Annotated in this window: 215 protein-coding genes and 12 pseudogenes (2 of these 227 running past the window's edge); 146 read left to right on the forward strand and 81 right to left on the reverse strand. The window is 65.4% G+C overall.

The features are described 5' to 3' along the window. On the reverse strand, positions 1-857 hold the 5' portion of the coding sequence (gene trxA / locus IPN92_15330) for a thioredoxin (protein MBK8639570.1). The gene continues 7 nt to the left of window position 1, outside the view; 857 of the gene's 864 nt are visible here — the first part of the coding sequence; it begins with the start codon at positions 855-857; the stop codon falls past the left edge of the window. A gap of 147 nt (positions 858-1004) precedes the next feature. On the opposite strand from trxA, the gene trxC reads away from it, so the two are divergent. The 10 genes from trxC to truA all read left to right on the forward strand — a co-directional run bounded on the left by trxC (position 1005) and on the right by truA (position 14887). After that, positions 1005-1439 (forward strand): thioredoxin TrxC, encoded by a 435-nt coding sequence (gene trxC, locus IPN92_15335; protein MBK8639571.1) that lies wholly within the window; start codon positions 1005-1007, stop codon positions 1437-1439. A gap of 275 nt (positions 1440-1714) precedes the next feature. After that, complete coding sequence (carA, locus tag IPN92_15340) at positions 1715-2863, forward strand: glutamine-hydrolyzing carbamoyl-phosphate synthase small subunit (GenBank protein ID MBK8639572.1); 1149 nt, start codon at positions 1715-1717, stop codon at positions 2861-2863. 116 nt (positions 2864-2979) lie between these two features. Next, complete coding sequence (gene carB, locus IPN92_15345) at positions 2980-6186, forward strand: carbamoyl-phosphate synthase large subunit (protein MBK8639573.1); 3207 nt, start codon at positions 2980-2982, stop codon at positions 6184-6186. 84 nt (positions 6187-6270) lie between these two features. Beyond that, positions 6271-6750 (forward strand): transcription elongation factor GreA, encoded by a 480-nt coding sequence (gene greA / locus IPN92_15350; protein MBK8639574.1) that lies wholly within the window; start codon positions 6271-6273, stop codon positions 6748-6750. A gap of 93 nt (positions 6751-6843) precedes the next feature. Further along, positions 6844-8247: a 3-isopropylmalate dehydratase large subunit gene (leuC, locus tag IPN92_15355; GenBank protein MBK8639575.1), complete on the forward strand. Its 1404-nt coding sequence runs from the start codon at positions 6844-6846 to the stop codon at positions 8245-8247. A gap of 13 nt (positions 8248-8260) precedes the next feature. After that, the gene (leuD, locus tag IPN92_15360; GenBank protein ID MBK8639576.1) at positions 8261-8899 is read left to right on the forward strand and encodes a 3-isopropylmalate dehydratase small subunit; all 639 of its coding nucleotides are present in this window, start codon (positions 8261-8263) and stop codon (positions 8897-8899) included. 81 nt (positions 8900-8980) lie between these two features. Then, a complete protein-coding gene (gene leuB, locus IPN92_15365) occupies positions 8981-10063 on the forward strand; it encodes a 3-isopropylmalate dehydrogenase (protein MBK8639577.1) in 1083 nt (360 codons plus the stop codon). 6 nt (positions 10064-10069) lie between these two features. Next, positions 10070-11185, forward strand: a complete 1116-nt coding sequence (gene asd, locus IPN92_15370) for an aspartate-semialdehyde dehydrogenase (protein MBK8639578.1) — start codon at positions 10070-10072, stop codon at positions 11183-11185. An 88-nt stretch (positions 11186-11273) separates the two neighbouring features. Then, positions 11274-14048 carry a hypothetical protein gene (locus IPN92_15375; GenBank protein MBK8639579.1) on the forward strand — a complete coding sequence of 925 codons (2775 nt, stop codon included), beginning with the start codon at positions 11274-11276 and terminating at the stop codon, positions 14046-14048. A gap of 71 nt (positions 14049-14119) precedes the next feature. Beyond that, complete coding sequence (gene truA, locus IPN92_15380) at positions 14120-14887, forward strand: tRNA pseudouridine(38-40) synthase TruA (GenBank protein MBK8639580.1); 768 nt, start codon at positions 14120-14122, stop codon at positions 14885-14887. 12 nt (positions 14888-14899) lie between these two features. Here the strand turns inward: truA and IPN92_15385 are convergent, their stop codons facing one another. Further along, on the reverse strand, positions 14900-17065 hold the full coding sequence (locus tag IPN92_15385) for a hypothetical protein (protein MBK8639581.1): 2166 nt from the start codon (positions 17063-17065) through the stop codon (positions 14900-14902). A 360-nt stretch (positions 17066-17425) separates the two neighbouring features. On the opposite strand from IPN92_15385, the gene IPN92_15390 reads away from it, so the two are divergent. From IPN92_15390 to IPN92_15435, 10 genes are all read left to right on the forward strand, one after another. Further along, positions 17426-18055, forward strand: coding sequence for a phosphoribosylanthranilate isomerase (locus IPN92_15390; GenBank protein MBK8639582.1), 630 nt, complete (start codon positions 17426-17428; stop codon positions 18053-18055). Further along, positions 18036-19250 (forward strand): tryptophan synthase subunit beta, encoded by a 1215-nt coding sequence (trpB, locus tag IPN92_15395; protein ID MBK8639583.1) that lies wholly within the window; start codon positions 18036-18038, stop codon positions 19248-19250. Before IPN92_15390 ends, trpB begins: the two co-directional genes overlap by 20 nt. Then, complete coding sequence (locus IPN92_15400) at positions 19247-20074, forward strand: tryptophan synthase subunit alpha (protein ID MBK8639584.1); 828 nt, start codon at positions 19247-19249, stop codon at positions 20072-20074. Before trpB ends, IPN92_15400 begins: the two co-directional genes overlap by 4 nt. 24 nt (positions 20075-20098) lie before the next feature. Then, entirely contained in the window at positions 20099-20959 is an 861-nt protein-coding gene (locus IPN92_15405; protein ID MBK8639585.1) for an acetyl-CoA carboxylase carboxyltransferase subunit beta, read from the forward strand. A gap of 11 nt (positions 20960-20970) precedes the next feature. After that, positions 20971-22278 (forward strand): bifunctional folylpolyglutamate synthase/dihydrofolate synthase, encoded by a 1308-nt coding sequence (locus IPN92_15410; GenBank protein ID MBK8639586.1) that lies wholly within the window; start codon positions 20971-20973, stop codon positions 22276-22278. Positions 22279-22422: 144 nt separating this feature from the next. Next, positions 22423-23139, forward strand: coding sequence for an SPOR domain-containing protein (locus IPN92_15415; protein MBK8639587.1), 717 nt, complete (start codon positions 22423-22425; stop codon positions 23137-23139). Positions 23140-23190: 51 nt separating this feature from the next. Beyond that, on the forward strand, positions 23191-23688 hold the full coding sequence (locus tag IPN92_15420; protein MBK8639588.1) for a CvpA family protein: 498 nt from the start codon (positions 23191-23193) through the stop codon (positions 23686-23688). Positions 23689-23739: 51 nt separating this feature from the next. Beyond that, entirely contained in the window at positions 23740-25257 is a 1518-nt protein-coding gene (gene purF, locus IPN92_15425; protein MBK8639589.1) for an amidophosphoribosyltransferase, read from the forward strand. After that, on the forward strand, positions 25250-26443 hold the full coding sequence (locus IPN92_15430; GenBank protein ID MBK8639590.1) for an O-succinylhomoserine sulfhydrylase: 1194 nt from the start codon (positions 25250-25252) through the stop codon (positions 26441-26443). Before purF ends, IPN92_15430 begins: the two co-directional genes overlap by 8 nt. Before the next feature lie 198 nt (positions 26444-26641). Continuing rightward, the gene (locus IPN92_15435; protein MBK8639591.1) at positions 26642-28021 is read left to right on the forward strand and encodes an acyltransferase; all 1380 of its coding nucleotides are present in this window, start codon (positions 26642-26644) and stop codon (positions 28019-28021) included. A 119-nt stretch (positions 28022-28140) separates the two neighbouring features. Here IPN92_15435 and IPN92_15440 read toward each other — a convergent pair whose 3' ends face one another. Then, the gene (locus tag IPN92_15440; GenBank protein MBK8639592.1) at positions 28141-28677 is read right to left on the reverse strand and encodes a hypothetical protein; all 537 of its coding nucleotides are present in this window, start codon (positions 28675-28677) and stop codon (positions 28141-28143) included. A gap of 671 nt (positions 28678-29348) precedes the next feature. Here IPN92_15440 and IPN92_15445 point away from each other — a divergent pair. After that, on the forward strand, positions 29349-31121 hold the full coding sequence (locus IPN92_15445) for an S-layer homology domain-containing protein (GenBank protein ID MBK8639593.1): 1773 nt from the start codon (positions 29349-29351) through the stop codon (positions 31119-31121). A gap of 248 nt (positions 31122-31369) precedes the next feature. Here IPN92_15445 and IPN92_15450 read toward each other — a convergent pair whose 3' ends face one another. Continuing rightward, positions 31370-31561 (reverse strand): hypothetical protein, encoded by a 192-nt coding sequence (locus IPN92_15450; GenBank protein MBK8639594.1) that lies wholly within the window; start codon positions 31559-31561, stop codon positions 31370-31372. Positions 31562-31910: 349 nt separating this feature from the next. Here IPN92_15450 and rlmB point away from each other — a divergent pair, with 349 nt between their 5' ends. After that, positions 31911-32687: a 23S rRNA (guanosine(2251)-2'-O)-methyltransferase RlmB gene (gene rlmB / locus IPN92_15455; protein MBK8639595.1), complete on the forward strand. Its 777-nt coding sequence runs from the start codon at positions 31911-31913 to the stop codon at positions 32685-32687. Positions 32688-32802: 115 nt separating this feature from the next. On the opposite strand, the gene IPN92_15460 is transcribed toward rlmB, so the two are convergent. Beyond that, on the reverse strand, positions 32803-32991 hold the full coding sequence (locus tag IPN92_15460) for a hypothetical protein (GenBank protein MBK8639596.1): 189 nt from the start codon (positions 32989-32991) through the stop codon (positions 32803-32805). A 256-nt stretch (positions 32992-33247) separates the two neighbouring features. Here IPN92_15460 and IPN92_15465 point away from each other — a divergent pair, with 256 nt between their 5' ends. Then, entirely contained in the window at positions 33248-33850 is a 603-nt protein-coding gene (locus tag IPN92_15465; GenBank protein MBK8639597.1) for a hypothetical protein, read from the forward strand. 259 nt (positions 33851-34109) lie between these two features. On the opposite strand, the gene IPN92_15470 is transcribed toward IPN92_15465, so the two are convergent. The 4 genes and pseudogenes from IPN92_15470 to IPN92_15485 all read right to left on the reverse strand — a co-directional run bounded on the left by IPN92_15470 (position 34110) and on the right by IPN92_15485 (position 37261). After that, entirely contained in the window at positions 34110-34904 is a 795-nt protein-coding gene (locus IPN92_15470; protein MBK8639598.1) for a Crp/Fnr family transcriptional regulator, read from the reverse strand. Between the two features lie 208 nt (positions 34905-35112). Then, entirely contained in the window at positions 35113-35997 is an 885-nt protein-coding gene (locus IPN92_15475) for a GGDEF domain-containing protein (GenBank protein MBK8639599.1), read from the reverse strand. Between the two features lie 81 nt (positions 35998-36078). Further along, positions 36079-36348: pseudogene (locus IPN92_15480) on the reverse strand (hypothetical protein). Positions 36349-36386: 38 nt separating this feature from the next. Next, positions 36387-37261, reverse strand: a pseudogene (locus tag IPN92_15485) (IS3 family transposase). 796 nt (positions 37262-38057) lie between these two features. On the opposite strand from IPN92_15485, the gene IPN92_15490 reads away from it, so the two are divergent. Genes IPN92_15490 through IPN92_15515 form a run of 6 tightly spaced genes read left to right on the forward strand, consistent with a single transcriptional unit; the run spans position 38058 to position 42268 of the window. Continuing rightward, positions 38058-38768 carry a DUF4198 domain-containing protein gene (locus IPN92_15490; protein ID MBK8639600.1) on the forward strand — a complete coding sequence of 237 codons (711 nt, stop codon included), beginning with the start codon at positions 38058-38060 and terminating at the stop codon, positions 38766-38768. Then, the gene (locus IPN92_15495) at positions 38765-39184 is read left to right on the forward strand and encodes a hypothetical protein (GenBank protein ID MBK8639601.1); all 420 of its coding nucleotides are present in this window, start codon (positions 38765-38767) and stop codon (positions 39182-39184) included. The genes IPN92_15490 and IPN92_15495 overlap by 4 nt, the downstream gene beginning before the upstream one ends. Further along, positions 39181-40188: a transporter gene (locus IPN92_15500; protein MBK8639602.1), complete on the forward strand. Its 1008-nt coding sequence runs from the start codon at positions 39181-39183 to the stop codon at positions 40186-40188. The genes IPN92_15495 and IPN92_15500 overlap by 4 nt, the downstream gene beginning before the upstream one ends. A 3-nt stretch (positions 40189-40191) precedes the next feature. Further along, positions 40192-40836 carry an energy-coupling factor ABC transporter permease gene (locus IPN92_15505; GenBank protein ID MBK8639603.1) on the forward strand — a complete coding sequence of 215 codons (645 nt, stop codon included), beginning with the start codon at positions 40192-40194 and terminating at the stop codon, positions 40834-40836. Then, positions 40833-41393 carry an ABC transporter permease gene (locus IPN92_15510; GenBank protein ID MBK8639604.1) on the forward strand — a complete coding sequence of 187 codons (561 nt, stop codon included), beginning with the start codon at positions 40833-40835 and terminating at the stop codon, positions 41391-41393. The genes IPN92_15505 and IPN92_15510 overlap by 4 nt, the downstream gene beginning before the upstream one ends. Then, positions 41390-42268, forward strand: a complete 879-nt coding sequence (locus IPN92_15515) for an ABC transporter ATP-binding protein (protein ID MBK8639605.1) — start codon at positions 41390-41392, stop codon at positions 42266-42268. The genes IPN92_15510 and IPN92_15515 overlap by 4 nt, the downstream gene beginning before the upstream one ends. Positions 42269-42350: 82 nt before the next feature. Here IPN92_15515 and IPN92_15520 read toward each other — a convergent pair whose 3' ends face one another. Next, the gene (locus IPN92_15520; GenBank protein ID MBK8639606.1) at positions 42351-43145 is read right to left on the reverse strand and encodes a metallophosphoesterase; all 795 of its coding nucleotides are present in this window, start codon (positions 43143-43145) and stop codon (positions 42351-42353) included. Positions 43146-43334: 189 nt separating this feature from the next. On the opposite strand from IPN92_15520, the gene ribB reads away from it, so the two are divergent. The 20 genes and pseudogenes from ribB to IPN92_15620 all read left to right on the forward strand — a co-directional run bounded on the left by ribB (position 43335) and on the right by IPN92_15620 (position 63023). Next, complete coding sequence (gene ribB, locus IPN92_15525; protein ID MBK8639607.1) at positions 43335-44474, forward strand: 3,4-dihydroxy-2-butanone-4-phosphate synthase; 1140 nt, start codon at positions 43335-43337, stop codon at positions 44472-44474. 133 nt (positions 44475-44607) lie between these two features. After that, positions 44608-45075: a 6,7-dimethyl-8-ribityllumazine synthase gene (gene ribE, locus IPN92_15530; protein ID MBK8639608.1), complete on the forward strand. Its 468-nt coding sequence runs from the start codon at positions 44608-44610 to the stop codon at positions 45073-45075. Between the two features lies 1 nt (position 45076). Beyond that, on the forward strand, positions 45077-45712 hold the full coding sequence (gene nusB, locus IPN92_15535) for a transcription antitermination factor NusB (protein MBK8639609.1): 636 nt from the start codon (positions 45077-45079) through the stop codon (positions 45710-45712). 7 nt (positions 45713-45719) lie between these two features. Continuing rightward, the gene (gene thiL / locus IPN92_15540) at positions 45720-46739 is read left to right on the forward strand and encodes a thiamine-phosphate kinase (protein MBK8639610.1); all 1020 of its coding nucleotides are present in this window, start codon (positions 45720-45722) and stop codon (positions 46737-46739) included. Beyond that, positions 46736-47224, forward strand: coding sequence for a phosphatidylglycerophosphatase A (locus IPN92_15545; GenBank protein ID MBK8639611.1), 489 nt, complete (start codon positions 46736-46738; stop codon positions 47222-47224). The genes thiL and IPN92_15545 overlap by 4 nt, the downstream gene beginning before the upstream one ends. Positions 47225-47268: 44 nt before the next feature. Further along, on the forward strand, positions 47269-47820 hold the full coding sequence (locus tag IPN92_15550) for a TlpA family protein disulfide reductase (protein ID MBK8639612.1): 552 nt from the start codon (positions 47269-47271) through the stop codon (positions 47818-47820). Between the two features lie 972 nt (positions 47821-48792). Beyond that, positions 48793-51096 carry an SAM-dependent DNA methyltransferase gene (locus IPN92_15555; GenBank protein ID MBK8639613.1) on the forward strand — a complete coding sequence of 768 codons (2304 nt, stop codon included), beginning with the start codon at positions 48793-48795 and terminating at the stop codon, positions 51094-51096. 161 nt (positions 51097-51257) lie between these two features. Further along, the gene (locus IPN92_15560) at positions 51258-51677 is read left to right on the forward strand and encodes a virulence RhuM family protein (GenBank protein MBK8639614.1); all 420 of its coding nucleotides are present in this window, start codon (positions 51258-51260) and stop codon (positions 51675-51677) included. Continuing rightward, the gene (locus tag IPN92_15565) at positions 51674-53071 is read left to right on the forward strand and encodes a restriction endonuclease subunit S (GenBank protein MBK8639615.1); all 1398 of its coding nucleotides are present in this window, start codon (positions 51674-51676) and stop codon (positions 53069-53071) included. Before IPN92_15560 ends, IPN92_15565 begins: the two co-directional genes overlap by 4 nt. Then, the gene (locus tag IPN92_15570; protein ID MBK8639616.1) at positions 53068-53721 is read left to right on the forward strand and encodes a DUF4433 domain-containing protein; all 654 of its coding nucleotides are present in this window, start codon (positions 53068-53070) and stop codon (positions 53719-53721) included. The genes IPN92_15565 and IPN92_15570 overlap by 4 nt, the downstream gene beginning before the upstream one ends. Before the next feature lie 14 nt (positions 53722-53735). Continuing rightward, positions 53736-54809, forward strand: a complete 1074-nt coding sequence (locus tag IPN92_15575; protein ID MBK8639617.1) for a macro domain-containing protein — start codon at positions 53736-53738, stop codon at positions 54807-54809. A 33-nt stretch (positions 54810-54842) separates the two neighbouring features. After that, entirely contained in the window at positions 54843-57857 is a 3015-nt protein-coding gene (locus tag IPN92_15580) for a type I restriction endonuclease subunit R (GenBank protein ID MBK8639618.1), read from the forward strand. A 552-nt stretch (positions 57858-58409) separates the two neighbouring features. After that, positions 58410-58673 carry a hypothetical protein gene (locus IPN92_15585; GenBank protein MBK8639619.1) on the forward strand — a complete coding sequence of 88 codons (264 nt, stop codon included), beginning with the start codon at positions 58410-58412 and terminating at the stop codon, positions 58671-58673. Positions 58674-59142: 469 nt separating this feature from the next. Next, positions 59143-59367, forward strand: coding sequence for a type II toxin-antitoxin system RelE/ParE family toxin (locus IPN92_15590; GenBank protein ID MBK8639620.1), 225 nt, complete (start codon positions 59143-59145; stop codon positions 59365-59367). Between the two features lie 11 nt (positions 59368-59378). Next, positions 59379-59678: pseudogene (locus IPN92_15595) on the forward strand (HigA family addiction module antidote protein). A 209-nt stretch (positions 59679-59887) separates the two neighbouring features. Beyond that, positions 59888-61041 (forward strand): annotated as a pseudogene (locus tag IPN92_15600) (ergothioneine biosynthesis protein EgtB). Positions 61042-61177: 136 nt separating this feature from the next. Then, positions 61178-61353, forward strand: a pseudogene (locus tag IPN92_15605) (maturase). A 162-nt stretch (positions 61354-61515) separates the two neighbouring features. After that, entirely contained in the window at positions 61516-61659 is a 144-nt protein-coding gene (locus tag IPN92_15610) for a hypothetical protein (GenBank protein ID MBK8639621.1), read from the forward strand. A gap of 3 nt (positions 61660-61662) precedes the next feature. Continuing rightward, on the forward strand, positions 61663-61950 hold the full coding sequence (locus IPN92_15615; protein ID MBK8639622.1) for a putative addiction module antidote protein: 288 nt from the start codon (positions 61663-61665) through the stop codon (positions 61948-61950). Between the two features lie 406 nt (positions 61951-62356). Beyond that, positions 62357-63023 (forward strand): annotated as a pseudogene (locus tag IPN92_15620) (IS3 family transposase). A 36-nt stretch (positions 63024-63059) separates the two neighbouring features. On the opposite strand, the gene IPN92_15625 reads toward IPN92_15620, so the two are convergent. The 4 genes and pseudogenes from IPN92_15625 to IPN92_15640 form a co-directional block, all read right to left on the reverse strand. Continuing rightward, the gene (locus IPN92_15625) at positions 63060-64460 is read right to left on the reverse strand and encodes a diguanylate cyclase (GenBank protein ID MBK8639623.1); all 1401 of its coding nucleotides are present in this window, start codon (positions 64458-64460) and stop codon (positions 63060-63062) included. Between the two features lie 159 nt (positions 64461-64619). Next, entirely contained in the window at positions 64620-64979 is a 360-nt protein-coding gene (locus IPN92_15630) for a hypothetical protein (protein ID MBK8639624.1), read from the reverse strand. Positions 64980-65145: 166 nt separating this feature from the next. After that, the gene (locus IPN92_15635) at positions 65146-65310 is read right to left on the reverse strand and encodes a hypothetical protein (protein MBK8639625.1); all 165 of its coding nucleotides are present in this window, start codon (positions 65308-65310) and stop codon (positions 65146-65148) included. Positions 65311-65313: 3 nt separating this feature from the next. Further along, positions 65314-66635, reverse strand: a pseudogene (locus IPN92_15640) (citrate synthase). 737 nt (positions 66636-67372) lie between these two features. On the opposite strand from IPN92_15640, the pseudogene IPN92_15645 reads away from it, so the two are divergent. The 3 genes and pseudogenes from IPN92_15645 (at position 67373) to IPN92_15655 (ending at position 68272) form a co-directional block, all read left to right on the forward strand. Next, a pseudogene (locus IPN92_15645) lies at positions 67373-67708 on the forward strand (hypothetical protein). 37 nt (positions 67709-67745) lie between these two features. Beyond that, the gene (locus IPN92_15650) at positions 67746-68090 is read left to right on the forward strand and encodes a hypothetical protein (GenBank protein MBK8639626.1); all 345 of its coding nucleotides are present in this window, start codon (positions 67746-67748) and stop codon (positions 68088-68090) included. Positions 68091-68095: 5 nt separating this feature from the next. After that, positions 68096-68272 carry a hypothetical protein gene (locus IPN92_15655; GenBank protein ID MBK8639627.1) on the forward strand — a complete coding sequence of 59 codons (177 nt, stop codon included), beginning with the start codon at positions 68096-68098 and terminating at the stop codon, positions 68270-68272. A 49-nt stretch (positions 68273-68321) separates the two neighbouring features. Here the strand turns inward: IPN92_15655 and IPN92_15660 are convergent, their stop codons facing one another. Further along, the gene (locus IPN92_15660; protein ID MBK8639628.1) at positions 68322-68840 is read right to left on the reverse strand and encodes an SCP2 sterol-binding domain-containing protein; all 519 of its coding nucleotides are present in this window, start codon (positions 68838-68840) and stop codon (positions 68322-68324) included. Positions 68841-69218: 378 nt separating this feature from the next. Between IPN92_15660 and IPN92_15665 the strand changes: the two genes are divergently transcribed. The 8 genes from IPN92_15665 to IPN92_15700 all read left to right on the forward strand — a co-directional run bounded on the left by IPN92_15665 (position 69219) and on the right by IPN92_15700 (position 78436). Next, positions 69219-69923 carry a hypothetical protein gene (locus tag IPN92_15665; GenBank protein MBK8639629.1) on the forward strand — a complete coding sequence of 235 codons (705 nt, stop codon included), beginning with the start codon at positions 69219-69221 and terminating at the stop codon, positions 69921-69923. Position 69924: 1 nt separating this feature from the next. Continuing rightward, positions 69925-71784: an MFS transporter gene (locus tag IPN92_15670; GenBank protein MBK8639630.1), complete on the forward strand. Its 1860-nt coding sequence runs from the start codon at positions 69925-69927 to the stop codon at positions 71782-71784. Continuing rightward, complete coding sequence (locus tag IPN92_15675; protein MBK8639631.1) at positions 71781-72806, forward strand: ABC transporter substrate-binding protein; 1026 nt, start codon at positions 71781-71783, stop codon at positions 72804-72806. The genes IPN92_15670 and IPN92_15675 overlap by 4 nt, the downstream gene beginning before the upstream one ends. Continuing rightward, positions 72803-73561, forward strand: coding sequence for a GNAT family N-acetyltransferase (locus IPN92_15680; GenBank protein ID MBK8639632.1), 759 nt, complete (start codon positions 72803-72805; stop codon positions 73559-73561). The genes IPN92_15675 and IPN92_15680 overlap by 4 nt, the downstream gene beginning before the upstream one ends. Continuing rightward, complete coding sequence (locus IPN92_15685; GenBank protein ID MBK8639633.1) at positions 73561-74331, forward strand: PDC sensor domain-containing protein; 771 nt, start codon at positions 73561-73563, stop codon at positions 74329-74331. Before IPN92_15680 ends, IPN92_15685 begins: the two co-directional genes overlap by 1 nt. 18 nt (positions 74332-74349) lie before the next feature. Further along, on the forward strand, positions 74350-75750 hold the full coding sequence (locus IPN92_15690) for a US12 family protein (GenBank protein MBK8639634.1): 1401 nt from the start codon (positions 74350-74352) through the stop codon (positions 75748-75750). Between the two features lie 10 nt (positions 75751-75760). Then, positions 75761-77833, forward strand: a complete 2073-nt coding sequence (locus tag IPN92_15695; protein MBK8639635.1) for a SpoIIE family protein phosphatase — start codon at positions 75761-75763, stop codon at positions 77831-77833. A gap of 144 nt (positions 77834-77977) precedes the next feature. Next, complete coding sequence (locus IPN92_15700; protein MBK8639636.1) at positions 77978-78436, forward strand: response regulator; 459 nt, start codon at positions 77978-77980, stop codon at positions 78434-78436. Positions 78437-78442: 6 nt separating this feature from the next. Here the strand turns inward: IPN92_15700 and IPN92_15705 are convergent, their stop codons facing one another. Continuing rightward, positions 78443-78850 (reverse strand): SseB family protein, encoded by a 408-nt coding sequence (locus IPN92_15705; protein ID MBK8639637.1) that lies wholly within the window; start codon positions 78848-78850, stop codon positions 78443-78445. A gap of 190 nt (positions 78851-79040) precedes the next feature. Here IPN92_15705 and IPN92_15710 point away from each other — a divergent pair, with 190 nt between their 5' ends. From IPN92_15710 to brxL, 12 genes are all read left to right on the forward strand, one after another. Next, positions 79041-79634, forward strand: coding sequence for a BrxE family protein (locus IPN92_15710; protein MBK8639638.1), 594 nt, complete (start codon positions 79041-79043; stop codon positions 79632-79634). A gap of 2 nt (positions 79635-79636) precedes the next feature. Further along, positions 79637-80392 carry a DUF1819 family protein gene (locus IPN92_15715; protein MBK8639639.1) on the forward strand — a complete coding sequence of 252 codons (756 nt, stop codon included), beginning with the start codon at positions 79637-79639 and terminating at the stop codon, positions 80390-80392. Continuing rightward, positions 80392-80970, forward strand: a complete 579-nt coding sequence (locus IPN92_15720; protein ID MBK8639640.1) for a DUF1788 domain-containing protein — start codon at positions 80392-80394, stop codon at positions 80968-80970. The genes IPN92_15715 and IPN92_15720 overlap by 1 nt, the downstream gene beginning before the upstream one ends. A gap of 9 nt (positions 80971-80979) precedes the next feature. Beyond that, the gene (brxC, locus tag IPN92_15725; GenBank protein ID MBK8639641.1) at positions 80980-84516 is read left to right on the forward strand and encodes a BREX system P-loop protein BrxC; all 3537 of its coding nucleotides are present in this window, start codon (positions 80980-80982) and stop codon (positions 84514-84516) included. 189 nt (positions 84517-84705) lie between these two features. Continuing rightward, positions 84706-85146 (forward strand): hypothetical protein, encoded by a 441-nt coding sequence (locus IPN92_15730; GenBank protein ID MBK8639642.1) that lies wholly within the window; start codon positions 84706-84708, stop codon positions 85144-85146. Positions 85147-85373: 227 nt separating this feature from the next. Further along, positions 85374-89894, forward strand: coding sequence for a BREX-1 system adenine-specific DNA-methyltransferase PglX (gene pglX, locus IPN92_15735; protein ID MBK8639643.1), 4521 nt, complete (start codon positions 85374-85376; stop codon positions 89892-89894). A gap of 23 nt (positions 89895-89917) precedes the next feature. After that, positions 89918-90181, forward strand: a complete 264-nt coding sequence (locus tag IPN92_15740) for a UPF0175 family protein (protein ID MBK8639644.1) — start codon at positions 89918-89920, stop codon at positions 90179-90181. Next, a complete protein-coding gene (locus tag IPN92_15745) occupies positions 90174-90650 on the forward strand; it encodes a DUF3368 domain-containing protein (GenBank protein ID MBK8639645.1) in 477 nt (158 codons plus the stop codon). Before IPN92_15740 ends, IPN92_15745 begins: the two co-directional genes overlap by 8 nt. Before the next feature lie 44 nt (positions 90651-90694). After that, positions 90695-93223 (forward strand): PglZ domain-containing protein, encoded by a 2529-nt coding sequence (locus IPN92_15750; protein ID MBK8639646.1) that lies wholly within the window; start codon positions 90695-90697, stop codon positions 93221-93223. Positions 93224-93329: 106 nt separating this feature from the next. Then, positions 93330-93620, forward strand: coding sequence for a nucleotidyltransferase family protein (locus IPN92_15755; protein MBK8639647.1), 291 nt, complete (start codon positions 93330-93332; stop codon positions 93618-93620). After that, the gene (locus IPN92_15760) at positions 93613-93993 is read left to right on the forward strand and encodes a DUF86 domain-containing protein (GenBank protein ID MBK8639648.1); all 381 of its coding nucleotides are present in this window, start codon (positions 93613-93615) and stop codon (positions 93991-93993) included. The genes IPN92_15755 and IPN92_15760 overlap by 8 nt, the downstream gene beginning before the upstream one ends. Further along, a complete protein-coding gene (gene brxL, locus IPN92_15765; GenBank protein MBK8639649.1) occupies positions 93986-96025 on the forward strand; it encodes a protease Lon-related BREX system protein BrxL in 2040 nt (679 codons plus the stop codon). Before IPN92_15760 ends, brxL begins: the two co-directional genes overlap by 8 nt. A 48-nt stretch (positions 96026-96073) precedes the next feature. On the opposite strand, the gene IPN92_15770 is transcribed toward brxL, so the two are convergent. From IPN92_15770 to IPN92_15875, 22 genes are all read right to left on the reverse strand, one after another. Further along, complete coding sequence (locus tag IPN92_15770; GenBank protein ID MBK8639650.1) at positions 96074-96697, reverse strand: V-type ATP synthase subunit D; 624 nt, start codon at positions 96695-96697, stop codon at positions 96074-96076. 21 nt (positions 96698-96718) lie between these two features. After that, a complete protein-coding gene (locus IPN92_15775; protein MBK8639651.1) occupies positions 96719-98098 on the reverse strand; it encodes a V-type ATP synthase subunit B in 1380 nt (459 codons plus the stop codon). A 14-nt stretch (positions 98099-98112) separates the two neighbouring features. After that, the gene (locus tag IPN92_15780) at positions 98113-99918 is read right to left on the reverse strand and encodes a V-type ATP synthase subunit A (GenBank protein MBK8639652.1); all 1806 of its coding nucleotides are present in this window, start codon (positions 99916-99918) and stop codon (positions 98113-98115) included. Positions 99919-99922: 4 nt separating this feature from the next. After that, positions 99923-100564 (reverse strand): ATPase, encoded by a 642-nt coding sequence (locus tag IPN92_15785; GenBank protein MBK8639653.1) that lies wholly within the window; start codon positions 100562-100564, stop codon positions 99923-99925. A gap of 85 nt (positions 100565-100649) precedes the next feature. Continuing rightward, on the reverse strand, positions 100650-100994 hold the full coding sequence (locus IPN92_15790) for an ATPase (protein ID MBK8639654.1): 345 nt from the start codon (positions 100992-100994) through the stop codon (positions 100650-100652). Between the two features lie 19 nt (positions 100995-101013). Continuing rightward, on the reverse strand, positions 101014-101463 hold the full coding sequence (locus tag IPN92_15795; GenBank protein ID MBK8639655.1) for an ATPase: 450 nt from the start codon (positions 101461-101463) through the stop codon (positions 101014-101016). Between the two features lie 97 nt (positions 101464-101560). Further along, positions 101561-103462 (reverse strand): ATPase, encoded by a 1902-nt coding sequence (locus tag IPN92_15800; GenBank protein ID MBK8639656.1) that lies wholly within the window; start codon positions 103460-103462, stop codon positions 101561-101563. Positions 103463-103519: 57 nt separating this feature from the next. Beyond that, positions 103520-104584: a V-type ATPase subunit gene (locus tag IPN92_15805; protein MBK8639657.1), complete on the reverse strand. Its 1065-nt coding sequence runs from the start codon at positions 104582-104584 to the stop codon at positions 103520-103522. 57 nt (positions 104585-104641) lie between these two features. Continuing rightward, the gene (locus IPN92_15810) at positions 104642-104956 is read right to left on the reverse strand and encodes an ATPase (GenBank protein ID MBK8639658.1); all 315 of its coding nucleotides are present in this window, start codon (positions 104954-104956) and stop codon (positions 104642-104644) included. 201 nt (positions 104957-105157) lie between these two features. Continuing rightward, positions 105158-105661, reverse strand: a complete 504-nt coding sequence (locus IPN92_15815; GenBank protein MBK8639659.1) for a ferritin family protein — start codon at positions 105659-105661, stop codon at positions 105158-105160. Beyond that, entirely contained in the window at positions 105658-107457 is a 1800-nt protein-coding gene (locus IPN92_15820) for an FAD-dependent oxidoreductase (protein ID MBK8639660.1), read from the reverse strand. The genes IPN92_15815 and IPN92_15820 overlap by 4 nt, the downstream gene beginning before the upstream one ends. Beyond that, positions 107454-108629, reverse strand: coding sequence for an NADH-quinone oxidoreductase subunit D (locus tag IPN92_15825; GenBank protein ID MBK8639661.1), 1176 nt, complete (start codon positions 108627-108629; stop codon positions 107454-107456). The genes IPN92_15820 and IPN92_15825 overlap by 4 nt, the downstream gene beginning before the upstream one ends. 1 nt (position 108630) lies before the next feature. Beyond that, positions 108631-109209 carry an NADH-quinone oxidoreductase subunit C gene (locus IPN92_15830; GenBank protein ID MBK8639662.1) on the reverse strand — a complete coding sequence of 193 codons (579 nt, stop codon included), beginning with the start codon at positions 109207-109209 and terminating at the stop codon, positions 108631-108633. Positions 109210-109214: 5 nt separating this feature from the next. After that, entirely contained in the window at positions 109215-109856 is a 642-nt protein-coding gene (gene nuoB, locus IPN92_15835; GenBank protein ID MBK8639663.1) for an NADH-quinone oxidoreductase subunit NuoB, read from the reverse strand. 14 nt (positions 109857-109870) lie between these two features. Further along, the gene (locus IPN92_15840; GenBank protein ID MBK8639664.1) at positions 109871-110776 is read right to left on the reverse strand and encodes an NADH-quinone oxidoreductase subunit H; all 906 of its coding nucleotides are present in this window, start codon (positions 110774-110776) and stop codon (positions 109871-109873) included. After that, the gene (locus tag IPN92_15845; protein MBK8639665.1) at positions 110773-114021 is read right to left on the reverse strand and encodes an NADH-quinone oxidoreductase subunit F; all 3249 of its coding nucleotides are present in this window, start codon (positions 114019-114021) and stop codon (positions 110773-110775) included. Before IPN92_15845 ends, IPN92_15840 begins: the two co-directional genes overlap by 4 nt. A 70-nt stretch (positions 114022-114091) precedes the next feature. Further along, positions 114092-114457 carry a cation:proton antiporter subunit C gene (locus IPN92_15850; protein ID MBK8639666.1) on the reverse strand — a complete coding sequence of 122 codons (366 nt, stop codon included), beginning with the start codon at positions 114455-114457 and terminating at the stop codon, positions 114092-114094. Beyond that, complete coding sequence (locus IPN92_15855) at positions 114457-115224, reverse strand: sodium:proton antiporter (protein ID MBK8639667.1); 768 nt, start codon at positions 115222-115224, stop codon at positions 114457-114459. Before IPN92_15855 ends, IPN92_15850 begins: the two co-directional genes overlap by 1 nt. Continuing rightward, positions 115217-115486 (reverse strand): DUF4040 domain-containing protein, encoded by a 270-nt coding sequence (locus IPN92_15860; protein ID MBK8639668.1) that lies wholly within the window; start codon positions 115484-115486, stop codon positions 115217-115219. The genes IPN92_15855 and IPN92_15860 overlap by 8 nt, the downstream gene beginning before the upstream one ends. Then, complete coding sequence (locus IPN92_15865; protein MBK8639669.1) at positions 115483-115839, reverse strand: Na+/H+ antiporter subunit G; 357 nt, start codon at positions 115837-115839, stop codon at positions 115483-115485. The genes IPN92_15860 and IPN92_15865 overlap by 4 nt, the downstream gene beginning before the upstream one ends. Then, complete coding sequence (locus tag IPN92_15870) at positions 115839-116099, reverse strand: cation:proton antiporter (protein ID MBK8639670.1); 261 nt, start codon at positions 116097-116099, stop codon at positions 115839-115841. Before IPN92_15870 ends, IPN92_15865 begins: the two co-directional genes overlap by 1 nt. Then, positions 116092-116571 carry a Na+/H+ antiporter subunit E gene (locus IPN92_15875; GenBank protein ID MBK8639671.1) on the reverse strand — a complete coding sequence of 160 codons (480 nt, stop codon included), beginning with the start codon at positions 116569-116571 and terminating at the stop codon, positions 116092-116094. The genes IPN92_15870 and IPN92_15875 overlap by 8 nt, the downstream gene beginning before the upstream one ends. A 302-nt stretch (positions 116572-116873) precedes the next feature. On the opposite strand from IPN92_15875, the gene IPN92_15880 reads away from it, so the two are divergent. The 7 genes from IPN92_15880 (at position 116874) to IPN92_15910 (ending at position 121346) form a co-directional block, all read left to right on the forward strand. Further along, positions 116874-117320 (forward strand): hypothetical protein, encoded by a 447-nt coding sequence (locus tag IPN92_15880; GenBank protein ID MBK8639672.1) that lies wholly within the window; start codon positions 116874-116876, stop codon positions 117318-117320. A gap of 119 nt (positions 117321-117439) precedes the next feature. After that, on the forward strand, positions 117440-117895 hold the full coding sequence (locus IPN92_15885; protein MBK8639673.1) for a nitrogen fixation protein: 456 nt from the start codon (positions 117440-117442) through the stop codon (positions 117893-117895). A gap of 96 nt (positions 117896-117991) precedes the next feature. Then, positions 117992-118189, forward strand: coding sequence for a DUF2892 domain-containing protein (locus IPN92_15890; GenBank protein ID MBK8639674.1), 198 nt, complete (start codon positions 117992-117994; stop codon positions 118187-118189). Positions 118190-118448: 259 nt separating this feature from the next. Next, complete coding sequence (locus IPN92_15895) at positions 118449-118865, forward strand: hypothetical protein (GenBank protein ID MBK8639675.1); 417 nt, start codon at positions 118449-118451, stop codon at positions 118863-118865. 120 nt (positions 118866-118985) lie between these two features. Further along, on the forward strand, positions 118986-119636 hold the full coding sequence (locus IPN92_15900; GenBank protein ID MBK8639676.1) for a peroxiredoxin: 651 nt from the start codon (positions 118986-118988) through the stop codon (positions 119634-119636). A gap of 344 nt (positions 119637-119980) precedes the next feature. Continuing rightward, positions 119981-120880 (forward strand): alpha/beta fold hydrolase, encoded by a 900-nt coding sequence (locus IPN92_15905; protein ID MBK8639677.1) that lies wholly within the window; start codon positions 119981-119983, stop codon positions 120878-120880. Positions 120881-120968: 88 nt separating this feature from the next. Further along, positions 120969-121346: a hypothetical protein gene (locus tag IPN92_15910; protein MBK8639678.1), complete on the forward strand. Its 378-nt coding sequence runs from the start codon at positions 120969-120971 to the stop codon at positions 121344-121346. A gap of 191 nt (positions 121347-121537) precedes the next feature. On the opposite strand, the pseudogene IPN92_15915 reads toward IPN92_15910, so the two are convergent. From IPN92_15915 to IPN92_15935, 5 genes and pseudogenes are all read right to left on the reverse strand, one after another. Continuing rightward, positions 121538-122407 (reverse strand): annotated as a pseudogene (locus tag IPN92_15915) (ISL3 family transposase). Between the two features lie 384 nt (positions 122408-122791). After that, a pseudogene (locus IPN92_15920) lies at positions 122792-123283 on the reverse strand (site-specific DNA-methyltransferase). 22 nt (positions 123284-123305) lie between these two features. Beyond that, positions 123306-123842 carry a ferritin family protein gene (locus IPN92_15925; GenBank protein ID MBK8639679.1) on the reverse strand — a complete coding sequence of 179 codons (537 nt, stop codon included), beginning with the start codon at positions 123840-123842 and terminating at the stop codon, positions 123306-123308. Next, positions 123839-124675 (reverse strand): 2-oxoacid:ferredoxin oxidoreductase subunit beta, encoded by an 837-nt coding sequence (locus IPN92_15930; protein MBK8639680.1) that lies wholly within the window; start codon positions 124673-124675, stop codon positions 123839-123841. Before IPN92_15930 ends, IPN92_15925 begins: the two co-directional genes overlap by 4 nt. A 1-nt stretch (position 124676) precedes the next feature. After that, entirely contained in the window at positions 124677-126419 is a 1743-nt protein-coding gene (locus tag IPN92_15935; protein ID MBK8639681.1) for a 2-oxoacid:acceptor oxidoreductase subunit alpha, read from the reverse strand. A 252-nt stretch (positions 126420-126671) separates the two neighbouring features. On the opposite strand from IPN92_15935, the gene mutL reads away from it, so the two are divergent. The 9 genes from mutL to IPN92_15980 all read left to right on the forward strand — a co-directional run bounded on the left by mutL (position 126672) and on the right by IPN92_15980 (position 136923). After that, a complete protein-coding gene (mutL, locus tag IPN92_15940; GenBank protein MBK8639682.1) occupies positions 126672-128582 on the forward strand; it encodes a DNA mismatch repair endonuclease MutL in 1911 nt (636 codons plus the stop codon). Positions 128583-128652: 70 nt separating this feature from the next. After that, the gene (gene miaA / locus IPN92_15945) at positions 128653-129588 is read left to right on the forward strand and encodes a tRNA (adenosine(37)-N6)-dimethylallyltransferase MiaA (GenBank protein ID MBK8639683.1); all 936 of its coding nucleotides are present in this window, start codon (positions 128653-128655) and stop codon (positions 129586-129588) included. 112 nt (positions 129589-129700) lie between these two features. Next, positions 129701-129955 (forward strand): RNA chaperone Hfq, encoded by a 255-nt coding sequence (gene hfq / locus IPN92_15950; protein ID MBK8639684.1) that lies wholly within the window; start codon positions 129701-129703, stop codon positions 129953-129955. Positions 129956-130054: 99 nt separating this feature from the next. After that, positions 130055-131398 (forward strand): GTPase HflX, encoded by a 1344-nt coding sequence (gene hflX, locus IPN92_15955; GenBank protein MBK8639685.1) that lies wholly within the window; start codon positions 130055-130057, stop codon positions 131396-131398. Positions 131399-131541: 143 nt separating this feature from the next. Continuing rightward, on the forward strand, positions 131542-132750 hold the full coding sequence (gene hflK, locus IPN92_15960; GenBank protein ID MBK8639686.1) for an FtsH protease activity modulator HflK: 1209 nt from the start codon (positions 131542-131544) through the stop codon (positions 132748-132750). Continuing rightward, the gene (gene hflC / locus IPN92_15965) at positions 132750-134105 is read left to right on the forward strand and encodes a protease modulator HflC (GenBank protein MBK8639687.1); all 1356 of its coding nucleotides are present in this window, start codon (positions 132750-132752) and stop codon (positions 134103-134105) included. Before hflK ends, hflC begins: the two co-directional genes overlap by 1 nt. Positions 134106-134434: 329 nt before the next feature. After that, the gene (locus IPN92_15970) at positions 134435-135178 is read left to right on the forward strand and encodes an ABC transporter ATP-binding protein (protein MBK8639688.1); all 744 of its coding nucleotides are present in this window, start codon (positions 134435-134437) and stop codon (positions 135176-135178) included. Next, positions 135175-135960 (forward strand): ABC transporter permease, encoded by a 786-nt coding sequence (locus IPN92_15975; GenBank protein MBK8639689.1) that lies wholly within the window; start codon positions 135175-135177, stop codon positions 135958-135960. The genes IPN92_15970 and IPN92_15975 overlap by 4 nt, the downstream gene beginning before the upstream one ends. A gap of 3 nt (positions 135961-135963) precedes the next feature. Continuing rightward, complete coding sequence (locus tag IPN92_15980) at positions 135964-136923, forward strand: ABC transporter substrate-binding protein (GenBank protein MBK8639690.1); 960 nt, start codon at positions 135964-135966, stop codon at positions 136921-136923. Between the two features lie 108 nt (positions 136924-137031). Here IPN92_15980 and ccmI read toward each other — a convergent pair whose 3' ends face one another. The 10 genes from ccmI to pdxH all read right to left on the reverse strand — a co-directional run bounded on the left by ccmI (position 137032) and on the right by pdxH (position 145286). Then, positions 137032-138387, reverse strand: a complete 1356-nt coding sequence (gene ccmI, locus IPN92_15985) for a c-type cytochrome biogenesis protein CcmI (GenBank protein MBK8639691.1) — start codon at positions 138385-138387, stop codon at positions 137032-137034. Further along, positions 138384-138878, reverse strand: coding sequence for a cytochrome c-type biogenesis protein CcmH (locus tag IPN92_15990; GenBank protein MBK8639692.1), 495 nt, complete (start codon positions 138876-138878; stop codon positions 138384-138386). Before IPN92_15990 ends, ccmI begins: the two co-directional genes overlap by 4 nt. After that, complete coding sequence (locus IPN92_15995; GenBank protein MBK8639693.1) at positions 138875-139432, reverse strand: DsbE family thiol:disulfide interchange protein; 558 nt, start codon at positions 139430-139432, stop codon at positions 138875-138877. The genes IPN92_15990 and IPN92_15995 overlap by 4 nt, the downstream gene beginning before the upstream one ends. A gap of 3 nt (positions 139433-139435) precedes the next feature. Beyond that, the gene (locus IPN92_16000) at positions 139436-141424 is read right to left on the reverse strand and encodes a heme lyase CcmF/NrfE family subunit (GenBank protein MBK8639694.1); all 1989 of its coding nucleotides are present in this window, start codon (positions 141422-141424) and stop codon (positions 139436-139438) included. After that, on the reverse strand, positions 141421-141954 hold the full coding sequence (gene ccmE, locus IPN92_16005; protein ID MBK8639695.1) for a cytochrome c maturation protein CcmE: 534 nt from the start codon (positions 141952-141954) through the stop codon (positions 141421-141423). The genes IPN92_16000 and ccmE overlap by 4 nt, the downstream gene beginning before the upstream one ends. Next, positions 141951-142121 carry a heme exporter protein CcmD gene (ccmD, locus tag IPN92_16010; protein MBK8639696.1) on the reverse strand — a complete coding sequence of 57 codons (171 nt, stop codon included), beginning with the start codon at positions 142119-142121 and terminating at the stop codon, positions 141951-141953. The genes ccmE and ccmD overlap by 4 nt, the downstream gene beginning before the upstream one ends. Continuing rightward, positions 142118-142864, reverse strand: coding sequence for a cytochrome c biogenesis protein CcsA (ccsA, locus tag IPN92_16015; GenBank protein MBK8639697.1), 747 nt, complete (start codon positions 142862-142864; stop codon positions 142118-142120). Before ccsA ends, ccmD begins: the two co-directional genes overlap by 4 nt. 207 nt (positions 142865-143071) lie before the next feature. Then, entirely contained in the window at positions 143072-143743 is a 672-nt protein-coding gene (gene ccmB / locus IPN92_16020; protein MBK8639698.1) for a heme exporter protein CcmB, read from the reverse strand. After that, positions 143743-144420: a cytochrome c biogenesis heme-transporting ATPase CcmA gene (ccmA, locus tag IPN92_16025; protein ID MBK8639699.1), complete on the reverse strand. Its 678-nt coding sequence runs from the start codon at positions 144418-144420 to the stop codon at positions 143743-143745. The genes ccmB and ccmA overlap by 1 nt, the downstream gene beginning before the upstream one ends. A gap of 221 nt (positions 144421-144641) precedes the next feature. Then, on the reverse strand, positions 144642-145286 hold the full coding sequence (gene pdxH, locus IPN92_16030; GenBank protein MBK8639700.1) for a pyridoxamine 5'-phosphate oxidase: 645 nt from the start codon (positions 145284-145286) through the stop codon (positions 144642-144644). A gap of 180 nt (positions 145287-145466) precedes the next feature. Here pdxH and IPN92_16035 point away from each other — a divergent pair, with 180 nt between their 5' ends. Next, positions 145467-146939, forward strand: coding sequence for a polysaccharide biosynthesis C-terminal domain-containing protein (locus IPN92_16035; protein MBK8639701.1), 1473 nt, complete (start codon positions 145467-145469; stop codon positions 146937-146939). Between the two features lie 229 nt (positions 146940-147168). On the opposite strand, the gene IPN92_16040 is transcribed toward IPN92_16035, so the two are convergent. The 5 genes from IPN92_16040 to IPN92_16060 all read right to left on the reverse strand — a co-directional run bounded on the left by IPN92_16040 (position 147169) and on the right by IPN92_16060 (position 149396). Further along, the gene (locus IPN92_16040; protein MBK8639702.1) at positions 147169-147438 is read right to left on the reverse strand and encodes a helix-turn-helix transcriptional regulator; all 270 of its coding nucleotides are present in this window, start codon (positions 147436-147438) and stop codon (positions 147169-147171) included. 400 nt (positions 147439-147838) lie between these two features. After that, positions 147839-148369, reverse strand: a complete 531-nt coding sequence (locus IPN92_16045) for a hypothetical protein (protein MBK8639703.1) — start codon at positions 148367-148369, stop codon at positions 147839-147841. Between the two features lie 163 nt (positions 148370-148532). Continuing rightward, positions 148533-148697 (reverse strand): hypothetical protein, encoded by a 165-nt coding sequence (locus IPN92_16050; GenBank protein MBK8639704.1) that lies wholly within the window; start codon positions 148695-148697, stop codon positions 148533-148535. A gap of 10 nt (positions 148698-148707) precedes the next feature. Next, on the reverse strand, positions 148708-149112 hold the full coding sequence (locus tag IPN92_16055; GenBank protein MBK8639705.1) for a PIN domain-containing protein: 405 nt from the start codon (positions 149110-149112) through the stop codon (positions 148708-148710). Next, entirely contained in the window at positions 149109-149396 is a 288-nt protein-coding gene (locus IPN92_16060) for a hypothetical protein (protein MBK8639706.1), read from the reverse strand. Before IPN92_16060 ends, IPN92_16055 begins: the two co-directional genes overlap by 4 nt. Positions 149397-149800: 404 nt before the next feature. Between IPN92_16060 and IPN92_16065 the strand changes: the two genes are divergently transcribed. The 8 genes and pseudogenes from IPN92_16065 (at position 149801) to IPN92_16100 (ending at position 158350) form a co-directional block, all read left to right on the forward strand. Continuing rightward, positions 149801-149986 (forward strand): DUF2065 domain-containing protein, encoded by a 186-nt coding sequence (locus tag IPN92_16065; GenBank protein MBK8639707.1) that lies wholly within the window; start codon positions 149801-149803, stop codon positions 149984-149986. A gap of 22 nt (positions 149987-150008) precedes the next feature. Next, positions 150009-151193: an ATP phosphoribosyltransferase regulatory subunit gene (locus tag IPN92_16070; protein ID MBK8639708.1), complete on the forward strand. Its 1185-nt coding sequence runs from the start codon at positions 150009-150011 to the stop codon at positions 151191-151193. Between the two features lie 47 nt (positions 151194-151240). Further along, positions 151241-152536: an adenylosuccinate synthase gene (locus IPN92_16075; GenBank protein ID MBK8639709.1), complete on the forward strand. Its 1296-nt coding sequence runs from the start codon at positions 151241-151243 to the stop codon at positions 152534-152536. A 769-nt stretch (positions 152537-153305) separates the two neighbouring features. Then, positions 153306-154925: a hypothetical protein gene (locus IPN92_16080; protein MBK8639710.1), complete on the forward strand. Its 1620-nt coding sequence runs from the start codon at positions 153306-153308 to the stop codon at positions 154923-154925. 49 nt (positions 154926-154974) lie between these two features. After that, on the forward strand, positions 154975-155760 hold the full coding sequence (locus tag IPN92_16085; GenBank protein ID MBK8639711.1) for an ABC transporter permease: 786 nt from the start codon (positions 154975-154977) through the stop codon (positions 155758-155760). 25 nt (positions 155761-155785) lie between these two features. After that, the gene (locus tag IPN92_16090) at positions 155786-156523 is read left to right on the forward strand and encodes an ATP-binding cassette domain-containing protein (protein ID MBK8639712.1); all 738 of its coding nucleotides are present in this window, start codon (positions 155786-155788) and stop codon (positions 156521-156523) included. A gap of 97 nt (positions 156524-156620) precedes the next feature. Next, entirely contained in the window at positions 156621-157757 is a 1137-nt protein-coding gene (locus tag IPN92_16095; protein MBK8639713.1) for an MCE family protein, read from the forward strand. After that, positions 157745-158350: pseudogene (locus tag IPN92_16100) on the forward strand (membrane integrity-associated transporter subunit PqiC). The gene IPN92_16095 and the pseudogene IPN92_16100 overlap by 13 nt, the downstream one beginning before the upstream one ends. Before the next feature lie 198 nt (positions 158351-158548). Here IPN92_16100 and IPN92_16105 read toward each other — a convergent pair. Then, positions 158549-163474, reverse strand: coding sequence for an AAA family ATPase (locus tag IPN92_16105; protein ID MBK8639714.1), 4926 nt, complete (start codon positions 163472-163474; stop codon positions 158549-158551). A 158-nt stretch (positions 163475-163632) separates the two neighbouring features. On the opposite strand from IPN92_16105, the gene IPN92_16110 reads away from it, so the two are divergent. From IPN92_16110 to IPN92_16120, 3 genes are read left to right on the forward strand one after another with little or no spacing between them, the layout of a single operon-like run. Continuing rightward, on the forward strand, positions 163633-165105 hold the full coding sequence (locus tag IPN92_16110) for a hypothetical protein (protein MBK8639715.1): 1473 nt from the start codon (positions 163633-163635) through the stop codon (positions 165103-165105). Positions 165106-165124: 19 nt separating this feature from the next. Next, complete coding sequence (locus tag IPN92_16115; protein ID MBK8639716.1) at positions 165125-165424, forward strand: patatin-like phospholipase family protein; 300 nt, start codon at positions 165125-165127, stop codon at positions 165422-165424. Positions 165425-165453: 29 nt separating this feature from the next. Next, the gene (locus IPN92_16120; GenBank protein MBK8639717.1) at positions 165454-165855 is read left to right on the forward strand and encodes a patatin-like phospholipase family protein; all 402 of its coding nucleotides are present in this window, start codon (positions 165454-165456) and stop codon (positions 165853-165855) included. Between the two features lie 326 nt (positions 165856-166181). Here the strand turns inward: IPN92_16120 and IPN92_16125 are convergent, their stop codons facing one another. After that, positions 166182-166667, reverse strand: coding sequence for a hypothetical protein (locus tag IPN92_16125; protein ID MBK8639718.1), 486 nt, complete (start codon positions 166665-166667; stop codon positions 166182-166184). Further along, a complete protein-coding gene (locus tag IPN92_16130) occupies positions 166598-167761 on the reverse strand; it encodes a hypothetical protein (GenBank protein MBK8639719.1) in 1164 nt (387 codons plus the stop codon). Before IPN92_16130 ends, IPN92_16125 begins: the two co-directional genes overlap by 70 nt. A gap of 715 nt (positions 167762-168476) precedes the next feature. Between IPN92_16130 and IPN92_16135 the strand changes: the two genes are divergently transcribed. The 15 genes from IPN92_16135 to IPN92_16205 all read left to right on the forward strand — a co-directional run bounded on the left by IPN92_16135 (position 168477) and on the right by IPN92_16205 (position 179544). Further along, positions 168477-168848: a hypothetical protein gene (locus IPN92_16135; protein MBK8639720.1), complete on the forward strand. Its 372-nt coding sequence runs from the start codon at positions 168477-168479 to the stop codon at positions 168846-168848. Positions 168849-168943: 95 nt separating this feature from the next. Next, on the forward strand, positions 168944-169111 hold the full coding sequence (locus IPN92_16140; GenBank protein ID MBK8639721.1) for a hypothetical protein: 168 nt from the start codon (positions 168944-168946) through the stop codon (positions 169109-169111). A gap of 128 nt (positions 169112-169239) precedes the next feature. After that, entirely contained in the window at positions 169240-169767 is a 528-nt protein-coding gene (locus IPN92_16145; protein ID MBK8639722.1) for a DUF177 domain-containing protein, read from the forward strand. Between the two features lie 106 nt (positions 169768-169873). Then, complete coding sequence (gene rpmF, locus IPN92_16150) at positions 169874-170050, forward strand: 50S ribosomal protein L32 (protein ID MBK8639723.1); 177 nt, start codon at positions 169874-169876, stop codon at positions 170048-170050. Positions 170051-170093: 43 nt separating this feature from the next. Next, positions 170094-171125, forward strand: a complete 1032-nt coding sequence (gene plsX / locus IPN92_16155; GenBank protein ID MBK8639724.1) for a phosphate acyltransferase PlsX — start codon at positions 170094-170096, stop codon at positions 171123-171125. Continuing rightward, positions 171122-172081, forward strand: coding sequence for a ketoacyl-ACP synthase III (locus IPN92_16160; protein ID MBK8639725.1), 960 nt, complete (start codon positions 171122-171124; stop codon positions 172079-172081). Before plsX ends, IPN92_16160 begins: the two co-directional genes overlap by 4 nt. 28 nt (positions 172082-172109) lie before the next feature. Further along, positions 172110-173054 carry an ACP S-malonyltransferase gene (gene fabD, locus IPN92_16165; protein ID MBK8639726.1) on the forward strand — a complete coding sequence of 315 codons (945 nt, stop codon included), beginning with the start codon at positions 172110-172112 and terminating at the stop codon, positions 173052-173054. After that, complete coding sequence (gene fabG, locus IPN92_16170) at positions 173044-173787, forward strand: 3-oxoacyl-ACP reductase FabG (protein MBK8639727.1); 744 nt, start codon at positions 173044-173046, stop codon at positions 173785-173787. Before fabD ends, fabG begins: the two co-directional genes overlap by 11 nt. A gap of 109 nt (positions 173788-173896) precedes the next feature. Continuing rightward, positions 173897-174133, forward strand: a complete 237-nt coding sequence (gene acpP / locus IPN92_16175) for an acyl carrier protein (protein MBK8639728.1) — start codon at positions 173897-173899, stop codon at positions 174131-174133. 103 nt (positions 174134-174236) lie between these two features. Then, positions 174237-175475, forward strand: coding sequence for a beta-ketoacyl-ACP synthase II (gene fabF / locus IPN92_16180; protein MBK8639729.1), 1239 nt, complete (start codon positions 174237-174239; stop codon positions 175473-175475). After that, positions 175408-176667, forward strand: coding sequence for an endolytic transglycosylase MltG (gene mltG / locus IPN92_16185; GenBank protein MBK8639730.1), 1260 nt, complete (start codon positions 175408-175410; stop codon positions 176665-176667). Before fabF ends, mltG begins: the two co-directional genes overlap by 68 nt. Continuing rightward, positions 176664-177311, forward strand: coding sequence for a dTMP kinase (locus tag IPN92_16190; GenBank protein ID MBK8639731.1), 648 nt, complete (start codon positions 176664-176666; stop codon positions 177309-177311). Before mltG ends, IPN92_16190 begins: the two co-directional genes overlap by 4 nt. After that, complete coding sequence (locus tag IPN92_16195; protein ID MBK8639732.1) at positions 177308-178339, forward strand: DNA polymerase III subunit delta'; 1032 nt, start codon at positions 177308-177310, stop codon at positions 178337-178339. The genes IPN92_16190 and IPN92_16195 overlap by 4 nt, the downstream gene beginning before the upstream one ends. A gap of 11 nt (positions 178340-178350) precedes the next feature. Continuing rightward, on the forward strand, positions 178351-178707 hold the full coding sequence (locus IPN92_16200; GenBank protein ID MBK8639733.1) for a PilZ domain-containing protein: 357 nt from the start codon (positions 178351-178353) through the stop codon (positions 178705-178707). A 39-nt stretch (positions 178708-178746) separates the two neighbouring features. Further along, positions 178747-179544: a TatD family hydrolase gene (locus IPN92_16205; protein ID MBK8639734.1), complete on the forward strand. Its 798-nt coding sequence runs from the start codon at positions 178747-178749 to the stop codon at positions 179542-179544. 1 nt (position 179545) lies between these two features. On the opposite strand, the gene IPN92_16210 is transcribed toward IPN92_16205, so the two are convergent. Beyond that, entirely contained in the window at positions 179546-180061 is a 516-nt protein-coding gene (locus IPN92_16210) for a DUF2934 domain-containing protein (protein ID MBK8639735.1), read from the reverse strand. Between the two features lie 225 nt (positions 180062-180286). On the opposite strand from IPN92_16210, the gene IPN92_16215 reads away from it, so the two are divergent. Then, positions 180287-181234, forward strand: a complete 948-nt coding sequence (locus IPN92_16215) for a transglycosylase SLT domain-containing protein (protein ID MBK8639736.1) — start codon at positions 180287-180289, stop codon at positions 181232-181234. Between the two features lie 77 nt (positions 181235-181311). After that, positions 181312-181587, forward strand: coding sequence for a hypothetical protein (locus tag IPN92_16220; GenBank protein MBK8639737.1), 276 nt, complete (start codon positions 181312-181314; stop codon positions 181585-181587). Between the two features lie 114 nt (positions 181588-181701). Here the strand turns inward: IPN92_16220 and IPN92_16225 are convergent, their stop codons facing one another. Then, entirely contained in the window at positions 181702-181965 is a 264-nt protein-coding gene (locus tag IPN92_16225; GenBank protein MBK8639738.1) for a proteinase inhibitor I4 serpin, read from the reverse strand. A 123-nt stretch (positions 181966-182088) separates the two neighbouring features. Between IPN92_16225 and IPN92_16230 the strand changes: the two genes are divergently transcribed. After that, positions 182089-183261, forward strand: coding sequence for an alkaline phosphatase family protein (locus tag IPN92_16230; protein ID MBK8639739.1), 1173 nt, complete (start codon positions 182089-182091; stop codon positions 183259-183261). A gap of 150 nt (positions 183262-183411) precedes the next feature. On the opposite strand, the gene rfbH is transcribed toward IPN92_16230, so the two are convergent. From rfbH to mobA, 9 genes and pseudogenes are all read right to left on the reverse strand, one after another. Beyond that, the gene (gene rfbH, locus IPN92_16235; protein MBK8639740.1) at positions 183412-184443 is read right to left on the reverse strand and encodes a lipopolysaccharide biosynthesis protein RfbH; all 1032 of its coding nucleotides are present in this window, start codon (positions 184441-184443) and stop codon (positions 183412-183414) included. A 305-nt stretch (positions 184444-184748) separates the two neighbouring features. Next, the gene (locus tag IPN92_16240) at positions 184749-184967 is read right to left on the reverse strand and encodes a hypothetical protein (GenBank protein ID MBK8639741.1); all 219 of its coding nucleotides are present in this window, start codon (positions 184965-184967) and stop codon (positions 184749-184751) included. A gap of 170 nt (positions 184968-185137) precedes the next feature. Next, positions 185138-185470, reverse strand: coding sequence for a hypothetical protein (locus tag IPN92_16245; GenBank protein ID MBK8639742.1), 333 nt, complete (start codon positions 185468-185470; stop codon positions 185138-185140). Positions 185471-185683: 213 nt separating this feature from the next. Next, the gene (locus IPN92_16250) at positions 185684-185929 is read right to left on the reverse strand and encodes a GDP-mannose 4,6-dehydratase (GenBank protein ID MBK8639743.1); all 246 of its coding nucleotides are present in this window, start codon (positions 185927-185929) and stop codon (positions 185684-185686) included. A 134-nt stretch (positions 185930-186063) separates the two neighbouring features. Continuing rightward, positions 186064-186588: pseudogene (locus tag IPN92_16255) on the reverse strand (NTP transferase domain-containing protein). A 5-nt stretch (positions 186589-186593) separates the two neighbouring features. Beyond that, the gene (locus IPN92_16260) at positions 186594-187124 is read right to left on the reverse strand and encodes a zinc ribbon-containing protein (GenBank protein MBK8639744.1); all 531 of its coding nucleotides are present in this window, start codon (positions 187122-187124) and stop codon (positions 186594-186596) included. A gap of 115 nt (positions 187125-187239) precedes the next feature. Beyond that, positions 187240-187944 carry a response regulator gene (locus IPN92_16265; protein ID MBK8639745.1) on the reverse strand — a complete coding sequence of 235 codons (705 nt, stop codon included), beginning with the start codon at positions 187942-187944 and terminating at the stop codon, positions 187240-187242. Next, on the reverse strand, positions 187941-189446 hold the full coding sequence (locus IPN92_16270) for a HAMP domain-containing protein (protein ID MBK8639746.1): 1506 nt from the start codon (positions 189444-189446) through the stop codon (positions 187941-187943). The genes IPN92_16265 and IPN92_16270 overlap by 4 nt, the downstream gene beginning before the upstream one ends. Before the next feature lie 10 nt (positions 189447-189456). Then, entirely contained in the window at positions 189457-190086 is a 630-nt protein-coding gene (gene mobA / locus IPN92_16275; protein MBK8639747.1) for a molybdenum cofactor guanylyltransferase, read from the reverse strand. A 178-nt stretch (positions 190087-190264) separates the two neighbouring features. Between mobA and IPN92_16280 the strand changes: the two genes are divergently transcribed. Beyond that, complete coding sequence (locus IPN92_16280) at positions 190265-190921, forward strand: hypothetical protein (GenBank protein MBK8639748.1); 657 nt, start codon at positions 190265-190267, stop codon at positions 190919-190921. A gap of 4 nt (positions 190922-190925) precedes the next feature. Here IPN92_16280 and IPN92_16285 read toward each other — a convergent pair whose 3' ends face one another. The 4 genes from IPN92_16285 to IPN92_16300 form a co-directional block, all read right to left on the reverse strand. Further along, entirely contained in the window at positions 190926-191822 is an 897-nt protein-coding gene (locus IPN92_16285; GenBank protein MBK8639749.1) for a 2-hydroxy-3-oxopropionate reductase, read from the reverse strand. Between the two features lie 10 nt (positions 191823-191832). Next, positions 191833-192123 carry a YcgL domain-containing protein gene (locus IPN92_16290; protein ID MBK8639750.1) on the reverse strand — a complete coding sequence of 97 codons (291 nt, stop codon included), beginning with the start codon at positions 192121-192123 and terminating at the stop codon, positions 191833-191835. A gap of 76 nt (positions 192124-192199) precedes the next feature. Beyond that, positions 192200-194875: a cation-transporting P-type ATPase gene (locus IPN92_16295; GenBank protein ID MBK8639751.1), complete on the reverse strand. Its 2676-nt coding sequence runs from the start codon at positions 194873-194875 to the stop codon at positions 192200-192202. A gap of 188 nt (positions 194876-195063) precedes the next feature. Continuing rightward, positions 195064-196425, reverse strand: coding sequence for a TrpB-like pyridoxal phosphate-dependent enzyme (locus IPN92_16300; protein ID MBK8639752.1), 1362 nt, complete (start codon positions 196423-196425; stop codon positions 195064-195066). Between the two features lie 278 nt (positions 196426-196703). Here IPN92_16300 and ppk2 point away from each other — a divergent pair, with 278 nt between their 5' ends. The 6 genes from ppk2 to IPN92_16330 all read left to right on the forward strand — a co-directional run bounded on the left by ppk2 (position 196704) and on the right by IPN92_16330 (position 204951). Beyond that, positions 196704-197618, forward strand: coding sequence for a polyphosphate kinase 2 (ppk2, locus tag IPN92_16305; GenBank protein ID MBK8639753.1), 915 nt, complete (start codon positions 196704-196706; stop codon positions 197616-197618). 85 nt (positions 197619-197703) lie between these two features. Further along, positions 197704-199788, forward strand: coding sequence for a glycogen debranching protein GlgX (glgX, locus tag IPN92_16310; GenBank protein MBK8639754.1), 2085 nt, complete (start codon positions 197704-197706; stop codon positions 199786-199788). Positions 199789-199978: 190 nt separating this feature from the next. Next, complete coding sequence (locus IPN92_16315; protein ID MBK8639755.1) at positions 199979-201010, forward strand: hypothetical protein; 1032 nt, start codon at positions 199979-199981, stop codon at positions 201008-201010. A 3-nt stretch (positions 201011-201013) separates the two neighbouring features. After that, on the forward strand, positions 201014-202591 hold the full coding sequence (locus IPN92_16320) for a DUF1957 domain-containing protein (GenBank protein ID MBK8639756.1): 1578 nt from the start codon (positions 201014-201016) through the stop codon (positions 202589-202591). Between the two features lie 26 nt (positions 202592-202617). Next, positions 202618-204102 carry a glycogen synthase gene (locus tag IPN92_16325; protein MBK8639757.1) on the forward strand — a complete coding sequence of 495 codons (1485 nt, stop codon included), beginning with the start codon at positions 202618-202620 and terminating at the stop codon, positions 204100-204102. A gap of 60 nt (positions 204103-204162) precedes the next feature. Continuing rightward, complete coding sequence (locus IPN92_16330; protein MBK8639758.1) at positions 204163-204951, forward strand: glutamate racemase; 789 nt, start codon at positions 204163-204165, stop codon at positions 204949-204951. A 9-nt stretch (positions 204952-204960) separates the two neighbouring features. On the opposite strand, the gene IPN92_16335 is transcribed toward IPN92_16330, so the two are convergent. Continuing rightward, positions 204961-205788 carry a kinase/pyrophosphorylase gene (locus IPN92_16335; GenBank protein MBK8639759.1) on the reverse strand — a complete coding sequence of 276 codons (828 nt, stop codon included), beginning with the start codon at positions 205786-205788 and terminating at the stop codon, positions 204961-204963. A 191-nt stretch (positions 205789-205979) separates the two neighbouring features. Here IPN92_16335 and IPN92_16340 point away from each other — a divergent pair, with 191 nt between their 5' ends. Further along, positions 205980-206432 carry a hypothetical protein gene (locus IPN92_16340; protein MBK8639760.1) on the forward strand — a complete coding sequence of 151 codons (453 nt, stop codon included), beginning with the start codon at positions 205980-205982 and terminating at the stop codon, positions 206430-206432. A 13-nt stretch (positions 206433-206445) separates the two neighbouring features. On the opposite strand, the gene IPN92_16345 is transcribed toward IPN92_16340, so the two are convergent. Then, complete coding sequence (locus IPN92_16345) at positions 206446-206682, reverse strand: HypC/HybG/HupF family hydrogenase formation chaperone (GenBank protein MBK8639761.1); 237 nt, start codon at positions 206680-206682, stop codon at positions 206446-206448. A 92-nt stretch (positions 206683-206774) separates the two neighbouring features. Here IPN92_16345 and IPN92_16350 point away from each other — a divergent pair, with 92 nt between their 5' ends. From IPN92_16350 to lolD, 8 genes are all read left to right on the forward strand, one after another. After that, positions 206775-207308 carry a hydrogenase maturation protease gene (locus tag IPN92_16350; GenBank protein MBK8639762.1) on the forward strand — a complete coding sequence of 178 codons (534 nt, stop codon included), beginning with the start codon at positions 206775-206777 and terminating at the stop codon, positions 207306-207308. A 97-nt stretch (positions 207309-207405) separates the two neighbouring features. Further along, positions 207406-207840, forward strand: a complete 435-nt coding sequence (locus IPN92_16355) for a hydrogenase expression/formation protein (protein MBK8639763.1) — start codon at positions 207406-207408, stop codon at positions 207838-207840. A 183-nt stretch (positions 207841-208023) separates the two neighbouring features. Further along, positions 208024-209121 carry a hydrogenase small subunit gene (locus IPN92_16360; GenBank protein MBK8639764.1) on the forward strand — a complete coding sequence of 366 codons (1098 nt, stop codon included), beginning with the start codon at positions 208024-208026 and terminating at the stop codon, positions 209119-209121. Beyond that, positions 209118-209780, forward strand: a complete 663-nt coding sequence (locus tag IPN92_16365; protein ID MBK8639765.1) for a hypothetical protein — start codon at positions 209118-209120, stop codon at positions 209778-209780. Before IPN92_16360 ends, IPN92_16365 begins: the two co-directional genes overlap by 4 nt. After that, the gene (locus IPN92_16370) at positions 209777-211057 is read left to right on the forward strand and encodes a (Fe-S)-binding protein (protein ID MBK8639766.1); all 1281 of its coding nucleotides are present in this window, start codon (positions 209777-209779) and stop codon (positions 211055-211057) included. Before IPN92_16365 ends, IPN92_16370 begins: the two co-directional genes overlap by 4 nt. Further along, the gene (locus tag IPN92_16375) at positions 211054-212796 is read left to right on the forward strand and encodes a nickel-dependent hydrogenase large subunit (GenBank protein ID MBK8639767.1); all 1743 of its coding nucleotides are present in this window, start codon (positions 211054-211056) and stop codon (positions 212794-212796) included. Before IPN92_16370 ends, IPN92_16375 begins: the two co-directional genes overlap by 4 nt. 165 nt (positions 212797-212961) lie before the next feature. After that, complete coding sequence (locus IPN92_16380; protein MBK8639768.1) at positions 212962-214209, forward strand: lipoprotein-releasing ABC transporter permease subunit; 1248 nt, start codon at positions 212962-212964, stop codon at positions 214207-214209. Beyond that, positions 214202-214900, forward strand: a complete 699-nt coding sequence (gene lolD / locus IPN92_16385; protein MBK8639769.1) for a lipoprotein-releasing ABC transporter ATP-binding protein LolD — start codon at positions 214202-214204, stop codon at positions 214898-214900. The genes IPN92_16380 and lolD overlap by 8 nt, the downstream gene beginning before the upstream one ends. 22 nt (positions 214901-214922) lie before the next feature. Here lolD and IPN92_16390 read toward each other — a convergent pair whose 3' ends face one another. The 3 genes from IPN92_16390 to IPN92_16400 all read right to left on the reverse strand — a co-directional run bounded on the left by IPN92_16390 (position 214923) and on the right by IPN92_16400 (position 217978). Then, a complete protein-coding gene (locus IPN92_16390) occupies positions 214923-215654 on the reverse strand; it encodes a response regulator transcription factor (protein ID MBK8639770.1) in 732 nt (243 codons plus the stop codon). Then, positions 215651-216805 carry a HAMP domain-containing histidine kinase gene (locus IPN92_16395; GenBank protein ID MBK8639771.1) on the reverse strand — a complete coding sequence of 385 codons (1155 nt, stop codon included), beginning with the start codon at positions 216803-216805 and terminating at the stop codon, positions 215651-215653. The genes IPN92_16390 and IPN92_16395 overlap by 4 nt, the downstream gene beginning before the upstream one ends. Positions 216806-216910: 105 nt before the next feature. Then, entirely contained in the window at positions 216911-217978 is a 1068-nt protein-coding gene (locus IPN92_16400) for a hypothetical protein (GenBank protein ID MBK8639772.1), read from the reverse strand. 381 nt (positions 217979-218359) lie between these two features. Here IPN92_16400 and IPN92_16405 point away from each other — a divergent pair, with 381 nt between their 5' ends. The 12 genes from IPN92_16405 to IPN92_16460 form a co-directional block, all read left to right on the forward strand. Then, positions 218360-220720: a DNA internalization-related competence protein ComEC/Rec2 gene (locus IPN92_16405; GenBank protein ID MBK8639773.1), complete on the forward strand. Its 2361-nt coding sequence runs from the start codon at positions 218360-218362 to the stop codon at positions 220718-220720. 70 nt (positions 220721-220790) lie between these two features. Further along, positions 220791-221420: a MotA/TolQ/ExbB proton channel family protein gene (locus tag IPN92_16410; protein ID MBK8639774.1), complete on the forward strand. Its 630-nt coding sequence runs from the start codon at positions 220791-220793 to the stop codon at positions 221418-221420. Next, complete coding sequence (locus tag IPN92_16415) at positions 221417-221863, forward strand: biopolymer transporter ExbD (protein ID MBK8639775.1); 447 nt, start codon at positions 221417-221419, stop codon at positions 221861-221863. Before IPN92_16410 ends, IPN92_16415 begins: the two co-directional genes overlap by 4 nt. Next, entirely contained in the window at positions 221860-223638 is a 1779-nt protein-coding gene (gene msbA, locus IPN92_16420) for a lipid A export permease/ATP-binding protein MsbA (GenBank protein ID MBK8639776.1), read from the forward strand. Before IPN92_16415 ends, msbA begins: the two co-directional genes overlap by 4 nt. Continuing rightward, complete coding sequence (locus IPN92_16425) at positions 223635-224615, forward strand: tetraacyldisaccharide 4'-kinase (GenBank protein ID MBK8639777.1); 981 nt, start codon at positions 223635-223637, stop codon at positions 224613-224615. The genes msbA and IPN92_16425 overlap by 4 nt, the downstream gene beginning before the upstream one ends. After that, positions 224608-224796 (forward strand): Trm112 family protein, encoded by a 189-nt coding sequence (locus IPN92_16430; protein MBK8639778.1) that lies wholly within the window; start codon positions 224608-224610, stop codon positions 224794-224796. Before IPN92_16425 ends, IPN92_16430 begins: the two co-directional genes overlap by 8 nt. A gap of 65 nt (positions 224797-224861) precedes the next feature. After that, positions 224862-225677, forward strand: a complete 816-nt coding sequence (gene kdsB / locus IPN92_16435) for a 3-deoxy-manno-octulosonate cytidylyltransferase (GenBank protein MBK8639779.1) — start codon at positions 224862-224864, stop codon at positions 225675-225677. Continuing rightward, positions 225674-226165 carry a hypothetical protein gene (locus IPN92_16440; GenBank protein ID MBK8639780.1) on the forward strand — a complete coding sequence of 164 codons (492 nt, stop codon included), beginning with the start codon at positions 225674-225676 and terminating at the stop codon, positions 226163-226165. The genes kdsB and IPN92_16440 overlap by 4 nt, the downstream gene beginning before the upstream one ends. A 153-nt stretch (positions 226166-226318) precedes the next feature. After that, on the forward strand, positions 226319-227425 hold the full coding sequence (locus IPN92_16445) for an undecaprenyl/decaprenyl-phosphate alpha-N-acetylglucosaminyl 1-phosphate transferase (GenBank protein ID MBK8639781.1): 1107 nt from the start codon (positions 226319-226321) through the stop codon (positions 227423-227425). A 42-nt stretch (positions 227426-227467) separates the two neighbouring features. Further along, a complete protein-coding gene (locus IPN92_16450) occupies positions 227468-228742 on the forward strand; it encodes a nucleoside:proton symporter (GenBank protein ID MBK8639782.1) in 1275 nt (424 codons plus the stop codon). Between the two features lie 34 nt (positions 228743-228776). Then, positions 228777-229175 (forward strand): OsmC family protein, encoded by a 399-nt coding sequence (locus IPN92_16455; protein MBK8639783.1) that lies wholly within the window; start codon positions 228777-228779, stop codon positions 229173-229175. 457 nt (positions 229176-229632) lie between these two features. Beyond that, positions 229633-229657 carry the beginning of a low molecular weight phosphotyrosine protein phosphatase gene (locus tag IPN92_16460; GenBank protein MBK8639784.1) on the forward strand. The gene runs 464 nt beyond the window's last position, so 25 of the gene's 489 nt are visible here — the first part of the coding sequence; it begins with the start codon at positions 229633-229635; its stop codon lies beyond the right edge, outside the window.

The following is a 229657-nucleotide window of genomic DNA, read 5'->3' on the forward strand; positions in this document are numbered from 1 at the left end:
AGGGCACTGAGCATCTTGGCCCGGTAGGCGGCGACCAGGGGGCCCGCGCCGCCAAGCAGGTCGAAGATGAGGATCATGGCCTTGCGGGCGGCATCGTCGCCATAAGCGCGGTCGCGCTTGAGGAGGGCGAGGAGCCCGGCCAGGGCGGCTTCTAGGTTGCCATTGACGGCCTGCCAGGCGGCGAGCAAGTAGCTGGCCTCGCTGTCCTTGGGGTTGGCCGCGAGACGGGCGGCCAATTCGGCCTCGGGCGGGGCGGTCGCGACCAGATTGGCGAAGCGGAGTTGGCCGCGCAGGGCCAGGACCTCCGGGTCCTTGGCCAGATCGATGGGGACCCGATCCAGCAGCGCCTCGGCGCCCTGGATGTCGCCGCTGGCGGCCTTGATCTGGACCTCGGCGAGGAAGAGTCGGGGATGGTCGGGGTCCTTGGCCCGAGCCTGATCCAGTTCGGCCTGGGCACCGGCCAGGTCGCCCAGGATCAGCCGGTCCGAGATGGCGTCGAGCAGGCTGTCGGACTCCCGGGGCAGGTGGGGTTCCAGGAAGGCCCGGATCTGGGCCTCGGGGAGGGCGCCCATGAATTGGTCGACGGGGCGTCCATCCTTGAATAGCTGGACCGTGGGCAGGCTGCGGATGCCAAACTGGGCGGCGAGGGCCTGTTCCTCCTCGGTATTGAGCTTGGCGACCAGGAGGCGACCATTGTATTCGTCCGCCAGCTTGGCGAGGATGGGCATGAGGGCGCGGCAGGGGGCGCACCAGTCGGCCCAGAAATCCACCAGCACGGGGCGGTCATAGGAGCCCTCGAGCACCACCTCTTGGAAGTTTTGCGCCGTGACGGCGACCAGATAGGGTGAGTTGGCCATTGGCGCCGTCCTCCTGAATCGAGCGGTTGGAATTGGTTTGGAAGCCCGTAAATAGTCCTGCAAAGCGATCGATTCAAGCCGGCGGAGTCCAGTATCATCCGTCCCGCCGGCGCCCAGGTCTCATTCAGCCCCCAGGAGCCCAGCCCCATGACCCAAGCTGTTCACCTTGTTTGTCCCCATTGCGATGCGGTTAACCGGGTACCCCCGGAGCGTCTGGGCGAGGAAGCCAAGTGCGGCAAGTGCCGTGCGCCCCTCTTTGCCGGTGCCCCCCTGGCCCTGGACGAGGGGCGTTTCGCCAAGCACCTGGGGCGGAGCGATCTGCCGCTGGTGGTGGATTTCTGGGCTCCCTGGTGCGCGCCCTGTCGCGCCATGGCGCCGGCATTCGAGGCCGTGGCCCGGCGCATCGAGCCCGAGGCGCGGCTGATCAAGGTGAACACGGAGGAGGCTCAGGCCCTGGCGGGGCGCCATGGCATCCGGAGCATCCCGACCCTGGTGGTCTTTCGCGGCGGCCGGGAGGTGGCGCGCACCTCGGGGGCCATGGACGCCGTGGCGCTGGAAAACTGGATTCGCCGCTCCCTGTGAGCGACCCAAGCCATCCACGGATGGCTGGATGCATGGGCGGAAATGTGCCAGGCTCCCTGGTGGCGGATGGACAGGGCAAGGGGAATCACTTAGAATTTCCCCCGTTCGAGATGCTGGCCCTAGCTGTTCCCGCCGCTCTCGTCCTCACGTCTTCGTGCACCGCCGCACGATCCTGGCCGCTTTCCCGCATCGCGCGTCCTTGTGATTTCAGCGCCCCTGGGCGCCTCATGTCCCCGCGGCCCTCCGGCCGGGACGCGGGCTGGCTGAACTCGGAGATGACCTTGAGAAAGCCCGCGGTTCTCGTTCTGGAAGACGGCTCTGTCTTTCGTGGCCTGTCCATCGGTGCCGAGACCCAGAGCGTCGGCGAGGTGGTCTTCAATACGGCCATGACCGGCTATCAGGAGATCCTCACCGACCCCTCCTACCGCCGCCAACTGGTGACCCTGACCTACCCCCACATCGGCAACACCGGCGTCAATCCCGAGGACGAGGAATCCCCCGCCCTGCAGGCCGCCGGGCTCGTTATCCGCGACCTGCCGCCCTTGGCCAGCAATTGGCGCCAGCGTGGGCGCCTGGATGACTACCTCCTGCGTCAGGGCGTGCCGGGCATCGCCGATATTGATACCCGCCGGCTGACCCGCATCCTGCGGGAGAAGGGTGCCCAGAATGGCTGTCTGCAGGCGGGCGAGGCGATTGACGAGACGGTGGCCTTGGCGGCGGCCCGGGCTTTTACCGGCCTCAAGGGCCTGGACCTGGCCCAGGAGGTGACGACGGACCGGGCCTATGAATGGGGCCGGGGTGTCTGGCGCCTGGAGGGGGAGGCAGCGATCGCGAGCCGTGATCCGGACCACTGCCCCTATTGGGTTGTGGCCTACGATTACGGTATCAAGCGCAACATCCTGCGTATGCTGGTGGATCGCGGCTGCCGGGTGACGGTGGTCCCGGCGAGGACGCCGGCGGCGGAGGTGCTGGCCCTCCAGCCCGATGGCGTCTTCCTCTCTAACGGCCCGGGCGATCCGGAGCCCTGCGATTACGCCATCCAGGCCATCGGCGACTTGCTGGAGACCGGTATTCCAATCTTTGGGATCTGTCTGGGTCACCAATTACTGGGCCTGGCCTGCGGGGCGCGCACTCTGAAGATGAAGTTCGGTCATCATGGCGCTAACCACCCGGTTCAGGACCTGGTCACCCGGCGGGTCATGATCAGCAGCCAGAATCATGGCTTTGCGGTGGACGAGGCGAGCCTGCCCCCGACCCTGGAGCCGACCCACCGATCCCTCTTCGATGGCTCCCTGCAAGGTATCCATCACCGCGAGCAACCGGCCTTTGGTTTCCAGGGGCATCCGGAGGCCAGCCCGGGACCCCATGACGTGTCACCCGTTTTTGATCACTTCATCGACCTGATCCGGGCCCACCGGCCCTAGCCAGGTCCTGGCGGGCGAGGGATGACACCCTGGCCCTGGGTCGGACCGGACCCCCAAGCACATTGGCCAAACCTGGCCCTACCCTGGCCAGGATGCTATTACTAGCCTGAAAGAATATGCCCAAGCGTACAGACATCCAGAGCATTCTCATCATCGGGGCCGGCCCCATCGTCATCGGCCAGGCCTGCGAGTTCGACTACTCGGGGGCCCAGGCCTGTAAGGCCCTGCGCGAGGAGGGCTACCGGGTCATCCTGGTAAATTCCAATCCGGCCACCATCATGACCGACCCGGAGATGGCCGATGCCACCTACATCGAGCCCATCACCTGGAAGACGCTGGAGCGCATCATCGAGCGCGAGCGCCCGGATGCCCTGCTGCCGACCATGGGCGGCCAGACGGCCCTCAACACCGCCCTGGACTTGGTACGCCACGGGGTGCTGGAGCGTTACGGCATCGAGCTGATCGGCGCCACTCGGGAGGCCATCGACATGGCCGAGGACCGCGATCTCTTCCGCAAGGCCATGCGTCGCATTGGCCTGGACATGCCGCGCTCGGCCATTGCCCACAGCCTGGAGGAGGCCATCCAGGTCCAGGCCCAGATCGGCTACCCCGCCATCATCCGTCCCTCCTTCACCATGGGCGGCAGCGGTGGCGGTATCGCCTACAACCAGGAGGAGTTCGAGACTATCTGCCTTCGCGGTCTGGACCTGTCCCCGACCAGCGAGCTGCTGATCGAGGAATCCGCCCTGGGCTGGAAGGAATTCGAGATGGAGGTGGTGCGCGACCGCGCCGACAACTGCATCATTGTCTGTTCCATCGAAAACCTTGACCCCATGGGGGTGCATACCGGCGATTCCATCACGGTGGCGCCGGCCCAGACCCTGACGGACAAGGAATACCAGATCATGCGCGATGCCTCCATCGCCGTGCTGCGGGAGATTGGCGTCGATACGGGGGGCTCCAACGTCCAGTTCGCCATCAACCCCGAGAACGGACGCATGATCATCATCGAGATGAACCCGCGCGTCTCCCGGTCCTCGGCCCTGGCCTCCAAGGCCACCGGCTTCCCCATCGCCAAGGTGGCGGCCAAGCTGGCGGTGGGCTACACCCTCGATGAATTGAAAAACGACATCACCGGCGGCGCCACCCCGGCCTCCTTCGAGCCGAGCATCGACTATGTAGTGACCAAGGTCCCGCGCTTCACCTTCGAAAAGTTTCCCCTGGCCGACCCACGCCTCACCACCCAGATGAAGTCGGTGGGCGAGGTCATGGCCATTGGCCGCACCTTTCAGGAATCCCTGCAAAAGGCCCTGCGCGGGCTGGAAACGGACAAGTACGGTCTTGACGAGTTGGTGGATCTGACGGAGCCTGGCGCCTTGACCCGCATCCGCCAGGAGCTGCGCCAGCCCAGCGCCGAACGCATCTTCTACCTGGCCGATGGCTTGCGTGCCGGTTTCACGATCCAGGAACTCTTTGACATTACCGCCATCGATCCCTGGTTCCTGGCCCAGATCGAGGAACTGGTGACCCTGGAGGCCGAGATTCGTGACCAGGGTTTCCCCAGTCTGACCTACGAGCGCCTGCGCTTCCTCAAGCGCAAGGGCTTTGCCGACCGTCGCCTGGGCCAGTTGGCGGCCTGCGGCGAGCAGGCCATTCGCGAGAGGCGCCATGCCCTGGGTATCCGCCCCGTCTTTAAGCGGGTGGATACCTGCGCCGCCGAGTTTGCCTCCAGTACCGCCTATCTCTACTCCACCTACGAGGAGGAATGCGAGGCCAACCCCACGGACCGCCAGAAGATCATGGTCCTGGGCGGCGGGCCCAACCGCATCGGCCAGGGCATTGAGTTCGACTATTGCTGCGTCCATGCCGCTCTGGCCCTGCGCGAGGATGGCTACGAGACCATCATGGTCAACTGCAATCCGGAGACCGTCTCCACCGACTACGACACCTCCGACCGCCTCTATTTCGAGCCCCTGACCCTGGAGGACGTGCTGGAGATTGTCGATAAGGAGCAACCCTTCGGCGTCATAGTCCAGTTCGGCGGTCAGACCCCCTTGAAGCTGGCACGGGCCCTGGAGGCCGCGGGTGTGCCCATCATCGGCACCAGCCCGGACTCCATCGACCTGGCGGAGGATCGGGAGCGCTTCCAGGGCATGGTTCAGGTACTGGGCCTGCTGCAGCCGCCCAATACCACCGCCCGCAGCGAGCATGACGCCATAGCGCAGGCCGCCGGCATCGGTTATCCCCTGGTTGTGCGGCCCTCCTACGTCCTGGGGGGCCGGGCCATGGAGATCGTCTATGACGCCGCGGATCTCAAGCGCTATATGCGCGACGCGGTCAGGGTCTCCCACGAGTCGCCGGTGCTGCTGGATCGCTTCCTGGACGACGCCATCGAGGTGGACGTGGATGCCATCTGCGACGGCGAGACCGTCCTCATTGGCGGCATCATGGAGCACATCGAACAGGCCGGCGTCCATTCCGGTGACTCCGCCTGCTCCCTGCCGCCCTACACCCTCTCCCCGGCGATTCAGGACCGGATGCGCCAGCAGATGACCCAGTTGGGGCATGCCCTCAAGGTGGTGGGCTTGATGAACGCCCAGTTCGCCATCAAGGATGATGATGTCTATATCCTGGAGGTCAATCCGCGCGCCTCCCGCACCGTCCCCTTCGTTTCCAAGGCCATCGGTGTCCCCCTGGCCAAGGTGGCGGCCCGCTGCATGGTGGGCCGCACCCTGATTCAGCAGGGCCATGCCAAGGAGCTGAAGCCCAAGCACTATTTCGTCAAGGAGGCGGTGTTCCCCTTCATCAAGTTCCCGGGCGTGGATACGGTCCTCGGCCCTGAGATGAAATCGACGGGGGAGGTTATGGGCGTGGGCGAGACCTTCGGCGAGGCCTTTGGCAAGGCCCAGTTGGGTGCCGGGACCAAGCTGCCGGCCAAGGGCAAGGCTCTGTTGAGCGTGCGCGAGGCCGACAAGCGCCGCCTGGTGCCCGTCGCCCAGGATCTGGTCGAGCTGGGCTTCCAGCTTTACGGCACCCATGGCACGGCGGCGGTGTTGCGGGCGGCGGGTATCCCCTGCGTGCGGGTCAATAAGGTTTTCGAGGGCCGGCCTCACATTGTCGATATCATAAAAAACAACGAGATCAGCTTCATCGTCAATACGACCGAGGGGGCCAAGGCCATCGCCGATTCCGCCGCCATTCGCCGGGCCGCGCTCCAGCATAAGGTGAGCTACACCACCACCATCGCCGGCGCCGAGGCCACCTGCCTGGCCCTTCGGCACGGGGCCGCCCTGGCGGTGAATCGCTTGCAGGAACTTTACTGAGATTCCGGCGCCGGCCTGGGCCGGCGCCGGAACCGAACGAGAGGCCGCCGCGGGCGGCCCGGTTTTTTTGATGAGGACATCACCATGAGCAAAGTCCCCCTCACCGCCAGGGGCGCCGAGAAGCTGCGCGAGGAACTGGAGCGGCTCAAGCGCATCGAGCGTCCGCGCGTCATCGAGGCCATCTCGGAGGCCCGGGCCCACGGCGATCTCAAGGAGAACGCCGAATACCATGCCGCCCGCGAGCAGCAGAGCTTCATCGAGGGCCGCATCAAGGATATCGAGGGCAAGCTGTCCCACGCCCATATCATTGATGTCACGCAGCTCGCGACGGATGGCCGGGTCGTCTTCGGCGCCACGGCGATCGTGCTGGAGCTGGATAGGGACGAGACCGAGCATAGCTTCCAGATTGTCGGCGATGACGAGGCCGACCTGGCCCTTGGCATGATTTCCATCAGTTCCCCCATCGCCAGGGCCCTGATTGGCAAGCGCGAGGGCGACACGGCCACCGTGGACGCCCCGGGGGGGCTGCGCGAGTTCGAGATCCTGGAAGTGCGCTACGTCTGACCGGGCCCGGCTGACGGCGAATTCTGGGTTTGCGCCCCATCCCAGGCCCCATTATTCTTTTGCGATTCGATTCGTTATGCGCGGAGGCCCCCCATGGCTGCCCAGACCCTTTATGACAAATTGTGGGACGAGCATCTCGTCCGCTACGACGAGGATGGCACGGCGCTCCTCTACATCGACCGCCAGTTGGTCCACGAGGTCACCTCGCCCCAGGCCTTCGCCGGGCTGCGCCTGACCGGGCGCCAGCCCTGGCGGGTCGCGGCCAATCTGGCGGTGCCCGATCACAATGTCCCCACCACGGATCGCGATAAGGGCATCGTCGATCCGGTCTCGCGCCTCCAGGTGGAGACCCTGGGCCGCAACTGCATCGAATTCGGCATCACCGAGTTCGGCATGGGGGATCCCCGCCAGGGCATCGTCCACGTCATGGGGCCGGAACAGGGCTTCACCCAGCCGGGCATGACCATCGTCTGCGGCGACTCCCACACCTCGACCCATGGCGCCTTTGGGGCCCTTGCCTTCGGCATCGGCACCTCCGAGGTGGAGCATGTCCTGGCGACCCAGTGCCTGCTGCAGCGCAAGTCCAAGACCATGCTGGTCAGCGTCGATGGCCAGTTGGGGCGGGGCCTCACCGCCAAGGACATCGTACTGGCCATCATCGGCGAGATCGGCACCGCGGGCGGCACCGGTTATGTCATCGAGTTTGGCGGCGAGGCCATCCGGGCCTTGTCCATGGAGGGCCGCATGACGGTCTGCAACATGACCATCGAGGCGGGGGCCCGCGCCGGTCTGGTGGCGGTGGACGAGAAGACCATCGAGTACGTCCGTGGCCGGCCCTTTGTCGCCCAGGGGGAAGTCTTCGAACAGGCGGCAGCCCACTGGCGCACCCTGGTCAGCGACCCCGGCGCCCGGTTCGACCGGGTGGTCCACTTGGACGCGGCGGCCCTCAAACCACAAGTCACCTGGGGCACCTCGCCGGAGATGGTGGTGGCCATCGATGACCGGGTGCCCAATCCCGCCGCCGAGCCCGACCCGACCAAGGCCGCGGGCATGCGCCGCGCCCTGGAGTACATGGGTCTGGAGGCCGGGACGCCGATTACCGAGATTCGGCCGGACAAGGTCTTCATCGGTTCCTGCACCAATTCCCGCATCGAGGACCTGCGCGCCGCCGCCGAGGTGATCAAGGGCCGCCGGGTGGCCGCCAGCATCAAGCTGGCCATGGTGGTGCCGGGCTCGGGCCCGGTGAAGGAGCAGGCCGAGGCCGAGGGCCTGGATGCGATCTTCCGCGCCGCGGGCTTCGAGTGGCGCGACCCGGGCTGCTCCATGTGTCTGGCCATGAACGCCGACCGCCTGGAGCCGGACGAGCGCTGTGCCTCCACCTCCAACCGTAATTTCGAGGGCCGGCAGGGGCAGGGTGGGCGCACCCATCTGGTGAGCCCCGCCATGGCCGCCGCCGCCGCCGTGACCGGCCACTTCGTCGACGTGCGGACGCTTTAAGAGGACCCTGTCAATGGAAAAATTCGCCGATTTCACGGGCAAGGTCTGCCCCCTCGACCGTGCCAATGTCGATACAGACGCCATCATCCCCAAGCAATTCCTCAAGAGCATCGAGCGGACCGGCTTCGGGCCCAACCTGTTCGACGAGTGGCGCTATCTGGATCAGGGCGAGCCCGGCCAGGATTGCACCAACCGTCCGTTGAACATGAACTTCGTCCTCAACGACCCGCGCTATGCCGAGGCCAGCATCCTGCTGGCGTGGGAGAATTTCGGCTGCGGTTCCTCCCGCGAGCATGCCCCCTGGGCCTTGATGGATTACGGCTTCCGCGTCATCCTGGCCCCCAGCTTCGCCGATATCTTCTTCAACAACTGTTTCAAGAACGGCATACTGCCGATTGTCCTGGACGCGGCCAGGATCGACTGGCTCTTCTCCCAGGCTAATGGCCCTCGGGCCCTGGAAATCGAGGTGGATCTCCTAGGCCAGACCCTGACGCCAGTTGGAGGTAAGGCCTTCCCCTTTGATATGGACCCCTTCCACAAGGAATGCCTGCACAAGGGCCTGGACGACATCGGCCTGACACTCCATCACGTGGATGAGATTCGGACCTACGAGGAGCGGCGCTGGCGCGAGGCGCCCTGGTTGTTCGTCTAGGCGCGCCTCGCCAGCCTTACCCCCGGGAATTTCATCCGCTTTTTAGCGATAACTCCATCATTCCACAAGGCAACGAGACACGTGAGCAAGAAGATTCTGATCCTGCCGGGCGACGGCATTGGCCCCGAGATCGTCCATGAGGCCGTCAAGGTCCTGGCCTGTCTGCGCGACGATTATGGCCTGGACATCGCTATGGACGAGGCCCTGGTGGGCGGCGCGGCCATCGATGCCACCGGCGGCCCCTTGCCGGAGGCGACCCTGGAGCTGGCCCGGGAGGTCGATGCCGTCCTGCTCGGCGCCGTGGGCGGCCCCAAGTGGGAGCCCCTCCCCATCGCCATCCGGCCGGAAAAGGGCCTGCTGGGCCTGCGTGCGGGTCTCGGCCTCTTCGCCAACCTGCGTCCGGCCATCCTCTACCCCCAATTGGCGGCGGCCTCGTCCCTGCGTCCCGAGGTCGTCTCCGGGCTGGACATCGTCATCGTGCGCGAACTGACGGGCGACATTTATTTCGGCCAGCCGCGGGGCACCCATGTCCGCGAGGATGGTGAACGCGTCGGCGTCAACACCATGATCTACAGCGAGTCGGAGATCCGTCGCATCTGTCGCGTCGCCTTCGACATCGCCCGCCAGCGCGGCAAGCGCCTCTGCTCGGTGGACAAGGCCAATGTCCTGGAATGCACCGAGCTCTGGCGTGAGGTGGCGACCGAGGTCGGGGCCGAGTACCCGGACGTGGCCCTGAGCCATATGTACGTCGATAACTGCGCCATGCAACTGGTGCGCAACCCCAAGCAGTTCGACGTCATCGTCACCGGCAATATCTTCGGCGACATCCTCTCGGACGAGGCCTCCATGCTGACGGGCTCCATCGGCATGTTGCCCTCGGCCTCCCTGGACGAGCACGGCAAGGGCATGTACGAGCCTATCCACGGTTCGGCCCCGGACATCGCCGGCCAGGGCGTGGCCAATCCGCTGGCCACCATCCTGTCCCTGGCCATGATGCTGCGTTACTCCCTGGGCGACGAAGCCGGGGCCAAGCGGATCGATCGAGCGGTGACGCGGGTCCTCGATCAGGGGTTGCGGACCGCGGACATTATGTCCACGGGCATGCGGCGGGTCAGCACGTCTGAAATGGGCGACGCCGTCGTGGCGGCCCTGAGTGGGGAGTAGTTAGTTATGAATCGAGTCGGTTTTATCGGTTGGCGCGGCATGGTGGGCTCGGTCCTTATGGGCCGGATGCTGGAGGAAAATGACTTTGCGGTCATCCCGGAGCCCATCTTCCTCACCACCTCCCAGGTCGGCCAGCCCGGTCCGGACGTGGGTCAGGGGGCCGTGCCCCTGCTCGACGCCAACGACTTGCAGGCCCTGGCCGCCATGGACGCCATCGTCACCTGTCAGGGCGGCGACTATACCAAGGCGGTCTATCCAAAGCTGCGCGCCGCCGGTTGGAAGGGCTACTGGATCGACGCCGCCTCCAGCCTGCGCATGGAGCAGGAAAGCACTATCATCCTGGACCCGGTGAACCTGGACGTCATCGAGGCAGCGCTGGGGGCGGGGAAGCGCGACTTCATCGGCGGCAACTGCACGGTCAGCCTGATGCTGATGGCCATCGGCGGCCTCTTCCGCCATGACCTGGTGGAGTGGGTTACCTCCATGACCTACCAGGCCGCCTCCGGGGCGGGCGCCAAGAACATGCGTGAACTCCTCTCCCAAATGGGTACCCTCCACGCCGGCTGCGCCGATTGGCTGGCGGACCCGGCCTCGGCCATCCTGGAGATCGACCGGGTGGTCACCGAGACCATGCGTGGCGGCGGCTTCCCGACGGCAAACTTTGGGGCCCCCCTGGCGGGCAGTCTCATCCCCTGGATCGACACCCCGCTGGAGAACGGCCAGAGCCGCGAGGAGTGGAAGGGCCTGGTGGAGACCAACAAGATCCTCGGCCGCCAGGACAACCCCATCCCCATCGACGGCACCTGTGTACGCATTGGCGCCATGCGCTGCCATAGCCAGGGCCTGGTCATTAAGCTGAAGCAAAAGGCTCCCCTTGACGAATTGGTGGAGATGATCGCCGGTGCCAACGACTGGGTGAAGGTGGTCCCCAACGAGCGCCCGGCGACGGTCGCCGGCTTGTCCCCCGCCACCGTCACCGGCACCCTGACGGTGCCCGTCGGCCGGCTGCGCAAGATGAACCTGGGCGACGACTATCTGAACGCCTTCACCGTCGGCGACCAGTTGCTCTGGGGCGCCGCCGAGCCGCTGCGCCGCATGCTGCGGCTCCTGGGGCAAGGCTGAGGTCGGTTTGGTCGTGGGTGGCGCGACATCAGGGACCGGCGGGGCTGCGCAACCCCCTCGGCTCCCGGTGTGTGACTGACGCAAGTCCATGTCCTGCTGCCTGAAACAGGCCTCCGTTCTCTCCTTGGCCCTGCTGCCGGCCCTCGCCGGGGCCCTGGGGTTGGGCGGTATCCGCGGCGAATCCGCCCTCAACGAACCCTTCCTGGGTCGGATCGAGCTTAACGGTGTCGCCCCGGAGGAACTGGATGGGGTCAAGGTATTTCTGGCCCCCGAGGCCGAGTTCACCAAGGCCGGCTCCCCTCGGTCCGATTTTCTGACCGGCCTGATCTTCGTCCCCGAGGTCTCCCCGGAGGGCAAGGTCCAGGTGCGGGTCACCAGTACCAAGCCCATTCGCGAGCCCTACCTGGACTTTCTTGTCGAGGTCACCTGGCCCAAGGGGCGTCTGGTCAAGGGCTACACGGTCCTGCTCGATCCCCCGACGACGCTGCATCGGCCGCCGCCCAAGGTGACGCCGCCCAAGGCCCTGGCGCCGGCACCCGTCGCCGCGCCGGCCTCGCCCTCTACCGCCCCCCCGGACAGGTCGCCGGTCTTCGCGGGGCAAACGGCCAGCCCGTCGCCCCAGGCCCGGGTGCCTGCCCCTGCGCCGCTCCCGCCGCCCCCCACCGGCTATCCTCTGCGCTATGGCCCGGTGCCCTCCGGGGGCAACCTGACCAGCGTGGCCCGGCGCATGGCCCCCGAGGGCGCCAGCCAGGCCCAGACGGCCCTGGCCATCTATCGCGCCAACCCTCAAGCCTTCGGTGGCGGGAATATCAATAAGATCAAGGCGGGTGCGCGCCTGGAGATACCGCGCCCCCATCTGATTTTTGCCTTTGACGCGGAGACGGCCAAACAACAGTACCTGGCCGCTCAGCGTGGACAGCCGCTGCCCCCCCTGCCGGTGACGCCTCAAGACGGGGCCCCGGGCTCGGAACCTATCCAGGATCGGCTGGAAATCGCCACGCGGGAGCCGGATCTGGCCGGCGCGGGCCTGGCGACCGCCAGTGTCCCGGCGTCGCCCACCGCCCGGCCACCCGTCGCCAGCCCCCCGTCGTCCGAATCGGGCGCCGCCAGCCCCGCGCGGGTGGCGCCCGAACTGGCCCTGGTCGAGCGTGAGATCCTGCTGGTGCGGGAGATGGCCGAGAGCGGTCGCCAGGAGACGGCGGACCTGCGGGGGCGCATCAGCCGGCTGGAGGACCACCTCTCGGACATTAAGCGGCTCCTGGAACTGAGCAATGCCCAACTGGCCCAGTTGCAGGGTGCCGGGGCCCGAGGTGAACCGGCGGGGAATGTCGGGCGGCTGGAAACCGATCCGGGCGAACGGATTTCGGCACCGGGCCCGATGCCCGGGAGCCCGGCCCCGGTCGAGTCCCAGCCTGAATCTCCGCCCAAGCCGGAGGCTCTACCTGAACCATCGCCTAAACCCGAGTTGGCGGTCAAGACATCCCCTCCGCCCCGCCTAGTCCAGGAGCCCCCACCCCCGGAGTCTTCCTTCCTCGATGATGTTTCGAGTTGGGCCTTGGTAGCGGGTGGTCCGCTCCTCATCCTGCTGCTGGGTCTGCTGTTCCTGGTAAGACGGCAAAATCAGACCAAAGAGGCAGCGGATCTTCCGGAGCCGGACCGGGCGGAGGTGGCCTTGGCCGAGAGTCCGCCCGCTTCGGCCATGGAGCCCGCTCTACTAGAGTCAAAGCCAAACAGGTTATCGGCCATGATCACCAAGGTCCGCGAGTGGGCCGCCCAGGCCGTCAGGAAGCCTAAACCGCCCGAGGCTTTGCCACCGAGCTTCGCTAGTTTGCTAAAGCCCGGGCCAGCAGAAGTCACTGCCGGGAGTCCGGCAGTCATGCCGGCAGTCCCGAGTCCCCAGCAGGGCCCGCCTTTGGCTCCGGATCCAAAGTCGAGCCCCTCGCCCGTCGCGGTGGCCGCGCCGGGGGTTGCGGCCGTCCAGCCTCTGGAGGAAGCCCATGGTTCCCAGCCGCTGGCCCTCAAGTCCCTGGCGCTCGCGGCCGCCGCCGCGGGAGAGGTCTTGGCGGAGTGGGAGGAACAGGCCGAGGCAGCCCTGACTCCGACCTTGGGGGTGACCCCGGCAAGGCCCTCCCCGGGGATGATGGACAGCCTGGATCTGGATGTCCCGCTGGAGGCGGCGGCCAAGGCTTCGCCATCGGCACCCGCCAAGCCCAGCGAGGAGCCCTACGAACTGGACCTCTCGGATCTGGAGGGCTGGGATCTGGGTATGTCATTGACGCCGAATCCGCCCGCGACACCCGCCGCGCCCCAGGAGCCCCTCGACCCCGTGACTCCTGCCCTTGGCAACCTGGTGCTTGCCCCCCAGGCCTCCAGTCCCGAGCCGGTCCTGGATCTGGCCGCTGGCGACTTTGACCTGGATCTTGATAGCCTGGGCAAGCTGGGCTCTGCCGCGGCTGACCAGCCTCGGGAACCCCTGATGGATCTCGATCTGAACCTCGACGATCTCATGGATCTTGACCTGTCGGCCTTTGCCAGTGGGGGCCATCAGGCCGAGCAACCCCAGGCAGCCCCTGCCGCCAGCCTGACCCTGGATTGGGGGGCACTGGGTTTTGAGTTGGAACAGGAAGAGGCCCCGCCAGAGGAGCACCTCCCCGAGACATCCTCTCCCGATACCGATTTCCCCGCGGACTTCCCCATGGATGCCGCTCCCTGGGACGAGGTAGGGATCAAACTGGACCTGGCGCGCGCCTATCTACAGATGGATGACCCGGAGGCGGCCCGCGCCATCCTGGTCGAGACCATCGCCGAGGGCACAGGCGATCAGATTGCCGAGGCCAAGGCCATGCTGGCGCGGCTGGAGTGACGGCGGCGGCCTTGGGTGGCGCCCCCCTGGGTCCCGAAACCAGCTCCCCGGCGGGCCTGATCCGTATCGCCATGGGCATCGAATACGACGGCAGCGCCTTCCATGGCTGGCAGCTCCAGGACGGTGCCCGCTCCGTCCAGGGCGAGGTGGAGGTGGCGGTGTCGCGGGTCGCCGATCAGCCGATCCGGGTCCATTGCGCGGGGCGCACGGACCGGGGCGTCCATGCCCTGGAGCAGGTGATCCACTTCGACACCCGGGCCCAACGCCCCGAGCGGTCCTGGGTCCTGGGAACCAATGTCAACCTGCCCCCGGAGGTGGCCGTGGTCTGGGCCCGGCCCGTGGACCCGGCCTTTCACGCCCGTTTCAGCGCCATCGCCCGCCACTACCGCTACCGCATCCTGTGCCGGCGGACGCGCTCGCCCCTGGACCGGGATCGGGCGGTCTGGCTGCACCAGGAACTGGACCTGGCAAGGATGCGGGCGGCGGCCTCGCTTCTGGTCGGGGAGCATGATTTCTCCAGCTTTCGCGCCCAGGCCTGTCAGGCCAAAAGCCCCGTGCGCCGGGTTCATTATTGCGACCTGAGCCAGGAGGGAGAGCGTCTGGAGCTGAGGATCGGCGCCAATGGCTTCCTGCACCACATGGTGCGTAACATCGTCGGCGTCCTGGTGGCCATCGGCCGGGGCGAGGCAGAGGTCGGCTGGGTCGAAGAGCTGCTGGCGATTCGCGACCGCGCCCGTGGCGGGGTCACGGCGCCGCCCCAGGGCCTCTACTTCGTGCGGGCGGATTATCCGGCGGAATTCGAATTACCCCAGAGGGTTATGGAGGTACCTTACGGATGACCCGCCCCCTTCCTAGTCGTCGCTGGTGATAGTCCCCTTGCCCTGACTATCGAGGAGCCTGGCGCCCGTCGGGGCCGCGAGGTTGACCAGGAAGGTTTCATGGCCCTCCTTGAGGGTATCCCCCTTGACGCGGACGCCGATGGTCTTCTGGGCCTCACCGGGATTGAAGGTCAGGGTGCCGTAACTGGCGAGGTAGTCACCGCCGGCCTGGGCCGTGCCATTGGCGGTGGTGTAATTGACCTTGACGCTACCGCCGCTCAACCCGCTGAGGCTCACGGCAAAATTGAAGGTCTTAAGGCCGCTGTTGCCCTCGGTCAGGGTGATGTCGTTGATTTTGATGGTAAGCGGGACGAAGCTGGCGGTCACGTTTCTCGCCCTGGTCATGGCGAGGGTACAGGTCCTGGGCTTGCCGGTACAGGCGCCACTCCAGCCCGCAAAGCCAGAGCCAGGGGCAGGGGTCGCCGTCAGGGTGATGCTCTGGCCCAGTTGGTAGATCTCGCTACAGTCATTACCGCAGTTAATGCCCGCCGGGTTTGAGGTGACCTTGCCAACACCCGTGCCCGAGCGCGTGATGGTCAATTTTACGTCCGCCGCAATGAATCCCGCCTGGCGCCCAAGCCAATAGGCCAGCAGGTAATCGACACCCGGATAGACGAGGTTGGGGGTGCCCGCCGCGAACCGCACCCAGGGCTGGCGTTCCCAGATGAAGGTGGCGGCGGGTCGGTCGGCAACATCCGTGGCGCTTGTCGCCAGGCCCGGGCACTGGGGATCTTCCGGATACTTCCACCGCACATCAAGGGGCAGGGCGAGTTGGGGGGCGTCCGAAAAGCCGCCGAGTTGCGCCAGGTGCGTCGCAATGACGTCATCCACCGCATCCTCCGGCGCGGCCTGGGAGGCATAGATGAAGGCGAAAAAGACGTTCTTGTGGTCCGCTACCTCTGACCAGAGCGCATCCCGCAGGACGGCCGTCTGGAGCCGGGCCCGGCGCGTCGGGTCTTCCTCCAGCCTGATCCAATTGAAAATTGGCATGAAGGCGATGTCGATACCGTGGTAACCGGCACCGCAGGTGTTGGTATTCTCCCAGCCCGAGGCGATGTCGAACCAGGTGTCAAAGTTCTCCTCGTAATGGGCGCGCAGGGCGGCATGACGGGCCGCATAGCCCGGCACCCCCGCCGTGACCTGCAAGGCGACTTGAAAGGCCGAGGCCAGTTGGATGGCCTGGGTGGGGTTTGGGACATCGGGCAGTCCGCCCAGACCCGGAATCTGGCGCAGGGCCTCGCTGGAATTGGGCCAGAATACCAGCATCCCCGAGCCCTCGGCCGCCAAGGGGTTGGTGTGAATGTTGAGGATGGGTATGCCGTCCGGGGTTTCGTCGTCGCTGTAAACGACATGCTGGAGCGCCAGGGTCAGGGTGAAACCGCGGGAGCCGTTGACGACCACCTTCACGCGCCTGGACTCCCGCCGCATGAGCTGTTCGGCGAAACGGGTGACATCCTCGCGGATCATCTGGCGAATTGCGGGGTCGGAGGTCGCCTCGTAAGCCAGCGACATGCCCAGCAGGACCCCCTGGTATTGATCGCGACTGACACGTCCCCGCCAGTGCCAGACTTGATGGTTGAAGGGGACGTTGCGGATGACCTCCGGGTCGCTGGCGGGCAGGGTGGCCAGGATGGCCTCCGAACTTTGGGTGGGGGCGGCGAAGCGTGCGAGATAGCCGGGATCGCCCGAGATGCGCCACCAGCGATCGAGCACCCGCACGGTTTGATGGACCTGAGTCCTGGCATCCGCCGCGCCCGTCGCCATTAACCGCAGGGCCTGGGCCGCCAGATAGGCGCCGGTCCAGATGGCGGGATCCCGGCGGCCATCGTAGCCCTGCACCTGGGTGAGGCTGGCATCGGCAAAGTAGGCCGGCATGACGCCGCCCGCGGGCATGAGGCGCTGGCGCATCCAGAGGTCATGGCGCGTCGCGCGGTCGAAGAGGGATTGGGGGCTTTCACCCACCGCGAGGTCCCAGGTCCCCGGGGCTTGGCCTTGGGGTGCCAGCGCGCAGCCCTGGGTCTCCTCGGCCTGGCCTGGCGGACAGGGGAGGGCTGCGCTGGGCAGGGGCTCGTCAGCGCAAGCGAGGCTTACCAACAAGAGAGTACCGGCGATCAAAAGAGGGCTGACAGCTAACTTCACCGGGGTCTCCTGGAACCTGCGATCTATGATTGGGGGTGGTAGGCGGCGGCTGGGGACATTGGTCGGGGTCGGGTGAGCCCTCGGCCACCAGGCACACCTGAGTATTCGAGCACTTCGGACCTGTTCCGGCCCAGCATAGTTCCCGCCTGGGGAGGTGGTGTGAGGGGCCTTGCACCAGGGGCCTGACGGCTCGAGGGCGCGCGCCATCCCCAAATCCTTTATTCTCTGCGTGATGGTCGCCGCTTGCCGTGCCTGGAACGACGCTCACCAGTGCCCGGCAATCCTCGGCATGGAGCGGGAGGGCCGGCCCGGAGAAACCTTAAAATCATGTGTCTTTGAGTATAATAAGGCTTAGCCAAGTTGCGAACACGGGTTAAAATCTGCGGGCTAACCCGCGAGGTCGATCTGATGGCGGCGGCGGAACTGGGTGCCGATGCCATCGGGCTGGTCTTTCATGCCCCCAGTCCCCGGGGGGTGGCCATCGAGCAGGCCCGGGCCTTGGGCGCCTGTCTGCCGCCCTTTGTCACGCGCGTCGGGCTCTTCGTGGACGCGGAGCCCGAGCGGGTGCGGGCGACACTGGAGCGGGTCGCCCTCGACCTGCTGCAATTTCATGGCGAGGAGCCGCCGGAATATTGCGCCGCCTTTGGGCGGCCCTGGATCAAGGCCATCCGCATGCGTCCCGGCGCGGACCTGCGGGCCTTGCGCCAGCGCTACGGCGCCGCCGCTGGCCTGCTGCTGGATGCCTATGACCCGGTCCGGGCCGGCGGGACCGGCCAATGCTTCGACTGGGACCTTGTCCCGGCGGACCTGGCGCCGCATATCGTGCTCGCCGGCGGCCTGGACTCGGCTAACGTGGCCGAGGCCATCCGCCGTCTGCGCCCTTACGCGGTTGATGTGAGCGGCGGGGTAGAGGTGAGCAAGGGTGTCAAGGACCGCCAGAAGATGGCGGCTTTCATGAAAGGTGTAAACGATGGCGACCAATCGCGCTGAGGCCTACCACTGGCCGGATGCCCGGGGACATTTTGGGCCTTATGGCGGGCTCTTTGTCCCGGAGACCCTGATGCGGCCCCTGGACGAACTCTGTCAGGCCTATAAGCATTATCTCCAGCAGCCGGCCTTCCTCGCCGAACTGGATGCGGACCTGCGCGACTATGTGGGCCGGCCCTCGCCTATCTATCACGCCGAGCGCTGGAGCCGGGAACTGGGCGGGGCCCAGATCTACCTCAAGCGCGAGGACCTGAATCATACCGGCGCCCACAAGGTTAACAACACCATCGGCCAGGCCCTGCTCGCCAAGCGGATGGGCAAGACCCGCATCATCGCCGAGACCGGCGCCGGTCAGCATGGCGTGGCCAGCGCCACCGTCGCCGCTCGCCTGGGGCTGGAGTGCGTGGTCTATATGGGCGAGATCGACGTCGCCCGCCAGGAGGCGAATGTCTATCGCATGCGCCTGCTGGGCGCCGAGGTGGTGTCCGTCAAGTCCGGCTCCCGCACGCTTAAAGATGCCTTGAATGAGGCCATGCGCGACTGGGTCACCAACGTCGATAACACCTTCTACATCATCGGCACGGTCGCGGGCCCTCACCCCTACCCGGCCATGGTGCGCGACTTCCAGGCCGTGATCGGCCGCGAGTCCCGCGCCCAGATGCTGGAGCGGGTGGGTCGGTTGCCGGACGCCCTGGTGGCCTGCGTCGGTGGCGGCAGTAATGCCATCGGCCTTTTTTACCCCTTCCTCGACGACCAGGCGGTGGCGCTGATCGGCGTCGAGGCGGCGGGGGAGGGCATCGAGACCGGCCACCACGCCGCGCCTCTGTGCGCGGGCCGGCCGGGGGTGCTGCACGGTAGCCGGACCTACCTGATGGAGGATGCTGACGGCCAGATCATCGAGACCCACTCCGTCTCCGCCGGCCTCGACTATCCCGGCGTCGGCCCCGAGCATGCCTGGCTCAAGGACAGCGGCCGCGCCCAGTATGTCTCCATCACGGACGCCGAGGCCCTGGCCGCCTTCCATGTCCTGACCCGCACCGAGGGCATCATACCGGCGTTGGAGTCCAGCCATGCCCTGGCCCAGGTCATCAAGCTGGCCCCGACCCTGCGTCCGGATCAGATTATCCTCGTCAATCTTTCGGGCCGTGGCGACAAGGACATGCACACGGTTGCCGCCCTTGAGGGCCTCCAGATATGAGCCGCATCGCCGCCCGTTTCACCGACCTCGCCGCCCGGGGCCGCACCGCCCTCATCCCCTTCGTCACGGCGGGCGACCCGGACCTGGCGACCACGGTCCCCCTGATGCACGCCATGGTCGCCGCTGGCGCCGACCTTATCGAGTTGGGAGTGCCCTTTTCCGACCCCATGGCCGACGGTCCCGTGATCCAGCGCGCCAGCGAGCGGGCCCTGGCCCACCACACCCGGCTGCGGGACGTCCTCGATCGGGTGCGCCAATTCCGGGCCCGGGACGCGGCCACCCCGGTCATCCTCATGGGCTACCTCAATCCCGTCGAAAGCATGGGCTACGCCGGCTTTGCCGAGGCGGCCAGCGCGGCAGGCGTGGACGGTGTCCTCCTGGTTGATGCCCCCCCCGAGGAGAGCGGCGACCTGGTGACTATCCTGCGCCAGGCCGGCATTGACCTGGTCTACCTTCTGGCGCCCACCTCGGACGAGAATCGCATCCGCAAGATCGGGGCCGTGGCCAGTGGCTTCGTTTATTACGTGGCGGTCAAAGGCGTCACCGGCGCGGGTCATCTCGACCTGGAGGACGTCAACACCAGGCTGATGGCGATCCGCCGCCTGATCCCGCTCCCGGTGGGCGTCGGCTTCGGCATCAAGGACGCGGAGATCGCCGGCCAGGTGGCGGAGATGGCGGATGCCGTCATCGTCGGCAGCGCCATCGTCGGCCGTATCGAGGCCCTGGCCATGAAGCCGGAGCATATTCCGGGGGCCATTGGTGACTTCCTCACCGGGCTGCGCGCCGCCATCGACGCCACGGACCGGGCCCGGGGCCTTAAATAGTTGCCAGCGGAGATAGCTGTACCCATGAACTGGTTCGAAAAACTGATGCCTAGCCGCATCCGCACGGAACCCAACAGCAAGCGGGCGGTGCCCGAGGGCATTTGGGCCAAGTGTCCCGGTTGCTCCGCAGTCCTCTACCGGGCGGAGCTGGAGCGGAATCTGGAGGTCTGCCCCAAGTGCGGCCATCACAACCGGCTGAGTGCCCGGCGCCGGCTGGACCACTTCCTCGATCCCGAGGGCCGCGAGGAAATCGGCGGCGAACTGGAATCCCTCGATCCGCTCAAGTTCAAGGACCTCAAGAAGTACAGGGACCGCCTGATCCAGGCCCAGAAGGAGACTAACGAAAAGGAGGCCTTGGTGGTCATGCGCGGCCGGCTTCGGGGCATGGACCTGATCGCCGCCGCCTTTGAATTCCAGTTCATGGGAGGTTCCATGGGCTCGGTGGTGGGCGAGCGCTTCACCCGCGGGGTGGACGCGGCTCTGGCCAATGGCGCGGCCATGGTCTGCTTCGCTGCCAGCGGCGGGGCCCGCATGCAGGAGTCCCTCTTTTCCCTGATGCAGATGGCCAAGACCAGCGCGGCCATCGGCCGGTTGCGGCAGCGGGGCCTGCCCTTCATCTCGGTCATGACGGACCCCACCATGGGCGGTGTCTCCGCCAGCCTGGCCATGCTGGGCGATATCAATATCGCCGAACCGAACGCCCTGATCGGCTTCGCCGGACCCCGTGTCATCGAGCAGACGGTGCGTGAAACCCTGCCAGAGGGTTTCCAGCGCAGTGAGTTCCTGCTGGAACATGGCGCCCTGGACATGATTCTGACCCGCCGCGAGATGCGCGAGCGCATCGCCAATCTGATCGCCATCCTCACCCATCGCGGGCCGGTGTGAGCGGCTAAGCTGTGCGCCATGCCCGCCTTCAAGATTGGCTGACCTGGCAGGAGGGCCTGCACCCGGCCGCCATCGAACTGGGTCTTGACCGGGTGGGGCGGGTTTGGGACCGCCTGGGCCCCCGCGCCCTGCCCTTCCCGGTGATCACGGTGGCGGGGACCAACGGCAAGGGCTCCACGGTCGCAATGCTGGAGGCTATTTATGGCGCCGCCGGCTATCGGACCGCCGCCTATACCTCGCCGCACCTGCTCCGCTACAACGAGCGCATCCGCCTGGATGGCCAGGAGGTCTCGGACCCGGAGCTGTGCGCCGCCTTCGCCCGGGTCGATGCCGCCCGGGGCGCGGAATCCCTGACCTATTTCGAATTCGGTACCCTGGCCGCCCTGGATCTCTTCCTGCGCGCCCGTCCCGACCTGGCCATCCTGGAGGTGGGCCTGGGTGGCCGGCTGGACGCGGTCAACCTCTTCGACGCCGACCTGGCCATCATCACCAGCATTGGCCGCGACCACATGGCCTGGCTGGGGGAGACCCTGGAGGAGATCGCCCTGGAAAAGGCCGGCATCCTGCGTCCGGGGCGACCGGTTCTGTTCGGACACCGCCAGCCCCTGCCGGTCCTGCTGGCCAGGGCCACGGCACTAGGTTGTCCGGCCCAGGCGCTGGGTCGGGATTTCGACTGGACGGAGGAGCCGCCCGGCTGGCGCTGGACGAGCCAAGGCCTGCCGCCCCTGAGCCTGGCCACCCCGGCCCTGCGTGGCCTCATCCAATTCGACAACGCCGCGACCGTCATCATGGCCACCCGCCTCTTGCGCGATCGGCTACCCCTGTCCGTGGCCCATCTGCGCCAGGGGCTGCAACGGGCGCGCCTGCCCGGCCGCTTCCAGGTGTTGCCGGGCCAGCCGACCTGGATCCTGGATGTCGCCCATAATGGCCCGGCGGCCCAGGCCCTGGCCGCTAATCTCGCCAGCTTTCCCTGCCAGGGCCGCCACCATGCCGTCCTCGGTCTGCTGGCCGACAAGGAGCCGGCGGCCGTGGCCGGTCCCCTCCTGGATTGGGCGGATTGCTGGCATCTGGGTGCCGCGGCCAACCCCCGTGCCCTGCCGGTGGCCGCATTGAGCGCCGCCCTCGCGGCCCTGGGGACGGAACGGGGGCTAACCTTGAACCTCAAGGAATATGGCGGGATTGAAGCGGCCATTGCCGGCGCGGGCGCTAGCGCCCTGACGGGGGACTGCATCCTGGCCTTTGGCTCCTTCACCACGGTGGAGGCGGTGCTGCGGGATATGGCGGGGATAAGGCCCGGGCCCGCCACGCCCGGGGACTGATAGGCGGTCTGGTTTGACAGGATCGCCAATAGCCTGGCCGGCTATTGCTATAATCTCCCCATAGGGTAGGCCGAGGTCCGTAATCTCGCGTCCAGAAACACGCAATATCTGACAAATGGGCCAAGGCGCCCCAGGGAGAACGCGATGGAGGAAGGGTCCAAGCGACGTCTGATCGGGGCTACGGTGGTCGTGGTCCTGCTGGTTACCTTTGTGCCCATGGTGCTGGAGGAGGAACCCAAGCCCCCGGCGACCTCTCCGGTCTCGGAGGGGGTGCCGAGGGATCAGGCCCGCCCCGAGATGGATGCCGAGTTTCGCCAGCCGGCCAAGCCGTCTCCCCTCGCGACCATCACCGAATTGCCGCCACCTGACCTCTTGACGTCCTCCGAGCGCGACATGGCGGCCTCCCGGGTCGATCTGCCGGTGACGAAGCCTGCCACGCCCCCCAAGGGTACCGAGGCGCAAAAGCCCAAGGAAGCCGTCAAGCCGGCGGCCAAGGATGCCAAGAAAGAGGCTGCCAAGGAGCCCAAGAAAGAGATCGCCAAGGTAGCCCCTCCCAAGGATGCCCCCAAGGAGGCCGCCAAGGAAAAAGAGGCCGCCAAGCCCGCCGAGCCGGGCCCCAGGAAGACGGGTGCTGGCTGGGTCTTCCAGGTGGCCAGCCTCGCGGAACGCGCCAAGGCCGACGAGATGGCGGGGAATCTCAAGTCCAAGGGCTTTCCAGCCTTCGTGGAGACGGCGGAGGTCAACGGCAAGACCTATTTCCGGGTGCGCGTTGGGCCCCGGCAGGAGCGTAAGGATATCGATGCCCTGGCCGCCTCCGTGCGCGACAAGACCGGCCAGTCCGGGCAGGTGCAGCGTTACTAGGCCTGGCTTGCCCGCAAGGCCAGGCCCCACCATGCCGACGCCAGCCCTCCGATGACCCTCAACTGGATCGACGCCGGCATTCTGGGCCTCATCGTCCTCTCGGCCCTGATCGGCCTGGGGCGGGGCCTGGTGCGGGAGTTGCTGTCCCTGGTTATCTGGTCCCTCGCCCTGTTCTTGGCCTGGCGCCTTTATCCGCACCTGGAACCCGAGCTCGCCCCCTGGCTCCCCGGTGCCACCAGTCGCGCCGCCGCGGCCTACCTGCTCACGGCCCTGGGCCTGGTGATGGTGGGAGGCTTGGTGGGCTATCTCCTGACCTCACTGGTGGAACTGGCGGGTCTGGGCGGGACCAGCCGGCTGCTGGGCGCCCTTTTGGGCCTGGTCCGCGGTGTCCTCATCATCGCCATGTTGGCCTTTCTCGGTGCCCTGACGCCGCTGGCGGATCAGCCAGCCTGGCAGGATTCCCGCTTGATCGGGCGCTTCCAGGCCTTGGCCGAGCGGGTGTTGGCGGAGGTGCCGCCCCAAGTGGAAGATCGCGTCCGGACCCTGTGACCCGGCTCCGGAAAAGCCAATGATTCTAACGCCCCAACAACGAGGTGGTTCATGTGCGGTATCGTCGGTATTGTGGGTAAGGGTCCCGTCAACCAATCCTTGTACGACGCCCTGCTGGTCCTCCAGCACCGGGGTCAGGACGCCGCCGGCATCGTCACCTGCGAGGGTGAAAAACTCCACTTGCGCAAGGATATGGGCCTGGCGCGGGATGTCTTCCAAACCCACCACATGATCCAGTTGCGGGGCAATATGGGTCTGGGACATGTCCGCTATCCCACCGCCGGCGTCTCCTGTTCCGCCGAGGCCCAGCCCTTCTATGTCAATTCGCCCTACGGGATCGTCCTAGCCCATAATGGTAATTTGACCAACGCTGACGCCCTCAAACACGACCTCTTCGCGGAGGATCTGCGCCACATCAATACCGAATCGGATTCGGAAATCCTCCTCAATGTCCTGGCCCACGAGTTACAGATCGAGGGCAAGCTGCGCATTGACGAGCAAGATGTCTTCCGCGCCATCAGCCGCGTCCATCGGCGTTGCCAGGGCGGCTACGCGGCGGTGGCCATGATCCCCGGCTTTGGCATCCTGGGCTTCCGCGACCCCCATGGCATCCGCCCCGTCGTCTATGGCAAGCGCGAGACGCCTTTGGGCGATGAGTACATGATCGCCTCGGAGAGCGTGGCCCTGGATACCCTCGGCTTCAATCTGATCGCCGATATCGCCCCGGGCGAGGCCGTCTTCATCGACGTCAAGGGCCAGCTGTACAAGCACCAATGCGCCCCCCGGCCGGTCCTCTCGCCCTGCATCTTCGAGTTCGTCTATTTCGCCCGGCCGGACTCCTTCATCGACAACATCTCCGTCCACAAGGCCCGCTCGCGCATGGGGCGGCGGCTGGCGGCCAAGATCCGGCGGGAATGGGGGGATGATCATGACATCGACGTCGTCATCCCCATCCCGGACACCAGCCGGACGGCGGCGCTCCAACTCGCCCAGACCCTGGAGGTGAGTTACGCCGAGGGCTTCATCAAGAACCGCTATATCGGCCGCACCTTCATCATGCCAGGCCAGCAGGTGCGCAAGAAATCCGTGCGCCAGAAGCTCAACGCCATCGGGCTGGAATTCCGCAACAAAAATGTCCTGCTGGTGGATGATTCCATCGTGCGGGGCACCACCTCCCAGCAGATCATTCAGATGGCGCGGGAAGCCGGCGCCCGCCGGGTCTATTTCGCCTCCGCCTCGCCCCCGGTGCGCTATCCCAACGTCTATGGCATCGACATGCCCGCCGCAAGCGAGTTGGTTGCTCACGGCCGAACCGAGGAAGAGATCCGCCTGGTCCTGGGCGCCGATCGCCTCATCTTCCAGGACCTGGAGGACCTGATCGACGCCGTCCAGAAAAAGGGCAAGAGCGATGTGGATCGCTTCGATACCTCGGTCTTCGATAGCGACTATGTCACGGGTGACGTGACCGAGGTCTATCTCCGGCAACTGGAGGCCATGCGCAATGATGTCGTCCAGGAAAGCCGACACAGCCTTTGCGAGTCCGGCATCGAGCTTTATAACAATGCCTGATCCGGACCCCCTGAACAGCGCGGGCTTCGCCACCCGGGCGATCCGCACCGGCCACCATCGCACGGCGGAAGGGGAGCACAGCGAGCCCATCTTCGCCACCTCCAGCTTCATCTTCGCCAATGCCGCCGAGGCGGCGGCGCGCTTCGCCGGGGACGAGCCGGGGAACATCTACTCGCGTTTCACCAATCCCACGGTGCGGGCCTTCGAGGAACGTCTGGCGGCCCTGGAAGGCGGCGAGACCTGCGTCGCCACCTCCTCGGGCATGGCGGCCATTCTCGCCACCTGCCTGGGACTGCTCAAGGCCGGGGACCATGTCCTCTCCTCCCGCGCCATCTTTGGCAGCACCACGGTCCTCTTCAACAAGTACCTGGGCCGCTTCGGCGTCGCAACCAGCTATGTGGACCTGCCGGATCTGGATGCCTGGGCAGCGGCCATCCGGCCCAACACCCAGCTCCTCTTTCTGGAAACCCCCTCCAATCCCCTGACGGAGATGGCCGATATCCGCGCCCTGGCGGATCTGGCCCACGCCCATGGCTGCCTCCTGGCCGTGGACAACTGCTTCTGCACCCCCGCCCTGCAAAGGCCCCTGAGCCTGGGCGCGGACCTGGTCATCCACTCCGCCACCAAGTACCTGGATGGCCAGGGGCGGTGTCTGGGCGGGGCCGTGGTCGGCGATGCCCAGCGGGTAGGCGAGGAGGTCCTGGGCGTCATCCGCACTGCCGGACCCAGCATGAGCCCCTTCAATGCCTGGGTCTTCCTCAAGGGCCTGGAGACCCTGGAACTGCGGATGCTGGCCCATGCCCGTGCCGCCCAGGCCCTAGCCGAGTGGTTGGTCGCCCACCCCGCCGTCGAGCGCGTCCACTACCCCGGCCTGGCCTCCCACCCGCAACATCACCTGGTCGGCAGCCAGCAGCGCACCGGCGGCGGTATCGTTGGCTTCGAGGTGCGCGGTGGCCGAGATGCCGCCTGGCGGATCATTGACGCCACTCGCTTCCTGTCCATCACCGCCAATCTGGGTGACACCAAGTCCACCATCACCCACCCCGCCACCACCACCCACGGCCGCCTCACCACCGAGGAACGCGCCCGCGCCGGCATTGGTGAAGGCCTCATCCGCGTCGCCGTTGGGCTGGAGGATCTGGCCGATATCGCCGCGGATCTGGCCTTGGGGTTGGATCGGGAATAGGGCCACTGTAGTTCCGCATCGGCGAGGTCGCGACCGTGATCCCCACGGGTTCCTCCAGCTTGCCCAGGTAGGTGGTGCCGTACCGAATCTTCACTGACCATTGCTTGCATCCCCAACAGCAGGGCATGGGGATTGGTCAGTTGGAGGGGACAGTTGGCCACCCAGGGGTCGAAGAGGCCGCTGACGTGGTGGAATGCGATGAAGAAGGGCAACTGGCCCAGGGGCGTCACCGCCGCCTGGAGGTCCCATTCGACATGGAAGCGGCCGCCGGAGGTATCGACGGCGACGGGGCCAGAAAACGACACCCAGGCCATGGGTTGGGGTTCCCCCGCCGGGAGGAGGATCAGTGCGTGCATAGGCGCCTACTTTTGCCTTTATTTCATGAGCTTGGCGCCTCTGAAGCAGGAGGGAACTGCTCTTTTTGGGTTTACATCATCAATGATGCTAGCTTTCAATCCTGTTCTCCATGGGCTCCGCGGCATAGCCGCTTGTGCTGTATTGCTATTCCACTGGGTCCTCTTATTCCCATCACTTCCTAACGCTCTAGATGATGTGGAGTTTTTGGGGACCTCATGGAATTTGACCTTCCAATTTGGTTTCGGCTGGTTGGGGGTCCCCCTTTTTTTTGTGTTGTCTGGTTATCTGCTTGGCTCCCAATTGGCCGATCGCAATATTTCTGCCATGGTTATTGCGAAGTTTTGGAAACGAAGGTTCTTCAGAATCTATCCCGCGGTATGGGCGCAAACAATTTTTTTACTCTTTGTTGCTTTTGGATATTTCCCTGCCCTTACTTTCCCAGATTATTTTTCAGCGCTTACTTTATCAGATATAATACGGAATCTATTTTTATGGATTAATTTGCCGCCATGGATGACAAGGCCAGCGATATCCACATGGTGGACATTGCCAGTTGAGCTGGTATTTTACCTGTTCTTGCCATTCATTATTCTCCTTGTGCGAAAATTCGGTTTGACCACTATAATTTTTGCCTCATTTGTGACAACGATTACTTGGCGTGTCGGCTTTATGATGGTATATAAAGGGGAAAATTACTCAGACTATTTGTATATCTTGGATTCAATACCAGGCGTGCTCTCAACATTTGTTGCGGGTGTGAGCATGGCATATTTGCATATTAAGTTTTCAATGGCTCTGCGCCGTTTAATTTTATTAATTCTTGCTGCCGCCTTCCTTGCGATGCAATACTGGCTTGTCGCAAATATAGGATCGTATTGGAGCGGTCATTGGATGCTGGCAATTTGGAACCCACTGATGGCTATCATTATCGCTCTAGGCGTATACTGTTTTTTATTACCAACCGGAAAATTAAGTATTCTAGGTAACAAGTATCTGGTGTTTTTTGGGGAAATTAGTTTTGGGCTGTACCTCTGGCATCTTCCCGTTCAAGGCTGGATAAGTTCCTTTTTGCCAGTAAATTGGAGCACGCTATTAAACAGCGGGTTAGCCTTGGCTCTGACTTTTGCTTTAACCATTCCTATAGCTTCTTTAAGCTATTATTTTATTGAGCGTCCTATAATGGGATGGGGGAAAAGCGGACCCGCAGTGCGTTCTTCATAGGAAAGGCTTCCCCTTGCGAAGTTCGGTACACGGATATTATATTTAAAATTTAATTGTCAGAAGCAAGGTTAAAGCCACCGGCTTTAGCTGGTCAGATTTATCTTTGAAGCATCCCCCTCTCATGAAGTATCTTCTGGCGGCGGCCGTAAATAACCTGGCGGATACTCATCGCGCCAGCCCACCCGCTCCTCGGGATGGTAGATAAGATACACCTCGATGGCCACGTCCAGCTTCTGCAAGCCGTGCAACAGCACCTCCGCCCCCGGATGACCATCGGCCTTACGGGCCTGGAAGCCCCCCTTGATCGCGATCCAGCGGGTCGCCGCCTGCAGGGTGGGTGGCTTATCCGGCATGACGGTGGTCTGATGAAACCAGGTATAGAGCGCCTGCCATTCCGGGTCCTGGAAGAACAGCGTACAGGGGGCGTCGGGGTCCATGCGCCCCAGCATCGTCAGATAGTAGATCCGCCAGGCCACCACCAGATCAATGGCCAGACAGTTCTCCAGGCGGGCCACAAAACCCAGTTGACGCGTTTCGATCTGGCAGCCGGTCTTGAGGGTGCGATGAAACACCTCGATGCCCCAGCCCAGCCAGTCACACACCCGTTCCGCCAGGGAGCGCCAACTGAGGTCGGGCTCGTGCCGTACGGCGCCCATGATGCGCTGGCGTAAGGGGATGTCGAACCATTGGCCGCAGACTCGCCTGGGCGGGTAGTCTAGGGGGCGGGGAGGGCGGAGTTAAGCATGTGTGGGGATCAGCTGAGCCATGCACCTCCACCGGCATATCAACGTCCGTACTACCCCGCCATCCGCGGACTAACGGCAAGTTGGGGTACTTTAACGGGCGGCTTTGCGAGGTCCTGGCGACCAACCACAGCTGCTCGGGCGAGCACTTGGCGGAGACATTGCTATGATATGTCAACGTCTACGATTATAGTTTCCCTCAGCGGGCACTCCGCCATGGCTGCCCCCTTTGAGGCCCTCGAACCGTGGCGGCTAAATGCCTGATCTGTTCGTGTCAGAAGTTAATAAACTCCTGACTCTTCACAATTAACCCATAAGAAACAAGAATTTTAATGATGAATGCCATTTCCAAGATGCCTAGCAACCTTCCTCAACATATACTCCCATGTTTGCACTCCTCCTTTTTGGCGCCTACGTTATTTATGCTCTTGGCTTTTTTTATGTTGATAGCCGAGCTTCATGCCCAACCTGGAAGCAGTCTGGGTCCCGCTGAAATGCCCCTTACCTTGGCACCCTCACCTCGGATCCCCAGGCCAGCCCTGCGGGAGGGGGATGCCGTACCTATCGGACTCGAAGACGTTGGTATGCTGGAATACGAGTCCAAGATGGGACAGGAGTCTGCGCCAGGCCCCCTCAGAATCGGTTTCGACCGCCCCATACCCGAACTGCAGGATCCAGACAAATTCTGGTCTAGGCAGGCGTGGTATCTGACCCTGGACGGTGGACTGTCCTTCGCCTTCCGGATCACTTCACCTGGAGCCCTGGCCCTCCGTCTAGGCCTCCGTGTGTCCGGCATACCCGATGAGGCTATATTGAAGTTTTATCCCCTCGGTGCCGTACAGGTCGAGGAGATGACCGGAGCCATAATCAAGGCCAGATTGCAGCGCAACTTTGATGCAGGAGAGATGGATGAGGATGCCGAAACCTTATGGTCTGGCGTAATTGAGGGGGATACGGCAATCATTGAGATTGAGTTGCCCGTCTCGGCCGATCCGGCTGAACTGGAGGTGGCCTTACCCCGACTCTCTCATCTCTTTCAATCGCCGCTTGGTTCGACTGAAATAGAGGACAGGACAGCGTTGCCCTGCGAATTGGACGTCATGTGTTATCCCGCCTGGGATGTGCAAAGCCGGGCGATGGCGCGCATGGTTTATACCAAAGACCAATCTACCTATCTCTGCACCGGAACCCTGCTGAATGACGCAGATCCCTCTACCTATATTCCCTACTTTTATAGCGCCAACCATTGTATTTCGACCCAGACTGCGGCTACCAGTTTGCAGACTTTCTGGTTTTGGCGTGCATCGGCCTGCAACAGTGGCACTCCGGGAACGTATCAGACCCTCACGGATGGGGCCGATCTACTGTATGCCTCCCCGGCGACTGATACCAGTTTCCTAAGGTTGTTGGGTATCCCGCCTAGCGGAGTTATTTTTTCCGGTTGGTCAGCGTCCCTGCCCGCCAACCTTACCGCTCTGACGGGAGTGCATCATCCAGGTGGAGATTTGCAAAAAATCAGCTTTGGATCCCTGAGTAACTATTGGCATTGCTTGGATGGCGAGGATGGCATTTTTTACTGCAATTCAACACAGGCCAACAGCTCGGACCATTTTTCCATTAGCTGGCAGAATGGTATTACCGAGGGAGGTAGTAGTGGGTCAGGAATTTTCTTGAACGATACCCTGCAGTTTGTTGGCAGCCTCCATGGAGGCACGAGTAGTTGCTCTAATCCGGCAGGCCCTGACTACTATGGCCGCTTCGATATTCCATACCTGGCGGCTCTCCATAATTGGCTTAATTATTGGAATTTTGCCGATGTGCCTCCTGATAGTTGGTCGGCAAAATACATCAATGCCATTTACAAGGCGGGAATAACCAGCGGTTGCGGCAATGGTAATTACTGCCCGGGCGGACTCGTCACCCGTGAAGAAATGGCCGCCTTCCTAGTACGGGTGGATGTTGGTGAACCACCGGTTAACTACTGTGCAGGGGTACCGCCCTTTAATGATGTCTCCCCCAATGCCTGGTCCTGTGGCTACATCAAACGGCTTAATGAACTCAAAATAACCGGAGGTTGTGGTAATGGCAACTACTGCCCATCGGGGCTTGTTACCCGCGAACAGATGGCCGTATTTTTGGTTCGTGCAAAAGAGGGCGAGCCGCCGGTTAACTATTGTGGTGGGATACCGCCCTTTAATGATGTCTCCCCCAATGCCTGGTCCTGTGGCTACATCAAGCGGCTTAATGAGCTAAAAGTAACCAGTGGTTGTGGTAATGGCAACTACTGTCCGGCTGGGCTCGTGAGCCGCGAGGAGATGGCCGCCTTTCTGGCCCGAGCCTTTCTTGCTATGGAGTAACCCCCAAAGGGTGCCTGGAAACCAAAATGCATTCAATGTCTGAATGCCAGGTGTTGTAATTGGGGCTTGATACGAGCGGGCTGGTCTTTGGTTCCTTGAGCAGTCCTTTTAAGGCGCCATCAACATATTGTAAGATAAGAAGATTTTTAGCGCCACCCGGGAGCCTAGCAGCCATGTTTGGCGAGATCCTCCAGAAATTTGCCGAGAGAAGCCCCGCTACCGTCATGGTGCGCGCCCTATTGGAGCAGTTACTCAACCCCGAGAAACTGGATCAAAATGGCTGCCGTCGGTGGCCAGGCGGATGGCAACAACGGGGCCATGGCTGGACTGGTAGCGGAGCCGGTCTCGTTGGCGGTGGCCGCCTGAGGGCCAGCCAGGGTCAGCAGCAGGGCCGTCAGGAGGGCGAAGCGGCGGGCGTTGGGGGTGATGAAGTGGCTCATGTGGCGGTCCTGGGTTGGAAAAGGATTGGGAACTTGTAGCTACTAACACAAGTCCCGTGCCAGGTGATGCTATTTGCTATAATAGTATGATTAATATAATAAAATACAAATTTGTGATGGACCGCGAACGCGGGATGGGCAAGGGCGGACCACCAAGGTGGCAGTCGAGCGGGAGGTGGCTGCCGGATTGGCGGTGATGTCTGGGCTTCCGGTGGGCTTGGAGGGCGTGTTACCTTGCCCCCCTTAGTACCCGCCCGCACCAGCCCTGGCGAGGCTATTGAATTTCCGGCTGAGTGCGCCTTAATGGCCCCTTTCCCGGCAAACTTCCGACATACAGGCAGCGCCCTCCATGACCAGATCCCATGTCCCGCCCAAGGGGCCTCAAGGCTTGACACCCGTCGCGGGTATCCATAGCGTGCGCGGCGCCCTCAAGCATGGCGGGGCTGGGGTTGACGAGGTGTGGCTGGAGGGCCGGCGGCGCGACCGGCGGTTGGCAGAACTGGCGGAATTGGCGCGCGGGGCCGGGGTCAGGCTACGCCAGGTCGAGGCCGAGGAGATCGAAGGCGCCGCCCCGGGCATCAATCACCAGGGCGCCCTGGCTTGGGTCAGTGTCCCGGCGAGTCGGGGCGAGCCCGATCTGGACGCCCTGCTCGATGACCTGGTGGGGCCGCCCTTCCTACTCATCCTGGACGAGATCCAGGACCCCCATAACCTGGGCGCCTGTCTGCGCACCGCCGACGCCGCCGGCATCCAGGCCGTGATCGCCCCCCGGGACAATGCCGTGGGCCTCACCCCCACCGTCTCCAAGGTTGCCAGCGGCGCGGCGGAAACTGTTCCCTATGTCCAGGTCACTAACCTGGCGCGGACCCTGGATGCCCTCAAGGCCCGCGGCATCTGGCTGGTCGGCCTGGCCGGCGAGGCGGAGGCGGACCTCTATGGCCTCGACCTCAAGGGCCCTATCGCCCTAGTCCTTGGCGGCGAGGGCCGCGGCCTGCGCCGGCTGACCCGGGAGCGCTGCGACTACCTGGCCCGCCTGCCCATGCTCGGCACCGTCGAGAGCCTCAACGTCTCCGTGGCCACGGGGATTTGCCTCTACGAGGCCCTCCGCCAACGCCGAGGGGTCTGATCAGCCCCTGCCGGCGACTTGGCGTAGCCTGGATGCGGCGGCGAGGCCTGGCCCTGGCCGACAGGAAGACCTTTCCAATCCAGAAAAGAGGCTGAAGGGGGGGTGATGGCCCGAGTCAGGCAGCGGGTTTTTGGGCTGGGTTGATGGAACGGAACAGTGTAGCTCGGGCCTCGTTGAGGCGCCGGGCGGCCTCATGGTCGCTGATGGCGTAGGCGATGGCATCCAGGTCATCGTAGGTGACGCCGGGTTTGAGGTACTGGGCGGCCTCGGGCAGTGACTTGAGCTTCTCGTAAGGGGTGGTCATGGTGGCGTAGGGGTAGCGTTTGCGTAGCCGGCCCTTGGCGTCGATCGCCTCGGTGGGGAGGCGGCGGGGACGGTGGAAGTTGAGGTAGGGAGACAGTACCCCTTGGGCGAAGTCGTTGACCTGTTCGGCACAGCGGCCAGGAGCTATGCTCGATTCTGGTGTATATGAGCGGGGACTGATAGCGCTTGAGCAGGCGGCGCACCGTTGCTGACCATGTGGTTGTCGAGACCCAAAGCAGCAACGAGAGAGGTGCGCCATGAGCAACGATACGAGGACGGGGACCCGAAGTGCAAGTGGGGATCGGGTGGAGCCGCTGGCCGAGCTGGGCCTGCCGCTGGAGGAGTTGGTGCGCCGCGGGGCGCGCGACATCCTGCAGCGGGCCATCGAGGCGGAGGTGGAGCAGCTGCTCGAGACGTTGGCCGCGGTGTTGCTGACGGATGGGCGCCGGGCGGTGGTACGCAACGGGTATCTGCCGGCGCGCGAGATCCTCACCCCGGTGGGTCCGGTGGAGGTACAGGTGCCCAAGGTGCGCGATCGCTCCGGCTCCGAGGACCGCGGGGCCCTGCTCGCCTTCTTCGCCTTCCCGGCCGAGCACGGGGTGCCCCTGCGCACCACGAATCCGATCGAGTCGACGTTCGCTACGGTGCGCCAGCGTACCCGTCGAACCAAGAACGGCGTCACCCGCGCGACCTTCCTCGGCCTGGCCTTCAAATTGAGCGAGGAGGCCGCCAAGACCTGGCGGCGCATCCGTGCCCCCGAGAAAGTGGCCGAGCTCCTCGGCGGGGCACGCTACGCAGACGGCATTCCGGTGTCTGACGACCCGCCGGAGACCCAAGAGGAGCAACGGGAAGCCGCCTGACAAAACTCTGGTCCCATGGTCATACACCAGATCTGACAATAGCTCCTCAGGCCTAAAGTAGAGGTAAGCAGCGAGCGTAGCGAGTCCGCTTGACCGCCTGGTTGAGCCTCGCTGCTCTTGATGCTACGAAGTGACCGAGGCCGAGAAAACTGGAAGGAAGCTGGAAGATAACAACGGTCCTCGCCGCCGATGTGCCTGCCCCCTTCAGTTGTTCTAGCGAACTCTTGAAGACAACCAGAGGGCTCGCCAAGCACCGTTTTCATTGACGTGTCACCACCTCCTGCGTTGGGAGCGTCACCGTCGGAATCGAGTCGGTATTCATGATCACCTTGCGCTGTGGCAGGTAATGAAGCAGCAGTTCTGTTTCCTTCTTGACCACGTCGTAGCACTCGCAACTCAAAGTTTCGAGTTTCGACCGGTCAAGCACCTTGATTAATCCGCGCGAATATGAAATCACGCCCATCTGCTGCAATTTCAACGCCGCCTGGGTGACGCTCTCCCGGCGAACGCCAAGCATGTTGCTGATGAATTCCTGCGTCATGGTCAAGTGATTGTGCGACAGGCGATCCATGGAAAGCAGGAGCCAGCGGCAGAGCTGCTGGTCGATCGAATGATGCCGGTTGCAAACAGCGGTCTGAGCTACTTGCGTGATCAGGGCCTGCGTGTAGCGCAGCATGAGAACCAGCAACTGGCCGTGACGGTTGAACTCTTCTTTCACCCGCAGTCTGGGGAGGCGATAGGCGTAACCGGCGCTCTGCACCAGCGATCGGCTCGGCGTACTCTCCCCGCCCATGAATAAAGTGATGCCCACCAAGCCCTCGTTACCCACCACCAGGATCGCGGTCGATGCTCCGTTCTCCATCACGTATTGCAGCGAGACTATGGAGTCAGTTGGAAAGTAGACATGGCGCATCGGGCGCCTGGATTCATACATGAGCGCGCGCAGTGGCAGCGGCACTAGTTCCAGATACGGGAATAAACGGCCTTGAACCTCAGGGGACAAGGCGGCCAGAAGATGATTCTGCTGGGGTTGGGGTTGGGGCTTGACAGGCATCTCGGGACTCTTTGAATTGAAGGGTTTGAGATTATCCGCTCAAAGCGGCTTGGCTGTACTTTCTGTATCGCGCACTCCGGTGCGGTGGCCCGCAGATGGGGAGGACTTTGAGAATTAGCATGACAACAGCAGAAGCAGAAGCAGAAGCTTAGCGCCCTAACGTTTCCGCTCACCCGCCGCGTACTCGCGGTCGGTATGAAGCGGCTTGTTAGCCCGCTGTTTGCTCACCAGATTCTCGGAACAGCACAACACGCTTCTCTGTCCCCTTGGCTTTATACATTGCTGTATCGGCTTTTTTGAAAAGAACATCAGCCGTATCTCCATCTGCGGGATATGTAGCAATACCAATACTTGCGCTTATGGAAAGAACAATCCCATTAAACTCGAAGGCTTCGGCAATCCGAATTATCATTTCTTCTGCAAGGCGAGTTACCTCTGCTTTTTGCTTGACTTCGAACAACAGGCATACAAATTCGTCGCCTCCCCAGCGACTGACTATGTCTTCATCGCGTACAAAAGACTTTAAACGATTTGCCACCATTAGTAGCACCTGATCTCCTAGATCATGACCATAAGAATCGTTAATATTCTTGAATTTGTCGATGTCAATAAATAGCACGGCAAGTCCCCAATCGTGCCGTTTTGCCTGGATCAAACCGTGGTCGAGATGCTGTTCATATGAGACACGGTTGGGAAGACCCGTGAGTGCGTCCTGAAGCGCAATTTGTTGCGCTTCTTCCGTTTTTACCTGGGCTCTTGATAAATCGTCGAGCGCTTCGGCCAAGTCAGTCTTCGTGTCAGCGAGTTCGGATTCGACGACTATTCGTTCAGCGATTTCTTCGGCGAGTTCGACGTTAACCAGCTTCAAGTCGTCTGCGGCTTCTGCAACCTTCTGTTCGACATTTTGATTCTGACTAAGGGCCTGTTTCATAATCTGATCAGGGACATTTTCTTGCTTTAGAACTTCATTTACAAATGTAAGATCACTGGCAGCCTTTTTGACAGTTTTTTTGATTGTCTCATTTTTCTTAAGCACGCGTCCAAGCGAAAGCCTCTTGGCAGACAAGTTTTCTTTTAAATCTTTTGATTTCATAAACATCTCCTTTTGCATAGAGCGGGCTAACAATGCATTGTATGGACCCGCCGGCCTTGATCATAACTCCACCCACCCCCGTCACGCCGCCACCAGTGTCAGGGCAGACTGCTTGACTGGTCGCGGTCGTCGCCGCCGCGCGGGCGGCGGCAGGGAGACGTGCGCCAGTACCTGCTCAAACAGCGCCGGGTGAGCCCGCCCGAAGAGGCGTTCGGCGGCGGTGGTGCCGTCAGGGCGCCGGACATAAAAGTTATGCAGCGCCGTCAGGGCCGCCAGCTTGCGGTCGCTCAAGCGGTGACTGCCATAATGATACAGCGACAGGTGGCCATTGCGCCCCTCCACGCAGGAACTGAGGTTCCCTCGGTTTTTCGTCTTCCAAGGGCAGGGGTTCATGCGACCTGCTTTTCTCCTTGTCGAGGGTTGATCCAGTCCTTCAGAAACTGCATCGGGGAAGGGTAACCGAGGGTGGAATGCCGACGCTTGCGGTTGTAGAACACCTCGATGTACGCGAAGGCGGTGGCCTGCATGGCGTCGCGGGTGGCGAAGTGCTCCCCGAAGACCCGCTCGTTCTTGAAGCGGTTGAACCCGCTCGCGGTCGGGGCATTGTCCCCACCATTGTCCTTGCGGCTCATCGAGCAGACCATGCCGTACGGCGCCAGGGTCGCTTGGCACGCAGGGCTCGCGTACTGGCTCCCCCGATCGGAAGGGTGGATCAGCCCCGGGGCTGGCTGGCGTCGAAACCAACCCATGATCAGCGCGTCGGTGACCAGGTCGGCCGTGATGCGCGGCTGCAGCGACCCGCCCACGACCGCGCGGTTGAACAGGTCCAGCAACGGTGCATCCGTCAGCCCCCGGCGATCCGCTGTGCCGCCACCCGGCCAGGCCCGGTAGCCGCCGACACGGACGGCGAGGACATCACACCGCTCGTTCAGGGCGAAGCGGTCGCGGTGCGCAGCGATCCAGGCGTACTTCACAGCGCCTCCCGCGCGAAGTACGCCGTCGCTTTTTTTAAGATGTCGACCTCGCGCTTGAGCCGCGCATTCCCCGCGCGCAGACGCGACAGCTCCATCGCCTCCGCCGTGACCTTCGCTGCGCCCGCACCGTTGAGCGTGCCGACATCGAACGCCTTCACCCCGTTGCGCAGGGTCTGCTCGACCAGACCCCTCTCCTTGGCGACCGCGCCCACGCGCTTGCCGTCCTTGACCCGCTTCACCGCCTGGTCCTTGAACTCGGCGGTGTACGCTTGCTTCGGAATCTTCTGCATCATCGTCTCCCGTGTGACAGACCGTCTACGTCACCCTTGGAAGACTAAATTTCGGGGGAACCTCAGAACTGCGTCACCCGCGCGACCTTCCTCGGTCTGGCCTTCAAATTGAGCGAGGAGGCCGCCAAGACCTGGCGGCGCATCCGTGCTCCCGAGAAAGTGGCCGAGCTGCTCGGTGGGGCACGCTACGCAGACGGCATTCCGGTGTCTGACGACCCGCCGGAGACCCAAGAGGAGCAACGGGAAGCCGCCTGACAAAACTCTGGTCCCATGGTCTCATACACCAGATTTGACAATAGCTCCAGCGGCCAGGGATGTGGCTGTAGCCGAGGTGTTTGCGGATGACCGAGCCGTTCTCGCTCTCAGCCAGGGCGTTGTCGTTGGTGCGGCGCGCGCGACTTGGTGAACTCTGCGTGGAGCTTGTACGAGAGGGCGGCGACCCCGGCGTTGATGTACTTCGAGCAGTTGTCGCCGAGCGGTCGCCATGCGGGGCATCAACCTCGGCCAGCAGACGCACATCTTCGGGCGTGAAGCGCCGTGCACAGGGCTGAGCGGGAGGGCCCGCCGGTCCCGCAACGCCTGCCCATCCTGTGCTCGCCCGACCAGGCGGTGAGCGGTGCCCGCGACAGCCCGTCACCTTGGCCAGGTACGCCCGCACCAGCGCCTTCAGGCTCACCTCAGCTTGGAATCACGGCCCCCTTCAGGCTTATCTGTCGTTGAACAAGGCTGCCAGTGTGACGATTTTTAAATTCGTGATACTATGCAGGCCGTTTTCCGGGACCTATCAGCGTTGACGATGTTTTCAAGACAACTCCTTCTGGGGCTTGGCCTCCTCTCCCTCGCCACCACGGCCGCGGCCCATGACCTCTGGGTCGAGCCCTCCGGCGGCGCTTTCATCGTCCGCTATGGACACCACCCCCAGGTCTCCCACGAGGGGGCCCGCGAGATCGCCTACGCCCCGTCCATCGTCAAGTCGGTGACCTGCACCGATGCGGCGGGCAGCCCCAGCCCGGCCCGGGTGGGCTCGACGGCCCCGGTAGAGATCGCGGGCGACTGCGCGGTCCTGTATGTGCTGACCTCCAGCGGTTACTGGAGCAAGACCCCCGCCGGCACCAAAAACCTGAAGAAGACCGAAGCCCCATCGCCCTTGAGCAGTTGGCAGGGCTTCGAGAGCGTCAAACATATCTCCCAGTGGGGTCCGGGCGCCGCCAAGTCCCTCGGGCTGCCGCTGGAGATCGTGCCGGCCGCGAATCCGCTGGCCATCCAGGATGGCGACAAGCTGGCCCTGCGCGTCCTGGCCAAGGGCCAGCCCGTCGCCAATGCGGTGGTGACCTACGACGGTAAGCCGCGGGGCGAGACCAACGCCGACGGGACCCTGAATATCCGCATCAAGCATGGGGGCCTGCAGCTTATCCAGGCATCGACCCGCACGCCCCATGTCGGACCTGAAGCGGACGAGGTGGTGCATACCACGGCCCTGACCTTCGCCCTGGGCAAGCAGCCGTGAGGGCGCTCCTAGTCCTGCCGCTGCCCTTCCTCGCCGGCACATTGCACGCCCACCAGCTCAACCATATGGCGCAGACCGGCAATGCGGTGATCGTCGAACTGCACTACGGCGACGGCAGCCCCTTCAGTTACGAGTCCGCCGAGGTCTACCGGCCAGCCGAGTCGATCCCCTTCCTGGCCGGCCGTACCGACGCCAATGGGCGTCTGGCCTTCATCCCAGACCGGGCGGGCGACTGGCGGATCAAGGCATTCTCCGAAGACGGTCATGGTGGCGACTTCACCGTCGCCACCACCGGCGAGGGCGGCAACTCCGCCCCCTCGGTCGGGCTCGGCACCCTGGGCGGTCTCGCCGTCGGGCTCTCGCTCCTGTTCGGCATCTTTGGGGTGTGGTCGTTGTTCCTGAGAAAAAGATCATGAAATATCGACTTGTTGCGTTTGGCGCGGCCCTGGCGCTGGCACCCCTGGTCGCCTCGGCGCACCACGGTGTCGCTGGCCTCGGTGCGGCCGGGCTCGAGGGGCCGGGTGCGCCCATCGAACAGTCGTCTTCGGCGACCCTACCCAAGGGCAAGGTCTTCACCTACTTCAAGATGGATTACGCCAACTGGAAGACCTACACGCCCCCCCAGGACGACGAGGCCGAGTCCGCGACCTTCTGGATGGCCGGCCTGGGCTACGGCGTGACACCTTGGCTGTCGCTGTATGCCTTTCTCCCCTATAACGAAAAGGTCAATGAGGACGGCTTCGCCAACACGTCCGGATTTGCCGACGCCTCCGTGAACGCCACCCTCGGGTTCAAGTACGACAACGGCTTTCACCTGGTCCCGGAGAAGGAAAGCCTCGACGACCTGGAGGACTGGCACTTCACCCTCTATGCGGGCGCGACCCTGCCGACCGGGAACCCCAATGTCCGCGACCCCGACGGCGACATCGACCCCGGCATGTCCACGGGCTTCGGTGAACCGGCCTGGACCCTGGGGGCTACGGCCAGCAAGATGCTCAACGAGCGCACCACGCTCAACCTCGACATCTCCAACCTCTGGTTCCAGAGCCATAGCTACCACGCCGACCCGGCCCACAACGACGAACCCTTCAGCGCCCGGTTCGGCGATGAATTCCGCTTCAATACCGCGCTCATCTACCGGATGTATATGAACCCGGAGCAGCGTCTGCGCTTCGACGGTCTGGTCGAACTCAACTATCTGTGCCTCGGGCGTGACAGCGAGGACGGCATTTCCGAGCTTGCCACCGGAGGCCAGATGCTCTACGTGATGCCCGGGGTCCGCGCCTATTGGAACAACATGAGCTTCGCCCTGGGGGTGAAGCTACCGGCCTGGACCGACCTCAACGAGGAGCCGGATCAGCAAGGCGGCGAGGGCAAAGAGAACTACCGGATCATCTTCTCCCTGTCGGCGCTCTTCTAGGACATGCACGTCCCCGACGGCTTCCTGTCGCCCCAGACCTACCTGCCGGCCTACGCCCTGGCCGCGGGCGCCTGGACCTACGCCGCCCGTCGCCTGCAACGGCGCCTCGACGAGACCCTGCTGCCACGCCTGGCAGTCCTCTCGGCCCTGGGCTTCGTGTTGATGTCGGTCATGCTGCCGTTGCCGGGCGGTACCTCGGTCCATGCCTCGGGGATCGGCATCCTCGCCGTCGTCTTCGGCCCCTGGATCAGCTTCGCGGCGGTGTCCCTGGTGCTGCTGTTACAGGCCCTGGTCTTCGGCGCCGGGGGCATCACGGTGCTGCCGGTCAATGCCCTGGCGATGGGCCTGGCGGGCTCGGCCATGGCTTGCCTCGGTTATCGTCTGCTCAGGCCGATGGGCGAGCGGGTGGGGCTGTTCGCTGCCGGTTGGCTGGCCAGCGTGGTGCCGGCCCTGCTCATCGCCCTGGTGCTGGGTGTGCAGCCGTCCATCGCCCATACCCCCGATGGACAACCCCTGTTCTTCCCCTTCGGCCTGGCGGTGACCCTGCCCGCCGTGGTCATCCCCCATGCCTTGCTCGGCATCGGCGAAGGGCTGCTGACCGTGCTGGTGGTCGGCTTCCTGCGACGGCGCACCGGCGCGGCCCCGTGAAGGACCGCCTTGGCTTCGCCGCCTACCTGGCGGCCGTCGTTGCCATCACCCTGATCCACGATGTCCTCTGGCTGGGCGCGGGGCTCCTGGTCGCGGTGCTGATCGCCGGGCGGCAAGCGCCGGCCCTGCTGCTTCGCACCCTGCTGCCGGTCCTGTTCTTCAACCTGGCCGTGAGCCTCGGGTACAGCGTGGCGGGTCTGCTCGGTGGCGAGGTTCGGTGGGGCTACCTGGCGCTCATGAATGTCCGGGTCATCCTGCTGACCTTTCTCACCTTCCTGATGGTCTCCCGGGTCGACCTCCTGCGCGCCTTGAACTTCTCGCCGACCCTGATCTACCTGATCGTCCTTGCCCTGAGCCAGATCATGACCTTCCGTCGCCTGCACCAGGAGTTTCGCCTCGCCGGGGAGAGCCGCCGGCTGCGACGAGCCTCCCTGCGCGAGGGCTACACCCAAGGCGCTGTGGTGGCGGTGCAGTTCTTTGACAAGGCGGAGCACGGCGCCGGCGAGATCGCCCTGGCCATGCGCTCGCGCGGCTTCTTCGGCCCGACCGCGGAATGAGCCCCGGAATAACCCCGGGCCCGTCTCAGACCGGGACCCAGGGCAGCCCCCCGGCGACGGATGCCGCCGGGGGCCCGCCGCCATCACCGGCCCCGGCCCTGCTGGAGGCCGAGGGCCTCAGCTTTCGTCTCGATGGAACCCACGACCTGCTCCTGGACATCGACCTCACCCTGAGACCAGGGGACAAGGTCGTACTGCTCGGGGCCAACGGCACCGGCAAGAGCACCCTCCTGAGGCTGCTCAACGGGCTGCTGACGCCCTCCAGGGGTGAGGTCCGCTACGACGGACAACCCCTGACCCGCCAACATTTGCGCGAGCCGGGGTTCCACAGGCGCTTCCGCCGCGAGGTCGTCCTGCTATTCCAGAACCCGGACGCCATGCTTTTCAATCCGACGGTCGCCGACGAGATCGCCTTTGGACCGCGGCAGCTTGGACTGCCCGACCTGGAGGAGCGGGTCCGTCATTGGGCTGGCCTGCTCCGGCTCGAGGCGCTGCTCGGGCGCACCCCCTTCAGTCTGAGCGGTGGGGAGAAGCAGCGGGTCTGTCTGGCGGCCCTGCTCGCCCTAGAGCCGCGGGTGCTCCTGCTCGACGAGCCAACCGCCAACATGGACCCCCGCAGCACCGGCTGGCTCATCGACTTCCTCGCCAACCTGCGGCAGACGGCGTTGGTGACCACCCACAACCTGAGCCTCGCCGATGAACTGGGCGAGCGCTGCCTGGTGCTCGGGGAGGACCACCGCCTGATCTACGACGGCGAGATTGGCGCCTTTCTCCGGGACGGTGACGCGCTTCTGGCCGCAAACCTGGTCCATAGTCACCGCCACCGCCACGGGGAGAAGCTGCCCGCGCACTTCCACGTCCACGACTGGGACTGAACGGGATCAGACTTGCATCTGGCTCAGATCGACCTGACCGGCCCCGTCTGGCGGGGCCTGTTGCTGGCGTAACCATCCCCGGCTAAGGCAAATAGACGGTACGATAGCTCACCCTGCCGTCCTGGTACTCGTAGAGGCGAAAGGTACTTTGTCGCCCCCAGGAACCGGACACGGGGGGGGCCACGAAGAGGGGCACCTCGCCTATCCAGTGCAGCTCATCCTTGTGGTAATGGCCGGTGAAGACCCCCTTGACGTTATGTCCAAGCACCAGTTTCTCCCAGCGCTGGCGGTTCTCCGCCGCCCAGCCGGGATAGATGACGTTACGAAAGTGACCACCCACGGGCGGGGTGTGCTGGAATAGCAGTACCGGGCGGTTTCCCGCCTGCTTGAGGGCCTTCTCCAGCTCCGCCAGGGGGTCGTAGCCGCTGATGACGGGCCAATCCCGCGCCAGCGTCTCGACATAGAGGAAGATGGCCACCACCCCGCCAAATTCCTCGCTGCGTACCAGCGGCCCGAAGCGTTCCAGATAGACGGCGAGGGCCTTATCCGAGTCGGTCTTGTGCAGGTCATGGTTGCCAGGGACATAGAAGTGGGGCGCCTGCAGGCCTGCCATCACCTCCAGCGTCTGGTCCACCACCCCGGGGTCCAGGATGAGGTCGGCCAGGATGTCGCCCGTGTGAGCGACAAACTCCACCGGCACGGGGAGCTGATTGATCAGCTCGACCACCCGCCGGCCGCGCTCCAGGTTGTCATCGGCCCCGAAGTGGCTGTCGGTCATTTGCACGAAGTAGAAGTGATCCCCGGCGGCCCGGGCGGGGGCCGCCAGGACGCAGACCACCAGGAGGAGGCAGAGACGCAGGCTGGGGAGGAATCTCATGGCGGGGCACCTCATGGCAAGGGCGACGAATGGTCAACGGGATACCCGGAAATGAGGGCGGGGCCGCGAACGGCAAGGCGGGCGGTCCGGGCGACCGCGGACCGGATCGGCAAAAACGCGGATTTCGCGCCCGCCAATTTGCTAAACTGCCACGTTGATTGTTAGCCAACCCGAAGCGCAGCCGTTGCAATGAACCTGAATACCACGGAAGAGATCATCGAAGACCTGCGTCAGGGCAAGATGGTCGTCATCATGGATGACGAGGACCGGGAGAACGAGGGCGACCTGCTCCTGGCGGCGGACCGGGTGACACCGGAGGCGGTGAACTTCATGGCCCGGTATGGCCGGGGGCTCATCTGCCTGACCCTGACCAAGGAGCGCTGCGAGCGGCTGCGGCTGCCCCTCATGGTCCTGGATAATCAGGCCCCCCATTCCACCGCCTTCACCCTCTCGATCGAGGCGGCCAGCGGCGTCACCACCGGCATCTCGGCGGCGGATCGGGCGACGACTGTCCGCGCTGCGGTCGCCCCCGACGCCCAGCCCCGGGACCTGGTGCATCCCGGTCACATCTTCCCCCTCATGGCGGAGCCCGGTGGCGTCCTGGTGCGCGCCGGTCATACCGAGGCGGGCTGCGACCTGGCGCGGCTGGCGGGTCTGGAGCCGGCGGCGGTCATCGTCGAGATCCTCAACGAGGATGGCGGCATGGCGCGGCGCCCGGACCTGGAGCGCTTCGCCGCCGCCCATGACCTCAAGATCGGCACCATCGCCGACCTGATTCACTATCGCGTCAGCCATGAAAAGACGGTCAAGCGCGAGTGCGATTGCGAGCTGCCCACCGAGTTCGGCACCTTCCGCATCCTGGCCTATCGGGACAGCATCGATAACGACCTGCACCTGGCCCTGGTGCGCGGCCATATCGCCCCCGAGCGTCCGGTCCTGGTGCGTGTCCATCTCCAGAATTCCCTCTGTGACCTCTTTGGTACCCAACACCCGGGATGTGGCTGGCCCCTGCGGGATGTGATGCGCCAGGTGGCCAAGGCGGGGGAGGGGGTCATCGTGGTACTGCGCAATCGCGACCGGGTCGAGGACCTGCTAGGGCGTTTCAAGGCCCTCGGGCCCGGCAGCCCGCTGGCGGAGGGGCTGGCCTCGCGTCGCCAGGATCGCTGCGAACTCCGGACCTATGGCATCGGTGCCCAGATTCTGGCCGACATCGGGGTCCGCAAGATGCGCGTCATGAGCGCCCCACGGGCGATGCACGGCATCTCCGGCTTCGAGCTGGAAGTGGTCGAATACGTCGGTAGCGACAGCGCCTCGGGGTCCGCTGGGTGACTGATCCGGTCGTCAGGGGGCCGAATGATCAGGGGTCGGATACCCTTTCCCCTTGAGGTTTAGACTCGCGGTTGCCAGCTCCGATTTCTCAATCCTTACAGCCTTTAATCCGTAACACCCATCGGTACCGACCATGATCAAGACCCTAGAGGGCGACCTGCGGGTTGCCAACACGCGCTTCTGCCTGCTGGTATCGCGCTTCAATGCCTTTGTCGTGGAGAGCCTGCTGGCGGGCGCCATCGACACCCTTAAGCGCCACGGTGCCGAGGAATCCGACCTGGTGGTGGTGCGCGTCCCCGGCGCCTTCGAAATGCCGGTGGCCGCCCAGCGCATCGCCGCCAAGGGTGGTTTCGATGCCATCGTCGCCCTTGGGGCCGTCATTCGTGGCGGCACGCCCCACTTCGACTATATCGCCGGCGAGTGCGTCAAGGGCCTGGCCCATGTCAGCCTCCAGTACGGCATTCCGGTGGCCTTCGGCGTCCTGACGGTGGATTCGATCGAGCAGGCCATTGAGCGGGCGGGCACCAAGGCGGGCAACAAGGGCGCCGAGGCGGCCATGTCCGCCATCGAGATGGTCAACGTGCTGCGCCAGCTCGACTGAGATGTCAGGACGCCGTAGCCAGGCGCGGCGCTATGCCGTGCTCGCCCTCTATCAGTGGCAGATCACCGGCCTGGCGCCGGCCGATATTGTCCGTCATTTCTTTGATGACCCCGCCTGGATGCAGGTGGTTGCCGAGGGGCTGGGCCTCCACCAGGGGGAACAGCAATCGGTGGCGGACGCCCTCTACGACATGGCCCTCTTTCAGGAGCTGGTGCGCGGCGTGCCCGAGCAGGTCGAGGACCTGGACCGCCAGCTCCAGACGGTCCTCGACCGGCCCTTGATCCAGGTCACCCCCGTGGATCTGGCCATCCTGCGGCTCGGGGTTTACGAGCTGGCCCACAGCCCCCGCATCCCCTTCCGCGCCATCCTCAACGAGGCCGTGGAACTGGCCAAGGAATTTGGCAGCACCGATGATAGCCATCGCTACGTCAACGGCATCCTGGATCGACTGGCCCGCACCCTGAGGCCGGAGGAATTCACGGCCACTCCCGCCCCGGCGACCCCGCGGGCCTCCCGATCGGGGTCCGCACGGGCCTCCAGGCCCGCCAAGCCCACGGCCGCCGCGCCGCCGGAGGCGCCGGCGACTCTCGCTCCCGCAGAGCCCCCATCGGCGCCGGTCCCGGACGGCGACGCCTGAGGCGTCCTTGTCGGAATTCGCCCTCATCCGCACCCACTTCGCCCGGCTCGGGGCGGGGCGGGACGATGTCGTCCTGGGGGTTGGCGACGACTGCGCCCTGCTGCGGGTGCCACCGGACCAGGAACTGGCGGTCAGCATCGACACCCTGGTGGCCGGCGTCCATTTCCTGGCCGATGTCGATCCCGAGGCCCTGGGCCACAAGTGCCTGGCGGTGGGCCTGAGCGATCTCGCCGCCATGGGGGCGGAACCGGCCTGGGCGACCCTGGCCCTGACCCTGCCTGGGGAGGACCCGGCCTGGCTCGGGGCCTTCGCCGCCGGTTTTGACGCCCTGGCCCGGGCGCATGGGGTGGCCCTCGTCGGTGGCGACACCACGCGCGGGCCTCTGAGCATCACGGTGCAGGTCCATGGCCTGGTGCCGGCAGGTCGGGCTATCCGCCGCTCCGGGGCCCGGCCCGGGGATCTGGTGTGCGTCAGCGGTACCCTGGGCGACGCCGGGCTGGCCCTACGCGGCCTGCTGGCGGGGGAGCCCGTGGCGGCCTTCCCCCGCGCCCGTCTGGAGCGGCCGACGCCGCGGCTGGCCCTGGGTCTCGCCCTGCGCGGCCTGGCGACGGCCATGATCGACATCTCCGACGGCCTGCTGGCGGACCTAGGGCATATCCTGGAGGAGAGCGCCGCGCGGGAGGGCGCCCCGGGGCCCCAACCGCTCGGCGCCGAGATCCGCCTGGCCGACCTGCCCCTGTCACCGCCCCTGAGGGCCCATCTCGCCGGAACCCCGGACGACTGGGCCCTGCCCCTGGCCGCGGGCGACGACTATGAACTCTGCTTCACCCTGCCCCCGGACCAGTTGGCCAGCCTCGCCGCCCTGTCCCGGCGACTGGACTGCCCCCTGACCCCCATCGGCCATATCCTGGCCGGGACCGGGGGGTACGCCGATCCGGGCCTGATCTGCCGCTGCCCAGATGGCGGCACCTGGACCCCCCCGCGGACGGGCTTCAATCACTTTCCGGACCCTGGCTTAGGTCCATGACCGCTCCCGCACCCATCAGACTCCGTTGGGACTGGCGCCGGCCCCACCACTGGATCGCCTTCGGCTTTGGCGCGGGTCTCTCGCCCCTGGCGCCCGGCACGGCCGGCACCCTCATCGCCATTCCCCTCTATCTGGTCCTCCAGGACCTGCCGCCCCTCGGTTACCTGCTGGTGCTGGCGATCCTGTTTCTGGTGGGCCTCTGGGCCTGCGACAAGACCGCCCGCGAACTCGGCGCCAGCGATCCCGGCGCCATCGTCTGGGACGAGATCCTCGGCTTTCTGGTCACCATGGCCCTGGCCCCCCCGGGCTGGATCTGGATCCTGCTGGGCTTTATCCTCTTTCGCCTGTTCGATATCTTCAAGCCCTGGCCGATCGGCGCCCTGGACCGGCGGATCAAGGGCGGCCTCGGCATCCTCCTGGACGACCTGGTCGCCGGCCTCATGGCCTGGGGTATCCTGCACCTGGTGCTGGCCTTAAGCCGCTAACCCCAGCCCGGGGGTGACCATCCTTATCCTGGAGCCCTAACCTCATGCCCATCCCGTCCCGATCCTCGACCGCCTACCCCCTGAATCGCCGGCGCTTCCTGGCCACCACTACGGGTCTGGCCCTGGCGGCCCTCTCCACGTCCGCCTGGGCGCTGGCCAAGGGTCTGACGCCCCTGGAGACACCCGCGCCCGCGCCAGCCTTGCGGCTGCAGGACCTGGGGGGTAAGACCATCGATCTCGCCCAATACCGGGGGCGCGTGGTGCTGGTCAATTTCTGGGCCACCTGGTGCCCGCCCTGCCGCAAGGAATTCCCCTCCCTAGGCCGGGTGCGCCAACTCTTTAAGCCCGAGGAATTCGAGGTCCTGGCCGTCAATGTGGACGAGGATCGGGAAACGGCCCTGGCCTTCGCGGGGGCCGCGGGCTTTCCAGTCCTGCTCGACACCAACTCGAAGGCCACCATGAGCTGGCCGCTCAAGGGCCTGCCCACCAGTTTTATTGTCGATCCCCAGGGGCGCCTGGCCTTCAGCCTCGCCGGCGAACAGGAATTCGACGGCCCGGAGGTGGTGAAGGCGATCCGGGGCCTGCTGCAACCCTGAAGGGCGAGCCGGGATCATATCCCCCAAACACCGGGGTTTCTAAACAGCTGCTTAGTGCGTCTTCGCGCGCTCAAAACCAATTGGCTCCGCTCTGCCTTAGCTCGGACGAATCCCCTGGGATGGCTTGCCCGTTCACCTGGGGAGGATAGGGCGCCGTTCCAGGGAGGTCGGAGGAAGGCCGACTTACCCCCCGAATCGGGTGCGGCGAGGTGACTGGCCCGGGAGGCAATAAGGACGGCGCCATGCTCGCCGACATGGGTTGAGGTGGTGCGGGTAACGATTGCGCAGGGCTGGGCATGCCCTTTCCTGCTGGCGGCCGAGTGGAACCAGGAGCGGTGGACCCACCTTGAAGCGCGGGCAGAGTGCGAGCGTTGGTTGGTAAGCTTGCGGGGCGCTGCAATGCCGGATGGGTCTCGGGAACGGTCGCTTCGTGGTAGATGGCTACCGCGTGCCGCGCCTGTTGCCGCTGGAGGTCGGACTGGCTCCTGGCTCGCAGTTTCTCGTCAAAGGGCGGAAAACTTCGTGGTTCCGTAGGTTCCAAGGCATATTATTCTTGTCAAGTGTAGTGAACCACGGTTTAATCAACCTGCACCACCTGAGGTGATTAGCGTCAAAACCCCGCTATCCAGACCGGACCCCCCCCTGGCACCTGAATCCCCGCATTCCCTGCTGGTATGACCAATTTTGAGGGCGTCATTTCGGCGGGGATTACCGGAACTCAGTAACCCTGGAAGGTCGCCGGCCGGCTAGCACTGATCAGCTGAACATTAGCGCCAATTACCCCACCTGATGCGCGGTCGAATGATCTGGCTGGCCGGCTATCATCCTAGAGGGGGAGATAGGCGGGTCCATACAATTCATTGTTAGCCCGACGAGAGTGATGCGTTTGTGCTCCAAGGAGACGTCGGTGGCCTGCATCGGTCAGCTTGGCGAAGGTGGCATGCCCCCAAATGTGAAGGTAACGACTGACTGATGGATCAAGCTACCCACAACAAGATCGTCTCCTTCATCTGGGGCATCGCCGACGACGTCCTGCGCGACCTGTTCAAGCGGGGAAAGTACCCCGACGTCATCCTGCCCATGTGCGTCATCCGCCGCATGGACGCCGTGCTCGAGCCGACCAAGAAGAAGGTGCTCGAAACCAGGCACATGCTCGACGAAGCGCGCATCATCGAGCAGCGCGCCGCCCTGTGCGCTGCTGCGGAGCAAGCCTTCTACAACACCTCGAAGTTCACGCTGCGCGACCTCAAGTCGCGAGGCAGTCAGCAGCAACTTCTGGCCGACTTCGAGGACTACCTCAACGGCTTCTCGCCCAACGTCCAGGACATCCTCGACAACTTCAAGTTTCGCAACCAGCTACAGACGCTGTCGAAGGCCGATGCCATCGGCACGCTGATCAACAAGTTCCTCGACCCCGACATCGACCTCTCGCCGGCCGGCATCGACAACCACTCGATGGGGACGGTCTTCGAGGAGCTGGTCCGCAAGTTCAACGAGGAGAACAACGAGGAAGCGGGCGAGCACTGGACCCCGCGCGACGCCGTTCGATTGATGGCAAACCTCGTGTTTCTGCCGATCGAGGCCGAGATCCGGTCCGGCACCTACCTGCTCTACGACTGCGCCTGCGGCACGGGCGGCATGCTCACCGTCGCCGAAGAAACCCTCGCCTCAATCGGCAACAAGCGCGGCCAGCAGGTCAGTTGCCTGCTGTACGGCCAGGAGATAAACCCCGAGACCTACGCCGTCTGCAAGGCGGACATGCTGCTGAAGGGCGAAGGCGAAAGCGCCGACCACATCGTCGGGGGCGCGGAGTGGTCCACGCTCTCCCACGATGCCTTCCCCGCCCAAGAGTTCGACTTCATGCTCGCCAACCCGCCCTACGGGAAAAGCTGGAAGAAGGACCTCGAAGCGATGGGCGGCAAGGACGGCATGCGCGACCCGCGCTTCAAGGTGATGCACCAGGGCGAGGAACTGTCGCTCGTCACCCGCTCCAGCGACGGGCAGATGCTCTTCCTCGCCAACATGGCCTCGAAGATGAACGGTAAGTCGGCGCTGGGCAGTCGCATTGCCGAGGTCCACAACGGCTCGTCGCTCTTCACCGGCGACGCGGGCCAGGGCGAGAGCAACATCCGCCGCTGGCTGATCGAGAACGATTGGCTCGAAGCCATCGTCGCGCTGCCGCTCAACCTCTTCTACAACACCGGCATCGCCACCTACGTCTGGGTGCTGTCCAACAAGAAGCCCGCGCACCGCAAGGGCCAGGTGCAGCTCATCGACGCCAGCCAGTGGTTCAAGCCGCTGCGCAAAAACCTCGGCAAGAAGAACTGCGAGCTCTCGCCCGAGGACATCGAGCGCATCAGCCGCACCTTCCTCGACTTCAAAGAGACCCCGGAATCGAAGATCTTCCTGGGCGCCGCCTTTGGCTACTGGAAGGTCACCGTCGAGCGCCCTCTGCGCCTGCACAGCCAGCTCACGCTCAAGGCAATCGAGACGCTGCGTTTCACGTCAGGCGACGAGGACATCCGCGCGACGCTCTACGACGAGTTCGGCGACGACCTCTTCACCAAGTTCGCCAAGGTCTCCGCCGCGCTGGAGAAGCGCCTGGCCGACTGGGGCAACGACGTGGACGAGGGCGACGACGAAGACGGCGGCAGCGCCAAGAAGGGCCTGCCCGAGAAGAAGCGCAAGAAGTTGCTCGACCCCAGGACTTGGGAGCGCGACGGCCGCCTGGTCGAGGTCGCCACAAAGCTGCGGGCGTCGCTCGGCGACACGCTGTTCGAAGACCACAACCTGTTCCGCGACCGCGTGGACGCCGCGCTCGATAAGGCCGGCATCAAGCTCGCCGCCGCCGACCTGAAGCAGATACTCAAGGCCGTGAGCTGGCGCGAGGAGACCGCGCCGCCCGTCATCGCCAAGCTGCACAAGCCCGGCAAGGCCAAGGCCGACCCGCTGCACGGGCTGTTCGAGGCCACGGTGGAGGGCAAGGCGGCCATCGTCGAGTACGAGCCCGACAGTGACCTGCGCGACACCGAGCAGGTGCCGCTGCTCGAAGGCGGCGGCATCGAGGCCTTCATCCGCCGCGAGGTGCTGCCCTACACGGCGGATGCCTGGATCAAGCGGGACGCAACCAAGACCGGCTACGAGGTGAGCTTCACGCGGCACTTCTACAAGCCGCAGCCGCTGCGCACGCTGGAGGAGATCAGCGCCGACATCCTCGCCATCGAGAAGGAAGCCGAGGGGCTGCTGGATGGGCTGTTGAAGGGGGCGAAGCCGTGAAGAAGAAAGCCGCGGGCGGGAAGCCGATTCTCGTAACGGTGTCGCGAGAATTGAGCGATCTCCCGGCAAAGTCCGAGTTCCTGATCTACGAAGCCGGGAACGGCGCGATCAAACTCGAGGTCCGCTTCGAGGGCGAAACGGTCTGGCTCACCCAGCAGTTGATGGCCGACCTGTTCCAGACGACCCAGCAGAACGTCAGTTTTCATCTCCAGAACATCTACGAGGAAGGCGAGCTGCATCCCGAGGCAACTCACAAGGAATTCTTGTCGGTTCGTCGCGAGGGCAAGAGGGATGTACAGCGCACTCTCGATTTCTACAACCTCGACGCGATCATCCCCATGCGCATGGGCGATTGGGTGGCCAAGCTCGACGGCTTCCTTCGCCTCAACGAGCGCGAAATCCTCACCCACGGCGGGCGCATTGCCCACGAGGAGGCGGTCGGTCACGCCACCCAGGAGTACGACGCTTTCCACCGCGAACGCCTCGCCGAGAAGGCCGCAAGGCCTGACGACTTTGACGAAGCTGTGCGCGCGCTGCCGGCGGCGAAGCCTGCACGCAAGAAGAAGCGGCGAGCGCCATGATCGCTGACCTCAAGCCGTACGTTGAGTACAAGGAGTCGGGGCTGCCGTGGCTCGGGCGGGTGCCGGGCCATTGGGTGACAAAACGCGGTAAATCCTACTTGGTCGCTATCGACGAACGGTCGAAGACCGGGAGAGAGGAGCTTCTCACTGTTAGCTCCGCTCGCGGGGTGGTACCTCGCAGTAGCGCCAGCGTGACGATGTTCAAGGCTGAGTCCTACGTGGGACACAAGCTATGCTGGCCTGGAGACCTTGTGATCAACAGTCTCTGGGCGTGGGCCGGCGGATTGGGTGTGTCTCAGCATCATGGAATCATCAGCACCGCCTATAGCGTGTATCGGAGCCGTCCTTCAGCGCAGATCAACCCTCGCTTTCTGCATGAGTTGGTCCGTTCCTCAGCGTTTCACTGGGAACTGCAGGTCAGATCCAAGGGCGTCTGGATTTCCCGTCTACAGCTGACCGACACAGGGTTTCTTGATGCGCCAATACCACTCCCCCCGCCCGACGAGCAGGCGGCGATTGTGCGGTTTCTGGACTGGGCGAACGGGCGGCTGGAGCGGGCGATCCGGGCGAAGCGGAAGGTGATCGCGCTGCTGGGCGAGCAGAAGCAGGCCATCATCCACAGCGCCGTCACCCGCGGCCTCGACCCCTCCGTCCCCCTCAAACCCTCCGGCATCCCCTGGCTCGGCGACATTCCGCAGCATTGGGAGGTTCGGCGCGTGAAGCAGGCAACTCGTATCCTTCGCGGGAAGTTCTCTCATAGGCCGCGTAATGATGCTTCTCTCTATGACGGCAAGTATCCGTTCATCCAAACGGGAGTGGTGGCCCAAGCTTCGAAGCTGATCACGAGTTACAGCCAGTCCCTCAATGAAAAAGGGCTGGCTGTCAGCAAGCTGTTTCCAAGCGGAACGCTTGTAATGACAATCGCGGCGAACATTGGAGAAGTCGCGGTTCTGACATTCGATGCATGTTTTCCGGATTCCATCGTTGGGTTCGTCCCCACGACAAGCGTTGATCGTGACTACCTCTACATGGTCTTCTTGTGCATGAAACCAGAACTATTGCGCGAAGCACCAGTGAACACGCAGGGCAATCTGAACGTGGAGAGAATCGGAGCGATGGGAATGCCTTTTCCATCCCTTGGCGAGCAGAGGCAAATTGCCAAGCGGGCTGAGGTCGAGACTGCGGCGTTTGACTCAACCATCTCCCGCCTCGAACGCGAAATCGAACTCCTCCGCGAATACCGCACCCGTCTCGTCGCCGACGTGGTGACCGGCAAGCTCGATGTGCGCGAGGCGGCGGCGCGGCTGCCCGACGAAGCGCCGCTCGACACCGCCGAGGACGACGCCGAGCTGGCCGATGAGGCCGAGGCCGCTGACGAGGAGGCCGCGGTATGACCGTCCCGGCGCAGCCCAAGCTGTACCACATCGTGCATGTGGACCGGCTGCGGTCCGTCCTGGCCGACGGGCAACTGTCGTGTGACCGCGAGGTGCTGCGTCGCGGCTCGCAGGGCGGCGAGTTGGGCACGACGATCGGCATGAGTGGCATCAAGCATCGGCGGTTGAATGAGTTGCGGCTTTCCAGCCATCCCGAGCTGTTTGTCGGTGACTGCGTTCCGTTCTACTTCTGCCCGCGCTCGGTGATGCTCTACCTGATCCATCAGGCCAATCACCCGGAACTGACCTACCGGGGCGGTCAGGAGCCGATTCTTCATCTGGAGGCGGACCTGCAAGCCGTAGTGCATTGGGCACAGCAGCAGGGCCTGCGGTGGGCGTTTACCCTGTCCAACGCCGGAGCCTATTACTTTGAGGACCGGTGCGATCTCGCTCAGCTTGGCGAGATCGACTGGGCCGCCGTGCAGGCCCGCGACTGGAAGAGCTTGAAGGAAGGCAAGCAGGCCGAGTTTCTGCTGGAGCGCGCCTTTCCGTGGCATCTGGTGGCGCGCATCGGCGTAAAGTCTAGCGAAACCCATGGCAAGGTCATGCACGCCTTGTCCGCTTCGCAGCATCGGCCATCGGTCGAGCTGCGGCCGGACTGGTACTACTGAGTGAGGGTTCGACCATGATCGAGCACACAAGCGGCGATATTCTGCGCAGCGACACTGAAGCCCTGGTCAACACGGTCAACTGTGTGGGCGTGATGGGGCGCGGCATCGCCCTGCAGTTCAAGCAGATCTTCCCCGCCAACTTCGAGGCCTACGCCGCCGCATGCAAGCGTCAGGAGGTGCAGCCAGGCCGCATGTTCGTATTCGACACCGGCCAACTGACACCGCCGCGCTACATCATCAACTTTCCCACCAAGCGGCATTGGCGCGGCAAGAGCCGCATGGAGGATATCGACGCCGGCCTGGTGGCACTGGTGGCGACCATCCGCGAGCGCGGCATCCGTTCCATCGCTATTCCACCGCTGGGCAGCGGCTTGGGCGGGCTGGACTGGGCGCAGGTGCGGCCGCGCATCGAGTCCGCGCTGGGTGAGCTCGAGGGTTTGCGCGTGATGGTGTTCGAGCCGGGTGGGGCGCCCGCTGCCGACACGATCAAGCATCAGCGCGACGTGCCGAAGATGACGCCTGGGCGTGCTGCGCTGGTGGAACTGCTGAACCGCTACCTGCGTGGGCTACTCGACCCTTTCGTGACGCTGCTGGAAGCCCACAAGCTGATGTATTTCATGCAGGAGGCGGGGCAGCCGCTGCGCTTGCGTTACAAGCAAGCTCCGTACGGGCCGTACGCCGAGAATCTTCGGCATGTGCTGCGCGAGATCGAGGGTTATCTGATTTCGGGCTACGCCGATGGCGGCGATGCCCCGGACAAGCAGTTGCAATTGGTGCCCGGCGCTGCGGAAGAGGCCGAGGCGTTCCTGTCCGCCGATTCCGATACGCGGGCGCGCTTCGAGCGCGTGGCCGAGTTGGTGCAGGGCTTCGAAACCCCGTTCGGGCTGGAACTGCTGGCGACGGTGCATTGGGTGATGACGCGGCAGGGCGCGGCCAGCCTGGATGCGGTGGTCGAGCACACCTACGCATGGAACGATCGCAAGCGGCAGTTCACGCCGCGCCAGATCGGCATTGCCGTGGACTGTCTGACGCGTAAGGGCTGGGTAACCGGGGATGCTCATGCGGGCGTGGGCCGCGAGTTCACTTGATGGGCACTTGATCGAACCTGCGGGAGCAAGCGTTTGACCACCGACACCAGCGAGAAGGGCCTTGAAACGCTGATCGTGCGGCACATGACCGGCACGGATGGTCTCGCCGCTGCGTCGAACAGGGTCGCCGAGCGGCCGCCGCCCTACGGCGGCACCGGCTACTCCGCCGGTGGCGCGCAGGACTACGACCGCGCCCACGCGCTCGACGTGCCGCAGCTCTTCGCCTTCCTCCGCGCCGGGCAGCCCGAGGCGTTCAAGAAGCTGGCGCTGGCCGACGCGAACGATCCGAAGGACATCAACCGCCTCAAGTTCCTCGCCCGCCTGTCGGCTGAGATCGGCAAGCGCGGCGTCATCGACGTGCTGCGCAAGGGCGTGGAGCACGGGCCGGTGCACTTCGACCTCTTCTACGGCACGCCGTCGCCGGGCAACGCCAGGGCCGAGAAGCTGCACGCAGAGAACCGCTTCTCGATCACGCGCCAGCTCGCCTACAGCATGGACGAGACGCGCCGCGCGCTCGACCTGTGCCTGTTCATCAACGGCCTGCCCATCGCCACCTTCGAGCTGAAGAACAGCCTGACCAAGCAGACCGTCGAGGACGCCGTCCAGCAGTACAAGCGCGACCGCGACCCGCGCGAGCGGCTGTTCGAGTTCGGCCGCTGCGTGGTGCACTTCGCGGTGGACGACAGCGAGGTGCGGATGTGCACCGAGCTGCGCGGCAAGGGCTCGTGGTTCCTGCCCTTCAACAAGGGCTACAACGACGGCGCGGGCAACCCGCCCAACCCGCACGGCCTCAAGACCGACTACCTGTGGAAAGAGGTGCTCACGCCGGCGGGGCTGACCAACATCCTCGAGAACTACGCGCAGGTCGTCGAGGAAAAGGACCCGCGCACCGGCAAGAAGAAGCGCAAGCAGGTGTGGCCGCGCTACCACCAGTTGAACCTCGTGCGGCAGGCGCTGGCCGATGTGCGCGCGCATGGCGCGGGCAAGCGCTACCTGATCCAGCACTCGGCGGGCAGCGGCAAGTCGAACTCCATCGCCTGGCTGGCGCACCAGCTCATCGGCCTCAAGCGCGACGGCATCGAACGGGAGGTCTTCGACTCGGTCATCGTGGTGACTGACCGGCGCATCCTCGATAGCCAGATCCAGGCGACCATCAAGCAGTTCATGCAGGTGGGCGCGACCGTGGGCCACGCCGAGCGCTCCGGCGACCTGCGCAAGTTCATCGAGGAGGGCAAGAAGATCATCGTCTCGACGGTGCAGAAGTTCCCCTTCATCCTCGACGAGATCGCGACCGAGGGCGGCAAGACCTTCGCCATCGTCATCGACGAGGCGCACTCCAGCCAGGGCGGCAAGACCTCGGCGGCCATGAGCCAGGCGCTCGGTGCGCCGGCGGAAGACGAAGATGGCCCCGACCCCGAGGACACGGTGAACGCCGCCCTCGAGAAGCGCATGGCGGCGCGCAAGATGCTGACCAACGCCAGCTACTTCGCCTTCACCGCCACGCCCAAGAACAAGACGCTGGAGATGTTCGGCGAGCCGCTGCCGCCCGACGCCGAGGGCAAGGTCAAGCACCGGCCGTTCCACAGCTACACCATGAAGCAGGCGGTCGAGGAGGGCTTCATCCTCGACGTGCTCAAGGCCTACACGCCGGTGGACAGCTACTACAAGCTGGTCAAGAAGACCGAGGACGACCCGGAGTTCGACACCAAGAGGGCGAAGAAGAAGCTGCGCCGCTACGTGGAGAGCCACGACCACGCGATCCGCCTCAAGGCCGAGATCATGGTGGACCACTTCCACGAGCAGGTGCTGGCCGCCGGCAAGATCGGCGGGCAGGCGCGGGCGATGGTGGTCACCAGCGGCATCGAGCGGGCCATCCAGTACTTTCACGCCTTCAAGGCGTACCTGGTGGAGCGCAAGAGCCCGTACCAGGCGATCGTCGCCTTCTCGGGCGAGCATGACTACGACGGCGCCAAGGTGAGCGAGGCGTCGCTCAACGGCTTTCCGAGCGGCGACATCGCCGGGAAGATCCAGACCGACCCCTACCGCTTCCTGATCTGCGCCGACAAGTTCCAGACCGGCTACGACGAGCCGCTGCTGCACACGATGTACGTGGACAAGCCGCTCTCGGGCATCAAGGCGGTGCAGACCCTGTCGCGGCTCAACCGCGCGCACCCGCAGAAGCACGACTGCTTCGTGCTCGACTTCCAGAACAACAGCGAGGCGATCACCTTCGCCTTCCAGGACTACTACCGCACCACGCTGCTCGCCGAAGAGACCGACCCCAACAAGCTGCACGACCTCAAGGGGGCGCTCGACGCCGCGCAGGTCTACTCCCCCGAGCAGGTGCAGCGGTTGGTGGCGCTGTTTCTGGACGACGCGGATCGCGACCAGCTCGACCCGATCCTCGATGCCTGCGTGGCGGTCTACGTGGACCGGCTCGACGAGGATGGCCAGGTGGACTTCAAGGGCAAGGCCAAGGTGTTCTGCCGCACCTACGCCTTCCTCTCGTCGGTGATCCCGTACAGCAACGCCGAGTGGGAGAAGCTCTCGATCTTCCTCGACCTGCTCACGCCCAAGCTGCCGGCGCCGAAGGAAGAGGACCTCGCCAAGGGCATCCTCGAGGCGATCGACATGGACAGCTACCGCGTCGAGAAGAAGGCGGCGATGAAGATCGCGCTGGCGGACCACGATGCGGAGATCGAGCCGGTGCCGACGGATGCAGGCGGGCGGAAGAGCGAGCCCGACCTGGATCGGCTGAGCAACATCCTGAAGTCATTCAACGAGCAGTTCGGGACACTGTTCACCGACACCGATCGAGTGGCCAAACGCATCCGCGAAGACATCGCGCCGAAGGTCGCCGCCGACATGGCCTACCGGAACGCGAAGGAGAACACGCCGCACACCGCGCGCATGGCGCACGACCAGGCGCTAGCCAAGGTGATGCAGCACCTGCTGAAGGACGACACGCAGGTCTACAAGCAGTTCGTGGAGAACGAGTCGTTCAAGCGGTTTGTCGGGGACATGGTGTATGCGATCACGAACCCATAGAGCGCGGGCTAACCACGGCGCGCCGACGACCGGCGCGCCGCCCCCCCCGGGGGCGGGGGGGGGGGCCGAAACCGAGAGATAGGGAAAACACGCACCGCGACGCCCCGCGACGCGCCTGGGAACCCGCCTGGGCGCCCAGCCGAACCGCCGCGGCCCGGCGCCGGCTCGGCGGCCACTACGGCTCGGGGCGCTTCCGGGGCGCAACTTTCGGGGACCGGTCACTCCCGGGGCGCGCCACCCCGGAGCGGCGCGCGGCGCACGTCCGCCAGCCAGCCACCCGGCGGCCCCCTGCGCACGACCGCGGGGGTAACAGTACAAAGCGGACAGCGCGGCGGCCGCGTTAGGCAAAAAAAAGACGGCCGACGCGGCGCCAGCCGGGGCCGCCGCCGGCCGCCGGGGCACGGGGGCGCCCCGGGGCCCCACCCCGGCGCCCGGGCGGGCCCGCCCGCGGCGCCGGGGCCCCCCCGGCCCGTAGTGGTATCCCACACAGAGAACTCCGCCGAAGTTCGCATCATCAGTGCCAGACCTGCCACCGCGCATGAGAAAAAAAGTATGAAGCCTGAAGACGTGCAAGACGAGTTGCGGCCAGAATACGACTTCGATTTTTCTAAGGCTGTGCGGGGCAAGTACTACAAACAATACATGGAAAGCTCTAATGTTGTCGTGCTTGAGCCGGATGTTGCTGCTGCTTTCCACAATGCCGACGCAGTAAATCAGGCACTAAGAGGGATGCTCAAATTCTCCGAACAAACATCTCGCCTAACATCGGGAAGAACGGCATCCGAGCCTTTTTCTCCTGAAGTAGAGAGAAAATGAGCCTAACGAATAAGGACAACACGTGTGAGCGAAGCGAACCACGAGTTGTCCTTATGGTTGGACGAGCCCGGCGGGTTGGCACGGAGCCTGTGAGAGGAAATATCTTTTTGCCGACCATTCCCCGGAGGCGATCTCGAAGATGGTGGTGGGAGAGAGGGTGGCTCAGCGACCGGAGCAGGGCTCCATCCGGACCATGTTGGCTGAAATTGCGTCAAACACGCCTGATTTTGAGCCGAGCACGCCCCTCGGGCGGGAATGGCCCGATGCGGGAGGTGAAGGGGGGCGGGTTACATCGCCGTCTCCAGGGTAACCGCCGCGGGTCTTGCTGCTGTTCCAGATGGGCGAGGAGGGGGAAGATCCCTGTGTGTCAACCTGCCTCCATACAGTCCCTGTTTGAAGTTACTGTAGATTTCAGGGTTCCGAAAGTAGGAGTCAGAGCGATGCCCAAACCCTTTTTGAAGGCAAGCGCGTGAAGCGCTGGGTGAACATCGAGCGGCCTGCTCTGCGCAAGCTGACACCACTGGACTGGTCGCTTGTTCTTGACGACTTGAAAGTCCCGCCCGGGAATGGACTCGAAGCATTGAAGGACGACCGGAAGGGGCAGCACAGCATCCGCATTAACAAGCAATGGCGAGTCTGCTTTGTTTGGACCCGGGATGGCGCTGCGAACGTTGAGATCGTCGACTACCACTGAAGGAAATAACTATGCGTACTGTGCCACCTGTCTCTCCGGGTGAAATGCTCGAAGAAGAATTCCTGAAGCCACTTGGGCTTACGAAGTATCGCCTGGCGAAGGACATCGGCGTTCCAGCGCAAAGGATCGGAGAAATCGTATCCGGCAAGCGTTCCGTGACAGCTGATACGGACCTCAGACTGTGCCGCTACTTCGGCCTGAGTGACGGCTGGTAGTTGCGAGGTCAAGCGGCCTACGACACAGCCATCGCCAAGGAAGCGCTGGCGGAAGAACTGGCCAGTATCCAAAGATGCTCACTCTTGGCCGCGTAACGGGTGCAGTCTAACCCCTCGCTTAGCTCGAACGTTATGCCGCATGAAGCCACAGCGCGGAGGTATCCGTGAATTTGACTCCGGATTCGAAGTCGTCGCCACGCAGTCCTGAACTGCCTGGAACCTGCAACGAAAGGTTTCTGGCAATCCGACAACTGACGCGTACGCTCGCCGTGCCCCTATCGGCGGAGGATTGCGCGATCCAGTCGATGCCGGATGCAAGCCCAGTAAAGTGGCATTTGGCGCACACGACGTGGTTTTTCGAGACCTTCGTGCTTGCACCGCATCAACCCGGCTACCGGCCTTTTGCGCTGCCCTATCGCGTTCTCTTCAATTCGTATTACAACACGGTCGGCGACCGACACCCTCGACCGGAGCGGGGAATGCTCTCGCGCCCGGGACTATTAGAGGTGCTCGCGTATCGCGATCATGTAGACGAGGCCATGCTCGAAATGTTTGCCGGAGAGCGATCGCTCCCCGAGGTCGACGCCTTGATCGAGCTCGGGCTGCACCATGAGCAGCAGCATCAGGAGCTCATCCTGACCGATGTGAAACATCTTTTCTCGCGCAATCCCCTGAAGCCCGCATATCAACAGCAATGGCTGCTTACTCCGATTCAGGCGTGCAAGCGGGGATGGATTTCCTTCGGCGCCGGAATCTACGAAATTGGACATGCCGGCGCCGGGTTCTGTTTCGACAACGAGGCGCCGCGCCACCGTGTCTGGCTCGATGCGTTCCAGATCGCTTCGCACCCGGTGACCCACGGTGATTTCATGGAGTTCATCGACGAAGGCGGCTACCGGCGGCCGGAACTGTGGCTCTCCGCGGGGTGGGACGCGGTGACCACCCATGGCTGGCAGGCGCCCCAGTATTGGGAGCGTCGAGAGGGTGTTGGTGCGCGTTCACGCTTCATGGAGAGGTGCCCGTGGACCCGCATACGCCCGTTTGCCATGTAAGTTTCTACGAGGCCGATGCCTTTGCGCGTTGGGCCAAGGAACGACTGCCGACCGAAGCCGAGTGGGAGGTGGCCGCGCGCTGCGCGTCGCTCGCCGGAAACTTCCTTGAGAGCGGCGCGTTGCACCCGCTTGCGCTGCGCGAGGCGCCGGCCGACGGGACGCCCGCGCAGGCGTTTGGCGACGTCTGGGAATGGACGCGCAGCGACTACGGACCATACCCCGGCTTCCGGTCTGCCGCCGGCGCTGTCGGTGAGTACAACGGCAAGTTCATGAGCGGCCAATACGTCCTGCGCGGCGGATCGTGCGCGACACCCTTAAACCATATCCGCGGAACCTACCGAAACTTCTTTCCGCCCGATGCTCGCTGGCAGTTCTCGGGTCTGCGCCTCGCGCGCGAGGCCGAATGATGTTCCGGTCATCCAGCGCGCTGAATAAAGGCAGTCGCGGCATAACACCTCCTCGGATGCCGACCTGCTACGCCTGATCCACCGCTTCCTCATGGCGGGCGTGGTGGTGGACGGCCAGCTCGCCGCCACGCCGACATGGGGGCCGGCAGGCTACCGGGAACGACGCAAGCGCGGGGTAACGGCGCGCTCGGCGTGGAACACCCGCCCGTCGGCGCAGGGACCGTGGCGTTGATCGAAGACCCCGCCCTGGCCTTGGCGTTACCCCTGCGCTACTTCGAGACCCTGGGCGTACCGCGCCTTGCCACCCGGTAAGCATTCAATTCATCGAACCGCCGGCTACGTGACCCGTTCGTCCGGTGGTGGGGGAGGGCGGGGCCGTGAGGCTTCTTCCTATCCCGATTGGGCCTCAGGTGCCGCAAACTGACAATTTTGCCGAGGTTGCATTCTGGTATCCGACTGGATACGCTTAGCCACATGAACACCTTTCACAGCTCAGATGAATTTGACGCTTGGCTTGCGGCATTGAAAGACAAGATAGGCCGTGCTCGCATCGCTCTTCGCATCCGCTCTGCCGAGCGACGCGCCATTGAGATGGCGCGGGCTTTGGATAAGGAGTAAACCATGGCCAAATTTTCCCCATTCGATGCTGCCGACTATCTCGACGATGAAGAAACCATCTCGGAATACATTACTGCTGCGCTTGAAGATTCCAACCCTGATGTGTTTCTAACCGCCGTGCGCGATGTAGCTCGCGCTCGTGGCATGGCGCAACTCGCCAAAGATGCAGGCCTTGGGCGCGAAAGCCTCTACAAAGCTCTTACGCCCGGCGCAAAGCCACGCTATGACACAATGCTCAAGCTACTTCGTGCTCTCGGTGTGAAACTCTCCGCTTCTCCCGTTCATTCATGAGTTGCTTGCCAGTACATGACGCGATGCCCAACCCATCATTCCACCGGGCGCTGCGCTCGCTTACCCCCGCCTTGGCGCCGGCTTGCGCCTGCGTCGCCCCCTGACTCTTGCTGGTCATGTATAATTTGACCTGTTGCATGGTGATCCGCTTGCCGGACATTCCCGCCCCTTTTCGTTGCGAAAATGCCCGCTACCTTAGCCTCCAAAAACGGCCAAGATAGTTGTCGTCAACCGGCCAAGATAATTGTCACCAAACAATCCTTAAAGGTTTTCTGCGGTTCTGAGGTTCCCCCGAAATTTAGTCTTCCAAGGGTGACGTAGACGGTCTGTCACACGGGAGACGATGATGCAGAAGATTCCGAAGCAAGCGTACACCGCCGAGTTCGAGAACAGGCGGTGAAGCAGGATCAGGACTGGCAAGCGCGTGGGCGCGGTCGCCAGGAGGGGTCTGGTCGAGCAGACCCTGCGCAACTGGGTGAAGGCGTTCGACGTCGTTACACTCAACGGCGCGGGCGCCGTGAAAGTGACGCCGGAGGGGATGGAGCTGTCGCGTCTGCGCGCGGAGAACGCGCGGCTCAAACGCGAGGTCGACATCTTAAAAAAAGCGACGGCGTACTTCGCGCGGGATGCGCTGTGAAGTACGCCTGGATTGATGCGCACCGCGACAGCTTCGCCCTGCACGAGCTGTGTGATGTCCTCGCCGTCCATGTCGGCGGCTACCGGCCTGGCCGGGTGGCGGCACAGCGGATCGCCGGGGCTGACGGATGCACCGTTGCTGGACCTGTTCAACCGCGCGGTCGTGGGCGGGTCGCTGCAGCCGCGCATCACGGCCGACCTGGTCACCGACGCGCTGATCATGGGTTGGTTTCGACGCCAGCTCAACCGCTTCAAGAACGAGCGGGTCTTCGGGGAGCACTTCGCCACCCGCGACGCCATGCAGGCCACCGCCTTCGCGTACATCGAGGGGTTCTACAACCGCACGCGTCGGCATTCCACCCCTCGGTTACCCTTCCCCGATGCAGTTTCTGAAGGACTGGATCAACCCTCGACAAGGAGAAAAGCAAGTCGCATGAACCCCTGTCCTTGGAAGACGAAAAACCGAGGGAACCTCAGACATAGGGAAAGAACTCACGATCGGCCCTGAGCATGTGCCGGGCCACCACGTCATGGGCCAGAAACTGGAACAACTCGCTGATACCCAGGGTCCCCGCCTGGAAGTGGCTGACCAGGACTCTGGCATTTTCGACCAAACCGCGATGGAGTGCGGCGTGGTCGGCGGCGCCGGGATAGCCCGCGGCGAGGAGGATGGCCTCCTCGTCGGCGAAATGCTGGACGACGTTCTGAATGAGGCCATCGACCAGGCTGGCGATCTCGTCCGCCGGTCGGGCGGAGAGGACGGTGGCGAGCAGGCCGTTGGCGTCGGCGAAGAGGCCGCGATGCTGGCGGTCAATGAGGGCCTGGCCGCATTCATAGGCCGGATGCCAGTTCAGTTGCACGAAGCCCGCCTCGACGTTCTCACCGAGGCCGCCGCGCTCGGGGCGCTCGGGGGCGGCCTCGACCCGGTTGCGCCCCGCGGTCTTGGCGCGATAGAGGGCGGCATCGGCCCGTTTGAACCAGGATTCCCAGGTCTCCCCGGGCAGGCACTCGGCCACGCCCAGGCTCGCCGTCAGGTGGCCGACTGGCGGGAATAGCGTCCCGGCGATGGTGGCGCGCAGCCGCTCCGCCATCAGGGCCGCGGAGGTCAGGGTGGCGTTGGGGGTCAGGACCACGAACTCCTCTCCGCCCCAGCGGGTCAGGGAATCCGTGACGCGCAGGCTGGAGCGCACCCGGGCCGCCAGGCCCGCCAGGACCTGATCGCCGCTGACGTGGCCATAGGTATCGTTGATTTTTTTGAAGAAATCGATATCGATGAACATGAGGCTCAAGGGATGGTTATGGCGCTTCAAGCGCTCCATCTCGTTGGCCACGGCCTCCTCCAGGCGCCGCCGGTTCCAGGCACCGGTCAGCTTGTCGGTACTGGCCAGGTTCTCCAGTTCCACGTAGGCCTGCTGCAACCGGCGGTGGTTCTGGCGCAGGTGCTCCAAGGCATGCCGGATGGTGATGTGGGTGTTGACCCGCGCACGCAAGACCTCCACCGGGTAGGGCTTGGTCACGAAGTCCACCGCCCCAGCCTCCAGCCCCCGCGCCTCCACTTCCGTGTCCTGATTGGCGGTGACGAAGATGACCGGAATGGCGGCGGTGACTGGGTCGGCCTTGAGGCGCCGGCAGACCTCCAGGCCGTCCAGATCCGGCAGTTGGTAGTCGAGCAGCAGCAGGTCCACCCCCTCGCGGGCCAGTTTCAGGGCCTCCATGCCCTGAGTGCTGAAGATGACGGTATAGCCCCGGGGGTCCAGGATCTCACCCAGCAGGGCGAGGCTGGTCGGGTCGTCGTCCACCACCAGTATCCGGGGGGCATCGAGGCGGGTCGCTTCGTCAAGCAGGCCGTCGGGGCTCAAGCCCTTGTCTTTCATGATGGCAATTTCTCCCATAATAGCGTCAGGGTGTCCAGGGCCCGAGCGTACTCGAATTGACTGATCTGTTCGAGCAGCGCATTTCGTAGGCTGGTGATCTCGGGGTTGCCCCAATCGCCGCCCAGGCGTTGTAACAGGGCCCCGGGCACCTTGCGGTGCTTATTGAGCCAGGCCTCGATCTCGGCCAGGTCCTGGCGGCGTGTGTCGGCGCCGCCGGGGCTGGCCGGCAGTGGCTCCGCAGGGTTGGCCAGTTCCGGGAGCCTGGGCGATGGCCGCCAGAACCTGACCCAGGGCCGGCTGGCGGTCCTGGGGGTCCAGATGGGCCGGCCACCAGTCCGGGGCCAGCGCCGCGGCCACCTCGTAACCCAGGAGCCGGGCCAGGTTATCGCTGACCCAGGTCAGGGGCCAATCCGGGGCGTCGAGCCGCCGGCTATAGAGGACGACCGGGCTGGCGGCCAGTACCATGGCGAGGCGGTCGGAGGTTGCCCCCAGTTGGGCGCGTTCCCGGGTCAGTTCCACTTGGGCCCAGGCCTTTTCCAGAGTCGCCGGGAGTTTGTGGAGTGAGCGGTGCCCTCACGCTCGCTGAGGTACCTGATGATGTTACCGCGGTGCAGTGCGGCTCAGGGTGTCCTCCAGGCGCTGGGCCGCAGCGCAGCGGGTGGTGGCCAGCACCGCGCGGATGCGGCTATTGTAGCGCTTGACCCTGCCGTTCCTGGAATTTCTGTCGCGGGGTCATGGCCTTGGCCAGACTGATATCCTTGAGGGTGGCCGCAACCCAGCCAGGTCGCGGCCCCGGGGCATCTTCTCCAGAAAACGTGACGGCGGCAAGAGAGACGCCGTTTGCGGTCATGGCCTAGCCACGCTGTTCCATCGGAACATAGTGGGCCTGGGTCCGACCCGTATAGACCTGACGCGGACGGGCGATGCGGCTGGTCGGGGCCTGATTCTGCTCCCACCAGTGGGCGATCCAGCCGGGCAGACGCCCGATGGAGAACATGACGGTGAACATGTTGGTGGGGATACCGATGGCGCGCAGGAGGATGCCGCTGTAGAAATCGACGTTGGGGTAGAGGTTGCGCTCGATGAAATAGGGGTCGGAGCGGGCGATCTCCTCCAGCCGGCGGGCGATGTCCAGAGCGGATCATTGCCACACAACTGCGGCACCAGTTCCTCCGCCACCTTCTGCAGCATCTGGGCACGCGGATCGAAATTCTTGTACACCCGATGACCGAAGCCCATCAACCGTACCTTGCTGTTTTTGTCCTTGGCGAGCCCGACGTACTCCTCCGGGGTCATGTTGCCCTTGTGGATCTGCTCCAGCATATCCAGCACCTCGACGTTGGCACCGCCATGGAGGGGTCCCCACAGGGCGCAGACCCCGGCGGCGCAGGAGGCAAAGAGGTTGGCGCCGCTGGAGCCCACTACTCGCACCGTCGAGGTCGAGCAGTTCTGCTCGTGGTCGGCGTGCAGGGTCAGGATCAAGTTCATGGCCTTGGTGACGATGTCCGGGCAGATATACTGGTGATAGGGCTGCGAAAACATCATGTGCAGGAAGTTGGGCACATAGCGCAGCGCCGGGTCCGGGTAGATGTAGGGGACGCCGCGGGAATGACGATAGGCGTAGGCGGCGATGGTGCGGATCTTGCTGATCAGGCGGGCGGTAGCGATGCGGAATTGGTGCTCGTCCTCCAGTTCGTGCAGTTCCGGATGGTAACAGGCCAGGGAGTTGATCATGGCCGAGAGGATGGCCATGGGCGGGGCGTTGTGCGGGAAGCCCTCGAACTGATTCTTCATGCCCTCGTCGAGGTAGGCGAAGCGCGTCAGGTCGGCGGAAAAGGCGTCATACTGCTTTTGGTCAGGCAGTTGGCCAAAGATCAGCAGTAGGGCCACCTCGATGAAGGTGGGACTGGCGGCGAATTCCTCGATGGGGATGCCCCGATAGCGCAGGATGCCCTGATCGCCGTCGATAAAGGTGATGGCGCTCTCGCAACTGCCGGTGTTGCCGTAGCCCGGATCGAGGGTGATGTGGCCGGTCTGGGCCCGGAGATTGGAGATGTCGATGGCGCGCTCGCCCTCGCTGCCCTCCACAACGGGGAAGCGGTAGCTTTTGCCGTCCAGGGTCAGGGTGGCGGGTTCCAGGATGCGGGTCGGGTTGGCTTGCTGGGTCGTTATCATTATGGTGGACTCCTTGGCGTGGGATGGTGGCGGAGTTGGGGGCTTAAGGGCACCAAATGGGTGCGAACGGGTGGCCTGAGGGCCGAATGGCTTTTCGGCCCCCCCGTGGACACTCAAGTGTAAGCATACCAACCTCCCGCCGGTCACGGGGTGTCCGTCATCGTCAAGGGCCAAGTTTTTGCCGCGCGGGTGGGGTTGGCGGCCGCGCGGGCGTCCCGTTCCGGCGGTCGTGGCGCCGCTGGGTGAAATCTATCCGGGTCCAGGCTTGACTTGAGGTTGCGGCGTGCTAAGTAAGCCCCCGGATTTTCGGGCCCTCTGGCGAGTGGGATCACCTGAATTCCAGGCCGCCTTGTGTTCTACGTCAAGGCTCCTTTTGGCCCTGTTTCCGCAACCCCAGGCCGTGACGCTCAAGGCGGCGGATGGTGCCAACCTGGAGGCCCTTGCCAGGGCCGCGCACCAGTTCAAGGCAGCGCGGCAACCCTCGGCGCCCTCCGGCTTGGACGCCTGGCCGAGTCGATCGAAGCCGCGGCGCGGGCCAGCGACTCCGCCGCGGCCGGTGCCGCCATGGCCGACTTTCGCGGGCTGGCCCAGGCCTCCCGGACGGCCTTGGGGTAAATCCGTAACGCGGGATTGGGTGCCACCCACTAGTGCGCCACCCCTGATCAGCCTTCGTCAAGACCAGACCGCGATACCTGTCATGGCCATAGGCAAGGCCCAGGACATCCGCGCCCCACGGGATGTCGCCTGAAGGATACGGGATCATGTTCAGGCTTAATCATCCCACACCGCTAGGAGGCCGATGCGCGCTTTCCGCTCCATCTCGCCATGAGTCGCATCGATGTGGGCGGCAGTCAAGTGTTCAAGGCCGTGGTGCGGGATCTCACCGAGACGCACGCCAGATGCAGGCCCTGCAGCGGGCGCGTGACGAGGCCCTTGCGGCGGACCGGGCCAAGAGCGAGTTTCTGGCGATGATGAGCCACGAGATCCGCACCCCGATGAATGATGTCCTGGGCATGCTGGAACTGTTGCGGGACAGTTCCCTGACCAGCCACCAGCTTGATCTCATTCGACGCGGGGCGGGCCTTCGACTTGGCGATCCTAGATATGCAGATGCCCGAGATGGATGGGATCGAGCTGGCGCAACGGATCAAGGGCGATGCCGGGTTGGGCGCCATCCGACTGATCATGCTGAGTTCGCTGGGATATCCGGGAGCTGAGGCGCGCCGTTCGGGCATCGAGGTGAAACTTCTCAAGCCGGTGCGCGAACGCTGGCTGCATGACGCCGCCGTCCAGGTCCAGGTCCTGGGCATGGTGAGGTCGGAGGCTAGGACCGCGACCCTCGTCCCCGCAAAACGCGCAAACCGTCCCTTTAACGCCCAGGTCCTGGTCGCCGAGGACAGCATGGTGAACCAGAAGGTGGTGACCCTGAACTGGCTAATGGGCCTTACGACCTGATCCTGATGGATGTCCAGATGCCCGTGCTCAGTGGTCACGAGGCCACGCGGCTACTGCGTGCCGAGGAATTGGCGCGGGGCAATGGCGAGCATATTCCGGTCATCGCCATGACGGCGGGCCTCGCCGCCCATGACCAGTCGGCCTGTCTCGCCTCGGGCATGTTAGCCCGGAGGTCGGGTTAGGCTGCGCTAACCTGACCTCCGGATCTACCGGTTAGTTTTGAGCCCTGACTCAGGGACAGGCCTTCTTGTCGCCTGGGACCTTGCCGGTCAACTGCAGGAAGGTATCGAAAGGCCCCATGACGCCCATGGCCTCCATCTTGGGTCCCTTGAACTGGAGTTTACCCGTCGCCATGGCGCCCATGGCCCCGCAGCCGAAGCTACCTGCGCCCATGCAAGCCCAGTCCTCGTCCGTGGCGTTCATCACATAATCGATATCGGCCTTGAGGCTCGTGGATTTCACCTTGCCGCCATAGGTGCAGAGGGCCTTGCCATCCTTATCGCTGATCTGCAGTTCCACGCGGCTGGCGTCGCCGCACTTAGTGCGATAGAGCTGAATGACCTTGTAGCCGCGACCGGCGTTATTGGCCGCCCAGGCTGAGCCGGCCAGCCCCTTGGTGAGTTCGGGGGCCTTGTTCCAGGCCTCGCAGGCCGCGGTGGCCCAGTCGGCATCCATGAAGGTAGCGGCTTGAGCTTGGGCCGAGAGGCCCAGGGCCAGTAAGGGTAGGGTGAGCGTGGCGTAACGGATCATGCGGTCGTCCTCTTGGGAGTGGTGGGCGGACCCGGTTGGTCGCCCCTTCTTGTTGGGATTGTTATGATAAGGTTGGCTATGCTAGTGGTCCCCTGGCTCTTTATGCAACTCCCGCGCGGGTGATAACCACCCTCGGCGGTGGCGGAAGGGGCCGGGCGGCAGCGGGTGGGGCGGGCGGGGGACGCCGTGAATACATCCCTGTAGGCTTGGCGACAGCATCCCTGCTGTCGACACCCCCGCCCACCCCACCCGCTGCCGCCCGGCCTGGGAAACTCAAATCTCAGCTACTGCCGTTGGTTTTGTCATCTTTTTAAAGGAGTCAGGGCGCATGAGGCTCCCGGGTCACGGGGTAACCAGGGGTGGGTCGTTAGCCGCCTCATGATCGACGGCCGCGCCCTGGTCGTACGGGTTGGGGGGGTCATAGCGGCCACCGTGGCGCTGGCGATCGCGCTGGCCTTGCTGCTGGCCTTTCTGAAATTTGATCAGCGCCTGCTGGACGTCACGGTGGCCCGGCTGGGGCTAGTGGCCGAGGAGGTGCGTCGTCAGAGCGAGACGGGGCTGGCCCTGGGTCTGGAGTTGGCGGAACTGGAGGATTTGAGCAGGGTTTTGCCCCGCGCCGCCAGCACGCGCGATGTCTTGCACATCGACATTCTGGATGACCAGGGCGCGGTGCTGTTTTCCTCCACCGCCGATCGCATCGGCTCTAGGGCCGATCTGGCGGGGCTGACTGCCGAGGCCGGTGGTCGGCTTGGCCATCGGATCCAGGACCGCGAATTGCTGCTCACCGCCCGGCTGGGCAATGGCTTTGATCCGGTGGTGGGCAAGGTGGCGGTGTACGCGGATCTGACCGCGCAGCACCAGGCCCTGGAACAGGTGCGACGCGAACTTCTGTCATCCGCCGGGCCCGTGATGGTCGTCGCCCTGCTTCTGACCCTCCTGGCGGTGTTCCTGACCCTGCGGCTGTCTGGAAGGGCTGATGGCGGGCCCGACCTCAAACATCAAGATCACGGCGGGCCCCTTAAGCCGGGCGAGGGGCGGCTGAGGTTGCGCCTGGCGCGCGAAAAGACGGGAAATCAAACCTAAAATGCTTGTGCCAACAGGGAACCCGGCCAGAAATCGCGATCCGATACGGACGCTGGTATTTCGCCTGACGGCGATCGCGGTGGCGGTGCTGCTCGTCCTGTCCCTGCTGGCGTCCTGGCTGGCGTTGCACAGTTTCGAAGGGGTGCTGTATCCCGAACTGCGGCTGAAGGCGGCGGGGGTGGCCGAGATCCTGTCCCGACAAATCAATCGGGCGCTGGATTACGACATACCGCTCCAGAAATTGCCAGGGTTGGCCGAGGCCCTGGAGCGAGAGACGCGGGTTCATGCCGATATCGCCTCCTCCCGGGTGGAGGATCTTCAGGGTCAGGTCCTGGCGGCCTATGGAACCCCGTCCAGCCGCTTGGCTGGGCCGGGCGGCGGGATGGCCACCGCGGACTATGAAATCGTCGAACCCCTGATCGGTCATGGCCTGACCCAGGCGTACCTGCGGTTATCGCTGGATCCCGATTGGCTGACCCGGGCCTCCTTCGATCTGATGCTGGAGGTGGCCTCCGTGATCCTGGTCTCGGTGCTGGTGACCTTCGAGGTGCTGTTGCTGGTCGTCAATCTGTCCATGGCCAGGGTCAAGAGCCGGAATCCCGGGAAACCAGGGGTGGCCTCGCCTAGGCCGCCGGTCAACCTGGTCTTCCTGCGCCTGCCGGTTTTCCTGTTTTGCCTGTCGGAAGAACTGTCGCGGCCCTTCATGCCGACCTATGCCCAGCACCTGGCCCCCACCGCCCCCTGGCTGCCCGTCGATCTGGCGGTCAGCCTGCCTATTACCCTCTTCATGCTGGTCTGGGCCCTGTCCCAGCCCACGGGGGCGCGATTTTCCGGACGGGTGGGGCGCCGGTCCGCCTTTATCGTAGCGGCGGGGCTCTCGGCGCTGGGGCTGACCATGACCGCCCTGACCGACCATCTGCTGACCTTTCTGCTCTGGCGCTGCGTGACGGCCCTGGGTTATGGCCTGGCCTTGATTACCGCCCAGGGGGTGGTCGTTGACCATACGACGGGGAACAATCGCGCTAGCGGACTGGCGCTCTTTATCGGCGCCCTCCTGGCCGCCGGGGTATGCGGCCCGGTTGCCGGTGGCATCATCGCCGATCAGGCCGGCGCCTCCGCCACCCTCTTGGTGGGGGCCTGCGCGGCGCTGGCCGCCGCCGTCGCCTTGGTCCTGCTCTTAGGACGCGACCTGCGACTCGCGGCGGAGGGGTTTTCCGCCCCCCACGCCGGGAGTCATGCCAAACGCCCCGCGATTGCCAAACTGGCAGGCGATACGCGCTTCGCCGCCCTCATGACCCTGTCCGCCATTCCGGCCAAGATTGCGGCCACGAGCGTGCTATTCTTCCTAACCCCACTCCTGCTGGCGGAAAGCGGGGCGGGCAAGGCGGAGATAGGCCGGGTCCAGATGCTGTATTTCCTGGCCTTCATCATCATTTCGCCCCTGGCCGCTACCCTCTCCGACCGTTGGCAGGTCCGACGCGGTTTCATTATCGTGGGTGGCCTGGCGACCCTGGCCGGGCTAGCCCCCATGGCCCTGTTGGACCAGGGGTGGAGCGCCGCCCTGGCCCTGGCCCTGTTCGGTGTCGCCCAGGCCCTGATCAGCGCGCCCCAACTGACCCTGGTGACCCAAATCTCCTCCCGGGTGCGGGTGGCGGAGATCACGGCCATTGGCTGGTTTCGCATGTTGGAGCGTCTGGGTGGCGCCTTGGGGCCCCTCTTGGCGGTGGCGCTGGCGGCGGCCTGGTCTTACCATGCGGCGGTTCTGGGGATGGGTTTGCTCTGTGGCGTTAGCGCCTTATTATTCGGGTTGCTTTATCGCGGGGCCCCGCCTGCGACCGCCCGACCGGAGATGCGTTCATGATGTTTCTTTCCCGTCGACAGTGGCTGCGATGGAGCGGTGCGGCCGGCGTGACGCTGCTGACGGGCGGTTTGCCGGTCCTGGCCGCCACCCCCGAGCGCACCTTCCGCATTCACATGGTGCTTGGCCGCGGGGAAGGGGCCAACGAGGCAGGTTTCAAGGACTACCTCGCCCGGCGCGGGCTGCGGGCCGAATACACCATCCATGACGCGGGCGGTGATCCCGAGCGGATCGCCGCCATCCTCGAGGAGCTGCGGTACGCCCGCCCCGATCTGATTTACACCTGGGGTACCCCCCAGACCCGCGGCGTGGTCGGGGCCTGGGACGATCCGGAGCCAGAACGTTATATCCGCGATATACCCGTCCTCTTCACCTATGTCGCCGCGCCCCTCGACGCCAGGATAGTGCCTAATCTGGAGCGGCCGGGGGGCAATGTCAGCGGTACCGTCCACATAGCCCCGATCGTTGCTCAGGTGAACACGATTCTGGCTTATCGCTCCATCAAGCGCCTGGGGGTGGTCTTTAATCCCGCGGAGCGCAATTCCTTCCTGGCGGTCGAGGGGCTGCGCCAGGAGTGGGGCAAGCGCGGCCTGGCGCTGATCGAGCAGCCGGTGCCGCTGACCGAGGGTAAACCCGACCCGGCGGACATCCCCCCCATGATCAGCCGCTGTCGGGACCAGGGGGCGGAAATGCTCTACATCGGCCCCGACACCTTTATCGCCACGACCCATCGCAAGCTCGTAGCCGATACGGCGCTGGCGCTGCGTCTGCCCAGCTTTTCCGTCACCGAACTGATCGTCCGTTCGGACCAGGGGCTCTTTGCCCTCTCCAGTTCCGCTTATGGCATCGGGCGGCTGACCGGGGTCAAGGCGGTGCAGATTCTTCTGGAGGGGCGGTCCCCCGGCGATCTCCCGGTGGAGACGCTCCGGCGGTTCTCGGTGGTGATCAATATGGCCACGGCCAAGGCCCTGTCCTTCTACCCGCCTCTGAGCCTGTTGAATTTCGCCGAGGTGGTAGGGGTATGAACTGGCAACCGCACCAAGACGCGCTCGCCCGGCTGGCGGCCCTTCTGCCGGCGGGGGTGAGCGGGCGCCTGCTCTGCGCCGCCGACGCCGACACCTTGGCCGGGCTGCGTTTTGAAGTGGTCAGTCGGCAACTTGCGGATCCCAATTGCTATCGGCTGGAGGCGGAAAGCCCCGATTTCCCGGCGAGCCATCTGGGGCAGGCGGGTCCGGGGGAAAAGGGTGTCATCGCCGGCTTGTTTGACACCACCGGGGTGCTGATCGGCTATGCCGCCTTGACCCTACCAGGACCGGGGGAGCCCAGCCGCGCCGACCTGCTGAACCTGCCGTCGGCACAGAGGTCTCTGGTCGCCTATCTCGCCTCGGCCATGGTGCGGGCCGATTGGCAAAAGCATGGCCTGCATCACGCCCTGGTGGAGTGGCGGCTGATATTGGCCGGCGCGCTGGGGCGGCGACATGCGGTGTCCGCCGTTTGGCCGGGCAACCATCAAAGCTGGGGGCATCTGGTGGCCCATGGACTGCGCGGCAAAAAACTGGCGCGGGTGGAGAAGGGACTGCTGCGCCTGGTGGTCCATCGCGACCTGTTGGCGCCCCCGCCCCTGCCTGACCCCTTGTCCCTCCGGCTGATTCCCCTGGCCCTGCTGGCGGACCAGATGGTCCTGTTCGACGAGGGTTACTGGCTATGGCGCCGGCTCCGGCCGCCGGATCATATCCTGGCCGAGTTGGCCCGGCCTTTGCCGGAGGAGGGTCAGACCTGATGCCAGCCCTGGGGATTACCGCCCGCTTTATCATCGCCCTGGTCGGCACCGTCCTGTTCGCCTGGCTGGCGGCCATTGGTTTCTGGACCCACGATCACACGGAGCGCCGCGATGCCGCCCTCGAGGCCCATGCGCACCTGGTACTGCAGGACCTGACCTCGGCCCTGGAGACGCGGTTGAGCCTGGGTCTGCCCCTGGCCCAACTGCCGGAGGTGGACCGCCTCCTGGAGGAGGCGCGCCGAAAAATTACCGGCTTGCGCGCGGTGGCGGTGCTGGATGACCAGGGGCGGGTGCTGTTTTCCACCAACCCGGTGGAAATTGGCGAACGACTCCTGGATAAGACGGGGCTGGGGGCGGGCGCTGGCCGGCGGGTCGATGGCGATGATGAAATTTTCTGGCTGCCGGTGACCAATGATTACGGCACCATCGCGGGCATCTCCCTGGTTCGGCTGTCCGCTGGCTCCTCCCGCGAGGGGGGGGTTGACTTCGCCCTGTCCCTCATTGTGCGGGCGGCCCCCACGCTGGGGATCCTGGGCCTCCTGGCGGTGGGGCTGGGTTATGGGCTGGCCCAACGCCTGAATCGCCGGCTGGCTTTGACCTCGGCGGCGCTGGCGGGGCTGGGGCGGAACCCGGAAGAGGGGGTGGCGGCCATCGGGGTGGGCGGCGGCCTGGGTTTGCCGCTGGCCGATTTTGCCACCGCCACGGCGGACCGTCATCACCGGATGGCGGAGGTTGAGGAAGAATTGGTGCGACTTGATGAAATGGCGTGAATCGGGCGGGTGGTCATCGTGAAGGCCCCGGTTAAGCCCTTGGCCCCCCGTGTCAATCCGGGCGCGGCCCGTCTCCTGCCCTTCCTGGCGGTGTTGCTGGCCCTGATGGTGCTGGTCGTGGTTTCGCTCCTGGGCTTCGGTGAAACCCGGGAGACCCTGACCAGGGTACGTGTCGCGGGAGCCACCGCCGCCGCCCGCTCCATCGCCACGGATCTCGACCGCGCCATCGGTTATGGCGTGCCCCTGACCGAATTGCCCGGGGTGGAGCCCTATCTGGAAACGCGGCTGGAGAGCCTGTCCGAGCTGCGGTTTTTCGTGGTCACCGGGTCCGATGGCCGGCGGCTCTATCACTCCGGCATCGGCGCCAGCCAGGTGGATGACCTGCTGCCAAAGGTGGCGCCCGCGTTACTGGCAGACGGATCGGCCGAAGAGGGCCTGGCCCGGCTGGACATCGAACCCTTCGCCCTGGTGCGGGTACCCCTGGTGGCGGAGAGCGGCGCCGTCTGGGCGGCGGTGGAGCCGGGAGAGATCACCCGCAACCTGACTCATAAAATTCTGGCGGCCTGGCCCTTCTGGGTGGGTTGTCTGCTGTTGGCCCTGGCCTGGGCAGCGGTGGCGGCCCGGGGCGGTGTTTTGGAGCCCCTGGCCCGGCTGGCGGCGGCCATGCGCGCCGCGGGCGAGGGCCGTTTTGATCGACTCCTGGTGCGTCGCGCCCGCGATGGGGTGGGCCAATGCCTCATGGCCTTCAATGCCATCGTCGCCGGTCTCCATGCCCGGCGGCTGGGGGTTATCGCGCAGGCCGAGGACGTGCGCCACGCGGTATTCGATCCCGAGGTGGCGGCTGCGGCGGCGGTGGCCCAGGACGCCGTCCTGGCGGATCTGGGCGAGGGGCTGGCGACCGCGCCGGCGCGGTTCCGTGATCCACGCTCCAGCGATGCCGATCTCTTCGCCTTGACCCTGGCCGCGGCGGGGTTGATGACCATCACCGACGGGCTGGTGGGGGGGCTGCCCCCGCAGCCGATCATGATCGTGGTGGCCGGGACCTTGCTGGTCGGGCTGGCCCTGGGCTGGATCCTGGGTTGGCGGCGCTGGCTGGCGGTAACCGTGGCGGCCCTCTTTCTGGCCGTCCTCCTGATCAATGGCTTCTCGGTGCCGGAAGGCCTGGCGGTGCTCGCCATGGATGGGGTCTCGGGCGTGGTGGTGGGTCTGGCCTGGGGCGTGGCCTGGCAGCAACGCCGCGCGTCCAGGGTCACCGGAGGCCTGGGGGGCGGTATCTGGGTCCTGATGGCGGGCTCCCTGGCGGGGGTGGCCCTGGCCTGGGGCCTCCTCGGCGATCTCCTCACCATTAGTGTCGGCGCCGTCCTGCTGGCGATGATTTCATTAGCGGGAGCCCTGACCGCTCCAGGGCGAAGAGAATGAAGATGCCACCATGCTGCTGAGAACCCGCATCATTGTCTTTGTCCTGCTGGTGGTTTCCGCGGTCGCCGGGCTGGTTTTTACGGTGGGCTCCCTGCGGGAGGAGGAACTGGGTCGCCGGATCACCGAGCTGCGGTTGCAGCAATTGGAACAGGCCTGGAACTTTGCCTTAATGGGCACCGCCGACGACGTCGCGGAGCGACTCGTCAGCCAGGCGGCCTTGTCCGAAACCCGGTTAATCGACGCCATTCAACACGGCGATCAGCAGGGGCTGGCCCGCTTGGCCGAGACCACCTTCATGGATGAGGCCTTTCTGCGCGTCGATATTCTGGGCGAGGGCGGCCAATTGCTGTGGGCGAGTGGGGATGGGATGGAACATCCGCCGCTCCTGGGGGCTGGCCGGCTGGCGGAGATGCGTCAGAAGGGTCGTACCCTCAGTGGTGCCCGGGCCCTGCAGGATGGCGGTTTGGGGGTGGTCGGGGCCGTCTCGGTCGTGGAACCGGAAACCGATCGCCTGGTGGGCGGGCTCGCAGCCGCCATTCGCCTGACCAAGGTGCTGGAAGTCTTTCAACAGGGGACCGGGGGCCGACTCTTTGTCAGTGATGCCGCGGGCCGACTGGTTTTCGGCAAGGACGATGGTTTGTGGCGGCGGGCGCGGGATGCCTCGGCCCCCGGCCGGCGGGGCCTGACCCTGATCAATTACGACGACCGATATCAGGAGGTGGCGCTGTTGCCCATCGCCGATCTGATGGGGGGGCGCCTGGCGACGCTGTTGCTGGTGCGTGACGTGACCGAGGCGGTGGCAAGCCGGATGCTCTGGGACCGGGTCCTGGGCGGGGTGATCGCCATCGTCTTCATCGCCGCCATGCTGTTGCTGTTCTTTTATCTGCGGCGCAATTTCGCAGTGCTGAATGACGCAGTGGCGGCGCTGCACGATTTGTCGCGCGGCCAGCGGGGCGGCTATGTCGAACTGCCCCATGGGTCCGACGAGATCGGTCGCATTGCCGAGGCGGTCGAGGCCTTTGGCCAGGCGGTGGGCGAAGTGGCGCGGGTGGGCGTCCAGCGCGAACGCCGCCAGCATCGGCAGCAGCGCTTTATCCGTCGCCAGATGGAGCAGTTGGCCGCGACGCTGCAGGATGAGGCCCGTAGCGAGTTGCTGAATGAACTAAGACAGATGGAGACGGCGGCCAGCGATCCCCAATCGGCCCAGTCCAAGGGGGTGGGTGACGAACTGGGCCTGATTGCCCTGGGATTTTCGCGGTTGGCCACCAAGGTCAGCGTGCAGCAGGTTCAGTTGATCCAACTGGTCCGCGACCTCCGGGAGTCGCTGGAGGACAAGCGCAAGCTCATCAGCCTGCAGCAGGAATTGGCCATCGCGGCCACCATGCAGTTGTCCATCCTCCCCCGCCATTTTCCGGTATTGCCGATGCTGGACATGATTGCCAGCATGGACCCGGCCAAGGAAGTGGGCGGCGACTTCTACGATGTCTTCGAGGTGCGGGAGGGCGTTCTGGGGGTGGTGGTGGCGGACGTGTCGGGCAAGGGTATTCCCGCCGCCTTCTTCATGCTCATTAGCCGCACCATGTTACGCACCGTCGCCGTGGGGGGCGAGGGTCCCGCGGAGACCCTGTCGCGCCTGAACGACCTGCTGGCGGCGGAAAATGAACAGACCATGTTCGTCACGGTGTTTTACGCCGAAATCGAACTGGCGACGGGGGTGATCACCTATTGCAGCGGGGGGCATAATCCGCCCTACGTGGTGCGGGCCGGGGGGAGGGTGGAAATGGTGGACCCCACGGTGGGCCTGGCGCTGGCGGCCTTCCCCGATATGCCCTTTGGTGAGAAGACCCTGACCCTGAGCCGCGGAGATACCCTCTTTATGTACACGGATGGGGTTAACGAGGCCTTCGCCCTGGATGACACCATGTATGGGGTCGAGCGCCTGCAACAGGCCCTGGTCGCCGGTGGGCCACCTGCCTCGGCTCCGGAGGCCTTGGACCGGGTGATGTCCGATCTCAAGGTCTTTACCCGCGGGGCGGCACAATCCGACGACATCACTGGCATGGTGGTGCATTGGAAAGGGTGAACCCATTGCCGGCCGGCCTGGCTTGAGACCACCCAGACCAGGCGGACTTCGACAAGGGCGGACACGGGATTTTGGGACATGAGGGCGGCCGAGGCCAGGATGAATCGGGTTGGGGATCACCCGGTCGGGATAACTGCGCGGACCATGACGAACATCATCCTGCTTGAGGACGGTCGCGAGCTGCGCGAGGAGGTGGCGGGGTTTCTGCGCGGCCAGGGGCATGAGGTGCGGGAGGCCGGAAGCAAACGGGAGTTTCGTACCCTCCAGGCCGAGCAGCCCTGCGAGATCGCCATCCTGGATCGCCGCCTGCCCGACGGCGATGGCATGAACCTGATCGCCGAGGGGCACGCGGCGGCCTGGCGCTGCGGCTTCATCCTCGTCACGGCGCGCGATGCCTTCCGGAATCGTATCAAGGGCTATGAGGTCGGGGCCGATCACTATCCAGCCCCGTGGCCAGGGCCAGGTGGAAGAGGGGCTGACGGTAATCAACCTCCCGCTCCGCCCAGGGCCAGGCCTGACCCGAGCGGCGTCCCACGAAGCCGCCGGGCGCCATGCCGTCATGTCTCCCCCGGTCCTCTCACCCGGGGACGACCACCAGGATAGCGGCCCTCAATGGGCCCGCATCCGCGCCATCCGCTCCAGGTCCTGGGCCTCGAAGTCCATGCCAAAGCTTTCGCCGGGGTTGAGGCTGATGGCGAAGCCGATGCCGAGCTTCTCCAGGATCCAGGTGAAGTCCACGACCAGGCCACCGCCGTAGCCGGGATAGTCGCCCACAAAGTGCTTGGCCCGCTCGGGGCTGGTAAAGAGCACCAGCACCTCGCCCGTATCGGTCTGGATCTTGAGAGGCAGGGCGGCTCCGCGATCCGTCTGGAGGCCGCCAATTTGATGGCGCTCGTAGATGGGCATGAAGACCTCGGAGCCCAGCAGGGTGGCGATGAAGTCCTCGGCGGGTAACAGGCCCTCCTGGGCGGCGATGAGCTGGCGTTCCAGGTCGTTCTGAGGGGAGAAGAGGGACATGAAGAGGGCTTCCTGGGCCTGGGAGTAGTCGGGCAAAACTGGGGTCATCCGCCCTGTCTTCAAGCCATTCCAGGAGAGTTTCGGGCTGCAATTGCGATACTCAGCCTGGGGTGATATGGTCCTTTCCCCGGAAGCCTGGGTCAGATTGACTCCTCGGGGGCACGGGCGCGGCCGTCATCCAGGGTTCCTAATGCGGCGAGGGGGAGGATCGGAAGTGACGGCGGCGACATTAGCCATTGATTACGAGCGACTGTTCAAACTTCGGCTGGCGGTCGCCCGCCATGGGGAGATGGACGCGGCGGGCTGGTGGAACACCCGGGGCATCCTGGGCCGCCATGGGGCTCTGGCGCTCAAGCGCGGCTTTCCCTTGACGCATCCCTTTGCCCAGGCCCGGATTGCCTTTGCCGTCGCGCGCAGCCGGTGCCACGCGCTGTTTGACCCACCGGGGTGCATGACCCTCTGGAACCTCCCCGCGGCGGTTGAGGATCGTTTCGAGGAACATTGGCGGGACTGGCTGGACCAGGGCGAGCGGTGGCGGCCCTGGTTCGAGGCGCTGGCGGCCGCGGGTCGGCAAGAGCTGCTCGCGGAACTTGCCGAGTGGGACCTCGTCGATGCCGACCAGGTCGCGGCGGTCAACAAACTGCGCCGTTCCGCCGAGGGACGGTCCGTCCCCCTGTCGGGAACCTTCCAGCCCAACGATGAAATCATCACGCTGCTGGCGGCCGGCTTCGCCAGGAGCGAGCGCGGTAGCCCGGCGATCCCCTACGCGCGGCTTGAGGACTGAGCATGGAGGGTCGCCTCAAGGTTGCCTCCTGCCAGGCGATCAAGGGATCTCTGATCGAGGAGACCTATGCGGTCTTCCGCGGTTGGGACTACCTCTGTTCGAAGACCGAGAATCTCCAGCGCGCCCGCGCGGAGAACTCGATCGGCGCCGGGAGCGCCGCCTGGGCACGGAATGTCTCCTGGGCAATCAGCCGCCGCTTTGACCCCGCGGGTCGCGACCGCCCCCTCGTGGAGCTTGCCAAATCGGGTTGTGACCGGGAGGTTTGGACACCCCTGCTCCTCTACCACCTGACCCGCAACGAGTTCCTCGTCCGCGATTTCCTCGTCAATTGGCTCTACCCTCGGTTCATCGCCGGCACTTACCGGCTGCGCGCCGAGGAGGTCCTCCCCTATCTGCGCACCTGGTCCGCCGGCCACTGGAGCGAGGCCACGACCCAGCGGGTGGCTTCCGGCCTTTTGCGGCTCGCCGTCGATTTCGGCCTCCTCACGGGCACCCAGTCCCGGGAGTTTGCCTCCTACCCGCTACCGGAACACAGCTTTCTCTACCTGCTGCACGCCATGACGGACCGCGAGGCGAACGCCCGGCGCCTCATCGACGCCGAGGACTGGCGCCTGTACCTGATGGACGCCGCCGATGTGGAGCGCGAGCTGCTGCGCCTGCACCAGTTCCGCAAGCTGCACTACGAGGTCGCCGGCAGCCTCGCCCAACTCAAGCTGCCGTCGGCCTCCGCGGCCGATTACGTGAAGGAGATGTGCTGATGTCCGATTGGCGGGAGCGTCTCACCCAGCAGCTCGAACCGGTGCTGAGACAACCGGACCCCCGGCAGCAGCTCAGCGCCTACCACGACATGCCCTATGCCATCTTCCGCTATCCGCCGGAGGAGGAATTTGGCGTCCGCCAGCAGGTCTCGCTGTTGCGCACCCGGCTGGAACAGTTGGGCAAACGGGTCACGGTCATCTCCCTGGCTGAATGCCTCGACGTGGCCCTGGCCGCGGAAGGCATGGGACCCGAGGCCCTCATCGACGCCGAGCAAGCGGTGGGCCTGGAGGTCACGGTCGACACCATCTTCCAGATCCTGAGCGAGTACCAACCCCTGGACGCGCTGGTCGCCCGCCGCATCCCCCGTGACGCCGACCCCCGGCGCGACCTGGTGTTCATCCTGCGCGCTGGCGCGCTCTTTCCCATGTACCGCACCTCTGCCCTGCTGGAACAACTCAAGGGCAAGGTCCAGGTCCCCGCCGTTCTCTTCTACCCGGGCGACTTGGACGGCGCCGCGGGGCTGCGGTTCATGGGCGTGCTGGACGCGGAGCATAATTACCGGCCGAAGATTTTTTAGGGTTCCCCGATGACCATCAAGCAGCTGTTCGCCAATGACATCGACCGCCGCATCGAGGAGGTCATCAAGGTCGATCAAGCCGACGAGGCCATCATTCGCGACGAGCTGGCCGAATACGTCGTCACCGACTCCATCCGCGCGCATTTTCTCAAGATCTTCGACCACTACCTGACCACCTGGCGGAAGCCTAATGAGGGCATCGCCATCTGGACCTCGGGCTTCTTCGGGTCGGGCAAGTCCGGTTTCGCCAAGTACCTCGGTCTGGCCCTCGCCAACCGGGACATTCTCGGACAGGGGGCCGGGGAACTGCTCGCCCGGCGCTGTCAGGACACCAAGGCCCAGGTCCTGCTGACCAACATCGCCGAGCGGATCCCCACCGAGGCGGTGATTTTCGATGTCTCCACCGACCGCGGCATCCGCACCGGCAATCAGAGCATTACCGAGATCATGTACCGGCTCTTCCTGCAGCGCCTGGGCTATGCGCGGGACCTGGATCTCTCCGAACTGGAGATCACCCTGGAGGAAGACGGCCGCCTCGACGCCTTCAAGGCCAAGTACCGGGAGGTCTTCGACAAAGACTGGGACTTCGAGAAGGGGAAGATCGCCACCGCCGTCCAGCCGGCGAGCCGCGTCATGCACCTCCTGGACCCGGCCACCTACACGACGGTTGACAGTTGGCGCGAATCGGCCATGAAACGCGCCGACATCACCCCCGGCGATCTGGCGGCCCGCTGCCTGGAACTCATGTCCCGCCGGCGGCCCGGCAAGAACCTCCTGTTCGTCATCGACGAGGTGGGCCAGTTCGTCGCCCGCGACGTGCAGAAGATGCTCGATCTCCAGGCGGTCGTACAGAGCCTCGGGCGCGTCGGGCGCGGCAAGCTGTGGATCCTGGTCACCTCCCAGGAGCGGCTCACCGAACTGGTGGGCGGTCTGGACGACCGCCGGGTCGAACTCGCTCGCCTCATGGACCGCTTCCCGTCCGAACTTCAGGTCCACCTGGAGCCTTCCGACATCTCGGAGGTTACCAGCAAGCGGGTGCTCGCGAAGAATGCCGAGGCCGAAAAGACCCTGCGGGAGCGCTTCACCGAACACCGCGGCCGATTGACCGACCACACCCGACTCACCGCGGACATTAAATTGCCGGAGCTGACGGCCGAATCCTTCATCGACCTCTACCCCCTGCTGCCCTATCAGATCGACCTCATCATCCAGATCGTCTCCGGTCTGCGCACTCAGGGCGGGGCGAGCAAGCACGTCGGCGGCGCCAACCGCACCATCATCAAGCTCGCCCAGCAATTGCTCATCCACCCGGAGGTGGACCTGGCCAGCCAGCCCCTCGGCACCCTGGCCCGCGTGGACCAGATCTACGACCTGGTCTCCGGCAACATCGGCAGCGAGATTCGCGCCAAGATCGCGGATATCGGTACCAAGATCGCCCACCCGTTAGCCCAGTCCGTCGCCAAGGTCATCTGCCTCCTGCAGTACGTGCGCAGCGTTCACCGGACGGCCGAGAACATCGCCGCCGCCCTGCACCCGGCCATCCATGCCGACTCCCGTCTGGCCGAGGTCCGCCAGGCCCTCGATGCCCTGGAGAAAGGGCTCATGGTCCGCCGCGGCGACGACGGCTACCGGATTCCCACCCCGGCCGAGGACGACTGGGAACGCCAGCGCTCGAGTCTGGTCCCCAAGCCCGGCGACAGCGCCCGCCTGCACGCCGAGGCCGTCACCGCCCTCTGGCAGCCCCAACCCGCCCACAACCTGCTGGACGTCAAGCCCTTTAAGGCGGGGCTCTACCTGAGTGAGCGGTTGGCGGTGGAGGGGGACATCCCCTTCCATCTGGCCCTGGCCGAGACCGGGACTGAGTTCAATCAAGCGGTGGAGGATTTCCGCCGTCGCAGCCAGACCGAGACCCAGGCCGTCTTCTGGGTCGCTGCCCTCCATGAGGCCATGGACCGCGAGACGGTGGAACTCCATCGCTCCCGGGAGATCCTATCCCGCCGGGAGCGGGGCGCCCAGACCAAGGACGAAGGCGCCCTGGTAGCCGAGGAGAAGATCCGCCAGCGTCGCCATCAGGAGGAACTCCGGCGCCTCGTCAAACAGTCCCTGCTCACCGGCACCCTCTTCTTCCGCGGCAATGACCGCAGCCCGGACGAGGGCGCCAGCGATGTCTCCCGCAGTGCGGCCAAGGTCCTCTCCCAGGCCCTGCCGGAGGTCTTCGACCGCTTCGCGGAGGCCGCCGCCCGGGTCACCAGGAACGACCTGGACCTTCTTCTGACCACCGAGAACCTGCGGGGACTGACACCACTCTACGCGGACCTCGGACTGGTGCGGGACCAGGGCGGCAAACCCGCCTTCGAGGTGGAGACCGGGGTCCTCGCCGAGGTCATGGCCCGCATCCAGAACCGTACCAGCTATGGCGAGACCGCCAGTGGTCGCTGGCTCACCGACGAGTTCGCCAGGGAACCCTTCGGCTGGGAGTTCGACACCGTTCGGCTCCTGGTCGTCGCCCTCCTGCGCGCCGGCAAGATCGAGGCGACCAGCAAGGGGCAGGTCATCGACTCCGCCCTGTCCCTCGACGCGCGCACCACCTTCAGCAATAACAACCTGTTCCGCCAGGCCTCCTTTCGCCCCCGCACCACCGATTGCGAGTTCGCGGACTACATCGAGGCGGGCGAGGCCTACAAGACCTGCTTTGGGAAAGAGATCCAGGAGTACGAGGAAAACCTCATCGCCCAGGCCATCCGCGAGACCACGGACGGCTACGAGGAAAGGCTGCGGGAGGTGGTCGCCCAACTCGACAAACAGCGGCTACCCGGTAGCGAGGTGCTGGCCGCCGCCCTGAACAACATCGTGGGCTTCCGCCGCCAACGCGACTGCCAGACGCTCAAGGCCTTTACCGCCTGCCACCAGGCGCTGAAAGAGGCCATTAAGCGGGGGGCCGAACTCGCCAAGGCCCTGACGACGCCCGCGCTCCACGACCTGGGCCGGGCGCGCACCGCCCTCGATCACCTCTGGCCCTTCCTGGAGCAGGAGCCCGACCTGGGCGACGGCGACCGGGACCACGCCGAGCAGCTCAAGGACCTGCTGGCCCGGGAGACCTTCTTCCGCGAGTTGCCGGCCATCGACCAGCACACCAAGGCCCTGGAGACCGCCCACCAGGCCCGCCTGCGCCAGGCGCTCGATGCCCGAACCCAGGCTTACGCGGACGCCCTCCAACGACTAAGCGGCACGCCCGGCTGGGAAGAGGTTGGCGCGGATCAACGCGACCGCATCGCCGAGCCGCTGGCGGCTTATGCCGTCGCCAAGACGACCAGCGCCTCGATACCCCAGCTCCGGGCGGACCTCGACGCCTGTCCGGTGCGTCGCGACAAGGCCATCGAGGAGTTGATGCGCCTGATCGACGGTAACCGGGTGGTCAAGGTCTCGGCAGCGGGCTATTTCGCCGGCGGCATCGAGAACGAGGAGCAGCTCGATCGGGCACTCGACGGGCTTAAGGAGCAGTGCCTGGAGCACATCGCGGCGGGCAAGAAGGTATTGGTGCAGTAGGGTGGGAATATCATGAGAGAGTCCATTAACCTGCGCACCCTCGCCAGTCGCTATTACGAGCGCGCGGCAAAAATATGAGCGCGCGCGAATATTTTTCGCGCGCGCGTATTTCCGCGCGGTGACCAATCGTAACAGAGACTTAGGATTTCCATCCCGACCGCGATCAACTGAACCCCGAACCCTGAACCCATGGACAAAGACACCAGAAACCGCATCCAACGTGCCACCCAGGCCGCTCGCGGGCTGCTTGAGCAGGATTTCGACAACCAGTTATCGGGTGTCTTCGACATTCGCCCGGACGGCGCCCTGGCGGCCGAGCCCGGGAGCCATCTGGACGCGGCGCAGCGGATTACGCGGACCAGGCTGGTAACCGCGGTCGAGCCCGCGCTGCGGGACTATGCCGAGCAGGCCGAGGGCAGCGACCGGCTAGGGTGCCGGTTGTTTGCCGAGGAGGTGGTGCTGGGGCTGGCCCAACCGATGATCTTCGCCGAACTGGGATATGGCGTGGACGCCGCCTTTCCGGCCACTGACTTCGAGTCGCCCGATGCGCCATCGGTCTACCAAGGTCGTCCCTTGACGCTGCAACAGATGCGCGAGGCGATCGACTGGGAGGCCGGGCAACGCGAATGATTGCGCTCGATACCAACTCAGGCTCTCGACGGGATCAAGGAGCAATGCCTGCAACATATCGCGCCTGGCAAGCAGATTCTGGTGCAATAGGCACCCTCATGCTCGGTTGCGACGACACTGAACTCGACGGCGCGCTTGGGTTGACCCGAACCGGGTCCGGGCGGCGGGTCCCAACGGTCGCGGGTTTGTTTATGAGCCTAATTACGATTCTGCCCAGACCGTGAAAAATGGATAAAGAAACCCGCAACCGCATCCAGAAGGCCACCCATGCCGCTCGCGGGCTGCTTGAGCAGGATTTCGAAAACCAGTTATCGGGTGTCTTCGACATTCGCCCGGACGGCACCCTGGCGGGCGAGCCCGGGAGCCATCTGGACGCGGCACAGCGGATTGTGCGGACCAAGCTGGTAGCCGCCGTGGAGCATTTTCGGGCCAGCGGCCAGACTGCGGCCGAGGCGGTGGCCAGTTATCGGCGGGAGGCCGCCTTCACCACCCTGAACCGTTTCGTGGCGCTCAAGCTGGCCGAGGCGCGCGGTCTGGTGCAGGAGTGTCTCTCGCGGGGCGAGCAGTCAGCGGGGTTCCGGGAATTCGGCGGACTCGCGCCGGGGCTGGTTCAGCTTCCGGACCGCGGTTACCGGCTCTACCTCGAATCGCTCTTCGACGAGTTGTCCGTCCATCTGCGGGTGCTCTTCAACCGCCGTGACGCCAGCTCACTCCTTTGGCCGAAACGGATCACCCTCGATGGACTCCTGACGGTGCTGAACGCCCCGGACCTGGCCGGCATCTGGGGCGAGGACGAAACCATCGGCTGGGTTTACCAGTATTACAACGACGAGGCCGAGCGGAAGCAGATGCGCGAGGCCTCCGCCGCGCCCCGCAACAGCCGCGAGCTGGCCGTCCGCAACCAGTTCTTCACCCCGCGCTACGTCGTCGAATTCCTCACCGACAACACCCTCGGCCGCCTCTGGTACGAGATGACCCGCGGCGCAACGGCCCTGCGCGATCGCTGCCGCTACCTCGTCCGCCGGCCAACGGAGATTTTCCTGAAACCCGGCGAGGCCGCTCCGGAGCGCGCCGCCGGCAGCGAGGCGCCGGCCGGGGAACATCTCTCGCAGGAGGAACTGCTGCGCCAACCCGTCCAGATCCCGCACCGTCCGCTCAAAGACCCGCGCGACATCCGGCTGCTCGACCCGGCGTGCGGCTCCATGCACTTCGGCCTCTACGCCACTGATCTCTTGGAGGTCATCTACGCCGAGGCCTGGGATATCGCCCAAGGCCCGGACGGCTTGGCGCAGGCCGCCGACACCTTCGCGCCCTTCGTCACCTTCGCCGGTGCCTTTACTGACAAGGCGGCCTTCCTCCGCGGGGTCCCGCGCCTCATCATCGAGCACAACCTCCACGGCATCGACATCGACCCGCGCGCCGTGCAGATTGCCGGGCTCTCGCTTTGGCTGCGCGCCCAGCGCGCCTGGCACCAGGCCGGCGTCAAGCCCGCCGACCGGCCCCGCATTACCCGGTCCAATATCGTCTGCGCCGAGCCCATGCCGGGGGAAAAGGAGCTGCTCCGCGAATTCGTCGAGCAGCAGTTTCCGGTGGTTGAGCGGCCCGCCTTTATCTTCCTGCTGGAAAAGGTCTTCGACCACATGACCCTCGCCGGCGAGGCCGGCTCTCTGCTGCGCATCGAGGAGGAGATTCGCGGTGCCATCGCCGAGGCCAGCGCACTTGCGCGGCGGCAGTCCGAGCCCCGGCAGATCCCGCTCTTCCCCGGCGAGAAACCGCCCGAGCAGGCCAAGCTCGACCTGCGCGGGCTGACGCACGAGCAATTCTGGCAAGCGGCCGAGCAGCGGATTTACGCCGCTCTCAAGGCCTACGCCGAGCAGGCCGAAAGCGGTAGCGGATTCCGGCGCCGCCTTTTTGCCGACGACGCGGCGCAGGGGTTCGCGTTTATTGACCTCTGTCGCAAGCGCTACGACTTGGTGGTGATGAATCCGCCGTTCGGCGAAGCGGCTCTTTCTGCCACGCAATACTTTTTAATTGCGTACCCTGACACCAAAAACGACCTGTATGCCGCTTTCGTTGAGCGATGGCTGTCTCGTCTAGTGAAAGGCGGACGAATAGGGGCAATCACGTCACGACTCGGCTTCTTCAACATTTCGTTTCAGGCCTGGAGAAAGAAAATCCTTCTGGGGCGCGGTACTCCACTTCTTCTTGCTGATTTAGGATATGGCGTGTTAGATCACGCAACAGTCGAAACAGCGGCGTATGTTTTGGAGTCTGCGGCGCCGCGCGAAATGTGCTGCTTCCAGTTACTCACTGAAGTGAATAAGGAGGTTGAACTTGAAGCTTCAATCAACCAGCTCATTAGCGGTGAGTCATCTGAGCGTGCTTTTCTTGTCGAGACGGACTCCTTTAAGCATTTTCCGGGATCACCTTTTTGTTACTGGCCGACTCGGCCGGTGCAGGCCATTTTTTCTCGGTTTCCTGCGTTTGAATCCGAGAATCGAAATGTGCGTTGCGGCATGGGTACATTGGACGATTTTCGGTTCATTCGGTGCTGGTGGGAGGTTGCCGCATCGACGATTGCGCATACGGCAGCCGAGACGGCAAAGACGACTGCACACGTTCCTTATGCAAAAGGCGGTAGTGCGACGCCCTTCTGGTCTCCAATCCCACTTGTCGTACGTTACACCGCTAATGGGAAAGAGGTGAAATCGTTCGTCGAGCAAAAGGTCGGAAGTGCGTCACGAAAGATTCAATCTCAGGGATTCTATTTTCGTGCTGGTCTTACATTTGGGCGTCGGGTCCGTCGTCTGTCACCAGCCTGTCTTCCCGCCGGTACAATTTTTTCCGATGGATCAAATGCAGTGTTCTTCCCCAGCGCCGATGTACGAACGTTATGGAGCTATCTTGGTCTCCTTAACACGCGGTCTATCCGCGCCCTTTTCACAATGTGTGCGCCGGTTCGGAAGATGGAGGTCGGATACTTGCAGCGAATGCCAGTCCCGGAGTTGGATGCGGAGGACGGGACACTCGCTCGACTTGCACGAGACGGATATCAGATTGCCAGTGGTGCTGCCCGAACAAATCTGCTCGACCATTTTTTCGTCGCGCCGGTGCCTGCAGACTTCGCTGCGTCATCCATCTCCTTGGTGCGCCAGGCACTTGAATCCTCAAAGTATCGGTTGCTCTTGGAACTAAGTCGGATTGAGGGTGAACTAGAAGTATTTGCTCGGCAGGTTTTCGGTCTGACCGAACAAGACGTGAATACGGCTACTCCACCGACTGCCGCCATTGCTGCCCATGATGTTGTATGCGCGAGAAGTGAGGACGATTCAGACGACGGAGATGATTTGTTATCAGGGAGGGATGACAGAATGCTTTGTGCTGAGTTTTTCGACTACTCACTTGGCTCCGTATTTGCCCGTTGGGACATCAGATATGCCACTGGCGAGCGGCCGTCACCGGAGTTGCAGGACCCATTTGACCCTCTCCCCGTCTGCCCACCCGGAATGCTCCAAGGCGACGATGGCCTGCCACTATCGCCCGAAGCAGGCCGCCGACTGCGGGCCGAGGGTCGTTACCCGCTCGACATCGTTTGGTACGGCATCCTGGTGGACGACCCGGAGCATCCACTCGACATCGAACGCCACGTCCACGCCGCCCTCACCGTCATCTGGGGCGACCGAACCGACGCCATCCAACAGGAAGCCTGCGCTCTGCTCGGCGTGCCGACCCTGCGCGACTGGTTCCGCCGGCCCGCCGGCTTCTTTGCCGACCACCTGAAACGCTACTCCAAGAGCCGCCGCCAGGCCCCGATCTACTGGCCGCTCACGAGCCCCGGCGGGCGCTACACCCTGTGGCTCTACTATCACCGCTTCAGCAAGGACACTCTGTACCGGGCGCTGGAGCAGGTGCAGGAGAAGGTCAACTACGAAGAGCGCAAGCTGCAGCGCCTGACCGCCGATGCCGGCGGCAACCCGGGGGCCGCGGAGCGCGCGGCCCTGGCGGACCAGGAGTCCTTCGTTGCCGAGCTGCGGACCTTCCGGGAAGAGCTTGCCCGGGTCGCGCCCCTGTGGAACCCCGACCTGAACGACGGGGTGATCCTCAACTACGGCCCTCTCTGGCGGCTGATCGGCCACTCGCCCTGGCAGAAGGCCGTAAAGGAGAAGTGGGACGAACTGGTCGCCGGCAAGTACGACTGGGCCCACCTCGCCATGCACCTCTGGCCCGAGCGGGTGGTATCCAAGTGCGCCAAGGACCGCAGCCTGGCCATCGCCCACGGGCTGGAAGCGGTCTTCTGGCAGGAGGGCGACAAGGGGAAATGGCGGCCGGCTACGGTTGCCCAGGCCGAGATCGACCGGCTGGTCGGGGAGCGCACCTCCCCCGCGGTGAAGGACGCGCTGAACAGCCTGCTGGCGGCCCCCGCGCCGGTTGCTGTGCGGGGTGGTGGCCGCAAATCATCGGGACCCACTCCCCCTCGCCGTGTTTCAACCGCCCCTCGGTCCGGCAACCCTGGTCCCGACTCCCGACCAGCCAGGGGCTCATCGGCCCCTGATCCGGCCGTGCTCGATGCCGTCAGGCAGGCCCTCGCCTCCCGTCAGGGCGGCATCGGCAAGACCGAGGTCCTCGCCGCCACCGGCCTGACCGACGCCCAATGGAGCCTCGCCATCAACGCCCTCCTGACCGAGGGCACAGTCACCAAGACCGGCGCCGCCCGTGGCACGCGCTACCATCTCGCCGCCGCCGGCTAACGAACCAAACCGGAGCCCCGACCATGCCCTATCAGATGATCATCGACTACGACGACGACGTGCTGGCCAATGTCGCGCTCTCGCCGGACGAATTTGCCGAGGAGGCCCGATTCCTCCTGGCTGCCAAGCTCTACGAACAGGGCAAGCTGTCTTCCGGGCAGGCCGCGAAGCTCTGCGGCAAGGGGCGGGTTGAGTTCCTGTACTCGCTTGCACGTGTTGGCGTGCCTATGAGCAATCTTCGGCCGGACGATGCCGAGCTGGAGATCGACTTTGCCCTCCATGGATAAGCGCATCGTCATCAATACGGGACCGCTGATCGCGCTGATGCGCATGAAGGCCCTGGAGATCCCGGGCAAGCTCGACCTTGTCTTTGTTTCGCCAGAGGAGGTCCGCCGCGAGCTCGATGTTGGGGCGGGCGCGGGCTATCCCCCGGTCCGTCCGGTCTGGCTCTGCTATCAGCGATTGCAGTCGCCGTTGCCTACCCTGGTGACCTCAGTGCTGGATGCGGGTGAGGCGGCGGTCATTCAGCTCGCGATTGACGAAGGGATCGGACAGGTCTGCATCGATGAATTGAAGGGGAGACGCATGGCCCGTGCGGTTGGTCTCAAAGTGACCGGAGCCCTTGGGCTCTTGGGCAAAGCGAAACAGGAAGGGATCATTCCAGAGGTGAGGCCGTATCTCGACCGCGCCCTTCGGACGGGCATCCGCTATCACCCGGACCTGGTAATTCGCTTTCTCGAAGCCTTGGGCGAGTGACCCTTACCCAAGCCCCAAGCCCCAAGCCCCGAACTCTGAACCCCATGCACCCCTTCCACGACTATCTCCGCGAGCGCCTGGATGACCTGCTGCGCAAGCACTCCGTGGTCGTCTTCTACGACCCGCGCAACGAGTTCAGGCCCTTTTTCGACCGGGAACTGGAGCTGCTCGCCGGCGAGCCCCTGCCACGGGTGGCGATGGGTTCCTGCTCCGCCTTTCTCGCCCGCTATGAGGGCAGCTTCTTCGGTCTGCGCGCGGCCGTCGAGCCGATCGTGGCGGCGGACCAGCCGGCACCGCTGCTCCTGTATCTGCCGGGCCTGGCCAGGGACCGCGGGGGCTCGGTGCTGATGGAGCTGGAGCGGGGCGGGGTCTGCTATGAGCCGCAACTCAAGCGTCTGGCGCTGAACCTGCTGCGCCAGCGGTTCACCGATGGGCAGATCGACGGGATGCTGCGGCCGGCGGCCCTAACCTATGACGACATCGTCGCCTTCCTGGGTCAGGTCGGGCAGGAGGCCTCGGTGTTGCACGCCCTGTTTGGCGGCGCCCAGGGCGAGGCGCTCGTCACCCAATGGCTGGCGTCCGACGCCCGGGATGGAACTCTGGTGGCGAAGGAGGCCCTGCCCGAGTTGCTCAAGCTGATTCGGGTGCGCTTGGGTCTGGAGCTTCCCGAGGATACGACCCTCGCCAAGGCGCGGGAGCGAACCTGTCGCTATATCCTGGTCAACGAATTCCGAGCCGATCTCTCCTGCGCGCCACCCTTGGCGGTGGGCAGGGTGCCCGGTCCACCCAACAAAGACCAGGCCGGGCGCATCCGCGAGGTGGCGGCGGGGCTGCGCAGCCTTTATCCCGATGCCTACGCGGGCCTGGCCGATGCGGTGGAGCAGGACCTGGGGCTGGCGGGGGCCGCGCTGGAGGCCGCCTGCCTGGGGTCTATCGATACCTTCCGTTTTGAGGAGGAGCGACTGCTGGCTCATACCGCGGCCTTGATCGCCGGCAAGGATTACGCCGGGGCGCTGGCCATCGTCATTGCCCGCGGTCGCAGCTTCTGGGTTGACCGCGCCTGGCGCCGCCAGACCCAGTGGGAGGCCTGCCGGCTGATGGCGGAACTGGGGCTGGAACTGGTGCGGGTGCGCGCGGGGCTGGGCCGGATGGGGACCGATTCCGCCCGGTGGTTGGCCGCCTATACGGCCGAGGACGGTTGGCACCGGGCCGATGGCCTGCAGCGGCGCCTGGAGACCTGGGTCGCCAAAATGGACGATGAACCGGAGGCGGAACAGGCGTTGGCGGTTGTCCGCCAGGAGCATGAGCACCTGCTGCGGGCCATGGCGGAAGGTTTTGCCAAGGCCCTCGCGGCGTCCAATTGGCTGGTGGCCGGGGCGTTGCACCAGACGCGCATCTATCCGGAGGTGGTCCAGAAGATGGGCGGGCGGGTCGCCTGGTTCTTGGTCGATGCGCTGCGCTACGAGATGGGTGTGGAACTGGCGCGCCAGATCGAGGGTGCCAAAGACCCGCGGGTGCGGGCGGCCGTGGCGGCCTTGCCGTCGATCACCCCCGTGGGCATGGCGGCCCTGCTGCCCGGGGCCTCGTCCAGCTTCGACCTGGTGGACAGCCGGGGCAAGCTGGCGGCGCGCATCGAGGGGACGGACATGAAGGACTCCGGGGAGCGCATGCGGTTCCTGAAGACCAAGGTGCCCGATGCCGTGGAGATGACCCTGGGCAAGCTGCTCGGCCAATCCCCGGCGAAGGTGGGAAAGGAGATCGGCGCCGCCTCGCTGGTCGTGATCCGCTCCCAGGAGATCGATGCCGTGGGCGAGACCGATAGCGACCTGCTGGCCCGCCAGGTGATGGACACCGTCATCGGTAATCTGGCGCGGGCGGTGCGTAAGCTCGCCGCCGCCGGTATCGAGCACTTTGTCATCACCGCCGACCACGGTCACCAGTACGCCATCCGCAAGGAGGACGACATGAAGACGGACCATCCCGGTGGGGCAACCCTCGATCTGCACCGCCGCTGCTGGGTCGGGCACGGCGGTAGCACCCCGGCCGGTGCCGTGCGGCTGACCGGCGCGGAGCTGGGTTACCAGACGGCTTTGGATTTTGTCTTCCCGACCGGGCTTGGGGTGTTCAAGGCGGGCGGGAGCTTGAGCTATCACCATGGCGGCTTCAGCCTTCAGGAATTGCTGATCCCGGTGATCAGCCTGCGTCTGGCGGCAGGCAAGCCGGCCGCGGCGGCCCGCGCCCAGGTCCGGATCGAGGGTTATCCGGCCGTGGTGACCAATCGCACCTTCGGCCTCAAACTAGCCACCCTGGGCGATCTGCTGGCCACCGAACCCCTGGTGCTGCGGCTGGTGCTCATGGCCGGCGCGGAGGAGGTGGGTCGCGCGGGGCTGGCCGTCGGTGGTGATTTCGACCGCGCCAAGGGCACCCTGACCCTGGCCCTGGGGGCCGAGGCAAGTCTGGGCATGATGCTGACCCACGATGCCTGCGCCTCGTTGCGCGTCATGGTCCTGGATGCGCGCACGGATAGCGTCCTCGTCGAGTCCGAGGAACTGCCGGTGAAACTGGGAATTTGAGAGGGTGGGGTTCCGAGGACGGGATGCCGAACAGAAAGTCAAAGACAATCGAAGCTCGACCCCCTGTCGAATAATCGCAATCAGAGTGTCCGTTATGGCAAGAATGATAAACCGTTCCCTTACGCTGAGGCTGCTCGCCCAACATAAACCCGAACTGGCGCGGCGGTACGGGGTCACCGAACTTGCGCTATTCGGCTCGACGGCCCGCGATATGGCCCATGAAGGCAGCGATGTGGACATCCTGATCGGCTTTGATGGCCCCGCTACCTCGGAACGCTACTTCGGCGTGCAGTTTTATCTGGAGGACTTGCTGGGCTGTCCCGTTGATCTTGTCACCGACAAGGCATTGCGGACGGAACTGAAGCCCCATGTGGAACGGGAGGCGGTTCGTGTCTGACCGGGAGTGGCGTTTCTATATCGATGACATGGTTGATTTTGCCGAGCATGTCCTCGCCTACACCCAGGGTTTGGATCAGGCCGGCCTGGTCGCGGATCGGCTGCGCTACGATGCGACCCTACGCAATCTGGAGTTGATCGGCGAGGCAGCTACCCACCTGCCGCGGGAGGTCCGCATGGCAAACCCGGACATCCCTTGGCGCCTGGTGATCGCCATGCGCAATCGGTTGGTCCACGGATACCTTGGCATCGACAACGATACCCTTTGGAGCGTCGTCCAGCAGGACGTTCCGGCACTCCTGCCCAAGTTACGCGCCTTGCGCGATGCGGTGCAGACCACCAGGGCGACCGGGAATTCCAGCGACCATGAATGATTCCATCACCTCCAGAGATGCGCTCGACGACAAGGCCAACCGGATTTTCGCCGGCAAGGTGGTCCGCAAGGACCTGGTGCGTAAGGTCAAGGTCGGTGCCAACGTGCCGGTCTTCGTCCTGGAGTACCTGCTCGGCAGGTATTGCGCCTCGTCGGACGCGATGGCCATCCAGATGGGCATGCAGGTGGTCAACGATACCCTGGCGGACAACTACATCCGCCCGGACGAAGCCACCAAGGCCCAGAGCAAGGTTAAGGAGAAGGGTCGCCACACCTTCATCGATAAGGTGAAGGTCCGCCTGGTGGACTCCCAATACTGGGCGGAGGTCATCAACTTCGGTCACATCCATGTGCACATTCCCGACCAGTACGTGCGGGACTTCGACCGACTCCTGACCGGCGGCATCTGGGCGCAGGTGGACATGCGCTTTGAGTACGACGAGGAGACCAAAGGCAAGTATCCCTTCTGGATCGACAAGCTCACGCCCATTCAGCTTGCGAGCTTTGACCTGGAGGAGTACCGGCGGCTGCGCGCTGAGTTCAGCACCAATGAGTGGCTGGATCTCATGATGCGCAGCATGGGGTACGAGCCGAGGGTGATGGAGCGGCGGACTAAGCTCTTGTTCCTGTGCCGACTGATTCCGCTGTGCGAGCGCAATTACAACCTGGTGGAGTTGGGTCCGCGCGGCACCGGCAAGAGCTACGCGGTCCAGGAGCTTTCGCCCTACGCCGCTCTGCTCACTGGCCCGACGACGGTGGCGAATCTGTTCGGTCACATGAATGGCAAGCAGAAAGGCATGCTGATGATCTGGGACGTGGTCGGCTTCGACGAGGTGGCCGATCTGCAGAAGATGCCCAAGGAGGTCATCACGACGCTCAAGACCTTCTGCGAGTCCGGACAATTCCAGCGTGGCCAGGAGGCCATGGCGGGGTATGCCAGCATCGCCATGTTCGGCAACACCCAGCAACCGATCGACGTCATGGTGCAGACGGGACACCTGTTCGCCCCTATGCCGGAGGTGATCCGCGACGACATGGCCTTCATCGACCGGCTGCACTTCTACCTGCCGGGCTGGGAAGTGCCGAAGATGCGTAACGAGCACTTCACCGACCATTACGGCTTCGTCATCGACTACCTGGCCGAGGCGCTGCGGGAGCTGCGCAAGCACAACTTTACCGAGATCATCGACCATTACTTCTCTCTCGGGGCCCACCTGAACGCCCGGGACCGCAAGGCCGTGCGTCGCACCGTATCGGGACTGGTGAAGATTCTGCATCCGCACGGGCAGGTCTCCCTGGAGGACCTCGCCGAGCTGCTGGAGTTGGCCCTGGAGGGGCGCCGCCGGGTCAAGGAGCAGCTCAAGAAGATGGGCTCCTTCGAGTATTACCAGACCTCCTTCAGCTATCTGGTCAACGACACCGGGGAGGAGAAGTTTGTCGGCGTGGCCGAGCAGGGTGGCCGCGGCTTGATCTCCCCGGATCCCCTACCTCCGGGGACGGTTTACACGGCATCCGTGAGTGGAGACGGCACCGTGGGGCTCTATCGGGTCGAGGTTTCGCTGTCATCGGGCACCGGCAAGCTCAAGCCCGCCGGTGGGGTGAGTGGGGCGATGAAGGAGTCGGTGAACCGGGCCTTCAGTTACCTGTCGGCCAACAAGACCCCCTTTGGGGTGCCCCGGGAACTCGACACCTCGGATTTTCACGTCCAGGTCATCGATTTACTGGGCAATCGGGTCGAGGCGGAGATAGGCGTTGCCTTCTTCGTTGCCGCCTATTCGGCATTGCGCAAGGCCCCACCTCAGCCCGCGCTGCTGGTGCTTGGCGACTTGAGCATTCAGGGCAACATCAAGCCGGTGCGTTCCCTCACCGAGCCCCTCCAGGTTGCCATGGACAATGGCGGCAAGCGGGCACTGATCCCGATCGAGAACAAACGGCAGTTCCTGGACGTGAACGCGGATGTGCTGGAGCAGGTTGACCCGATCTTCTTCGGCGATATGCGCCAGGCGGCATTCAAGGCGCTGGGGCTGACGTGACCCGGTGTCGAGCGTTCGGAGCCGCGGGGCATAGGCCCTGGGTCTGGTTCAGCCCTGGGCCCTTTCCCGCAACCGCTTGACCTGAAACAGGGTGTTGCGCTCCTCCTCTTCCAGGGAGGACTGGATGAAATGGATGGTGCGGCGGTAGAGGGGGATGATGTTGTATTTGAGGGCGTTGACACGCTTTTGGGCCTTGCGCTGCTCCTCCATCAGGCGGTGGAGGGCAATCTCCACCTCCCCGAGGCGGGCCAGGGTGACGGCCAGGTCCGCCAGGTTGGCGCGGGTGTTGTCGAAACTGGCGTCGGTGCCCAGCAGGCCCACGGGCTTGAGGGGGAGGCGCTCGGCGGAGACCGCCGGATACTCCACCCCCAGGCTGCGCCGCGGCAGGATATCGACCCGCAGGGCCAGCTCGGAGCCCAGGGCAGCCTGATTGATGCCGCGACTGCCCATGCGCAGATGGGTGATGGACAGGCAACGGTAAGCCTCCGCCACGCTGGCCTCCGCCTCCTGGCGCAGCCGCCGGTACTCGCCGATGCGCTCATAGACCAGGCGGGTCAGCAGCTCGCGCTTACGTTCGAGCAGGTCGTGGCCCTCCTCCAGGAACCTGACCTGCTTTTTGAGCTTGAGCAGGGTGTTCTTGGTCGGCGGGACCTTGATGAATTGTTGGGCCATGTCAGTCCGTCCGTCCGACCATCAATCGGAGCCCTGGTGGTATTTGGCCAGGTCGGTTTCGCTCAGGCGGGTCAGCATATCGCGCGGGAAGCTGGACATGAGTTCCCAGGATAGGTTGAGGGTGGCCTCGATGGAGCGGTCCTCGGCCTCCCCCTGGCCGACGAAGCGCTGGTCGAAGGCATCGGCGAAGCGCAGGAAGCGTTTGTCGCGCTCCGATAGCTCATCGGCGCCGATGATGGAGGCCAGGTTGCGGGTCTCCAGGGCGCGGGCGTAGAGGGCGTAGAGCTGGGCGGCGACCCGGGGGTGGTCCTCGCGGGTGTCGTCCTTGCCGATGCCATCCTTCATGAGGCGCGACAGGCTCGGCGAGATGTGCACCGGCGGGTAGATGCCCTGGTTGTGCAACTCCCGGGACAGCACGATTTGGCCCTCGGTGATGTAGCCCGTCAGGTCCGGGATGGGGTGGGTGATGTCGTCCGAGGGCATGGAAACCACCGGCATCATGGTGATGGAGCCGTGGCGCTGGTGGATGCGGCCACAGCGCTCGTAGATCTCGGCGAGGTCGGAATAGAGATAGCCGGGATAGCCCTTGCGCGCCGGCACATCGCCCTTGGCGGTGGCGACCTCGCGCAAGGCCTCGGCGTAGTAGGTCATGTCGGTCATGACTACTAGGACGTGGCGGTCGAGGTCGTAGGCCAGGTATTCGGCGGCGGTGAGGGCGGTGCGGGGCAGGGTCAGGCGCTCCACCGGCGGGTCGTCCGCCAGGTTGATGAACATCACCACGTTGCGCAGCACGCCGGAACTGGCGAACTCGTCGCGGAAGAATTTGGCGTCGGCGTAGGAGACGCCCATGGCGGCGAAGACGATGGAGAAGCTGGTGTCCTCGTCCTTCAGGCGGGCCTGGCGGACGATCTGGGCGGCCAGGCGGTTGTGGGGCAGGCCCGAGCCCGAGAAGATCGGCAGCTTCTGGCCCCGCACCAGACTGTTAAGCCCATCGATGGTGGAGATGCCGGTCTGGATGAACTCGCGCGGATAGGTGCGCGCCGCCGGATTGATGGCGGCGCCGGTGACCGGGCGGCGGATATTGGACAGGATCGGCGGCCGGTCATCCTTGGGTTCCCCAAGGCCGTTGAAGACCCGGCCGAGGAGCTCCGGCGAGAGGGCGATCTCCACCGGTTCGTCCAGGAAGCGCACCCAGGTGGACTCCAGGTCCAGGTCATCCGTGCCCTCGAAGACCAGGATCAGGGTCTCGTCGTCGGCGGCGCGAATGACCTGGCCATTGCGTCGGGTGCCGGCGTGATCCCGGATCAGGACCCGGTCGCCAAAGGCGACCCCCGGGGTGCGTTTCATGACCAGCAGGCCGCCGCGGGCCTCGGCGGCGGTGCGGTATTCTTTGATGCTCATGGCGAATTCCCAGCCTATGCGTTGGTGGCGGCCTCGTCGGGCTTGGCGTATTCCAGGCGCATCCTCTCGAAGACGCGTCCGACCTCTTCCCGCAGGGCCTCAATCTGGTCCACCTGCTCGCTATTGAACATGGACTTGCAGCGCCGTGCCCGGGCCATGAGGGGCAATTGCTGCAGCTCCTGCACCGGCACGCCCAGTTCTATCAGGCTGGCGCCGCTCTTGAAGATAAAGATCACCAGGTCGAGCAGGGCGAACTGCTTGCGCGGCGAGCAGAAGGTGTCCACTTCGTCGAGGGCGCTCTGCTGGAGCACGCCCTCCTTGATGAGGGCTGCCCCCTCCAACTCCCAGCGCTGGGCGGAGGACAGTGCCTCGGGACCCACCAGGTTGACGATGCGCGACAGCTCGGCGTCCCGCGCCAGCAAGGCCAGGGCCTCGGTGCGGCGGCGCTCCCAGTCGCGGCTGATCTCCTTGTGCCACCACTCCGCGGCGGTGTGGACGTGGCCGGAGAAGCTGGTCACCCAATCAATGCTGGGATAGTGGCGGGCGTCCGCCAGCTCCTTGGACAGGGCCCAGAAGGTCTCGATGATGTCCTTGGTGTGGCTGGTGACCGGCTCGGAGAAGTCGCCGCCCGGGGGCGAGACGGCGCCGATCAGGGTCACGGAGCCGGAGCCCGCGCCGTGGGTCTCGACCCGGCCGGCGCGCTCGTAAACGGCGGCCAGGCGCGAGGCGAGGTAGGCCGGGTAGCCTTCCTCCACCGGCATCTGGCCGAGTCGGCCCGAGACCTCGCGCAGGGCCTCGGCCCAACGGCTGGTGGAGTCCGCCAGCATGACTACGTCGTAGCCCATGTCGCGGTAATACTCGGCCATGGTGATGCCGACATAGACCGAGGCCTCCCGCGCCACCACCGGCATGTTGGAGGTGTTGGCCACCAGCAGGGTTCGCTCCATCAGCTTGCGGCCGGAGTAGGGGTCGTCGAGTTGGGGGAAGGTCTCCAGCACGTCCACCAGTTCGTTGCCGCGCTCGCCGCAGCCGACATAGATGACGATGTCGGCGTTGGACCAGCGGGCCACCTGCTGCTGGACCACCGTCTTGCCGGCGCCGAAGGGGCCGGGCACCGCCCCCTTGCCGCCCTTGAGCTGGGGGAAGAAGCTGTCGATCACGCGCTGGCCCGTGATGAGGGGGGCAATGCCGTCATCGCGCCGCAGATAGGGGCGGGGCTTGCGCACCGGCCAGCGGTGGAAGAGCTTGAGGCGATGGCTATGGCCCTGGGCGTCACGCAGCCGGCCGATGGTCTTTTCCAGGTCGTAGTCCCCGGCGGGGGCGATCTCCTCCAGTTCGCCGCTCAGGGTCGGGGGCACCAGGATGCGGTGCAGAATGGTTTGGGTCTCCTGGACCGTGCCCAGCACGGTGCCAGGGCCTATCTTGTGGCCTGGCTCCAGCTTGGGATTGGGTTCGAATTCCCAGATCCGGGCGCGGTCCAGGGCCGCTATGTTCAGGCCGCGGTTGATGTAATCGCCCGACAGGAGGGCAATCTTTTCCAGGGGGCGCTGGACACCGTCAAAAATGCCGCCGAGCAGCCCGGGGCCCAGTTCCACCGACAGGGGCCAGCCCAGACCCGTGGCGGGTTCGCCGGGGCGCACGCCGTCGGTGGATTCGTAGGTCTGGACGACGGCCTCCTGGCCGCGCAAGGAAATGACCTCCCCGAATAGCCCCAGTTCGCCGATACGGACCTGCTCGCCATTGCGGACGCCGGGCAGGACGATGGTGACGATGGGGCCATTGATCTCGCGGATATAGCCGGTGCGGGTGGATTCGCTCATGATGTCAGCCGCCGAAGAGGTTGCCGGTGTCGAGGCCGCCAGGCAGCAGCCGCTCCAGGATGACCTGCTGGATCCTGGCGCGCAGCCGTTCCAGTCGGCCCTCGAAGGTGTTGTCGACCCGGATGCGGTTGTCCGCGCTCGCGACGCGCGCGCCGCCCAGGCAAGGGATAGGGTGCTCCGCCAGGCGTAGCTGCTTGTCCGGCGCGAGGCGGTGGGCGAGGGCCTCCCATTCGGGGGCCAGGCGCTGGCGGTCCCGGGCATTCACCTCGACCACCAGTTCCTCGGCCTCGATCGCCGCCGCGGCCTGAATCAGATAGTGCTCCAGGGTCAGTTGGTAGGCCGCCTCGTCCGTCATATAGGCTTGCAACCGCTCCCGCAGTCGGCCCTCCACGTCCGTCACTAGATTCCAGCGCACCCGGTCGAGCTGGCTCTGCATCCGCAGTTCGCTGGCCTGGACCTGCTGGCGGAAGGCCCGTTCGCCTAGGGAGCGGGCAATGGATTCCTCGCGTTGCTCGCGCAGCCGGAGGCGCTCCGCCGCCTCGCGCAGGATGGTGTCGCGGCTGCGCTGGGTCATTTCCCGGTAAGCGCTGGCGAGTCGTTCGGCGCGAGCGAGGAGGGCCCGTTCGAGTTCTTCTACCTGGTTCACGATGAATCCCGTGCAAGCTTGGCTAGGGGTGCAATACCAAAAAGGGTTGGGCCTGGCCGTGGCGGACCATCCGGGGATGGGTCGATCATTTCGCCCCCACAGCCTTGCCGAACATGGCGTCGAGTCGATCAGCCACGTCGCTGGCCAGGCGATGAGGCCCCTTCAGGCGCGGCACGGCGGTCACGATGATACGTCCGCCCTCGGCGCGCACCCGTTCCAGGCCCGGAATTTTGGCCCGCATCAGGGTCTCCTCCACGATGGCGAAGGCCTTGTCGCCGCGGCGGATCAGGTCCTGGAAGACCTGGTCCACCTCTTCGTGGCTCGGGTCTGGGTGCGTCTCGAAGCCGATCATGCGGAAGCCGTCCGCGAGGCTCTCGTCGCCCAGGAAGAGCATGCGGGTGACCTGTCCGGTGTTCGTCTCGCTGGCCATGGGCCTGATTCCCCGGCGACTAAGGGATCTTGTTCAGCAGCAGGATGCTGACCACCAGGCCGTAGATGGCGATACCCTCCGCCAGACCCAGGTAGATAAGGGTCCGGCCCAGATTCTCTGGCTTCTCCGTGATGGCGGCCAGGGAGGCGGCGCCGATGGGCCCCACCGCGATGCCGGCGCCGATGGTCGAAAGGGCGGTGGGGATGCCGGCGCCGATGATGGCCAGGCCCATGCCCGTGGAGATCTCGTTGACCACAGCCACCACCTCACCGGTCTGGGCGAAGGCATCGTTGATGCCCAGCACCAGCAAGCCCAGTTGGGCGACCACGAAGGTCAGGAGTTGAGCGCCCATGGCCGGTTGGTACCAGGGTCGAATGCGGCCGGCGAGGGCGGGGCGGAACTCAAGGACCAGGCCGCCGAGGATGAGGCCGAGGATGGCGAAGGACATGAGGCCGACGAGCCAGTACATGATGAACTCCTGTGTTGCTAGGGCGGGTTAGGGCGAAAAGGGTTAAGGACACCGGGTCCGAACCTGACGAGGCGGGATAGGGGTGTCGGGGCTCGCTTCATGGCTTTTCCCCCGGGGCAGGCCCCAGCCGCAGCGGAGTGAAGGCATGGCCATCGCCGGAGAAATAGCGCGCGAACCCCTCGTAGAACTCCAGACGGAGCACCTGGATCAGGACGATGCCACCTTCCAGGACGATCATGAAGACATTGCCCAATACCAGGGTCACGCCATGGCCGAAGGGTCCCATCATGCCGGCGAGGGTAAAGACGGCCAGGGCTAGGGCCGCGTGGTTGAGGCTGAAGGCCGCCACGCGCAGGAAGGAGAGGGTGTTGGAGACATAGCCGACGATGGTCTCCAGCGTTTCGATGAAGACTACCAGCACCTTCTCCGCGATGGGGGCATCCAGGTGGCCCCAGCCGTGCCAGGCCAGGGCGCCCAGGGAGAGGAGGATCAGCAGGAGCGGGCCCGTACCGAAGCCTTGCCCCTGGCCGATACCCAGTCCGCCCCAGGCCAGGGCCAGGTAGAAGATGAGGTTGACCAGGCCATGCTGGCCGAAGAGGGCCCCCAGCCAGTTGCCGATCACGGCGCGATTGTAGATGGCCAGGACGCAGGCCAGGGCGATGAAGAGGACGCCCCAGCCCAGAGCCAGTCGCAGCATGAGTAAGGGGTCGTGCAGGGGCGACATCCAGAGGGCCGGCAGCCAGTGCTCGAAGCCGAAGACGCTGCCGAAGAGGAAACCGAAAATCATGGACGAGGCCCCCGCCAGGACCCCAAAGAGGTAGAAGCGTCCCAGTTTGGCGCGAAAATACCAGGCCAGCCCGGCGATGACGGCGCCCTGGCCCACATCGCCGAACATGGTCCCGAACATGAGGAGGAAGGTGGCCGCGAACAGGGGGGTGGGATCGACCTCGCCGTAACGGGGGATGCCATATTGATGGACCAGCAGGGCAAAGGGGGCCAGGAGGCGCTTGCGAGTCGGCACCGTCGGCACCAGGGGCCTTTCCTCTGGCAGGGGGTCGCGGCTGGTAAGGGCGAAGGGCAGGCTTAGGGTCTCGCGCAGCCGCTGCTCCAGTTTCTTCACTGCGGCCGCCGGGACCCAGCCCGTGAGCTGGGCCAGGGCGCCGCGGCCGTGGATGGCGGCATCAAGCTGGACCAGGGGCTCCGCCAGACGCAGTATCTCCCGACTGGCGATCAGGCGTTCCAGGAGACCGGCCGACCAGTCCGCCAGCCGTTGGCTCAGGGCCTGGCGTTGGGCGGCGGTGGCCTCGCGGCGGCGGGCCAGCTCGGCGCGCATTACCTGGGGCTCGTGGTCCAGCTCCGGGGGGATGGGCAGGTGACGGAAGCCGGCGCTGCGTAGCACGGATTCGAGTTGGGCCTCCTTCTCCCCGCTGGGGCCGACGATGACGACATGGGCATCATCGCCGGTCACCATGTACTGAAAGAGCAGGTGATCCGCCAGGCCCACCGCCCCTTCGAGTTGGCGCAGGTTGGCGTAGGGGACGACGCCCACGTAGAAATCCAGGAAGCGCGTCTTGCTGCGTAGCATCCCCAGGTCGATATTGAGGTCCTCGAAATTGCTCAGGGCCGACTGCTGTTCCCGGATCAGGCGATCCTCGTCTTCGATAGCGCGGAATTGCTCCTCGTAGTGGGAGGTCTCCTCCCAGACACCGCCCAGCCAGTTATTGGTCTGCACCAACTCGTCCTCGGGGATGACGCGGGGGTTGAGCGGCGCGCCCTCGGTCGGGAGGGGGATCAGCTTGGTGACCTTTTCCAGGCGGGAACTGGCTTGCCGCCAGGTGTCGCGGTAGGGGAGGCCGGGCTGGCCATCGAGGTCGTCATGTTCCGGCGTACGGGCGTCGGCGTGGAAGCTCTCCAGCTCCGCCAGGGTCAGGGAGGCCTGGGGCAGCTCCTCGCCCAGGACCAGGATGCGGACGTGCTTCATGGGGGTTGGCCGCAACATCCGCTTTTACCCCTGGCTTGGGTGCCGGGTGGGGGACAGGGTGACGGTGTCCATGGCTCAGGCCGCCCTGCCGGTTTTCATGGGGCAACGGGGATTCGCCACCTCGATGGCGATCTCCACCAGCTCCGTGGGGAGTTCGAGCAGCCGTCCCTGGAACAGGGAGAAGAGGGCGAGCAGGTCCTGTTCCCGCTGGATCAGATAGGCCAGGGCGCGGGCCACGCCTGAATGACCGCGGCTGATGACTTGCCGGGTCTCCTCGCGGACATGGGCGTTCAGGCGCCGCTGGACGTCCACCAGGTCCAGGCTCCCGGCGAGCTTGGCATCCAGTGGCGCCGGCAGGGCCGTCAGCACCTGGGCGAAGGTTCCCAGATTGACCAGGGCCAGCAGGCGGTCGCGGTGCATCCGGCCCAGGGAGGGGACCAACTGGAAGAAGGTCTCGCTGGGCGAGAGCTGGTAGGAGAATCGAAAGCGCAGCAGCCAGAGGATATCCACCCGGTCGAGGACGGCCCCGATCAGATGACGCAGGGAATGGGCACCCGTGTCCTCGAAGGGGGCGATCTCGCGGACCAGACCGGTCAGATATCGCTGGTCGATGGCCGCCTCCAGGGCAAAGGGTTCGTGCTTGCGCTCATAGACCTCCCGGGCCTGGCGGGCAATGATGCTGTAGGGTCCTCCCTCCAACTGGCGCAGCAGTTCGAGCACATTCTCGGCCTGGAAAAGCTGGTCCTGTTGGGGTAGCCGCAGGTTAGGCGGGAGTTCGTAGAGGTTGGCGGCGATCTCCTTGCGATCCAGGTCGAAGAGTTTGCCGCGGATGAGGGTCTTGAGATTGGACAGGGCATAGTGACGACCCCAGTCGAGGACCAGGGTCCGCTCGATCGCCGACATGGGCAGGATCAGGATGCGCAATTCCGAGAGCAGGGTCTTGATCAAGGCCTGCTCCACCGCCCGGCTGCGGGTCTTGACCGGGAGTTGACTGTCCAAGGCCGCCGTCAGCCCGAAGATCTTCGCCAGTTCTTCCAGTGGGCGATGGGCCAGGGTCGCGAGGGTGCCAGGGGTAAAGAGGCGCGTCGCCATCGCCGAGACGCGCGTGTTGAGGTAGGCCTGGTGCGCCGAGTGTTTCATGTCCGAGGCGTGACTGATTCAGGAGGTCTGTCGGGGGAATCCAGATTCAGTCCACCTTCAGTCCGCCGCCAGGAGGAGGTCGAAGGCCGCCACCAGGGCGTCCTCCTCCCGTTCCTCCGCCATATTGCGGAGCTGGACATGGCGCTCGTCATAGCGGCGCTTGAGTTCGGCGATCGTCTGCTCGGCGCGCTCCTCGGATTTCTGGATGTAGCCCTTGTGCAGGTCCGGAATACGGGCGCGGAACCGCTCTTCCTGAGCCTTGGCCTCGGCCACCGCCGCCTGAACCAGCCGCTCAGCCTCTTCCTCCGCCTGCTGCGCCAAGCCCTCGGCACGCATCTCGGCTTCTAGAAGTCGTTTGAGGGTGTCGTCCAAGGTGGCGCCTCCCGTAGAAAATTAGTAGTAGATTATATTACCTGTTCCTCAAGGACTCTTTCGCCCAAGCAGGAATTTTCTTGCGCCAGGTCAATATTTCCCAGGAGGAATGATAATTATCGATCGCCAACCGCCAGGCCAGGGTAGGGAGCGGGGCCCCGTCGCGATCCAGCGGGGGGGGGGAATGCCGGGGGGCCTCGGTCAGACCCCGCCGCCGCGATGGATGGTCTCGTAGTAGAGCTTCTCCAGGGCGAGCTTGTGCCGGGTCTCTTCGCTGGTGAGGTAGCGGAAGAGGTCGCGGATGGGGCCCACGGGGGTGGTCTCGGCGAGTTCGGCATAGTGCAGCATGGCGGCGTGCTCGCGGCCCATGGCGTATTGGAGGACCGCCTGGTCGTCGGGGTTTTCGCCCAGGTCGGGGAGGTGGATGCAGTCGGAGAATTGGCTGTCGCTGGCGGTGCGCTGGACCTCGGCCTGGATCTGCTCGGCCAGGTCGTGGCGCTCCGCCAGGTCGCGGAAGAGGGCATGGTGGGCCTGTTCCTCGGCGGCCAGCTCCTCGACCAGGTAACGGATGCGCTTGCTGACCTTGGGGATGAGGTCGGTGTAAAAGTCGCGGGCCGAGGCCTCGAAGGAGGTCGCTACCGCCAGTATTTCGCCCAGGCTGGTCTTGCCGCGCAGGAGTTGGATGTCGTGGGTGCCTTCGGTCATCTGGGGGTCTCCCGTTCACGGAGGGCGGAATGGATGCTGGCGGCGACCCGGTGGCCGTCGGCCACGGCGGTGACCACGTCCGGACCGCGCACCATGTCACCGGTGGCCCAGAGCCAGTCCTCGCTGGTGCGGCCGCCGTCATCTGTCTGGAGGCGGCCGCGCTGCCAGGCGAGGCACTCAGTGAGATCATCGCCTAGTAGGCTAGTATCGGTCATCTGGCCGATGGCCTCCACTAGCATCTCGGCGGGGTGGCACTGCTCGTCGGACGCATCGTAGGTGGGGGCGAAGCGGCCCTGGTCATCAAAGATGGCCTTGACCCGCCAGGTCTTGAGGCCCGTTACCCGTCCGTCCTGGATCATGACCTCCCGGGGACCGCGGGCGGCCAGGATCCGGATGCCTTCCTCGCCCGCCTCGCGGATTTCCTCCGGGTCGGCCAGGAAATGCTCAAGGTCCTCCAGGGCGGTGACGATGACCCGGACCTCGCCGTAGGCCCGCCGCTGCAGGCGCGCCAGGGTGCGGGCCATGTCCATGGCGACGTTGCCGCCGCCGATGACCAGGGCCTGACGCGGGGTGCCAAAGTCCACGCCGGCGGTGGCCTGGCGCAGCAGGTCCACGGCCTTGCGCACGTCCGGGTGGTCGCTGCCGGGGATGCGGGTGGCCCGGCCCAGGTGCAGGCCCAGGGCCAGCAGCACGATATCGTATTGCCCGCGCAGGTCCGCCAGGGTGAGATCACCGCCGACGCGGCAGTTGCAGCGGATCTCCACCCCCACCGAGCGGATGATGTCGATGTCGCGGTCGATGGCGGCGTAGGGCAGGCGGTACTCGGGGATGCCCCAGCGGGTCATGCCGCCGGGTTGACCCTGGGCCTCGAAGACGGTGACCCCATGGCCCTGGCGGGCCAGGTCGAAGGCGGCGGTGAGTCCCGCCGGACCGGCGCCGACGATGGCGATCCGGTGGCCGGTGGCCGGGCCCGGACCGCCAACGATGGCACGCACCCGCTCCGGGGTCACCTGGTCCAGGAGGTGGCGTTTGAGCCAGCGGATGGCGATGGGGTCGCCCTCGTGGCGGGCGGCGCAACTGGTCTCGCACTTGTGGGTGCAGACCCGGCCGCAGACCGCCGAGAAAGGATTGGTCTCGTAGAGCAGGCGCACCCCGCGTTCGTAGTCCCCATCACGCACGGCGGCGATGTAGTCCGGGATCGCCATGTGGGTGGGGCAGGTGGCGATGCAGAGGCCGCAGGAGACGCAGCGATCGGCCTCCTGGCGCGCTGCTTCGAGGTCGTAGCCCTGGACGATCTCGGCGAAGGAGTCGATCCGTACCTCGGGCGCCAGCTCCTCCATCGGGATGCGGCTCGCGGCGGTGAGCCGGTGGCCGGCGGGGCGGTGGTAGCCCAGGGCCTCCCGATCCCAGGAATGGGTGTCCAGGCCCGGGGTGAAACGGAAGGCGTCCGGGTCCCCGTCCACCCAGGTGTAGCTGTTGGACATGGACAGCGATTGGGTCATGCAGACATCAACGCAGAGGGCACACCAGCAGCAACGGCCATAGTCGATGCGGGGGCGCAGGCCCGAGTCGCCTAGGCGGGTCTCGATGCCCGCCACCGGCACCATGTCGATGGCGGCGTTCTGGCAAATGGCCTCGCAGGTCCCGCAGCCGATACATTTCTCCAGGTCATTCTGGTGGAAGCCGCGATAACGGGGGGCGCCGGGGCGGTCCCGGAGCGGGTCGCGGATGGTCACCGGATCGCGGAAGAGGTTCTTCCAGGCGGTGAAGGGGGAGAGGACGTCGCGGACGCTCATCGCTCGATCTCCGGCGGATAGGTGTGCAGGGAGACCATGAGGGCCGCCACGTCGGCGATATTGCAGTTGACGATCATGCGCTCCAGCAGGGCCATGGCGTGGGTGTAGGAGGGGCCACGCACGTTCACCCGGCGCGGGTAGCCGCTGCCGTCGGTGACCAGGTAATAGCCGTACTCCCCCCTGGAGCATTCGCCACGGACATAGGTTTCACCGGGTGCGATCTTCCAGTGCAGGACGCTGGGGATGCTGGCCATGAAGGGGCCCTGGCGGGGCATGCGGGCCAGGATCTGGCGGATCAGGTCGATGGACAGCAGCAGATCCCGGCGGCGCACCTCGGCGCGGGTGAAGATATCCGAGTCCTGGCCCGTTACCGGCTCGAAATCCAGTTGGGGATAGACCAGGTAGGGGAAGTCCCTGCGCACGTCCCGGGGGACGCCGGCGGCGCGGGCGTTGGGGCCGGTGACGCCGTAGGGGTCCAGCCAGGCGGGGTCGATGATCCCCTGGCCAACGGTGCGCCGTTTGAAGACGGCGTTGTGGAACATCGTCTCCTGGACGTCATGGAGGATGCCTTCGATCTCCCGCAGGGTCTCGGCCATGCGCGGCTCGAAGCCCTCCGGCAGGCCATCGCGGACCCCGCCGGGGAGGATGAACATGTGGTAGATGCGGGCACCGGTCAGCTCCTCGAAGCGGTCGAGCATCAGGTCACGGCCATAGGTGGTCCACTGGCCGATCACCCCCAGGCCCAGGGCGCCGGCCTGGCCGCCCAGGTACATGAGGTAGCTGTTGATGCGGCCCATCTCGAGGATGAGGGTGCGGATCCAGTTCGCCGTTTCCGGGACCTGGATGCCCGCCAGTTCCTCCACGGCGGCGGCATAGCAGTATTCGTTGAAGTCCGGCTCGGGGACGCAGATGCGGCAGACGATGGGGAAGCACTGGATGAAAGTGCGCCGCTCCATCAGCTTCTCGAAGCCGCGGTGCAGGTAGCCCACGTGGACTCGGCCCTCCACGACCTCGTCACCGCAGACGGTGAGTTCCACCGCCATGTTGCCGGTGATGCCGGGATGCTGGGGGCCCTGCCAGAGCTTGAGGTACTTGCCCGAGCTCAGGTCGATGTCGAGGCTGCCATCCGGGCGGGTGGCGGGATACTGGCTACGGTCGGGAGTGAGGCCCATGTCAGCCTTTGCCTCCCGTGGCGGGCGGCTCGGCGCGGGGAAGCGCCGGCGGGTAGAGTTGCTGTTGCATGTGGGTCGCCGGGTCCAGGGTCTCGCGGCCGGGGCGCTGGGCAAAGGTCTTTTGGGCGTATTCCAGGGTGTCGAAATCGCGCCGGTAGGGTGGAATTTCGTGCCAGCCCTCCAGGATGAAGTCCTCGTGGAGACGGGGGCTGCCGGGGAAGTCGATACCGAACATCTCCCTCAGTTCCCGCTGATAGGTGGCGGCGGTGGGCCAGAGATCGTGGATACTTTCCATTCTGGCCGGGTCCCGGGGGATGCGCACCCGCAGGCCCAGGTCCAGGCGCGCGGCGCGGTTGCAGAGCAGGTAGGTGAGCTGGAACTGCCCCGCCTCCAGCCAGTCCACGGCGGTGAGCAGGACCAGGTGGCGGAAGCCTTCCCGGTCCCGCAGGTGCAAGAGGGCCGGGCGCAGATGTGCGGGCCCTAGCTCGACAAAGGCCAGGTCCGGCCGCTGCGCGATCAGGTCGCCGGCGGCGAAGAGGGCGCTCAGGTGCCCGTGAATCTCGGTAAAACCATTCCGCATCATGCTTACCAGTTGTAGTCCGGCATGTCCCAATCCTGGATGACCTGCTTCTGATTGGCCTTGTACCAGGCAAAATTTTTCGCGTACTGGTTGGCGCCCTCGGCCTTGCCGGCGCGGATGAGCCCCTTGAGGTCCAGGAAGCCGGCGAGCAGGGCCTCGGGCCTGGGCATGCAACCGGTGATGTAGAGGTCCACCGGCAGATACTGGTCCAGCCGCTTGATGGTGTTGTAGGAATCGAAGTACATGCCGCCGTTGATGGTGCAGGAACCCAGGCCCACCACGTACTTGGGGTTCTGCATCTGCTCGTAGGAGCGGATGACGCGCTTGAGGGTCTTGACCGACAGGTAGCCGGAGATGACGAAGAGGTTGGCCTGCCGCGGGGTGGGTCGCCACTGGATGCCGTAGCGGTAGGCGTCGAAGCGCGGTGTCATGAGGGGGCGCATCTCAATGGCCCCGCAGCCGGTGCCGAAGCCGAGGATCCAGATGGATTCGGACCTGGCCCAGTTGAAGAGGTCCTCGATGATCTGGAGGTAGGCCGGGCGCTGGACCTCGGGCAGGGCCTCGCAGTAGTAGTCCCGCAGGGGCTCGACCTCGAATTCAACCCCGTCCGGGCCCTTGACCAGGCGCTTTTGCAGTTCCGGCTTCAATGATGTCATCTCCTTCATACCCACAAGACCCCCAACACGCCCAGCGGCACCGCCCAGACCAGGAACCAGCGGATCGACTGCTCGACCCGAAAGCGCGGGAAGACGACGCCGACCAGGACCGAGACCATGTAAATCAAAAAGACCTTGAGGAAGAAGACCGGCCAGCTCGTCGCCCCACCGAAGAACAAGTTCATATAAATGATGATCTTGGCGATGGGGAAGATGGCCCGGTTGGTCTGCATCAGGGCCAGGTAGGAGGAGTGGTACTCCGTCGGCGGACCGATGGGGATCTCCTGGGGCGCCAGCACCAGGTCGAAGGGCGGGCGCATCATGGAGCCGAGGAAGGACAGCATGGCCGCCGCCACCGCCAGGGGATTGGTGAAGAGGGTCCAGTTCAGGAAGCCGCCCTGCTGGGCGGCGACGATTTCGGTCACCGACAGGGTCTGGTATTGGAGGGCCACGGCGAAGACTGCCAGGCCGAAGGGCAGCTCGGAGGCGGTGACCTGGGACAGGCCACGACTGACGCCAATGGCGGCATAGGGGTGGCCGCTCTCGCCGGCGCCCAGGGCCATGCCCAGGGTGCCGAAGAAGACGAAATAGAGGGCCAGGATGAGGTCGCCGGCGAAGGACAGGTTGGCGAACATCTCGTTGCCATACAGGGTCGGCACGAAGAGGACGAGGCCGATGCCCCCCGTCAGTCGGAAGACCGGCCCCAGGTAGAAGTGGACGCCGTGACTGATGGAGGTGCGCAGCCCGTAGTTCTTGATCAGATCCACGTAGTTCTGCCAGATGGGGATGCCGTGGCGGCGCCCGACCCGGGCGGCGATCTTGGCGATCAGGGCATTCAGCAGCAGGCCGTAGTTGAAGACGATGAACAGCGTCAAGAGGGAATAGGGAATCTTCATCCAGTCGAAGGTCATGGCTGGACCCCCAGGCCCCACAGCAGGACCATGACGGCGAAGGCCAGAAAGTGAAAGGCATAGGTCTGGCCGTTGCCGGTATAGAGGCGTCGCCCCAGATCGCCCGCGGTGTGCAGCAGGTCGGTGAGGGTCTCCCAGAAACGGGTAGCCAGGGGCAGGGTGAGGAAGCCCAGGGCCTTACGGTAGGGGGCGAAAAAGTTCCAGGCGAAGTGGGTGGTCTCCGGCCGGAAGGGACGCTCGGCGGCGAAGGCGATATTGAACTGCTTGACCTTCTGAGCGCGGCGGTTGACGAACAGCAGCCAGGCGAAGACCGTCGTAAAGATGACGCCGATGATGATCATGATGGCGACCGGGTTCCAGTAGCCGTAGTGGCTGGAGATGACCAGGCCCTCCCAGTCCAGGCCGCCGTTAGGGAAGAACTGGCCGATGTAGGCATCGACCCGGCGCAGGGCCAGGCCCGGGAAGAGGGCGAAGGCCATGAGCAGGGCGACGAACAGCATCTGCGGCAGGATGATCCAGAAGGGGGCCTCCCGGACGCGCCGGTGCTCGTCCTTCAGTTGGCCGAGGAAGATGGTGTGGATGAGCCGGAAGAGATAGAGGAAGGCGATAGGGCCGGCGAGGAAGAGGATCACCAGCGGCAGTCGGACCTCGGTGTCAAGGATGGCATTGTAAAAGATCCAGCGCCCGCCGAAACCGGACAGGGGCGGCACCCCCGAGATGGCGATGATGCCGATGAGGACGGCGATGAAGGACAGGGGCATGAGGGTGATGAGGCCGCCCATGCGGTACATGTCGCGGGTGCCGGTGCGCTTGGCCACGCCGCCCACCGAGAGGAAGAGCATGGACTTGTAGATGTAGTGGTTGACGACGAACATCAGGGCCATGAGCCAGCCCAGGTGGTTCATCAGGCCCAGGCCGAACATGGCATAGCCCATCTGGCCGATGGAGGAGTAGGCGAGCAGGCGCTTGGCGTCCTCCTGGAAGACGGCCAGCAGGTTGCCGATCAGGGCGGTGCCGGCGCCGATCCAGAGCAGCAGATGGGTCAGCTCGACGCCATAAAGCTGCTGCTTGCCCATGGTCATGAGCAGGATGAAGAGCCCGAAGAGGCCGGCCTTGAGCAGGATGCCCGAGACCATGGGGGATACGTCCGTCTCCGCCTCGGCATGGGCGCCGGGGAGCCAGATGTGCAGCCCCAGGGCGGCGGTCTTGGTCATGAAACCAATGGCCAGCAGGGCGAAGACCCAGCCCGAGAGGGGCGCGGGCACCTGGGCAAGGGCGGCCAGTTCCAGCCCTGGGCCCCCCTGGGCCGCCAGGGCGAAGCCCGTCAGGATGAGGAAGGCGCCACCCAGGGAGAAGAGGAGGTAGGACAGGGCATGGGGCTCCGAGGCCTTACCGCGCAGGATGAGGAAATAGGAGCCTAGGGTCAGCAGTTCCCAGGCGGCGAAGAACTCAAAGCTGTCCTCGGCGAGGAGGAGGATCGCCAGGCCGGCGTACATCAGCAGGGCCGAGGGGTAGAAGCCGGGCCGCCGGCCCTGGGCATCGTAGCTGGCGAGCAGGGTCACGGCTCCGCCCACCAGGAAGATGATGGCGAAGATGAGGCGCAGGGGGTCGTACAGGTCGTAGGTGGCGGCAAAGAAGGCCAGCAGGCCGGCGATGGCCAGGGAGTTCTTGATCCAGGCCGGCAGCCATTCCAGTCCCAGGAAGAGAAGCGCGAAGGCCAGGGGCCAGGTGAATAGCAGTTGATTTTGACCGGACAGTTCCCCCCAGAGATAGCCCAGGCCCCAGGCGGCGGCCAGGGCGGCGAGGATGGGGATCAGCTTATGGAATGGGCAGGCGAGGGCCGCCGAGCCCGCCGTTGCCGCCGCGGCATAAGCCCCCGGGACCTCCATCGGCAGGGGCTCTCTGCGATAGGCGGCCTTGATCGTCGCCGCTTCCGCGACCGGGAATGGGCGTTTGATGGCATAGCCGAACCACCGGAACAGGTAGCCAGCCTCGATCAGGGTGCCGAAGAGGATCAGGCTCAGCAGGGCCAGCCGGTCCTGGGCGGCGAGCAGGTGGACCAGTTCCCACTTGGCGTAGAAGCCGGGGAAGGGCGGCAGGCCGGTGAGCAGGGCGAGGAAGCTGACAAAGGCCAGGATGAAGAGCGGCCGGCCGCGCAGAATGGCCCAGTCGGCAAGATCCCGTCCCGGGATCAGCCCGGAGAGCCAATAGAACCCCGCCTTGGCTATCGCGTGGGCGGCCAGGACGCCGCAGGCGATGAAGAAATAGCGGTCGCCGAGGATGTCGCGCTGGCCGATGATCACCAGCACCAGGCCGGTCTGGGCAACCGAGGAATAACCCAGCAGGCGGCGGTCCTGGCTTTGGGGCAGGGCCAGGAGGTTGGCGGCGAGGAAGGTGAGGATGCCGATGCCCGTGGTCACCGGCAACCACTCCGCCCCGCCGATGACGAGCAGCTTATCCACCGCGAAGAGGGCGGCGGTGCCGCTGGCTGCGGCGAAAATGGCCGAGAAGGCGGGGTGGGCCGCTTCGTAAATGTCCAGGGCCCAGCCGTTGGCCGGGAAGGGCTTCAGCTCGACCACCAGGGCGATGAACATCAGCAGGAAGGCGATGCCCCCGCCGGCCTGCATGACCCAGGCGCTCCCAACGCCCAGTGCGGAAGCGGCTCCGGCTAGGCCATCCAGGTTGAGAGTGCCGCTGGCGTGGTAGGCAAAGATGATCCCGATCAGCAGCAGGACGGAGACGAACTGGGCCACCAGCAGGTACTTGAAGCCCGCCGCCAGGGCCCGCTCGTCGTCCGACAGCAGGATGAGGCCGGCGGTGGCAATGGCGATCAGTTCCATGAAGACGAAGAGATTGAAGAGGTCGCGGGTGAGGATGATGCCGTTCATGGCCATGATCGCCACCAGCAGCACCGCCATGGCCCGGTGACCTTGCGCCAGCAGTTCAGCCTTTAGATACAGGGCCGAAAGCAGGCCAGTCAGGTTGACGATCAGGATCAGGGCGGCTTCGGGCAGGCCGAGCCGCAGGTTGATGGCAAAAGGGGGCGGGGCGCCGGCGGTGAGGATCTCCGCCGGGCCGGTCTGCCCGGTCACCAGGGCCAGCAGCCAGATCGCGGCCAACCAGGCCATGAAACCCAGGGTGGCAAGGCTGATCGCCCAGGCGGCAAAAGGCCGCCGGGGGCCGAGCAGACCCAGGAGGAAGGCGGCGCCCAGGGCGGTCGCGATGAAGAAGATGGGGCTTAGCATGTCGGCATCGGGGCGAGGGTCGGGATGCGGCTCGCCGTTCCCGGGCCGCCGTGTCGAACAGGATAGGGGTTTACCATTTCAGGTCCGTGAACTTGGCGATATCCAGGGTGCGCCGCTTGGCGAAGAGCTGGTAGGCGTAGGCGAGCATCAGGGCCGTGGTGCCCAGGCCGATGACGATGGCGGTGAGTACCAGGGCTTGGGGCAAGGGGTCTATGACCCGGGCGGCGGCCTCGCTGGCGGTCAGGGTGGCGTCGAGGATGGGCGCCGTGCGTCCGCGCAGGTAGCCCACGGCGACGATGAGGATATTGACCCCGGTGCTGGCGAGGGTGAAGGCGACGATGATGCGCAGCAGGTTGGGCTGGGTCAGGGCGCCGTAAAAGCCGATCAGAATCAGCAGGAAACCCGTGGTCAGGGCGATCTGGGCAAGATCCGGCATCAGGATTCCTCCGTCTCGGACAAGCTGGCGAGGATGGAGGAGAATTCCGCGCCGACCTTGAGCCCGATCAGGGCCGAGATGAGGGGGATGGCCCCGGCGGAAAAGAGATCCCCCAGCGTGCCCAGGGGCAGGATGCGGTTGTCGAGAAAGCCCCCGGCCAGGACCAGGCCCAGGAGGCCGATGCCGACGAAGAGCAGGCCGGAGAGGGCCTCCAGACCCGTAATCAGGCGGTGGCTGAAGCGCTTGAGGGGCGCGGCCAGCAGCAGGAGCAGGGTCGCCGAGGCGAGGATGGCGCCGCCCTGGAAGCCGCCGCCCGGTGTCAGATGGCCGTTGGCGAAAACATAGACCCCCAGCAGCAGGATCATGGGTGTCAGCAGTTGGCTACCGGTGGTCAGCAGTTCGCCCACCGGGACCGGAGCGCCCCGCTGGCCCGGGTTAGCCGCGCCCGGCCGGTCCTTTGCCCCGGGCTCCGCCCCCTCGTCCGGCTGTTGTTTCGACCCCTGCCGCGCCCCGGGTCCCGCCAGGACCAGGCCGACGATGGCCGCCGTCAGGAAGAGCACCGTGACCTCCCCCAGGGTATCCAGGCCGCGGTAGCTGATGACGATGGCGGTCACCAGGTTGGCGGCCCCCAGGTCCTGGGCGGTGCGCTCGGCGTAGTAGAGAGCGGTCGGATTCAGGGCCGGGTCCGGGATGTAACCCACCAGCAGGTTGGCGAAGAGGGCACCCAGGACGGCGAGCAGCAGCAGGGCGGCCAGACGCTTAATCATGGTCGTCAACCTCGGGTCCGCCGCGCCGCAACCGGCCCAGCACGAAGAAGAAGAGGAAGGTAGTCAGGCCGCTGCCGATGGCGGCCTCGGTCATGGCGACGTCCGGGGCCGCCAGGATCAGGAAGAGCACCGAGGCGAAGAGGCTTACCAGGCTCGAGGCCAGGATGGCAATAGGCAGGGACCGGCCGCCGATGGCTACCAGGGCGGCGACGATCATCGCCAGGCCCAGCAGGCCGGCCAGGATCAGGGTCAGGTCGCTCATGAGGCCTCCCCGGTGTCTTCCGCCAGTCGGTCCACCCGGGTAAGGGGCGATTTTTTCAGGCCGACCCGGTGTGCCGCGCGGGCCAGGATCTGGGACGAGAGGGGGTTGGTAAAGAGGATGAAGAGCCCGATGAGCAACAGCTTGAGGCCCCATTCGGGGCGCAGGCAGCCGATGCCGGCCAGGCTCAGGAGGGTGCCCAGGGTGGTGGCCTTGGTGCCGGCCTGGATGCGGTTGAAGACGTCGGGCATCCGGACCAGCCCGAGGCCGCCGAGGAGCAGGAAGGCGGCACCGGCTACCAGCAGCAGGCCGCCGAGCAGATTGAGCGGCGTGATGGGAAAGAGGCTCGCGTCCATCAGAGTCCTCCCTCCAGGTAACGGGCGACCACGATCACCCCCAGGAAGGAGAGGAGGGCATAGATGAGGGCTACATCGAGGTAGATGCCGCGGCCCTCGACCAGAGTGGTCAGCAGGATGCCGGTGATGGCGATGATGGTCAGGACGTCGAAGGCCACCACTCGGTCCGCCGCCGTGGGGCCCTGGAAAAAACGCCAGAGGGCCAGCAGGAAGGCGACCCCGGCCAGGCCGGCCGCCAGGGCCAGGAGGAACTCAACCATACATGACCTCCAGATAGCGCTCGAAACCGGCGACGATGCTGGCCGTGGCCCCTTCGATGTCGTCGTGATCCACCCGCACCCAATGGACGTAGAGCCACTCGTCCTGGAGTTCCACCGTCAGGGTCCCCGGTGTCAGGGTGATCGAACTGGCGAGCAGCAGGCGCCCCATGTGGCTTTTCAGCCGGGTGCGCACCTTGACGATGCCGGGATTCAGGGGCAGTGAAGGCGACAGGACCAGGGTGGCCAGGCGCAGGTTGGAGCGGACCAGTTCCTTCAGGAAGTACAGCAGGTAGAGGGGGGCCGCCCGCAAGGCCGCCGGGGTGGCCCTGAACTCAGTCAAGGGGGATAGGCTGCCGCGGAACAGGCTAGCGATCACCAGCGCCGCCACCAGGCCCAGTATGAGGACATCCGGGGCCAGGGAGGCATTGAGCATCAACCAAAGGGTGAGCAGGATGAAGAACAGCGGGACCATGAGTCGATTGGGGCCAAAAGGGGAGAAGAGGCTGTCACCGACCGTCGCCAGGTAAACCAGGGGCGTGGAGAGTGACGGGGAGGGCACGGGGCCGCATTAAAAAGACTGGCCAGTGTGCCACCGCCTCAATATTTTAGCTAATGCTAATATTCTTTCGTTACCTTTGCGTGAAGATTGCAAGGCAAGCGTTGCCTTTGCGATTGCGCAATGACACCGGGGGCTACTTCCTATAATTTTGCTCGGGAATGGGCCGGGCCGCTTCGGCCCCTGTCCTTGACGAACTCCCGAGAGGCCCATCACCGATGGATACTTTTACGCGTAACTACAGCATCGGCCTGGCGTCCCTGGCGCTGGCCCTGGTCCTCTTCTGGCTCTATTCCCTCTGGGCACCCCGGGTTTGGGAACTGAATGAGCTTCTGGAGGCAGAGTCGGTAGTGGCCGCTTACCCCTATGCCTTTCGGGTGGTTGAGTTCAGCGATGGGGTTGCCATCCTCTCGACCCCGCGGTCCTTCGCCTTCCCGGCTGTCCGCTTTCTGCCCATTCTTTACCCGGAGTTGGCGAATCTGGCCCAGGAGGACCCCCGCATGGTCGCCGCGCAGCAGCGCCTCATTGACGCTCAGAAAGGGGCCATGGAATTGGTTCAGAAGCAGCCGGACGTGCGCCTGGTCCGCTGGATGCTGGATGTCGGTTGGCTTGCGGACCATGGCATCCAGGTCCAGCAGACCGATATCGAGGAGGCTACGCCCTGAGGGCCAGGGGGATGGTGACCTTGATCCGTCGGACTCCACCCCCATCCATTAAATAGCTATCCGGCGCTTAAACTCCGTCGGATGAATTTTCAGAAACCCTAGCCAAGGCCAATTGAAGGATGCGTATCGCGATTACCAGCCAAAACTTCAAAACCATCACGGGCCATGCCGGCAAAACCCGCCGCTTTCTGGTTTATGAGACGGACAGCCAGTGCCTGCCAACCGAGGTGGAACGGATCGACCTGCCGGCGGAGATGTCTCTGCACGCTTACCACGGCGAGGATCATCCGCTCTTTCTTGCCGGGCTTGAATCCCTGATCACCCAGGGGGCGGGCCAGGGGTTCGTGCAACGTCTGAGCCGACATGGCATCCGGGTGTTTGTGACCAGTGAATCCGATCCGGTGCAGGCCGCCTCCCGGGTGGCGGCTGGGGTGGCCCTTGCCCCCGGGCTGCCGCACGACCACGAGCATGATGACGAGCACGCACCGGGTCATAACCAGGGTCGGAATCTCGGCCAGGTTCGCCTGGCGGGACGGGGCCAGCCTGCCGTGCTTGTTCAGCCCAAGAGTGCGTGACCCCATCCACCATCGGGTAAATCCATTTTAATTTCAACCCAACTCGAGTCCCTGGCCAAGGGGCCCCTCACAAACCCTCGCATGGAGATAACCCACATGAATTTCACCAAGAACACTGGCACCATTGACCGCGCCCTGCGCGCCATCGTTGGCCTGCTCCTGATCGGCCTGACTCTGACCGGCATCATTGGCGTCTGGGGCTGGATTGGTGTCGTCCCCCTGGCGACCGCCGCCCTCGGCTGGTGCCCGGCCTACACCCTGCTTGGCATCAAGACCTGCCCGACCAAGAACTAAGAGGTAAGTCCCGGCCGCGGCCGGGCCCTGGTCACCCTTAACCCCTTCGAGAATCCGATGTTCAAGTCCACTCTCATTACCGGTCTCGTGCTGGCCGTCATGATGCTGCATACCCAACCCGCGACCGCGGATCTTGATCGGAGCCAGGTTCTCCAAGTGGTATCCGGTCCCATGGCTATTGTCCCTGCAATGGTCATCTGCGCGGTGTCGGCCAGGGCTGTTAACCCCACTTAACTTTCCCTCCGAGGAGTACGGCATTGTGAAGAAGTCTCTTATTGCCATGGCTCTCACCCTGGGCTCGGGCCTGGCCCTGGCGGAGAGCCAGCCGGTGACCCTGGTGCTTACCGAGGATGACACCATGACCCAGGGTATCGCCCTGGTGCTCGCTAATCAGATGCAGGAGCAGGGCGCGCAGGTCAGCATCCTCTTGTGCGATCAGGCCGGGGATCTGGCGCTGAAGGATGCCGGGGGCGAGCCCCTCAAGCCCAATAACGTCACCCCGGCGCAGTTGCTGGACGGTGCCATCAAGAAGGGTGCCACTGCCTCGGTTTGTGCCCTCTATCTGCCGAACACCGGTCACAAGCCGGAGGATCTCAAGGAAGGCATCATCCCAGCCAAACCCGCCGAGATGGGCCGTGCCCTACTGGAGCCCAATCGCAAGGTCTTTACCTTCTGATTGTCTGGCCAATGACCCTTCTAACCACCCCGGGACCCCGGAAGAGGTCCGGGGTCCCCCGCACCTCTGGGCTAATTCCGTCCAGAATGTAACCAATCAATGACCAAAGAGGTTTCAATCATGGATACCTCCGTCGCCAACAACCCCGTCCTGCCCCGCTTGAATGAGCCAGCCCCGGCCTTCAGTGCCCCTACCACTCATGGGGTTAAGACCCTGGAGGACTACAAGGGCAAGTGGTTGGTGCTTTTTTCCCATCCGGCCGACTTCACTCCGGTATGTACCACCGAATTCATCGCCTTTGCCAAGCGCCATGCCGATTTCCAGGCCATCGGCTGTGAACTCTTGGGTCTATCCATCGACAGCACCTACTCCCACATCGCCTGGGAGCGCAATATCAAAGAGAAGTTTGGCGTCGAGATCCGCTTCCCCATCATCGCCGACCTGTCCATGCAGGTGGCCAAGGCCTATGGCATGATTCAGCCCGGCGCCAGCGACACCTCGGCGGTGCGGGCCACCTTCATCATTGACCCACAGAGCATCCTGCGCGCCATGGTCTACTACCCCATGAGCAATGGCCGATCCATTGATGAATTCGTGGGCCTAGTCAAGGCGATGCAGACCTCGGACCAGAATAAGGTGGCCACGCCGGAGAACTGGCAGCCGGGGGACAAAGTCATTGTGCCGCCACCGGGTACCGCAGAGGCCGCCGAGACACGCATGAACGAAGGTTACGAGTGTACCGATTGGTACTACTGCACTAAAACCCTCTAAGGAAGGGTTCAAAAACAGGTGGTACAAGGCTAAGCCGTAGTCGGGTTACGCCGGGCCAACCCGACCCGATTTAAGACTGTGCCGGTTATTTTTGAACCGTGACTAAAAGTCCCTTCAAGGGTCCCGCCAAGGAAAGTTAGGCGTGACCCGTGGGGCTGGCCGGGCCTGGCTGGCCTGAGCCTTGCCACGCTGGGCAACGTCATGAGTTCGCCCACGAATCCAGGGTCTTTTCCTCACCTTTATCGGGTACCTGACAGGGATGTTGGGCTCCCGCCTCCGTCGTGCCCAGGCAAGCCTTGATGCTGTGCGGGTGATACGTCATTCCCCAGCGGGAACCCCAGTTTATGATCGAGATGCTTGGCTTGATGCTCCTGGTGGCTATCGTCGCGATCCCGGTGGGCGTGCATCTGGGCTTTCGTGCCCCGCGGGTGCGCGAGCAGGGGTCCCCCGCTGATTTTGGCCTCGCCTTCGAGGAGGTCCGCATTCCCACGGTGCGCGGCCGGACCTTGTTTGGCTGGCTGCTGCCGGCGCCGGGTGCCCAAGGTACCCTGGTCCTCTTGCATGGCTGGGGGAGCAACGCGGAACATTTGCTGCCCCTGGCCGCGCCCCTGCGGCGAGGTGGCCTGAATATCCTGCTGTGCGACGCCCGCAACCACGGCGATAGCGACGGGGACACCTTTTCCTCCCTGCCGCGCTTTGCCGAGGACCTCGGCATGGCCATCGCCTGGCTCAGGCACCATCACCCGCGCCGCGCCGCGCGCATCGCCGTTCTGGGCCACTCGGTCGGCGCCGGTGCGGCCTTGCTCGAGACCTCGCGCAATCCGGCCATCGCCGCCGTCATTAGCATCGCCGCCTTCGCCCATCCCGCCGAGGTCACCGAGCACTATCTGCGCCCTCTGCATCCGCCGGCCTTCGTCATCCGCCTGGTGATCCGCTATGTGGAATGGGTCATCGGCCATCGGTTCGACGTCATCGCCCCCATCAATACCGTCCGCCATATCGACTGCCCGATCTTACTGGTCCATGGCCAGGACGACCGTATCGTGCCGGTGGCGGACGCGCGCCGCATCCTGGCCAACTTTCGCGCCCCCGGGGCTCGCTTGCTAGAGGTGACGGGCGCGGGCCATGATTCGGTGGACCGGATCGATCGGTACATCCCAGAACTGCTGGATTTTCTGGACGGGGTGCGTCGGGGTCAGGCGGGGATTCGCGGTTGCGGGGACTTGCTTCGGTTGGCAAGGTGATTTCTGAGCGTCAAGCTAGGGATTGACATTTGTATATTAGCAGATGATAATATACCTAACTTGACGCAACTTCTTGGGAGAGCCTCAAATGCTCAGATCTACCTTCATCGCCGGCGGTTTCGCCCTTTTGCTCGCCAGCGCTAATACTCAAGCCGCCGCCCTGGACGACGCCAGCGCCCGGCAACTGGAACCCGCCCTCAATGGCGAAGTCTCCGCCACGGGCCTCTTCCCCTCCCAGGCGATGGAAGATGCTTTCAACGACTATCTGGCCTGGACCAAGACCGAGGGTCTGAGCCGCCTGGCCGCCTTCGAGCCGGTCGTCCGCGATTTCCCGGAAGGTCAGGGCTCCCTGTCGGGTCGATTTCCCAACCAGGCCATGGAAGACCAATTCAAGGAATACCTGGCCTGGACGGGTGAAGGCCATTCCGGTCTTTTCTACGCCTTCCGCGCCGTCGAATTCAACTAATCGCCATACTGGGGCCATCCCGCGGCCGCCCCTGACGCGTGACGTTTTGGGGGGGTGCGGATTCCCAGGCTGGCTAAGAACCAAAACCCGCGCCGGATGGCGCGGGTTTTTGCGGCTCTCTTTCGTTTGGTGTGGGCGAGGTGACAGACTTCATGGTCTCCTGCGGCCGGGGTGGCACACGCTTTGCGGTTGAAGGGGGATGCCGGCAAGTGGGTGAGCTTGCCGGCGACGAGGTAGGAGATGGTGATCAGGTGCTTGACGGTGCCGTAGCCGCGCGCCTTGGCCTTGGCGGCCTGGATCAGCGAGTTGATCGCCTCCACGCGGCCGTTGGTGAGCTTGGAGTCGAAGGCATTGAGGATGCCGGTCCAGTGGTCCTTGAGGGTCTTGGCGACCTGCTTCATCGGCTCGAGCCGGCAGCGCCGGGCCCAGCTATACCAGCCATCGAGCAGCGGCTCGGCCGCTGCGGTGCTGCTGGCGGTGCGGAAGATCTCGCGCAGGGCCTCCTTGATTTGGAAGGCGCGGTGGGTCTGGAGGTTGAGCTGCCGCCGATCGGCGAACTGCACGATCTGCCGCCCGGTCCAGGCGTGCTTGTCCTTCAGCCACAGGTAGCGGGTGCGCTTGAGTTCAGGGGTGGACTTCGCCTCCTGGCGGCGGACCTCGTCGACGGCCTGGTTGACCCGTTGGATGACGTGAAACTCGTCGAAGGTGACATCGGCCCAGGGCAGGGTCTCGGCGATCCCCGCACGGGAGCGGGCGGACAGGTCGATGCAGACGTGGCGCACCTCCTGGGCGGTCTTGCCGCAGGCCGCGCCGCGCACCCGCGGGACCTTGGCGCGGAGGTGCGCCGGGTACGGGAAGACGTTCAGATGCCGCCACTCCCGCTCCTGGGTGTCGTGCACTGGCTGGTGCTCGGCCCCACAGTGCGGGCAGACGAAGCGGCTCCCCGCGGCGAAGCCGACCCCAAAGTCGATGCGCCCGGCCCGGGGATCGAAGGCCACCTCGGCCACCTTCCACGGCGGCTGCAGACCGAGGGCCACGGTGACCAGCGCGGACGAAGTCAGGGGGTACCCCCGGCGCGACGGCCGACAAAATGGGCAGTAGGAAAAGGCCTCGCCGCCGGACCGCCGCTCCCCGGTCGCCGGTCTTGCTCGCCGGACCGTCTGTTGCGCCCGAGCGGGGCGCCGGGGAGCGGCTCGCGGATGCCGCCTGGTTACCAACACAGCGTGCCCTCACCTGGGGTCCCGGGGGCCAGGTCCCAACCCCCCCGACCCACACCAAACGGAACAGACCCCGGCACTTTCCTTCTTCATCTTCATATCTAAATAGCTTGTCCTTTTCGTCACCTCTAGGTAGCAAGTTTCGCCGCCATTGTGCTGATCGTTGATAAATAAGTAAAAAATCATGCATTGGTGCAATAGTTTTATGGTAATTTGCAACTGCATATTTTTTTGCCACAAAACGGTTGCCACGAAGTTCTGCGGACCAAACACCTCATCCATCAACAGCCGCAACGTGGCCACCTCGTTATCGTCGATGGACACGAAAATCGCCCCATCCTCGCGCAGGAACTGCTTCAGTAGCACCAGGCGCGGATACATCATGCACAGCCAGCGGTCATGCCGATCGAGGGTCTCGCCTTCCTTGCCGACCACCTCCCCCAGCCAGCGCCGTATCTCCGGGCAATTGACGTTGTCGTTGTAAACCCAGCCCTCGTTACCGGTGTTGTAGGGCGGATCGATGTAGATGCACTTCACCTGACCGGCATAGCGGGGGAGCAGGGCCTTGAGGGCGTGCAGGTTGTCGCCCTGGACGATCAGGATTCCACCGTCCCTGTCCGCGCCGCGGGACAAGGCCGACACCGGCTCCAGCAGGCGAAAGGGGACGTCGCTGTGGTGTCTGACCACGGCGTCCTTACCGATCCAATTCAAGGTGGGCATCGCTAACTCACTGATCCCAATATCACTCCGGCATATTCGGCGGGTCCAGATCCTCGACCGGCTCGGCGCGGGTTGGGTCCATCCTGGCGAGCCGATCCTCCAGCAGAGCGGCGTGCTCGTTCTCCTCCTCGACCATCACGGCGGCGAGTTGGCGGACCTCGGGGTCCGGGGAGCCGGCGGCGACCTGAGCGTAGAAGTCGCGGCCGCGGATCTCGTTATGCAGGGCGAGATGGAGGGCCTGGATAGGGGTCATCAGATAATTTAGGTCCTCGTCCTGCTCGGCGGCATTAGCCTCGGGGCTGCCGCCGGCGGCCCACTTGAAGTCCCAGGGTGGGATCTGGGGCAAGGTGATGCCCTTGGCCAGTTCTTCGACCTCCTGGGCGTGCAGGTCGCTCATCCGCGACAGGTAGTCAAAGAGCTCGGCGATCTCCGGGTTGTTGTGGACGGCCAGATTGCCGGCCAGTTCGCGGTAGCGCTCGGCGGACTCGTATTCCAGTTCCAGGGCGTGGGCCAGGAATTCGGGGATAGTGGCGATGCTTGCGGGCTGATGGTTGCTCATAGCTGAAACTCCGCCTCGATTTGCGGGAGGGTGGCGTTGGACAGGTGGGGGGGCAGCCAGGAGGGTAACTGCTGGGCGTAGATGATCCCGAGGGACATGCCGTCGTCCAGCTGGATGCGACGGGCGGCCTCGGCGGGGTCGTCGGTGACCGCCTCATCCTGAGGGTGAACCATATGTTTCCACTCCTTCTGCTCCGGCTGGTAGGTCTGGCAGGGGCTGAGGACGTGGAGGAAGGAAAAGCCTGGGTGCTGGATGGCCTGGACGATCAGGTGGGTCAGTTCGCTGGGGTCGCCGGTGAAGCCACGGGCGATGAAGGAGGCGCCGGCGGCCAGGGCGATGGCGGCGGGCTGGAAACGGCGCACGCCGGTGCCGCGCGGCGTCAGTTTGCTGTTGCGCCAGTCCGGCTGGGTGGTGGGCGAGGCCTGACCCTTGGTCATGCCATAGACCTCGTTGTCCATCACGATATAAGTCAGGTCCATGTTGCGCCGGCAGGCGTGCAGGAAGTGGTTGCCACCGATGGAGAAGCCATCACCGTCGCCTCCCGAAACCACGACGGTGAGGTCGGGCCGCGCCGCCTTGAGGCCGGCGGCAATGGCCAGGGAGCGCCCGTGGATGCCGTGGAAGCCGTAGCTATTGATGTAGGCCGGCAGGCGCGAGGAGCAGCCGATGCCCGAGATCATGGCAAGCTGTTCCTTGGGCAATTGCAGGAAGGCGGCGGCCTTGCTCATGGCGGCGAGGACGCCGAAGTCCCCGCAGCCGGGGCACCAGATGGGGTTGATGTCGGATTTGTAATCCTTGGCCTTGAGGGCCGGGGTGCTGGTTGCGGCTTCCATCTCATTGCTCCTGGTGGGGGCTGGCGGCTGGGCGGGCGAGGGCGGCGGTAACGATGTCGCCGGGCCGCAAGGGCAGGGGGCCGGGCTGGGCGAGGGATCGGGCCCGGGCGGGCAGGGCCTGTTCCGCGTGCAGGTAGTGGAAGAGCTGGGCGCCTTGGTTCTGCTCGACGACCAGGATTTCCTCGGCGCCTGCCAGGGCCTGGGCCAGGTCGGCATGGCGCAGGGGGGCGATGAGGCGCAGGGCGATGGCGCGGGCGGGCTGGCCGGCGGCGGTCAGGCGCTCGGCGGCCTCGACGACGGCCCCGGTGGCCGAGCCCCAGGTGACGAGGGCGATGGGGCCCGTGCCACTGATCTCGGCCCAGGAGTCGCCATAAGCGAAATTCTGGAGCTTGCGCTGGCGCTTCTCCGACTGGGCGGCATGATCCTTGGCCATGCTGGACGGAGTGCCGCGCGGGTTATGTTCCAGGCCATCCGCTGTGTAGATGCCACCCACCTGGCCGGGCAGGGCCATGGGTGAGATGCCGGATTCGGTCAGGGCATAGCGGCGGTAGGGCGCGTCCCCCGGCTCCGCCGTCAGGCGGGGCAGGGGGTCCGGGAAGGATGCCGGCGGGGCGCAGATGGTTCGGGACTGGCCCAGGGCCTGGTCGGTGAGGACGATAGCGACGGTTTGCAGATGTTCCGCCAGGCGAACCGCCCACTGGGTGGTGAAGACGCAGTCGCGGATGTCGGTGGCCGCCAGCACCAGGTGCGGGGCGTCGCCGTGGAAACCGTAAAGGGCAATATTGAGATCCGACTGTTCAGACTTGGTGGGGATGCCGGTGGAGGGGCCGCCGCGCATGACATTGGCGACGACGATGGGCGTCTCGCTGGCGACCGCCAGGCCCAGGCCCTCCATCATGAGGCTGAGGCCAGGGCCGGAGGTGGCGGTCATGGAGGGTACGCCACCGAAGGAGCCTCCGATGATCATGTTCACCGAGGCGAGTTCGTCCTCGGCCTGGAGCAGGCCGCCGCCGACCTTTTCCAGCCGTGGGGCCAGCCATTCCAGCATCTCGGTGGCGGGGGTGATGGGGTAGGCGGCGACGAAGCGGATGCCGCCGCGCAGGGCGCCCAGGCCGCTGGCCTCGTTGCCACTCATGTTCCAGCGCTCCGTGCCCGCCATCTCGGCGACGGGCTGGCCGGGCGCGGCGGCGTAGCCGGCCTGGAGACAGGCAACGGCGGAGTCGGCGACGCTGGCGCTCTTCTTGCCCAGGGTGGCCCGGGCCTCGATCTCCAGGGCCGCCAGAGGTAGCCCGGCCATGGCACCCGCGGCGCCCAGGGCGGCCATGTTGAGCCGGCCGCCCGCCACGGCATCGGCCATGGCCTTAAGAGGCAATGCCACCACCTGGGCCCCGCTCGCCAGGATGGCCGGGGGCACGGCGCCGCCCGCGGGGTCGGAGAGGATCAGGCTGGAGCCGTCGAGGGGGATCTCGTCGAGGAAGCGGCTGATGTTGAGCCAGTCCAGGGCCACCAGGATGTCGAAACGGTCGTCAATGGAGTTCACCGGGCTTGGTCCGAAACGCACCATGGCCGCTGACTCCCCGCCCCGGATCTGAGGACCGGCGGAGCGGGTCATGAGGCCGTAAAAGCCGGCGCGGGCCACGGCGGCGAGCAGAATCGAACCCGTGGTGACGGCGCCGCTGCCGCCCGAGCCGGTGATGGCGATGGACAGCCGGGGGCGCTGGCCGCTACTGGATTCCTGAAGCATGGCTGGGGATGGGATGGCTGAATGATAATAAGGGTGCCGAATGATAGCCTAGCCGGGGGCGGGGGGCGTAATCGACCGAAGCGTGGTCGATGTCGATATTTCCAGAGCCATCCCGCCAGGGGGGGGCATTCAGGCAGGCCCATCGAGCCGGCTGGGTCTGGCGCACGAATCCGGCCCCGTCCGGGCGGCCGGGCACGTTGGGGGTCAAGGGCGTCTTGCTTCCCGTCGTCCTTTTTGTTTCCATCCCCGCTCATGAGCATCGCCATCCCCCGCAGCAACCCCATCCGCCAACTGCCCGCGCAACTCGTCAATCAGATCGCCGCCGGGGAGGTGGTGGAACGGCCGGCCTCCGTGGCCAAGGAGCTGATCGAAAATAGCCTGGACGCGGGGGCGGATCGCATCGAGATTGATCTGGAGCAGGGGGGCGTCAAGCTGCTGCGGGTGCGGGACAATGGCGCCGGTATCCCCCGCGAAGAACTGGCCCTAGCCCTGAGCCGCCACGCCACCAGCAAGATTGCCAGTCTGGCGGATCTGGAGGCGGTGGCCTCCCTGGGCTTTCGGGGCGAGGCCTTGCCGAGCATTGCCTCGGTGTCGCGCCTGGAGGTGCGGTCCCGCGCCCGCGATGCTGAGGAGGCCTGGGCTATCCGCGGGGATGGCGGCGATCGCCTTGAGGAGCTGGTGCCGGTGGCCCATCCCATCGGCACCACCGTCGAGGTGCGCGATCTCTTTTACAACACCCCGGCCCGGCGTAAGTTTTTGCGGGCCGAGAAGACGGAATTGGGCCACATCGAGCAGGTGGTGCGGCGTATTGCGCTGGCCCGGCAGGGTGCGCGCTTCCGCCTCAATCACAATGGGCGCACCCTGCTCGATCTGCCGGCGGCGGCGGGCGAGGAGGGGATGCGGCGGCGTCTGGCGCAACTGGCGGGGGAGGGCTTCCTGGAACATGCCCTGGCGGTGGCGGAGGCGGCGGTCGATCTGTGCCTTCGGGGTTGGGTGGCGGCGCCGGCCTTCTCGCGGAGCCAGGCGGACCTGCAATTCTTCTACGTCAATGGCCGCCTGGTGCGGGACAAACTGGTGACCCATGCCGTGCGCCAGGCCTTCCAGGATGTGCTGCACCACAACCGCCATCCGGCCTATGTTCTCTATCTGGAATTGCCCCCGGTGCTGGTGGATGTCAACGTTCACCCCGCCAAGCAGGAGGTGCGCTTCCGCGAGGGCCGCCAGGTTCATGACTTCATCTTCCGCGCCCTGCATCGGCGGCTGGCGGCGGGGGAGATGAGTGGGGCCCCGGAAGTCCTGGCCGAGCTGGGTTCAGGGCCGGTTGGCGGTTTAACGGCGGGATCGGCGGGGCAGGGGCCCCTGCCCCGCCAGCTTCCCATGTCCCCGGGGATCGCGGAGCGGAGCGGCGACTGGAGCGCCTATCTGGATGTCCAGCGTCCGGACCCGGTGTTTCTGCCCGGGGCTGCTGAATTCGCCGTCCCGGTTGGCGTCTTGGCCGGCAGTCTCGCGGGGGTCGGGCCCGGGGCGGAGGAACTGGGGAAGATTCCGCCCCTCGGTTACGCCCTGGCGCAACTCCAGGGCATTTACATCCTGTCCCAGGCGGCGGATGGCCTGGTGATTATCGATATGCACGCCGCCCATGAGCGCATCGCCTACGAGCGCCTCAAGCAGTCCTGGGAGGCGGGCCTGGCGGCGGGCGGGCCGGGCGACGACGGGGCCCGAGGTCTGCGCCGTCAGCCCCTGCTGGTGCCGGTGGTGGTGCGTGTCAGCGAGCGCGAGGCCGATCTGGCGGAGGCCAGCGCCGAGGTCTTGGCCCGTTTTGGCCTGGTCATCGATCGGGTTGGCGAAGCCAGCCTGGCGGTGCGGGAAATCCCGGTCCTCCTGCAGGGCGCCAACGCCGAGGCCCTGCTGCGTGACCTGCTGGCGGATCTGGTGGTGCATGGCCGGAGCGATATGCTACAGGCCCGCGTCAACGAGGTCCTGGCGACCCTGGCCTGCCATCGCTCCGTGCGCGCCAATCGCCGTCTGACCCTGGAGGAGATGAATGCCCTGCTGCGGGACATGGAGCGGACCGCCCGGGCGGATCAGTGCAATCATGGCCGCCCGACCTGGGTCCGCCTGTCCCTGGCGGAGCTCGACCGTCTGTTTGCGCGCGGGCGCTGACCCCGTTCGCGGTCATCGCCCCAATTCCGCGCCCACCCTATCCAGATTCCGGTTCTCATCCTTCAAGGCCATGCCCGATCGCCCCCTCGCCGTCCTTCTCATGGGTCCCACCGCCTCTGGCAAAACAAAATTGGCGGTGGAACTGGCGGCCCGCTTTCCGTGCGACGTCATCAGCGTTGATTCGGCCCAGGTCTATCGTGGTCTGGATATTGGCTCCGCCAAGCCTGGGCCGGAGGTCCTGGCTGCCACGCCCCATCGGCTCATCGATATCTGCGAACCGACCGAGGCCTACTCCGCGGCCCGTTTCCGGGCCGATGCCCTGCGCGAGATGGCCGGGATCGCGGCGCGGGGCCGGGTGCCCCTCCTGGTCGGCGGCACTCTGCTCTACTTCCGCGCCCTGCAACAGGGGCTCTCGTCTCTGCCCGAGGCGGACCCCGGGATCCGTGCCCGGCTGGAGGGGGAGGCGGCGGAGCTAGGCTGGGCGGACCTGCACCGGCGGCTGCTGGCGGTGGACCCGGACGCCGGTGCCCGCATCCATCCCCACGATGCCCAACGCATCCAGCGGGCCCTGGAGGTGTTCGAGATCACCGGCAGGCCCCTGAGTCAGTTGCAGCGGGAGTCCGGGCCCGAGAACCCCTTGCCCTACCGCCTGCTCAAGCTGGTCCGGGTCCCGCGGGAGCGGACGGTGCTCCACGAGCGCATCGCCCTGCGTTTCCAGGCCATGCTGGATGCGGGTTTCGAGGAAGAGGTGCGTACCCTCTGGGCGCGGGGGGATCTGACCCCGGACCTGCCCGCCATGCGCAGCGTCGGATATCGACAAATATTGAATTACTTATTGGGTGACTCCAGCTTTGGCGTTATGATCGAACGCGGGGTCATCGCCACTCGGCAACTGGCTAAGCGGCAACTGACCTGGCTACGCGCCGAGCCGGATTGCCACTGGATTTTCGATAGCGAAGACCCTTATGACCAGGCTCAACGCCTCTTGCACCATGCCGGTCCTTGAACTTTGCCGGATTATCGTGGTCTTAATTTACACTTTTCCGCGGGAGCGTCTTTTTAGCCCCGCCGCGACACCTACACACATGCATCAACTAGAAGAATCGGGAGATCCCCCCATGTCCAAAGGGCAAAACCTTCAAGACCCCTTCCTCAATGCCCTCAGGAAGGAGCGCGTCCCCGTCTCCGTCTTCCTGGTGAACGGCATCAAGCTCCAGGGCCAGATTGAGTCCTTTGATCAGTTTGTGGTGCTCCTCAAGAACAACGTGAGCCAGATGATCTACAAGCATGCCATCTCCACGGTCGTGCCGGCGCGTAACGTGCGGATCGCCTCCCCTTTGGTCGATGATATGCCCGAATCAGGTAACACTTGATCCCGCGCGGGCGCGTCGGGGGGCCATGAGGGTTCGCCCCGCTGCCCCAATTAGGGCTCCAAACCCCCACCCTTTTCCTTTCCCCAGAAGCTGATATCTATGTTCGAGCGCCCGCGCGCTGGAGAGAAGGCCGTCCTGGTCCATCTGGACCTGGGACGTGTTTCGGACCCCGAGGAGGTCGAGGAATTTCGCCTGCTGGCCCGTTCCGCTGGCGCTGAAATCGTCGGTCAGATCGGTGGCAGCCGCGCCACGCCCGACCGGCGTCTCTTTGTCGGTTCCGGCAAGGCGGACGAATTGAAAATGCTGGTGGAGTCCGAGCAGGCGGAACTGGTCATCTTCAACCATGCCCTCTCGCCGGGTCAGGAGCGCAACCTGGAGCGCCATCTCCAGTGCCGGGTGCTGGATCGTTCGGGTCTCATTCTGGACATCTTCGCCCAGCGCGCCCGTTCCTTCGAGGGCAAGCTGCAGGTAGAACTGGCGCAGCTCACCCATCTTTCGACCCGGCTGGTGCGTGGCTGGACCCACCTGGAGCGCCAGAAGGGTGGCATCGGCCTGCGCGGGCCGGGGGAGACCCAGCTCGAATCCGACCGCCGCCTGCTCGGCAAGCGCATCGCCACCCTCAACAAGCGGCTGGAGCGCATCGTTGGTCAGCGAGCCCAGGGTCGGCGGGCCCGTGATAAGGCGGAGTTGCCGACGGTGTCCCTGGTCGGCTATACCAATGCCGGCAAATCGACCCTCTTTAATGGGCTCACCCAAGCCGGTGTCTTCCAGGCCGACCAGTTGTTCGCCACTCTGGACCCGACCCTGCGCCGGCTGGAGACCCCGGATGGTCCCGCGGTCATTCTGGCCGACACCGTCGGCTTCATTAATCATCTGCCCCACGAGTTGGTGGCCGCCTTCCGCTCGACCCTGGAGGAGACGCGCGGCGCCGATCTGCTGCTGCATGTCATCGACGCCGCTGGGGCGCGGCGGGAGGGCTGCATCGCCGATGTCGAGGAGGTCCTGGACGAGATCGATGCCGGCGAGGTGCTCCAGATCCAGGTCTTCAACAAGATCGATTTGCTCCCAGACGCCGAGCCCCGCCTCGAACGCGACAGCCAGGGCCAGGTGCGGCGGATTTGGCTGAGTGCCCAGACGGGTGCCGGTATTGAACTGCTGCTGGGGGCCATCGCCGAACACTTTGGCGCCGATCGGCTACGTCGCTCGGTCCGCCTGGGTCCAGGAGAGGGTGCGCTGCGGGCCTGGTTCTTCACCCATTCGCAGGTGCTGGCGGAGGCGCACCGGGAGGAGGGGGGATGGGATCTGGAGGTCCAGGTGCCGCGTCTCGACCTGGACCGGCTGTTGAGCCGCCAGCCGGCGCTGGCGGAGTCTCTGTCCGAGCCCCTGGCGGTATCAGGGCAAGAGCAAGAGCAAGGCGAACTGGCGGTGCCGGCCCAGGCCTGAAGCGGGCGAGTTTGCCGAACCTCTTTGTCCTTCCTTACAATGACACAACCGAATGGCGCATCGTCGCCCCTAGGTGGCGTCCCGGTCCGATGGCCGGGATTCGTCCAACGACCCAAGGGTCAACAGCATGGGGTGGGGTAACTATGGCCTGGAATGAGCCCGGTGGCGGCAACAGGGATCCCTGGGGCGGCAAGAGCGGCGGCGATCAGCAGGGTCCGCCGGACCTTGACGAGGTGGTCCGTAAGCTCCAGGAGCGTTTGGGGAGCCTGTTCGGCGGTATCAAGAAGCCGCCCAGGGGCGAGCCTGACGATCAGGGCGGCGGATCGGGTGGCGGTTTTCCCGGCCGGCCCAGCGGTGGTATCAGCCGCAAGGCCGCGGGTCTGGTGGCGGGTATCCTCTTCCTCATCTGGCTGGGATCAGCTATCTACATTATCCAGCCAGCGGAGCGCGGGGTGATCCTGCGCTTTGGCGCCTATGCCTACATGACCGAGCCAGGCCCCCATTGGCATATCCCCTATCCCTTTGAAAATGTGGTCAAGGTGAACGTGGACGAGATCTCGTCCTTCACCCACAAGGCCACCATGCTGACCCAGGACGAGAACATCGTGGAACTGGAGTTGACGGTGCAGTCGCGTATCCAGGACGCCGCGGACTACCTCTTCCAGGATCAGGCCCCGGAAAAGACCCTGCGTGATGCCACCGAGACGGAGGTGCGCAAGACCATCGGCGCCAGCAAGCTCGATTACATCCTGACGGAAGGTCGCGGCGCGGTCGCCACCACCATCAAGGATCGGGTGCAGAACCTGATGAATCAGTACAAGACCGGGCTGGAGGTCACCTCGGTCAACATGCAACCCGCCAAGCCGCCAGAACAGGTCAAGGAGTCCTTCGACGACGCCATCAAGGCGCGCGAGGACAAGGAGCGCCTGGAGAACAAGGCCGAGGCCTATGCCAACGAGATCGTGCCCCAGGCGCGTGGCGAGGCGGCGCGCATGGAGGCCGACGGCAAGGCCTATCGGGATCGCGTCATCGCCAGCGCCGAGGGCGAATCCGCCCGTTTCCTGTCCGTGCTGGGTGAGTATACCAAGGCCCCCGAGGTCACCCGCGAGCGCCTCTATCTGGAGACCATGGAAAAGGTGCTGAGCGAGACCAACAAGGTGCTGCTGGACGTCAAGGAGGGCGGCAACAGCCTGGTCTATTTACCCCTGGATCAACTGGTCAACAGGAAACAGGCGGGTCAGGAAGCGAGAGCCGCCGCTCATGCCGCGACACCCCCGGCCCCCGCCACCGAGCAGGGCCAAGCCCCCAAGAAGGATACCCGTGATACCGCTCGCGAGCGGAGGGAGCGTTGATGAATCCCCAGATCAAGATCCTGGCCCCTGTCGGGCTCGCCGCGCTGGCCCTGGTTATCTATGCCTCGGCTTTCATCGTTAACCAGTGGGAAGTGGCCATCAAGCTGCGTCTCGGTGAGATCGTCGATAGCGAATACAAGCCGGGCCTGCACTTCATGGTCCCCGTCATCAACAACGTCAAGACCTTCGACGCCCGCATCCAGACGCATGATTCCCGGCCCCAGCGTTTCCTGACGGTGGAAAAGAAGGATGTCATCGTCGATTACTACGCCAAGTGGCGCATCACCAACCCGGGGCAGTTCTACCGCTCCACGGGTGGCGATAGCACCCGCACCGCGCGCCTGCTGGCCGAGCGCATCAACACCGGGCTCCGCGACGAGTTCGGCCGCCGCACCATCCAGGAGGTGGTCTCGGAGGATCGCTATCAACTCATGGATGAGCTGACCAAGGAGGCGGACCGGCAGGCCAGCGAACTCGGCATCGAGGTGGTGGACGTGCGGGTCAAGAAGATCGACCTGCCGCCCGAGGTTAGCGAATCCGTCTATGAGCGGATGCGCGCCGAACGCGAGCGGGTGGCCCGCGATCTGCGTGCCAAGGGCGGCGAGGCCGCGGAGCGTATCCGTGCCGATGCGGACCGTCAGCGCACTGTCATCATTGCCGATGCCTACAAGGTGGCGGAAGAGGCCCGCGGCGAGGGCGATGCCAAGGCCGCCGAGACCTATGCCAAGGCCTACAATCAGGACCGGGATTTCTACAGCTTCTACCGCAGCCTCAATGCCTACCGCACCGCCTTCGGCCAAGGCGGGGATATGCTGGTACTGCAGCCCGATTCGGATTTCTTCCGTTATTTCAATAAGACGGACCTAGTAGGCGCCACCTCGGTGAATGCTGGCCGCGAGGTTGCCCCGCCGGCCGCGCCCGTTAAGTCTGCTCCGGTCAAGGCCCCGCCGCCGGCCGCGGCTCCCCTTCGGCCCTTGGCGCCCGTCACGTCTCCGGCCGTGGCTCCTGACAGGGATAAGCCGGTTGTGGCACCCAGTCCGGATAAGGCTCCGGCCCCGGTCACGGCCCCTGTCCCCGCCGTGGAGCCGGTCAAGGCCCCCGTCCCGATTGGGTCTCCTGTATCGATACCGGCGCCGACCCCGGGGACAGGCCCCGCCCCGGCTACCGTCGCCCCCCCCCAGCCGGAAAGCCCGCCGCCCGGCCTGACTCCCTCCTCTGGGGATCAGGCCCCTCCTCGTGCCCCTTCTCAGCCGATCGGCCAACAGGGCCGTGGTGAAATTGGGACCCCGCAGTCCGCGAAGGGGGGCGAATTTCTTTGGCCCCAGCCCAATAATCTGGCACTGGGCGGTTACTGATTGGAGGAGCCTCGGGGCCTGATACCCGTCAGGCCCCGGGCCCCGGTATCCCCTGGCCGGCCTGAAGCGCGGATTCATGCCGGCCAGGTCCAGGGGGAAATTGACCTGGCGGGGGACGTCCTCCTGCTGCGTCACCCTCTCCACCCCCTGGGTACCCGGGTCGCGGCTTCCATGAGAGCCACCCCCTCTAACTAAATCAGGACAAGCGGTTTCGAAAACACTCGTAACCGCAGCGTTTCACCCGTCGCAGTTCATCCCAAGACGGGGTAAAGATGCCTGAGAAAGTATTAAAGGATCCCTTGACCGCCCCCGTTACCGAACCGGCCGAGATGGCGGTTGAACTCCGCAATCTCGGCCGAGCCTTCGCGGGAACCCAGGTGCTGGAGGGCCTGGATCTGCGTATCCCAGGGGGAGAATTCCTGGCCCTGCTGGGGGCATCGGGCTGCGGCAAGACGACCCTGCTGCGCCTGATCGCCGGGCTTGACCGCCCGGATGGGGGCGAGATCCGACTCGCACGCGCTGCCCAGGCCAAGGCCTATGTCTTTCAGGATGCCTGCCTGCTGCCCTGGCGCCGGGTCCTGGACAATGTCGCCCTGCCCCTGGAGTTGAACGGGGTTCCCCGGGCCGAGCGTCAGGCCATCGCCCGCCAGCTCATCCAGACCGTGGGGCTCGGCGCGGCCCTGGACCGCTTTCCCGACGAACTGTCCGGCGGCATGAAGATGCGCGTCTCCCTGGCCCGGGCCCTGATTACCCAGCCGCGGCTCCTGCTCCTCGATGAACCCTTCGCGGCCCTGGACGAATTCACCCGCCAACACCTGGATGATCACCTGCAGGCCCTCTTTCTCGATCGCCGCATGACGGTGGTGTTCGTGACCCACTCGATCGCCGAGGCCGTCTTTCTCGCCGATCGCGTGGTCATGCTCAGCCCCAGGGGTGGCTGCATTGTCCTGGATCAGCGGGTGGCCCTACCCCGCCCCCGGGATGCGGGCACCCGGGTCTCGGCGGCCTATCTGGCCCAGATGCAGCGCATCTCCTCGGCGATGAACCATGAAGGGCAGGGGGAGGGGCTATGACGATGGCGGCTCGCCGCGCGGTCTGGCTGCCGCCTCTCCTCAGTTTCGCTGGCCTCACCCTGGCCTTGGAGCTAGGCCTAGGGCTGGCGGAGATTCCCGGCTATTTGATGCCCCGCCCCTCCGAGGTCTTCCGGGCCCTCTATGTCCATGGCGCGGACCTGACCCGGGCCATCCTGCGCACCAGTTTTGCCGCCAGCGCCGGCCTGCTCGCCAGCACCCTCCTAGGCGTGGCGGCGGCCATCCTCCTGTCGAGCAATGACTGGATGCGGCGCGCTTTTTACCCCTACGCCGTCTTCTTTCAGACCGTGCCCATCATCGCCATCGCCCCGCTTCTGGTGATCTGGTTTGGCTATGGCCTCAAGACCATCATTGCGGTCAGCTTTATCGTTTCGGTATTTCCGATTGTCGCCAATACCCTGAGCGGCCTCTTGTCCACCGATCCGGCCTTGCGCGACCTCTTTCGGCTGCACCGGGCCAGTAGCCTTACGACCCTGATAAAACTGCGCATCCCGGTTGCCATCCCCCAGTTTCTGACCGGCCTGCGCATCGCCTCCGGGCTCGCGGTCATCGGGGCCATCGTGGGCGAGTTCGTGGCGGATGACTACCAGGACGGGGGCGGTATCGGTACCCTGGTCATGGTCTCGATCAAGGAACTGAAAACCGACAAGGTCTTCGCGGCGGTGCTCATGGCCTCGCTGCTGGGTCTGGTCTTCTTTGCCCTCATCAATCTCATCAGCCGCCTCACCCTGCGGTACTGGCACATCGCCGAAACTCGGGAGTAACGCATGTCCATCCAGCGCGGCATCCTTGGTCTCTTCCTCGTGTCCCTGCTCCTGCTTGCCGCTTGTTCCGGCGAGCAGGCCCCGCCCTCGATCTTGCGGAAGACCGCGTTGCAGCTCAATTGGGTCCCGGAGCCCGAGTTTGGCGGCTATTACGCCGCCCGAGAGCGGGGGGCCTTCGTGGCCGAGGGGCTGGATCTCGAAATTCGCCCGGGGGGCGCCCAGTCACCGGTGGAACAGATGGTGGCCGCTGGCCAGGTGGAGTTTGGTATTACCAGCGCCGACAGCCTGCTGATGGCGCGGGATCGGGGCGCCGATCTGGTCGCCATCTACGCGGCCTATCAGTCATTTCCCGAGGGCATCATGGTTCACGCCAGCCGGGGTTTGAAGACGATGGCGGAGGTCTTCCAGGGGGGGACCCTGGGCGTCATCCCCGGGACCCCCTTCCTCAAGCTGCTGGAGCGGGAGTACGGGCTGGAGAAGATGAAGGTCGTGCCCCACGACAACAATATCGCCCCCTTCCTGCATGATCCCCGGATGGCCCAGCAGTGCTTTATCAGCTCCGAGCCCATTGTCGCCCGTCGCGCCGGGGCGGACCCCCAGGTCTTCATGCTCAAGGATATCGGCTTTAACCCCTACACCGGTCTCATCATCACCCGGCGGCAAACCCTTGAGACGCATCCCGACCGGGTCAGGGCCCTGGTGCGCGCCGTTCGCCAGGGTTGGCAGGCCTATCTCGCCGATCCAGGCCCCGCCAACGGCATCATGCAGGCTCTCAATCCCACCATGGCCCCCGAGACCTTCGCCGAGGCGGCCCTCATCCAGCAGCCTCTGATCCAGGGGCAACTTGCTGACGACTCATTGGGAACCATGACGCTGGAGCGGTGGCGCACGCTGGGCGAACAACTCCAGGGCCTGGGCCTCATCGAACGAGTGGAGCCGGAGCGGGCCTTCGTCAATCCTTGACCCGGAGGGCCAGCTCCGGGCCTTTGGGCGAACCGGCGGAAGAACTCCGGGTAATCCGGTCAGCCCCCCGTGTGGGGGAAGGTTGGGAACCGGGGCGGATAGCCGGGGCTAGGGCCTGACGCGGTCGATGACCAGTTGCAGTGACGAGGTTTCAGCTGTGGTCAGCGGCCCCCTTTCGCCCTCCAGATCGCCGCTTTGGGGTACGGCCTGGCCGCTGGCGGAGATGCGGGCGCCAACCATCACCTGGGGGAAGCTGGAGAGACGCATTTCGGGGGTCATGGCCAGGCTGTCGTCCAGGGTGACGGTGACGGGTAGATCCGCGACCCGCAGGCGCTTGACGGCCAGGGGCATGGGCGGGCCAGAGGCGGCCTTGGCATAGATGAAGAGGCTCTGGTTGGCATCGACCTTGGACTTGAGGGGCTCCGCCAGGCTGACCGCGACCTGGATGGCCGGGCCCTGAGTGGCGGCTGGCGTGGGCCCGGGCTTGGCCGCGGGGCTAACCCCAGCCGCGGGCCCAGCGGTGGCCGTGGTGCTGCTAACGCTGGCCGGAGTAGCCTTGGCGGGAGCCGGGGGGCTGGTCGTGGCCGGTGGCAGGCCGCCCTGCTCGCGGGCGTCGGCGATGAATTGACGGAGTTCCGACGCATCCTCGCCAGCGGCGTCCAGGTCGATCGCCAGGCTCTCCCAGCGCTGCACGGCCAGGGGAAAGTCACCCGCTTGATAGGCGACGAGGCCGTTGAGCCACCGCCCCGTGGCGTGCTTGGGCTCGATGACAAGGGCGGCGGCGATCAACTCCGCGGGCCGTCCACCAAGCTGGCCATTGGCGGCGGTGGCCTGGGCCTGGGCCAGGTTGATCATGACCTCGGGGTTTTGCGGGGCCAGGGCCAGCGCCCGGGCGAGGGCGGCGGCGCCCTTATCAGGCTGGTCCAGGGCGACATAGGTCCGCCCCAGCATCAGCCAGCCTTCGAGTTGGTCGGGATTCTGCTCCATCCTGGCGGCCAGGCGCTCGACCATGATTTCGAGGGATGCGGCCTGTTGCGCGTCCGCGGCGCCGTGCCCCGGAGCCTGGGCGGTCTCGCCGGCGACCCCTTCGAGGCGCGGGATGATGGCGCTGTCGCCAATGGCGAGATACAGGGCGATGGCGAAGGCCGGCAGGGCCAGGGCCAGGAGCAGGGCGGTCATGGGGGAGTTGCCTGGCGCGGCGGGGGCGGAAGGGGCGCCCTGGCCCTGGACGTCATGCAGGAGTTCCCGCTCCAGGTCATGGCGCGCATCCTGGTACTGGCCCTTTTCCAGTTTGCCCGCTTCCATGTCGGCCTCCAACTCAATGAGTTGCTGGCGAAAGACGTCAAGATTGAGCTGGTCCTGATTTGTTTCCGCCGTGGGCGCGCGCTGGGACAGGAGGGGCGGAATCACGAAGAGGAGGGCCAGGCCAGCGAGGCCGGCAATGAGAATCCAGAAGATGGTCATGACTTGTCCTTAATGGGGTTCGCGTCATCCGCATTCGCCAGGAGGGCTTGCAGTCGTTTCTTTTCCTCCAGCGACAGCGCCTCTTCCCGGGCCTCTTTCTTCTTGCGCAGGGTGAGGAGTAAAAAGAGGCCGCCAACTCCGGCCAGCAGCAGGGGCCCAAACCAGAGAGGGTAGGTCGAGGGTTTGAGCGGCGGGTCATAGAGGACAAAATCTCCGTAGCGGTCGACCAGGAAGGTGATGACCTCCTGGCGTGATTTGCCAGACTGGAGAAGTCGATAGACCTCCTTGCGCAGATCCTGGGCCAGATCGGCCTGGGAACCGGCCAGGGACTCGTTCTGGCACACCAGGCAGCGTAACTCGGCCGTGAGGCGACGAAAATCCTCGGCCTGAGCGGGGTCCTGAAACTTGAACTCCTCCAGGGTGTAGGCCCCGAGGGAGGGGGCGATTAACAGCCCCGCCAGCAGCCAGGCCGGCCATTGCATCTTGATCATGACCGGGATTCCTTGCACTTCTTGGTGGTCAGGTCGATGGTGGGGGCCATTTCCGTCTCCCAGGTACCGGGTTCGACGGGGCCGATCTTCTTGAAACAAATGCGGCCCTCGCCATCGACCAGGAAGGTCTCGGGTGCGCCATAGACGCCCCAGTTGATGCCCGCCCGATTGTCCGGGTCAAAGGCGCTGACCCGGTAGGGATTGCCGGAGGTCTTCAGCATCTGCTGGGCGTCCACCTCCGTATCCTTCCAGTTTAGGCCCAGGATCTGGACCTCCTTGAGTTCCCGCGCCAGGCGCATGAGCTGAGTGTGCTCCGCGCGGCAGGAGTGGCACCAGGAGGCCCAGACATTGAGGAGGGAGACCTTGCCCAGCAAGTCGGCACGCGAGATGGTGCGCGACGCATCCCCCAGGGCCGGGAGCGAGAACTCGGGTGCCTGCTTGCCAATCAAGGGGGAGGGGACCTTGCTGGGGTCCGTGGTGAGGCCAAAAAAGAGCAGGGCGACTAGGACGCCGAACAGGCCCAGGGGGATCAGGAATTTCAGTGACTTACCCATGTGTCAGCTCCTGATGGCGGCGCCGCCGGCGGGGAGGGTCGCCGCTTTGCGCGCGAGGCGATAACGCCGGTCCGTGATCGCCAGCAAGCCACCGAGCGCCATAAAGACAGCGGCCAGCCAGATCCAGCGGACATAGGGCTTGTAGTAGAGGCGCAGGGCCCAGTCGCCGCCCTCCAGGGGTTCGCCGAGGGAGACGTAGAGGTCACGGGTCAGGCCCCAGTCGATGGAGGCCTCGGTCATAGGCTTCTGGGAGGCAAAGTAGTTGCGCTTTTCTGGCCAGAGCTCGGCGATCTGGCGGTCGCCGTCGAAGACCTGAAAATGACCCCGCGCCGCCACGTAATTAGGCCCGCGCTCATTCTTGACGCCGTTGAACAGGAAGCGGTAGCCCGCGACTTCCTGAGAATCGCCCGGCGACATCCGCACATCCTTTTCCTGGCCGAAGTTAGAGACCATGGTGGCGCCAACGATGAACATGGCCACGCCCAGATGGGCCAGCACCATGCCGTAGAAACTGCGGCCATTGCCCGCCAGGTCGGTGAAGAAGGCGCCGGGGCTGGTCTTGTGACGCAGGCGATCTCGTACCACCTGAACATGGGAGGCCAGCAGCCAGACCACCAGACCGATACCGATAGGCACCAGAAACCAGCCGTCGGCGATGAGGGGCATCAAGACCACGGTCAGCAGGGAGGCCAGGCCCGCCAGGACCAGGGGCAGCCAGAGTTCACGCGCCAGGCGCCCGGCATCATCCTGCTTCCAGCGCGTCCAGGGGCCTATGCCCATGAGCAGGGCCAAGAAGGGGGTGACGGCCACGAACATGGTGTTAAACCAGGGAAAACCCACGGAGATCTTGCCCCAGCCCATGGCCTCGTAAATGAGGGGAGCGAGGGTGCCGAGCAGAATGAAGGCGGTGAGCAGGGTCAGCAGGAGGTTGTTGGAGAGGAGCAGGCTCTCGCGGGACAGCAACTCGAAGCGGCCCCCGCCGGAGACGGCGGGCGCCCGCCAGGCATAGAGGGCCAGGGAACCCCCGATGACCAGGCAGAGGAAGATTAGGATGAAGGCGCCGCGCGCCGGGTCGGTGGCGAAGGCGTGGACCGAAGTGAGCACCCCGGAGCGGACCAGGAAGGTACCCAGCAGGCTCAGGGAGAAGGCGGTGATGGCCAGCAGCACGGTCCAGCTCTTGAAGGCCCCACGCTTTTCCGTCACCGCCAGGGAGTGAATCAGGGCGGTACCCGCCAGCCAGGGCATGAAGGAGGCATTTTCCACCGGGTCCCAGAACCACCAGCCGCCCCAGCCCAGTTCGTAGTAGGCCCACCAGCTCCCCAGGGCGATGCCGAGGGTGAGGAAAATCCAGGCCGTGGTCGTCCAGGGGCGTGACCAGCGGGCCCAGGAGGCGTCCAGCTTGCCCCCCAGCAGGGCGGCAATGGCGAAGGCGAAGGCGACGGAGAAGCCCACATAGCCCATGTAGAGCAGGGGCGGGTGGACGGCCAGGCCAAAGTCCTGTAGCAGGGGATTTAGGTCACGCCCTTCCATCGGTATCGGGAAGATGCGGTCGAAGGGGTTGGAGGTCAGCAACATAAAGAGCAGGAAGCCGATCCCCACCATGCCCATGACGGCCAGCACCCGGGCCACGACCTGGAGCGGCAGATTGCGGCTGAGGGTCGCGACGGCGGCTCCCCAGGCGGCCAGAAAGGTCGCCCAGAGCAGCAGGGAACCTTCGTGGGCCCCCCAAACCGCCGAAACTTTATAGAGGGTCGGCATCAGGCTATTGGAATTGCTGGCGACATAGACGACGGAGAAGTCGTCGGTCAGGAAGGCCTGCATCAGGAGAGCAAAGGCGATGGCGGTAAAGATGAATTGGCCCCATGCCAGGGGGCGGGCCATATTCATCCAGTTGCGGTTCCCCCTGTAGGTGCCCACCAGGGGTACCGTGGCCTGGATCAGGGCCAGCCCCAGCGCCAGGATCAGGGCAAAGTGACCGAGTTCAGGGATCATTGGCTGTCTCCACCGGAGGCCCGGCCAGGCTGGCCGGGACTGGCGTTGCCGAGGGCCGGGTTGCTGGCCAGGTTGGTATCCTGACTGGCCATCTTGACGACGCCCTCCGCATGGGCGGTCTTGAGGGTGTCCTGGACCTCCGGCGGCATGTAGGACTCATCGTGCTTGGCCAGCACCTCCTCGGCGACAAAGACTCCACCCGCGCCCATGCGACCCTTGGTGACCACGCCCTGTCCCTCGCCGAAGAGGTCGGGCAGTATCCCCGTGTAGCTGACCTTGACCGTCTGGGCGTTGTCGGTCACGTCAAAGTGGACCGTGAGCCCGTCGGATTGGCGCGCCAGGCTATTCTTGACGACCAGGCCGCCCAGGCGATAAACGGCGTTCGCGGGTGCCTCCTTGGCCAGGACCTGGGACGGGCTGAAAAAGTAGGAGATGTTGCCGCGCAGGGCGCCAATGGCGAGCCAGGCGGCGATACCCACGCCGGCGAGGCCCAGGGCGATGAACATCATGCGTTTTTGACGGGCTTTCATGTTTGGTCTCCACGGGTGCGCAAACGGACCATTCGACTCAGGCGCGCGAAGATAGTTCGTCGCTGGCGTCTCAGTTGCAAGACCTCCGCCACAAGCAGGATCAGGGTCAGGCCGTAGGCGCCCCAGACATAGGGGCCATAGCCGCCTTGGGATATGAACTCGCTCATGCTGCTTTCTCCAGGATTTCCTTGGCCCAGGTGGTGTCGCCCTCGCGTTCCAGAATGATGGAGCGCAGCCGGGTCAGCGTGGTAGCGAAAGAATACATCCACATGCCCAAGGTCATGATGAGCATGGCAAAGAGGATGTTGCCCTCCATCTGGGACATGGAGGAACGCTGATGAAGGGCCGCGCACTGATTCGGGTCCGGACAGTTGATGGACCAGAAGATGATGGGCAGCATCACCAGGCCAACGATGGCCAGGAGAGCGCTGGCCTTGTCGCCCCGGCGATGATCATCGATGGCCGAGTTTAGGGCCAGATACCCCACGTAGAGGAAGAAGAGGATCAGTTCCGAGGTCAGGCGCGGGTCCCAGTCCCACCAGGTGCCCCAACTGGGATGGCCCCAGATGGAGCCTGTGACCAGGGCCAGGAAGGTAAAGATGGCCCCGGTGGGCGCCGTGGCCCGGGCCATCATGAAGGAGAGCCGGGTGTTGAATACCAGCCCGATGGCGGACCAGACCGCCAGCATGAGATAGAGCCACATGGACATCCAGGCCGCCGGCACGTGGATGAAGATGATGCGGTAATACTCCTTCTGGGGATTGGTCCCGCCAAGCCGGTCGGGGGTCTCCAGCAGGCCCCAGTAGAGGCCGATGCCCAGCGCAAGGATCGCCAGCACCCAGAAAAAGGGGATGAGTTTTCCGGCCAGGGGATAGAAGGAGGCCGGAGATGAGAATCGAAATAGCTTCATAGCTCGATCAGGCCAGTTGGGGCGGTAAAAGGGCGATGGACAAGGTTAGCACGGGCAGGGCTGGTGGCCGAACGCGAGGGACCGAATTGTGGTCTGAGGGAGTTAATTTCAAGCGTGACCACAGTCTCGACCCCGACCGTGGCGATGGTTTTCGTGCGCGCCGGCAAGTGGCCCCCGGCGGTGCGGCCAACCTCGGTCCCAAGCTCGTTACTCCGTGGAGATGCGCAGGGCCGCCGCCGCCGCCAGGGGCGACAGGATCAGCGCCAGCAGCAGGAAGGCTCCCAGCAGGGAGAAGTAGGGACCCGTGACCGCGAAGTCGATGACGCTGACGGTCACCGCTCGGGAGCCGTATACCAGGACCGGGATATAGAGGGGCAGAATCAGGAGCGCCAGCAGGATGCCGCCGCCCCGCAACCCCAGGGTCAGGGCCGCGCCGATGGCCCCAATGAGGCTCAGGACGGGGGTGCCCAGGAGCAGGGTCAGGACCATGGTCAGCAGGGCGATGTCCGGCAGGTGGTATTGCATCCCGACCAGGGGGGCGATGGCCACCAGGGGCAGGCCGGTCAGCAGCCAATGGGCCGTCACCTTGGCCAGCACCACCAGGGACAGGGGCTGGGGCGTCATCAGCATCTGCTCCAGGGTGCCATCCTCGTGATCGGCGGCGAAGAGGCGCTCCAGGGCCAGCATGGAGGCCAGCAGGGCCGCGACCCAGACCACGCCGGGTCCCAGGATGCGGAGGATCTGCTTCTCCGTGCCCACGCCCAGGGGGAAGAGGCTGATAACGATCACGAAAAAGAAGAGGGTGGTCAGGACATCGGTGCGCCGGCGCATGGCCAGGCGCAGGTCGCGACCCAGGACACAGAGAAAGACGCGCCACATCAGGCTGCTTCCTCCGTATCCCCGACCAGGTCCCCGGGCTGTCGCGGGGTCGCATCCTGGGGTGCGCCCAAATGGAGCCGGCGGATCTGGCCCGAGGTCAGGGGCACCTCCTGGTGGGTGGTGAGGATGGTCAGGCCGTCCTCCGCCACATGCTGGGCGATGAGCAGTTGCAGCCGGTCCACCGCGTCCAGGTCCAGGGCCGTGAAGGGCTCGTCCAGAATCCAGAGCGGGGCCTGGCTCAGGAGCAGCCGGGCCAGGGCGACGCGCTTCTTCTGGCCCTGGGAGAGCATCTTGGTCGGTAGATCCTCGAAGCCGGTCAGGCCCATCTGGTCCAGGGCCGCGAGGATGTCCGTCTCCTCGGCGCGGTCGCCATCCAGGATGGCGGAGACGCTCAGGTTCTCGCTGGCGGTGAGGTCGCTCTTGATGCCGTTGAGGTGGCCGAAGTAGAGGGTGTCGCGGTGAAAGTCCTCCCCCAGGCGGCGGACATTTTCGCCATGCCAGAGGATGTCGCCGGCGTCCGGGGTCAGCAGGCCGCAGAGGGTGCGCAGCAGCGTGGTCTTGCCGCTGCCGTTGCGCCCGCGCACATGGAGGAGGGTGCCGGGTTCCAGGTTAAAGGACAGCCCCGAGAAGAGGAGGCGATCGCCCCGCCGGCATTCCAGATCGACGACTTCAAGCATGGATTCCCTATGATTGCTAAGGGTCGCTAAGGCACATGCCATCTTGCTCCCTCCCCCCTCGCGGGGGAGGGCTGGGGAGAGGGGGAAGGCAGGGCGACAAAGCCGCAAACACTAACCGCTGCGTCCCCTTGGTGCAAACGTCTGACCCCCGATTACACCGAATCAAGTTAGACCTTGGCCTGCAAGGAGGTCTTGATGAAAGTCAAACCCAGGAATCGCTATCAAGGCGCCAGGCGCTCGACCGTCCAACCCCCCTCCGCCTGGAGGCTGAAGGCAAAACGGTCGTGCAGGCGGCTGTCGCGCCCTTGCCAGAACTCGATGCGGTGGGGGACGACGCGGTAGCCGCCCCAGAAATCGGGCAGAGGAATCTCCCCCTGGGCAAACTTGCGCTTCACCTCGTCCACCTTGGCCTCCAGCAGGGAGCGGGAGCGGATCACCTGGCTCTGGGGCGAGGCCCAGGCCCCGAGTTGGCTGCCGCGGGGTCGGGTCAGGAAGTAGGCCAGGGACTCCCGGGTCGGGATACGCTCCGCGCGCCCCAGGATCTTGACCTGCCGGGCCAGGCCGACCCAGGGAAAGAGGAGGGCGACCCGGGCGTTGCCATCGATCTGACGGGACTTGCGGCTCTCGTAATTGGTGAAGAACACGAAGCCGCGCGCATCGTAAAGCTTGAGCAGCACGGTGCGCAGCCAGGGCTGGCCCTCTTCGTCCACCGTCGCCAGACTCATGCCGTTCGGCTCCGGGATGCCAGTGGCGATGGCTGCCTCGAACCAGTCCTGAAACTGATGCAAGGGGTCCGGCTTCAGTTCCTCGCGGGACAGGCCGTGCGCCATGGCGTGGGCGCGAAAGAGTTCCGGTGTCGTGGTCATGGGCGAGTTCCTGCTGGATGAGGTCACCATTATAGCGAACACCCAGGCGTTTTTCGGTCTTCAGGATCGGATGGAGGCCCGGCGGGACTTGCCGCCATGGCGGCGTCGGGGCAGACTGTCGCGGCTGGCCAGGGCCAGCGCCGCCAACCTCCCCTCAACCTGACCCAGCGCCATCGAAATTTGAACCCTCTGAAACGCCTTGCCTCCCAGACGGCCGTCTATGGCGTCAGTAGCGTCCTCGGGCGATTCCTCAATTACCTGCTGGTGCCCCTCTACACCTATAGCTTCCTGCCGGCGGACTATGGGGTGGTAGCGGAGTTCTATGCCTACATGGGCTTTCTGGCGGTGCTGCTGGCCTTCGGACTGGAGACCGGCTACTTCCGTTTCCGGGAGGAGGCGGGCTGGGCGCCGCGACGGGTCTTCGCCACCGTGCTGCGCTTTGTGATCCTGGCCAATCTGGGTTTTTTCCTGCTGGCCTGGGGCTTCCAGCAACCCATCGCCGCCCTGCTGCGCCACGCGGCCCATCCGGAATACATCCTCTGGGTCGCCGCCATCCTGGCCCTGGATTCGGTGGGGGCCATCGCCTTCGCGCGCCTGCGGGCGGAGCAGCGGGCGTTGCGGTTCGCCGTGGTCAAGCTGATCGAGATCGGGCTCAACATGGCCCTCAATCTCTTTTTCATCCTGCTGTGCCGGCGGGCCTTCGCGGCCGATCCCACCTCCTGGCTCGGCGGGCTCTGGGACCCGGCCATCGGGGTCGGCTATGTCTTTCTGGCCAACCTGGTGGCGAGCGCCTTCAAGCTAGTCCTCCTGGCTCCTGAGATCCGCGGGATCACGGCGGGCTGGGATTGGGGCCTGGCCCGCCGTCTGCTGGGCTATTCCCTGCCCATGGTGGCCATCGGCCTGGCCGGTATCGTCAACGAGATGCTGGACCGGGCGGCGCTCAAGTTCCTCTTGCCCCACGATCTGGAGACCAACATGGCCCAGCTCGGCATTTATGGGGCCGTTTACAAACTCTCCATCCTCATGAGCCTCTTCATCCAGGCCTTCCGCTACGCCGGCGAACCCTTCTTCTTTGCCTATGCCCGCCAGGCGGACGCCCGCCAGCTCTACGCCCTGGTGCTGAAGTGGTTCCTGATATTCTGTGTCTTCATCTTTCTGCTGGTGAGTCTCTATCTGGATGTCTTCCAGTACTTCGTCGGCGCGGCCTATCGGGAGGCCCTCTGGGTGGTGCCCATCCTGCTGCTGGCCAATCTCCTGCTGGGTGTCTACGTGAACCTGTCCATTTGGTACAAGCTGACGGATCGCACCGGCCTGGGGGCCTGGGTCGCGATCGCCGGTGCCCTGGTGACGGTGGCCGCCTTGCTGATCCTGGTGCCGAAATATGGCTATGCGGGTGCGGCCTGGGCCCACCTGATCTGCTACAGCTTCATGGTCCTCGTCTCCTGGGCCATGGGTCGCCGTTACTACCCGGTGCCCTATGACCTCAAGCGCATCCTGGGCTATCTCCTCCTGGGATTGGGGCTCTATGCCGCCGGACGTTGGCTGGCGGCGCTTGGATTACCCAGCCTGGTGGCGGGCACCCTCTGTCTCGTTGTATATCTGGCGGTGGTTTATGTCGCCGACGGCCGGGCGCTGCGGCGGGGGACGGTGTAGGGGGGTATCAAGCTTTGTCACTGGCTTGGCGGTCCGGAACTGGTCCAGCCTATCTGTGCCTAACACACCTGAGTTTTCGTGTCCCGGGCGGGTCGGCGGGGACGCCGTGAATACGTCCCTGTAGGCTTGGCGACAGCATCCCTGCTGTCGACAACCCCGCCAGCCCCCACCCGGCCCTCCCGCGATAGGCCGGCGAGTGGCTGGCGGGGTTGTCGGGAATAACGCGCGGCTATTCAGCCTCAAGGAGATTCAAATTTCTAATGAGCCTTTTACGCTTCTCTTCGGGCAAGGCCCCAAACTTACGGATTAGGCCAGCAAGCTCGTCATCCGTTGAGAACAGATAAGGCACTGGCACACCCAGAACCCCCGCTAGACGGGCGGCAGTCCCGAAATCGGGCGCGTGCTTGCCTTGTTCATACTGGTTGACACGCGAACTCGCCGCGAAGGCGTCGATCCCCGCCAGCACACCCAACTGACGCTGCGAAATCCCCATCGCCATGCGCGCCTCTCGAAGCCTCCTCGGCAACGGAGATCGGTGTGCCTCCCCGTTGACCACTTCCCAGGCTTCCTAGCTCAAATGAGCTAAGAGATTCTTAGTTTTCTAGGTAGTACCCCAATCGGTAGGATGGCGGCGAGCTTGGGCCTTTATTAACAGCTTGTTAAGAAAAATGCGTCCTACGCATTGGGCACTACCGAGAAAAGAACCGGGGCGCGGGAAGCCTATCGGTCTTAAACCCGCCAGTGGTCCCAACCAGCGGCGCAATAAGCGCAGTACCCAGGCCAAGACCTCCCCCATTGCCGCATTCACCCCAGTTTTCATCCTGTCCCTCGGCAAAGATCTGCTGATAAAATTTGGTCTTCTTCAGTACGCCGTCTCGCGAATGGAACCCCTTGCGGATTCACGGGGACAGCTTGCTTGACGACCCACTCAGGTGGTGCCGCAGGCTCGGCCAGCGGCTGGGCTCCCTCAAGTTGACAAAGAACGTCTCATTCCCCTCCTTAATCCGCTCTCCCCGCACCGCGACGCTCACCGTCCGCACTAATTGGCCGGCCGGTAAGGTCAGCACGCCGCTGGTGGCGGTGTAATCACTGCCAGCCTGAGCCGTGCCATTGGCGGTGGCGTACCTGACCGTCACGGCGCCGCTACTGGCGGGCGTCAGGCTGACCTTGAACAGCGCATTCTGGGTGCCGCTGTGGCCCTCGGCGAGGGTGACATCCGCGATGGACAGGACCGGGCCATCGTCATTGAGAATGGTCCCCTGGCCCTGGCCCTGGCCCTGGGCATCGGCCAGGTTGGCGCCGGAGGCCTGCCGGTGGGGAGACCGCTGGGGAGGCGGGTAAAGCGGGCCGGGGACAGGGGGATCGCCGCTATCGGCATGCAGGTCGCCGAGTGCGCCTGCATCCCGCCTCGGGCGATGCCCCTCCGCCATTGGCGCCATCGCTTGGGCTGGGGCGGCCCGGCCAGAAACGGACCTTTGCCCCCGATTATTCAAGCCGTATTGAGCTTGCCGTAGGTGCGTAATAGGCACCTTGCATCGGAGCTGGCCAGGGTTCCCGTTTGGCTGACGAGAGCTTCCTCTGTGCCAGCGCCTTTCAAGCCTCGCCCTGGGTGGCCTGCACCCAGGCCAGTACATCCGCCAGGTACAACGCCCGCGCCCGGTCATAGTCCGCCGCGTCACCCTGCGCATACAGCCAGTCGTTGGCGGCGAGAAGTTCGCAGATTTCGGTCTCGAAGTTGATTTCCCGATGCAGATCCAAGGTGTTTCCGTTACTTGTAAGGCAGCCGTTCTTCCAACAAGCCGGGCAGCCTCTCGAATTCCGGGTCTTTATGCACCAAGGTCGCATGAAGTTCCAGCGCGGTGGCGGCAATCCAGGCGTCGGCCAATGACAGGGGATGCGTAGCCTTGACCATGGCCGCACGTTCCAGCAACTTCGTGGATTCATGCACCCACTGCATGGGCAGGCCCTGGCAACGCCGATATGCTGCCAGCCCGGCCGCTTCCCCTTCGTTTTTCCAAACCCGATACAAGACTTCCATCAACGACATAAAACACCCGTGGCACGCGATATTTCCCAGGGTGGCCTCCTTCATGAGTTCCGCCACCCGATCCGCGCCCGGCTCGTCGCTGCGCAGGGTCAGGAGGGCCGAAGTGTCCAGCACATAGCGCTTCATTTTTCGCGCCGCCGATCGGCTTTACGGTCTCTCAGCAAGTCCGCCGTTGTCCCCTTGGGGCCACTCCCGCGAAAGGCAGTGATCACCGCCGCCCCGCGCTCCAATGCCTCGCCTGCCCAACTCCCGGCGAGAGAGGCCGGTGTTGATGGTTCCGGCACGAGCGTGGCGGCCTCTGGCACGGGATCGAGGGCGATAAAAATCACCTCCGTGCGACGATGGCGGAGCTCCGGAGGAACCGGAATGAATTCTTGTGGGTCGTCGATCGTCTGGCGGATGGCAAACATGCGGTAGCTCCTAAAGGGTGGAAACCGGTTGGCAACCGCGCACGTCAATCTTGCCGGTGACGGCGGCGGAGATCAGGGCGGTGCGGCGTTCTTGGAGGAGGGTGATACGCATCATGTTATAGACCAATGTAAAACGTTGCCACATACAAGCCAGGCCAACAGCGGAGAAAGGTCAAATGATGAAGCACAAGGTCGAACCCCCCGTTATCTCCCCCAGCGACGCCTGGAATAATCCGGTTGACTTTATGCTTGAGGGTTTGCCACGGCGCCACTAGGGGTAGGGTAGGGGGTAGGCAACCTTGGAATGGCTGGGAATTGCTGCCGTGGATGGACAGGGCGGCCCTCATCTGTAATCATCGCGCACTTTGTCGAGCGGCCGATGCCGAGCGGCGCGAGGCCCTCTTATGTGGAATGACCTGTGGGTGGCGCTGGCGCTGGTCTTCGTCATCGAGGGCATCTGGCCCTTTCTGAACCCGGCGGGAATGCGCCGCGCCCTGCGGACCCTGGTGGAGCAGGAGGACGGAGTGCTGCGGGTCGCGGGGCTGGTCAGCATGCTGGCGGGCCTCGGCCTGCTGTACCTGGTTAACTGAGACCGGACTGATCGAGGCGCGGATGCAAGAGGAACGCTGGCTGTTGCCGGCCGGGATCGAGGAGGTGTTGCCGCCCCAGGCGCGGGTCATCGAGGGGCTGCGGCGGGATCTGCTCGACCTCTACCAGGGTTGGGGCTACGACCTGGTCATACCGCCCTTCATCGACTATCTGGAGTCGCTGCTGACCGGCACGGGCCACGACCTCGACCTCCAGACCTTCAAGCTGACGGACCAGGTGAGCGGGCGGCTACTCGGCGTCCGGGCGGATATGACGCCTCAGGTGGCGCGCATGGACGCCCATCACCTGCGTCGCGCGGGCCCGACCCGGCTCTGCTATCTGGGGACCGTGCTCCACACGCGCTCGGATGGTTTTGCCGGGACCCGCAGCCCCCTGCAGGTGGGCGCGGAGATCTTCGGACACTCCGGGGCCGAGAGCGAACTGGAAATCCTGCGCCTGGTCCTCTTGACCCTGGAGCGGGCTGGGATTAGCAACGCCTATCTGGATCTGGGCCATGTGGGCATCTACCGGGGCCTGGCGCGCCAGGCGGGTCTGACGCCGGAGCGGGAGATGGCCCTCTTCGAGGCCCTGCAGCGCAAGGCCATCCCGGAGGTGGAGGCCCTGATCCGTGACTGGGGCGTGACCGGGCCGGCGGCGGACATGCTGCTGGTCCTGGCGGAACTGAATGGTGATGACGCCCTGGAGCGGGCGCGCCACGAGCTGGCCGCGGCGGACCCCGCTGTCCAGGAGGCCCTGGACCACCTGGCCTTGTTGCGCGCCGGCCTGAACACCTGGCTGCCGGAGGTGCCGGTCCATTTCGACCTGGCGGAGTTGCGCGGTTACCACTACAAGACCGGGGTGGTCTTTGCCGCCTTTGTCCCGGGCTGGGGCCTGGAGATCGCCCGTGGCGGACGTTATGACGACATCGGCCGTGTCTTCGGCCAGGCGCGGCCGGCGGTCGGATTCAGTTCCGACCTCAAGGGCTTGCTGCGGCAGGGGCGGGGGCTGGAGGACCGTTACCGGGGCGGTGGGGGCATCTTCGCGCCCGCCTTGCCGGATCTGGCCCTGCGCGCCGAGGTGGAACGGCTGCGGGGCGTGGGCGAGCGGGTGGTCAACGAATTGCCCGGCCAGCCCGGCGGCGCCCGGGAAGCCGGTTGCGCCGAGGTATTGATTTTCGAGGGGGAGCGCTGGCGGCGGCGACCGGTTTGACGTCGCCGCCCGGCGCGGTGCACATTCACAACGAGTGATTTAGAACCATGGGCAAGAATGTAGTCGTGATCGGCACCCAGTGGGGTGACGAGGGTAAGGGCAAGGTGGTCGATCTGCTGACGGATCGGGCCTCCGCCGTCGTGCGTTTTCAGGGTGGCCACAACGCGGGCCACACCCTGGTCATCGAGGGCGAGAAGACCGTCCTGCACCTGATCCCATCCGGTATCCTGCGCGATGGCGTCAAGTGCCTGATTGGCAACGGCGTCGTCCTGTCGCCGGAGGCCCTGCTGGAGGAGATCGACGGGCTGGAGGCCCGGGGCATCCCGGTGTGCGAGCGCCTGGCCATCAGCGCTTCCTGCGCCCTCATCCTGCCCTATCACGTCGCCCTTGACCGCGCCCGCGAGATCGCGCGGGGCAGCCAGGCCATCGGCACCACGGGGCGCGGCATTGGCCCGGCCTACGAGGACAAGGTGGCGCGGCGCGGGCTGCGGCTTGGCGACGCCCTGGACGCGGCCGGCCTGGCCGAGAAGCTGCGGGTGGTCATGGATTACCACAACTTCGCCCTGGAGCACTATTTCAAGGTCGAGCCCTTGGATTACCGGCGGGTCCTGGACGAACTCCTGGGTCAGGTGGAGCGCATGAGGCCCATGGTGACCGATGTCGTGGGCACCCTGCACGACTTGCGGCGCGCGGGCGCCGATGTCCTCTTCGAGGGCGCCCAAGGGGCCTTGCTGGACATCGATCACGGCACCTATCCCTTCGTGACCTCTTCCAATACCACGGCGGGGGGGGCGGCGAGTGGCAGCGGCATGGGACCGCGCCATCTCGATTACATCCTGGGCATTGTCAAGGCCTACACCACCCGGGTGGGCGCCGGTCCCTTCCCGACCGAGCTCTTCGACGCGGTGGGCGATCACCTGAGCGCCAAGGGCTTCGAGTTCGGCGCCACCACCGGGCGCAAGCGCCGCTGTGGCTGGCTCGACATGGTGACCCTCAAGCGCTCCTTCGACATCAACAGCATCACCGGCATCTGCATCACCAAGCTGGACGTGCTGGATGGTCTGGAGACCCTCAAGATCTGCACCGGCTTTGAATTGGATGGCCAGTTGCTGACGGCGCCGCCTCCGGCGGTGGAGGACCTGAGCCGCTGCGTGCCCCGCTACCTGGAGATGCCGGGCTGGACGGAATCCACGGTGGGCGCCACCTCGGTCGCGGACCTGCCCGCCAATGCCCAGGAGTATCTGGCCAAGATCGAGGAATTGTCCGGCCTGCCCATCGACATCATCTCCACCGGTCCGGACCGCGCCCAGACCATCGTGAAGGGCCATCCCTTCGACGCCTGAAGGGCTAGCAGTCTGTCGGCCTGTTAGATTGCCGATTAGCGCGGAGGTCGCCAAGCAACACGCCGAGAGTGAGTTTGAGCAATATCGCATCGTGAAGGACCGGCTGTTACTGAATGTCCGGCGCCGCGCCATCCTGGTCCTGGGCAGGGATTTCCTGGCGGACCAGGTGATCGTCGCTCTGCGTCAGGAAGGCCACCGGGCGCGGCGCCTCGACCGGCTGGGTTTGACGGCGCCAGACATGACCCGAACCGCTATCCCGCTGGATCCGGCGGTGCTTGACCCGGCCCGAACTCCCGTCCTGATCCTGGCTGATCCACCCGATGCCCCGGTCCTCGTCGCCAGGCTGCTCGAACGCGCCCGGGAGGGGGCCCGCCAGCGCGGAGGGGGGCGGCAAGGCCGGCCGGGCCCAGTCCAGCGCCTGATTCTCATGCATCCCCGGGACCCCGCCCCGGCCTTGCCTGCTTCCGAGCCGGACGATCCCCTGCAAATCGAGACCTTCGCCATCGAGGACCGCGCCGCCCGCGCCCTTTTCCGGCGCTGGCCCCCGCACCTGGGTCTGGACCCGGGTTTCGATCAGGTCCCCCACCTGCTCTTCCTGGGCTTTGCCCCTCCTGCCCGGGCCTTGCTGCTGCAGGCCCTGCGGCTCGCCCATTATGGCCAGGGCCGGCCGCGAATCAGCCTGGTCTGCAACCGCCTGGAGGCCGTCGCCGCCGAGTTGTTGGCCGCCTATCCCCAGGCTTCCTCTATCGCCGATCTGCGCTTCGCGCCCATGGCCGAGCTGTCCAGCTTGCTACGGCCAGCGGAGGCCCCCGACCTGAATTCACCGGTAAGCTTTCACCCCCTACAGCCGCATGGCTTGGGTTCGCTATCTCAAGCCACTGATCCTCCTGCTCCCTCCCCCCCGGCGGGGGAGGGCCGGGGAGAGGGGGCTGAAGGATTACACTCACCGCCCATGGCTAATCCGCCGATCACCCTCGCCCTGGTCTGTATCGAGGATGATCCGCCTCCGCATGGGGAACCTGCCGCGCCCCGGGTTACCAGAAACCACCCTGATCCTGATCTTGGTGTAAGCGTTCAGACCCCTCGGCTGCATGAGTTGGGTTCGCTAACTCAACCCACTGATCCTCCTGCTCCCTCCCCCCTTGCGGGGGAGGGTTGGGGAGAGGGGTCCGCGGGGTTAAATTTTGGCGCCCCACGCGACCGCCCCCCCGCGGACCCCGCTGACCATCCCGGCCTGGCTCTGGCGCGCCGTCTGGTCGAAGAACTGGCGGCCAGCCAGGGGGTGTCCCCCCCAGTACTGCTGGAGGTGGGCGCCGCCGAACCCGGGGGCGATATCGAGGACTGGGATGGCCAGATCATTCCGATCTCCTATTGTCACGAGGCCTGCCGCGCCGCCCTGCTCCTGGACGGCGCCGGGGACGAGCTGGCGCGGACCATCCATGAGCACTACCGCGACACCATCGCCGCCCAGGGGCGGGATCTGACCCAGGAGCCTGCCGGCCAGCCCTGGGAGCGGCTGGCGATCTCCTATCGCCAGGCCAACCGCCATCAGGCCGACCATGTCTGGGCCAAGCTCGCCGTCACCGACTGCCGGGCGGTGGCCGAGGACCTGGTGGAGGTCTTTGCCTTGACCCGCCTGGAGGTCGAACGGCTGGCGATCGTCGAGCATGCGCGCTGGGCGGCGGACCGCTACCTGGATGGCTGGTCTTACGGCCCGGTGCGTGACAATGCCCGCAAGCTTCACCCCCAGCTCATCCCCTACGCGGACCTGTCGGAGGCCATGAAGGACCTGGACCGCTTCGCCGTGCGTGGGCTGCCGACCCTGGCCGCCCGCCTGGGGCTCGGCATCCAGCGCCTGCTCATCCTCGGGGTCCATCCGCCCGGGCCTGCCTGTCCGAGCGGCAAGCCCCTGCGGCGCCTGGCGACGGGGCTGCGGGAGCGGCTGCGGGAGCGTTATCCGGACCGCGCCCTGGTCATTGCCGCTACCCTGGCGGATCATCGTGAGCGTGACCTGGTCCGGGAACTGATGGGGGGTGCCGGGGGCGCCAGTCTCTTCCTGCTGCTGCCAGACCCCCTCCGTCACCTCCTGGCCCGGCTGGGCCCGACCGCGACCCGCCGGGATTTTTTGACCCTCCTGGCGCGGGCGGAACGGCGGATCAGCCTGCGGGGGGAGGGGGAATTGGCGGCCTGGTTCGCCCAACGGGCGGAGATCCAACTCGTTTTGGGTGAGACCTTGCCCATCTTGGGTGAGGATACGACTGTTCCCGGCAACGCCGCTGATACGGAATCGAGGGAAGTTAGAGTGATGACGGGCCTTCCGGGCGGGCCTGACAAACGGATCCTGCTCGATCCTAACGGCGCCGGCCTGACATGGACCTTCGATTACTGATCTGCCGCGATCGAACGAGGTACCCGGCAACCGCCGCCAGCAGGCTCCCATGGACCTGAGACGCCTGAACTTCCGTGGCCCCCGGGGCTGGATCGAGGCGCTGGGGCTGGCGGCCCTGGCCCTCTCCAGTTGCCTGGCTTTTTACGGGCGGGTCCTGACCGGGCGGGCGCGCTTCGACCTGCCGGCCTTCGCCGCTGCCCTGCGGCAGTCCGGCCTGTCGATCCTGCCGGCCATCACCCTGGTTATGGTCGCCATCGGCCTCATCCTGGGGCACCAGATCGAAGGCATCCTCACCCAGTTTGACCTGCCGGTGGTGGTCATCCTGACGGTGGCCTTCGTCCTCATCATCGAGGTGCTGCCGGTCCTGGTCGGCATCCTGGTGGCGGGCCGGGCGGGGGTCGCTCTGGCGGTGCGGCAGGCGACCTTGTTGGCCACTGGCGAGATGGACGGGCTGCTGGTGTGCGGGGTGCAGCCCCTGCCTTTCACCCTGGCCCCGGTCCTGCTGGCCATGTTGCTGATGAGCTTCGCCTTCATGGTCTGGGGGACACTGGTGACCTTCGGCGTGGCGGGGGCCTGGCTCTGGGCCAGCACCGGGGTGGCGCCGGCCCTGTTCCTCGAAATGCTGACCAGCGCCCTCACCCCCGAGGCCCTGGTCGAGGCTCTGATCAAACCGCTGCTGTTCGCGGTGCTGATCGCCCTGATCGCGACCCTGAACGGCATCGGCGCGGGTCGCCGGGCGGGGGGGATCGCCGGCGCCGCGACCGGCACCATGATCGGGGCGGTGACGGCCATCCTGGTCACGGATCTCCTCTATATCATTCTGGTGCGGGGTTGAGATGGCTGCCACCGGGAGGATCGACATGCCACTGGCGCTGAAGCTGGACCGGATCTTCCAGCATGTGGCCGGGCGCCAGGCCCTCCAGGACCTGAGTCTGGAGCTGGCGGACGGCGCCTGGCTCCTGGTCTGTGGCCCCAATGGCGCGGGCAAGACCCTGCTTTCCCGGCTGGTGCTTGGCCTCGACCGCCCCTCGGCCGGCCGCGTCCAGGTCCTGGGGCTGGACCTGGCGCAACTCGACGGCCGCGGCCTGGAGCGGTTGCGCGCCGAGGTCGGCGCCGTGATCCAGCGCGGCTCGCTGCTCACCGATCACAGCGTCCTGGGGAACATCCTCCTGCCCCTGCGCCAGGCGCCCCTGACGCGCGGGGAGATGGCGCGGGCGGCGCGGTTGGTGATGACCCTGCTGGGCCTGGACGGGCTGGAAAATCATCCGCCCCAGTCTCTCTCCCTGGGTCAGCAGCGCCGGGTCGAACTGGCGCGGGCCCTGATCCGCCGCCCCCGGCTCCTGGTCTGGGATGGTCTCTCCGATGGCCTGGACCCGGCGGTGGTCCGGGAGATCCTCGCCGCCCTGCGCAGCCTGCGCGGTGGCCAGGCCATGGCCCTGATCGCCACGGACAACACCCCGGAGGCCTTCGGGGACACTGCGGACCGGGTCGGGGTGCTGAGCGGCGGGCGTCTGCTGTTTCTGGGGACGCGGGAAGCGCTGGCCGCCGCCAGCCCCGAGGACCTCGAACTCGGCACCGCCCTGGGAGGCCGGTTTTGACCTCGGCATCCCCGAGGAACTGCAATTTCCGACCGCCAGGGGGAGGGTCGGGCATGGAATGTGTGACGCCTGATATGACGACGAAGATGCCGCTTCGATGAGCAACCACGACCCCATCCCTCCCGCCGCGCGGCGCCTGGACCGCCTCTATGCCCCGCCCGAGATCGGGGCCCCCGGCAAGCGCCGGGCCCTGGCCGAGCGCCGCCAGTTGCTCCTGGCGGGCGGCTTCGTTCTGGCCATGGCCCTGGTGGTCGTGGCGGCCTTCGCCCTCATCCTGCCGGGGCTCCTGGGTCAGACCTACCGGCTGGAGGCCTATTTCCCGGACGCGGAGGGCCTGGACCCGGGGATGCAACTGATCCAGGAGGGTTATGTGATCGGTCTGGTCGAACGGGTCAAGCCGGTCTTTCCCGGCGACCCGGCTCATGGCCGCCATTGCCCGCCGCCCGCCGCCGGGGCCCCGCCCCGCTCACCGACCTTGCCCTGCTTCCGCGCCACCCTGCGCATCCGCGACCAGTGGCCTATTCCCCGGGACAGCCAGGTGCGCCTGACGACCCTGGGGTTGCTGAAGGGCAACGCCCTGAGCATCGCCGTGGGCCCGTCGGCGGAACTGCTGGCCCCCGGCGCGGTGATCGCCGCCCTCGCCCCCGAGCCTGACCTGACCCAGCAGCTCGCCGTCCTTACCGAGACGGTGCGGCTGGTGGTTGAGGAGAGCATCGCCCCGACCCTGGCCAGTATCCGTGATCAGGTCAAGACCATCGAGCTCCTGGTCGGCGGCGGCAGCGAGGACCCGGGCCAGGGGCTGGCCGGGAACCGCGAGCAACTCGCCGGGTCCTTTGAGAACCTGCGCCTGCTCTCGGACAACCTGGTCAGGGTGGTGGACCCCCAGGCCATCGGCGCCATCCTCGCCTCGGTCGAAACCATGTCCGCCGACCTGGCGCGGATCACCGCCGAGATGGCCGGCACTACCCCGGATGTCCAGCGGGCCGTCAACAATTATGACGACCTGGCCACCGATATCCGCGGCCTGGTGAACGAGAACCGCCCCGCCCTGCGGCGCTCCCTGGATGACACCCAGTTCCTGTTGCAGTCCCTGGCGGCGGCCCTGACTCCGATCCTGACCAACATCGAGGACGCCAGCCGCAACCTGTCCGCCTTCTCCCAGGAACTGCGCTCCCATCCCACCCACCTCCTGCGCCCGCGGGAGACCGAGGAGCAAGCCCCATGGTTCAAATGAAGTGCTTCATTCTGATCTGCCTCCTGAGCCTCGGCCTTGGCGGCTGCGGTTCGCCGGTGACCGTCAAGCAGGATCAATACCTCTCTCTGGTTCCCCCGACCGCTCCCGAACTCAGGGGCCCGTCGCCCGCCGGCGGTTCATCCGCAACCGATCTGCAGGTCAACGAACTGGCGGCCCGCGGCTTTCTCGGCGGGCGACAGATCCTCTTCCGCACCACGGCGGACCCCTGGCAAACCCAGCGCTACGACCAGTTGCTGTGGGACGAACCGGTGCCACGGGCCCTGTCCCGCCACCTGGCGGCGAGTATTCGCGCCGCCGGCCTCTTTCGTTTCGTCCTCATCCCTGCCGACCGGGGGCGCGCCGATTACCTCCTTGGCGGCGAGGTGGAGCGTTTCGAGCACCTGCCCACGGCGACGCCACCCCGGGTGGCGGGCGCGCTGAGCCTGACCCTCCTCCAGGCCAGTGACCGCCGCCCCCTCCTGGTCCGTCGCTACGCCGCCGAGGAAATCGTCGCGGGGGAGACCCCCGCCGCCATGGCCGCCGCCGCCACCCGCCTGGCGGACCGCCTGGCCGCCGCGGTGGTGAAGGACCTGCGGGCCTGGCGCGAGGGGGCAACCCTTCAGACCCCTCTCCCCAACCCTCCCCCGCAAGGGGGGAGGGAGCAAGAGAATCAGTGGTTTGAGCTATCGAACCCAACCCATGCAGCCGGGGGGGCTGAAGGGTTACGCGCGGGGAGGAGGACGCCACCCGATCCTGAAAGCATGGCCACTAGCGATATCGCCAGGCCACTCTCAGGGGGCGGGCAAGGGCCGTACCGGCTGCAAATTCTCGTCCATGAAGCGCCGGGCGGCTTGGATCAGGGTCAGGCGCGCCCGATCCGCCCCCCAGGTTTCCGTCAGCGCCGGGTCCGTCCCCGACCCCTCGTTCCACACCTGCCAGAGCAGGGCGACATCGTTGCGGTAGGCCGCGCCGATGCTCAGACCATCCGGACTGAAGGTGGCATGGGCGGCGCTACCCAGCCCGGCGGACAGGGTCAGATAGGCCGCCAGCGGTTGGTCCCGAGGCGCGGTGGGGCTTGGCCAGAGGCGCACCGTGCCATCGCGGGAGGCGGTGAGGAGCCAGCGCCCGTCGGGGGAGAACTCGAGGCTGAGAATCCGCGCCTTGTGGCCGATCAGCCGGGCGAGCGGGGTGCCGTTCCGGTCCCAGACCTGGGCGTCCCCCTCGCCGCTGGCGGTGACCAGCGTCTGGCCATCCGGGGCGAAACGCACACTGGTGACCGGGCCGGTATCGGGTTTCAGATAGCGGGGTTCGCCACAGGCGCCTCCGGCGATCTCGACCAGGGCGATGCGCCCATCCTCGCTGGCCGTGGCCAGGAGGCGGGCATCGGGGCCGAAGGCCAGATCCTGGACGGTATTCTTGTGCCAGGGCCCGGCGCAGACCTCGGTCCACTGGCCGGTGGCGGCAACCCGCAGCACCTGGACCCGGCCATTCTCGGCGCCGCTGGCCACCCAGACCGCCCCTTCTTCGTCCCGGGCCAGGGCCGCCCGGACGCCGCCGGCGCCCGGCGCGACGGGCAGGTCCTCGCCCAGGGGGGCGCAGGTGCGCAGGTCCCACAGCCGCAGCGGATGCCAGGAGTCGTTCGACGCCGTCAGTAGCCAGTCGCCGTGGGGGGCGAAGAGCGCCTGATAAATCGCCGGGCAGTCCGGGCTACCGTTCTGGGTACAGGGCTGAAGGTCGGGCGTCAGGGCCAGGGTGCAGACCTCCTCCCCCTTGGCCAGATCCCAAATCCGGGCCGTGCCGTCGAAGCCGGCACTGGCCAGCAGCCCGGCGGAGGGGGAGAAACCGACGCGGCGTACCCGATCCTGGTGGCCCTGGCCCTGGCCCTGGCCCTCGCCGCCCAGGCGCCAGCGCAAGGCCGGCACCAGGCCCGCCGCGCTGCGCTCCAGGCGCCAGACCTCGATGCGGCCATCATGGGCGCCCGTCGCCAGCAGGGTCGCGGGCGGTGTACCGGGTGGACTCCCCGGCGGGGGGATACCCTCTTCAGCCCCCGGCTCCCGGGCCAGGGCCAGGTGGGCGACCTGGTCGGCCTGGGGGAATTGGAGGACGAAGGTCGCCGCCGGTCGCACCGACCAGAGTCGGGCCGAGCCGTCCTCGCTGGAATAACTGAGGATGCGGCGCTGATCCCGGCTGAAGCGTGCCTCGGTGACATCCCCCTCATGACTGATGACGGCCAGGCTCTGGCCGGTCCAGAGCCCCCAGAGCCGGATGGTGTCATCCTGGGAGGCGGTGAGGACGAGGGGTTCCTCCTCGCCGGCGTCCTGTCCCGATGCGATCTGGACCTGGTCCACCGCCAGGTCGTGATGGCCGAAGATCTGGGCCTCGCCCGTCGCCAGGTCCCAGCGTACCACCTGGCCATCGTCATCCACCGCCACCAGGGTGCGCCCCTCGGGGCCAAAGGCGATCCGGCGCACCGAGGCCCGGTGGATGCGGATCTTGTGGCCATCCCGCGTGATGACTCCCAGCTCCGCCAACTCGCGCCCGGTCAGGTCGTAAACCCGGATGCGGTCGTCGGCGAAGGCGACGGCGACCCGGTTACCGCTGGGGTCAAAGACGGCGTGGTAGGCCGCGCGGCCCCGGGACTCGCTGGCCGGAAGGACGACGAGCTCCTCCCCGGTCAGGGTATCGACCACCTTGGCGGTGCCATCGAAGGAGGCTGTCACCAACCGCTGCCCATCGGCCGAAAAGGCCAGGCCGCGGACGCCCCGGTCGTGGATCTGGCGATCCCAAAGGACTACCCCGGGGGTCACCAGGCTCAGGACGCAGAGGGCGGGAGAGCGGCGCTCCCCATGGATGAGCGCCAGGGTGCGCCCGCCGGGATCCAGGGCGATGGGCGCGCGGGGGCGCCCGCCGCAGGTCCAGGTGGGTGGATCGGTCGCGGCGGCGGGGAGGCGCCAGACGCCCTCCTCGCCGATCCCCAGTGCCAGTACCTCCTCGCCCGTGCCGACCAGCCGTAGGCTGTGAATCGGCAGTTCCGGTCCGGCCAAGCCCCCGGCAAAATGGTAGCGCTGGTCCTGGAGGGTCCAGAGTTCGGCGCCCCCCCCGGGGGCCGGCATCGCCAGATGCTCCCCATCGTCGCTGAAGGCCGCCGCCAGGGCGGTGGCGCCGGTCGCGGGCGGGGCGCCGACCAGGCTGAGCAGGCGGTTGCGGATGAAGGCCCGGCTCAGGCTGTCCGTGGCCTCCGCGGGAAGATAGGGGCCGGCCGCCAGGGCCAGGCGGACGGCCTCGGCGGTATTGCCGCGGTCGATGGCGCTCTCGGCGTTGCGCAACTCGCTGCGGTAGAAGCCGAGCCGGGACTGGTTGGAGGCATCCCAGGCCCACCAGGCGGTGGAGGTGGCGATCACCAGGAGGCTGAGCAGGGTCCAGCCCAGGGTGCGCGCCTGGCGGTTGCGGCGCCGCTGCACGGCCAGATGGAGGCGGCTCTGCTCCAGGTAGTCGCGTTCCAGGGGTTCCAGTTCCGCGGCGTGGGTGGTGGCGAAGAGCTGGGCGGCGGCGTAGCCGGTCTCCCCCAGGAGATATTCCCGGTTGCGGTCGGTACGCCGCCAGAGTCGTGCCTGGCGGGAGAGCTGGTAGCGCAGGATGAGATCGCGGCGCTGGGCCGGATCCGCCAGCCAGTCCCGCACCGGCTGCCAGCGCTCGAGCAATACCGGGTGGACGAAGGCGGCGATGGGCCGAAAGCGTTTCCAGCGCTGGTTGGCCGCCGGGGGTGCCGGGGCCTCCGCGGCGGGGGCCGCGCCGGTTGTCAGAGGCCCCTCCTTGCCGATGAGATCCGTGCCCAGGCGCAACAGGCGTCCCACCCCACCGTGACGGATAAGCCGCTCCTCCCGGGTCTGCCGCCAGAGCCGGCGCAGGTCGTCCCAGATACTCGGGGCGGCGGGCGGGGCCGCCACCGCCTCCGCTGCCTCCTCCTCTTCCTCCGCGTCGGCCACCACCAGGCGCGCCGCGATCAGGCGCTCCACCAGGGGCGCCACCGCGGGCAGGTGGGTCAGGGTCTGGAGGTCCCCGGCGCGGATGCCGGGCCGGGGCGCCCCGCTGCCTTCCAGGGTGATGAGGGCCCGGCACAGGGTTGGCAGGGCGGTGCGCTGGGGTGGTTCCAGCGTCGCCCAGAGCTGGTCGGCGCGGGCGACGAGGCTGCCGGTCACCCCGCCCAGGCCGCGCAGGTCGGCCAGGGTCAGCAGGGATTGACGCGTCGCGGTCTCTTCCAGGCGCGTCGCCGCCCGCCGGTAAAGGTCTTCCAGGACCTCCTGCAAGACCGGGGGCCAATGGGTCAGCAGACTGGCCTCCGTCTCCAGGACATCCACCAGTCCGCGGCCGGTGCCGCTGGTCGATTCCTCGTAATCGAGGGCGGCGATGCGGGCCGGGATCTCGATCACCTGGCGGATGCGGGCCGTGGCGGGCGGTTGCAGGGGAAACCAGCTCACTTCATCCAGTTCCGCCGCCAGCTCGGGCAGGTCGGCCAGCAGGGGGAGATGGTCGCTGCGCAGGGTGGCGATGACCCAGATTCCATCCCGCGCCGCCAGGCAGGGCAGGGCGGCGAGGAAGGCCCGGGAGGTCGTGGCGCCAAACAAGGGGTCCAGGGAATCGACGACGATGATCAGTTGCGCCCGGCCGCCATTGGCCCCCGCCTGTTCGGCGAACTTGGCGCCGACCCGGGCCAGGGCCGCGGCCAGTTCGGCGGCGGCCACCTCCGGGGTGGCGAGCAGGAGATCGGCCAGGGACTGGGTGTCGAGCCCGAACTCCTCCAGCGCCGCGCCGAGGACCGCCGGCGCGCTCACCGCCGTGGCCAGGGCGTGGAGGGGTTCCTCCTCGCCCCCGAGGTCGACCAGACACCAACGGCACAGGGCGATCCCCGGGAAGAGGAAGGGCCGCGCCAGGCGGGGCAGCAGGCCGGCGCGGATCAGGGAACTTTTGCCGACTCCACTGGGGCCGGTGACCAGCAGGAGACCCCGGCCCCGATCGACGTTGGCTTCCAGGCGGTTGATCAGCTCCCGGGTCTCGGTCTCGCGGCCGACGAAGATCGGATGGTCGGGAAACTCGAAGGGCCGGTCCACCCGAAAGGGGCTGCCCCGCCAATCCTGGAGGTGCGAGGTCAGGCGCCGCTCGGCGCTGATGCGGCGGTTGAGGAGCTTGCGCAGTTGGGTCTCGACCAGCTCGCGAAAGGAATGATCATTGCCGAACTGGCGGAAGGCACGCCGGAAGCTGCCATCGGGGTTGAAGAAATGGGTACGAAAAAAGGCTTCGAGACGGCTGCGATCCGCCAGGGCCTCGCGCGCCACTTCGGGATTGTTGACGTCCACCAGGCAGGGGGCGGTCTTGCGATAGACCAGCACCTCCGGGCTGCCGGCGCGCGCCGAGCCCTCCACCGCGTCGACGAACTCCCACTCGGTCCCGGTCAGGCCGCCATAGGGGTCATTGGCCAGGGGCGTCCCCAGCCGGGCCCAGAGCATGACCAGCACGATCTCGCAGTCCGAGGGTCGCACCAGGCCCGCCTGGAAGCTCTGGGCGGCGGTCAGGGCCTCCTGTTCCCAAAGGACCGCCTGGACCTTGAAATAGGGCAGATATTCCTGGGCCAGGGCCTCGATGATGTTGCGCGTTAGGGCCCGCTCATGATCCAGGTCGGAGGGGGAAGAGACGAAGATGCGAACCTGGGGGTCTGCCATGGGCATCACCTGCAGCATGGGAAAAAGGGCGAGAAGGAGGCTTCGGTCATCAAGGGATAGGATAGGCCAGAGTTCAGTATACTATTACCGACCAGAACGCCCTTCTGTCCCGGCGGGTTCACCGGACCCGCGGCCTGGCAATGGTAGCCACCCCCGCGATGACATCCCCGCAAGCATCCTCTTCTCTCCGGCCCTATTGGCTCATCGCCCTCAAGGGCCACCGGCACCTGCGTCAGCCGGAAGCGGTCGGTGAGGCGCTCGCCGCCCTGCTTGGCGCCCTGAGCGAGGAGGTCGATGGCATCCTGGTCGGTGTTTCTTCCATCGCCCCCGGGGCCGACACCCTCTTTGCTCAGGCGATCCAGGGGATGTCGCTCCCCTGGCGCGTCCTGCTGCCAGCGTCTCTGGCCGAGCTGCGCCAGGACTTCTCCACGGAGGAGTGGCAGTGCCACGAGCAACTGCTGGCGCGGGCGACCGAGATCCAGGTTCGCGGCAGGGCCGCGGGCAGGGACGAGGCCGATCTGGAGTGCGGCCTGGACACCGTGGATCAGGCGGACCTGCTCATCGCCGTCTGGGACGAGAGGCCTGCGGGGGGAACGGGGGAGATCGTCGCTTATGCCCGCGGCGTCGGGAAACCGCTGATCATCCTCAACCCCGAGACGCTCGAGGTCCGGCGCGAGGGCTGGGAGGGTCATCCCTTCCTGGATCATGAGCTCCGCTTCCTCAACCGTCTTGGCGAGGGTGCCGCGATGGAACCCCCGGACTCCTCGCCGGTACCTCCGGCGTTATGGCGCTTTTTCACCAAGGTCGACCAGATGGCGACCCGCACGGCGCCGAATTTCCGACGCTGGGTCGCGTCCTCCCTGGTACTGAATACCGGCGCGACCCTGCTGGTGGCCTTCATCATTGCCTTCGCCCTGCGCCTGCCGGCCCTGGACGCCCTGGCCTTCCTCATGACTGCCGGGGCCATGGGGGCCGGTCTCTATCTGAAATACCGCAAGGTGCATCAACGCTGGATCCATTGCCGCGTGGCCGCGGAGATCTGCCGGGCCGCGATCGTCACCTGGGAATTGCCCCGGCTGGTGCTGCCGGACCTGCAGGGTCTGGGGGAGACCTTTGCCCGTCTCACGACCTCGGTCAGGATGATGCACCTCTGTGCCCGCCCCGCCGTCCCCCCGCCCCTGGAGGAGATCCGGGAGCGATATGTGCGCGACCGCATCGATGACCAGATCCAGTACCACCAGGCTCGTGCCGTCCGGCTCGCCCGCCTGCGCCAGCGCCTGATCAGTCTCTTCTGGTTCTTTTCCGCCCTGGCCGTCCTGCGCGGGCTCTTCACCGGTCTGTTCGGCACGGACAGTCTAAGCCTGGAGGCCAGCCGGACCCTCACCCACTTCTTGCCCCTGGCGCTCCCCGGTCTGGCCGGTTGCGCCCTGGCGCTGATCTCGATCTTCGACCTCAATGTCCAGGTGGCGCATTCCCGCGCCCTGACGAACTTCCTGATCGCGGCGCGGGCGGAGACGCAGGCCTGTCATCATCTCTATGCCTTGCAGCGGGCCATCGCCCGCACCGAACATTACCTGGCCCGGGAAATCGCCGACTGGTTCGCCCTGGGCCAGGAACCCCGCCATGGTTGAGTGACGCAATGGGTGAACTATGAAACGACTCCTGGCCCTGGATGGTGGCGGCATCCGCGGCATCTTCACCCTGGAGGTTCTGGCGCGGATGGAGGTACTGCTGCGCGCCCGGACCGGCCGGCCCGATCTGGTCCTGGCGGATTATTTCGACTATATCGCCGGCACCAGTACCGGCGGCATCATCGCCACCTGCCTGTCCTGGGGCATGCCGGTAGCCATGATCGAGGACCTCTATGTCCGGCGGGGGATGGAGATCTTCCGGCCCGCGCCCTGGTACAAACGCTGGCAAGCAAATATGCCGCGGAGGCCTTACCGGTAGCTCGGAGGTCTTCGCGGAGGGCGGGGGCGGTGCCGGCCTGGTTGCACCGCCTGCGCACCCTGCTATGCCTGGTGATGCGCAACTATTCCACCGGCTCCCCCTGGCCGATCTCCAACAACCCCGCCGCTCGCTTCAACGATCCCGCCTCGCCCGAGTGCAACCTGCGCATCCCTCTGTGGCAACTGGTCCGCGCCAGCACGGCCGCTCCGACCTTTTTCCCCCCGGAGACCATCGTTCTCGGCGGCCGGCGGCACGTCTTCGTGGATGGCGGCATCACGCCTTACAATAACCCCAGCCTGCTCCTCTATCTCATGGCGACCCTGCCCTGTTTTCACCTGGAATGGGAGCGGGGTCTGGATAAGCTGCTGCTGGTCTCGATCGGACCGGACGGGTCCGCGTCACCTCTGGCACGGCCACGGCGGGGGAGATGAGCCTGCTCTTTCATGCCCGCCGGGTGCCGGTGGCCCCTCATCGACTCGTCCAGCCGCGCAGGACTGCCGGGTCCGGCGCGGGGGGCGGGTCGTTGCGAGGCGACCTCAAAGGCGCTGATCGCGCCGCCAGGTCGTAACCCTATCTTCGCTACAATCTACTTCTCTCTGAACAGATCACCCCCCAGGTCGCCAAAACCACTTCAGATTTGACAATCTCAGGCTGATTCCCCTCCTGCGCATTGGCGCCGCCTATGCCGCGGAGCAGGGCGGGAGGCCTGCGGCTCCCCGGCCAGGACAACCTGCGGTCAGGACGTCCACCGCGGCCCTCAGATCAATTCTCCGATCGGGAGGATAGTCAGGATGAGGAACTTGAGCGCCTCGCCCACACCGATGTCCGGCTCGGCCTCGGCGCGCACCGGCCGCCCCTCCCGCTGGGTCACCCACTCGATCCGCCCCTCCGCGGTCAGCTCCAGACGCCAACTGTTGTGGGGGGCCATGTCCCGTTCGATGAGGGCGGCCACCGCCTGGGCCAGGGACGGGCTCTCGATGATGAGGCCGATTTCCGTATTCAGGTGCGTGGAGCGGGGGTCCATGTTGAAGGAGCCGATGTAAACCACCTGGCGATCGATGACCAGGGTCTTGGCATGCAGGGTCAGGGGCACCTTCTCCGGCATCCGGGCGTAACGGTCGATCAGGAGCGGCTGGTCCTCGGCGTCGCCGCGATATTCGAACAACTCGACCCTCATCCCCAGCAAGCGGCGGCGCTGAAAGGCATAGCGCGAATGCACCCAGATGGCATCGTTGGCCGCCATGGTTGGTGGGCCACGGGCGTCCGCAGGTCCTCCAGCAGGCTAAAGGTCCCTGGGAGCATGATGAGGTAGGGTGTCGCGGCGAGCAGTTCCCGTTGGGCGCCCAGGGCCAGTTCGGTCAACTGGCGCCCGCTCTCGCCGAAGGCGTCGTAACGGTCCAGCTCTGGGTTCTTGCCAGGCCGGTCGGAGATGAGCCGCGCCTGGCCCCAGTGGAGATCCGCGGCCCGCAGCGACTTAAAGCGAGCCGTGGTGGTCGCGAGTCCGGCGTCGAAACGCGGGGGGAAGTTCTCGGGGCGAGCGGCATACTGGTGCAACTCGCGGTAATAAGCCGCCCGTTCCTCGGGGGTGATGGCGATATCGACCACCGCCTCCAGGGGCACCACCCAGGGATGGTTCCAGTAGTCGTCAAAACTGCTGGAGACCTTTGGCACCACGGGTCCCAGGGCCAGGACGTCGAGATCCCGGAAATTGAACTCCTGATTGAGGTCGTAGTACTCATCGGCTACGTTGCGGCCCCCGAGGATGGCCAGGCTGCCGTCAATAATGAAGGTCTTGTTGTGCATGCGCCGGTTAAGACGCGGAAAATCGCCCGCCGAGCCGATGATCCGCGCCAGCTTGCCCAGGGTACCCAGACCCAGGGCCCCCACGGGGTTGTAAAGGCGGATCTCGACCTGGGGGTGATCGTTCAGGAAGGCGAGAAAACGGGGATCGGCGTCGAGGGAAATCTCATCGACGATGACCCGGACCCTGACGTCCCGCTCCGCCGCCCGAAGGAGGCGCTCGGCAGCGATCCTGCCGACATTGTCCTGATACCAGATGAAGTACTGGGTATCGATCGTGCGGGTGGCCTGGTCGGCCAGCATGCCCCGCCACAGCAGGGCCTCCTCGCCCTTGTCCAGGAGCAGGAAACCCGACTGGCCCGCTGGCTGGGTTCTGACCAGGCGCCGGATCTGCTTCCCCAGGGGGGTGGTCTCGGGATCGGGGATGGCCTGGGAATCGACCCGGTCGGCCTGATTGACTGACTTGAGGCTCGTGCATCCGGCCAGGACCAACGTCAGTGCCAGGATCGATATGAACCGGAATAATCGTGAGGCCATCTGCCGCTCCCCGGATTCACAAAAGTGTTATCGATCTGGAATCAGCGCCACCTGGAGATCATCCGCTCCCTAGCTGGGCAGATGCAGGATTACTATACCAAATGTTCCATAAAGCCACCATGAGCCCCAGTACTCGAACGCGGCACATGGATAATAACTTCGGCGATGAGCCCGATAGCCACCGCAGTGGTGCGCTTGGCCTAGGTGTGGGTGTAAGGTGATTCCGGCTGGCCCAGGCGTTGGGCATTCTGACCGCGGATGGCGTGCGTGCGGCGTGAGCGTCGGGGCGCTCGCCAGATCGCTATCGGGGTCAAGGGGGCGGTGCTCCAGGCCGAGTTTAAACAGCGGAGCGCCGCCGGGCTTTGCGTTGACGGGCGGAAAACGCGGCTGGATTGGGATAGACTCTGGCATGGGGCGGCATTCGCTAGCCCTCCGCCCAGGACCCTGCCCGACGAATGAATCCTAAGCCTCACGCCAGCGGCCAGATATCCCCGGCGCCGATCGCTTGCCCTCAGGGTCCGCCGACCGCAGCCGTGGGCGGGGCTCTGGCGGAAATCGGGCTGAGCGGAACCCGCCCGGTCCTGATCCTGGTCGGTGGGGCCGCCAGTCTTGGTGGCGGGGTGGCGGCACAACTGCTACCCCTGTTCACGGGCTTGGTACCCCTTTTGGACCGGCCGGGAGCGGCGATGATTGATGGTGTACCCCCTTCGAAGTCATGGCGCTCATGGGGGCGGCGCGCCAACGTGCCGCGGGATCCTTTCCGTTGATCGGAATCGCCCCGCGCGGCCGCGTAGATGCACCGGCGGGGGTCTCACCTGGCGGACATGGAAGTTCTTCCGCCATACCGAACGATGAAAGTGGCGGGTACTTTCACGCTGATCGGGCAGAGGTTGAAGTCCAAGTGGCTGGCCCCGACGGGCTCTCACGGGGTCTGCTCCTCGACAGGATCAGGGTGGGATCGAGTCTCGGGCGACCCTCGATCCCCACCACAGCCACTTCCTCCTGGTCCCAGGTGAACGCTGGGGCGACGAATCCCCTTGGCTCACGGCCGCGGCGGAGCGCCTGGCGGGCGGGCGGGGCACCCTGATACTGGTCGCCGGGGGTGGGGAGGTCACCCGCTGGGACGTCCTGCCCCGGCTGCGCCAGGGGGGCCGGATCCTGGCGCTCGCCGGCAGCGGCGGTATGGCCGACGCCCTAATCGCCTGGTGCCGGGGAGAGCAGCCGCCACTGGTAGTCGAACTAATGGGGATTGATCAGGCCCGTATTGGGGTCCTGGACCTGATGGCGGCAAGAGACCGACTGCCCGAGCTGTTGGTGCAGGCCTTTGCTAGCTGGAAACGCGAGAAGTAAGGACAGGCCATGAACCCGGTGAACCAGGCCAGCATGTCCGACAGGCTGCGAGGGTGGCGGGACGGATGTGGACTTAGCCGCATCCGTTCTTGACGAAAGGGAGCCAAGCTGAATAAACTGCTTGGGTTATGCCGTCGCCACTTCCCGATTTGATCGACCCCTGGCGAGCCGTTGATGCGGGCGCTGAATTTGACGGCGCCTGGCCTCTGTCGGGTATGGCGCGGCTCGGGGAGTCTTTAAGGGAGACGGCGGGCGAGGTCAGGTATCGGTTAGCCTTCGGGCGCGATCTGGAAGGTCGCGGGACCCTGACGGGCGAGATCGAGGCCCGACTGATACTGACCTGTCAGCGTTGCCTGGGCGCCCTGGAATTAGCCGTTGCCGCACCCCTGGAGCTGGCGCTGATTGCCGGGCTCGACGAGGCCCGGCTGCTGCCGGAAGAGCTCGACCCCTTGCTGGTATCCGTGGCGTCGGTCCGGTTGCTGGACCTGATCGAGGATGAATTGTTGCTGGCCCTGCCGCAGATCGCCATGCATCCGCCTGGGGATTGCGTACCGCCGGGCCCGGAGGCAGTTGAGGAGGGCGACTATCCGGCGGATGCCGGTGAAGTTCATCCTTTTGCCATTCTCGGCGCCCTGGGCGGGGGCGGAAAGAGCTGAACCCCTGGTGGCATCGTCTCGATGTCCCGGATGTTAATAAATTTACTGGCGGCTGCTGTCCATCCTTTCCACAATGGGCGGCATCCCTTCTGTCACGGAGAAAAAAATGGCTGTTCCCCAAAATCGCAAGACCTCTTCCCGCCGCGACATGCGCCGTTCCCATGACGCTCTGACGGGCCCCACCCTGTCGGTGGAGCCCCAGAGCGGCGAGGTGCATCGTCGCCATCATGTCTCGGCGGATGGCTTTTACCGTGGCCGCAAGGTCATAGAGACCAAGGACTGAAGTCGTAGCCTTCCCGACCCCCGTGCTGGCGGCCTAAGCCCTGATGGATCGTTTGACTATCGCCCTGGATGTCATGGGCGGAGATCATGGGCCCAAGGTCGTGGTCCCCGCGGCGCTCAACTACCTGCGCGCCACCCAAAAGGTGGCCCTCATTCTGGTGGGCAAGGAAGAGGAAATCGCCAGGCTCATTCCGGCGGGTGCGCTCGGTGACCGGCTGAGCATTCGCCATGCCTCCCAAGAGGTGGCGATGAACGAGTTGCCCTCCAAGGCCCTTCGCCAGAAGAAGGACTCTTCCATGCGGGTCGCCATCGACCTGGTCAAGTCCGGCGAGGCCCATGCCTGCGTCAGCGCGGGCAATACCGGCGCCCTCATGGCCACGGCGCGCTTCGTCCTCAAGACTCTGCCTAATATCGATCGTCCGGCCATCATGACCTCGGTGCCGTCCATGACCGGCAGCACCCATCTGCTGGACCTGGGGGCGAACGTCGATTGCACGGCGCAGCACCTCTTCCAGTTCGCCGTCATGGGCAGCGAGACCGTTACGGCGGTCGAAGGTCTGGACGCGCCCAAGGTCGGGCTGCTCAACATTGGCGCCGAGGAGATCAAGGGCAACGAGCAGGTCAAGGGGGCCCATGAGCTCCTGGCCCGCAGTTCACTGAACTACATTGGCTATGTGGAGGGGGATGATATTTACCTCGGCGTGGTGGATGTGGTGGTCAGCGACGGCTTCGTGGGTAACGTGGCGCTGAAGTCCAGCGAGGGCCTGGCCAAAATGGTGCGTCACTTCCTGACCGAGAATTTCAATCGCAATTGGTTGACACGCCTCTCCGCCCTGGCGGCCATGCCGGTCCTCAAGCGCTTTCGCCGCAAGTTTGACCCGCGTCGCTACAATGGCGCCAGCCTGCTGGGGCTGCGGGGCATCGTCATCAAGAGCCACGGCAGCGCCGATGTCCTTGCCTTCGAGAACGCGATCCATATCGCGGAGAAGGAAATTCACTGCAATATTCCCGAGCGCATCGCCCACCGCGTTGGCGGTCAGCTTGATGCCGAACGCCAACAAAGGCCGATCGCGTGAAGCTTTATTCCCGAATCCTGGGCACGGGCAGCTATCTGCCCAAGAAAATCCTCACCAACAAGGATATCGAGGACATCGTCGATACTACGGATGAATGGATTTTCGACCGAACCGGTATTCGCCAGCGCCATGTGGTGGTCGAGGGGGAGACCTGCTCGGACCTGGCTGTCGCCGCCGCCCGCGCCGCCATGGAGTCCGCCGGGGTCGCTCCCAGCGAGATCGACCTCATCGTCCTGGCGACAACAACGCCCGACCAGATATTTCCCAGCACGGCCTGCATCATTCAGCCCCGGCTGGGCATCAAGGGCGTGCCTGCCTTTGATGTCCAGGCGGTCTGCGCCGGCTTTGTCTATGCCCTCAGCGTCGCCGACCAGTACATCCGCACGGGCAGCGCCAAGCGCGCCCTGGTGATTGGCGCGGATACCATGTCGCGTCTCCTCGACTGGCAGGACCGTTCCACCTGTGTTCTCTTCGCCGATGGGGCCGGGGCCGTGGTCCTGGGCGCCGCCGAGGAGCCGGGTATCATCTCCACCCATATCAGCGCCGACGGGGCCTACAAGGATCTGCTGCAAGTCCCCAAGGGCATCGGCCGGGGGGGGTGCGAGGACCCCTATCTCGAGATGCGCGGCAATGAGGTCTTTCGCTGGGCGGTTAGCACCCTGGGCCGCATTGTCGACGAAGCTCTGGAAGCCAATGGCATGACCAAGTCGGACATCGACTGGCTGGTGCCCCATCAAGCCAACATCCGCATCATCCAGGCCACCGCCCGCCGACTCGACCTGCCCATGGACCAGGTGGTGGTGACCGTGGCCGACCACGGCAATACCTCCGCCGCCTCTATCCCCCTGGCGCTCGACACGGCGGTGCGCGATGGCCGTATCCAGCGTGGCCAAACCATCCTGATGGAAGGCTTTGGCGGTGGCTTCACCTGGGGCACGGTCCTGGCGCGCTTCTGAACCTCTTGTTCAAGCTACGAACCTTTCCATGAGCAAACCGATCGCCATCATTTTTCCGGGGCAGGGGTCCCAATCCGTCGGCATGTTGGGCGAACTGGCGGCGGCCTGGCCGCTGGTGGGCGAGACCTTCGCCGAGGCCTCGGATACCCTGGGGATGGATCTCTGGCAAGTAGCCAGCCAGGGTCCCAGAGACTTGCTCGATCGTACCGATACCACCCAGCCCGCCATGCTCGCCGCAGGCGTCGCCGTCTGGCGGGTCTGGATGCAGGCGGGTGGCCTCGCGCCGGCCTGGATGGCGGGTCATAGCCTGGGTGAGTTTACCGCTCTGGTCTGCGCTGGGGCCCTGGGCTACGCCGAGGCCATCGCCCTGGTCGCCCAACGTGGCCGTTTCATGCAGGAGGCGGTGCCCGCCGGAGCGGGTGCCATGGCCGCCGTGCTGGGGCTTACCGATGACCAGGTCGTCGCAGTTTGTGCTCAAGCCGCCCAAGGCGGGATTCTGGAGCCCGTCAATTTCAATTCCCCGGGCCAGGTGGTCATCGCCGGCGAGGCGGCGGCGGTGGAACGTGGCATTGCCGCTGCCAAGGCCGCCGGCGCCAAGCGCGCCATCCTCCTGCCGGTCAGCGTCCCCTCCCACTGCGCCCTGATGCGCCCCGCCGCCGAGCGACTGGCGGTGACCCTGGCGGCCATCACCCTCCAGGCGCCCCGTATTCCCGTGCTGCACAATGTCACCGTTGATGCCGTGTCGGATCCAGCGGCGATCCGCGAGCGCCTGGTGCGCCAGCTTTACAGCCCGGTGCGTTGGGTCGAAACGGTGCGGTGCCTGGCGGACCAGGGGGTGGGGTTGTTGCTGGAGGCCGGACCTGGAAAGGTCCTGACGGGCCTGACCAAACGCATCGATGATCGGCTGGAGGCCCTGGCGGTCCTGGACCCCAAGGGCCTGGCCCTAGCTCTGGAGGCAACGAATCATGCTTGAAGGTGACATCGCCCTGGTCACGGGCGCCTCGCGCGGCATCGGCCAGGCCATCGCCCTGGGCCTGGGCCGGGCCGGGGCCGTGGTCGCGGGTACCGCCACCACCGAGGCCGGCGCCGACCGCATCAGCGAGACGCTGACTGCCCATGGCTGTCAGGGTGCCGGCCTGGTCCTCGATGTCGCCAATCCGGCCTCAGTTGACAGTCTTATGGAGCGTCTGAGGTTGGACTTGGGCGAGCCGAGCATTCTGGTCAATAACGCCGGCATCACGCGCGACAATCTCCTGATGCGCATGAAGGAATCCGATTGGAACAGTATCCTGGACACCAATCTCGGCTCGGTTTACCGCATGTCCAAGGCTTGCCTGCGCGCCATGACCAAGGCCCGCAAGGGGCGTATCATCAATGTCGCCTCGGTGGTGGCCGTCATGGGCAATGCCGGTCAGACCAATTACGCGGCGGCTAAGGCCGGCATGATGGGCTTCAGTAAGTCACTGGCGCGCGAAGTCGGTTCCCGGGGCATCACGGTCAACTGCGTGGCGCCGGGCCTGATCGACACCGACATGACCCGTGCCCTGGACGAGGCCCATCAGCAGCAAATCCTGGCCTGCATCCCTCTGGGGCGCTGGGGCTCGGTGGAAGAGGTGGCCGCGACCGTGGTCTTCCTGGCGTCACCCGGAGCGGCTTACATCACCGGCGAGACCCTGCATGTCAATGGCGGCATGTGGATGGTCTGAGGCAAATTCGGGCGTGCCCCTGGGCGCCTTTCATCCGTCAACGAATACGCCTAGAATAGGCACCGCCCTTCTTGGGGCGATATATTTAAATCCGTGAGGGTCAAAGAAAATGAGCAGCGTTGAAGAGCGAGTCCGCAAGATCGTAGTGGAGCAGTTGGGTGTCAAGGAGGAAGAGGTGACCCTTGAATCCTCTTTCGTCGATGACCTCGGCGCCGACTCCCTGGATACCGTTGAGTTGGTGATGGCCCTGGAAGAGGAATTCGAAACCGAGATCCCGGATGAGGACGCCGAAAAGATCACCACGGTCAAGCAGGCCATTGATTACATCAACGCGCATCAGGCCTAATCAGGACCCTCGCGTCCTCGCGGGCGGGTGGTGGCGTCTCATGGGCGCGGCCGCCAGCCAGACTCCAGATCAGGCTCCCGATTAGGTTCGAGGGTATTTATCTATGTCGATCAGAAGGGTTGTGGTCACCGGCGTCGGCCTTGTCGCCCCGGTGGGGCTGGATACCAAGTCCGGGTGGGAGAGCATCCTGGCCGGGCGTAGCGGCATTCAGCCGATCACCCATTTCGAAATAGCGCCCTTTTCGACCCGGTTCGGTGGGCCTATATACGGTTTCGACCCCGAGCTCTACGTCGCCAAGAAGGACGTCAAGAAGATGGATAAGTTTATCCATTACGGCATTGGCGCCGGGACTCAGGCCATGGAGGACTCCGGCCTCGAGATCACGGAGGCCAATTGCCGCCGGATTGGCGTCGCCGTGGGCTCCGGTATTGGCGGTATCGCTGGTATCGAAAATAGCTACGCGGCCTATCTGCAGGGCGGGCCACGCAAGATTTCGCCCTTCTTCGTGCCGGCCAATATCGTCAACATGGTCGCTGGGGACCTCTCGATCAAATACGGCCTAAAGGGGCCTAATTACTCGATCGTGTCCGCTTGCAGTACCGGCACCCACAACATCGGCGAGGCGGCACTCATGATCCGTCATGGCATGGTCGATGCCATGCTGGCCGGCGGGGCCGAGATGGCTACGACCCCCGTCGGACTCGGCGGCTTTGCCGCCGCCAAGGCTCTCTCCACCCGTAACGACGCCCCCCAGCTTGCCAGTCGTCCTTTCGATCGTGACCGCGATGGTTTCGTCCTCAGCGATGGCGCCGGCGTCATCATGCTGGAAGAGTACGAGATGGCGAAGGCCCGCGGGGCTAATATCTACGCGGAACTGGTGGGTTTCGGCATGAATTCCGACGCCTATCACATGACTGCCCCCTCGGAGAATGGCGAGGGCGCCGCCGAGTGCATGCGCTTGGCCCTGGAGATGGCGGACCTGGGGCCCGAGCAGGTGGACTACATCAATGCCCACGGCACCTCGACCCCGGCGGGCGACATCGCCGAGACCAAGGGCATCAAACGCGCCTTCGGCGAGCATGCCTACCAGGTCGCCGTCAGCTCCACCAAATCCATGACCGGCCATATGCTGGGCGCCGCGGGCGGGGCCGAGGCCATCTTCACCCTCCTGGCCATGCGTGACCAGGTGGCCCCACCCACCATCAATTACGACACTCCCGACCCGGACTGCGACCTGGACTATGTGCCTAACGTCGCCCGCCCCATGAAGATCAATGTGGCGATCAGCAACTCCTTTGGCTTCGGCGGCACCAACGGTTCCCTCGTCTTCCGGCGAATCTGAGGCCAGGGGCGAGGCCCAGCCCGGCCTCGCCCAGGACGCCGCATCCGCGGGAGACGCCCTCGGACCACCGGTCGCCCTGTCCCAGGATGCCATAACCGGTCCCGAAGGAGGCGCTGGCCAGCTGCCCCCCGCCAGTCTCCCCAGGCGCCGCCGCTTCGGGAAGCTAGGGTTCCTCCTTCTGCTGGTTCTCGCCCTGGGCCTGGCCGGGCTGGGACTCCGCTTTCACTTTGATGCCTTCAAGGAGCGGCCCCTGGCCTTGCCCACCACGGCGGGGCCCGATCAACCCTTCCTGTTCGAAATCCCCCTCGGGATGTCCCTGCGCACCCTGGCCCAGGAGTTGACGGCCCTAGGGGTGCTGGACCATCCCTATTATTTCCTCGCCTTGGCCTACCTGCGTGGCGATGCGGGGCGGGTCAAGGCCGGGGAATACGAGATCAGCCCCGGCATGACCCCGGTGGCGCTGCTCGACAGGGTGGTCAAGAATCAGGTTTACCAGCGCTCCGTCACCCTCATCGAGGGCTGGACCCTGGCCCAACTCCTCGCGGCCCTGGCCCGGAATGATCGTCTGGTGGCTAAACTGGAGGGGACCACTCCCGAGGATTTGATGGCCGCCCTGGGCCGGCCGGATCAGCATCCCGAAGGACGCTTCTTTCCCGATACCTACCGCTTTACCAAGGGTACCAGCGATCTGGATATCCTGGGACGCGCCGCTCAGGCCATGGATCGGGTCCTGGCCGAGGAATGGTGGGACCGCGCCCCCGGCCTGCCTTTGGAGAGTCCCGATCAGGCCCTGGTGCTGGCCTCCATCATCGAGAAGGAGACGGGTCAGGCCGGCGAGCGCCCCGCCATCGCCGGCGTCTTCATCCGGCGACTCCAACTCGGCATGCGGCTCCAAACCGACCCCACGGTCATTTACGGGCTGGGTGCCGCCTTCGATGGTGACCTGCGCCGCGCCGATCTGACCCGGGATACGCCCTACAACACCTATACGCGGCATGGCCTGCCGCCCACCCCCATCGCGCTGCCCGGCCGGGCCGCCCTCCACGCGGCCCTGCACCCGGAGGCGGGCGATAGCCTCTACTTCGTCGCCAGGGGCGATGGTGGCCACTGGTTCTCCGCCACCCTGGAGGAGCACAATCAGGCGGTGAGACGTTATCAGTTGGGGCAGCGCGACGAGGGGGGCAAGCCATGAAGCCAAGGGGACGATTCATCACCCTGGAAGGCATCGAAGGCGCGGGCAAATCGACCCAGGTGGCCCTGATCCAGACCACCCTGGAGCAAGAGGGCCTGAGCGTCGTCCTCACCCGCGAGCCGGGCGGCGCCCCCATCGCCGAACGGCTGCGTCAGGTTCTGCTCGACCCCGACTGTCGGGGTATGTCCGCGGACGCCGAGCTGTTGCTGGTGTTTGCCGCCCGCGCCGAACACCTGGCCAAGACCATCCACCCGGCCCTGGGGCGGGGTGACTGGGTGGTCTGTGACCGCTTTACCGATGCCAGTTACGCCTATCAGGGCGGTGGCCGCGGCCTGAACCCGGCCCGCATCGCCGTGCTGGAGGCCTGGGTGCAGGGTGATCTGCGCCCGGACCTGACCCTGCTTTTCGATCTAACCGTGGACCTGGGGCTGGCGCGCGCCGCCAAGCGGTCGGTGCCGGATCGCTTCGAGGGCGAGACGGCGCGCTTCTTCGCGGGGGCCCGCGCCGCCTATCTGGCCCGGGCCCGGGCCGAGCCCGGGCGAATCCGTCTCATCGACGCCAGTGCCCCCCTTGACCAGGTGAGCCAGGCCGTTACCGCGGTCATCCGGGCCTTTGCCGCCGGTGCCAGGGATGCCAACCCATGACCACCCCCGCGCCTCTGGAAGCCTCGCCCCCCTGGCTCAAGGAGCCTTGGGCGGCCCTGCAAGGCGCTCGTCAGGCCGATCGCTTTCCCCATGCCCTGCTCCTGACGGGCCCCGCGGGGGTAGGCAAGCGCCGCCTGCTTGAGGCCCTGGCCCATTCCCTTCTGTGCCACGGCACCCTGGCCGGGGGATGGGCCTGCGGCCAGTGCCCGGATTGCCGCCTGCTGGCCGCCGGCACCCATCCGGACCTGGCGCGCGTGGGGCCCGACGAGGAGGGCAAGTCCGGCGAGATCAAGGTTGACGCCATCCGCGCCCTGGCCGGCGCCGAGGGCCTGACCGCCCATCGGGGTGGCTGGAAGCTGATCCTCATCGACCCGGCGCATCGCCTGAATACCTCCGCCGCCAACGCCCTGCTCAAGACCCTGGAGGAGCCGGCGCCCAGCACCCTCCTGTGCCTGGTCAGCGAGCAGCCCAGCCGCCTGCCAGCCACCATTCGCAGCCGTTGTCAGGTCTTGCGCCTGGCCGTCCCGCCCGAGGCGGAGGCCCTGGCCTGGCTGGCCCCCAGAACCGCGGGGTTCGATGCCGCGACCCTACTGCACCTGGCCCATGGCGCCCCCTTGCGCGCCCTGGAACTGGCCAACCCGGAGCATCTGGCCCTGCGTGATCGTCTGATCCGGGGTTTCGTTGAGGTGGCGCAGGGCAAGCGCGATCCCCTCGCCGAGGCGGCGACCTGGAACCAGGCCGAACCGGCGCTGCTCCTCGAATGGCTGGGGGGCTGGGTCAGCGACCTCTTGCGGCTCATCCCGGAACTGATCGGGTCGCGGCCGCGGCTGATCAATGCCGACTGGGCGGGTGATTTCCGGACCCTGGCGGACCAGGTGGACCCCGCCGCCGGTCATCGCTTCCTGCGCCAGGTCTGGCGGGTGGGCGCCAGTGACACCACCAATCTCAACCGCCTGCTGCTCTTTGAGACCTGGCTCCTGGAGTGGGCCCGTCTCTATAGCCCCGCCGCCGGCCACCACTCACGCTAGGGGAGAAGGCAATGGAAGCTTCCGCCATGGGCGCTCGCCCCCGCATCATCAACTTCGCGATCCGTGACAAGGCCGCCCTTTACGCTGCCTATATGCCCTTCATCCAGAACGGTGGCATCTTTATTACCAACAGCCGTCGCTACGAGCTGGGGGATGACATCTTCCTGGTGCTCCGGTTGCTGGACGACCCCGAGAGCCTGCCCATCGCCGGCAAGGTCGTCTGGGTGACCCCGCCTGGCGCCGAGGGCAACCGGGCTATTGGCATTGGCATCCAGTTTGGCGACCAGGACAGGGGGGCGGCGCGCGACAAGATCGAGACCTATCTGGCGGGGATGCTGGAGCTGGATCGCCCCACCCATACCATGTAGCTGGCCGCTTATCCCCTAACCCCCCGCAGGTGAACCCAGATGCTCGTGGACTCCCATTGCCATCTCGACCGGGTCAGTCTCAAGGCCTATGACAAGGATTTCAGCCGCTTCATGGCGGAGACCCTGGCCACCGGGGTAGGGCGGATGCTCTGCGTCGCCATCGACCTGGAGCATTACCCCAAGATGCGCGCCCTGGTGGAGCCCTATCCCCAGGTGTTGGTATCGGTGGGCGTCCATCCCAATGAGGTCAACCGCCACGAACCCGAGGTCGAGGAACTGGTGGCGCTGGCGGCGGACCCGCGCAATGTCGCCATCGGCGAGACGGGGCTCGACTATTACCGCAGCGAGGGTGACCTGGCCTGGCAGCACCAGCGCTTTCGCAACCACATCGCCGCCGCCAAGGCCTGTGGCAAGCCCTTGATTATCCACACTCGGGAGGCGCGGGCGGATACCCTGCACATCCTCCGCAAGGAGGGAGCCCGGGAGGTCGGCGGCGTCCTGCACTGTTTTACCGAGGACTGGGACATGGCCAGCCAGGCCCTGGATCTGGGCTTTTATATCAGCTTTTCCGGCATCATCACCTTTCCGGGCTCGGACGAATTGCGGCAGGTCGCGGCTCGGTTGCCCCTGGACCGGATACTGATCGAGACCGACAGCCCCTACCTGACCCCCGTGCCCCACCGGGGGCGCCCCAATGAGCCGAAATATGTCGCCCATGTCGCCCAGCGCATCGCCGAGCTACGCGGCCTGGAGACGGATCGGCTGATAGCCGCCACCCATGACAATTTTCAACGCCTCTTCAAACCCACCTCGGGCCGCCCGGATGGAAACGCTTGAACTAACCCCGACCGCCCTGGGCCAGGAGGGCATCGATCTGCTGGGTGGCTTCTTCCCAATTCAGGCTATCGAAGCTGGGGTCGAAGCCATGCTTCTCGGCGAGGAAATAAGCGGCCTCCTTGATCATGGCCTCTCGCTCCCCGGCGGTTACGCCGGTAGGTTCTGATTTTGCCGCGGGCCTGGTGGCCGGAGCCCTGGCGGCGGGAACCGGAGTGGCTCTTGATGTCGCCCGGGTCGGTGCAGGTGTGGCACGGGTCGGGGCCGCTGGCGTGGGGGATGGACGCGTGGCCTTAGGGGCCGCGGCCGGGGTTGGGGCCTTGGGCGCCGTGGTCGAGGCGGCGTTTCGGGCGGGGCTGGCTGGCCGCGGGGCGGTGGTCCGCGCGGGTGCGGGCTTCTTGGCGACGGGTGTCGTGTCCGTGGCGGGGCTCCTGGTCACCGGCCTCCCCGGAGCGGCCGCGGCGGCGGGCGCCTTGCGGGTGGTGGTCTTTTTGGTGACGATTTTGTTGTCTTCAGCCATGGGTGATCGCTCTCCTCTAGATTGGGACGCGGGGCCGGCCAGCGGGCAATGCGCTGGTGCAAGCCCCGTTGGGCGGTGGATAATTTGGGTTGTGTCACCGGCAATGATATAGCGGGAATCCTGAATTCCGAAATGATTGGCCCGTGATTTTTTCTTGGGGTGAACGAGGATTACCGTGATCAGCCAACACTCCAGCCTCCGCGGTCATTTGGACTCCTCAGCCTGATGGGCGTCATGCTCCTGGGCCTCCCCTGGTGCCGCTCCTGGGCCGAACCCCTGCCCGGGGACCCTGCTGCGAGCGTCCGTGAGCAACCCGAGGCTGGGGTGGCCGCGGATCCCCGGGAGTGCCTGCTGCTGGGTCAGCGCTACGAGAATGGTATCGGCGTCCCCCAGGACCTGGATCGCGCCCTGGGCCGCTATTGCGAGGCCGCTCATCTTTGGCTCGCCGATGCCCGTTATCATCTGGGCTGGCTCTACGGCAGCGGCCGACTCGGCAAGATCGACGAAGTCCTCGCCGCCCCCTGGTTCAAGTCCGCCCTGGCCCTCGGCCACCCCCGGGCCAGCCAGCAACTGCAGTGTCTGGAGGCCACGAACCTGGATCTGGAGGCCGATCTCGCCTGTGTGCTCCGGGACGCCATGGTCGCCCACCGCATCATCGACCTCCGTCCCCCGGCGGCGCCCAGCCGACCCGCCGAATCCGACCCCAAGAGCGACAGCCCCCACCCCCCCGAGATCGGCTCCGCCGACATCATCGCCCTGGTCCAGCGCCTGGCGCCCGACTACCGCCTGGACCCCAATCTGGTCCTGGCCGTCATCGAGACCGAATCCAATTTTGCCATTGATGCCCTCTCCCCCAAGAACGCCCAGGGGCTGATGCAGCTCGTCCCTGCCACCGCCGAGTGCTTCGGGGTCGCCAATGTCTGGGATCCGGTGGACAACCTGCGGGGCGGCATGGCCTACCTGCGCTGGCTGCTCGATCACTTCAATGGCGATGTGGAATTGGCCCTGGCCCGCTACAACGCCGGCGAACAGGCGGTCGCCCGACATGGCGGCATCCCCCCCTATCCCGAGACCCAGGCCTATGTCAAACGCATCCAGCGCCGATTGGGCGCCGAGACCGGCCCCAAAGGGGAGCGGGCGGACCTGACGACTACCGAGGGCCGTCGAACCTAGTCGCATCGGAGGCCAGGACCGAGAGGCTCAATCCGGGATTCGGCCTTCAGACCGAAGGATCGCCACCAACATCATGAGTGCCTCAGAGGTCCAGGGCCTGGACCCGGGATCAGGGAGATTTCGATCGAATTGATCCGCGCGTCCATGTCCCGCTCAATCCGGAGGTCGCCCCAGCGGCGGGAAGTCCCTCGCTCTTCCGGCAGGAAGAGGTGGATGCCCGTTGGGTTTCCTGCCGGCGGCCCTTTGTGGTGACCGGCGGGGAACTGACCCTGCGGATGCTGGATCTCGAATTCGATGCCACGGCCAACTTCTCGGCGACCGACTTGCCGTGCAGGGTGATGTCCTGGGGCTGAATTTGGGTGCGTTTGACCAACCCGGACATCCGCGCCTTAGCTACTGGCATTTGCCAGCTGTGCATCACACCTCTCCAATTCTAGGTTGCGATCACCCATCGGCCCTCCACCAGGCTATTTACCCCTGGCCACACAGGCCTGATCGCACAGCTCACGGCTGGTGAAGGGCATGGGGCCATGGCAAGGGCCGTAGCTAAAGGCGCGACAGGTGTCGCTGGGGTAATCGTAGTAAAAGCCTGGGGTACGGCCCGCGCAATTGCCGGCTTTGGGCGTATCGAGGCAGAACACCGGGAGGTTGTTAGTGTCAACCCTAGGGGTCGCGCAGCCAACCAGCAGGACCAGGGACACAAGAGGCAAATAGAGAGGTATCAATCGCATGGCATTTCCGGGCGCGTCATCCGCCCGACGGGGCGGCGCGAAAGGCACGCATGGTACGTCCCAACGCCCGGTTCCGCTACTTGATTCATAATGGTTATCCCTTAGCGCCCTGGACACCGCCCTATGCTCCTCTCCGACACCGGCCTGCCGATGCCCGATTATGGCGGCGGGAGCATCGTCAACCTCATGGCCTCGCTCATTCGGGCCCAAGGGGGAGCGGCGGATTACCCCAACCTCCGGCTGCTACCACCAGAGGCGATTCAAGGCCATACCAACGTTCTCTTGTTGGTGATCGACGGCCTGGGAGCGAACTGGTTGGCGGAGCGCTCGCCGACGGGCATTCTGAGTCGCCACCAGCTCGGGACCATCACCTCGGTCTTCCCGACCACCACGGCCTCCGCCATCACCACCTTTCTGACCGGTGACGCGCCCCAGCAGCACGGCATCACCGGCTGGTTCACCTACTTCCGCGAACTGGGCTGCGTCATGAGCGTGCTGCCCGGGCATCCGCGTTATGGGGGCGTCGGCTACCGGCAGGCGGGGGTTGACCTGGCGTCGCTCCTAGGACATCGGTGCCTGGCAAGCCGGATTCGGACCCGCGCCTTCTTTCTCACCCCGGCCAAAATCGCCCATTCGGACTTCAATCTGGCGCACCTAGGACCGGCCCAGGCGCGCCCCTTCACGGACCTGCGGGATATGTTCCGCCAGGCCTCCCGCCTCCTGCGCGCGGATACTGACCCCAAATACCTCTATTTATACTGGCCCGGCCTGGATGGCCGGGGTCACGAGGCCGGCATGGCCAGCCCCCTGGCGGCGCGCCACCTGGGGGCCATCGAGCAGGCCCTTACCGATTTCATGGTCGCCAGCGCCGGCACCGACACCCTGGTGCTGGTGACGGCGGATCATGGGCTGATCGATACCGGACCCGGGGACCGCCTCGACCTGGCGGATCACCCGGAGCTGGCGACCTGCCTGTCCCTCCCCCTCTGCGGCGAACCCCGCGCCGCCTTCTGCTACCTGCGTCCGCGCCGCGTCCAGGCCTTCGAGGACTACTGCCAGCACGTCCTGGGCGGCCATGCCCTGCTTAGACCCAGCCAGGACCTGATCCAGCAGGGGCTGTTCGGCCAGGGCAAGCCTCATCCTGGGCTAGAGGAGCGGGTCGGGGACTACACCCTGCTGTTGAAGGGCAGGAGTGTCATTCGTGACCATTTGGCCAGCGAGAAGAGCCTGGTCCAGATTGGCGTCCATGGTGGTCTGAGCGAAACGGAGTTGGTCGTGCCCCTCTGCCGGTTGTAACCCTTTTACATCCGTGTCCAGGCGACTCCTCCCGCGAGAGTGGCTCCCTGGGTATTGCAAGGTGAACAAGGGCCTGCCGGGGGGGTGCCTCGCTTGCGGCAACTGCTCGCGGATTTGGCTGGCGGCGTAATCCAGCATCTCCACGCTCAATCAGGGATAAAGACCAATCCAGAAGGTATCGTTCATGATCCGGTCCGTGTTGGGCAAGTCGCCGGCGACACGATAGTGGCGTCCCTGGAAGTAGGGCTGGCGGGTGAGATTGCCGCCGAAGAGCAGGCGGGTGCCGATTTTATGCTGGTCCAGATGCCGCAGCAGATCGACCCGGGAGACGCCGGCCGCGGGCCTCAGGGTGATGGGGAAGCCGAACCAGGAGGGGTCGCTTCCAGGCGTGGCTTGGGGCAGGATCAGGAACTCCTCGCAAGCGCGCAGGCGTTCGTGCAGGTAGGTGAAGTTGGTTTTGCGGCGGGCGATGAAGTCCGGGAGCTTGTCGAGCTGGGCCAGACCGCAGGCGGCCTGCATGTCGGTGATCTTGAGGTTGTAGCCGGCGTGGAAGTAAGTGTATTTGTGGTCATAGCCGGCGGGCAGGCTGCCGAGCTGCCAGGTGAAGCGCTTTTTGCAGGTGTTGTCCTGGCCGGTGGCGCAGAAGCAGTCGCGGCCCCAGTCGCGGAAGGATTCCAGGAGGGGCTTGAGGGTGCCGTTATGGGTGAAGACGGCGCCGCCCTCGCCCATGGTGATGTGATGGGCGGGGTAGAAGCTGAGGGTGCCGATGTCGCCGAAGGTGCCGACTAATTGGCCCTGGTAGGTCGAGCCCAGGGCATCGCAGCAGTCTTCAATCAGCCAGAGGTGGTGCTGCCGGCAGAGCCGGGTGATGACCTCATCCCCGGGCTGGATGGCGCGCTCGCCCAGCTGGGGGGAGGTGAGGGTGGCGAAGGCGACGAGGTTGGCGGAGGAGCCGGAGTCGACGGTGATGAGGTGCTTGACGCCGAGGAAGCGGGCCAGGCGCTCTTCGAAGGCGTTGTTGAAGCGCCCGGTGGTGAGCCAGCCGTCGAGGGCGGCTTCGACCATGTTGTGCAACTCGGCGGCGTCGAGGAACTTGCCGGCGACCGGGACGGGGGTGATGCCGGGCTCGAAGGGGCGGGCGGCTAGGGTCAGGGCCGCAAAGTGGGGAATCTCTGCCGCCATGACCACCCGGTAAACGCTGGCCAAGGCGGCATCGGTCAACTGGGCTAGCGGTTTGATGGCCAGGCTGGCAGGCAGCGGGAAGGGCTTGTCGATCCGCAAAAAATGGGGAAGGGTAGCGGATCGCCATTAAAATCAGCCTTTCGCAAGGCGTGAGCGCGCTCCGCATCCTGGGGTGGGGTGGTGGTGAAGTGGAAGCGCACATCTCTGTTAGGGTCGGGGGCATTCATGGCCAGCGCCGGCCGTGCCCTGGTGGTCGATGACTCCGTGAAGGGGAAAGGTAGCTTGTAGATGCCCCCGACCGAATCCTAGAGATCATTCCAGATATCCTCCGCCGGGTTGGCTAATACCTCACGGGCGAAGCCTGTTTTGTCTTGGAGGTGGGCAATCGCGGTCTGTTCCGCCACTTGCTCATCGGCTTTCTCGTCATGGACGATCACCCGGATACGCGCACCCTGGGGGCTGGCGACCTGGAAGTTGACGTCGCCCCCCGGGCCAACGGCCAGGGTCTGTGCGGTGATCATCATGGGAAGCGGCCTCCTCGGCAAGGTCAAGGTAACCCGTGCGCCAATACGGTGGATCAGACTGGCTGATTTTCATAATCAATGAGTTCCAGAGGCGATCTGTCACGCATATCAGTGCCGACAGCTTGAGCCTGGTGCCAGGCCACGATACGACGGACGGTTTCATCCAGCGACTAGCGGGGCTGCCAGCCTAGCTGGCTCCTGGCCTTGGCGCAATCCAGTTTGAGGTAAGGGGCTGTGGGGTTGCGGCCTGGGGTCGAGCTGCCAGTTCCCTGCCCGCCGCCGGCCTGCCAGGCGGCAGTAAGGCGCTGGATGAGCCGCTGGATGGGTCTGGCGTCCTCGTCGTGGGGACCGAAGTTCCAGGCTTCGGCGAAGGTGGTGCCCTCGGTGTGGAGCCGTTCCGCCAGGAGCAGATAACCGGCCAGGGGTTCCAGGACGTGCTGCCAGGGGCGGACGGCCTGGGGGGACCGAATGGCGGCGGGCTCGCTCGCCGCGATGGCGCGCAACAGGTCGGGGATGAGGCGGGCCGCGGCCCAGTCGCCGCCGCCGATGACGTTGCCGGCGCGGGTGCTGGCGATCGCGACGCCGTGCTCGGCATGCTGGGCAGGGTTGAAAAAGGTGTCACGGTAGGCACGGGTGACCAGTTCGGCGCAGGCCTTGCTAGTGCTGTAAGGGTCCCGGCCGCCGAGGGGTTCGTTTTCCCGGTAGCCCCAGACCCATTAACGGTTCTCGTAGCACTTGTCACTGGTGACGATGACGACGGCACGGACGCCTGGGGTGTGGCGTACCGCCTCCAGCAGGTTGACGGTACCCATGACGTTGGTGGCGTAGGTTTCGACCGGGTCGCGGTAGCCCTGGCGGACCAGGGCCTGGGCGGCGAGGTGGAGGACGATTTCCGGGCTAGCGGCGCGCAGGGCCTCGTTCAGGCGGGTCGGGTCGCGGAGTTCGGCGAGGTGTGAGTCCATGCCGGTGGCGATGCGGGCGGCGGCGAAGAGGCCGGGCTGGGTCGGGGGGCGAGGGCGTAGCCGGTGATCCGGGCGCCAAGATGTTGCAGCCAGAGGCTGAGCCAACTGCCCTTGAGGCCGGTGTGGCCGTGATGCCAGGGAGCGGCACCACTGGCCCACAGCTGCTCCAGGTAGATGCGGTCGCGCAGAGTGTCCATGGGGTGCCAGAATCCGGGGTGGCGGTAGGCTACCAACTCGCACTGTCGGACCAGGCTGGCGATGGGGCCGTCCTCCCAGGCGATGTCATCGCCGCCTAGGAGGTCTAGGGTGGAAAAGCGTCGGACCCGGCCCAGGCGGCCGCCAGTCCGGGTCTGCTCGCCGGTATCCACCAGGGTGATGCGCCAGGGTTCTGCATAGCGTTGGTGGATGTCGATGCGGTTGGTGGTGAGGTCGAGGGTCAGGTCGGAATTGTGGAGCAGGTAATTGGTGAAGTATTCCTTGATGAGGTAGCCCTTGTAGCCCAGGCAGATGATGAAGTCGTTGAGGCCATGGTGGGAATAGGTCTTGAGGATGTGCCAGAGGATCGGCTTGCCGCCGATCTCGACCATGGGCTTGGGCTTGATCTGGGTCTCCTCGGCAAGCCGGGTGCCCAGGCCGCCGGCCAGGATGGCGGCCTTCATAGTCCCTAGGTGTCGTGGCCGGTGGCTCGCTTGAACTGGGTGGCGTGGCACTTGGGGCAGGGGGGGATGCGGCCGGTCTTGTGGAGGTGGATCTCGGCGCCGCAGGCGGTACAGAGGAGGGTGCCGGGGCCGGAGATTTCGCCGGTGTGGTAGCCGATGGTATGGCGGGCCTGGTCCGCCCAGTTGCGCAGTTGCAGGCTGGTCTGGTCGGCGACGCTGGTGAACATTTCCAGCAGGCGCTGCTCCACCTGATCCAGGTCGAAGCGCCACCATTGGCGCAGGTCGGCGCCGGTCTCGGTGATGTAGGTGGCGGCGTCCTTGATGTCGCGCTCGATGTAGTCGGCCACCTTGGCGGCCTCCTCGCGGGTGAGCTCGCCAAACTCCACCATCTGGTCGCGGCTCTTCTCCAGCAGCTCGCGCAGGGCGGGCATGGTCTCCTGCCCGGCCTTGGCCAGGGATTCGTGGGTGCGCTTGAGCATCTCCTCGTAGGCTTGGACCATCTTGTCGAGGGCGGCGGGCTTGTCGTTGTCGCTCATGGTGGGCTCCGGGTGGTGGCGGTGGATGCGGTGGGTGGGGGCTTCGGTGCGTCCCCTGTGCCAAGTTTGCCCCATGGTGGGGAAATGGCAAGCATTGAATGCCTTCCCCTGAATCCTATAAGGGCGCCGTCTCGGTCCCTTCCTCGTAACGATAGCCGACCCCATAGACGGAGTGGATCAGTTCCTGCTCCGGGGCCAGCTCCTCTAATTTGCGGCGCAGTTTCTTGACGTGGCTGTCGATGGTGCGATCCGAGACGACGCGGTGGTCTCGGTAGATGCGCTCCATGAGGCGCTCGCGGGAGAAAATGCGGCCGGGGGCGGCATGAAGGGTGGCGAGGAGGCTGAATTCCACCGCCGTGAGTTCGATGGCGCGCTCCCGCCAGTGGACGCGCAGGGTGGCGGCGTCCAGGGTGAGGCGGCTGACCTCGCCGCCCGCCTTGGCGCCGGGGGTGGCGGCCTGGGTGCGGCGGAGAACGGCCTTGACCCGCGCCACCAACTCCCGGGGGCTGTAGGGTTTGCAGACATAGTCGTCGGCGCCCAGTTCCAGGCCAAGGAGGCGGTCGATTTCCTCGACGCGGGCGGTGGTCATGATGATGGGGACCGGGCTGAAGGCGCGGAGGTCGCGGCACAAGTCCAGGCCATCATGGCCGGGTAGCATGAGGTCGAGAAGGACCAGGGCGGGTTGATGGGCACGCACCCAGTCGGCCACGAGGGTGCCGTCGGCGAGGATCTGGGTGCCGTAGCCAGCGGCGGTGAGGTAATCGGCGACCAGGCGGGCGAGGCGGTCCTCGTCCTCGACAATCAGAATTTGGTCGGTCATGGAGTGGCACCTTGGAGGGGCAGGCGGAGACGAATCCAGAGACCGCCAAGGGGGGAGGGTTGGGCGCTGATGTCCCCGCCATGAGCCTCGGCGATGTTACGGGCGATGGCAAGGCCGAGTCCGGCACCGCCCGTGTTGCGGCCGCGAGAGGCCTCGACTCGGTACAGGCGGTCGAACAGCGGGTCCAGGGCGGCCTCGGGCACGCCGGGGGCCGTGTCCTGGAAGTCGATGTGCAACTCGCCGGGCAGGCGGGTGAGGAGGATGCGTAATTCGCCGGCGGGGTCGGTGTACTGGAGGCTGTTCTGCAGCAGGTTGCGGAAGAGTTGGGACAAACGGTGGCCGTCCGCCCATAGCACCGGGGGTTCCGTCAGCGGGTTGTGGAGGCTGAGTCCCAGGCCGGCCGCGGCGAAGCGGGGGCGGAAGGCGTCCAGGTCCGCCGCCAGGATTTCCAGGATATCGGTATCTCCTTTGCGATAGCTGAGGGCGCCGAGGTCCGTCATCGATAGCTCATGCAGGTCATCCACCAGCCGGCCCAGGCGCAGGGTGTCGCCGTGGAGGGCCTCCAGGGTCCGGGGCCCCAGGGGACGCACGCCGTCCTGGGCGGCCTCGATCTCGGCGCGCAGCAGGGCCAGGGGGGTGCGCAGTTCGTGGGAGATATCCGCCATCCAGCGCCGTCGCGCCTGCTCGTTGGCCTCCAGGGTCTGGGCCAGGGCGTTGAGGTCGCGGCCAAGTCGGCCCAGTTCATCATCCCCCTGGCTGGCGGCCCGGGCGGCATAGTCGCCGGAGGCCAGGCGCCGCGCCGTATCCTGGAAGCCGCGCACAGGCTTGGCCAGGCGATGGGCCAGGGGAAAGGTGAAGAGGGCCGAGAGCAGAACCATGGCGAGGGCGATGAGCAGCAGGGCCTGGCCCTGGCTTTCCTGGAACCGCAACTCGCCGGATTCGGGCAGGAAGGGGCCCTGGATCAGGGCTAGCTCGCCGATGCGCTCCTCGTCCAGCCGGAGGGGGAAGCGGGGCGTCCCGGGGAGCAATTCCGGCTGGGCCTGGATGGGGGTGCCGTCCTGGTCCAGCAGCATGAGGCGCATCTCCAGGGGCAGGGGTGGGCCATCGGGCTGACGCGCCCGCTCCACCGCCGGGGTGGGGGGCCAGATGCCGGGTTCTTCGAACCGATGTCGCATCATGCGTGCCTGGTGGCGCCGGGGGCCGCTGCGCGGGGCCCAGTCCTGGGGATTCTGGCCAACAGGATCCTCCGACCGGCCGAAGCCGGTGAGGATACCGATCCAGATGCCCTTGTCCGCGGTGATCTGTTGCCAACCGCCATCCAGGCCGTAGCGCTCGACCAGGCGTTCAACAATCTGCTCCAGTCGTTCCTGCTGGCGGCTTTCGGCCAGTTCCAGGAGTCCATTGTTGAAGGACCAGGCCATGAAGGCGTGCATGCCCGCTACCGCCAGGGAACTGGCGGTCAAGAGGGTCAGGAAGAGCTTGGTGCGGATGGAGAAGGTCATGGGGACAAGATTATGGCTGGCCAGGGTGCAGCAAGTAAGGAAAGTTGGGCTGGGCCTCCAGCCATTGGGTGTCCTCGGGGGCATTGAGGTTGGCGAAGCCCAGGGGGCAGTCGCTGAAGTCCACCTGGGTCAGCCGATGCTGGGCCTGCCAGGTATCGAGGCGCCGCTCCCCGGCGGCCAGATAGCGTTGCAGACTGGGGGCGAGCGTCACGGGCAGCAGGGCATGGACCGGCTGGATCCGCTCGGCATCCCGGGCTACTGCGATCTCGGCATCCGTCAGGATCAGGGCCGCGGCCAGGCGTTGTGCAAGATCGGCGGGCGGATAGGGTCCATCGCAGGGCAGGGTCAGAATCCAGGGGGTCTCGGCGACCGCCATGGCGGTGGCGATGCCCGCCAGGGGACCTGGAAAGCCCGCGATCCGGTCCGCGACCAGGGGGTAGCCCAGGGCCGCGTAGGCCTCGGTATTGCGGTTGGCGTTAATGAGGATGCGCCCGACCTGGGGCCTCAGGGCCGCGATCACCCAGGCCACCAAGGGCCGTCCGCCGAAGGGGATGAGGCCCTTGTCCTGGCCCCCCATGCGGCGTGCCCGGCCCCCGGCGAGGATGACGCCGGTGATGGTGTCGCGGGTCGGTTGTGCCATGGCGGATGTTGGGGCCTGGTCAGCTTTTCGAGGGGTCGGTTTAGCGCCATCATGTGCATCCGGGGCGTCCACCGAGCGTGAAGGTATGAGCATGGTAACTAAGAGTCCAAAGATAAGTCTTGATGAAGGGTCGGCCTCCGGGAGGGGCGCCTGGGCTGTTCGCCCCTGGCTTGGACGGGTGCTGTTCGGACTCCTGGGGCTCCTGCTGGTGGCGGGGCTGCGGGGGTGGCTGACCGAGGCGGAGCGGGCGGGCGGCCAGGGGGACGCGACCCCGTCGGCGGCCGGCGCTCAACACTCCCCATCGCCACGGGGAGAGGGGGCTGCCCACTCGCCCGCCAACCTCGGCTCCCTGGCCCCCGTTCTGCCCAAGACCTCGAGCCCCCTGGCCGCGGGGGAGGGTGCGGCGGCGCGGGAGGAGCGGCTCCTGGTCTCCCGGTTGCGCCGTCAGGGCGTCCTGGCCGAGGGGGCCGAGAGCCTGACTCGCCAGGAGTTGGTGCTCTACCCGGAACTGCTGACGCGCATCGCCGACTCGTCCAACTGGATGCCGGAACTGATGAAGGCCAGCAGCTCCATCCTGCCCCGGGGCGATGGCGAGCCGACCCTGCTGTCCCTCGATCGGGTGGCGGCGGATTCCGTCCTTTGGGAGTTTGGCCTGCGGGAGGGGGATGTCATTGCCCTGATCGATGGCGAGATCCCGCGCTTCAGCCCGCCCCGGGCCCTGGATTACATCCGCAAGGCGGATGAGGTCATGGCCGCCCTGGACAAGGGGGAGCCGGCCTCCCTGACGGTTCTGCGTCATGGCCAGCCGCTCCATCTGGTGTTCCGGCGCTGGTAGCCGGCTAGGACCCTTCCTCTGGGGCCAGGCCGCTGACCTCCTCCTGCATCTGGTAAAGGGCGCTGGAGTCGAGTTCCCCCAGGCCGCGACCCAGGAGGGCATTGAGATATTGGGCCACGAGGGCCGTACCCGGGAGGGCGAGGCCAAGTTCGTGGGCGGCCTCCAGGACCAGGCGCAGATCCTTCTGATGCAGGCGGGCCTTGAAGCCGGGATTGAAGTCGCGGTCGATCATGCGCTGGCCGTGAATCTCCAGGACCCGGCTGTTGGCGGAGCCGCCGAGGAGGGCGGCACGGACCTTGGCGGGGTCTACCCCGGAGGCGCGGGCCAGGAGCAGGGCCTCGCCGACCCCGGCCAGGGTGTTGGAGATGGCGATCTGGTTGCAGGACTTGCAGACCTGGCCCGCGCCATGGCCGCCGATGTGGACGATATTCCTGCCCAGGATCTCGAACAGGGGCCTGACCCGCGCGAAGACCGCCGCCTCGCCGCCGACCATGATGGAGAGGATGCCCTGGATGGCGCCGATCTCGCCCCCCGAGACGGGGGCATCGAGCATCTCCACCCCCTGTTCGCCCAGCCGCCGGGCCAGGGCGCGGGTGGCGGCGGGGGAGATGGTGCTCATGTCTACCACCACCAGACCCGGGCGGGCACCGGCGAGGACGCCCTGGTCTCCCAGTATCACCTGCTCCACGTCCGCGGTATCCGCAACCAGGGTGAAGAGAATGTCCACCTGCCGCGCCACCTCGGCCGGGCTGGCGCAGGCGATGGCGCCGGCCGCGACCAGGGGGGCCATGGACTCGGTACGGCGGGCGTGGACCTGGAGGGGATAGCCGGCCAGGCGCAAGTTCAGGGCCATGGGCCGGCCCATGATACCGAGGCCAATGAAGCCTATCTTCGTCTGCATGGGCGGATCCTCAGTGCAGGGTGCTCTGGTGGAAGGAGGGCAGAAAATCCGGGCGGATCTCCGGTGGCATCTGGAGATGGAAGCCCTGGGTGTCCAGGTTGGTCATGACCTTGACCACGTCCTCCCGCGCCAACTGGCGTGCCGGGTGGAGGTCCAACTCCATCACGAAGACCGGTGGACCGAAACGGTCCAGCAGGGCCTGTGGCAGGGCCGCGAAGCCCTCCTTGGCGCTCAGGTAGAGGTACATCTCTTCCTTGCGGGGGCTCTTGTAAATCCAGCAGGGGCGGGGTTCCTGGCTCATGCGCATGGGGCCTCGGTGGTTCGGGGGTCGGGGGCGCTACTGTACCTCTTCAGCCCCCGGCCGAACCAATCCGGGTTCAGGCGCCGTGCCGTGGCCGCGCCCAGCGTCGCACGGCGTACTTGCGGGTCTCTTCCAGGAGGCCAAAGGCCAGGGCCAGGAGGGCGATCAGTCCCCAGAGGCCCGGCTCGAAGGCCTGGGTGCCAAACATCCAGTTACCGGGGGCCGTGAAAATGATGAGGATCAAGAGGCCCAACTCAACCGCCAGGCCCAGGAGCAGGAGGCGATTCCCGAAGGGGGGCAGGGACCAGGCGGCGTTACGGGGGTGGCGGCAGATGAAGACATTGACGATCTGAGCGGCGACGATGGCCGCCAGACAGGCGGTGGTGGCCTGCAAATAGAGGGGATCCCGAGGGTCGAGGGGGGTGCCGTAGCTCCAGTCACCCAGGTGCAGGACGAAGAAAAAGGCCACCAAGGCCGCGATCGCCTGGAGCGGTCCCAGCCAGAGGTAAGCCCTTGCCACCAGCGACCAGGAGAGCAGCCGCTCCTGGGCCGGTCGGGGTGGCTGGCGCATGACGCCGGGGTCCGGTCGTTCGGCCCCCAGGGCCAGGGCGGGAAACATGTCGGTGCCCAGATCCACGGCCAGGATCTGGATGATGGTCAGGGGCAGGGGCACCCGCAGCAGTACGTAAACAAGGAAAGGCGCCAGCTCCGGGATATTTGAGGTCAGGATGTAGGTCAGGAACTTGCGGATGTTGTCGAAGACGGCGCGGCCTTCCTCGATGGCATTGACGATACTGGCGAAATTGTCGTCCAGCAGGATCATGTCCGCCGCTGATTTGGCCACGTCCGTGCCGGACAGCCCCATGGCAATGCCGATGTGGGCGGATTTGAGGGCCGGGGCGTCGTTCACGCCATCCCCGGTAACCGCGACGATCTCGCCCTTACGCTTGAGGGCATTGACGATCAGCATCTTTTGCTCGGCGGTGACGCGGGCGAAGAGGATCTCGGGGCTGTCGAGGGCGGTTTGAAGTTGCGCCTTGGTCAGGCGGCGCAGGGATTCACCCAGAATGACGCGCGGGCGTTCCCCCTGGACGAGGCCGATCTCGCGGGCGATCGCCTGGGCGGTGTGGGGGTGGTCGCCGGTGACCATGATGACCTTGATGCCCGCCGAGCGGCAACGGGCGATGGCCTCGGGCACCTCGGGCCGGGGGGGGTCGTAAAGGCCGATCAGGCCGGACAACACCAACCCCTCTTCCCGGGGCTTGGCGTCGGCCTCCAGCCGCCGCCAGGCACAGGCCAGGACGCGCAGGCCGGCATCGGCCATACCCTGTTGGGCCTGGACGATGGCGTGGTGGTCCTGCCTATCAAAGGGCTCGGTGCCACCGTCCGTTTCGATCTCCGCGCACAGGGGCATGACAGCCTCCGGCGCCCCCTTGCAGTAGAGCCAGCGCTCCCCGCCCTGGGTGACGATGACCGACATGCGGCGGCGTTCGCTGTCGAAGGGCAGCTCACCCCTGGGAGTCATGTCGGCAAAGCTCCTGGTCTGGCTAGCGAATTCAACCAGGGCCAATTCCATCGGATCACCGAGCCAGACCGGCTGGCCCGCCCGGGTGCCCTGTTTCAGGCTGTGACAGACGGACAGGTTGCGCAGTAGCCGGGTGGCCCCTGGCTCGTCCAAGGGCAGGGGGCCCTCCCGCAGCCGGCCCTGACAGTAAGTCCGCCTTACCGCCATGCGGTTTTGGGTCAGGGTTCCCGTCTTGTCACTACAGATCACGGTCGTGGCCCCCAGGGTCTCGACCGCCGGCAGGTGGCGGATCAGGGCCTGACGCTTGGCCATGCGCTGGGTGGCCATGGCCAGGGACAGGGTCACGGTGGGCAGCAGGCCCTCGGGGACGTTGGCGACGATGATACCAATGGCGAACATGAGGTTGGCCCAAAAGGGCAGGCCCAGGAAGAGGCCGATCAGGAAAAACAGCAGTCCCAGCCCGGTGGCAAAGACCGCGACCAGCCGCGAGAGCCGGGCGATCTCTTGTTGCAGGTGGGAGGGCGCGCTCTCGGCGGTCTGGGTCAGGTGGGCGATCTGGCCAAATTCGGTGTGCATGCCGGTGGCAAAGACGAGGGCCCGGCCCTCGCCAGCGACCAGGGAGGTCCCGGCCAGCAGCAGGTTGCGGGTCTCCAGGGTGGTCTTGCCTGCGGGGCAGTCTTCGGCATTCTTGACCTTGGGTAGGGACTCACCCGTGAGGGTGGCGGTATTGACGCGGATCTCGGCGCTGGCGATCAGGCGGCAATCGGCGGGCACATTGTCGCCAGCCTCCAGCAGGATGATGTCGCCGGGCACCAGGAACTCCACCGGGAGGGTCGTCAACTGGCCGTCGCGCACCACCTTGGCGGTCTGGGGTAGCAGTTTGCGCAGGGCGTCGATGGCGCGCTGGGCGCGATATTCCTGCCAGTAGGAGAAGCTGCCGTTGATCAGAATGACGGCGAGGATGGCGATGCCAAGCTGCCACATCCCCGCGCCCGGGTCGCGGGACTCGGCAAAAAAAGCGAGGCCGGCGGCCACCCAGAGGATGATGGCGAAGAAGTGGGTGAACTCCCGCAGCAGGCGCCGCCATTCCGGCTCGGCCCCGATGGCCAGGATGCGGTTTTCGCCATACTCCCGCAGCCGCCGCTCGGCCTCGCTGGCCGTCAGCCCGGTTTCGGCGGTGCCCAGGCTTTGCAGGGCCGCGGGGATGTCAAGATTAGCCAGGTGCATGCCGTCAGCTTAGGCCAGGATGCCCCCTTTTCCTAGGCGTGGCCTGGCGGGTCGCCGCCCTGGGAAGGGGCGGTTTCGTGACCGGTATCAGGCTGGAGAGCCGCGGCGCCCACCCCAAGGGGCAGGCGCCGGCGGTTTGAGCCATCAGGCCATCCCTGCCCCTGGCCGAGATGGCGGGAGGCCTGGCCTTACACCCCCGAGGGCAGGCCCGCCAGGGCCATGGCGACCTCGGCCTCGTCATACACCAGGTCCTGAAGTTTGCCGTTCAGGTAATCGGTGTAGGCCTGCATGTCGAAGTGACCATGGCCGCAGAGGTTGAAGAGGATGGTCTTGGCCTCGCCGGACTCCCGGCACTTCTCGGCCTCGTGGATGGCGGCGCGCACCGCATGGTTAGCCTCGGGCGCCGGGATGATGCCCTCGGACTTGGCGAACTGGAGCCCGGCGGCGAAGCACTCCAACTGGTTGTAGGAGCGCGGCGCTATGTAGCCCAGCTTGGCCAGATGGCTGATCTGGGGGGCCATGCCGTGGTAGCGCAGCCCGCCCGCGTGGAAGCCCGGTGGGACAAAGCTGGAACCGAGGGTGAACATCTTGCACAGGGGTGTCAGGTGGGCGGTATCGCCAAAGTCATAGGCGAAGAGGCCCTTGGTCAGGGTCGGGCAGGCGGAGGGCTCCACGGCGATAAACTCGATGTTGCCGCCTTCGCGCAGTTGCTTGCCCAGGAAGGGGAAGGCCAGCCCCGCGAAGTTACTGCCGCCGCCGGTGCAGCCGATGACCATGTCCGGCCAGTCACCGGCCATCGCCAGTTGCTGCATAGACTCCAGGCCGGTGACGGTCTGGTGCAGCAGGACGTGATTGAGGACACTGCCCAGGGCGTACTTGGTGTCGTCCCGCTGGGCGGCCATCTCCACCGCCTCGCTGATGGCGATGCCGAGGCTGCCGGTGCTGTCCGGGTGCTCGGCCAGGATGGCCCGCCCCGAGGCGGTGGTGTCCGATGGACTGGCGATGCACTGGGCGCCGAAGGCCTCCATGAAGGCGCGCCGGTATGGCTTTTGGTGATAGCTCACCTTAACCATGTACACCACGATCTCCAGTCCGAAGAAGGAGCCGGCGAGGGCCAGCGAGGAACCCCATTGGCCGGCGCCCGTCTCGGTGGTGATGCGCTTGACCCCTTCCTCCTTGTTATAGAAGGCCTGGGGGATGGCGGTGTTGGGCTTATGACTGCCGGCGGGGCTGACCCCTTCGTATTTGTAATAAATCTTGGCCGGGGTGTTGAGGGCCTTTTCCAGGCGGCGCGCCCGGAAGAGGGGCGAGGGGCGCCACTGACGATAGACCTCCCGCACCGGACCGGGGATTTCGATCTCCCGCTCGGCACTCATCTCCTGCTCGATGACGGCGCGCGGAAAAATGGCCGCCAGATCGTCGGGGGTGATGGGTTGCTTGGTGCCCGGGTGCAGCACCGGGTCCAGGGGGACCGGCAGGTCGGCGTTGATGTTGTACCAGGACCTGGGGATGTCCTGCTCATTAAGCAGGTATTTGACGTTGTCGGACATGGACGGCCGGGACCTCTCCGTTAGGGCTGCGATCTTGATCGCGATGGGGATCGCGAGGGTGATGCCCGAGCAGGGCACGGGACCGGCGTAGTTTGCCAGTTTCCGGGCCGGGCATAAATGGTAGTTTGACATTCCGCTCCGGTGCCGGGCTTCGTTCCCTGTCCCGGGTCGGGCGCGTCCGGCTCCCGAGACGCAAATGTTTCGGGAAGGGGCTGCCCGAGGCATGTTAAAATATATCCTTTCACCGGGTGCGCTATTAAAACCACGAGGTAATCGTCATGTCGGATGATTTGAAGAACCCTGAATTTGTGGAATATCGCGGTCAGCAGGTCAGACTGACGGAGCTGATGGACGATTACCGTAACATGCGCAATAAGTTAGCGCAGAGTAAGAGCGAAAACCGCAGTTCCGTGGTGCGTCGGCGCCAGGAGAAGAGCCTCAAGCCTTACCAGGCTGAGCTGATCCGGTTGCAGAAGTATCTCGAAGAAACCAAGACGCGCATGATCATCGTCTTCGAGGGCCGGGACGCGGCGGGCAAGGGGGGCACCATTCGCCGCGTTTCCCGCTATATGAACGAGAAACGCTACCGCCTCGTCGCCCTCGGCAAGCCCACCGAGGAGCAGCGCCACCAGTGGTTCTTCCAGCGTTACGTGGCTCAGTTCCCCACGGGGGGCGAGGTCGTGCTCTTCGATCGTAGCTGGTACAACCGCGCCGTGGTGGAACCCATTTTTGGCTTCTGCTCCGATCAGGAGTACCAGAATTTCATGTACGGGGTGGTGGGCTTCGAGAAGGATCTGGTCCGCCAGGGTACCATTCTGGTCAAGCTCTATTTCAGCGTCACCAAGGACGAACAGTCCCGCCGTTTCGAACGGCGCAAGACGGACCCCCTGCGTCAGTGGAAGCTGTCGGAGATCGATGCCCAGGCCCAGGATCGCTGGGACGACTTCACCCGCCAGAAGTACGAAATGATCAAGCGCACCCACGCGGCTCATGCCCCCTGGACCATCATCCGCTCCAATAATAAGTATCGCGCCCGCATCAATGCCATGAAGGTGATCCTGAACGCGGTGCCCTACGCGCGCTTAAATAAGGAACTGGACTTTGTGCCGGATCCCGAGATCGTCATCTCCGGTGCCCGGGAACTGGAGATCATGGAGGCCCAGGCCCTGCGCGAGGGTCGCTTTACCGGCTAACCGGCGTCCGACGGGCCACCCCGCCTCCCGGGGTCGGCCCTTCGGGGTCCCGCTTTTCCTGTCTTCCTGTTCCGATGAACTTCCCATGACCCTAGGTCCCTTCACCACCCTGCCTGGCCGGCGCTATCCCCCGGGGGCGAGCCTGGAACCCGAGGGGGTCAATTTCTCGATCTTCAGCCGCCACGCCACCGGCGTCGAACTCCTCCTTTACGCGGGCCATGACAGCCCGGAACCCTTCCAGGTCATCCGCCTGGACCCCGAGATCAATCACACCTTCTTCTCCTGGCACCTGCTGGTGGTGGGGCTGCCCGTTGGCACTCATTTTACCTGGCGCCTGGAGGGTCACCATGATCCCCGTGGTCGGGGTTTGCACTTTGATGCCCGGGTCGAACTCCTGGAACCCTGCGCGCGGGCGGTCAACCCGGCGGGCTGGGATCGCTGGCGGCGCCTGCGGCAAGGCGTTTTGCCCCATGACTCGCCCCGGGCCATGGTCATTGGCGACGACTATGACTGGCAGGGGGATGCCCCCCTCCGCCTGCCCCCGGAGGAGATGGTCATCTACGAGCTGCACGTCGGTGGCTTCACCCGTCACCCATCCTCGGGGGTGCGGCACCCGGGCACCTTTTTGGGGCTGATCGAAAAGATCCCCTACCTCCAGTCCCTCGGCATCACCCACGTCGAGTTGATGCCGGTCATGGCCTTCGATGATCAGGATGTACCCCCCGGGGTGCGGGATCTGGGCCTGGGCAATTTTTGGGGCTACAGCACCCACAGCTTCTATTCCCCTCACCCGGGCTATTGCGTGACCCCCGAGGCCGGGACCCATCGCGACGAATTCCGGGACATGGTCAAAGCCCTGCATGGGGCGGGGATCGGCGTCATCCTAGATGTGGTCTTCAATCACACGGCGGAGGGCGGGGCCGATGGGCCTGTCCTTAATTTCAAGGGATTTGGCAACGAGACCTTTTATCTGCTCGACAGCATCGACAAGGGTCGCTACCTGGACTTCACCGGTTGCGGTAATACCCTCAACGCCAATCACCCCCTGGTGTCGCGCTTCATCATCGATTGCCTGGAGTACTGGGTGCGGGCCATGCACGTGGATGGCTTCCGCTTTGATCTGGCCAGCGCCCTGGCAAGGGGGGAGGATGGCCAGCCCATGCATAATCCGCCCCTCCTCTGGGGCATCGAGTTTTCCGACGTGCTGGCCCACACCGAGATCATCGCCGAGGCCTGGGACGCCGCCGGTCTCTACCAGGTCGGGAGCTTTCCCGGTTACCGCTGGATGGAGTGGAATGGCCGCTATCGCGACAGTGTGCGGCGCTTCGTCCGGGGTGACGGCGGCCTTATCGGCGAGGTGGCGAGCCGCATCACCGGTAGCAGCGACCTCTACCAGGCTAATCAGCGCCTACCGATCAACAGCATCAACTTCGTCACCTGCCATGACGGCTTCACCCTCTGGGACCTGGTCAGTTATGACCGTAAACACAACGAGGCCAATGGCGAGGCCGCCCGGGATGGCAGCGACGAGAACCTGAGTTGGAACTGTGGAAGCGAGGGCGAGACCCGGGACGAGGCCATTCTTGCCTTGCGTCGGCGTCAGGCCCGCAACCTGATGGCCATCCTCTTCCTCAGCCAGGGTATCCCCATGATCCTGGCCGGTGACGAGGTGTTGCGGACCCAGGGCGGCAATAACAATGCCTGGTGCCAGGACAACCCGGTTGGCTGGTTTGACTGGGCCCAGGTCGTGACGCATGACCCCATGCGCCGTTTCGTCGCGGGGCTGGTGGCGCTGCGTAAGCGTCACCCGAGCCTGCGGCGGCGGCGTTTCCTGACCGGCCGTCCCCGACGGGAGGGCGTCAGGCCGGATATCGCCTGGCAGGGCGCCGACGGTCAGCCCCCCCATTGGGAGGGGCCCGAGGGCCATTGTCTGGGATTCACCCTGGCGCGGGTCGAGGCGGATGAGGACGATCTGTGCACCCTGCTCAACATGGGCGGCGTGGGCCGGAATTTTCGTCTCTCCAGTCTGCCGGGCCGTGCCTGGCATAAGGTCCTGGATACGGGCCAACCCCCGGGCGCGGATCTGGTACCCGCTCGGGAACAGGTGCCGCTGCATCGGGATGAACTCTATTTAGAGCCCCATAGCCTGGTGGTGCTCGAGGGTCGATGAGCACCGTCCGCCGGGGTGGTCCGGCGGCACGGTGAGACCTTGCGGTGGAAGGGGGCGAAATCGCCCGTCGCCTGAGCTAGAATCCGACCTTTGTCGCCGCCGGTCCTGGGCGCCGGCACCTTACGCCAGCAGCGGGTTCGAGTCATGACCGGTATCTTCCTTGCCATGCGATTACGCGGACAGCGCCTGAATGCCTGAGACCCCCAGGGGTGACTGGGCGCCGGATCGGCTCCGCGCGGTGGCCGCGGGCATCGAGCGCGAGTTCCCGCTGACGTCCCGCCGCACCCTGCTTAGTCTCTTTGATCTCGACCCCGACCAGTTGCAGGCCCAGTGGCAGGTGGAGTCAGGACAACTGGCGCTGGTCCGGGGCGCCTTCCCCGTGGGGCTGGGGGGTATCCATCAACGGCTGCGGCTGTTACGGGAGGATGCGGGGCAGCTGGAGGTCGCGGCCCTGTCCCTGCCGGCTGGCGAGTTGGATGCTCAGGGTGTGGCCCGCTTCCTGGTGAGCGGCGGTCCCGGTGTCCTCTACCGGGCCGAGTTGGGCCTCGCCACCCCGGAGGGCGGCTGGATCCTGTTGGCGCGATCCAATCTGGCGACCCTGCCCCCGCGTCCCTTACGGGTGACCCCACCCCGGCCCGCCGGGTTCACCGGGGACCAGGAGGAGGCCGGGGCGGAGGTGCGTCCGCCGCCCTCGACTCCAGCCCCGGCCGAGGAGGAGACCTCTCCTCCTTGTGACCCGACCCTGGTGGATCTGGGCCGGGTGCTGGAGCCGGAATTTCCCCAGCCACCGATTCTGGCAACCCCCTCCGCCGATGAGGGTTACCAGCCCATTGGCGCCCCTCGGTCAAGGCCCGCTAGCGGGCCCAAGGTCCCGCCCCTGGTCATAGCCTGGGATCCGCCGTCGGGGCCAGGCCCCTTACCGCCCGCCCGCCCGGCGGCGCCTCTGGCGCACCTGGCGGCGGTGGCGCCCGTGAAGGGGTCCGCGGAGCCGCCTGCGAGCGCCGGCCAGACCTCCCCCCTCCTGGCTACCTTCGATCCGCGCGGCACCCGCTCCAGCCCCGGTTCCTCCTCCACCTCGCCCGTTTCCCCGTCGGGCGCCTGGGCAGATCCGGGCGTGGGGGGCCTGGGTGCCCACTTCTGGCTTTTTGCCTACCCACTCGAGGCCCCTTCTTCCGCCGCGGGTTCCATCCCCCGCCCGACGGGCCCCCTCCCAGCCCGATAGGCCGTGACTCCCCCCGCTCAGTTGGCTCTGGTGCTCCACGCCCATCTGCCCTATGTCCGGCATCCGGAACAGGTGCGCAGTCTGGAAGAAAACTGGCTGTACGAGGCCATCGCCGACTGCTATTTGCCGCTGCTTGGGGTCCTGGAGGCCGCGCGGGCCCGGGGCAGTCCCTGCCGTCTCACCCTGTCGCTTTCTCCCACCCTCCTGTCCATGCTGGCGGATCCGAGTCTGCCCGACCGCTTCCTGGACTATCTGGATCGCCGTCTGCGGCTGTGCGCCGGCGAACCCACCCGCCCGCGCGATCCGTGCCAGCACTGGCTGACGCGCTGGTATGAGCGCCAATTCCGGGCGCGGCGGCGCCAGTTTCTCGATGGCCTGGGCGCCGACCTCATCGGCGCCTGGACGCGCTTGAGCGACGATCACCAGGTGGAACTGATCACCACGGCCGCCACCCATGGCTATCCGCCCCTCCTGCGCCCGCATCCGGGTGCCGTCCGGGGCCAGATCCGGGTCGGGCGGGATGCCTTCACCGCCCTGATGGGCCAGGCCCCCGCCGGGCTCTGGCTACCGGAGTGTGGCTATTATCCGGGCCTGGAGACCGAGATCGCCGCCGCGGGTTATGGCTACAGCCTGCTCGAGGCCCATGGGCTCCAGCAGGGTCAGCCGCGCCCGCCCTGGGGGGTCTATGCCCCGGTAGTGGCGGGGGGCGTTGCCTTCTTTGGCCGCGATCCCGACTCGGCCCATGAGGTCTGGAGCCGCGAGGCTGGCTACCCTGCTCACCCCGATTACCGGGAGTATTACGCCGACCTGGGCTTTGCTGGCCCTTCGGAGGCCCTGGCCGATTTCCTGCCCCCGGGGGTGGCCGCGGGGCCCACGGGGATCAAATATCATCGGGTTACAGGTGGCGTGGGACCCAAGGCGCTGTATGACCCCGCACGCGCCACCCGTCGGGCGGTCCAGGATGCGCGGTCCTTCGTCGCTCGGCGGCGTCGGGTCATCGCCCGCCTGCCCCCCAGTGGGCGGCCTCCGCTGATTGTCGCCCCCTTTGACGCGGAACTCTTTGGCCACTGGTGGTACGAGGGCCCCCTGTTTCTGGATGCCCTGATCCGGGAACTGGAGGTCAGCGAGGACCTGGTGATGGTGAGCCTTGGCCAGCATCTTGCGGACCATGGCGCCGCCGGGACCTGTCGCGTCGCCGCTTCCAGTTGGGGCGAGGGTGGCTATAATGGCACCTGGCTGAGGCCCGAGACCGCTTGGGTCCATCTGCAATTGCAGCAGGCGGCGGTCGAATTTCAGGCCTTGCGCCGTACCCATGGCGCCGCGCCGGTTACCAGCCCAAGGGGGCGTCTGCTCCGGCAGGCGGCCCGCTCCCTCCTGCTCGCCCAAGGTTCGGACTGGACCTTTCACCTGGGTCGTGGCGGTGGCAGCCCCTATGCCGAGGCCCGTCTGCGCGCCCATCTGGCGCGCTTCGCCTTTCTCGCCGATGCCCTGCGGCGGGGGCTGGACCCGGGTGAGCGCCTGGTGGGCCTGGAGCTGATGGATGGCATCTTTCCCGATCTGGATCCGGGCCACTTCGGCTAACCCCTTACAATCTGGAGGTCTTTTTTGTGTATATCGTCATGGCCAGCGCCGAATGCGCCCCCGTGGCCAAGGCCGGTGGGCTGGGGGATTTCGTCCAGGGGCTGGCCCGGGAACTGGTGCGAGCGGGGCATCGGGTCGAGGTCCTGCTGCCTAAGTACGACTGCCTGTGCCTGGAGGCGATCGTCGGGCTGGAAATGGCCTACCCCGATCTCTGGGTGCCCTTTTACGAACAGGGATTTCCCTGCGACCTCTATCAGGGCCAGGTGGATGGCATCGACTGCTGGTTTATCGACCCCCATTCGCCCCAGGACTTTTTTAACCGGGGCGTCATTCATGGCGAGTCGGACGACGCGGACCGCTTTACCTTTTATGCCAGGGCCCTGCTGGAGTTTCTCCATCAGTCCGGGCGCCACCCGGACGTCATCCACTGCAATGACTGGCATACCGGGCTCATTCCGGTGCTGCTCTACGAGACCTACCAGGCCCTGGGCCTGAACCGAACCCGGGTCTGCTACACCCTGCACAACCTGGGACACCAGGGCTGGGTGGGCGAATATGTCCTGCATCAGGCGGGTCTGGATGCGCGGCGCCTCATGACCCTGGACCGCTTGCGCGACCCGGGCAACCCCCATACCGTCAATCCGATGAAGGGCGGTATCGTCTATGCCAACGCTGTTACCACGGTCTCGCCTCGCTATGCCTGGGAAATTCAGTCCACGGAGCAGGGCATGGGACTCCAGGAGACCCTGCGTCGCCACGGCCACAAGTTCAGCGGTATCCTCAATGGCATCGATTACGATTCCTGGAACCCGCTGACCGATAAGCACCTGCCCTATGCCTATGGCCCGGAGAACCTGCCGGACAAGGCCCGTAACAAGCAGGCCCTGCGCCAGCGCCTGGGCCTGGCCGAGGCCGCCAAGCCCCTCATCGCCGTGGTCAGCCGGCTGGACGCCCAAAAGGGGGTGGAACTGATCCGCCACGCCATCCTCCATGGCCTGGAACGGGGTGCTCAAACGCTACTGCTGGGCAGTGCCCAGGACCCCATCCTGGATGCCTACTTCCGCGTGCTGCAGCGGGAGACGGTGGCTAATCCGGACTGCCACCTGAAACTGGGCTACGACGAGGACCTGGCCCACCTCATTTACGCGGCGGCGGATATCATGGTCATCCCCAGCGTCTATGAGCCGTGCGGCCTCACCCAGATGATCGCCATGCGCTATGGGGTGGTACCGGTAGTCAGGCGCGTGGGTGGTCTGGCGGACACGGTCTTCGATGCCAACCATTCGGACAAGCCCTTCGCGGAGCGCAATGGCTATGTCTTTGACGACCGGACCCCGGAGGCCCTGGAATCCGCCCTGGATCGCGCCTTGGGGCTCTGGTTTGACTATCCGGAATACTTTCGGCAGTTGCGTCTCAATGGCATGGCCATGGATAACTCCTGGGCCCGGCCCGCGCGCCAATATCTCGATATCTTTGAAAAAATCCGGGCCCAGGCCCCGGATGTTCCCTGATGAAATCCCCGCGGGCTCCGGGCACCCGGCCCCCGGAACCTCTTTGCTCCAGGCCCCGCCATGCCGTCTGACCGACCTATCGGCGTCTTCGATTCCGGCGTGGGGGGACTCAGCGTCCTGCGCGAGATCCGGCGCGAACTTCCGGACGAGGATCTGCTGTACGTGGCGGATTCGGCGCATGCCCCCTATGGTGACCAACCCCTGGCGGCCATCGAGGCCCGCGCCATCGCCATCGCCGAATTTCTGCTGGAGCGTGACGCCAAGGCCCTGGTGGTGGCCTGCAATACCGCCACCGGCGCCGCGGCCAGGCTGTTGCGCGCCCGTTATGCGGTGCCCGTGATCGCCATGGAGCCTGCCCTCAAGCCAGCGGTGGCCCGGAGTCGCTCGGGGGTGGTGGGGGTGCTGGCCACCCGCCAGACCCTGGCCAGCGAGAAGTTCTCTCATCTGGTGGCGAATCACGGCGGCGCCGAGGTTCTGACCCAGGCCTGTCCCGGCCTGGTGGAGCGCGTCGAGGCCGGGGATCTGGACGGGGAGGGGACCCGCGCCCTGTTGGCCGGCTATCTCGTGCCCCTCCTGTCCCGAGGCGCGGATACCCTGGTGCTGGGCTGTACCCACTATCCGCACCTGGCGCCCCTGATCAGGGATCTGGCGGGTCCCGAGGTCCAGGTGTTGGACTCGGGCCTCGCCGTCGCCCGCCAGGTCCGTCGCCGCCTGGCCGAGGCGGGCCTGCTTGCCCCACCCCGTAACGGTCGCGACTTCTTCTGGGCGAGTGGTCAACCTGCTCGAATCAGGCGGGTCATGGAAAGGCTGTGGGGGGCTGGGATCGAACTCAGAACTCTGGGGGAGTAGAGCGCGGGGTTAGTGCCCCTCGGCGTGACGCTGTTTATTCTTGACCGCCTTGAGGATGTGGGAGGCGATCTCCTCAATGGACTGGCTGGTGGTATCCAGGACGCGGATACCCAAGCGCTGGAACATGGCCTGGGCGCGGCGGATGTCGGCCTGGCAGCGAGCCAGGGAGGCGTATTCGCTATGGGCGCGGCGCTCCTGGCGGATGAGGTGCAGCCGTTGGGCGTCGATCATGAGGCCATAGACCTTATCCTTGGCTTCATAAATTTCCCGAGGCAGGTCCCCCTGCTCGAAGTCTTCCTCGGTGATGGGATAATTAGCCGCCATCAGACCGTAGTGCATGGCCAGGTACAGGCAGGTGGGGGTCTTGCCGGAACGCGAGACGCCCGTCAGGACGACGTCGGCGCGTTTGAAATTATCAGGTCGCACCCCGTCATCGTTGGACATGGCAAAGTTGATGGCATCGATGCGTTGGATGTAGGAATTGGGCTCGGTGATGGCGTGGCTGCGTCCCGACTTGAGGCTGGGGGGTATCCCCAATTCCCTGCTGATGGGCTCCATGAAAATCTCGAAGAGTTCCAGGAAGTAACCCCTACCACTCTTGATCACCCCGCGCACCCGGTCATCCAGCATGGTGCTGAAGATGATGGGCCTGGCCCCGTCGCGATCCGCCGCCTCCTGGATCAGGTCCAGCAGGGCCTTGGCGCGCAACTCCGTGTTGATGAAAGGCATGTAGACGCGTTCGAAGTCCACGCCTTCGAATTGAGATAGCAGGCTGTGGCCAAGGGCCTCGGCAGTGATGCCAGTGCTTTCGGAGACGAAGAAGACGGTGCGTTTCATGAGGGGGCTCGGTAGGTGCAACGGATGGGCCAGTCCCGCAGGGCGCGGATCGGTGTGACATTGTGACCCATGTCAATGCGGTGATGCATCTCCAAGGCCATACTAATCAGTGTTTGATGAAACGCTAATGAATCCATGGTCCCTGTCCGCTCGCCCCAAGGCGGCCCTGGCCAGGCATACGGAGCCCTACCATGACCCAGATCGCCAATGATCAACAGCTACGCGCCGCTCTCAATGCCCTGACGCCCAAGGAACAACGCCTCATGGGCGCTCGTTTCGCCGGGAGTGTCATGCACCTGTGCCTGAATGACGGGGTGCGCCGCGCCGGCCAGCTTGCCCTCGACCCCGATGCCGATCCGACCGAGCTGGATGATGCCTTGAGGACCGCCAAGACGCATACCGTCAGGACCTACACCGATTGCGGCAAGGACACCAACTGGCTGGAGCAGGCGGACCATTTCGTTGCCGCCGCCCTGGTCGCGACCTTGACACCGGCGGATCAGTTGGCGGCCCAGTCCAACCCGGCCTGGAAAGCGGCGGTCCAGGCGCGCATGGCCAAGAATTGCGAGATCATGGTCGAGGAGGAGGGCGAGGATGAGACCGAGTCCGATCGCCAGTACCGGATCGCTAGCCAGTATCTCTAGGGGCGGTGAGGGATCAGGCGAGGCTGGCCTCGGCGGCGAGCATCTGGTCGTAGATATCCCAGGCCGCCGCCGCCTCCTCGGGGGTGATCCTGTTCATGGCGTAACCGAGGTGCAGGACGACAAAATCACCGATGGCGAGGTTCTCGTGCTCCAGCATCAGGAGGTTGGCCTCCCGCTCGACGCCCTTGGCCTCGCAACGCGCCAGCAGGCCATTGATGGAACGGATTTGCATGGGAATACCGAGGCACATAGTGGTATTGAGTCTCCGTTGAATAGATAAGTGCAGCCTAATACGCCTTGGCGGCTTGGCGCAAGCCGCCCTTCACCCTAAAGGATACCCGCGTGTTCCCACCCAATGATGTCAGCGAATCCCAGCCCCAGACCCTCATCCTGGGGCTCGGCAATACCCTGCTCACGGACGAGGCCCTGGGGGCGGTGGTGATTCGGTGCCTGGAGGCGGAGGGCGGTCTCGGCGATGTTGGCCTGCTTGATGGCGGTACCCTCAGTTTCACCCTCTCTGGCCCCATCGCCGACAGCCCCCGCCTCATTGTGGTGGATGCCGCCGTCATGGGTGAACGGCCGGGTACGGTGCGCGTCTTCGAGGGGGAGGCCATGGACCGCCAACTCAGCGGCATCGGTAAGAGTGTCCACGAGGTCAGTCTGATGGATCTGATGGACATGTCGCGGATCACGGATTCGCTGCCTGGCCACCGGGCCCTGGTCGGCGTCGAGCCCGCAGTGGTTGATTGGGGGGATGAACTCAGCCCCGCCGTCGCTGCGGCGGTGCCCGAGGCCATGGCCAGGATTCGCGACCTGTTGCGGGCCTGGGATGGGGGCCAGGAGCTGATTCCTGGCCAGGATCGGCGGCCTGGCTAGTCCCGATCACGCCGTTTGGCTGCGCTGCGTCAAAAAAAATCCGCCACGGCCTGGGTATAATTGATAATTAACAATTAACGATATACTAATAGAAATGATGTCTGGTCCGGAAAGCATCTCTCTAGCGGTCGAAGTCCCGAAGGTGGCTCAGGAATGGGGCAATTCCCTGCCCATTCTCCACGAGGTGCGACATGCCCTAGAGCGCCTGGCCACCACCGGCGTGCCGGGCATTATCGATCTGGGCGCCATCCCCTTCGGTCCTGGCGACGAGGCACGCCTGCTGGCGCGCCTTGGCCGGGGGGAGGTGGAGGCGGTCATACATGCCCTGGGAGAAACCCGGATCTGGGAGAGCGCTGTTCCTGCCGTCTGGTTGATCGATCACTACAATGCGGAAGGCGAGCGCATCGCCCTGCATATCGAGATCGACCGCATCCCGAGTCTGCTCCTGACCCAACCCGAGGATCTCGCCGAGGCCACCGCGCGGCTCGACGGGATTCTGGACGGCGAGGGCGGCGCGGGGGCATCGGCATGAGGTGATGTCGGTTACGGGTTCGCCGGTAGCCGAGCGATGAAGGGCGTCGCGGTCCTTGCCGCGGGCGCCAGGCAATCGGTGGTCTTGGGCCGCCGTATTTTCTTGGTTAGCAATCACTCCCGCTTTGCGGGGTGAGACCGGTCCAGCCGGTCACGCAGTGGTACTCAACCGACGGGAGGGACAATGGCCACCCAAAAGACCCTAGGCGAGAGCTTGCGCGAACATGGGGTTACGCGTCGCGGCTTTCTGAAGTTCTGCGCCGCCACCGCCTCGATGATGGCGCTACCGCCAACCATGACCTCGGCGATCGCGGCGGCCCTCGACAAGGCGCGGCGGCCCTCCGTCATCTGGCTCTCCTTCCAGGAGTGTACCGGCTGCACCGAATCTCTGACCCGTAGCCATTCCCCCACGGTCGAGAACCTGATTCTCGATATCATCTCCCTGGACTATCATCACACCCTCCAGGCCGCCTCCGGCGACGCCGCCGAGGAGGCCCGTCTGGCGGCCATGAAGGAGAACTGGGGCTCCTATCTGGTGGTGGTGGATGGTTCCCTGCCGGGACCCGGCTCCAACATGGGTTACTCCACCATCGCCGGTCACAGCAACCTGGACATTCTCAAGGAGACGGTGGAAGGGGCGGCGGCGGTGGTTGCCGTGGGCACCTGCGCCGCCTTTGGCGGTTTGCCCCGCGCTTACCCCAATCCCACCGGCGCCGTGGCCGTGCAGGACATCATTACCAACAAGCCCATCATCAACGTCTCGGGCTGTCCGCCGATTCCCACCGTCATTACCGGCGTTCTGGCCCAGTACCTGACCTTTGGGACCCTGCCGGAAATGGACGACTACAAGCGGCCCCTGGCCTTTTTCGGTCAGTCGATCCACGACCGCTGCTATCGCCGGCCCTTCTATGACAAGGGTCTCTTCGCGGAGACCTTTGATGACGAGGGCGCCAAGGCAGGCTGGTGCCTCTACCGCCTGGGCTGCAAGGGCCCGAGCACCTACAACGCCTGTGCCACCATGCGCTGGAACGCCGGCACGAGCTGGCCCGTGGAGTCGGGTCATCCCTGTCTGGGCTGCTCCGAGCCCGATTTCTGGGATGCGGGGGGTTTCTATCAGGCCCTGTCGGTGCCCACCGCCAATGCCACCCACACCCTGGCGGTGGCGGGGGTGGCCGGCGCCGTCGTCGGTGGCGTCGCGGCGGCCGTGGCCAAGAAGCAACAGCGGCATGCCGTGGCGGATCGCGAACCTGTCACCATCGAGCAACTGGAGCAGAGGCTATGACCAATCCGATGGAATTTCTGCTTTGGACCAAGGGCCCCATGTTCAACTGGGCGATCGCCATCTTCGCCCTGGGGATGCTGGCGCGCCTGGTGGAAATCTTCTGGCTGGGGCGCAAGACCAACTACGCCGAGGCCCGCGCCAGCGAATGGGGTCCGGGCTTCCGCACCATGATCACCCGGTCCTTCGCCGATGCGGGCACCTTCAAGCGCTCCGGCTTCGATGTCCTGGTCGGCTGGATCTGGCACCTGGGCTTTATCCTCGTCCTCTTCCTCTTCATCCCCCACATTGAACTCATCAAGAGCGTCTTCGGGGTCGCCTGGCCCGGCCTGCCCAATCCCATCATCGACGCCATTTCGGCGGTAACCCTCGTCGGTCTGGTTGCCGCCCTGGTCCACCGCCTGATGCATCCCGTCAAGCAGCACCTCAGTACCTTCGAGGACTATCTGACCTGGGGTGTCACCTTTCTGGTGGTGATCACGGGCTATCTGGCTTACCACCGGCTGGTCAACCCCTATCCCATCGCCCTGGGCCTGCACATCCTGTCGGTGGAGATCTTCCTGATCGTGCTGCCCTTTACCAAGCTGACCCACATGTTCACCGCCTTCATTGCCCGGTGGTATAACGGCGCCATCTTTGGGCGCAAGGGAGTCCAGTCATGAGCGAGCTATCACTGGAACGGGGCCTCAATGCCCTGCGCGCCGAGATCGACGCGCCGGTCGCGGCCTTCTTTTCGAGCTGCGTCCACTGTGGTCTCTGCGCCGAGGCCTGTCTCTTCTACGTCGAGACCGGGGACCCGAAATACACGCCCATTACCAAGCTGGAGCCCCTGCGCCGGGTATGGGAGGCGGAGTTCACCCTCTTTGGCCGCCTCAAGGGTCTCTTCGGCCTCAACAAGAAAGTCACCGACGAGATGCTGGCGGAGTGGGAGCCTCTCCTCTATGACTCCTGCTCCATGTGCGCCCGCTGCTCCATGGTTTGCCCGGTGGGCAACGACATCCAATATATGATCCGCAAGACCCGCGAGGGCATGGTGGCCGCGGGCCACGCCCCCGAGGGCCTCATCACCGCCGCCGCGCGCGCTGTGCGCACCGGCAGCCCCATGGGCCTCAAGTGGAAGACCCTGCAGGTGCAGATCGACCATGTGGAGGCCAGTTCCGGGCTCCAGGTGCCGGTGGACGCCGAGGGGGCGGACTACCTGGTTATGCTCTCCTCCATGGAGATCATCAACTTTCCAGAGTACCTGGAGGCCATCACCAAGATCTTTGATCACGCGGGCGTTAGCTGGACCCTGAGCACCGATTGCTACGAGGCCACCAATGCCGGCATCCAGATCGGCAACAAGGACATAGCCGCCACCCTGGTGCAGCGCATCGTGGATGCGGCGGTCAAGCTCAAGGTCAAGAATGTCATCAGTCCCGAGTGCGGCCATGCCTACACGGCGGTGCGCTGGGAGGGCCCCAACCTGATTGGCAAGTCCTATCCCTTCCGGGTCTTCCACATCATCGAAGTCCTGGAGGAACTGCGCGCCTCTGGGCGGATCAAGACCGAGGGTAAGGAGATGGATCGCCTGTCCCTGCACGACCCCTGCAACCTGGCCCGCAAGAGTGGCGTCATCCAGCAGCAGCGCAACCTCATGGATCTGGTCGCGGACAACTTCGTCGATCTCAAGGAACACGGTCGCTATCAGTGGTGCTGCGGCGCCGGCGGCGGCGTGAGCAGTAACGAGCGCGCGGCAGAACTCAAGATGACCGCCTTCAAGCGTAAGAAGGCGCAGATCGAGGAGGTCGCGCCGGAGCGCATGGTGACCATGTGCGCCACCTGTCGCACCCAACTCGAGGAGGGCCTGGAGGATTTCAACATGGACATCCCCGTGGTCGGCCTGACCGAGATGATCGCCGAGCATCTGGTAGAGAAGAACGGAGATAGAAAACAATGAGCGAACGCATCGTCGTCGATCCCATCACCCGGATCGAAGGGCACCTGCGCATCGAGGCCCAGATGGACGGCGAGAACATCGCCCAGGCTTACTCCTCTGGCACCATGGTGCGCGGCCTCGAAATCATTTTGCGCGGGCGCGATCCCCGGGATGCCTGGGCCTTTGCTCAGCGTATCTGCGGCGTCTGCACCCTGGTCCACGGCCTCGCCTCCGTGCGGTCCGTGGAGGCGGCCCTCAAGTACCCCATCCCACCCAACGCCCAGATCATCCGTAACCTCATGATCGGCGCCCAGTACATCCACGATCACGTCATGCACTTTTATCATCTGCATGCCCTGGATTGGGTGGATGTGGTCAGCGCCCTGAGCGCCGATCCCAAGGCGACCTCCGCCCTGGCCCAGAGCCTGAGTAACTGGCCGAATTCCTCGCCGGGTTACTTCAGCGATGTCCAGAAGCGTGTCAAGGGCCTGGTCGAGAGTGGGCAACTCGGCATCTTCGCCAATGGCTACTGGGGCCACCCGGCCTACAAGCTGCCACCCGAGGCCAACCTCATGGCGGTGGCCCACTATCTGGAGGCCCTGGCCTGGCAGCGTGACGTGGCCCGGCTGCACACCATCTTCGGTGGCCGCAACCCCCACCCCAACGTCGTCGTCGGTGGCGTGGCCTCGCCCATTGATCTCAACTCGGATTCGGCCATCAATTCCGCCCGCCTGGCCCAGGTCCAGAACATCATCAATCAGATGAAGGTCTTCGTGGATCAGGTCTATGTCCCGGATACCCTGGCTATCGCCAGTTTCTACAAGGATTGGGCCAGCCGGGGTGAAGGCCTCGGCAACTTCCTCTGTTATGGCGATTTTCCGGCCAAGGGCATGGATGATCCCGCCAGCTTCCTGGTCCCGCCCGGCGTTATTCTCAATCGTGACCTGAGCCAGATCCATCCCGTGGACCTGGATGCCCCGGACCAGATCGAGGAATTTATCTCCCACTCCTGGTATCACTATCAGGGTGGCAAGGACAAGGGCCTGCATCCCTATGCCGGGGAGACCGAGTTGGATTACGACGGCCGTGGCGGTGTCCAACCGCCCTTCAAGCAGCTGGATGTGGCGGACGGCTATTCCTGGCTCAAGGCCCCGCGCTGGAAGGGCCACTCGGTGGAGGTCGGACCCCTGGCGCGCATGCTCATGCTTTACGCCAGCCCCGAGTCGCCCCTCCACGCCCGGGCCAAGGAACTGGTGGACATGACCCTGACCAAGCTCGATGTGCCGGTCCGGGCCCTCTTCTCCACCCTGGGTCGCACCGCCGCCCGGACGCTGGAGACCAAGCTCCTGGGCGACCAGATGCAGGTCTGGTACGACAGCCTGATCGCCAACATCAAGTCCGGCGACACCAAGACCTTCAACGATGCCCTCTGGGATCCCGCTACCTGGCCCAAGAAGTGCCTGGGTGCCGGTTACATGGAGGCCCCCCGGGGTGGTCTGGGCCACTGGATCGTCATCGAGAACGGCAAGATCGCCAACTACCAGGCCGTGGTGCCCTCGACCTGGAATGCCGGTCCGCGCGATCCCCAGGGTGTCCCCGGTGCCTACGAGGCGGCACTCCAGGACAACCACCAGGTGCATAACGTCAAGCAGCCGATCGAGATCCAGCGCACCATCCACTCCTTCGATCCCTGCATTGCCTGCGCCGTCCATGTGAGCGACCCGGAGACCGGCGAGCAGATCGAGATCAAGATCGTCTGATTGCTGCCTTTACCCGCCCAGCCAGGGGCACCGCGGCATCCTCCCGGTGCCCCTTTTCTTTGGCCAGCGGCAACCGGAGGGCTGATCTGGGCGTGTCTCGTCCTCCCATGATGCCCCTAACGCCGCGGCCCGCCCTTGCGCGCCCGATTGTGGTTTAATAAGCCCATGTTTAGACCCCTCCCCTTATTCATTGGCCTGCGCTACACGCGGGCCAAGCGGCGCAACCACTTCATCTCCTTCATCTCCCTCATTTCCATGCTGGGGATCATGCTGGGCATCGTGGCCCTCATCGTGGTCCTGTCGGTGATGAACGGCTTCCACAAGGAGATCCAGGAGCGCATTCTCGGCATGGCCTCCCACGCCACCCTGGCCGAACCCACGGGCAACATGGCGGACTGGCGGGAGCAACTTCCCCGGGTGCGGGAGCATCCGGCTGTGGTGGGGGCCGCGCCCTTTATCGAGATGCAGGTCATGCTCGCCAACGGCGGCGAGGTCAGCGGCGCCCTGGTGCGCGGCATCGAGCCGGTGGAGGAGGACCAGGTCTCCGAACTGCGCCGGGACATGATCCGCGGCGAGGTGGACTCCCTGGCGGCGGGTTCCTTCAACATCGTCCTGGGCCGGGAACTGGCGGCGGTGCTGGGGGTGGGGGTGGGCGACAAGGTGACGGTGGTGACCCCTCAGGTCAGCGCGACCCCCATCGGCATCATGCCGCGGCTCAAGTCCTTTACCGTCAGCGGCATCTTCGCCGTCGGCATGTCCGATTACGACCGCGGCGCCGGTTTCATCCACCTCCAGGACGCGGCCAAGCTCACCAGCCTGGGCAACAGCGTCACGGGCCTGCGGCTCAAGCTCACGAGCATGTTCGAGGCGCCCCAACTGGCGCGGGATATCGCCTACGACCTGGGCGGTGTTTATCGGGTCGTTGACTGGACCCAGCATCACAAGAACTTCTTCGCCGCCCTGAGCACGGAGAAGCGGATGATGAGCATCATCCTCTTCCTGATCGTGGCGGTGGCCGCTTTCAACATCGTCTCGACCCTGGTGATGGTGGTGACGGACAAGCAGGCCGATATCGCCATCCTGCGGACCCTGGGACTATCGCCCGGGCGGGTCATGGGCATCTTCATGGTGCAGGGCACCGCTATCGGTGTCGCCGGGACCCTGCTTGGGGTGGCCTGCGGCATCCTGCTGGCCATCAACGTCGAGGCCATCGTCGCGGGTATCGAGCATCTCTTCGATATCCACTTCCTGGATCCGAACATCTATTACATCAGCAACATGCCCTCGGACATTCATGGCTCCGACGTCATGGCCGTGGGGCTGGGCGCCTTTATCATGTCCGTTTTCGCCACCCTCTATCCGGCCTGGCGCGCCTCGCGGACCGAACCGGCCGAGGCCCTGCGCTATGAATGATGTCGTGCCCGAGGAGGTGGCGGTGATCGAGGCCCAGGGGCTGGTCAAGACCTTCCACCAGGGGCCCCAGGAGGTGGAGGTGCTGCGCGGCATCGACCTGCGCATCCAGGCGGGGGAGCGGATCGGGGTGATCGGGGTCTCCGGCTCCGGCAAGAGCACCCTGCTGCACTGCCTGGGCGGCCTGGACCGCGCCACCCGGGGCCGGGTCCTCTGGCGGGGACGGGACGTATCCAGCCTCTCGGAGCGGGAGCGCGGCCGGCTGCGCAATCGCCAGCTCGGCTTCGTTTATCAGTTCCACCATCTGCTCCCCGAGTTCAGCGCCCTGGAGAACGTGGCCATGCCCCTCCTGGTGGGTGGCGCCACGCCCGCCCAGGCCCGGACCAGCGCCGCCGAAATGCTGGACATGGTGGGTCTGGGTCATCGCGGCCGGCACAAGCCCGCCGAGCTCTCCGGCGGCGAGCGGCAGCGCGCCGCCATCGCCCGCGCCCTCGTCACCCGCCCCGCCTGTGTTCTCGCCGACGAACCCACCGGCAATCTCGATCGTCACACCGCCGAGCGGGTCTATGAGCTGATGCTGCAACTCAACGCCGAGATCTGCACCAGCTTTGTCATCGTCACCCACGACCCCCAACTCGCCGCCCGCATGGACCGCGTCCTGCGCATCGACGATGGCATTCTGAGCGACGCCTGAAGCCGCCTTTGCCTTTATGCCCTCAGTCCGAATCAATAACCTTGAGATCGGTGACCAGGGCATAGCCGGCGCCATGGACGGTTTGCAGGGGTAACGGCACACCCAATTCCTTGATGGACTTGTTGCGCAGGCGGCGTACCAGTACCTCCAGATTGCGGGGGTCGTAAGGCTCCCCATTCTTGCCCAGGGCCTTCTGCACGGCCGTCCTGCTCATGATGTCGCCGGGACGTTGGGCCAGCAGGACCAGCAGACGCCTTTCATGTTGACTCAGGGAGCAGAAGGCCCCATCGGGCGCGGTCAATCGCCAGTTGAGGGTATACAGGGTCCAGACCCCGGGGCGGTCGGGTGCGGCGGGCGGGGGTGGGGAGAGCCGGCTGGCCAGGCCGCGCACCACGCTGGACAATTCCCGCATGTCCACGGGTTTGACCAGATAGACATCGCCCCCCTCGTCATACCCCCGGATCCGGTCCTCCAGGCGCCCGCGCGCCGTGGCCAGCACCAGGGCGTGCCGCCGCCGGTCGATGCGGGGCCCGAGGGCGGCCAGACCGTCCCCTTCCGGCAAGCCGAGATCCAGCACGATGACCCCGCCGTCCGGGTGCGCCAGCCAGGCCGTGCAGTCCGCAATGCGACAAGCGCCGGTGGTCAGGCACCCTTCGAACTGGAGATAGTCAAGCATGGCGTCACGGAGGTCGGTCTCGTCCTCGACGACCAGCACGCGCGGGGGGGGTATGTCGCTCTTATTTGTTGTGGTCATGGGTAGAGTGGCAGCCAGAGGGTAAAGGTACTGCCGTGGCCGGCCAGGCTGGCGACCTCGATCCGTCCCCCGTGGAGGGCGGCGATCCGCTGTGCCAGATGCAGGCCAAGGCCCAGGCCGGCGACCCCGCCCTCGGGCGCGAGGCGCACGGATTTCAGGAATATCCGATCCAGGTCGGCGGCGTCCATGCCGCTCCCGGCGTCGCTTATCTGGATGCCCAACTCGCCCTGGATCCGGAAGGCCCTGATGCCGATGGCCGAATCCGGCGGCGAATACTTGGCGGCATTATCGAGCAGATTGAACAGCGCCCGGGTCACCAGTTTGTTATCGGCGTGGAGGCGGAGGTTCCTGATCCCTTCCGGCAGATCAAGGGTCAGGGGGCGCTGCGGCCGTGGCCCAAAGGCTTGGGTCGTGGCGGTCAGCCAGGGCCCGACGGGGAGGGGCTCCCGTTGCGGTTTCAGGTTGTCGTCGGCCAGGGAATCATTATCCAGCCATTGCTGAAATAACCATTCCAGACGGGTCACCGCCCGCTCGATGATACGCTGGCGGTGCAGTACCCGGGTCGCGTTGGCGTCCTCGGGATGGGTGCTCGCCTCGCGTTCCGTCACTTGCGCCTGGCTCTTGATGATGGCCAGGGGATTGCGGAATTCGTGCGCCACCAGGGAGCTGAAGCGTAGCCGTTGGCTGCGCGCCGCCTCCTCCCGGCTGACGGCGGACTCCAGTTCAAGGGTATGGAGGAACCCCTGGCGCTGCTCGATTTGTTGGGCGCGAGCGGTAACGTAGCCGATGGCGTTGATGAGCAGCAGCCAGGCCGTGGCGAGGACGAGCTCCGGTAAGGGCGGCGGCGGGTTCCAAAAGCTCCAGCTCGCCCAGAGGACCAGGCTCATCACCACAGCCAGACCGGCGCGGCGGGTCAGATTGCCGGGCAAGTAAAGATAGATCAGCAGGATGCCGCCGATGAGGAAGAGCGGTCCCAGTGGATCATAGCCAGGATCCCGGGCCACGATCAGGGCTGGGGGGAGGATGGCCAGGCCGATCAAGCCCCAGGCCCCATGGCGCTGGCGCCACCGATCGCCGACGGACTGCTTAGCGACGAAGGCCGCTTCCGTAGCCTGGTCGGTAAACCGGGCGGTCCAGGGATGGATTTTCATCGGAACACCAGATTCATAAGGGGGTTTGTTGCGGGATTTGCTCCAGAGGGCGACTTGCGGGGCCAGCCAGCCGTGGCAAAGAACGGCTAGGGCGCCCAGGCGCGGTCAACTCAGTACCCTCAGATTCCCGGCTACCCGGAGCCGTAGTCCCTGGTTGCGCACGAGTTGTTCCCAGGTCCGGTAGGGCGGGGGCGGCTGATAACCCTGGAGGTGGGGATCGTAACGACCCTCGATACCGGTCAGGACCCGCATGACATCGGTGGCGGCGGCCTTGACCCCGTCATCTGTGGCGCGGGCCCCGCCCCAAAAGTCGTTGCCAGGCCAGGAGACCGGGTCCCAGGCGACCAGGCTGTAGAGCCGGCAGGCGCGAAAATCCTCCCCCTCCTCGGCGTAGGCCTGGGGTGGGCAGAGTTGCGGCCGGTCATGATTGCCCCGGGTCAGGGGTCGCACCCGCAGGGAGAAGCCGTCAAAGTCATGCCGCTCGTTCGCACACTCGTTGAAGGGATCGTAATAGAGGGCCCGGATATGGGTCAGGCGCCCGGCGTGCCGGCCTAGCAGGGCAAGGAGGGCATCCTTGAAGAAGAGGCCCAGGGTGCCCTGAAAAGGCCCCGCGAACTGGCCGCAGCCCAGGCCCGGCAGGGTGATGAGGGCTTGGTGTCCCTCCCTCCTGGCCTCCTCGTTGATGTAGAGGAGCGGGGGCAGCAGCCGCCTTTCATAGAGGGTGCCATATCCCGCCGCATCGATACGCCCATCCCGGGTCACCGTCGCCCAATCCCCCGCCACGCCGCCCTGGTTGTTGCACAGCAGGGCGCCGGGGACGAAGAGTAAGGTGCCCGTCAGGGGTTGGTCGTGGACCTGGGGAACCCGATGGCGACCGTTATCGAAGATGCGCACCGCCATGGCGATACCCAGATCCCCCAGGAGGGTTAACTCGGTGATATTCCAATCCCGCCCATCCCCGTGAACGGCACTCTCGGCGAAGATGCGCGGGGATTTGGTGTTGATCAGATGTTCCAGAAAGGCCTCGTCGCTCAGGCTGGCGACATCCTGGTCCCGCAGGTCCGCCCGCAGGCGCCCCCCCGCCTGGGCGAGGCCATGAGCGGCCAGACCGGCGCGATAGTCCTGAAGTTTGCGGAGGCCTTCGGTATGCAGTAGGTGGCAATAGGTGTTCATAAGGTGACGGGGACCCGGGTTGGCGACAGGTGGATCAGGGTCTGGGGCAGCCTGATCGCCCTCGCGCCAGCGGCAAAGCTGGCGGTGCGGGCAGTATGCAAAATGCGCCGGGGCAATGATAGACACGAATCGCGACAAGATGCGACCAAATACGACATTTTAGGTATTTTCTCTTTATAATATAGAATCTTAAAAAGTTGTGAGGGACGCAAATTTTCCCTCCGGAGGAACAGGAGTTCGGGATACCCCCATCTGGAAGGGGGTGAGAGGCCGGGCAAGGCCGCTCGGGGACGGAAAAGGCGGAGGATAGGACCCGAGACCGGTCGTGGGGAACCTGGGGTTATGTCACCATAAGAGTAGCTGCAATCTTCCGGATACCCGATGAGCCATCCCGAACGTCCCCCCGGGTGCGGGCCACTCCCCGACGCGCCACCGACGGGATGGGCGAGCCCTCTCTCTGCCGCTCTGGGCTTTGCCCTGGGGGTCTGCCTCTTCTTTGTCGGGCCCGAGCCACCGCCGGCCTGGCCCCTGGGGCTGCTGGCGGTGGCGGTGGCCTTTCTGGCCTGGCATTGGGCGCCAGCGCGTCCCCTCTGCTGGTTGCTGGTGGGGCTCCTCTGGGCCCAGTTCCGGACTTGCGACCTGCTGTGTCACCCCTTCCCGGCGGAATTGGCGCGCGCGGATCTGCGCCTGGAGGGTCGGGTGGCCTCGCTGCCGGAATCCAAGTCCGGCGGCACGCGCTTCCAGTTTCGTATCGAGCGTGCCTGGCGGGGTGAGGAGGAACTGGGGTTCAGGGGCCTGGTCCGCCTGACCTGGCGGGGGGCTCCGCCCCTACGGGTGGGGGAGGCTCGCGCCCTGGGGGTGCGGCTCAAGCCCCCCCATGGCTTCGCCAATCCCGGCGGCTTTGATTACGAACGCTGGCTGTTCCAGCAAGGCATCGTCGCCACGGGTTATGTGCGCGATGGCGGTGACCTGGGTCTGCTCGACACCGGCGCGGGTCCCTATTGGATCGACCGCTGGCGTCAGGGCCTGAGTGAGCGGCTGCTGGGGAGGGTGCTGGAGGGCTCGCCGGCGGCGGGGCTGGTGGCGGCCCTGGTGCTGGGGGAGACCACGGAGGTGACACCTGCCCAATGGGAGGTGCTGACCCGCACCGGTGTCAATCACCTGGTCTCCATCTCCGGGCTGCATGTGGGCCTGGTGGCGGCCAGTCTCTTCTTCCTGACCCGCTGGTTCTGGTCGCGCTCGCCCTGGCTGGTCTCCCGACTGGCCGCCCCCCGCGCGGGGGCCCTGGGGGGCCTGGTGGCGGCCCTGATCTACAGCGCCCTGGCGGGCTTCGCGGTCTGCACCCAGCGTTCCCTCATCATGTTGGGGGTGGTGCTGGTGGCTCTCCTCTGGTCCCGCACCCCCCGGCCCTGGACGGGGCTGACCTTCGCCCTGGCCGCCGTCCTGCTGTTGGACCCGACGGAAGCGCTGAGTTATGGGCTCTGGCTGTCCTTCGGTGGCGTGGCGGCCCTCATCTATGGTCTCGGCAACCGGCTGGCCCTGGAAGGCCTCTGGCGGCGCTGGGGCCAGGCGCAGTGGGTGGCGACCCTGGGGTTCCTGCCCCTGTTGCTGTTGCTCTTCAGTCGGGCCTCGGTCGTCTCCCCGCTGGTCAACCTGGTGGCGATCCCCCTCTTTGGCCTGCTGCTGCCGCTGGTGTTGATCGCGGCCGCCCTGCTGTTGATGATCGGGATCGCGACACCCCTTATCTGGACCGCCGCCCTGCTGGCCTGGCTGCTGGATGGCCTGACGGCGATCTCGGCCTGGCACTGGGCCTCGGTGGGCATTGCGGCGCGGCCAGACTGGGCCTGGGTGGCGGCCTTCGGCGGGGCCCTGCTGCTACTGGCGCCCCGCGGGATTCCGGGGCGCTGGCTGGGTCTGCCCCTGCTGCTGCCCCTCGGGCTGCTGACCCCGCCCGCGCCGCCCACCGGGGAGGCCTGGCTGCGGTTACTCGACGTGGGGCAGGGGCTCTCCGCCGTGGTCCGCACCGCCCATCATGTCCTGGTCTTCGATACGGGTCCGGCCTTCCTGGGCGGTTTCAACACGGGCGAGGCCGTCGTGGTGCCCTACCTGCGGGACCAGGGCCTGAGCCGGATCAATACCCTGGTTCTGAGCCATGGGGATCAGGATCATGTCGGCGGCTTCGCGGGCCTGGCCGCTCAGATGCCGATTGACCGCATCCTGGCCGGAGAGCCGGGAGACCTGGCCGATCCCCGGGCGGAGCCCTGTCTCGCAGGCCAGGGCTGGAACTGGGATGGGGTAGACTTCGCGGTGCTCTATCCGGCTCAGGCCGGGCTGGAGGGCAACGAGAGTTCCTGCGTGCTGCGCCTGGCCACCCAAGGCGCCAGCCTGCTGGTGCCGGGCGATCTTGGTCAGGCCCCGGAAAGGCAACTGGCGCGGGGCGGTGGTCTGGCCACGACCCTGCTGGTGGCTGGCCATCACGGCAGCAATACCTCCAGCAGCCGCGAATTCCTGGCGGCCGTGGCACCGGCATGGGTGCTCTATGGCAGCGGCTTCGCCAATCGCTATGGCTTCCCTGCCGCCCGGGTGCGCGAACGGGTGGCTGCCGCCGGCGCCCGGGAGCTGAACACGGCGGAGGCCGGGGCCATCGGTTTCGCCCTGACTGCCGCGGGGCTGGAAGGTCCCGAGCTGTATCGCGAGGCCCAACCGCGTCTCTGGTCCTGGCGGCCACGGGGCGAGAGGTAGCCGGGTTCCGGCGCCCGGCTTGGGGTATCATGCCGCCCAGTGCAAGGCGTCTCCGAGAGGTGAGTAACCCGTGTTGGAGTTGATGAGGGCCGGTGGCTGGCTGATGTGGCCCATCCTGGCCTGTTCCGTGGTCGCCATGGCCATCATTCTGGAGCGCCTCTGGAGTCTGCGCCGCCGCCGGGTCATGCCGCCGGGACTGATGGAGCTGGTCTGGCAGTGGCAGCGCGACCAGGCCCTGACCCCGGAGCGGATCCAGGCCCTGGCCCAGGGCTCGCCCCTGGGGCGGCTCCTGAGCGCCGGCCTGGTCAACCGCAATCACTCGCGGGAGATCATGAAGGAGGCCATCAATGACGTGGGCCGTCAGGTGGTGGCCAACCTGGAGCGTTACCTCAACACCCTGGGCACCATTGCCTCGGTGTCGCCCCTGCTGGGCCTGCTGGGCACGGTCTTCGGCATGATCGATATCTTTACCGTCATCATCGATGCGGGCGTCGGCAATCCGGGCGTCCTCGCCGGTGGTATCTCCGAGGCCCTGCTGACGACGGCGGCGGGCCTGACGGTGGCCATCCCAAGCCTCATGTTCCATCGCTATTTCAATGGGCGCGTCAACCAGTTCGCCCTGGCCATGGAGGAAGAGGCCCTCAACTTGGTGGAGGTCATCAAGGGCGAGCGCGAGGCCTTACCGGAGGCGATGGCGTGAATCTGCGTCCCCAGCGTCCCGAGCCACCGGATATCAATCTGGCGCCCCTGATCGACGTCGTCTTCCTGCTGCTCATCTTCTTCATGGTGACCACGACCTTCAGGGAGGAGGTCGGCATCAAGATCCAGTTGCCCCAGGCCCAGGGGGAGGCGGCGGCGGAGAAGCAGGCCCTGACCCTGGTCATCGATGCCAGCGGCGCCTTCTATGTCAACGACCGTCAGGTCGTGGACACCCAGCCGGACAGCCTGCGCAAGGCCCTGGGGGAGGCGATCGGTCAGGCCGGGCCAGAGGCGGATGACCGGGTACCGGGGGAACTGCCCCTGGTGCTGATGGCCGACGCCAAGACGCCCCACCAGGCCGTCATGACCGCCCTGGACGTGGCCAGCCAGCTCGGGCTGACGCGCTTCTCCTTTGCCGCCAGCCGGACGCAGAAGGCGCCATGAGCCACCCCGATGTCCTGGCCCCCGGCTCGGCGCGCCGCATCTATGTGCGTCTGATCGCTTACGCCAAGCCTTATTGGCGCATGTTCGCCGTTTCCGCCGTGGGCATGGTCTTCTATGCCGCCACTGAACCCCTCTTCGCGGCCATGATGAAGCCCCTGCTGGATGGCACCTTCATTGACCGGGATGCGGAGGTGGTCAAGTCCATGCCCCTGATTCTGCTGGGTATCTTCCTAGTGCGGGGGATCGCCGGCTTCATCAATACCTACTGTCTCCAGTGGGTGGGGCGGCGGGTGGTGGCCGACCTGCGCCAGGAGATGTTCGAGCACCTGCTGCGCTCGCCCGCCGGCTATTTCGATACTCAGAGCACGGGTCAGATCCTGGCCAAGCTGACCTATAACGTCGAGAACGTCGCCGATGCCGCCACGACCGCCATCACCACCATCATCCGCGATGGCCTGACCGTCATCGGCCTGGTGGCCTACATGCTCTACATCAATGTCATGCTCTCGGCCATCTTCCTGCTGGTGGGTCCGGCCATGGGCGTCTCCATCCGCTACGCCAGCCAGCACTTTCGCCGTCACAGCAAGCGTATCCAGGACCGGGTCGGGGAGTTGACCCATGTGGCTCAGGAGGCCATCGATGGTCATCGGGTCGTCAAGGCCTTTGGGGGCCAGGCCCGGGCGGCGGAGCGTTTCAGCTTCGTCAACGAAAAGACGCGCTCCCTGCAGATGAAAATGGTGGCCACCAACGCCATCAGCGTGCCCCTGGTGCAACTGGTTTCCGCCATCGCCATCGCGGTCATCATCTACCTTTCCACCATGCAGGGTCTCCGGGAGGACATCTCGGTCGGCACCTTCATGTCCTTTATCCTGGCCATGGGCCTGCTGCTCCAGCCGATCAAGAGCCTGACGGGGATCAATAATCAGTTGCAACGCGGCATCATCGCCGCCGACAGCCTCTTCGAGCTGATCGATTCGCCCGCCGAGGTGGATACCGGCGACCGGACGTTGGACCGGGCCCAGGGGCGGGTGGAGATTCGCGGCTTGACCCACGTCTATGACATGGACAAGGGTCCCGTGCTGCGGGACCTCGATCTGGTGATCGAGCCCGGGGAGACCCTGGCCCTGGTCGGTCGGTCGGGTAGCGGTAAATCGACCCTCGCCAGCCTGCTGCCCCGCTTCTACGACCCCCTCGCGGGCGAAATCCTCATTGATGGCTTCCCCACCCATGAACTGACCCTCGCCAGCCTCCGGGCCCAGATTTCCCTGGTGACCCAGGAGGTTGTGCTCTTTAACGACACCATTCGCAACAACATCGCCTATGGTCACCCGGGCGCGGTCGATCAGACGACCCTGGAGGCGGTGGCGGAGGCGGCTCACGCCCTGGAGTTCATCAACGACCTGCCGGAGGGTTTCGACACCTTGGTCGGCGATCGTGGCATCCTGCTCTCCGGCGGTCAGCGCCAGCGTCTGGCCATCGCCCGCGCCATGCTCAAGGACGCCCCCATCCTGATCCTGGACGAGGCCACCTCGGCCCTGGACAGCGAGGCCGAGCGCCACATTCAGGCGGCCCTGGAACGGCTGATGAGCAATCGCACTACCCTGGTGATCGCTCACCGTCTCACCACCATCGAGCGCGCCAATCGGATCCTGGTTCTGGACCAGGGCCGGATCGTGGAGACGGGGAGCCATGCCGACCTGCTCGCCCTGGACGGTCATTACGCCCGCTTGCACCGGATGCAGTTCAACGATGCCTTTACCGATGCGAGCCCATGACAGCAGAAGAAATCTGGTATGGCGACCACTGGCTGGCCTGGCCCCTGGCGCCACTGGCCGGTCTCTACCGGCTGGGGGTCTGGGGGCGGCGGCATGCCTTTCGGCGGGGTTGGCTGGCGAGTTGGCGGCTGCCCCTTCCCGTGGTGGTGGTAGGCAATCTCACGGTTGGCGGTACGGGCAAGACGCCCCTGGTACTCTGGCTGAGCGACTTTCTGCGCCGCCAGGGTTGGCGGCCTGGCATCATCCTGCGGGGCTATGGTGGCTCGGCCCGGGATTGGCCGCGTTGGGTGACGGCGGCGAGCGATCCCCGGGAGGTGGGCGACGAGGCGGTACTCCTGGCCCGGAAATCCGGCGGCCCGGTGGTGGCGGGGCCCGACAGGGTCGCGGCGGGGCGGCTAATATGCGACCGGGGCGGCTGCGATATCATCCTGGCCGACGATGGCCTGCAGCATTACCGGCTCCAGCGCGATCTGGAGATCCTGGTCATCGACGGTGCCCGCGGCTTTGGTAACGGTTTCTGTCTGCCCGCCGGACCCTTGCGCGAGCCGGTCTCCCGGGGCCGGGCCATCGGGCTCAAGGTCTGTACTGGCGGGGCCTGGCCCGGTGCCGAGCCCCTGACCCTGCGACCGGGGGACCTGGTGAATCTGCGCCATCCCACCCAGACCCGGGCCCTGGCCCGTTATAAGGGCCAGCGAGTCACGGCGGTGGCGGGGATAGGCAACCCGGAGCGCTTTTTTGCCCTGCTCCGCCAGGCGGGATTGCATCTGGACGAACGCCCCTACCCGGATCACCGGGGGTTCACCGCCGCCGATGCGGCCACCTGGCCCCCGGGGCCCCTCATCATGACCGAGAAGGATGCGGTCAAGTGCCTGCCCTTCGCCGGGGAGGAGCATTGGTTTCTACCCGTGGAGGCGGTCCCGAGCGCCGCCTTCGAACGTCAATTGTCCGTCGCCTTGAAAGGTCTGAAGAATGGATAAGAAACTCCTGGATATCCTGGTCTGTCCCCTCTGCAAGGGGCCTCTCTATTTTGATAAGGCCGCCGCCGAGTTGATCTGCCGCGCCGATCGTCTGGCCTTCCCCATCCGGGACGATATCCCGGTCATGCTAGAGGAGGAGGCGCGGGAACTGCCCGCCGATGAAGAGGTGCCCAAGGCTTGAGCGCGGCCGGAGCGGCCGAGCCCAGGGGTGGGGCGGGCCTGGGAACCCCGGGGACGGATTCGCTGGTGCCCTTCAAGGTCGTCATCCCGGCGCGCTATGCGGCTTCGCGTCTGCCGGGCAAGCCCTTGCTGGAGATCGCGGGCAAGCCCCTGATCCAGCATGTATATGAGCGCGCCCAGGCCACCGCGGCGGAGGAGATCCTGATCGCCACGGACGACGAGCGTATTGCCGCCGCCTGCCAGGCCTTTGGCGCCGAGGTGGTCATGACCCGCGCCGATCACCGCAGCGGCACCGACCGCCTCGCCGAGGTCATCGCCGCGCGTGGCTGGTCCGACGATACCCTGGTCGTCAACCTCCAGGGTGACGAGCCCTGCATGCCCCCCGCCCTGGTGGATCAGGTGGCGGTGGGCCTGGCTGGCCATGGGCGGATCGGCATGGCGACCCTGGCCTATCCCATTCAGGATCCCGAGACCCTCTTCGATCCCCATGTGGTCAAGGTGGTGACCGACGCCCAGGGCTACGCCCTCTATTTCTCCCGGGCCCCCATCCCCTGGCATCGCGACGCCTTTCATGGCGGCCGGCGGACCCTACCAACGGGCGGGCGCTTTCTGCGCCATATTGGCCTCTACGCCTACCGCGCCGCCTTTCTGGCGCGCTTTGTGGACTGGCCGCCCGCGCCCCTGGAACTGGCCGAATCCCTTGAACAGCTGCGGGTCCTCTGGCACGGCGAGGGTATTCATGTCGGCCTGGCCACCGAGGAGCCTGGCCCCGGCGTGGATACCGCCGCCGATGTCCAGCGCCTCCTGGACTTCCTGGGACGCGGTCAAACGGCCTTGGGCGTGGGCAAATCACCGGACCCTGGCGGGGACTTGAAGCCATGAAAACCAGAAGTTGCCAGCCCTGCACCGCCTGTTGCGATGGCTGGGTCAAAATGACGATTCAGGGTGTCCTCGTCTTTCCCGGACACCCCTGTCCCCATAGCACGCGCCAGGGGTGTGATGACTATCTCAATCGCCCCATCGAACCATGCGTCAACTTTTCTTGCGGCTGGATCATTGCCGCCAGTCCGCTTCCGGACTGGATGAAGCCTGACAATGCCCTGGTGATCGTCCTGTTCAACAAGTTTCAATGGCAGGGTGTGCCTGTCGATCTCGCCGTGCCGGTGGGCAAGCGCATACCGCCCCGGTCCCTGGCCTGGCTGCGAAACTTTGCCGAGACCCAACGGCGCCCCCTCGTCCACACCGAACAGATCGTGGAAGAGGGCGAGTATCAGGAACAACAGCAGGTATTCGGCCATGGCCCGCCGGCCTTTCAACAAGACTTGCTGCGCCGGCAAGGGGCCGGCCTGGCCCTCTGGCCCTCAAGGTAGGGGTCCTCACCCCTCGTGGGGAAGGTCTCATGGTCCGCAAACAGCCCGATGTCGGCGACTTGATGCAGGGGCCATGGGACTGATGGCCCGGCTAGCCTGTCCTACCCGCGCCTGGCTATTGTTATCAGGGCGGTTGCCGTCCCTGGAGGCTCGATGAACATCGGATCGCATAGCTACTGGCTTCTCGCGGGTATCCCGCTGCTGAGCGCGGGCTTGATCCTGCTCCTGGCCTGGCCTGCCAGAAGGTTGGGACTGGTCGATCATCCATCGACCCGCAAACACCATCCTCACCCCGTGCCGCTGGTCGGAGGGCTCGCCATCTGGGCTGCCTTCACCGTCGGCATGCTGCTCAAGCCAGATAAGCTGCCGGATTATGGGTTTCTTCTGGTAGGCATGACCCTGATGGCCCTGGTGGGTCTCCTTGACGACATCCGCCCCATCAGCCATTGGGTTCGCCTCTTGTTCCAAGGCCTGGCCGTCCTGGTGATGGGGCTGGCTGACCACGCGGTGCTGAACAACCTTGGCAATCTCTTTGGATCGGGCGATATCCTACTGGCTCATGGGGCCTGGCTATTCACCCTCTTGGCCGTCGTTGGCTTGATCAATGCGCTGAACATGGCGGACGGGTTGGATGGACTCGCCGGCGGTCAGGCGCTGATAGCCACCAGCTGGCTGATGTTGCTTTGTCTCCAAGCCCCCATCTGCATCGCCGCACGACTTGAGTCCCTGCTGGTATTAGCCCTGGCCATCGCTGGCTTTCTCGTCTTCAACCTTCGCCATCCTTGGCGAGCCCGGGCCAGTGTCTTCATGGGCGATGCCGGCAGTACCTTACTGGGCTATGTGCTGGCCTGGTTCCTGATACGCATGTCTCAGGGCGAGGTGCGGGAACTGGACCCGATCACGGCCGTGTGGATTCTGGCCCTGCCGCTCATGGATACGGTTGCGGTGATGATTCGCCGCTTGATGGCCGGTCACAGCCCCTTTGCCGCCGACCGTCAACACCTGCACTTTCTGTTGCTCGGCTATGGGGTGTCCGACGCTCGGGGCGTTGCCAGCCTTCTGCTCATCGCCTTCGGTTTGGGGGGGGTAGGTGTCCTGGCCCAGTGGTTCGGGGTACCTGAATATTTGCGTTTCTATGCTTTTGTGGTGGTTTTTCTGTTGTATTTCGCCATGACGACGAAGATGGCCCAGGTGTTGAGGAATAGGCCGGTGGTTGATACCCAGGAACGTCGCCGTCTTTCCGCACCGACATCCTCCTAACCGCCGCGGGGATTTTCGGTATGACAGCCCGGAATGGGCATTATGAGTGGCAATATCACGATGTGGTCCCAGAGTTTGATCGGGTTTGTGGGCCTTTTTCTGTTGACCTGGCTGTTCAGTGAAAACCGGCGGAGGGTGCGTTTCCGGCCGGCCCTCGTGGCCCTGGCACTGCAGTTCTTCATCGCCCTGCTGCTCTTGGAAATTCCGCTGTTCCGCCATGTCTTCCTGGTCTTGAACGAACTGGTGACCAGCCTGGAGGCGGCGACCCGCGCGGGTACTCGCTTCGTCTTTGGCTATGTGGGCGGGGGCGACTTGCCCTTCGAGGTCCGGGTCGGGGCCAGTTCCTTTGTGTTCGCCTTCCAGGCCCTGCCCATGGTGCTGGTGGTCAGTGCCCTCTCGGCCTTGCTCTTTCACTGGCGGGTACTGCCCTGGGTGGTGCGGAGTTTCGCCTGGATGTTGCGCAAGACCCTGGGCCTGGGTGGCGCCGCGGGGGTGGGGGTGGCGGCCAATATCTTCCTGGGCCATGTGGAATCGCCCCTGCTGATCAAGCCTTATCTGCAACAGGTATCGCGCAGCGACCTCTTTCTGATCATGACCGCTGGCATGGCGACGATCGCCGGGACCATCATGGTCGTCTATGCCAGTATCCTCTCGCCGGTCATCCCCGATGCCCTGGCGCAACTGCTGATCGCCTCCCTCATCAGCGCCCCCGCCGCCGTCATGGTGGCGCGGATCATGATCCCCGATGGCGCCGGGGGTGACGAGGGGGGGCATTGGGACCCCCCCCGGCAGGATTCCAGTAGCCTGGATGCCATTGCCCGGGGCACCTTTGAAGGGGTTGGGTTGTTGGTCAATATCGTCGCTATGCTGGTGGTCCTGGTGGCCCTAGTCGCCCTGGTCAACCAGTTCCTCGGCTTACTGCCGGCCCTGGGTGGCGAGGCGATCAGCCTCCAGCGCCTGCTGGGCTGGGTACTGGCACCCTTGACCTGGCTGATGGGCATACCCGCCAGCGAGGCGGTTATGGCCGGCGGCCTCATGGGTGTCAAGACCATCCTCAACGAGTTTCTGGCCTACCTTGAACTGGCGGCCCTGCCCGAGGGGGCCTTGAGTGAGCGGTCGCGGCTCATCATGACCTATGCCTTGTGCGGCTTCGCCAATCTTGGCAGCCTGGGCATCCTCATCGGCGGCATGGGCGCCATGGTGCCGGAGCGCCGCGCCGAGATCACGGCCTTGGGGCCCCGTTCCATCGTCGCGGGCACCCTGGCGACCAGCTTCACCGGCGCCGTGGTGGGCCTCATCAGTCTCTTTCCCCATTGAGCCCAGTGGCTCTTCGATTCAGCGGAGTTTGTCCATGAGCGAGCATCTTGAAATCTTATTTCCGGGCGGGAAGCGGGTTGATGTCCGCGTTCGCGAGTTTGAGATCCATACCGATCAGTCCGTCAAAGGGGGTGGGGAGGCCAGTGCCCCCGAGCCCTTCGATCTCTTTTTGAGTTCGATGGCGGCCTGCGCCGGTATCTATGCCCTCAATTTCTGCACCTCCCGCGACTTATCGACCGAGGGTCTGGCCTTGAGCCTGGACTGGGATCGGGATCCGGCCAATCCCCTGATCGCCAGCGTGCGCTACCAATTGCGGTTGCCCGCGGGCTTCCCGGACAAGTACCGCTCCAGCATCCTCAAGTCCATTGAGCTGTGCGCCGTGAAGAAACACATCCAGAACCCTCCCAGCTTCGAAATCCTGGTGGTGGAATAGCCTCGAACCCATAAAAAAACCCCGCCATAAAGGCGGGGTAATTCACCACTGAGGAGGTTCGAGAACGGAGGTGTCGGAACAAGACTGTGCCTCGCTTAAATATCAGCAGAATCCGTGCCATGCTTGCGAGGCCTTCTTGGGGTTGACCCTTGAATAGGCGAGGAGATTCCAAGTAATTATAATATTAACAATAGGTTGTATGCTTATTGGGGCCCCAGGATACTAGGCGCTGCTAATCCTACGATGGTCAAGGTTGCCTCATGGCTTGGTAAATCCTCTTCCCAACAACCCTGGAACCGCACCTCAAGGGTGCCAGGGGCCTGTTGGCGGCACCCGGATGGCGACTGGATATGGCGCTGGGCCAGGGAGGCGGCGCCTCGGGCCTGGCCTGGGTTCTTGTTCAATTCGGCGCCGATGCTATGATCCTGGTTGAGATTCAAGCGCGGGTGGAGATGCCATGAGCGAAGCTACGAGGGTGCGGA

This window comes from Chromatiaceae bacterium, from assembly GCA_016714645.1.
GTDB lineage: Bacteria > Pseudomonadota > Gammaproteobacteria > Chromatiales > Chromatiaceae > M0108.

Bases quoted from the DNA above. Each gene is read 5' to 3' on its own strand.
- IPN92_15875 (MBK8639671.1), bottom strand. From the start codon at position 116,571: ATGGTCCCGCTGTTCTTCATCCTGCTCACCCTTTGGTTGATGCTCAAT.
- rpmF (MBK8639723.1), top strand. From the start codon at position 169,874: ATGGCTGTTCCCCAAAATCGCAAGACCTCTTCCCGCCGCGACATGCGC.
- glgX (MBK8639754.1), top strand. From the start codon at position 197,704: ATGACCCTAGGTCCCTTCACCACCCTGCCTGGCCGGCGCTATCCCCCG.
- IPN92_16090 (MBK8639712.1), top strand. From the start codon at position 155,786: ATGCCACTGGCGCTGAAGCTGGACCGGATCTTCCAGCATGTGGCCGGG.
- IPN92_16130 (MBK8639719.1), bottom strand. From the start codon at position 167,761: ATGGCCTCACGATTATTCCGGTTCATATCGATCCTGGCACTGACGTTG.
- IPN92_15710 (MBK8639638.1), top strand. From the start codon at position 79,041: ATGCGGCGAGGGGGAGGATCGGAAGTGACGGCGGCGACATTAGCCATT.
- IPN92_16190 (MBK8639731.1), top strand. From the start codon at position 176,664: ATGAAGCCAAGGGGACGATTCATCACCCTGGAAGGCATCGAAGGCGCG.
- leuD (MBK8639576.1), top strand. From the start codon at position 8,261: ATGGAAAAATTCGCCGATTTCACGGGCAAGGTCTGCCCCCTCGACCGT.
- IPN92_15790 (MBK8639654.1), bottom strand. From the start codon at position 100,994: ATGGCCAGCGAGACGAACACCGGACAGGTCACCCGCATGCTCTTCCTG.
- IPN92_15775 (MBK8639651.1), bottom strand. From the start codon at position 98,098: ATGAGCATCAAAGAATACCGCACCGCCGCCGAGGCCCGCGGCGGCCTG.
- IPN92_16455 (MBK8639783.1), top strand. From the start codon at position 228,777: ATGAGCGAGCATCTTGAAATCTTATTTCCGGGCGGGAAGCGGGTTGAT.
- IPN92_16295 (MBK8639751.1), bottom strand. From the start codon at position 194,875: ATGCACCTGGCTAATCTTGACATCCCCGCGGCCCTGCAAAGCCTGGGC.
- IPN92_15825 (MBK8639661.1), bottom strand. From the start codon at position 108,629: ATGGGCCTCACTCCCGACCGTAGCCAGTATCCCGCCACCCGCCCGGAT.
- IPN92_15665 (MBK8639629.1), top strand. From the start codon at position 69,219: ATGATCGACGGCCGCGCCCTGGTCGTACGGGTTGGGGGGGTCATAGCG.
- IPN92_15730 (MBK8639642.1), top strand. From the start codon at position 84,706: ATGGACAAAGACACCAGAAACCGCATCCAACGTGCCACCCAGGCCGCT.
- IPN92_16125 (MBK8639718.1), bottom strand. From the start codon at position 166,667: ATGGCGGCCAACGATGCCATCTGGGTGCATTCGCGCTATGCCTTTCAG.
- IPN92_15820 (MBK8639660.1), bottom strand. From the start codon at position 107,457: ATGAGCGTCCGCGACGTCCTCTCCCCCTTCACCGCCTGGAAGAACCTC.
- nusB (MBK8639609.1), top strand. From the start codon at position 45,077: ATGTCAGGACGCCGTAGCCAGGCGCGGCGCTATGCCGTGCTCGCCCTC.
- IPN92_16115 (MBK8639716.1), top strand. From the start codon at position 165,125: ATGAAACGACTCCTGGCCCTGGATGGTGGCGGCATCCGCGGCATCTTC.
- IPN92_16205 (MBK8639734.1), top strand. From the start codon at position 178,747: ATGCTCGTGGACTCCCATTGCCATCTCGACCGGGTCAGTCTCAAGGCC.
- IPN92_15870 (MBK8639670.1), bottom strand. From the start codon at position 116,099: ATGGTTGAGTTCCTCCTGGCCCTGGCGGCCGGCCTGGCCGGGGTCGCC.
- IPN92_15860 (MBK8639668.1), bottom strand. From the start codon at position 115,486: ATGAGCGACCTGACCCTGATCCTGGCCGGCCTGCTGGGCCTGGCGATG.
- IPN92_16270 (MBK8639746.1), bottom strand. From the start codon at position 189,446: ATGACCTTCTCCATCCGCACCAAGCTCTTCCTGACCCTCTTGACCGCC.
- IPN92_15570 (MBK8639616.1), top strand. From the start codon at position 53,068: ATGACCGTCCCGGCGCAGCCCAAGCTGTACCACATCGTGCATGTGGAC.
- IPN92_15880 (MBK8639672.1), top strand. From the start codon at position 116,874: ATGGATACTTTTACGCGTAACTACAGCATCGGCCTGGCGTCCCTGGCG.
- msbA (MBK8639776.1), top strand. From the start codon at position 221,860: ATGAGCCACCCCGATGTCCTGGCCCCCGGCTCGGCGCGCCGCATCTAT.
- IPN92_15700 (MBK8639636.1), top strand. From the start codon at position 77,978: ATGACGAACATCATCCTGCTTGAGGACGGTCGCGAGCTGCGCGAGGAG.
- carB (MBK8639573.1), top strand. From the start codon at position 2,980: ATGCCCAAGCGTACAGACATCCAGAGCATTCTCATCATCGGGGCCGGC.
- IPN92_16210 (MBK8639735.1), bottom strand. From the start codon at position 180,061: ATGGCTGAAGACAACAAAATCGTCACCAAAAAGACCACCACCCGCAAG.
- IPN92_15635 (MBK8639625.1), bottom strand. From the start codon at position 65,310: ATGACCGCAAACGGCGTCTCTCTTGCCGCCGTCACGTTTTCTGGAGAA.
- IPN92_16300 (MBK8639752.1), bottom strand. From the start codon at position 196,425: ATGTCCGACAACGTCAAATACCTGCTTAATGAGCAGGACATCCCCAGG.
- trxC (MBK8639571.1), top strand. From the start codon at position 1,005: ATGACCCAAGCTGTTCACCTTGTTTGTCCCCATTGCGATGCGGTTAAC.
- IPN92_16105 (MBK8639714.1), bottom strand. From the start codon at position 163,474: ATGGCAGACCCCCAGGTTCGCATCTTCGTCTCTTCCCCCTCCGACCTG.
- IPN92_15890 (MBK8639674.1), top strand. From the start codon at position 117,992: ATGAATTTCACCAAGAACACTGGCACCATTGACCGCGCCCTGCGCGCC.
- IPN92_16075 (MBK8639709.1), top strand. From the start codon at position 151,241: ATGGGCAAGAATGTAGTCGTGATCGGCACCCAGTGGGGTGACGAGGGT.
- IPN92_15695 (MBK8639635.1), top strand. From the start codon at position 75,761: ATGCTGCTGAGAACCCGCATCATTGTCTTTGTCCTGCTGGTGGTTTCC.
- IPN92_16405 (MBK8639773.1), top strand. From the start codon at position 218,360: ATGAGCCATCCCGAACGTCCCCCCGGGTGCGGGCCACTCCCCGACGCG.
- IPN92_15465 (MBK8639597.1), top strand. From the start codon at position 33,248: ATGAGCAACGATACGAGGACGGGGACCCGAAGTGCAAGTGGGGATCGG.
- IPN92_15685 (MBK8639633.1), top strand. From the start codon at position 73,561: ATGCCAGCCCTGGGGATTACCGCCCGCTTTATCATCGCCCTGGTCGGC.
- IPN92_15430 (MBK8639590.1), top strand. From the start codon at position 25,250: ATGCCTGATCCGGACCCCCTGAACAGCGCGGGCTTCGCCACCCGGGCG.
- IPN92_16315 (MBK8639755.1), top strand. From the start codon at position 199,979: ATGCCTGAGACCCCCAGGGGTGACTGGGCGCCGGATCGGCTCCGCGCG.
- IPN92_15545 (MBK8639611.1), top strand. From the start codon at position 46,736: ATGACCGCTCCCGCACCCATCAGACTCCGTTGGGACTGGCGCCGGCCC.
- IPN92_15475 (MBK8639599.1), bottom strand. From the start codon at position 35,997: ATGAAATCAAAAGATTTAAAAGAAAACTTGTCTGCCAAGAGGCTTTCG.
- IPN92_16060 (MBK8639706.1), bottom strand. From the start codon at position 149,396: ATGTTTGCCATCCGCCAGACGATCGACGACCCACAAGAATTCATTCCG.
- ppk2 (MBK8639753.1), top strand. From the start codon at position 196,704: ATGTCGGATGATTTGAAGAACCCTGAATTTGTGGAATATCGCGGTCAG.
- IPN92_15405 (MBK8639585.1), top strand. From the start codon at position 20,099: ATGAACTGGTTCGAAAAACTGATGCCTAGCCGCATCCGCACGGAACCC.
- IPN92_15925 (MBK8639679.1), bottom strand. From the start codon at position 123,842: ATGAGCAACCATCAGCCCGCAAGCATCGCCACTATCCCCGAATTCCTG.
- IPN92_15745 (MBK8639645.1), top strand. From the start codon at position 90,174: ATGGATAAGCGCATCGTCATCAATACGGGACCGCTGATCGCGCTGATG.
- IPN92_15845 (MBK8639665.1), bottom strand. From the start codon at position 114,021: ATGCTAAGCCCCATCTTCTTCATCGCGACCGCCCTGGGCGCCGCCTTC.
- IPN92_16260 (MBK8639744.1), bottom strand. From the start codon at position 187,124: ATGAGCGACAACGACAAGCCCGCCGCCCTCGACAAGATGGTCCAAGCC.
- IPN92_15795 (MBK8639655.1), bottom strand. From the start codon at position 101,463: ATGTACTGGCTCGTCGGCCTCATGTCCTTCGCCATCCTCGGCCTCATC.
- hflK (MBK8639686.1), top strand. From the start codon at position 131,542: ATGGCCTGGAATGAGCCCGGTGGCGGCAACAGGGATCCCTGGGGCGGC.
- IPN92_15705 (MBK8639637.1), bottom strand. From the start codon at position 78,850: ATGTCCCTCTTCTCCCCTCAGAACGACCTGGAACGCCAGCTCATCGCC.
- ribE (MBK8639608.1), top strand. From the start codon at position 44,608: ATGATCAAGACCCTAGAGGGCGACCTGCGGGTTGCCAACACGCGCTTC.
- brxL (MBK8639649.1), top strand. From the start codon at position 93,986: ATGAATGATTCCATCACCTCCAGAGATGCGCTCGACGACAAGGCCAAC.
- IPN92_15440 (MBK8639592.1), bottom strand. From the start codon at position 28,677: ATGGGCGCCGTACGGCACGAGCCCGACCTCAGTTGGCGCTCCCTGGCG.
- IPN92_15670 (MBK8639630.1), top strand. From the start codon at position 69,925: ATGCTTGTGCCAACAGGGAACCCGGCCAGAAATCGCGATCCGATACGG.
- IPN92_15750 (MBK8639646.1), top strand. From the start codon at position 90,695: ATGCACCCCTTCCACGACTATCTCCGCGAGCGCCTGGATGACCTGCTG.
- IPN92_15565 (MBK8639615.1), top strand. From the start codon at position 51,674: ATGATCGCTGACCTCAAGCCGTACGTTGAGTACAAGGAGTCGGGGCTG.
- hflX (MBK8639685.1), top strand. From the start codon at position 130,055: ATGTTCGAGCGCCCGCGCGCTGGAGAGAAGGCCGTCCTGGTCCATCTG.
- IPN92_15435 (MBK8639591.1), top strand. From the start codon at position 26,642: ATGAAGAAGGGCAACTGGCCCAGGGGCGTCACCGCCGCCTGGAGGTCC.
- IPN92_15470 (MBK8639598.1), bottom strand. From the start codon at position 34,904: ATGCCTGTCAAGCCCCAACCCCAACCCCAGCAGAATCATCTTCTGGCC.
- IPN92_15660 (MBK8639628.1), bottom strand. From the start codon at position 68,840: ATGATCCGTTACGCCACGCTCACCCTACCCTTACTGGCCCTGGGCCTC.
- IPN92_15800 (MBK8639656.1), bottom strand. From the start codon at position 103,462: ATGTTGCGGCCAACCCCCATGAAGCACGTCCGCATCCTGGTCCTGGGC.
- mutL (MBK8639682.1), top strand. From the start codon at position 126,672: ATGAGCATCGCCATCCCCCGCAGCAACCCCATCCGCCAACTGCCCGCG.
- ccmB (MBK8639698.1), bottom strand. From the start codon at position 143,743: ATGTGGCGCGTCTTTCTCTGTGTCCTGGGTCGCGACCTGCGCCTGGCC.
- IPN92_15970 (MBK8639688.1), top strand. From the start codon at position 134,435: ATGGCGGTTGAACTCCGCAATCTCGGCCGAGCCTTCGCGGGAACCCAG.
- IPN92_16000 (MBK8639694.1), bottom strand. From the start codon at position 141,424: ATGATCCCTGAACTCGGTCACTTTGCCCTGATCCTGGCGCTGGGGCTG.
- fabD (MBK8639726.1), top strand. From the start codon at position 172,110: ATGAGCAAACCGATCGCCATCATTTTTCCGGGGCAGGGGTCCCAATCC.
- ccsA (MBK8639697.1), bottom strand. From the start codon at position 142,864: ATGAAGCTATTTCGATTCTCATCTCCGGCCTCCTTCTATCCCCTGGCC.
- IPN92_15840 (MBK8639664.1), bottom strand. From the start codon at position 110,776: ATGACCTTCGACTGGATGAAGATTCCCTATTCCCTCTTGACGCTGTTC.
- IPN92_16250 (MBK8639743.1), bottom strand. From the start codon at position 185,929: ATGGACTCACACCTCGCCGAACTCCGCGACCCGACCCGCCTGAACGAG.
- brxC (MBK8639641.1), top strand. From the start codon at position 80,980: ATGACCATCAAGCAGCTGTTCGCCAATGACATCGACCGCCGCATCGAG.
- IPN92_15930 (MBK8639680.1), bottom strand. From the start codon at position 124,675: ATGGAAGCCGCAACCAGCACCCCGGCCCTCAAGGCCAAGGATTACAAA.
- IPN92_16195 (MBK8639732.1), top strand. From the start codon at position 177,308: ATGACCACCCCCGCGCCTCTGGAAGCCTCGCCCCCCTGGCTCAAGGAG.
- IPN92_16370 (MBK8639766.1), top strand. From the start codon at position 209,777: ATGAGCGAGCTATCACTGGAACGGGGCCTCAATGCCCTGCGCGCCGAG.
- IPN92_16330 (MBK8639758.1), top strand. From the start codon at position 204,163: ATGCCGTCTGACCGACCTATCGGCGTCTTCGATTCCGGCGTGGGGGGA.
- IPN92_16135 (MBK8639720.1), top strand. From the start codon at position 168,477: ATGGCGCTCATGGGGGCGGCGCGCCAACGTGCCGCGGGATCCTTTCCG.
- IPN92_16145 (MBK8639722.1), top strand. From the start codon at position 169,240: ATGCCGTCGCCACTTCCCGATTTGATCGACCCCTGGCGAGCCGTTGAT.
- IPN92_16225 (MBK8639738.1), bottom strand. From the start codon at position 181,965: ATGCGATTGATACCTCTCTATTTGCCTCTTGTGTCCCTGGTCCTGCTG.
- IPN92_15625 (MBK8639623.1), bottom strand. From the start codon at position 64,460: ATGAAAGACAAGGGCTTGAGCCCCGACGGCCTGCTTGACGAAGCGACC.
- mobA (MBK8639747.1), bottom strand. From the start codon at position 190,086: ATGGCACAACCGACCCGCGACACCATCACCGGCGTCATCCTCGCCGGG.
- leuC (MBK8639575.1), top strand. From the start codon at position 6,844: ATGGCTGCCCAGACCCTTTATGACAAATTGTGGGACGAGCATCTCGTC.
- IPN92_16240 (MBK8639741.1), bottom strand. From the start codon at position 184,967: ATGATGATCACCGCACAGACCCTGGCCGTTGGCCCGGGGGGCGACGTC.
- IPN92_16070 (MBK8639708.1), top strand. From the start codon at position 150,009: ATGCAAGAGGAACGCTGGCTGTTGCCGGCCGGGATCGAGGAGGTGTTG.
- IPN92_15400 (MBK8639584.1), top strand. From the start codon at position 19,247: ATGAGCCGCATCGCCGCCCGTTTCACCGACCTCGCCGCCCGGGGCCGC.
- IPN92_16345 (MBK8639761.1), bottom strand. From the start codon at position 206,682: ATGTGCCTCGGTATTCCCATGCAAATCCGTTCCATCAATGGCCTGCTG.
- IPN92_15780 (MBK8639652.1), bottom strand. From the start codon at position 99,918: ATGAGCGAATCCACCCGCACCGGCTATATCCGCGAGATCAATGGCCCC.
- IPN92_15720 (MBK8639640.1), top strand. From the start codon at position 80,392: ATGTCCGATTGGCGGGAGCGTCTCACCCAGCAGCTCGAACCGGTGCTG.
- IPN92_15650 (MBK8639626.1), top strand. From the start codon at position 67,746: ATGCCCGAGATGGATGGGATCGAGCTGGCGCAACGGATCAAGGGCGAT.
- greA (MBK8639574.1), top strand. From the start codon at position 6,271: ATGAGCAAAGTCCCCCTCACCGCCAGGGGCGCCGAGAAGCTGCGCGAG.
- hfq (MBK8639684.1), top strand. From the start codon at position 129,701: ATGTCCAAAGGGCAAAACCTTCAAGACCCCTTCCTCAATGCCCTCAGG.
- IPN92_16200 (MBK8639733.1), top strand. From the start codon at position 178,351: ATGGAAGCTTCCGCCATGGGCGCTCGCCCCCGCATCATCAACTTCGCG.
- carA (MBK8639572.1), top strand. From the start codon at position 1,715: ATGACCTTGAGAAAGCCCGCGGTTCTCGTTCTGGAAGACGGCTCTGTC.
- IPN92_15560 (MBK8639614.1), top strand. From the start codon at position 51,258: ATGGCCGACCTGTTCCAGACGACCCAGCAGAACGTCAGTTTTCATCTC.
- IPN92_15675 (MBK8639631.1), top strand. From the start codon at position 71,781: ATGATGTTTCTTTCCCGTCGACAGTGGCTGCGATGGAGCGGTGCGGCC.
- IPN92_16140 (MBK8639721.1), top strand. From the start codon at position 168,944: ATGGCCGACGCCCTAATCGCCTGGTGCCGGGGAGAGCAGCCGCCACTG.
- IPN92_15615 (MBK8639622.1), top strand. From the start codon at position 61,663: ATGGCCAAATTTTCCCCATTCGATGCTGCCGACTATCTCGACGATGAA.
- rlmB (MBK8639595.1), top strand. From the start codon at position 31,911: ATGACCAGATCCCATGTCCCGCCCAAGGGGCCTCAAGGCTTGACACCC.
- pglX (MBK8639643.1), top strand. From the start codon at position 85,374: ATGGATAAAGAAACCCGCAACCGCATCCAGAAGGCCACCCATGCCGCT.
- IPN92_15505 (MBK8639603.1), top strand. From the start codon at position 40,192: ATGCACGTCCCCGACGGCTTCCTGTCGCCCCAGACCTACCTGCCGGCC.
- fabF (MBK8639729.1), top strand. From the start codon at position 174,237: ATGTCGATCAGAAGGGTTGTGGTCACCGGCGTCGGCCTTGTCGCCCCG.
- IPN92_16040 (MBK8639702.1), bottom strand. From the start codon at position 147,438: ATGGCGATGGGGATTTCGCAGCGTCAGTTGGGTGTGCTGGCGGGGATC.
- IPN92_15610 (MBK8639621.1), top strand. From the start codon at position 61,516: ATGAACACCTTTCACAGCTCAGATGAATTTGACGCTTGGCTTGCGGCA.
- miaA (MBK8639683.1), top strand. From the start codon at position 128,653: ATGCCCGATCGCCCCCTCGCCGTCCTTCTCATGGGTCCCACCGCCTCT.
- IPN92_16290 (MBK8639750.1), bottom strand. From the start codon at position 192,123: ATGAGCCAGGAACCCCGCCCCTGCTGGATTTACAAGAGCCCCCGCAAG.
- purF (MBK8639589.1), top strand. From the start codon at position 23,740: ATGTGCGGTATCGTCGGTATTGTGGGTAAGGGTCCCGTCAACCAATCC.
- IPN92_16375 (MBK8639767.1), top strand. From the start codon at position 211,054: ATGAGCGAACGCATCGTCGTCGATCCCATCACCCGGATCGAAGGGCAC.
- IPN92_15450 (MBK8639594.1), bottom strand. From the start codon at position 31,561: ATGAGCCACTTCATCACCCCCAACGCCCGCCGCTTCGCCCTCCTGACG.
- IPN92_16055 (MBK8639705.1), bottom strand. From the start codon at position 149,112: ATGAAGCGCTATGTGCTGGACACTTCGGCCCTCCTGACCCTGCGCAGC.
- IPN92_15555 (MBK8639613.1), top strand. From the start codon at position 48,793: ATGGATCAAGCTACCCACAACAAGATCGTCTCCTTCATCTGGGGCATC.
- IPN92_15550 (MBK8639612.1), top strand. From the start codon at position 47,269: ATGCCCATCCCGTCCCGATCCTCGACCGCCTACCCCCTGAATCGCCGG.
- IPN92_16390 (MBK8639770.1), bottom strand. From the start codon at position 215,654: ATGACCACAACAAATAAGAGCGACATACCCCCCCCGCGCGTGCTGGTC.
- IPN92_15375 (MBK8639579.1), top strand. From the start codon at position 11,274: ATGTCCTGCTGCCTGAAACAGGCCTCCGTTCTCTCCTTGGCCCTGCTG.
- IPN92_16065 (MBK8639707.1), top strand. From the start codon at position 149,801: ATGTGGAATGACCTGTGGGTGGCGCTGGCGCTGGTCTTCGTCATCGAG.
- IPN92_15900 (MBK8639676.1), top strand. From the start codon at position 118,986: ATGGATACCTCCGTCGCCAACAACCCCGTCCTGCCCCGCTTGAATGAG.
- ccmD (MBK8639696.1), bottom strand. From the start codon at position 142,121: ATGAGCGAGTTCATATCCCAAGGCGGCTATGGCCCCTATGTCTGGGGC.
- IPN92_16355 (MBK8639763.1), top strand. From the start codon at position 207,406: ATGTCTGGTCCGGAAAGCATCTCTCTAGCGGTCGAAGTCCCGAAGGTG.
- IPN92_15415 (MBK8639587.1), top strand. From the start codon at position 22,423: ATGGAGGAAGGGTCCAAGCGACGTCTGATCGGGGCTACGGTGGTCGTG.
- rfbH (MBK8639740.1), bottom strand. From the start codon at position 184,443: ATGGCGGCAGAGATTCCCCACTTTGCGGCCCTGACCCTAGCCGCCCGC.
- IPN92_15995 (MBK8639693.1), bottom strand. From the start codon at position 139,432: ATGGGTAAGTCACTGAAATTCCTGATCCCCCTGGGCCTGTTCGGCGTC.
- plsX (MBK8639724.1), top strand. From the start codon at position 170,094: ATGGATCGTTTGACTATCGCCCTGGATGTCATGGGCGGAGATCATGGG.
- pdxH (MBK8639700.1), bottom strand. From the start codon at position 145,286: ATGACCACGACACCGGAACTCTTTCGCGCCCACGCCATGGCGCACGGC.
- IPN92_16230 (MBK8639739.1), top strand. From the start codon at position 182,089: ATGCTCCTCTCCGACACCGGCCTGCCGATGCCCGATTATGGCGGCGGG.
- IPN92_16265 (MBK8639745.1), bottom strand. From the start codon at position 187,944: ATGACCGACCAAATTCTGATTGTCGAGGACGAGGACCGCCTCGCCCGC.
- IPN92_15910 (MBK8639678.1), top strand. From the start codon at position 120,969: ATGCTCAGATCTACCTTCATCGCCGGCGGTTTCGCCCTTTTGCTCGCC.
- IPN92_16085 (MBK8639711.1), top strand. From the start codon at position 154,975: ATGGACCTGAGACGCCTGAACTTCCGTGGCCCCCGGGGCTGGATCGAG.
- IPN92_16450 (MBK8639782.1), top strand. From the start codon at position 227,468: ATGAGTGGCAATATCACGATGTGGTCCCAGAGTTTGATCGGGTTTGTG.
- IPN92_15500 (MBK8639602.1), top strand. From the start codon at position 39,181: ATGAAATATCGACTTGTTGCGTTTGGCGCGGCCCTGGCGCTGGCACCC.
- ccmE (MBK8639695.1), bottom strand. From the start codon at position 141,954: ATGAAAGCCCGTCAAAAACGCATGATGTTCATCGCCCTGGGCCTCGCC.
- IPN92_15815 (MBK8639659.1), bottom strand. From the start codon at position 105,661: ATGACCGAAGGCACCCACGACATCCAACTCCTGCGCGGCAAGACCAGC.
- IPN92_15980 (MBK8639690.1), top strand. From the start codon at position 135,964: ATGTCCATCCAGCGCGGCATCCTTGGTCTCTTCCTCGTGTCCCTGCTC.
- IPN92_15445 (MBK8639593.1), top strand. From the start codon at position 29,349: ATGCTGGAATACGAGTCCAAGATGGGACAGGAGTCTGCGCCAGGCCCC.
- IPN92_15975 (MBK8639689.1), top strand. From the start codon at position 135,175: ATGACGATGGCGGCTCGCCGCGCGGTCTGGCTGCCGCCTCTCCTCAGT.
- ccmA (MBK8639699.1), bottom strand. From the start codon at position 144,420: ATGCTTGAAGTCGTCGATCTGGAATGCCGGCGGGGCGATCGCCTCCTC.
- IPN92_16095 (MBK8639713.1), top strand. From the start codon at position 156,621: ATGAGCAACCACGACCCCATCCCTCCCGCCGCGCGGCGCCTGGACCGC.
- IPN92_16045 (MBK8639703.1), bottom strand. From the start codon at position 148,369: ATGGCGGAGGGGCATCGCCCGAGGCGGGATGCAGGCGCACTCGGCGAC.
- ccmI (MBK8639691.1), bottom strand. From the start codon at position 138,387: ATGACCATCTTCTGGATTCTCATTGCCGGCCTCGCTGGCCTGGCCCTC.
- IPN92_15420 (MBK8639588.1), top strand. From the start codon at position 23,191: ATGACCCTCAACTGGATCGACGCCGGCATTCTGGGCCTCATCGTCCTC.
- IPN92_15830 (MBK8639662.1), bottom strand. From the start codon at position 109,209: ATGCGGAATGGTTTTACCGAGATTCACGGGCACCTGAGCGCCCTCTTC.
- IPN92_16335 (MBK8639759.1), bottom strand. From the start codon at position 205,788: ATGAAACGCACCGTCTTCTTCGTCTCCGAAAGCACTGGCATCACTGCC.
- IPN92_15905 (MBK8639677.1), top strand. From the start codon at position 119,981: ATGATCGAGATGCTTGGCTTGATGCTCCTGGTGGCTATCGTCGCGATC.
- IPN92_16110 (MBK8639715.1), top strand. From the start codon at position 163,633: ATGACATCCCCGCAAGCATCCTCTTCTCTCCGGCCCTATTGGCTCATC.
- IPN92_15865 (MBK8639669.1), bottom strand. From the start codon at position 115,839: ATGGACGCGAGCCTCTTTCCCATCACGCCGCTCAATCTGCTCGGCGGC.
- IPN92_16365 (MBK8639765.1), top strand. From the start codon at position 209,118: ATGACCAATCCGATGGAATTTCTGCTTTGGACCAAGGGCCCCATGTTC.
- IPN92_15805 (MBK8639657.1), bottom strand. From the start codon at position 104,584: ATGAAACACTCGGCGCACCAGGCCTACCTCAACACGCGCGTCTCGGCG.
- IPN92_15850 (MBK8639666.1), bottom strand. From the start codon at position 114,457: ATGCCGGATCTTGCCCAGATCGCCCTGACCACGGGTTTCCTGCTGATT.
- IPN92_15655 (MBK8639627.1), top strand. From the start codon at position 68,096: ATGGATGTCCAGATGCCCGTGCTCAGTGGTCACGAGGCCACGCGGCTA.
- IPN92_16425 (MBK8639777.1), top strand. From the start codon at position 223,635: ATGACAGCAGAAGAAATCTGGTATGGCGACCACTGGCTGGCCTGGCCC.
- IPN92_16400 (MBK8639772.1), bottom strand. From the start codon at position 217,978: ATGAACACCTATTGCCACCTACTGCATACCGAAGGCCTCCGCAAACTT.
- IPN92_16285 (MBK8639749.1), bottom strand. From the start codon at position 191,822: ATGCAGACGAAGATAGGCTTCATTGGCCTCGGTATCATGGGCCGGCCC.
- IPN92_16080 (MBK8639710.1), top strand. From the start codon at position 153,306: ATGGCCGAGCTGTCCAGCTTGCTACGGCCAGCGGAGGCCCCCGACCTG.
- IPN92_15770 (MBK8639650.1), bottom strand. From the start codon at position 96,697: ATGGCCCAACAATTCATCAAGGTCCCGCCGACCAAGAACACCCTGCTC.
- IPN92_16430 (MBK8639778.1), top strand. From the start codon at position 224,608: ATGGATAAGAAACTCCTGGATATCCTGGTCTGTCCCCTCTGCAAGGGG.
- ribB (MBK8639607.1), top strand. From the start codon at position 43,335: ATGAACCTGAATACCACGGAAGAGATCATCGAAGACCTGCGTCAGGGC.
- IPN92_15855 (MBK8639667.1), bottom strand. From the start codon at position 115,224: ATGATTAAGCGTCTGGCCGCCCTGCTGCTGCTCGCCGTCCTGGGTGCC.
- IPN92_15990 (MBK8639692.1), bottom strand. From the start codon at position 138,878: ATGATCAAGATGCAATGGCCGGCCTGGCTGCTGGCGGGGCTGTTAATC.
- IPN92_15585 (MBK8639619.1), top strand. From the start codon at position 58,410: ATGAAGCCTGAAGACGTGCAAGACGAGTTGCGGCCAGAATACGACTTC.
- IPN92_15680 (MBK8639632.1), top strand. From the start codon at position 72,803: ATGAACTGGCAACCGCACCAAGACGCGCTCGCCCGGCTGGCGGCCCTT.
- asd (MBK8639578.1), top strand. From the start codon at position 10,070: ATGAATCGAGTCGGTTTTATCGGTTGGCGCGGCATGGTGGGCTCGGTC.
- IPN92_16380 (MBK8639768.1), top strand. From the start codon at position 212,962: ATGTTTAGACCCCTCCCCTTATTCATTGGCCTGCGCTACACGCGGGCC.
- IPN92_16360 (MBK8639764.1), top strand. From the start codon at position 208,024: ATGGCCACCCAAAAGACCCTAGGCGAGAGCTTGCGCGAACATGGGGTT.
- IPN92_16215 (MBK8639736.1), top strand. From the start codon at position 180,287: ATGGGCGTCATGCTCCTGGGCCTCCCCTGGTGCCGCTCCTGGGCCGAA.
- IPN92_16440 (MBK8639780.1), top strand. From the start codon at position 225,674: ATGAAAACCAGAAGTTGCCAGCCCTGCACCGCCTGTTGCGATGGCTGG.
- IPN92_15740 (MBK8639644.1), top strand. From the start codon at position 89,918: ATGCCCTATCAGATGATCATCGACTACGACGACGACGTGCTGGCCAAT.
- IPN92_15490 (MBK8639600.1), top strand. From the start codon at position 38,058: ATGTTTTCAAGACAACTCCTTCTGGGGCTTGGCCTCCTCTCCCTCGCC.
- IPN92_16445 (MBK8639781.1), top strand. From the start codon at position 226,319: ATGAACATCGGATCGCATAGCTACTGGCTTCTCGCGGGTATCCCGCTG.
- IPN92_16340 (MBK8639760.1), top strand. From the start codon at position 205,980: ATGACCCAGATCGCCAATGATCAACAGCTACGCGCCGCTCTCAATGCC.
- mltG (MBK8639730.1), top strand. From the start codon at position 175,408: ATGTGGCGATCAGCAACTCCTTTGGCTTCGGCGGCACCAACGGTTCCC.
- IPN92_15520 (MBK8639606.1), bottom strand. From the start codon at position 43,145: ATGAGATTCCTCCCCAGCCTGCGTCTCTGCCTCCTCCTGGTGGTCTGC.
- IPN92_15715 (MBK8639639.1), top strand. From the start codon at position 79,637: ATGGAGGGTCGCCTCAAGGTTGCCTCCTGCCAGGCGATCAAGGGATCT.
- IPN92_15935 (MBK8639681.1), bottom strand. From the start codon at position 126,419: ATGCTTCAGGAATCCAGTAGCGGCCAGCGCCCCCGGCTGTCCATCGCC.
- trpB (MBK8639583.1), top strand. From the start codon at position 18,036: ATGGCGACCAATCGCGCTGAGGCCTACCACTGGCCGGATGCCCGGGGA.
- IPN92_15575 (MBK8639617.1), top strand. From the start codon at position 53,736: ATGATCGAGCACACAAGCGGCGATATTCTGCGCAGCGACACTGAAGCC.
- truA (MBK8639580.1), top strand. From the start codon at position 14,120: ATGGGCATCGAATACGACGGCAGCGCCTTCCATGGCTGGCAGCTCCAG.
- IPN92_15460 (MBK8639596.1), bottom strand. From the start codon at position 32,991: ATGACCACCCCTTACGAGAAGCTCAAGTCACTGCCCGAGGCCGCCCAG.
- IPN92_15885 (MBK8639673.1), top strand. From the start codon at position 117,440: ATGCGTATCGCGATTACCAGCCAAAACTTCAAAACCATCACGGGCCAT.
- hflC (MBK8639687.1), top strand. From the start codon at position 132,750: ATGAATCCCCAGATCAAGATCCTGGCCCCTGTCGGGCTCGCCGCGCTG.
- IPN92_16395 (MBK8639771.1), bottom strand. From the start codon at position 216,805: ATGAAAATCCATCCCTGGACCGCCCGGTTTACCGACCAGGCTACGGAA.
- acpP (MBK8639728.1), top strand. From the start codon at position 173,897: ATGAGCAGCGTTGAAGAGCGAGTCCGCAAGATCGTAGTGGAGCAGTTG.
- IPN92_15515 (MBK8639605.1), top strand. From the start codon at position 41,390: ATGAGCCCCGGAATAACCCCGGGCCCGTCTCAGACCGGGACCCAGGGC.
- lolD (MBK8639769.1), top strand. From the start codon at position 214,202: ATGAATGATGTCGTGCCCGAGGAGGTGGCGGTGATCGAGGCCCAGGGG.